The sequence below is a fragment of the Falsiroseomonas sp. HW251 genome (genome assembly GCF_050563545.1).
In the GTDB taxonomy this organism is placed as follows: domain Bacteria; phylum Pseudomonadota; class Alphaproteobacteria; order Acetobacterales; family Acetobacteraceae; genus Falsiroseomonas.
This window is the reverse complement of the sequence record NZ_JBNXUM010000014.1, coordinates 1-187310: the sequence shown is the minus strand read 5'-3', so window position 1 is coordinate 187310 and position 187310 is coordinate 1. Positions and strand designations below refer to the sequence as shown.

The window sequence follows — 187310 nt, the reverse complement described above, 5'->3', positions numbered from 1 at the left end:
CGAGACCCCCCAGCGGCCGGGCGTGGAGAAGGCGCGCAGGACTGCGGGGCGGAACAGGCGTCGGGCCAGCATCTCGCCGGAACGGCTACATCACCCGGCGGTTCTGACCGTTACCTCGGCCCTTTGGTGCTTCGCGGCCGGGCTGGCACGTCCGGCGCGCGGCTCAGCTTGGCCGCCTGACAGGCTTCCAGGTTGTCGGCCGACGCTTCCAAGGCGCGCGCCTGCTCCAGCAGCCGCTCGCGGTCCGGCCGAAAGCTGATACGCCTCGCAAGGTCGCGGCAGTCCTGCGCGAGGGCACGCAGGCGCGCCGGCTCGTCCTTCCCGAAAATGTCCCGTCCCCCCGGAGAAGACACCATCGTTGTTGCAGCAAGTTGGCATATCGCGGGGGAACCTGCAGCACAAGCAGCCGCGCGGGGCAAACCCACGTCGCTGCCGAGGGCCATCGACCTGTATCCACTTTCGGCGAGCACCTCGGGCGCGTCGTGGCCAATCGTGCGGATCGTTTGACCGCCCCGCCCCACACCGTCGAAACACGCGGGTGGGGAGTGCTGATAGAGCCTCGCGAGAGTTCATTCCGGGTTCTATCGAGGTCAAGCTCGTTGATTTGCTGGCCGTTCCGTAGTTGCGCCCGACTGGCTGGCCTTCTTCAATGGCATGCGTAGGTCGCAGATGAGGCCCGGCTCGACCCAGTAGTAGGTAAGATCCCCACCAAGCTGCCTGCGCACCGTCGTCTCCAACAGCCGCAGACCGAAACCGCGCCGCGGCGGCGGGCCTGCAACCGGTGGCCCTCCCCGCTCCTCCCAGCGGAGCTGCAGCACGCCGGCGCCCCCGTCCGCCTCCCAGGCGGTCCGCACTGCCCCGGCCGGAACCGAAAATGCTCCGTGCCGGACGGCGTTGGTGGCCAGCTCGTGCAGCACCAGGGCAAGAGGCTGCACAGCCTCGGGTGCGAGACGCACCGGAGGCCCTGAGGCTTCGGCCCGGCCCAGGGACGCATGGGGGGTGACCTCGGCCGCGACCAGGTCGCCGAGGTCGGCGCCGGTCCAGCCCTCGCGCGCGAGCAGCCCATGCGCTCGCGCCAGCGCCGCGATCCGCCCGTTCAAGGCAGAGACGAACTCCTGCGGCGCGTCGGCGCGGCTCAACGAGACGATGGACTGCACCACCGCGAGCGCGTTTTTTGCGCGGTGGTCCACCTCGCGCAGCAGCCGGTCGCGCTGCGCCAGGGCCCGCGCGAGTTCGGCCGTGCGGTCCGCGACGCGCTGCTCGAGTGTGTCCCGCGCTGCGGCAAGGAGGCGTGCGTGCCGGGCGGCCTCGGTCAGGAAGAAGAGGAAGAGGATCGAGGTCGATGCGATCCAGCTCAATCGCCCGGCCGACCAGCCCACGGAATAGCGCCCCCCACCCGCCTGGGAGAGCAGGTTGGCCGCGAGCAACGCCGTCAGTGCTGCCGCGAGCCAGAGGAAAAGGTCGTTCCGCCGCCCCGCCCGCGACAGCGCGAGTGCGATGCCTGCCCCGAGCATGGTGAAGGCGAGAAGGCCCATTGCCTTGTTCAGGACGGTCCACTCCCCTCCGCGCATCAGCGGCGGCATGGCGTCGGCGAGGCCGGTCGCCATCAGGGCGATCGCGAGCGACGCGGCCAAGGTGCCTGCGGCGGCGATCGAGGCAACGCGCCCCGCCCGGCCTGGGCCGATGCGCCCACCGGGGGCGAAGCACTCAACGGCGGTGGCGGCGAGGGTGAGGGCGGCGAAGCCGTTTATCCAGAGCAGGTAGCCCCAGGCAGCCGACTGGGGAGCGCCAAGGACCGCCCGGTCGGGCAGGACGGCGCCTGGGAAGGTAAGCGCGTGCAGCACCGCCATGGCGCCGCCGTAGAGATACGCGCAGCCGAGTGGCAAGGTGGACCACGCACCTGTCGCGCGGAACCTGGCGAACAGGAGGAAGCTCGTCGGCAGTTCCGTCGCCAGCGTGACGCCGACGAAGGCGGGGGTGATTGAGGGAAGTGCCGGACCCGGATCGGCGGCGAACGGCAGTAAGGCGGCAGTCACGGTAGCGTAACCGCAAAGAATGATCGTCACGCCGCGCCCACGCCGCCCGCCCCCGCCGCCCATCGTAACGCCCTTTGTGCCTGTCTGAGGTCGGGACATTTTCTCGTGGGCAGATTGGGTGGCGCACGATATTTGCACCAGCCCTCCCGGTCGATCCGCGTGCCCCTGTAGCGCAAGTCAAGTTCGCGTTCGGCGTGCCCACCGCATGACGCTGCAGCACCACCTCGTCGTCGGGAACGACCAGGTGCTCAGTTGTGGCGGCTGCGCCTGGCGCTCAGCACCGTCGCCTGTGCCGTCCGCGCGGCGCCCGTCATTCGGCCGCCCCAGTCCCTCATGGATCAGGACCGGCGCGCCGTCGCGGCCGACGCCATCCCGCACCACGGCGAGCTGGCCGAGATGCCTACCCGGCCTGCGGTGGGTCGGCGGTCGAGAGCCACCAGCCGTCGCCAGCGCACCAGCAGGATGCATCGGGATCGCCCACAAGGCGGAGCGAGCGGACGGCGTCCGCGTCCCCCCGCCCGAAGGCCGTCGCCAGCCGCTGGCCTTGGGCGGCGTCCTGCTGGGTGCCCTCGCATGGGATGAAGGCGGCGCGCGTGACGAAGCGCGCGGGCCAAGCCTCGCCGGTCATGGGTCGCTCCACCAACAACATGCCGCCGAAGCCACCGACGGGCTGCAGCGGGAAAAGCAACCGCCCAGTGCCAGGCTTCAGCGCGCGCAACCAAGCCCGGCTCGGCTGGGTGGTGCCGGCGTTGACGTAGACGCGGTTCGCGGCGGGCAGGTCATCGGCGATGCCGGACCGCGCGTGGACCGTCACCTGCGGCAGGCGCGCGAGGTTCCGGGCAGCGCGCGCCGCCAGCGCCGGGTCAATCTCGTAAGCGTGGACGCGGCCAGAGAGCCCGACGAGGTGGGCGAGCAGCGCCGTGTAGTAGCCAGCGCCGGCGCCGACATGCAGAACCACGTCGCCCTCGCGTGGCGCGAGTTGATCAAGGCAGCGGGCGTGCAGTCCAGGCTCGCCGATGTTGATGCCGCGCGCCGGGTCGAGGGCCACGAGGGTATCCTGGTAGAGGAAGGCGGGGTCATCATCCGGCGTGCGCACGTAGGCGTTGGCGGCCCCGGCCTCGGCGTCCAAGGCCCGACCACGAGGATGGACCAGGGCCCCGGTCCGGCGAATGGCTCACGCGGCACGGCGGCGAACGCCGCCTCGATCCTCGGATCGCGCGCCCCGCCCTTGGCAGCGACGTAGCGGGCGAAGAAGGCCCGCAGGTTGGCAATGCGGTCCGTCATGGTGCCGGGACCTCCTACCTGGGTGGCCTGACCTGGCCGAGGTGTGCGCCAGAGTGACAGGGCGGGCGAAGTAAGCTCAACGGCGACCGCAGGAGCAAGCCGACCCCACACGCTACAGGGGAAAGGGCGAATGAGCTTGGAGGTGAATGATGCGGTGCCCTCTTGGGCATCGCGCCGCACGCGACCACTCCATCGTCATGAACGGCGAGGTGTTCAGCTTCTGGCGGGCCGGGGCGCTGTAGATGGACCACCTCGCGCCAGCCTTGCAGGTTCGCGAAGCCTGACCCCGTCGAGAACCGCGCAGTTCGACGCCCCGACCCGGACGACGACGTCCTCGATCCGCAGCAGGCCGGCGTCGAACGGCGGGTGAAGATCGGCACGGAGGAGAATGCCGCGTTCTGGGTCTGCGCGCGCGGCGACCGCCGCGTGACGCCTCCCTGCATCAAAGAAGGCACGGTGAAGGGGCGGCCGCTATATAGGCCGCCCCAGTTTCTATGAGGGTCCCATTTGGATGACGGAAGCGCCCTACAAGCAGTAGCGCCGCCGCAGCCACCTCACGGCGGCGCTGTAGGTCCCGTTCCCCGTGAAACCGAGGCCGTCTAGGTCGGCGCGGAGGTCCCCCGGAAAATGACCGGTGCAGTTCCATACTCCCGCACCACTGCGCGCCAACAACGATCCCACCCGATGCCGTGCAGGAGTGCTGCAGCAGGGCGGGGCCGTCCCTTCGATATTTCGCAGAATGTGGTTGACTCCTCCGCAGCTTGCCTTACTTTCGACTTTCATCGAAGGGTTGGAGTGGCCGAATGGACGCCAGCCGCGCAATCACCGCTCTCGGTGCGCTCGCCCACGAGCATCGCCTTGCCGTCTATCGCCTCCTCGTGGAGCGCGGCCCTGATGGGTTGGCGGCCGGACTCATCGCAGAGCAGGTCGGCATCCCCGCCTCGTCACTGACCTTCCACCTCCAACACCTGCTGCGCGCCGGGCTCGCGACGCAGCGCCGTGTCGGGCGCCAGATCATCTACGCCGCCGACTTCACCGCCATGAACGACCTGGTCGGCTTCCTGACCGAGAACTGCTGCGGCCGCGGCGTCTCCGCCTGCGTGCCGAAGGCACCCGCCACCAGCACCGAGCCCCCGATCGCCACCCTGAAAAGGAAAGCCCGATGAACCGCGATCCCCTGCCTGTCGCCATCATCGGCGCCGGCCCCGTAGGTCTCGCCGCCGCAGCCCACCTGATCGAGCGGGGCCTCGATCCCCTGCTGCTGGACGCTGGCGCAACCCCCGCAGCCTCGGTGCGGGAATGGAGCCATGTGCGCATGTTCTCGCCCTGGCGGTTCAACACCGACGCGGCCGCGGTGCGGCTGCTCCGCCAGACCGGCTGGTCGGCGCCCGACCCGGACCAGCATCCCACCGGCGACGAACTCCTTCGCGACTACCTCGTGCCGCTGGCCGCGCATCCCGCCGTCGCCGCGCGGCTCCGCCTCGGCGCGCGGGTCATCGGGGTGTCGCGCCGCCACCACGACCTGCAGCGCAACGGCTCGCGCGAGGAGGCACCCTTCATTCTCCAGGTCGCGAAGGCTAACGGCGACGTTGAGGAGATCGAGGCGCGCGCCGTGATCGACTGCTCCGGCACCTGGGGCAGCCCCAATCCGGTCGGCGCGCATGGCCTTCCCGCGCCGGGCGAGCGCGGCCACGTCGCGCACGGAATCCCCGACGCGCTTGGCCGCGACCGAGCCACCTACGCCGGGCAGCGCATCCTCGTCGTCGGTGCCGGGCACTCCGCCATGAACCTTGTCGAGGCGCTGGCCGCGCTCGTGGAGGAGGTGCCGGGAACGACCATCACCTGGGCCTTCCGCCGCCCACTGTCGGCGGCGAACTTCGGCGGCGGACAGAATGACGGCCTCGCTGCACGCGCGGCGCTCGGTGCGCGGGCCCGCGCGCTCGTCGAGGAAGGCCGCGTCGCGGCGCTCGCGCCCTTCCTGGTTCATCGGATTGTGGATGTGCCCAGCGGCGCGATCCGCGTCGAGGGGCTGCTGGACGGCCGCCCGCATGTAGTCGAGGTGGACCGCGTCGTCGGCGCTACCGGCTTCCGCCCCGACCTGTCGCCACTCTCGGAACTGCGCCTCTCGCTCGATCCCGCCGTGCAGGCGACGCCGGCGCTGGCGCCGCTCATCGACCCGAACCTGCACTCTTGCGGCACCGTCCGCCCGCATGGCGAGGCCGAGTTGCGCCATCCCATGGAGCCCGGCTTCTACATCGCGGGCATGAAGGCGTATGGCCGTGCGCCCACCTTCCTGCTGGCGACCGGCCACGAGCAGGTCCGCAGCATCGCCGCCCACCTCGCAGGCGACGAGCAGGCCGCGCGCCGCGTCGAGCTGGTGCTGCCGGAAACGGGCGTCTGTGCCGGGCCGGCGAAGCCGCGCGTCTCGGTGAAGGCCGTCGCCGCGGGCGGCTGCTGTGGCGCGGAGGCGGCGCCGGTCGAAGCGGTCGAGATGGCCTCGGGCTGCTGCACGCCGGCCTCGGTCGCAACCGTCGCCGTGCCGGCGACAGCACAAGGCACGTGCTGCACGTCGAAGGCGGATGCACCCGCCGAGGCGTCCTGCTGCCCGTGACGGCCGCCTTCGACCTGCCCCGCCGCCTCGTCGCCGAGGCGCTTGGGACCGCGCTGCTGGTCGCGGCCGTCGTCGGCTCCGGCATCATGGCCGAGCGGCTGACGGCGGATGTCGGCTTGGCGCTGCTCGCCAACACGCTGGCGACCGGCGCCATGCTGGTCGTGTTGGTGACTGTCCTCGCCCCGGTTTCCGGCGCGCATCTCAACCCCGCCGTGACGCTGGTCGTCGCAGTGCGGGGCGAACTGCCGCGTCGTGACGCCGGCCTCTACGTCCTGGCGCAGCTCGCCGGCGCCGTCGCTGGCACCGCCGTCGCGCACCTCATGTTCGATCGCGCGCTAGCCGAGCTGTCCGGCAAGGTGCGCTGGGGGGCGGCGCAATGGTTCTCGGAAGGTGTCGCCACCTTCGGCCTGGTGCTGGTGATCCTCGCCGGCGTTCGCTTCGACCGGCGAGCCGTCCCGTGGCTGGTCGGCCTCTACATCACCAGCGCGTACTGGTTCACCGCTTCGACCTCCTTCGCCAATCCGGCGGTCGCGGTAGCGCGGTCTCTCACAAATAGCTTCTCGGGCATCCGGCCGGCCGACCTGCCGGGCTTCGTCGCCGCGCAGCTCGCGGGCGCCTTGATCGCCGCCGCGCTCGCCGGCTGGCTGCTGCGCGAGCCAGCTTCCCACCCCATCGCTCGGAAGGCGGAGGCCCGGCCGTGACAGTCACGATCTACCACAACCCGGCCTGCGGGACGTCGCGCAACACGCTGGCGATGATCCGCGCGACGGGCACGGAACCGGTGGTGATCGAGTATCTCAAGACGCCGCCCAGCCGGGAGGAGCTGTTGGATCTGGTGCACCGGATGGGCCTGACGCTGCGCGACGTCCTGCGCCGGAAGGGAACGCCCTACGATGCCCTCGGCCTCGATGATCCGGATCTAACGGACGATGCGCTGCTCGACGCCATCGAGGCGCATCCCATCCTCATCAACCGCCCGATCGTCGTGACGCCGAAGGGCGTTCGACTGTGCAGGCCGTCAGAAGTCGTGCTTGATCTGCTTGAGGCGCCGCTACCCCAGGACTTCGTAAAGGAGGATGGCGAGCGCGTGCCAGCGCAGCGGGCGTGAGCCCCGCGACGTCCTTACCGCCAATCCCGGCGTGAGCGCCCCGCGCGCCGTCCTGGCGGTGATCGCCGCGCAGGTGCTGGTGCAGATCGGCGCCTTCTTCCTGCCGGCCCTGCTGCCGGCCTTCATCGCGCGGTGGTCGCTCTCGGCCACCGAGGCAGGCTGGCTCGTCGGCGCCTTCTTCGCGGCCTACGTCCCGGCGGTCCCGATCCTCGTCGCGCTCACCGACCGCGTGCCCGCACGGCGGGTCTATCTCGTCGGCGCAGGGCTGACAGCGCTTTCGCATCTCGGCATGGCGGTCGCTGCCGACGGCTTCTGGAGCGCGCTACTGCTGCGCGCCGTCGCCGGAATTGGATGGGCGGGCTGCTACATGCCCGGCCTGAAGATGATCGCCGACCGCCTGGACGGCGCCGAGCAGTCGCGCGCGGTAGGCTGGCACGCCCTCGGCGTCGGCATCGCCGGCGCCGCTTCCTTCGCGGTAGCAGGGCTTCTGGACGCCGTCGTGGGCCCCACCGGGGTGTTCTTCTTCGGTGCCGCCACGGCCGCGGCGGCGGTCGGCATCGCCGCGATCCTCGCCACCCCCATGCCGGCGCGAAGCGGCCCTAAGGTGCCCGTCGCGGAGTTGCTCGATTTCCGCCCGGTGTTCCGGAACCGACCGGCCATGGCCTGGATCGCCGGCTACACCGTCCACACCTGGGAGATGGCTGCGCTACGGGCCTGGGGCGTGACCTTCCTCGCGCTCGTCATCGCGAACGACCATGCGCCGGACTGGATGCCTGGTCCCAATGCCCTGTTCACCGCCGCGGGCCTGATTGGCATCACGGTCTCTGTCACGGGCAACGAGATGGCGCAGCGCCTTGGGCGCAGCCGCATCGTGGCCCTTGCCATGCTTGCGGGCGCGGCATCGAGCGTCGCCACGGGCCTCTCATTCGGCCTCCGGGCGCCCCTCGCCGCCTTCTGCGTGCTGGCCTGGAACGCCGCGATTTACCTCGACAGCGCCGCGCTGACGGCGGGGACTGTGGCGGCCGCCGACAAGGCGCGGCGCGGGGCGACTATGGGGCTCCACAGCATGTGCGGCTACGCCGGCGGCTTCATCGGGCCCCTCGGTGTCGGGCTCGCACTCGACCTTGCCGGGCGTGACAGCGTCATGGGCTGGACGCTCGCTTTTGGGCATCTGGCGCCCGTAGTACTGATCGGCTTCGCGATCCTGCGCCGTCTGGCAGTCCGAGGCTGATCGCGGTCAGAACCACCCCGCGCGCCAACCTCGTCCGTCATACGGCCGCGCCAGCCATTCCTGGATCAGGACCACGGCGATATCGCGACCGGCGCCGTATCACTCCTTGCGTGGCTCGCCGCCCAGGACGTGGAGCATCCGGGGGCACCTTGTCGGATTAGACGATTAGGATGTCGGCCTCCGTCAGCGGGGCGGTGAAGCCGGCGAGCGTGATCGTGCCGAAAGTCCCGACGGTGATGACGGTATTAGTGGCGCCGACCGTGATGTCGACGTCATCGAGACCACCGACTCCCGGCAGCTGGAAGGCGAGGCGGTCCTCGCCCTGGTGGAAGTCGCCGATCGTATCCTGCCCGAAATCGCCGAGGAAGGCGAAGACGTCTGCGCCCCCGGTGACGGTCAGCGCAGAGGCGTCGCCGTAGAAAAGATCGCTCCCCGCGCCACCCTCGATCGTGTCGGCGCCGGAGATCAAGATGCTGTCCAGCAAGAACGAGTCGCCATAGAGCGTGTCGGCGCCGTCCCCCCCGGCCACCACATCGTTTCCGAGTGCGGTGGTGCGGAAGCTGTTGGACGCGGCCTGGAAGTCACCATAGACTAGGTCGTTGCCGGCGCCCCCGTCCAGGCTGTCGTCGGCGCCAGCCGCCGCGGCGAAGCCAGCCATCGACGCGTCGCCGACGAGAGTGTCGGCGCCGCTGCCCCCCTCGATCGTGTCGGCGCCACCTCGGCCCCCGAACGCGAAACTGAGTGCGTCGCCGTAAACGAGATCATCGCCGCTGCCGCCGTCTAGTGAGTCAGGGCTGCCCGTGCTGGGGCTGAACGAAATGCCGGTCTGGTCGCCGATCAGCGTGTCGCTGCCTGAGCCGCCGTGCAGCACATCAATGGCCGCGGACAGGCCGCCGTAGAGCAAGTCGTTACCGCTGCCGCCGTCTAACGTATCGGCATCCCTTGAGGTGACGCCGAAGCCGCCGCCGTCGCCGACCAGAGTGTCGTCGCCGGCGCCGCCGTAGAGCAGGTCGTTGCCGCCGCCCCCCAAAGCGCCGCTTCGGAACCTGTTGTCGCCATACAGGAGGTCGTTGCCGGCGCCACCGTTGAGGGTATCGTCACCGCCGGCCGCACCGTCGGTTCTCGAACTATTTCCGAAGTTGTCGGCGTCGCCGAGCAGCGTGTCGTTGCCGTCACCACCGTCGAGCAGGTCATTGCCGCCAACGGCAAAACGGATCATCTGGAGGGCATCACCGACGATCCAATCATCCCCCTCGCCGCCGCGCAGCACGTCATCGCCACCTAGGGCGCTACTCACCGGGGAAACGCCGGAAGCAAGCGACGCGTCACCGACGAGGGTGTCGGCACCGCGGCCGCCTTCGACGGTGTCGTTGCCTCCGAAGCCGAACAGGTCGCCCAGGTCGCCGGGCGCTGTAGGGTCGCCTGAATAGGGATCCCCAAAGACCAGGTCAGCGCCGGGCCTGCCAGGGATCTTATCGTTACCAGTCGTGCCCAGGATCTTCGCCATCCGTGTGGTCCCCCCTCGCTGTCGAGCCAGACGTGGGCGAAATCGGATGCGGTACGTTATGTCGCCGGAGCCGATCCGGTATCATGAATAATCCGGTCGAGGCGGGCTCTCGCAGTTATGTGAGGGATGGGCACTCCATGGCATGATTGACACCGTGGTGTCCCCAACCTTGAGAGACGCCGGCGCGGGCATCGACATCATGCTGCACGACCGGCTCATCGTCGGGAATGGCGAGGTGTTCAGCTTCCGCCGGGCAGGAACCTTGATGACGAGCGAACAGCTCGCGCGTCCCCTCCTGGCTCGCGAAGCCTGACCCCGTCGAAGCCCGCGTAGCTGCCCACCGCCACCCGAACCACGTTGTGCTCGATCCGCAGCAGGCCGGCGTCGAGCCCTGCAAGTGATGCTTTATCTCTCGCCGATTGCAACTGGCCGCGCGCCACCGTGGGAGCCAGCTTACGCAACGCGGATCCAGTCCCATCTCGCGATCTACTTCTGGCTCGTCGGAGGCGTGCCGCTGGTCCTGGCAGGTGTCACGCTGGCCTGCTGGCCGCTAGCAGCAGCGGAACTCCGGCGGTCGCACCACGCGCCGGTCTATGTTGTGCTCGGCATTGTGGTCGCTTTAATCGGGCTTTGCCTGGGGTGTTCGCGGCCAATGGGGGCGCCGACGGCATTTTGCGTCACCTGGCCGCCGACCTTTGCCGAGATCGTCGCCGACCACGAAGGCGCTGCAGGAATGATGTCTTCGTCCTTTTGCGAGCGCCGCACCGCGGACGTCATGCCGGAGGAGCCGCAGCTGCCGCAGCTGGTGATCGACGGAAGTGTGCTCGGCCCAAGCTGAACAGTGACAATAGATGGCGCATGGCAGCGCCCCTTGCCAGCGCAAACGGCGCAGTCGTGATGAAACGACAGAACCCCGGAGGGGACACGGCCGCCGAACGGTCCCGAAGTTGCCTCGCTGCTCCCGCGGTAGTCGAGCAAACCGCGACGCCGTGTCGCGTTGCAGCAGGACAGCCGGACGATAGCTCCCCTCCAAGCCCTCCGCCGGACTTCGCAAGGAGATATGCCAATGCATCTGTCCGGCAGCGCAGGCCGAGGAAGCAGCCTGCTCGCGAGGAGCCGCATCGTGACGCTCAAGCCGTCCGGCTTGGCGGAGCCGGACTGAGTTCGGAACCATGCATGTCGAAGAGCTCGCTGCGACACTGCTTCCTGTCGTGCTGATGGGCGTCGTTGAGGGGCTGACGGAGTTCCTTCCGATCTCATCCACGGGTCATCTGATCCTGCTCGGCGAGGTAATCGGATTTAAGGGACCACCGGGTAAGGTCTTCGAGATCTCGATCCAGCTCGGCGCCATCCTGGCGGTGGCTTGGCTGTCGCGCGATGTGCTGTGGCGCATCGCGACGCGCGGCTGGGTGCCGGGCACGCCGGCCAACCTCTACGCCAGAAACGTGCTGCTCGCCGTGCTGCCAGCGCTGGTTCTCGGAGCGACGCTGCACGAGCCGATCACGGTACGGCTCTTTAGTGCGCAGGTGGTCGCAGTGGCGCTGATTCTGGGCGGTGTCGTCATCATCGCGATCGAGCGCTCGCGTCCTGCACCCCGGATCACCTCCGTGCTGGAGATCGGAGCCTCGACGGCGCTGCTGATTGGCCTCGGGCAGGCGCTGGCTATGGTCCCTGGCACTTCGCGATCGGCAGCGACCATCATCGTGGCGCTGCTGGCCGGGGTGGATCGCCGCACGGCCGTGGAATTCAGCTTCATGCTCGCTATACCGACCATGCTGGCCGCCGCCGTCTACAGCGTATGGCATGGACGAGCATCGCTGGACGAAGCCGGGCTGGGCCAGCTCATGATCGGTTTTGGAGTATCCTTTGCGGTGTCATTGGCCGTAGTGCGGTGGATATTGGCGACAATCAGCCGGATCGGCTTTGCCCCGTTTGGCTGGTATCGGATCGCGCTGGGGCTGCTGATCCTGGTTTGGTCGACGCAGCGCTAGACCCGAGTAGCCGTGGCTGGAATCGGCTTGTGATTGGCGGCGGCGCGACGGGGTGTGATTCGTAGACGTCCAGCTTGGGCTGGAGGCGGCGATGGCGTGGCGTCGAGGGCAGGCCTACGGGCAGGATCTGCGGGACCGTGTGTTGGCGGCTGGTGGTGAGGCGGTCCGCGAGGTAGCGCAGCGGCTCTCGGTCAGCCCGTCCTGTGTCGTGAAGGTGCGGGCGCGGCTGCGCGAGATGGGCGAGCGCGAGGCCGGCCCCGTCGCGCCGCCCATGCTGGACGGCGCGATCAACGGCCGCGCCTTCCGCGCCTAGGTCGAGCAGATGCTCGCGCCCGGCGACATCGTCGTCATGGACAACCTCGGCAGCCACAAGGTCGAAGGCGTCCGCGGAGCCATCGACGCACGTGGCGCGCGGCTGCTCTATCTGCGCCCTACAGCCCCGACCTGAACCCGATCGAACTCGCTTCAGCAAGCTCAAGCGCCTGCTCCTCTCCGCCGCTGCCAGAACCGTCGGAGCCCTCTGGGACACTATCGGCAGCCTCCTCGACCCCAGCGACTGCACCGCCTACTTCCGCCACCGCGCCTATGCTTAATGAGAGCAATAGGGGTCTAGATCTGGTTGGCGACGGCCCCGCGTTGGCGGCGGACCGCGTCGCTGAACAGGATCTTGTCGGTCGCGACGGCCAGAAGCCGGGCGCCGCGTGCGATCCAGCGCGCCGATTGCCGCGCCGTCTCGTCGGCGTCCGGATCGAAGACGGGGGCGATCAGCGGCAGGGCCGCCGTGCGGGCCGCCCCGGCCATGCGCTCCATCGCCGCCTCGACCTGCGGATCGCGGTAGTCGCCGGCGAGCCCCATCGAGACGCTAAGGTCGAAGGGACCGACCAGCAGGCCGAGCAGCCCAGGCGTCGCGCAGATCGCCTCGATCTCCCGCAGCCCCGCGGCGGTCTCCACGAGCGCGATCACGCCCTTCGCCTGCTCGGCGGCGACATGGCCGCGCCAGTCGCGGATGAAATGGCCGCCCGCGCGGACGCAGGGGCAGGCGCCGCGCGATCCCTCGGGCGCGAAGCGCGTGGCGGCGACGGCCAGCGCGGCCTGCGCGGCGGAAGCGATGCCCGGCACGATCACGGCCTCGGCGCCCGAGTCCAACGCGCGGCCGATCCAGCCGGGGTCGAGGGCCGGCGCGCGCACCAGCGGCGAGAGGCCGGCGGCGTCGCAGGCACGGAACAGGTTCTCCGCCTGCGCCAGGCCGAACGCACCATGCTCGCAGTCCACGATGGTGAAGTCGAACCCGCCAGCGCCGATCATATCGATCAGCTCGGGCGCGGCGACCTGCGACCAGGTGCCGATCGCCGGGCGGCCGAGAAGCAGGAGGTCGGCGAAGGTCCGGCGGGGCATGGCTAGCGTCCCATGCTGCGGCGCGCCGCGGCCGCGATGTCGGCGGCGCCCGGGATCACCAGCCGCTCCAGCGTGTCGTTGTAGGGCATCGGGATATCGGCCATGCCGACGCGCTCGGGCGGCGCGTCGAGCCAGTCGAAGGCGGTCTCCACCACCGCGGCGACAACCTCGGCGCCGAAGCCGTGGCGCGTCCAGGCCTCATGCGCGACGACGAGGCGGTTGGTGCGCTTCACGCTCGCGACGATACTGTCGAGGTCGAGCGGCCGAAGCGTGCGGGGGTCGATCACCTCGGCCTCGATGCCCTCGCGCGCGAGATCGGCGGCGGCCTTCAGCGCCTGCGGGACCATTGCCATGGTCGCCAGGATCGTGACGTCGCGCCCCGGTCGCAGCGTGGCGGCGCGGCCGATGGGAATGGCGTAGTCCACCGCCGGCACCGGCCCGCGCGCCTGCACGTAGAGCAGCTTGTGCTCGAGGAAGACAACGGGGTTGTCGTCGCGGATCGCGCTCGCCAGCAGACCCTTCGCGTCATAGGGGCTGGAGGGCGCGATCACGACGAGGCCCGGGATATGGGCGAACCAGGCCTCCAGCGACTGCGAATGCTGCGCGCCGAGCCGGATGCCGCCGCCCTGCGGGCCGCGGAAGACGACGGGCACGCGGGGCCTGCCGCCGAGCATGAAGCGGAACTTAGCGGCCTGGTTGACGATCGCGTCCATCATCAGCGTGACGAAGTCGAAGATCTGGATCTCGACCACGGGCCGCAGCCCGGTGATGGCGGCGCCGACGGCCATGGTGGCGATCGCGTTCTCGCTGATCGGGGTGTCGCGCACGCGCTCGGCGCCGAAGCGGTCCATCAGGCCGCGCGTGCAGCCGAAGATGCCGCCGATGCGCCCGACATCCTCGCCGATGACGAAGACCGAGGCGTCGCGCGCCATCTCCTGCACCAGCGCCTCGTTGATCGCTTCGGTCATCGAGATCTCGCGCGCGGAGGCGTGGGCCGGGCCTGGCCCGGCGACGGTGGCGTGCGGCGCGATCACGGCGGGCGCCAGCACCTCGGCCGTCGGCTCCGGCGCGCGCTCGGCCTCGACGATCGCGGCCTCGACCTCGGCGGCGGCGTCGTGGTGCATTGCGTCGAGCCGATGGCCCGGCACCTGGCGGGAGCGCAGCGCCTCCGCCAGCCGCGCGACGGGATCACCCTGGCGCGCCTCCTGTTCCTCCGCCTCGGCGCGGTAGCGCGGCAGGTTGGCGCGCATGGAGTGGTCGCCCCAGCGATAGGTCAGCGCCTCGATCAGCGTGGGACCGTCGCCGGCGCGGGCCCGGGAAGCGGCACGCGCGACGGCCTCGTGCACGGCCTCCACATCGTTGCCGTCGATGGTCTCGCCGGGCATCGCGTAGGACGCGGCACGGTCGGCGATGCGCGGCACGGAGGTGGACAGCGCCATCGGCGTGGAGAGGCCGTAGCGGTTGTTCTCGCAGAGCAGGACCAGCGGCAGCTTCCAGAGCGCCGCTATGTTGCAGGCCTCGTGGAAGATGCCCTCGTTCGCCGCGCCATCGCCGAAGAAAGCCAGTGCGACCTGGCCCGACCGCCGGATCGCCGCCGACAGCGCCGCCCCGGCGCCGAGCCCGATGCCGGCGCCGACCACGCCATTCGCGCCGAGGATGCCGCGGTCGAGCGCCGCGATGTGCATGGAGCCGCCGAGCCCGCCGCAATAGCCGGTCGCACGGCCGAGCAGTTCCGCCATCATGCGCGGCATCTCGGCACCCTTGGCGATGCAATGGCCGTGGCCGCGATGGTGGGAGACGATCATGTCATCAGGCCGCAGCGCGGCGCAGGCGCCTACCGCGATCGCCTCCTGCCCGACGCAGCTATGCGCGGTGCCCTTCACGACGCCCTTGAGGAACAGCTCGATCACCCGCTCGTCGAAGCGACGGACGCGGCAGAGGTCGCGGTAGAAGCGCTCCAGCGTCGCGGTGTCGAGCGCGACGTTCATGACCGTACGGCCTTGACCTTCACCTCGCAGATGATGCCCGGCATGGAGAATGAGGCGACGCCGAAGCCCGTCCAGGTCGGATAGACCGGCCCCGTGATCCAGCGGTCCTTCACCTGCATGAAGAGCGCGAGGTCGGCGGGGAAGCGCAGGAACCAGGTCTCGAGCTCGACGACGTCGGCGAAGGAGAAGCCCGCGGCGTCCAGCACCTTCTTCACGTTGCGGAAGCACTGGTCGAACTGGGCTTCCTTGTCCTCGATGATCTGGAGCTTCTCGTCGCGGCCGACCTGGCCCGAGATATGCAGCGTGTCGCCGACCAGCACGCCGGGGGCGTACCGGAAGCGCTCGACGATGTTCTCCATCCCCGGCGGGATGATCATGCGACGTCCGGTCATGCCCTCACCCCAGGAATTTCGGCAGCCAGGTCGCGAGCGGCGGGACGGCGACGACAACAGCGAGTCCCACGACCTGCAATGCGATGAAGGGCCACATGGCGGAGAAGATCTCCTCCAACGTCATGTCGGCCGGTGCCACGCCCTTGAGGTAGAAGGCCGCCGGCGCGAAGGGCGGCGAGAGATAGGCGATCTGCATCGAGATGTTGAAGAGGATGCCGAACCACAGCGGGTCGAAGCCGAGCGCGGTGATGGTGGGCACGAAGATCGGCATGGTCAGCAGCATGATCCCGATCCAGTCCAGGAACATGCCGAGCAGGATCCACACCCCGATCATCACCATCACGACGCCGAGCGGCGGAAGCGGGATAGAGCGGAACAGCTCCGTCGCATAGGCGATGCCGCCGACCAGGTTGTAGACGCCGATCAGCGCATTGGTGCCGAGCACCAGCCACAGCACCACGCCGCAGGTGGACATGGTCTGCAGCGCGGCCTCGCGCAGCAGCCTGACCGAAAGCTCGCCGCGCAGCGCGCAGGCCAGCAGCGTGCCGGCGACACCCATCCCCGCGCTTTCCGTCACGCTGGCGATGCCGAGATAGATCGAGCCCATGACGCTGAAGGCGACAAAGACCGGCAGTGCGACGCCCTTCAGCATCGCAACCTTCTCGCGGAACGGAACGTCGGTGACCTCCGGCGGCGGCACGGGGCCGAGTGTGGGGTCCATGCCGCAGCGGATCAGGATGTAGGCGATGTAGATGGCGGCCAGCAGCAGCCCCGGCAGCAGCGTCGCGACGAACAGGTCCCCGATCGGCACATTCGCCGTCAGCCCGTAGAACACGAGGATGATGGAGGGCGGGATCATCGTCCCTAGCGATCCCGCGGAGCAGATCGTCCCGATCGCGAGCTTCCTCTGGTAGCCGAAGCGCAGGAGCTGCGGCAGCGCGACCAGGCCGAGCACCACGATCTCGCCGCCGATCACGCCGACCGTCGCGGCCATCACCACGCCGACCAGCGTCGTCATCGCCGCGATGCCGCCGCGCAGCCGCCCCGCCCAGACCGAGAAGGCGTTGTAGAGATCCCGCGCCAGCCCGCTGCGCTCCAGGATGGAGGCCATCAGCACGAAGAGCGGCACGCTGACCAGCACGTAGCTGTCGAGGAAGGAATAGGTGCGCGACGACAGCAGCATCAGCGCATCCGGGCCGAAGAACCACAGCGTCAGCCCGACCGCGATGGCGCCCGACGAGAAGGCGAGCGGCACGCCGAGCGCCACGCTCGCCAGGATGCCGAGCACGATGATCAGCGTGATCGTCTCGACCGGGAACATTCAGGCGCGGCCTCGCAGCATCGCGACGGTCCGCTGGACGACGCAGAGCAGGAACAGGACGGTCCCGGCCACCAGCACGCCGCGCACGATCGCCGGCAAGGGCCAGTTCGGCGGTCCCGGCGTCAGCTCCGGCGTCCAGCCCGTCGCGTCGAAGCGCCAGATGCTGTCCACCGCCTGGTTCCAGGCGGCGTAGCCGAGCCCGGCGAGATAGACGAGGCCGAGCAGGAGGCCGATCAGCTCCAGCGCGCGGCGCGGCCCCGGCGGCAGGCGATCCACCAGAGCGGTGATGCGGATATGCTCGTTGCGCGCGAAGGCATAGGCGCCGCCGAGCGCGAAGCCGACAGCGCAGAGCGTCGTCGTCGTCTCATGCGCCCAGTTCGTCGGCGCGCCGAACAGATAACGCGCCGTGACCTCGTAGACGGTCACGGCGACGGCGGCGACGAAGACCCAGGCGGCGACGCGCCCGAGCCCGAGCGCGAGACGGTCCAACGACTCTCAGCCGATGCGCGTCTGGAAAGCGCGCAGGCTGCCCAGGATCTGCCCGGCGAGCGGCGAGCGCGGCCCGTAGGTGTCCTGCACCTCCGCCGTGACACGGCCGAGCTTCTGCACCTCGGCGGGCTGCCACTCGATGATGGTGATGCCTTCCTCGCGCATCTTGGCCAGCGCCTCGGCATCCTCGCGCTCGATTGCGGCCTTGTGGGCGGCGGACATGCGCTTGACGGCGGCGGCGATGGCCTGGCGCGCCTCGGCCGGCAGCCCGTCCCAGCGGCGCTTGTTGAAGCTGACCTCGCAAGTCGGCATGGAGTGGTTCGCCGCGATCGAGAAGCGGGCGCTCCGGTAGAGGCCGACGGCGTAGTTCAGGCCCGGATTGGCCTGGTCGGCCGCGTCCACCACGCCGGATTGCAGCGCGTTGAAGAGCTCAGGGAGCGGGAGGTTGACGACGGAGGCGCCGGCGCGGCCGAACACCTCCGCGATCATGCCGGGCGGGCAGCGCACCTTGAGCCCACGCAAATCCTCCACCCCGTTCAGCGCGCGGCGCGAGGGGATGTGCTCGCCCGGCCAGTAGAACTGGTCCACGTAATACAGGCCGAAGCGGTCATAGAGCTGGCGGCCGAGATCGACGCCGTTGCCCTCGCTGAACCAGCGGTCGCGCGCATCCACGGACGGGAAGGTCGCGCCGGTGTCGCCGAGGATGACGAAGCCCGCGTCGCGCGCGGCGAACCACGAAGGTGCCGCGAACTGCCCGTCGAGCACGCCGTTGCGCACGGTCTCCAGCAGCTCGGTCGGCGCGACCACGGCGCCGCCGGGCAGCACGCTGATCGTCACGCGCCCGCCGGTCGCGTTCTTCACATCCTCGGCGAAGGCCATCGCGACGGTGTGCAGCGCGGCGTTGGTACCGAGGAAGTGCTGCATGCGGAGCGTCACGCCCTGCGCCAGCGCCGGCGGCGCGGCATAGGGCAGGGCGAGCGCGGCGGGGGCTGCCAGCAGCAGGCGGCGGCGGATCATCGGACGTGGTCTCCCTTGTGCATTGCCAGGCCGATTCACGCCTTTGCGCCTGTCGGCGCTCCGGCGACCGGACCGGGGTTCTTCATGCCGAGGATCGCCTTCGCTTCGTCGGGCGTCGCGACCTCGCGGCCGAGCTCGCGCGCGATCCCGGCGACGCGGCGGATGATCTCGGCATTCGTGGGCATCGCGCCGCCGCCGCCGAGCTCGTGATAGGTGTAGTCGCCGAGCCCGATCGAGATGTGCCCGCCCTGCGCGATGATGGGCGCGGCGAGGGAAAACAGGTTCCCGCCGAAATTCACGACGGTCCATTCGATCCGCCGGCCTTCCGGCAGGAAGTCGAGATGCGCCTGCAGCCCGCGCAGCGTACCGGGATGCCCGCCGAGGAAGGTGTTGTCGGTCAGGCAGAAGCAGAGATAGCCCGGCTCCTCGAGCAGACCCATGTCCATGAAGGCGCCGACGTAGCGCGTGAAACCGATCGTCCAGGACACGAGATAGGGCTTCAGGCCGGCACCGCGGATCGCGTCGGCGAAATGCATCAGCGTGCCTGTGGAGTTGCGGTAGACCAGCTCCTGCGTCTCGAACCGCCGCGCCTGCGCGTTGTAGCGGTCCACATTCACCGAACCCATGTCCATCGGCGCGAAATGCGGCGCGCGTTCGGGATGCTGCGCCATCTCCAGTATATGCGCGACGCGCGCCTCGGGCCCGGCATCGAGCGTGACGTAGCCGAGCGTCGGGTGCACCAGGATGTCGGAATGCTCGCGGATCAGCCGCACGGCTTCGGCGTAGCTTTCGGCGGCGTGGTCGGGCGATCCGTCGGGCCGGCGGGCGTGGAAATGAAGGATGGCGGCGCCGGCCTCGCGGCAGGCGACCGCGTCCCGCGCGATCTCTTCCGGCGTGTAGGGCACGTTCGGATTGCCCTGCTCGCGCATCATGTATTCGTTGACGCGCGCCTCGATGATGAGCTTGCGCACGGTCGGCCCTTGGTTCGTTTCCCAGGACCCACATACCAGCGGCATATGCCTTACGGTCAATAGGAATTGCTGGAATCACGCTGTTGCGCGTGGAATGCTTGATCCGGCTGCGGATTTCTATAACCTAAGCCATATGAGCCGCAGCGATCAGCGTCCTGATGGCGTGCCGCTGGCGCAGGGCCTGCTCGATCTGCTGCAGGGGCACTTTCCCGGCCACACCATGCAGCGCATGCGGCTGCCGGACGGGCGCTATCGCTACACCTATGTCAGCCCCGGCGTGCGCGAGACCTTCGGCCTGGACCCCGAAGCCCTGCTCGGCGCGACCAGCGTCGGCCATGAATGGCTTCCCGAGCCCGACCGCACGCGCTTCGTCGAGGCGCTGGAGCGCTCCGCCGCGACGCTGGAGACGCTCGACATGGAGGTCCGCGTACGCCGTCCCGACGGGACGCTTCGCTGGGTGCGGTCCATCGGTCATCCCCGGCGCCTGGCCGATGGAAGCGTGGTCTGGGACGGTGTCGCCCTCGACGTGACGGACCGGCACGAGGCGCGTGCCGCGCTCGATGCCGCCCTCGACGCCGCCCGACGGCGAGAGGCGTCGGGCAGCGGCCTCAGTGCGGTCGCGCTGCGCGACCTGGCCCGTCCGATGGCGCGGCTGCGGGAGGCGCTGAAGGCGCTGCCTCCGCGCTCATCCGGCGTTCCGCTCCAGAGGCTCGAGGAGCTCGAAGCCGCCCTGGCCAGTGCGGTGGCGCTCATGCAGGCTGCCGGCAGCTCGGCCGAGGCACCGCCCGCGCTTCCCGAGCAGCCCGCACCCGGCCTCGAGGCGACATCCGGCCTCACGCAGCGACAGCGGGAAATCCTCGGCCTGCTGAGACAGGGGCTTCCGAACCGCGAAATCGCGACGCAGCTTCGTATCGGGGAGGGGACGGTGAAGCTGCATGTCTCCGCGATCATGCGGCGTCTTGGCGCCAGGAACCGGACCGAGGCAGCCTTGCGACGCGACGCCGGGCCGCCGACGACGGGCTGGCGGTGATCGCGTCTCCAGGTCGCGCGGCACCATGACAAGCGACCTTCCGCGGGGCGAAGGCGATCGTCACCTCCGGTGATGCATTATCAGCGATGTTCTGGTATTGTTCGGGTGCATGGACCCGTCCTTCACCTACACCGTCGCCGATCTCGCGCCGGACCAGGCGTTGCGCCTGCCCTGCACCTGCGGCGTGCGGACCTTCCGGCGTGACCGGCTCGCCGCGCTGGTCGGGCGCGACGCGCGGCTGCACCTGATCGGGCTGCGCCGGGAGCTCTGGTGCCGGGATTGCGGGGAGCCGCCCCTGCAGGGGTGGGTGGTCAGCGAGGAAGCGCGGACGCCCTGACGGCGGCCGGCGCGTCATCCTTCGGCTCGCCGCCCGACCGCCGGATCGTCGCGGCCGGCACGGCCCAGCCGCCGGCCTGGCCGCGCACCGCCATGGACCCCACCCCGGCCACGATCCAGGACCCGTCGGGCTGCTTCAGCAGCAGCGGCCCGCCGGACGACCCGCCGGTCGCCGAGCAGGAATGGCGCAGCATCATCCGCCCGGCCAGGTCGCGCCCGTAGCCCAGCGTGGTGCAGGCGACGTCGGCCACCAGTGTCGTCGGTCGATCCGCCTGGTAGCCGCCCAACGCCACGGGCACGCCCGGCCGCACGAAGCCCGGCGCCAGCGGCAGCACCCGGTCGGCCGGCTGCGGCGGCGCCGAGGGGTCGAGCCGCAGCAGCGCCCAATCGGCATCCGGCGGCGCCGAAGGGTCCGGTACAGGCCCCGGCCGCGCCGCGAAGCCGGGGCCGAGCATGAAGCTGTCCACCCGCGCGCGCAGCCCCTCGTTTTCCGGCGACAGGCCGAGCACGAAGACGACGGCGCGGGGGTCCAGCGGCTCCGCCGTGCGGGGATCGAGCAGGCAATGCGCCGCGGTCAGCACGGTGCGCGGCCCGACCACCGCGCCGGTGCAGCGCCCGCCCACCGCGGTCGCCACCACGCCGACCGACCGCCAGGGCGGATCGTCCAGCGCGACCTGCTGGCGCACTTCCTGCGCGCCGAGGCCGGCCCGGTTGGCGCCCGCGAGGCCGGGATAGCTCGGTCCGATGGCGGTCCCGGTGCAGGCGCCGAGCAGGAGCAGGGCGGGAAGGGCCGCGGCCCGCATCGCTACGCCAGTGCAGCGGCCAGCGCGGCGGCCGGCTCGACGCGCCCGTCATACAGCGCACGGCCGAGGATCGCCCCCGCGATGCCCGCCCCCGTCGCCTTCAAGGCGACGATGTCGCCGACCGCCGCAAGCCCGCCCGAGGCGATCACCGGGATCGGCACGGCGCGCGCGAGATCGGCAGTCAGTTCGAGGTTCACGCCGGACAGCATGCCGTCGCGCGCGATGTCGGTGAAGACGATGGCGGCCGCGCCGGCATCCGCGAAGCGCAGCGCGAGGTCGCGCGCGGTGACATCGGAGGTCTCGGCCCAGCCCTCGGTCGCGACGAAGCCGTCGCGCGCGTCGAGGCCGAGCGCGACCCGGCCGGGGAACGCCTTGCAGGCGGCGCGGGCGAAGTCCGGGTCCTTCACCGCGGCCGAGCCCAGGATGATGCGGGCCACGCCGGCCTCGAGCCAGGCGCCCGCGGTCTTCATGTCGCGGATGCCGCCGCCGAGCTGGACGGGCAGGCCGGGCACGGCGCCGAGTATCGCCTTCACGGCGGCCGCATTGGCCGGCCTGCCCGCGAAGGCGCCGTCGAGGTCCACCACATGCACCCAGGCGAAGCCCGCGGCGGCGAAGGACGCGGCCTGCCCGGCGGGGTCATCCGCATAGACCGTCGCCTGGTCCATCTCGCCTCGCTTCAGGCGCACGACCTGGCCGCCCTTGAGGTCGATGGCGGGGTAGAGGGTGAAGGTCATGCCGCGGCTCCGGGCCGGGTCGTGCACGACACGATGGTGCCCGTCATGCCCCGCCGATCAGGCTCCCCGTGCTGCGGCCGCGGCCGGGCTCGAGCAGCTTGTAGTAGTGGTGGCCCGCCACCGTCCTTCCGTCCACGCGGGCATAGGCAGGGTGCGTGCCCCAGCGGGTGTATCCCGTGTTCTCGAACAGCGCGATCGCGCTTTCCTGCGTCTCCCGCACGTCGAGGTTCAGCACGCGGAAGCCGATGGCCGCGGCGTGCTCCTCGACGCGGTCCAGCAGGCGCCGCGCCAGCCCGAAGCCCCGGGCATAGGGCGCGATGTAGACCGCCGTCAGCTGCGCGGCGAAGGCCTGGGCCTCGTTGTTGCGGGACGGGCGCACGAGCTGGGCCGAGCCGACCGCCACGCTGTCGAGTCGCGCGATGAACAGGATGCGGTCCGGCACCAGCAGCACGCCGCGGAAGTGGCGCGCCAGCACGCCGCGATCCTGCTGCTGCACCCAGCCGAAGCCGCCGCCTTCGATGATGGCGGCGTTGGTGGCCTCGCAGAGGTCCTCGATGTCGTGCTCGGTCAGCGTCGTCGCGATCTCGACCGAGAGCTTGTGGCCGGCGGGCTTCGCCTGGCTCATGGCGTCCAGCCCATGAAGTTGGCCAGGATGCGCAGCCCGACCTGGCCCGACTTCTCCGCGTGGAACTGCGTCCCCGCGATGTTGTCGCGCCCGACCATGGCGACGACCGGCCCGCCATACTCGGCCGAGGCCAGCAGCTGTCGGTCGTCGCCGCCCTGCAGTGCGTAGGAATGCACGAAATAGGCGTGGCCGCCTTCCGCGACGCCGTCCAGCAGCGGATGCGGCGCGGCGCGGTGAAGGCCGTTCCAGCCCATCTGCGGCAGCGGCAGCGCCGCGTCGCCCTCGCGCGGGTCCATCGGCGCGATCTCGCCGGCGATCCAGCCGAGGCCGGGCGTCACGCCATGCTCCAGCCCGCGCTCGGCCATGAGCTGCATGCCGACGCAGATGCCGAGGAAGGGCTTCCCCTTGTCGATCACCTGCTCCTGGAGCTCGTCGGTCATGCCGGGCAGCGCGTCGAGCCCGCGCCGACATGACGCGAAGGCGCCCTGGCCCGGCAGGATGACGCGGTCGGCGTCGCGCAGGTCGTCGGCCCGCGTGGTGACGACGATGTCGGCCGCCACGCCTTCCTCCCGCGCCACGCGTTCCAGCGCGCGGCGGACGGAGGCGAGGTTCCCCGAGCCGGGGTCGATGACGGCGATCTTCATGGCATCGCCTTCACCAGGTCGGGCCGCTGCTGGCCGAGCCGGAACCACGCCAGATCCTGGTCGGGCGCGGCCACGACACCGAGCTCCGCCAATCCCTTGCGGGCGAGCTTCGCGCGCAGCCGGTCCCGCGCCTCCATCCCGGCGAGCAGGTGCAGCGCGAGGATGGCGACGCCCGAGACGGGGTCCGGCAGGAAGCCCGCGCCGATGGTGAGCGCCAGCAGCGCCAGCGCTTCCCACCACAGGCGGTTGAACAGGAACCAGAGGAAGCCGAAGACGAAGGCCCAGAACGAGAAGCCCTCCCTCACCAGGACCGGCGGGCGCGGCCTGGGTTCCGGCCATCCCTCGGGGCCGGAGGCCTCGCGGGGGGGCTCGCCATGGACGGTGTAGAGCTTCAACTACCCCTCCAGGCTGCCCTTGGTGGACGGGATCGCCCCGGCGGAGCGGGGGTCCTGCTCAGTCGCCATGCGCAGCGCGCGTGCGACGGCCTTGAAGCAGGCCTCCGCGACATGGTGCGCGTTGGTGCCGGCCTTCAAGGTCACATGCAGCGTCACGCCGGCGTTGAAGGCGAGCGCGCGGAAGAACTCCTCGACCAGCTCGGTGTCGAAGGTCCCGATCTTGGGCCGCTGGAAGGTCACGGACCACGCGAGGTAGGGCCGGCCGGAGATGTCCACCGCGGCCTCGGCCAGCGCCTCGTCCATCGGGACCAGCGCCTGGCCGAAGCGGCGGATGCCGTGCTTGGACCCCAGCGCGGCGCGGATCGCCTGGCCGATGACGATGCCGACATCCTCGGTCGTGTGGTGGTCGTCGATGTGCAGGTCGCCCTTCGCCGCGACCTTCAGGTCCATCATCCCGTGCCGGGCGAGCGCGGTGAGCATGTGGTCGAGGAAGCCGACGCCCGTCGCGATCTCGCCCTTGCCCGACCCGTCGAGATCGAGGGCGACGCGGATATCCGTCTCCGAGGTGGCGCGCGCGATTTCGGCGCGACGGGGGGTCATCTGCTCGCGTTCCGGTTGTAGAGACTGCCTCCGACCCCTTTACGCCCCGGGGCGCGGCTTGGCGAGGGGGCCGTTGTCCGCGCCGGGGCGGCGGGCCACATCATACCTCATGACGACCAATGACGACCTCGCCGGCTGGCACGGCACCACCATCCTCTGCGTCCGGAAGGACGGGCGCGTCGCCATGGCGGGCGACGGCCAGGTCTCGCTGGGCCAGACCGTGGTGAAGGCCAATGCGCGCAAGGTGCGCCGCATTGCCAACGGCCGCGTGCTGGCCGGCTTCGCCGGTGCCACCGCCGACGCCTTCACGCTGCTCGAGCGGCTTGAGGCGAAGCTGGAGCGCTTCCCCGACCAGCTCGAGCGCGCCTGCGTCGAGCTCGCCAAGGACTGGCGGACCGACCGCTACCTCCGCCGGCTGGAGGCGCTGCTGGCGGTGGCCGATTCCAAGCGCAGCCTGCTGCTGACCGGCCAGGGCGACGTGCTGGAGCCCGAGGATGCCGTGATCGGCATCGGGTCGGGCGGCAACTACGCGCTGGCCGCGGCACGCGCGCTGCTGCCGGTTGAGGGGCTGTCGTCCGAAGAGATATGCCGCCGCGCGATGAAGATCGCCGGCGACATCTGCGTCTACACCAACGGCAACATCGTTCTCGAAAGCCTGGAAGCGTGACCGAAGCTGTCAATCTGAGCCCGCGCGAGATCGTCAGCGAACTCGACCGGCACATCGTCGGCCAGGGCGAGGCCAAGCGCGCCGTCGCGATCGCGCTGCGCAACCGCTGGCGCCGCCAGCAGCTTCCGAGCGGCCTGCGCGAGGAAGTCGTGCCGAAGAACATCCTGATGATCGGGCCCACGGGCTGCGGCAAGACGGAGATCGCGCGGCGCCTGGCGAAGCTCGCCAACGCGCCCTTCCTAAAGGTCGAGGCGACGAAGTTCACCGAGGTGGGCTATGTCGGCCGCGACGTGGACAGCATCGTGCGCGACCTTGTCGAGGCGTCCATCAACCAGACCCGCGAGACCTCCCGCAAGGCGGTGCAGGCCAAGGCGGAGCTGGCGGCGGAGGAACGGCTGGTCTCCGCCCTCGTGGGCGAAGGCGCCTCCGGCGAGACCAAGATGAAATTCCGCCGCCTGCTGCGCGAAGGCCAGCTCGAGAGCCGGGAGGTGGAGGTGCAGCTCGCCGACACCGGAAGCTCGCCGATCGGCATGATCGACCTGCCGGGCGCGCAAGGCATCCAGATGCAGAACATGCAGGACATGCTCGGCAAGATGTTCGGCGGCCGCACCAAGCCGCGGAAGATGAGCGTGGCCGAGGCGCGCATCGCGCTCACGAAGGACGAGGCGGACAAGCTGCTCGACAGCGACCAGCTGACCCGCGATGCGGTCGCGAACGCCGAGAACAACGGCATCGTCTTCATCGACGAGATCGACAAGGTTTGCGCGCGCACCAGCGAAGGCGGCTTCCGCGGCGGCGACGTCTCCCGCGAAGGCGTGCAGCGCGACCTGCTGCCGCTGATCGAGGGCACGACGGTCACGACGAAGCACGGGCCGGTGAAGACGGACCACATCCTCTTCATCGCCTCCGGCGCCTTCCACATGGCCAAGCCCTCGGACCTGCTGCCGGAATTGCAGGGCCGCCTGCCGATCCGCGTGGAGCTCAAGGCGCTGACCCGCGAGGATTTCCGTCGCATCCTGACCGAGCCCGAGCATTCGCTGGTGCGGCAATACGTGGCGCTGCTGGGGACCGAGGGCGTGACGCTCGACGTGCAGGACAGCGCCGTGGATGCGCTGGCTGAGCTCGCGGCCGAGATCAATGCGACGGTCGAGAACATCGGCGCGCGGCGACTGGCAACGGTGATGGAGCGGCTGCTCGACGAGATCTCCTTCACCGCGTCCGACCGCAACGGGGAGACGGTCACAGTGGACGGCGAGCTGGTCCGCGGCCGCGTGGCGCCGCTCGCAGCCAGCGCGGATCTCAGCCGGTTCATCCTGTAGGCCCACGTATCCACGGATGTAGACACGTGTTGGCGGGGCTGTTATAACCTCCGTGAACACGGAGGTCCCGTCATGGCCACGCTCAAGCTGCGCGCCGTCGGCAATTCGGTGGGGGTCGTGCTGCCGAAGGAACTGCTGGCCAAGCTGAACCTCGCGGAGGGCGACACGGTGCAGGTAGTGGAGACGCCGGACGGCTTCCTCCTCACGCCCGTGGCCACCGATGTCGAGGAGCAGCTCCGTCTCGGCCGCGAGATGATGAAGAAGTACCGCGAGACCTTCGCGGCGCTCGCGAAGTAGCGCCATGCGCGAGCCGCTCTGGCTCGCGAAGGACGCGTTGCTGCTGCTCCATCGCGAAAGCCTCGGCCTCTTCGGTGGTGCCGACGGCGTGCGCGACGAGGGCTTGCTGGACAGCGCCCTCGCGCGCCCGCTGAACCGCTATGCCTACGAGCAGGAGCAGGACCTCTGCTGCCTGGCGGCGGCCTATGCCAAGGGCATCGCGCAGAACCACCCCTTCGTGGACGGCAACAAGCGCGCGGCCTTCGCGGCGGCCGGTGTCTTCCTCATGCTGAACGGACTGGATCTGACGGCGCCGCCGGCCATGGCGACCGTGGCGATGCTCGACCTCGCCGCCGGCGAGATGGCGGAGGAGGAGTTCGCGACCTGGCTTCGCGACCACACCGCACCGCGGTGATGCGACCACACCGCGCCGCGCTGAATTGCGCGGCGCGCCTCCCCATATCTTTCGCCGCATGTCCGTCACATCAGCCGAACCCCTCACCGACCTCCCCGCCGCCGCCCGGGGCGAGCTTGCGCGCGCCGTCGACCGGCTGGAGCACGCCTCTCTCGCCGCGCAGCTCGCCTCGCTCGCGGGACAGCCGGTCGAGGTGCTGAAGGCGCGCCTCCCCACCGCGTTCCAGGCCGCGCTCGACACCGCCGTGCGGCGCGCGCTGTCGGCAGCGATGGAAGCCGCGCTGAAGACCGATCCCGCGCGCACGCCGATCCCCGTCGCTTCCAACTGGTTCCATCGCGGCATGGCGGCGGCCTCCGGCGCGGCGGGCGGCGCCTTCGGCCTGCCGGGGACGCTGGTGGAGCTGCCGGTCTCCACCGCGCTTCTGCTGCGCCAGGTCGCCGCCGTCGCGGCGGAGAACGGCGAGGACCTGTCGAAACCCGAAGCCGCCGCGGAATGCCTGAAGGTGTTCGCTCTCGGCGGCCGCGACGCGCGGGACGACGCGGCGGAAACCGGCTACTTCGCCGTCCGCATCGCGCTGGCCGAGGCGCTGAAGGGCGCGACCACGCGTGGCCTGGTCGGCGTCGCGCTGCCGGGCTTCCTTGGCGCCATCGCAGCACGCTTCGGCGGGCCCGTCGCGCTGAAGCTCTCGGCGCAGGCGGTGCCGCTGATCGGCGCGGCCGCCGGTGCCGCGGTGAACCTCGCCTTCCTCGAGCATTTCCGCGGCGTGGCGGAGGCGCATTTCACCGTCCGCCGGCTGGAGCGCACGCACGGCGCCGCGCTGGTGAAGCGCGCCTATGAGCAGCTCGCCGAAACCCGCGACGCCCGGTTCAACGCCTGACCGGAAGGTGACGGGCTTCTCACGTGCCGTGGTTCCGACCGCAGTCTAGAGTTGCGAACGGTTCTTAATCGCAGGCCTTCGCATGTCCCTTGCCCTCGACGCCGCCCTGATCCTGCTCCGCGAGGGGCTGGAGGCGGTCCTGGTCCTCGCGGCCCTCGCCGCGCTTCTCATCCGCGTCGCGCCGGATCGCGCCGGTGCGCTCTACTGGGGTGCCGGTGCCGGCATCCTGGCGAGCCTGGTCGCGGCGGCGCTCTACGCCGCCTTCCTCGGCGGCGCGCATGACGACCGCGTCGAGGCCATCACCTGCTTCCTCGCGGCGGGGCTGATGCTCTGGACCGGCGGCTGGCTTGCCCGCAGCGCCGATCCCCGCGCCTGGAGCCGCGCGCTGCAGGCCAAGGCCGACAAGGCGCTCGCCGGGCGCAACGTCGCGCTCGCGGTCGGCGCGATCGGCTTCCTCGCGGTGTTCCGCGAAGGGGCGGAGACCGTGCTGTTCCTCGCCGCGCTGGGCGGCGGGGGGCAGCCGCTGATGCTTGCGCTCGGCATCGGCGTCGCGGCGGTGCTGCTGGTCGTGCTGTGGATGGTGATCTCGCGCGGGGCGGTCCGGCTGCCGCTGCGGCCGATGTTCCTCGTGACGTCCGTCTTCCTGCTGGTCATGGCCGCGCGCTTCGCTGCCGCCGGCGTGCAGGAGCTGCAGGAGCAGACCATCCTGCCCTTCACGCCGATCGACGCGGACTGGCTCGAGGATGTCGGCCTGCCCGCGACCTGGGAGGCGCTGGGCACCTTCATCGCCGTGCTGCTGGTCGCGATCCCCGCCTTCCGGCCGCGGCCGGCCTCGCATGGATCGCCCAGGGCCGCGGCGGCGGAGTGACGGGCCAGGCTTGCCGAAGCGCAATCCAGGTGACACTGGTGTGAACCGCCAACGGCATACAATCGGCGGATAGTCGGCGCCTAACCTGTCGTGCCCGGTCGGGCCAGCACTCGGCGGGGCAGGGGAGGCGCTTCGCATGGACTTAGGGGCACACCCGCCTCCGTCCGGGCAGTTCGAGGACGGGCCCGAATCCCTGCTCGATCAGGCCTTGGCTGGCCTGTCGCCGGACTGGCATCGGCTGGGCCCCTGCCTGCTGCCGCCCCCCGTTGGCGGCTCGGACTGGGTCCGCGTGCCCTACGTCCTGCTGCACTCCGAGCTCGGCATCGTGCTGGTGGAGATCGAGCCCGCCGTCACGCCGGATGCGGTGCAGCGGCTGCGGCTGTGCCTCGCGGCCGAGCTGGACTCCGCGCACCGCAAGGCCGTGCCAGTGCTGCATCTCGGCATCGCGCCGTCGCGCACGGAGCGGCTGGGCCGGGCGCTCGAACACGCCCTGGCCCAGAGGCTCGCGGCGGGCGGCGGCGCGGATGATTCCTGGGTGGGCCCGGCGATCGCCGCGCTGCGCGGGCCGGATGCCCGACGCGACGAGCGGGCGCTGACCGGGCCACGCCTGGCGGTGCTGGGTGCTGCCGTCGCGGCTCTCGCAGGGTTCGGCCTGGTCGCGGTCCAGCTTCACCGGACGCCAGCCATCGAAGCAGCGGGCGGGCCGGGGCCCGCCGATCCGCTGGTGCTCACGGAGGATGCGCCGGCGAGCCCCGTGATAAGCACCTCGGCGGCGGTGCTGGTGGAGCCCGAGCCGATCGCAGCCGCGGATGCGGCCGGGACGCCGCCTGGCCCGCCGCTCCCGCCGCCGCCGGATCCGCCCCGTATCGCGAACCCCTTCCCCCCTGGCGCGATGGCCGGCGCCGCCATGCCGCCGGATCCGCCGGCCCGGTTGTCCGACCTGCCCCGCGCCTTCGCCTTCCTGCCGGGCCTGCCCTCGTTGCCGACGCTGCGGCCGTTGTCTCCCCCGTCGCCGAATCTCCTGCCCGACGCGCCGCCCGCGGCGATCCTGATCGCTGCGCTGCCCGACCTGCCGCCGCCGGCTCCACCCCCGCCGCCCTCGGCGCCTCGATCCGCCGGCCTGGAAGCGGCGCAGGCCGATCCGCCGCCTTCGGCCGCCGAGGCGGCCGAGCCTCCATCGCCCCCCGGCGCGAAGACCGGGTTCGACGCCGTCGCCGACCCCGCCCCTGCGCCGGTCGAGCCGGCCGCCCTCCCGGCGCCGGGGGAAGCGGCACCGCCCACCGATGCCGATCCCCGCGCCGGGCCGCAGTCGGCCGCGGCGCCCGCCCCGGCTCAGCCGCCGGCGGTGCAGGCGGAGCCCGTCCCGCAGCCCGCCGCGCCGGCCGAAGCGCGGCCGCGGATGGCCCCCGCCGCCGTCGAGGCGCTGCTCCGGCGCGGCGACCGGATGCTGGCGCTCGGAGACGTCTCCGCGGCGCGTCTCCTGTATGCGCGGGCCGCCGCTGAGGGCAGCGGCGCGGCGGCACTCGCCCTCGGGCGCACCCACGACCCGGCCGAGCTCGCCAGGCTCGGGGTGCGCGGCCTGCGGCCGGATCCCGAGGAAGCGGCGCGCTGGTACCGCCAGGCCGCGGAACTCGGCGAGCCCGCGGCGGCGCCCCTGCTGCGGGGCGTCGGCCGCTGATGGGGAGGACGGACATGGGACAGGCATCGCGGCGCGCATTGCTGCTGGGCGGGGCATCCGCCCTGGCGGCGGGGCTTGCGCCGGCGCGGGCGCAGCAGCCCTCGCCGCAGGTGCTCTCGGCCGCGGCGCAGCGCGCCAATGCCGGGACGGTCGGGGTCGTCTCCGGCGGGGTGGACGGCACCTATGTCCGCATCGCGGCCGACCTCGCCGCCGTGCTCGACAACGGCGACGAGCTGCGGGTGCTGCCGATCATCGGGCGCGGCTCGCTGCAGAACATCGCCGACATCATGTTCCTGCGCGGCGTGGACGTCGGCATCGTGCAGTCCGACGTGCTGGCCTATGCGCAGCGCGAGCGCCTGTTCCCGGGCGTCACGCAGCTCGTCCACTACATCGCCAAGCTCTACGACGAGGAGTTCCACCTGCTGGCGGGCCCGCGCGTCGCGCGCGTCGAGGATCTCGCGGGGCAGCGGGTGAATGTGGACCTTCGCCCGAGCGGCACGGCGATGACGGCGTCCCTGGTGTTCGAAAGGCTGGGCGTCGCCGCCACGCTGACGCACGATCCGCAGGACGTCGCGCTCGAGAAGCTGCGGCGCGGCGAGATCGCGGCGATGGCCTTCGTCGCCGGCCAGCCGGCGCGGCTCTTCTCCGCCATTCCCGCGGGGTCCGGCCTGCGCTTCCTGCCGGTGCAGGCGACGCCGGCGCTGATGGAGACCTACCTGCCCTCCCGGCTCGAGGCGGCGCGCTACCCCAACCTGATCCCGGCCGGGCAGACGGTGGACACGATCGCGGTCGGCGCGGTCATGGCCGTCTATGCCTGGCCGTCCGGCAGCGACCGCCATCGCAAGGTCGCGCGCTTCGTGGACGCCTTCTTCACGCGCTTCGAGGAGTTCCAACGCCCGCCGCGCCACGCCAAGTGGCTCGAGGTGAACCTGACGGCGCAGGTGCCGGGCTGGACGCGCTTCGGCGTCGCGCAGGACGTCATGGCGCGGCTCGGCGGCGTGGCCGCGCGCTGATCCTTCAGGCCGGCACGGTACCGCGCACGGCGGTGGCAAGCGCGTCGTAGGCGACCGAACCGTCGGGCTGCGTCAGCCGCGCCGCAAGCCTCTCGCGCAGCGCGGCGAGTTCCGCGGGCGGCAGCGTCGCGACCAGCCTGGCGAGTGTCGCGGTGCCGACGATGCTGTCCCAGAAGGCATCGAAGCCGGGATAATGGCGGCGCACCGTGATGTCGCGCAGCTCGACGTCGCGCAGCCCCGTCCAGCGCCACAGCGCGGCGAGCGGATCGCGCGCGGCGACGGCCCAGTGCGGCGGGCGCGGCGGCGGGTGGCCCATGGCGCGCAGCTCGGCATGCGCGACCTCGAAGGGGAAGCCGCCGCGGCTGAAATCCCAGGCATAGGCCGCGACGACGCCGCCAGGCCGCACCACGCGCATCATCTCGGCGACGGCCTTGGCGGGGTCGGGGACGAAGAAGACGACGAGGGCCATGGCGGCGACGTCGAAGCGCCGGTCCTCGAAGGGCAGCGACAGCGCATCGCCCTGCCGGAAGCTGGCGGCCCGCGCGCCGGGCCGGCCGCGGGCGAAGGCGAGCTGCCCTTCGGAGGGATCGAGCGCCTGCACCTCGGCCGGCGCGGAGCGCCGCAGGATCTGCTCGGTGAAGGCACCGTTGCCACAGCCCACGTCGAGCCATCGCCCGCCGGGCGCCGGGGCGAGCCAGTCCAGGAAGACCTCTCCGGCCAGGCTGCTCCAGACACCCATCGAGCGCTCATAGGCCGCGCCGTCCTCGAAGCGGATCTCGCTCATGCGCCGGGCCCTCCGGCGCCAGCATCGCGCAGGCGCGCCGCGCCGGGAAGCGCGCCGCGCGCGGCGTTCAGGATTCGGGGCGGATGTTCCGCTTGCGGATGAGCTCGCCCCACTTCGTGCTCTCGGCCTGCATGTAGGGGCCGAAGGCCTCCGCCGTGCCACCGACGGGATCGATCGCGAGCGGTTCGAGCCGGCTCTTCGTCGCCGCCGAGCCCATGACCTGACGCATTGCCTCGCTGAGACGGGTGACGATCGGTGCCGGCGTGCCGGCCGGGGCGAAGAGGCCGAAATCGGTCGAGGCGCGATAGCCGGGGAAGCCGAGCTCGGCGACCGTCGGCACATCGGGCGCCTGCGGGCTGCGCGTGTCGCCCGTGTAGGCCAGCGCGCGCAGCGTGCGGTCGCGCAGGAAGGGGATCGCGGTGACGCTGTCCACGAAGGAGATCTGCACCTGCTTCGCGATCACGTCCTGCAGCGCCGCCGCGCCGGACCGGTACGGCACGTGCAGCCACTGGATGTTCGCCATGTCGGCCAGCAGCTCGGGCCCGAGGTGGTTGGCCACCCCCGCGCCGGCGCTGCCGAAGGAGATCCGGCCGGGCGCGGCACGTGACGCCTCGATCAGCTGGCCGAGATTCTGCCAGGGCGCGTCGGGCGCGACGCAGATGAACATCGCGTTCGTCGCGATCAGCCCGATCGGCGTGAAGGCCGTGGCGTTGTCGTAGCTCAGCGGGAAGAGCGACGGCGCCATGGCGAAGGTGCCGTTCGGCATCACCGCCAGCGTGTAGCCATCCGGCCGCGCACGGGCCAGTGCGCCGGCGGCCACGGTCCCGGACGCGCCGGGACGGTTGTCCACCACGAATTGCTGCCCGAAGATCGTCGAGAATTCCTGCGCGATCAGCCGCGCCACGAAGTCGGTCGAGCCGCCCGGCGCGAAGGGCACCAGCACGCTCACCGGGCGCGACGGCCAGGCCGGCTGCGCCTGCGCGAAGGCCTCGCGCCCGGCGACAAGGGCGCCGGCGGAGGCCAGCAGGGCGCGGCGATGGAAGCTCATGCGATCCTCCCGAGGAACGGCCCTTCGGCCGGGTTGCTTCGATCGGTCGCTCTAATGTACCGCTTGGTTCAAAGCAAGCGAGGAAGCGTGCCATGGCGATCATGCTCCGTGCCGCCGGCGCCTGGACCGGGGAGGGCGTCGTCGCGCCGGCCGAGATCCACGTGGACGGGGCTCGCATCGCCTGGATCGGCCGGCAAGGGGAGCGGCCCGTGCCAGACGGCGCGACCGTGATCGAGCTCGGCGCGCATTGGCTGCTGCCGGGCCTGGTAGACGCGCATCTGCATCTCTGGGGTCTCGACCTGTCGGAGCCCTCGGCGCTCTGGAGCTGGACGCCGGCCTACCGGGCGGCGCGCGCCGTCTCCGACCTCGGCGCGCTGCTCGACGCCGGGATCACCGCGGTGCGCTGCTGCGGCGGGCCGCTCGGCCCCTCGCTCGCACGCGCGGTGCGGGAGGGCGTGGTGCCGGGGCCGCACATCGTGGCGGCGGGTGAATTCGTCTGTTCCCGCGCCGGCACCTGGGACCCCGCGGCGTGGCCACTGGAATGGGCGGAGCGGACGGGCATGTTCGCCGACGGCCCGGACGAGATCCGCCGCCGCGTGCGCGAACGCCTGCGGCAGGGCGCCGATTTCATCAAGATCGGCGGCTCCGTCGGCGAGCACACGGACGTCCTGCGCCCCTGGGGCAACGATCCCGCGCGGCTGCGCCTGTCCTATGGCGACGACGAGGTCGCCGCCGCCGTTGCCGAAGCGCACCGCAACGGCCTGCGCGTCGCCACCCACGCGATCGGGGACGCCGCCGTGCGCCAGGCCCTTGAAGCCGGCGTGGACACGATCGAGCACGGCCATGGCGTGACGGAGGACACGGCGAAGCGCCTGGCCGATTCCGGCGCCTGGCTGGTGCCGACGCTCTCGCTGCCCGCGCTGCGCATCGAGCGCGCGCCGCCCGCCATCGCCGAAGGCTGGAAGCGGCACCGGGAGGTGCAGCGTCGCTCGCTGCAGATCGCGCTGCGGCAGGGCGTCCGCATCGCCGCGGGCACGGATTTCGTCGGCCCGCCCTTCACCCCGTTGGGCCCCAGCGCGATGGAACTCGAGCTGCTGGTGGAGGCCGGGATGACGCCGGAGCAGGCGCTGCACGCCGGCACCATCGGCGGCGCGGCGGCGATGGGGATGGCGGACCGCATCGGCCGGCTCGCGCCTGGCCTGGAGGCCGACGTGATCGCCGTTCCCGGCGACCCCGCGCGCGACATCGCGCTGGTCCGCCGGGTCGGCTTCGTCATGCGCGGCGGCGCGGTGTGGAAGCCGCTGGCTTGAGCCGCGGCCGCGCGAGGTCTAACACCCCGCCGCCATGACCGACCTTCCCGACCGCCTCTCCGTCGATCCCCGCAGCCCGCATCACGATGCGGCGCTGCTCCAGCGCGGCATCGGCATCCGCTTCAACGGGGCGGAGAAGACCAATGTCGAGGAATACTGCGTCAGCGAGGGCTGGATCCGCGTCGCCGTCGGCAAGACGCTGGACCGCAAGGGCAACCCGCTCACGATCAAGCTGCAGGGCAAGGTCGAGCCCTATCTGAAGGAACCGCCGGCGGCCGCGGAAGGCTGAGCGCGGCAGGATCCCGACGGATATCTGCCGCGCTTCTGCTCCGTGCTGCCTCACGCCCGCGTGACGGAAGCCCGAACCGCCGCGCCCCGAGCCACACCGCACGCTAGGCTCCCCGCGGCAGGAACGGGAGACGCCGACCATGATGCGCATCGTCCACAAGCTCGCCGGCGCCGCGGCGCTGATCTGCGGCCTCGCGGGACAGGCGACGGCGCAGCAGGCAGGGGATCCCGATCTCCTCGCGCGCGGGCGCTATCTCGGCGAGGTCGTGGCCTTCTGCGGCGCCTGCCACAACAGCTTCGGGCCCAGCATGCAGCCCATCCCTGGCATGACGCTCGCCGGCGGCCGCGTCTTCGAGGAGCGCGGCATGCGCGCCGTGGCGCCGAACATCACCCAGGACCGCGAGACCGGCATCGGCAACTGGACCGACGCTGAGATCGCGGCGGCGATCCGCAGCGGGCATCGGCCCGACGGCTCGCTGATCGGACCGCCGATGCCAGTCGAATCCTATCGCGGCATCTCGGATCGCGACCTCGCGGCACTCGTCGCCTGGCTGCGCACCGTCCCGCCGGTGCGCCACGTCGTCGAGGAGAAGTCGCGCTATCCCTTCGCGCTGACGCCGCATGGGCCGGACGTTGCATCCGTCGCCGACCCGCCCGCCGGAGATCCCGTCGCGCGCGGCCGCTACATCGCGGTCAACCTGGCGCATTGCATGGACTGCCATTCCGCCCAGCTCAGCGAAGGCCGCGCCGACCCGAACGGCCGCGGTGCGCGCGGCGTGGTCCTGGAAGGACCCTGGGGCGCGGTGCAGGCACGCAACATCAGCAGCCACCCGACCGAGGGCATCGGCCGCTGGACCGACGATCAGATCCTCGGCGCGATCACGCGCGGCGTCTCGGCCGACGGCCGCCGCCTTGCGCCGCCGATGGGAGGGCGATCCCCGGTATGGGCGCGCATGGAGCCCGAGGACCTTCGCGCGGTGGTCGCGTATCTCCGCTCCTTGCCGCCGCAGGACCACTGAAGCGCGTACCCGGGCTCCACGCCGCGGCGCAAAGCTGCCACTCTCCGGCTACGGGCCCCGGGCGGGGCAAGGGGGAGGTCCAAGGGTGAAGCGTCGCACGATTCTCGTCACATCAGCGGCTCTTGCGCTGCCGTCGGTGGCGCGCGCGCAAGGCGCCTGGCCCACGCGCCCGGTGACGCTGGTCGTGCCCTTCGCGCCGGGCAGTTCATCCGACATCGTCGGCCGCGCCATGGCGCAGCAGATGCAGGTGGCTCTCGGCCGGCCCTTCGCGGTGGAGAACCGCCCCGGCGCGACCGGCGAGATCGGCGCGCGCCAGGTGATCCGCTCCGCCCCCGACGGCACGACGCTGATGCACGCGCCGATCAGCACCTGGGCGATCAACGTCGCGCTGCGGCCGAACCTGGCCTACGACCCCGTGCGGGAGCTGACGCGCATCACGCAGACCGTGCGCACGCCGAATGTGCTGGTGGTGAACCCGCGCACGGTGCAGGCGACGACGCTGCCGGAGCTCGTGGACTGGATGAAGCGCAATGCGGGGCGGGTTTCCTACCCGTCCTCCGGCGTCGGCTCCTCCGACCACCTGACGGGCGAGATGTTCAAGCTCGCGACGCAGACCGACATGGCGCATGTGCCCTACTCCGGCGGCGGGCCGGCGATGACGAGCATCGTCGCCGGCGACACGCAGGTGTCGTTCCAGAACCTCGGCGCGGTGATCCCGCTGATCCAGGACGGGCGGCTGCGTCCCATCCTGATCACGTCGGAGCAGCGCAGCCCCGTGCTGCCGAACGTGCCGACCGCCGGCGAGGCGGGGCTGCGCGACTTCGTCGTCTATTCCTGGCAGGGCTTCGGCGGCCCGCCGAACATGGCTGCACTGCTGGTGCAGCAGGTCTGGGAGGCAGCAACGGCGGCGCTGAAGAGCCAGGCCGTCGCGCCGCGCCTCACCGAGCTCGGCTTCGACGTCGTCGCCAACACGCCCGCGGAATTCGCGGCCTTCCAGGAAGCCGAGATCGCGCGCTGGCGGCGCGTGGTGCAGGCCGGCGACATCAAGGCGGAGTAGGGAAGGAAGAGCGGCCTCCTCCCTATCCCTCCCCCCACAACAGCGGGGGAGGGGGAAGCCGACCTCAAGCTACGCATCTCCCTCCTCCCCCGCGGTTGCGGGGGAGGCCGGGAGGGGGCCTTTCTCGCCCTCAGCCCTTCCCGAACAGCCTGCGCAGCTTCGCCCAGAGCCCCTCGCCGCGTCCGGCGATCTTCTGATGACTCACATGCGGGCGCCGTGACGGCGGGGGCAGCGCGGTCGCGACGGTGTGCCTGCCGGCATCACCGGCCTCGATCAGCCGCTGCTCCAGGTCGATGACCTGCGCCACCGCTTCCGGCGGGCGGGTGTCGGCCAGGATGCGGGCGGTCGCGGCGGCGTCGTTCCAGGACTCCGATCGGCGCAGCGCATCCACCACGCGCACGGTCTGCTCGGCATCGAGCGGCGGGCCGTTGCGCCAAAGCGCCACCGCCTCCTGCCGCCAGACCCGCGCGAGGTCCAGGCGATCGAGATCGTCCGCCACCCAGGCTGCCTGCAGCGTGGCCTCGGCCGCGGCGTGCAGCGCGCCGGTCTCCTCCAGCACCAGCGCCCAGGCCAGGAAGCGCCGCGCCAGCGGCGGGACGGAGCCGTCGGCCAGCAGCGCGCGGAACGGCGCAGCCCGCACGGCTTCCGCGGCCGCCGGATGCGCGCGGCTGATGTCGGGCGCGCAATAGCCGCAGGCCGGGCACTGCTGCAGCCAGCGCGCCATGGTGGAGCGAACGGGCTCGCCCGGCCGCAGGTCGAGATCCGGCGGCTGCTCGGGCGGGGTGGGCTTGAAGGGAGGCTGCCGGCTCTCGGTCCCGCAGACGCCGCAGCGCATCGCGCCGGCGGCCGCGGACCGCGACCCGGGAGAGGGGATCTCGGCCATCGCCCCAACCTAGGCAGGATCGGCGCAATGTCGAAGGGGGAAGTGATGGGAAAGACGTCGTGCGCAGGTGGAACGACGCCCGACCGTTGCCCTCGGCCCTCGGGCCTCGCTAAACGTCGGGCATGCCGCGCGGCGACCTCTTTCCCGACATCGCGCCCTTTGAGACGGGGCTGCTGCCCCTTTCGGGTGGCCATGTCATGTACTGGGAGCAGGTCGGCAACCCGCGCGGCCAGCCCGTCCTGTTCCTGCATGGCGGGCCCGGCGCCGGCGCCGGGGCGATCCATCGCCGCTTCTTCGACCCCGGCCATTGGCGGGTCGTGATCTTCGACCAGCGCGGCGCCGGCCGGTCCCGACCGCTGGGTGAGCTGCGCGACAACACCACGCCGCACCTCGTCTCCGACATCGAGGTGCTGCGCCGCTTCCTCGGCGTCGAGCGCTGGCTGCTGTTCGGCGGGTCCTGGGGCTCCACGCTCGCGCTGGCCTATGCCCAGGCGCATCCCGACCGGGTCGCGGGCTGCGTGCTGCGCGGCGTCTTCCTCGGCCGCCGGACCGAGGTGGAGTGGTTCCTCTACGGCCTGCGCCGCGTCTTCCCCGATGCCTGGGGCGCCTTCGCCGAGCACATCCCGGAAGCCGAGCGCGACGACCTGCTGACCGCCTATCTAAAGCGCCTGTGCGACCCCGACCCGCTGGTGCACGGCCCCGCCGCCCGGGCCTGGAGCCTGTACGAGGGCTCCTGCTCCACCTTGCTGCCGAGCCCGGATACGGTCGCCAGCTTCGCGCAGGACCGCAGCGCGCTCGGGCTCGCCCGGATCGAGGCGCACTACTTCGCGCACGACCTGTTCCTGCCGCCGAAGGGGCTGCTGGGCCACATGGACCGCATCGCCCACATCCCGGCCGAGATCGTGCAGGGCCGCTACGACATGGTCTGCCCGCCCGACACCGCCTTCGACCTGGCCGCGGCTTGGCCGCGCGCGCGGCTGACGGTGGTGCCCGATGCCGGCCATTCCGCGCTGGAGCCCGGCGTCAGGACCGCGCTGGTGGCGGCGGTGGAGAGGTTCAGGCGGCGGGGGTGACGGGCGGTCGCTACGCAATCGCCTGGTAGCGAACTGTCACCTCGTCCTTCTCCGCCGCCGGCGCCGGAACGGAGCAGTATGCGGTTCGGTAAGGCGCCGGCCGGCGGTCGAACATACGGATCACCCGCCGCGAGCCCAGGTCGCGCACGCGCCCGGCCAGCAGCTCCGGCCTTCCGAACCGCCGCTCCCTCGCCCAGCATTCGGTCAAGGTGATCGCGCCGAAGTCGGGCACCGGGTAGAGCAGGTTCCGTGGCGGGACGAGGGGCGCTACGGCCTGCGGTGCCGTCTCGCGGTGCACGGCCGGGCGCTCCACGACAAAGCAGGCGGCGGAGCCGTCCGCCGGCGCCTTCACCCGGTCCACGCGAACCGACATGCCTTGCAGGTCCTCGGGCCGGTTCGTCCACAGCTTCTGCCAGAAAGCGCCGGTGCTGTCGTTCACGACACGGAAGAAAGCTTCATGCGGCGTCGGCATGGTCAGCCAGCAAGTCACCGTCTCGCCGGGTGCGACCACGAAGCCGGGCACCGGCACTTCGATATAGCCGGGCTGCGAGTCCTTGCCCTTCACCCACCACTGCGTCCACGCATAGGTTTCGACAACGAAGGACGTGCCGGGCAGGCAGTTGGGATCGCCCGGCCTGAAGTCGAGCACGATCGTCGTCCCGACCTGCGGCAGCGACGCGGAGCTGCTGCGATGCCCGTCGAGCCCGATCCATGTCGATACCTTGTAGGAGTTGATGCCGGCGGCAGGCGGCGAATTCGGATTGCCGCCCGGCGGCAGCCGGATCTCCTGCCGCGCCGGCAGCCGCCAGCGCGCGGACACCGTGGAGAACTGCCCACCGCCCGGCGCTGCGATCAGGACACCCGACCAGTTCAGGCTGCTGCCCCACCGCGTTCCACCCCAGGCATCCGCACCCGTGTTGCTCGCCCCGGAAACGTCGGAACGCTGCCGATGCTCCACCGCCGGAATGTATTGCAACGCAACATCGGGGACCTGCGCGCCGACATTGGCGAAGAGCGCGTTCCAGCGTGCGACCACGGCCGCGTCCTGCGCCGCGTCGCCAAGCAATGCGACGGGGTCGTTGCCCAGCACGGAACGGATGCGGTTGACCCGGACGAGATCGTCGAGCCGTGCCACCACCGCTTTTGCGGCTGCGTCGTCGAGGAGCATGGACTCAGTTCCATTCGTCCTTGGCAGCCTGCACGGTGTCTTCGAAGCTCTTGCAGGCGCCGGCCCGCGTCAGCACCGCGAAGAGCCGCCCGGCCAGATCCTCGCCAGCGGCACTGTCGGAGGGATAGTGCACGCCGGCGATCTCGCGGTTGCGGGCGATCCGCTTCGCGACGACCAGCGCCGCTGTCGCGACCGAGTTGCGGCCCGCGGGCACCACATGCCCCACGATCCGCGCGACGAGGTGCGCCTGCGTCGCATGGCCGCTCGGGTAGGCGCTGTGCCCGGGCAGCGCGACCACGGGACGGAGCGCGGGCACCATCTGCGAAGGGCGCACGCGATCGAAGATCCGCTTGAGGCGCATCGCCGCCAGCGTCGCGACGAGATTGCCGATTTCCATCAGTCGCACGGTCTTGGGGTGGGTGTTAGGGGAGGCCGACATCACGCCGAGGATGTCGGGGAAGAAGTTCGCCGCCTGCGCCAGGATCTCCCCGGTCGCGTCAGCGCGCTCGTCCTCGGCATAGCGCACCAGCAGGTCAAGCTCCTCGTTCACCGCGTCGGCGACGACGATGTTCTTGCCCGGGTTGGCCGCCTGCAGCGCCTGGACGCGCGGATGCAGCCTCTGCTCCCAGGAGTCGATGAGCAGCGGCCCGGCCGGCTGCGTCGCCACGAGCTGCTGCCATTCGGGCGTCGCCGTGAACTCGGCCAATGCGCCCCAGGCCCACCACATGCTGTCCCAGTGGCGCGCGAAGGAGCGGGGCGCGCCGTTGCGGATCGCGGCGAGCGGGCCTTGCCCGTCGGGCGTCAACTCCGTGACGAAGGGGAGGTCTATGCGATCAACGAAGAAACCCGCGCCGCCGCCGAGGTTGCCGGTGTTTCCGGTATTTCCGGTGTTGCCCGTATTGCCGGTGTTCCCGGTGTTGCCCGTGTTCCCCGTGTTTCCGGTCATCGTCCCCCCCTCTCGTCAGCTCGTCAGGTCGCTAATCCGGCAGGCCCGCCATGACGAGCCGCGCCGCAAACGTGTCACGGTCGCGACCGCGCAGCGGCGTCCTCTTGCGAAAGGCCGAGACGCGGAAGCCGGGATCGATCAGAAGCAACTCGGCCGCCCTGGCCTGGGCCTCCGGCAGCCGGTCCAGCGCGACCAGGCAGCAGATCACGGTCCGGTAGGCCGGCGGGTGGTGCCGGGTGATGGCCAGCGCCCGCTCTCCCCAGGACAACGCCTCCTCGAACTCGCCGGTCGTATAGAGCGCCTGCGAAAGGATATGCTCGTAGAAAAAGCGGAACGGGTCCAGCGGCGTAAGCCGGACCGCCTGCCGGGCGTAGGTGACCGCTTCCTGCGCACGGCCGGTCCAGCAGCGCAGGGCGGCCGCGTAGGCCAGGGCGAGCGCGCAGTTCGGCGACGCCACCAGGGCCTGTTCGAGCAGTCGCTCTGCCTCCGCAAACTCATGGTAGACATAGGCGATCACCGAGGCCCTGAGCGTCAGGGCGACAGCATCCCGACCGTCCAGCGCGATCGCCTCATCGGCCAGCCGCAGCGCCTCCCGCGCATCCGCCAGCGGGTCGGCCGAGGCGCCGTGCGAAAGCTGGATGCAGTGCCAGAAGGCCGCGTAGGACCGGGGCAGCGCGTCGTTGGAATCGGCCTCGATGGCCAGTGCCAGCAGACGCCGCGCCTCGTTGAAGTTGCCGGGGTCGAGGCGGTGCATCCTGTCCAGCGCCTGGAGTACCAGGTCGTAGGAGGTCAGGTTGGCTGGCGCGGTCCGCAGCGCCCGCGCCAATTCGCGCTCTCGCACCTGCGGTGCGATGGTTGCGACGACCTGCTCGGCGATGCGGTCCTGCAACGCGAAGATGTCGGACACGTCGCCGTCGTAGCGGTCGGAGCGGATGATGGCACCCGTCTCCGTCTCGCTCAGTTCCGTCGTGATGCGCAGCCGGTCGCCCGCGCGTCGCACGCCGCCGTAGAGCGCATATCGCACGCCGAGCCTCTTGCCGACCTCCTTCGGATCCACCGTGCTTTCCGCCAGCGCCAGCGCCGAGCTGCGGCTGACGACCGTGATGCGCTCGAGCCCCGAGAGCACATGCACGATCCCCTCGATGATGCCGTCGGCGAAGTAGCCCTCTTGCATATCGCCCGCGTCCTTGCGAAACGGCAGCACGGCGATGGAGGGGCGGTCGGACGGCATCGCGGTGCCGTTGATGCGCGGCAGGTTGGCGTTCGCGGCCTCAATCTCGATCTCGGCCTGCATGAGGTAACCGCGGCGCGGCACGGTCTTCAGCAGGTCCGTCCCGGCGCCGCCGATCGCCTTGCGGATCTCCACCACGCATTGCGTGATGCTGTCGTCGGTGACGAAGAGATTGGGCCAGACGGCGTCCAGGATCTCCTGCCGCGCCACCACTCGGCCGGGGTTGCGCAGGAGCAGGCGCAACAGGTCGAGCGTCTTCGGCCGCAGCACCGTCTCGGTGCCGTCGGGGGCCTTGAGCGTGCCGCGGCCGTCATCCAGCACGCAGCAGCCGAACCGGACCTTCCCCATGAATGGGCTGGTTCCCTGCATGTCTCCCTGTGGTGTCGACTGCCCATGTAACAATGCCACGTTGCCGCGCCGCAGCAAAGGCAGTCGGGAACCGCAGCGGTCACGCGGCTGTGCGCGCCAACCCTGGCGGGGAACCTCGTGCTCGATGCGGATAGCAGCGGTTGCGGACATTCTCCGGGGCGGCCTCCTGCCACGCGACAAGGATACCCAGGCGCGCGGGCCACGGTGGCGAAAGAGTTCCGAAATGGTCCGAGACGGTCAGTCCCCGGCCAGCTGCACCAGATCCATCTTCAGCAGCCAGGCCAGCGCCCGCTGGGCGCGCCAGGCGCGGGGGCCAGGCATCTCCGCCGTGAGCTGCGCGACCGTGGCGGGGCCGTCCTGCAGCCTCTCCAGCGTCTCCTGCAGGGCGTCGCCGCCGGGCAGCAGGTCGCGCCGCGGCACCGTGCCGGTCAGGCCGGCCAGATGCTGCATTCGCCGCATCGCCGCCGCGGCGTCCTCGCCTTGGACGAGTCGGAGCCGCGTCTCGGGCGAGAGCCGTCGCGTCGGGTAGTCCGCGAAAAGCACCGAGGGATCGGGCCGGTGCGGCAGCCTTTCCTGCCCGCGGAGCGGCTGCGCGCGTTCCGCCCGCGCGGCGGCGCGGATGGTCGCGAGTTCCTCCACCAGCCCGATCCAGCGCGGGATCACCGCGGCCCAGTCGAAACGGGACGCCGCATCGCGCCGCGCCGCCTGTCCCATCCGCGCGCGCAGCCCGGCATCGGCGAAGAGCGCGGCGAAGGCCTGCTCCGCCGCCGGGACGTCCACTGCCGTGAACTGCGCGATCCCCGCGATGAACTGGTCGTAGGTGTCGAGGCCCGTGTCGTGCCGGTCCGCGAGATCCGTCATCGGCCCGGCCATGGTCACCGGCACGCGGAAGCCGGTCTCGCCATGCTTCACCGTGTCCTTGAGCCCGTCCCAGTCGGTGCCGACCACCGGCAGGCCGGCCGCCAGCGCCTCGACCGGCGCCAGGCCGAAGCTCTCCTGCACGTTGTCGGACAGCAGGGTGAAGAGGTCGGCGACGTTGCGGATCGTGGTGTCGGCCGGCGGGCGCTCCACCAGCCGGATCGCGAGGTCCGGCGCGACGGCGGCGGCCTGCTGCTCGAAGGCGCGGCGCTGGACGTCGTCGGCGTACCAGCCCGACAGCACCAGCACGACCTTCGACCCCGCCGGCGCGCGCGACGCGGCCCGCCCGATCGCGGCGAACATGGCCAGCGGATGGCCCTTAGCATGGAAGGAGAGCCGGCCGTGATGCAGCACGACGATGTCGCGATCGCCGATGGCGAGCCTCTCGCGCCATTCGGCGCGGGCGCGCGGATCCGGCGCCAGCGCCGCGGCATCCACGCCGAGCGGGATCACGGGCAGCTGCGGCCCCTCGATCCGCGTCGCGCCGAGGCGCTGCTGGAGGTAGCGCGCCTGCCCTTCCAGCAGCCGCCGCACCGCCTTCTGCACGGCGGTCGAGGTGCAGACGATCGCGTCCCATTCCTGCACCGGCGCCACCAGGCTCTCGACGATCGAATCCATCGCGCCGGCCGAGGCGATGGTGTGCGTGATGCCGACCAGCGAGAAGGCGGCGGCCTCTCCCACCCGCCGGCGCCGCCAGGCGAAGTCGCCGAGACCCGGCCCCGGCAGGAAGAAGCAGCCGATCTCGCGGAGCCTGGCGTAGTCGCTGTCCGGGATGGCCTCCGTCGGCAGGGTGACGCCCTGCGCGGCGGCGAGCCGCGCGACATGCTGGCGGAAGGCGTCCGCGTCGCGCTGGCTGCGGGTCAGCGCGACCAGGCGGTCGAAGCCGGAATGGCGCACCAGGCCGGCCAGGAAGCCCTCGCCGGCGGCATGCCGCCCCATCAGCCGGGGCCGCGACGTGTCGTAGCCGTCGGGGGCGTAGAGGATGGCGGCGCCGTGGGGCGCCCGGTTCGCGGGCATGGCGGGGCAGGCTGCGTGCGCCTCAACCCCCGGTCAAGAAGTTGCCCCCCGCCGCGCCCGGGAGTATCCGCCAAACATGGATCTTCCGGTCTCCGCGACGGTCCCAAATGAAGGCCCGCTGCCAGCGTACCGACATCTTACCGACCGGGGCTTGCTCCAGGCCGATCCCGCGCAGCTGCGCGCGGCGGAGGTGCTGCAGGATCTCTGGCGCCGCACCCGCGGCTATGATCCGCAGCCCGAGGATCCCGAGCCCGGCGGGTTCTTCGCCCGCTTCATGCGCCGCAAGCCGGTCGCGCCGGAGGAATCGCCGGCGGGCACGCCGATGGGCCTCTACCTCGTCGGCGAGGTCGGGCGCGGCAAGTCCATGCTGATGGACCTGTTCTTCGCCTGCGCCGAGGTCGCGCGGAAGCAGCGCATCCACTTCCACGAATTCATGCAGCACCACGTGCATGCGCGCATCCACGCCTGGAAGCGGAAGCATGGCGACACCGCGGACCCGATCCCGCCGCTGGCGGACAGCATCGCCGCCGAGGCCGCGCTGCTCTGCTTCGACGAGTTCCAGGTGCACGACATCGCGGATGCGATGATCCTGGGCCGGCTGTTCCAGGCGCTCTTCGCGCGCGGGACGGTCGTGGTGGCGACGTCGAACACCGTCCCCGACGACCTCTTCAAGGGCAAGCCCGGCCGCGACGCCTTCCTGCCCTTCATCGCGCTGATCAAGCGCCGGCTCGAGGTACTGGTGCTGGATGGCGGGCGCGACTACCGCCGCCAGCGCGTGATCGAGATGCCGAGCTGGCACATGCCGGCCGATGGCCGCGCCGAGGCCGCGCTGGACGCCGCCTTCCGCGAGCTGACGGGACAGGACCACGGCTCGCCGATGCGCCTCGCGCTGCTCGGCCGTGCGATCGAGGTGCCGCAGGCCGCGGAGGGCGTCGCGCGCTTCGACTTCGACACGCTCTGCGGCAAGCCGCTGGGACCGGCGGATTACCTGCTGGTGGCGACGCATTTCCACACGCTGGTGCTGGACGGCGTCCCGCGCCTCGGCGCCGAGAATTTCGACAAGGCACGGCGCTTCATCACGCTGGTGGACGCGCTCTACGAGCACCGCGTGAAGCTGATCGCCAGCGCCGCCGCGGCGCCGGACAAGCTGTATGAGCGGGGCGAGAACGCCGCCATGTTCGAGCGCACGGCGAGCCGCCTTCACGAGATGCAGAGCCGCGACTGGCGGGCGCAACCGCATCTTCCGTGAAACATCCGGAAATACGGCGTTGACAGGCCACGACAGGCTGTGGCCTCTGGCGGGCAGTGTTGTGCTTCGGGTCCGGGGGGACCTGCCTGCGGCCGGGGGGCGGCGGGGCGGCACGAAGACAGGGGGAATGACCTGCATGCGTGGATTCCTGCTCGCCCTTGCGGCGATCGCGACGACGATTCCCGCGGCCGAGGCCGCCCAGCGCGACACGCAGAGGACGCAGGCGAGCAGACAGGCCAAGCCGGCAACGCAGGTCCAGGCGACGTCGCGGCAGGCGCCGTCCCGTCACGTCGTGCATGCCCGGTCGTCGTCCTCGCGGGTGGCGGTGCGGCCGGGCGATGTGCGCACGACCTCGAGCAGCATGGTGGTTCGCGGCGCCTCGGCGGCGACGGTGTCGCGCGATGCGATGACGCGGCAGGACCGCGGCGCGCGGGGCTGGCAGTCCGGGCTGATGCCGACCAGCCACGCCCAGACCCAATGCCCCGAGGGCACGTTCGCGACGCTCGCCAGCGGCCACGCCAACGTCGTGCGCTGCATGCCGTTCTGATCCGCGGACCGAACGCGGAGGTCGAAGGGGCGCCGCAAGGCGCCCTTTTTCGTTGCGGGTTGCCGGCGCCGCGGCCGGGCCACACACTCCGCCAACCCCGCGGAGGAAGCCCATGCGACGACGCACCTGGCTGGCCGCCCTGCCCGGCCTCTCCCTGGCCGGTCTCGCCCGCGCCCAGGCGCCCTGGCCCACCCGCCCGATCCGCCTGATCATCCCCTACCCGCCGGGCGGCGGCACCGACACGCTGGCGCGACCCTGGGCGGAGCGCATGCGCGCGAGGCTCGGCCAGCCCGTGGTGATCGAGAACCGCGGCGGCGCGGCCACCAACATCGGCATGGAGGCCGCGGCACGTGCCGCACCCGACGGCTACACCATCGTGATCAACGCCGACAACATCGCCTACTTCGCGATGCTCTACCGGCGCATGCCCTACGACCTGTTCCGCGACCTCACGCCCATCGGCTACATGGCGGAGACGCCGCTCGTCGTGGGCATCAACCCGGCCATCCCCGCCCGAACGCTGCGGGAGTTCGTCGCGCTGGCGAAGGCCGATCCGCGGAAATTCAGCTTCGCCAATCCGTCCGTGGGATCGCCGCATCACCTGGGCTACGAGCTGCTGGCGAAGGAAGCGGGGCTCGACCTGGTGCAGGCGGAATACCGCGGCGGCGGGCCCGCGATGAACGACGTGCTGGCGGGCCATGTCAGCCTCGGCGTGTTCTCCTTGGGCTCCGTCACGCAGCACTTCGCCGCGGGCACGCTGCGGCCGCTCGCGCTGCTGTCGCCGCGGCGGGCCTCGGCCGCGCCGGACATCCCGACGACGGCGGAGGAAGGCTTCCCGCGCGCGGTGAACGCGCTGCGCTTCCTGCTGTTCGCGCCTGCCGGCACGCCGGCGCCGATCGTCGCGACGCTGCACGAGGCGATGGTCGCGACGCTGGAGGAACCCGCGCTGCGCGAGCAGCTGACCCGTGCGGGCTTCGAGATCACGCCGTCCACGCCCGAGCAGGCGCTGGCGATGCTGCGCGCGGAGCGTGACCGCTGGGCAGAGATCCTGCCGGCGCTGAACCTTCAACTCGATGCGGGGTGACGACCATGGCCGTTCTCGACATGCCGGGCGATGCGGCGCGCGTCATCCAGGCGGTGCGCGCCGGCGGTGTCGCGATCATCCCGATGGATGTCGGCTATGCCGGCATCGGCGGCTGCCAGGACGCGCTGATGCGCTTCTTCCGCGCCAAGGGCCGCGGCGCGCACAAGCGCAACGCCATGCTCGGCAACCTCGACCTGCATGACGAGCTGCATCGGCTGGACGCGCGCGGGCGCCAGATGGTGCGCTGCCTGGTCGAGGATTACGACCTGCCCGTCGCCGTCGTCGCGGGCTTCCAGCAGGACCATCCCTTGCTGAAGGCGCTGGGCGAGGAGGCGCTTGCCGCGAGCACCGATGGCGGCACGCTGGCCATGCTGCTGAATGCCGGCGGCTTCCTTCTGGAGCTGACGCGCCAGGCGACCGCGGCCGGGCAGCCGCTCTTCGGCAGTTCCGCCAACCTGACAGGCACCGGCACGCGCTTCCGCGCCGCCGACATCCAGCCCGAGATCCGCGCCATAGCCGACATCGTCGTGGACTATGGCCTCGTGAAGTTCCACCGCTATCGCCGGAGCTCCACGATGATCGACTTCCGCACCATGGAGGTCGTGCGGATCGGGTCCTGCTACGAGGTCATCGCCGACGTGCTGAAGCGCCACTTCGACGTGGACCTCCCGCCCGATCCGGGGCTGGACGCGCTGCCGTCCGGGCACCTGCGCGAGGCGCAGCGGAACTACGCGTGACCTCCACTCTCGAAACTCCCCGCCTCATCCTGCGCGCTCCGACCCTCGCCGACCTCGACGGCTGGTCGCTGCTGATGTCGGACCCCGAGGCCGCACGCTTCATCGGCGGCGTGCAGCCGCGCTCGATGTGCTGGCGCGCCGTAATGATGATGGCGGGGTCCTGGACGCTGAACGGCTTCGGCTTCTTCTCCGTCATCGAGAAGGCCACGGGCCGCTGGATCGGCCGCGTCGGCCCCTGGTACCCCGAGGGCTGGCCGGGCCCGGAGGTCGGCTGGGGCATCCTGCGCGACGCCTGGGGCAAGGGCTATGCGCTGGAGGCCTCGGCGGCGGCGATGGACTGGACCTTCGGCGCGCTGGGCTGGGCGGATGCCGTGCACGTCATCCACCCCGACAACGCGCGGTCCCGCGCGCTGGCGGAGCGCCTGGGATCAGTGAAGCGCGGCGCCTGCCGCCTGCCCCCACCCTGGGACGCCGAGGAGCTCGAGCTCTGGGGCCAGGACGCGGCGTCCTGGCAGGAGAAGGCCCTCTCCACCCGCAGGGGGGAGAGGGATGGGTGAGGGGGGCGTGCCCGATCGCGCTGTCGCCAGGAAGCTGCGCGTCCCTCTCACGCTACCCTAGCCTGCGGCAGTGTTCGGCTTACGCCTCCCTGCCTCCGGCGTCGCGGCAGTGCCGCGACCCCCCATAAGCGGGGGAGAGGCCTCGTCGGCGCCTAGCGCGGCAGCGGCGTCACCAGGCGGAAGCGCTGCGCCCGCTTGCCCGTGTCCACCTCGGTGGTGAAGACGTTGCCGCGGCTGTCCACGGCCATGTTGTGCACCCAGTGGAAGTCGCCGGCGTTCCGCCCATTGCGGCCGAAGCGGCCGATGATCTCGCCGGCCTCGCGCGCCAGCAGCCACACCGTGTTGTTCTCGCCATCCGCGGTCAGCAGCAAGGATTGCGCGGGGTCGGGCAGGAAGTCGATGTCCCACACGGACCCGTTCCCCAAGGTGTTCGCCGCCACGAAGATCTCCCGCACGAAGGTGCCGTCGCGGCGGAAGACCTGGATGCGGTCGTTCTGCCGGTCGCAGACATAGACCAGCCCGTCGCGCGCGAGGCGCACGCAATGCACGGGGTTGCCGAAGCTCGGTGACGGCGGCTGGCCCGCGACATAGGCGGGGATCGGGTCGTCCGGCGGCGGCTGCCTGCCATAGGCGCCCCAATGCCGGAGATAGGCGCCGGTCGTCGCGTTGAACACGATCACGCGCCGGTTGCCGTAGCCGTCGGCGACGAAGGCCTCGTTGGTCGCGGTATCCACCTCGACGTCCGCGGGCCGGCCGAGGCGCCGGGTGTCGTTGCTGCCGCCGGTCTCGCGATGCACCCCGATCTGCAGCAGGAAGCGGCCGTCGCGAGTGAATTTCAGCAGGACGTGGTGATTGTTGCCGTTGCCGCCGATCCAGACATTGTCCTCGGCGTCCACATAGATGCCATGCTCGTTCTCTGGCCAGGCGGGGTGATGGCCTGGTCCGCCCCAGGCCTGGACGACGTTGCCGTCGGGGTCGAACTCGATGACGGAGGGCGCGGGGATGCAGCAGTCCGACCGCGGCGGAGTCAGGGCGGCGCCGCGCTCGTCCGGCGTCATGCTCCGCGGGCGGTGGATGACCCAGACATGGTCGCGGCGGTCCACCGCGACGCCGGCGGCCTGGCCGATGCCCCAGCGGTTGGGCAGCGGCTTAGGCCAGAAGGGGTCCACCTGGTAGACCGGCGCCGCCGGCCGGTCCTGCGCCTGCACTACCCCTGCCAGCGCCGCTGTCGCAGCCAGCGCCAGGATCAGCCGTTTCAGCATGGCGGTTCCTCCCCGCCGTAAGCCTCGGACCCCGACGGCGGCCCGGTCAAGCGCCCCCGTGATAACCTTCAGGGGGCGAACCTGGAGGGAAGGTCGAGGTCGAGGCCCCTGCCCGGCGCCCGCCTTGCCCATGCTGCGCTGCGGGAGTAATCACCGCCGGGGCGTTGCACGCCCTTGAAAAACGACGCGCCCGGCACGCCCCGCACCGCGGCCCGGGCCAGGTTGAGGACAGCGCATGGCCCGCAAGAAGATCGCCCTCGTCGGCGCCGGCAACATCGGCGGCACGCTCGCCCACCTGATCGGCCTGAAGGAGCTCGGCGACGTCGTGCTCTTTGACGTCTTCCCAGGCGTGGCCGCGGGCAAGGCGCTCGACATCATGCAGTCCGGCCCGGTGGATGGCTTCGACAGCAACATGGTCGGCGCCGGCGACTACGCCGCGATCGAGGGCGCGGACGTCGTCATCGTCACCGCCGGCTTCCCCCGCATGCCCGGCATGACCCGCGACGACCTACTGACCAAGAATGCCGGCGTCATCACCCAGGTCGCCGAGGGCATCAAGAAGTACGCGCCGAACGCCTTCGTCATCTGCATCACCAACCCGCTCGACGTCATGGTGTGGGTGCTGCAGCAGAAGTCGGGCCTGCCCGCGAACAAGGTCGTCGGCATGGCCGGCGTGCTGGACAGCGCGCGCTTCCGCCTCTTCCTCGCCCACGAATTCGGCGTCTCGGTCGAGGACGTGACGGCCTTCGTGCTCGGCGGCCATGGCGACACGATGGTGCCGCTGACCCGCTACTCCACCGTCGCCGGCGTGCCGGTCCCGGACCTCATCAAGATGGGCTGGACCACGCAGGAGAAGATCGACGCGATCGTCACCCGCACGGCGAATGGCGGCGGCGAGATCGTGAAGCTGCTGGAGAAGGGCAGCGCCTTCTATGCGCCGGCAGCATCCGCGATCGCGATGGCGGAGAGCTACCTCCTGGACAAGAAGCGCGTGCTGCCCTGCGCGGTGCTGCTGAACGGCGAATACGGCCAGAAGGACTTCTATGTCGGCGTGCCCGTCGTGATCGGCGCGGGCGGCGCGGAGCGCGTGCTGGAGGTTCAGTTCACGCCGGAGGAGAAGGCCGCCTTCGACAAGTCCTGCGACGCCGTGAAGAAGCTCATCGAGGACTTCAAGAAGCTCGGCGTCTGATCCCTCCGGTCGGGGGAGCGGTCCCCCGGCCGCCCCCACCTGACCGGAGATCCGGATGAACATCCACGAGTACCAGGGCAAGGAACTGCTGCGCCGCTACGGCGTGGCCGTCCTCGACGGGCATGTCGCCTGGACGGCGGAAGAGGCGGTAGAAGCCGCGAAGAAGCTGCCAGGCCCCGTCTACGTCGTGAAGTCGCAGATCCATGCCGGCGGCCGCGGCGCGGGCCGCTTCAAGGAAGACCCGAACGGCAAGGGCGGCGTGCGCGTCGTCAAGTCGATCGAGGACGTCAGGGCCGCGGCCGAGGCGATGATCGGCAAGACGCTGGTCACCAAGCAGACCGGCCCCGCCGGCAAGATCGTCTCCCGCGTCTATGTCGAGGACGGCTGCGACATCAGGCGCGAGCTCTATCTCGGCCTGCTGGTGGACCGCGACACCTCCCGCGTCGTGATCATGGCCTCCACCGAAGGCGGGATGGAGATCGAGGAGGTGGCGGCCAACCACCCCGAGAAGATCCTGAAGGTCCATGTGGACCCGGCGTCCGGAATTTCCGGCTTCCATGCGCGTAAGCTCGCCTTCGGCCTCGGCCTCGAGGGCAAGCAGGTCTCCGCCTTCACGAAGTTCGTCACGGCGCTGTATGGCGCGTATCTCGAGCTCGACTGCGCGATCGTCGAGATCAACCCGCTGGTCGTCACCGGCAAGGGCGACATCGTCGCGCTGGATGCCAAGGTGTCCTTCGACGACAACGCGCTGTTCCGCCACAAGGACCTCGAGGCGCTGCGCGACGACAGCGAGATGGATCCGAAGGAACTCGACGCCGCCAACAACGACCTGAACTACGTGGCACTCGATGGCGAGATCGGCTGCATGGTGAACGGCGCGGGGCTCGCGATGGCCACGATGGACATCATCAAGCTGTACGGCTCCTCGCCCGCGAACTTCCTCGACGTCGGCGGCACGGCGAACGCCGCGCGCGTGACGGAGGCATTCCGGATCATTACCTCCGACGCCAACGTCAAGGCGATCCTGGTCAACATCTTCGGCGGCATCGCGAAGTGCGACATGATCGCGACCGGCATCGTCGAGGCGTCGAAGAACCTGTCGTTGTCGGTGCCGCTGGTCGTGCGGCTCGAAGGGACGAATGTCGAGCTCGGCAAGAAGATCCTCGCCGAGAGCGGGCTGGCCATCATCTCGGCCGACAACCTCGCGGACGCGGCCCAGAAGGTCGTGGCCGCCGTGAAGAAGGCCGCCTGACCGATGGCGATCCTGGTCGACAAGAACACCCGCGTCATGACCCAGGGCTTCACCGGGGCCCAGGGCACCTTCCACGCGCAGCAGGGCATCGCCTACGGGTCCAACTATGTCGGCGGCACGACGCCTGGCAAGGGCGGCACGATGCACCCCGAGCTCAACCTGCCGGTCTTCAACACGGTCGCCGACTGCGTCGCCGCGACAAAGGCGAACGCGTCGGTGATCTATGTCCCCGCGGCCTTCGCCGCCGATGCGATCCTGGAAGCGATCGACGCCGAGGTCCCGCTGATCATCTGCATCACCGAGGGCATCCCGGTGCTCGACATGGTGAAGGTGAAGCGCGCGCTGTCCGGCTCGAAGTCGCTGCTGGTCGGGCCGAACTGCCCGGGCGTCATCACCCCCGACGCCTGCAAGATCGGCATCATGCCCGGCCACATCCACCGCCGCGGATCGGTCGGCATCGTGTCACGCTCCGGCACGCTGACCTATGAGGCGGTGGCCCAGACCACCGCGGCTGGCCTCGGCCAGTCCACCTGCGTCGGCATCGGCGGCGACCCCGTGAAGGGGCTCGACTTCATCGACGTGCTCGAGATGTTCCTTCGGGACGACGAGACGCGGTCCATCATCATGATCGGCGAGATCGGCGGCGAGGCCGAGGTCGTCGGCGCGGAATACCTGCGGCGCGAGAATTTCGGGCCTGGCAAGCCGAACAAGCCCGTGGTCGGCTTCATCGCCGGCGCCACGGCGCCGCCTGGACGTCGTATGGGCCATGCCGGCGCGGTGATCTCGGGCGGCAAGGACACGGCGGCGGCGAAGATGGAGGCGATGGCCTCGGCGGGGATAAAGGTGGCGGACAGCCCGTCTTCCCTTGGATCGACCATGGTCAGGGCGCTGGCGCGGTAAGGGCGGCCGAAAGCCCTCTCCCCCGCTTATGGGGGTCGCGGCACTGCCGCGACGCCGGAGGCAGGCAGGCGTAAGCCGAACACTGCCGCAGGCTAGGGTTGGGTTAGGGGGGACGTGCCGGATGGGAGAAGCGCTCGCCATCTCGACGCCCCCCTCACCCTTCCCTCTCCTCCCTGTGGGTGGAGAGGGTATCGTCGGCGCCCGTTGAGCCGGCGGAAGGGCGCAGGCCCGACCCTCCGCCCACGCGGGGGTCAGGACTGCCATGATCCCGCCCTCCGCCTTATCTATGTGACGGCTGCGCGCCCCGCCGGGGCGCGCTCGCGTATCCGGGGACGGACCCGGAACGAAGGTTGAGGAAAACCGGCGGCCGCCAGGCCGGCGCCGCCGAGGAGGACAGAATGGCCGGTGTGGACGTTCTTGCCAGCGTGATGTCGGGGGCCAATGCGGCCTTCCTCGCCGATCTCTATGCCCGCTGGGCGGAGAATCCCGGCAGCGTCGATCCCTCCTTCGCAGAGCTCTTCGCCGCGCTGAACGACGAGGCGCGCGCCGTGCTGGAAGACGCGACCGGCGCATCCTGGGCGCCGCGCTCCCGCGGCAGGTTCGGCCCGGACCCGGAGCCGCCGCCGGCGCCGAAGAAAGACGCGAAAGCAGCCGCCGCGCCGGCTCCGGCCGTCGATAAGGCCGCCGCGCAGCGCGCGGTGCTCGATTCCATCCGCGCGCTGATGCTGATCCGCAGCTACCGTGTGCGCGGGCATCTCGAAGCGCAGCTCGACCCGCTCGGCCTGCAGAAGCCGGCGCCGCATGCGGAGCTGACGCCGGCGACCTACGGCTTCACCGACGCCGACATGGACCGGCCGATCTTCCTCGATTTCGTGCTCGGCAAGGAATACGCGACGCTCCGCGAGATCCTGAAGATCTGCCGCGCGTCCTATTGCGGCTCGATCGGCGTGGAGTTCATGCACATCCAGGATCCCGGCCAGAAGGCCTGGATCCAGCGCCGGATCGAAGGGGCGCCCTGGAACGGGGCATTCGACAAGGCCGCGAAGAGGAAGATCCTGCAGGAGCTGACCGAGGCCGAGGGCTTCGAGGCCTTCTGCGCCAAGAAATACGCCACCACCAAGCGCTTCGGCCTGGAAGGCGGCGAGAGCACCATCCCCGCGATCGAGACGGTGATCGAGGTCGCGGCCGGCCTCGGCGTGAACGAGATCGCGATCGGCATGGCGCATCGCGGGCGCCTCAACGTGCTCGTCAACGTCGTGAAGAAGCCCTTCTCCGCCGTGTTCAGCGAGTTCAAGGGCGGCACCTCCGCGCCGGAGGACGTGCAGGGCTCGGGCGACGTGAAGTACCACCTCGGCACCTCGGCCGACATCGAGATCGCCGGGCGCATGGTGCACCTGTCGCTGCAGCCGAACCCGTCGCATCTGGAAGCCGTCGACCCCGTGGTGATCGGCAAGGTGCGCGCGCGCCAGGACATGGCGGGCGACACCAAGACGCGGCGCAGCGTCATGGGCATCACGCTGCATGGCGACGCCGCCTTCGCCGGCCAGGGCGTGGTGTACGAGACGCTGGCGATGAGCCAGCTCATCGGCTACCGCACCGGCGGCACGATCCACATTGTGACCAACAACCAGATCGGCTTCACCACCGTCCCGCTGCACGCCTATTCCGGCCTGTACTGCACGGACGTCGCGAAGAGCATCCAGGTGCCGATCCTGCACGTCAACGGCGACGACCCCGAGGCCGTGGTGTTCTGCGCCAGGATGTGCGCGGAGTTCCGGATGGAGTTCGGCGCAGACATCGTGCTCGACATCGTGTGCTACCGCCGCCATGGCCACAACGAGACCGACGAACCCGCTTTCACCCAGCCCATCATGTATGGCCGCATCAAGGAGATGCGGACGACCCGCGCCAAATACGCGGAGAAGCTGGCCGCCGAGGGCAGTCTGACGGCCGAGGAATCGAAGGCGATGTACGACGCCTTCAACGCGACGCTGGAGGATGCCTTCCAGGCCGCGTCGTCGTTCAAGCCGAACAAGGCGGACTGGCTGGAAGGCCACTGGTCCGGCCTGAAGGCGGTTGCCGTCGGCGAGGAGGTGGAGAAGCTGCACGAGACCGCCGTCGGCCTCGACACGCTGCGCGAGGTCGGCGCGGCGCTGGCGCGCGTGCCGTCGGACTTCGCGGTGAACCCCAAGATCGCCCGCCAGCTGGAAGCGAAGAAACAGGCGATCGAGACCGGCGAGGGCATCGACTGGGCGACCGGCGAGGCACTGGCCTTCGGCACGCTGCTGCTGGAAGGCCATCGCGTGCGGCTGTCCGGCGAGGACGTGCAGCGCGGCACCTTCAGCCACCGCCACGCCTACCTCGTGGACCAGAACACCCAGGCGGAATACGTGCCGCTCAACAACATCCGCGCGGGCCAGCCTCGCTTCGAGGCCTTCAACAGCCTGCTCAGCGAATTCGGCGTGCTCGGCTTCGAATACGGCTACACCCTGGCCGATCCCCGCACGCTGGTGCTGTGGGAAGCGCAGTTCGGCGACTTCGCCAACGGCGCGCAGGTCATCATCGACCAGTTCATCGCCAGCGCCGAGACGAAGTGGCTCCGCATGTCGGGCCTGGTGATGCTGCTGCCGCATGGCTATGAAGGCCAGGGGCCGGAGCATTCCTCGGCGCGGCTGGAACGCTACCTCCAGCTCTGCGCGGAGCGGAACATGCGCGTCGGCAACCTGACCACGCCGGCGAACTACTTCCACGCGCTGCGCCGCCAGCTGAAGGCGAACTACCGCAAGCCGCTGGTGCTGATGACGCCGAAATCGCTGCTGCGCCACAAGCTCGCGGTCTCCTCGCTGGCTGATTTCGGCCCGGGCAGCGGCTTCCAGTACGTCATCCCCGAAGTCGACGCGATCGCGCCGGACGACCAGATCGCGCGCGTGGTGCTGTGCACGGGCAAGGTCTATTACGACCTGCTGCAGGAACGGCGCGACAAGGGCGTGAAGGACGTCGCCATCGTGCGGCTGGAGCAGATCTATCCCTTCCCGGCGATGAGCCTGGGCAAGGCGCTGGCGCCCTATGTCAACGCCGAGGTCGTATGGTGCCAGGAGGAGCCCGAGAACATGGGCGCCTGGACCTTTGTGGACCGCCGCATCGAGAAGGTGCTGGGCGGGCTGGAGCACAAGGTAAGGCGGCCGCGCTATGTCGGCCGCGAGGAAGCGGCGAGCCCGGCCACCGGCCTCGCGCGCGTCCACCAGCAGCAGCAAGAGACACTGGTGCGCCAGGCCCTGAGGCTGGCCTGACCACGCAAGAGGCAGAACGACGATGACGGAGATCCTGGTTCCCCCACTCGGGGAGAGCGTATCGAGCGCCACGGTGGCGCGCTGGCTGAAGAAGGCCGGCGAGGCGGTGGCAGCGGACGAGCCGCTGGTGGAGCTCGAGACGGACAAGGTCACCGTCGAGGTGAATGCGCCATCGGCCGGCGTGATCGACGCGATCAGCGCCAACGAGGGCGCCGAGGTCGGCCCTGGCGCGGTGCTCGGCACGATCAGCGCCAACGGCGCCGCCAATGGTGGCGCGCCTGCCGGCGCGACCAATGTTGGTGCGCCTGCCGGCGCGACCAATGTTGGCGCGCCTGCCGGCGCGACGCCCCGCCCGGCCTCCGCCGGCACGCCGGCCGCCGCGGCGCCCGTCACCGCAGCGCCGGCCGTCCCGCAGGTCGAGGCGCCGCGCCCGCCGGCCGGCCCCGTCCCGCAGCCCGGCGCCGCCCTGCCGAACGGCCCTGCCGCGACCAAGGCGATGGCGGAGGCCGGTGTGACCGCCGGCCAGGTCGGGCCCGGCACCGGCAAGGACGGCCGCGTCACCAAGGGCGACGTGCTGGCCTTCCTGAGCAAGCCCGCGCCGGCCGGCGCGCCGTCCACGCCCGCCGCCAAGGCGCCCGCCCGCGCGCTGGAGACCGGCGAGGAGCGCGTGAAGATGACGCGCCTGCGCCAGACCATCGCGCGGCGCCTGAAGGAAGCGCAGAACACCGCGGCGATGCTCACCACCTTCAACGAGGTGGACATGGGCGCCGTGATGGCGCTCAGGAACGAATACAAGGACGTTTTCGAGAAGCGGCACGGCGTGAAGCTCGGCTTCATGAGCTTCTTCGTGAAGGCCTGCGTCGCCGCGCTGAAGGAATACCCCGCGGTGAACGCGGAGATCGACGGCGACGAGATCATCTACAAGCACTTCGTGCACATGGGCATCGCGGTCGGCGGCCCGTCCGGCCTGGTCGTCCCGGTGCTGCGGAACGCGGACCAGCTGGGTTTCGCGCAGATCGAGAAGTCGATCGGCGATTTCGGCAAGCGCGCGCGCGACGGCGCCCTGAAGCTGGAGGAGCTGTCCGGCGGCAGCTTCACCATCACCAATGGCGGCATCTATGGGAGCCTGATGTCCACGCCGATCCTGAACCCGCCGCAGTCCGGCATCCTCGGCATGCACAAGATCCAGGAGCGTCCGATGGTGGTGGGCGGCAAGATCGAAGCGCGCCCGATGATGTACATCGCGTTGAGCTACGACCACCGCATCGTGGACGGCAAGGAAGCCGTGAGCTTCCTCGTCCGCGTGAAGGAAGCCATCGAGGACCCGCGCCGGCTCATGCTGGACGTCTGACCCGCTGCCCTCTCCCGCAAGCGAAGGGGCGGGTCAGGGTGGGGGTGCTTCGCAAGAGACCCCTTCAGGAAGGGCGGGCGCACGTCCCGCCCTTTCTTCTTGCGCTTCTCTCGTCCTACGCTTGGCGCATCGCCGCCATTAGCGACGTCCCCGGCATCCTCGTCGGCCACTGGACCGACACGCGCCGCCCCACCGGCTGCACAGCGATCGTCACGTCGGAAGGCGCGCTCGCCGCCGTCGATATCCGCGGCGCCGCGCCTGGCACGCGGGAGACCGACCGATCCCGCGAACCTCGTGGATCGCGTGCACGCTGTGATGTCGTCCGGCGGCAGCGCCTTCAGCCTCGCCGCCGCGCATGACGCGATGCGATGGCTGGAGGAGAACGGCCATGGGTTTCCGGCGGCAGGGCTGGCCGTACCGCTAGTGCCCTCGGCGGTGCTGTTCGATCTGCAGGTCGGCGATGCGCGATTCCGCCCCGACGAGGCCGCTGGCCACGCCGCCTGCGCGGCCGCGACGAACGCGCCGCCTGCCGGCGCCGGAGCCGGCGCCACCGTCGGCAAGCTCTTCGGCATCAGCGTACCGCCGCTGCCGACCGCGTCGGAGCTGGACTGACGCGCCCTCAATCCAGCGGGAGCAGGGCGCGACGCGCGGTCAGCATGACGGTTGCTTCCCTGTCGCGAGGCGCTTCAGCGGCGCCCCATCTCACGCACCATGACTCCGTCGCGGTGGCGGTCCAAAACATTTCACTCGCAAGCCCGCACTTTCCCCTTGCTACGGCCCGCGCGCTTCGCGTAAACGCCGCGCCCTCGCCGGAAATCGTTCCGGCGAGATGATCGTGTGTCCCATGCTGCCGAACGCGCTCCGCGCTGTCGTCGCCTGCGGGCCGGCCGGGTTGAATCCCGGACGGAACGCGGGCGCGCGACCTGGCAGCATGCTTGGCAAAGCCAGGCGACAAGCAGCCTTCCGCTGACACACCGCGGCGCCGTAGCGCCGCCTTTCCACGACTGCCGAAAACCAGGAGTACATCCGATGCGTCCCTCCGACCCGCTGGAGGCGCGTGCGCGCGAACTGGCCGTCACGGCCGGCGTCGATCCCGATACGCGCATCCCGAACCCCGCCAAGCCCGGCAAGACCATGCCGGCCTGGACCGGCTTCCGCGACGCCGCGCGCGCCGAGAAGCAGGTCGCCGACGCCGCGCGCGCCGGCGCTGTCCTCGCCGAGCAGGCCGAGGGCTATCGCGACGCGCCGCTGACGATCTTCGGCTCGCATGAGCCCGGGACCATCGCGCAGATGAAGAACTGCATGAAGGTCGGCGCGGTGGTCGGCGCGACGCTCTGCGCGGACGGGCATCTCGGCTACGCGCAGCCCGTCGGCGGCGTGATCGCGTATGAGGGCCAGATCAGTGTCAGCGGCGTCGGCTTCGACATCGGCTGCGGCAACATGGCCGTGCGCCTCGACACGCAGTACGCCGATGTGGCGCCGCGCACGAACGAGATCCTCGGCGACATTCGCCGCGCGGTCTCCTTCGGCGTCGGCCGCGTGAACGAGGAACGCGCCGAGCATGCGCTGTTCGACGACGCGGAAGCCTGGGCGGCGTCCGGCATGGAGGACTACCGGAAGAAGGCGGCCGCGCAGCTCGGGACCGTCGGCTCCGGCAACCACTATGTCGACCTGTTCGAGGACGAGGCCGGCTTCGTCTGGATCGGCGTGCATTTCGGATCGCGCGGCCTGGGCCACACCAGCGCCACGCGATACCTGAAGCATGCCGGCGGCAAGGACGGGATGCATGTCCCGCCCGCCGTGCTGGACGAGGTGTCGGAGCTCGGGCAGCGCTATCTCGCGGCAATGGCGCTCGCGGGCCGCTACGCCTATGCCGGGCGCGAATGGGTGGTGGAGCGCGTGCGCGCGATCATCGGTGGCGCGATCACCGATGCCGTGCACAACCACCACAACTACGCCTGGAAGGAGCGTCACGGCGACCGCGATCTCTGGGTCGTGCGGAAGGGCGCGACGCCGGCCTTCCCCGGCCAGCGCGGCTTCGTCGGCGGCTCCATGGGCGACCACGCCGTCATCCTGGAGGGGGTGGAGAACGAGGCGTCGCGCGCGTCGCTCTACTCCACCGTCCACGGCGCCGGCCGCGTCACCAGCCGCAAGGAAGCGCATCGCCGCTTCTCGCGCGAGCAGATGGAGACCTGGCTGCGCGAGCACGGCGTGACGCTGTCGGGCGGCGATCTCGACGAGAGCCCGATGGCCTATCGTCGTCTGCCCGACGTGCTGACGGCGCATGACGGCACGATCCGCGTGCTGCATCGCCTCCGCCCCTTCGCGGTGGCGATGGCGGGACCGGGCGAGTTCGATCCCTTCAAGGATTGAATGACGGCGGGGGAGGGCGGAACTGGCCCTCCCCCGCATCCTTCCGCTATCCTGCGCCGAAACGAGGATTGGAGGACACGTCCATGCGCCTGCTGCGCCGCGCAGCCCTGCTGTTGCCGCTCCTGATCGCCGCCGCGGCGAACGCCCAGACCAACTGGCCCGCTCCGCGCGAAGGCAGCTGGACCGCCACGGGCTTCCGCTTCCACACCGGCGAGGTCATGGATGTTCGCCAGGGCTATGTCACGCTCGGCGATCCCGCGAACCCCGCGGTGCTGATCCTGCACGGCACCTACGGCAACGCCCGCGGCATGCTGACGCCGATCTTCGCCGGCGAGCTCTTCGGGCCGGGCCAGCCGCTCGACGCGACGCGCTTCTTCATCGTCATCCCCGATGCGCTCGGCACCGGCAATTCGTCGAAGCCGTCGGACGGAATGCGCGCGTCCTTCCCGCGCTACAACTACGACGACATGGTCGCCGCCCAGCAGAGGCTGGTGACGGAGGGTCTCGGAATCCGCAGGCTGCGGCTGATCGTCGGCAACTCCATGGGCGGGATGATGGCCTGGACCTGGGCCACCAACTTCCCCGACATGATGGACGCGATCGTGCCAATGGCGTCCCAGCCCACCGCGATGTCGGCGCGCAACTGGATGCTGCGCCGGCTGATGATCGAAACGGTGCGCAACGACCCCGCCTATAGCGGCGGCAACTACACGGCCCAGCCACCGAACCTGCGGCTCGCCAACGTCTTCTACGGCACGGCGACGAATGGCGGCACGCTCAATATCAGCACCGGCGCGCAGACCCGCGCGGCCGCGGACCGCATCGTGGACCAGCGGCTCGCCGCCGCGCCGCCCGGCGATGCCAACGACTTCATCTGGCAATGGGATGCCAGCCGCGACTACGACCCCGAGCCGAAGCTGGACCGCATCCGCGCGCGCGTGCTGGCGATCAACTCGGCCGACGACGAGCGCAACCCGCCCGAGACAGGCCTGACGGAGCGCGCCATGGCGCGCATCCCGAACGCGCGCCTGGTGGTGATCCCGGCGAGCGCCGAGACGCTCGGCCACGGCACCACCGGCAGCGCACGCTTCTGGCGTGACGAGCTGACCGCCTTCCTCAGGACGCTGCCGCAGTAGGGCTTACAGGCTCCGTCCGTAGAGCGCGCCGACGAGGTCGCTGTCGGGCGCGCCCGGCTTGCGCGTCTTCACGCGCACCGGGCAGGACGGCGCCAGGCCGGCCGGCGCCGTCCGCACCGCGCTCGGCGGCACGCCGAAGGCGCGGCGGAAGGCGCGGGCGAAGACCGACGGGTCGGGAAAGCCGTGCACGACCGCGATCTCCGACACGCCGCGATCGGCCTGGCGGGGGTCGCGCAGCGCAGCATGGGCGAAGGACAACCGCACATCCTGGATGTGCCGCGCCACGCCACCCTCGGCGTCGAACAGGCGGTACAGCGTGGACCGCGACAGGCCGGTCAGCGCCGACAGCCGCGCCGGCGACAGCCGCGCCGAGGCCAGGTTCTGGCGGATCGCCTGGCGCACCCGTTCCTTCCGCAGATCCTCTGCTTCCGCGGCACCGCGCGGCAGGCCGGTCAGCAGGCAGGCCGCGACCATGGCGCGCGCCGCCTCGGCCAGCGTTGGCAGGTCGGCCTCGCTCGCGCGGTCGAGTTCCGCCGGCAGCGAGAGCAGCATCTGCGCCAGCAGCCCCGCGCCCGGGCCGCGCAGCGGCCCCCGCGGCAGGGCCGAGAGCCCCGCGGAAAGCTGCGGGTTGTGGTCGCGCGGGATGGTCAGCGACACCCACTCCGCCCCCTCCCAGTCCGTCGTCCAGGTCTCGTGCATCGAGAACAGGATCGGCTCGCAGGGGCCGACCACGGCGGAGAAGCTGGGATGCCGGACATGGCTGCGGCCCTGGCGCAGAACGCGGATGGCCCAGTGGTCCAGCCCGTCCCGCCGCGCCTGGGCGCCCTCCCGCTCGAAGCGGGAATCCGGCACGCGGTTGGCGCTCAACGTCATGCCTTCCAGCCGCCAGTGGCGGCCAAGCACCAGCACCGGATCCTCGGCGGGCCGGGCGAGGCGCAGAGTGTTCAGCGCCCCGAAGGCCGCGAGCCAGGCATCCATCCGCTGCTTCTGGGGCAGCGGAGCGGTGTCGAAGGTGACGGGGACGACGGGTCGCGTGGGATCTGCGTTGCCCATGCGTTGTCTCCTCTTGCGCGGCGTCCGGCACGCCGCGATCCCCGGCGGGATAGCCAGGGATCCGTGCGACACCAAACCGAACCGGCCGCAAGGCCCGGTATTCCTGGTTTTCGGAGTTTTTTTGTCGCGGTGCCCACCATGCCGTTCCGGCCGCGCGGAAAGCAAGGACGGCGTATGCCTCGCGTTTTCGTGAAGAGGTGGGCGGGGCGAGAGGTATGCCCGGCGTGGCGGCGGGCTTCAGTTCAGCCGGTGCCGCAGTTCCTCCAGCAGCCCGCGCACGCGGCCGGCCTGCGGACCATCCGGCGACAGCTGCAGGAAGCGCTCCAGGCTGAGGATCGCCGCGGTCACATGGCCCAGGCGCTGATGCATCAGCCCGGCTTCGCGCCACAGCGGCGCGGCATCGGGCGCGAGCCGCAGCATGTCCTCGGTGCAGGCGACGGCGCCCGTCAGGTCGCCTTCGCGAAGCCGCCGCACCTTGATGTTGTTCTGCAGGCGCAGCAGGACCGCGCGCTTGCCCATCGGCGCCAGCGTGTCGCGGCCGAGCTCCGCGCTCTCGCCGGCGAAGGTCTTGAGCAGGCGGCGCAGGTCCTTCGCCTCCAGCGCGCGGCCTTCGCCGAAGACATCCACCACGACCTGGCCGCGGCCGGACAGCGCCACCAGGAAATGGCCGGGAAAGTCCACGCCATGCGCTTCCCAACCCGCGGCCTCGGCAGCGTGCAGCCAGAGGATGCCGAGCGCGACGGGCAGGCCGCGCCGGCGTTCGATCACCTTCAGCAGGTTTGCATTCGACGGATCGTCGTAGCTCTCGGTGTCGCCGGCATAGCCGAACTCGCCATGCAGCAGCTCGGCCAGTGTGGCGCGGCGGCGCGCGAGGTCGCCGGCATCGGCCTGCGCGTCGGCGCTGGCGAGTTCGACCGCGGCGCGCGCGAGGTCCGAGAGGTGCTGCTGCGCGGCCTGCCAGTCCGCCACGGGCTGGTCCACGCGCGCGAACTGCAGCGCGACGGCGGCGATGTCGAGCTCCGCGTCGGGCAGCCGCCCGGCGGCTTCCAGCGCGGCGCGGGCTTCCTGCTGCGGCGTCGTCATCGCGGCTGGGTCGCGCGGATGCGGGGCGCGGTCAAGCGCGGCGGCGCTTCAACCCTCGGCGCGCGGCACCATTCGCCCGATGCGGCGCCCGCCGAAGATGTGGACGTGGAAATGCGGCACCTCCTGCCCGCCATCCTCGCCCATGTTGGAGAGGATGCGGTAGCCGCCTGACTCGAGCCCGAGGTCGCGCGCCACCTTGCCGACCGCGCGCCAGAAGCCCGCGATCTCGGCATCGCTGGCCTTGGCGCTGAAATCGGCGTGGGAGACGTAGGCGCCCTTCGGGATCACCAGGACATGCACCGGGGCCTGCGGATTGATGTCGTGGAAGGCCACGGCGAAGGCGTCGTCATGGATCCGCTTCGACGGGATCTCGCCCCGCAGGATCTTCGCGAAGACATTGGTGGGATCGTAGGGCGGCAGGCCGGTGATGCGCATGGCGGCGCTCCTTCTACGGCAGCTTGGTCGTCTGCGCGGCGCGGATGATGCCCTTCGGCCGCGCGGCCTTCTCCGCGATGCCGGAGATGCCCTGCCGGCGCGCGAGCTCGGACCAGACCTCCTCCGGCCTGATCCCCGCATCCACCCAGACGACGACCAGGTGATAGAGCAGGTCGGCGCTTTCCAGCATCGTGGCGGTGCGGTTGCCCAGCGTCGCCTCGATCACGCATTCCACGGCCTCCTCGCCGAGCTTCTGCGCGACCTTGGGCGTGCCGCGTGCGAGCAGGCGCGCGGAGTGCGAATGCTCGACATCGCCGGAGTGGCGGCGCGCCTCCACTGTGCGCCACAGCGCATCGAGGATGGATGCGTCGGCGGCCGGCGCGGCGAAGGGCGTCAGCGCGGTGGCCGCGGGATCGACGCGCGGCCGTACCGGCACCGCGGGCAGGACAGGCGGGATCGGCAGCGCGACCGCCATCTTGCGCGCCTTCTTCTTCGCCTTCTTCGGCGCTGCCTTCCGGGCCTTCGCCTTGCTCCTGGCCGTCGGCTCCGCCGAGGGGATCTTCTTCGGCTTCGCCTTGGGCTTCTTCACGGGCTTGGCCATCTAGGGGGCCTCCGACACCGGGCGGACCGGCAGTCCCGCCTGTTCCAGCGCCGCCTTGGCCTCGGCGATCCGCATCTCGCCGTAGTGGAACACGCTGGCGGCCAGCAGGCCGGTCGCACCGGCCCTGGCACCATCCACGAAATGCGCGGCGTTGCCGACGCCACCCGAGGCGACGATCGGCAGCCGCACCGCGGCACGCACCGCGCGCAGCAGATCGAGGTCGAAGCCCTGCTTCGTGCCGTCGCGGTCCATCGAGGTCAGCAGGATCTCGCCGGCGCCGCGCCGCTCGGCCTGCCTGGCCCATTCCACGGCGTCGATGCCGGTGCCCCGGCGGCCGCCATGGGTGAAGACCTCCCAGTGGTCGCCGCTGCGGCGCGCGTCGATCGCGACCACGATGGCCTGGCTGCCGAAGGCCTCGGCGCCGCAGGTGACCAGCGCGGGGTCGGCGACGGCGGCGGAGTTGACGGAGACCTTGTCGGCGCCGGCCAGCAGCAGGTTCCGCATGTCCTCCACGCTGCGCACGCCGCCGCCGACGGTCAGCGGAATGAACACTTCGGCGGCCGTGCGCGAGACCACGTCGAGCATGGTGTCGCGGCCTTCGTGGGACGCCGTGATGTCGAGGAAGGTCACCTCGTCCGCGCCTTCCCGGTCATAGGCGCGCGCCTGCTCCACCGGGTCGCCGGCGTCGCGCAGCGAGACGAAATTGACCCCCTTCACGACCCGGCCGTCCTTGACGTCCAGGCAGGGGATGACGCGCAGGGCCAGCACCGGCGTGCTCCGGGGCGGAGGGTCCGTCGTGGACCTACATCCGGGTTGCGGGAATACCCGCCCTTTGCGCCGGGCCTGCGCGCCGGTCAAGCGGTTCCGGCGCGCGCGGGCGCCGGTCCTTCATCCCAGGAAGGGGGCGGCCGGAACGGGGCCGCCCCGGGGCAGCGGTCAGCCCGGCGCCTGCAGCGCGCGCGCCATGGCGAGGTGCCGGCTGATCTCCGGCGCGTATTTCTGCGCGAAGGCCTGCAGCGAGGGCACGCCGCCGCTGCGGGCATAGGTTTCGTAGAGTTCCACCGCCTCCTCATGCGCCTGGACCTGCATCTGGACATAGAGCCGGTTCAGCCGGTCCACATCCTCGGCGCGGCGCAGCGCCTCCAGCATGTCGCCATGCCGCTCGTCGAGCGCGGTGGACAGCCGCGTCACCGCCTCCGGGATGGCCTTGAGCTCGGATGATGACTGGGTGTGCGCCTGCACCATGTGCTCGGCGAAGGCGCGGATCTGCGGGTGCTGGCTGCGCGCCAGCAACAGGTTCGACGAGGTGATCTCGAAATTGTCGGAGATGGTGGCCATTTCGACGAAGGTGCCGGCGCCGACGGTGCCGGTCAGCCGCTCCAGCAGGGTCTGCGCGAGGGCGGGCGTGGCGAGGCTGGTGCCGAGAGCGGCAAGGACGGCGCGACGGCGCATGGCGTGTCTCCGGCGTTTGGGGGTCGCCGTGGAACGGGGCTCGGCGCCGCGGGTTGCCTTCAGCCCCGGCGGAACCAGCCGCGGACGTGTTCCATGCCGGCGCGGAAGCGGGCGAGCAGGCGCGCTTCCATCCCCTCCACCTTCGCGACGGCGCCGGGCCAGCGGCCCTCGATCCAGCCCATGCCTCGATGCGCCCAGACGTACTGGTGGCGCAGGATGAAGACGCCGAGTGCCAGGAACAGGAATCCCTGCAGGAAGGGCAGCACCAGGCCGAGGACGCCGAGGCCCAGCATGCCGATACCGGCCGCCTTGCGCGGCGCCGAAGGTCGGAACTCCATCATGGCGCGCGAGATGGTCCGCGCGCTGGCGCGCTTCAACCGTCGTTGCGATACCAATCGTTGCGCGTCGGCGGCAGGCCGGACGGGCCGCGCGCGCGCTTCGTCGCGAGCGTCTGGAAGATGCCGACGGTGCCGCGCTCGAAGGCAAGCGCGCAGCCCGCGAGATAGAGCAGCCAGATCTCCGTCTTCGCCAGGCCCACTTCCTTCACCGCTTCCTCGCGTCGCGCGAACAACCGGTCCGTCCAGGCGCGGCAGGTGCGGCCGTAATGCTCGCGCAGCCCCTCGCAGTCGTGGATCTCGAAGCCGTTGCGCTCCATCGCGTCATGCGTGCCGCCGATGTGGTCGAGCTCCCCGCCGGGGAAGATGTATTTCACCAGCGCATCGAACTCCGGCCGCTTCCTGCGGAACTCCTTCTCGTTCTTCTTCATCGGCCGCGCGATGGCGTGGTGGAGATAGGCGCCGCGCGGCCGCAGGCGGTCCTTGATGCCCCTGAAGTAGCCCTCGCGGTTGTCGAGTCCGACCGCCTCGTACATGCCGATCGAGCTCACCTTGTCGAAGGGCGGGACGTCGAGGTCCCGAAAGTCCTTCAGCAGGATCGTCACGCGGTCCTCGAGGCCGAGGCGCTTCACCTTCTCGACGGCGTAGGCGTACTGCTCCTCGGCCAGCGTCACGCCGGTGGCGTGCACGCCGTAGTGGGTCGCGGCGTGGATCACCATGCCGCCCCAGCCGCAGCCGATGTCGAGAAGTCGCTCGCCCTGCTGCAGCCGCAGCTTGCGGCAGACGAGGTCGAGCTTGGCGATCTGGGCCTGCTCCAGCGTCGTCTCGGCGGTCGGCCAGTAGGCGCAGGTGTAGACCATCTCGGGGTCGAGGAAGAGCGCGTAGAAGGCGTTCGACAGATCGTAGTGGAAATGCATCAGCGCCTTGTCGTCGCGCCCCTTGCCGTACGCCGCGGCGTCCCCGGGGCCGGTCCAGGCATGGTTGGTCTTCGCCGAGCCCTGGCCGAAGAGGAAGGGCAGCAGCGCGCGCGCCGCCAGCGCCTTGTCCACCTTCTTGATGAGTCCGCGCCGGCCGCCTTCCGCCCGCGCCGCGAGGTCGAGCAGCGTCCCGCCCTCGATCGCGAGATCGCCGGTGGCGAAGCCTTCCGCGATCGTGTCGATCCTCGGCTTCCACACCAGGCGCGTCAGCATCGCAGGGGAGCGGATGGCGAAAGCCAGGTCATTGCGCGCTTCCGGGCCCATCGGCACCTCGGAGCCGTCCCAGAGCCGGAGCACGAAATCGGCCTTCACGAGCGCCGCGACATGCTCGGCGAGGCGGCGGATGGCGGCGGTGCGCTTGTCGGTCATGCTTCCTCGGTTGCTCGCGCAGCCGGCGCGGAAGCCGGCAGCTTGGCATGCCGGGCGATACAGGGCCCCGGGCGGCAAGCCAAGGCCATGGCGACCCCCCGCGCTGGCGAACGGAAATTGCTTCCATCGTCGCGCGGCGCGGTGGAACATGCCGCACGGCTGCCTGAAGGGAAGCGCCGTGGCGCAAGCGAACGCCGTCCAGCCCGAGCGGAGCGTGCCGGCGGAGGCAGGCGCGACGCCATCCGGCTTGACGAGCGAGCGCGCGATGGCGCGCCTGCAGTTCGCCCGGCAGGTGCTGGTGAGCGCCTTCTTCCTCCTGCTGACTCTCTCGATCGGCGTCGCGCTCTGGCGCGAGGTGCGCAACGAAGCCATCGAGATCGTGCGCGTGGACGTTCCGGCGCGCCTGGTCGATGACGGACACGCCCCGGCGGTGGTGGCGCGCCGGCTCGTGGACCACATGCAGCACGCCGCCGCGCCGGCCGAGCGCCAGCGCATGTTGCGGCGGTCGACGGAGCTCGCCGGCGAGCAGCCGGACCTCGCGGTGCCGATCGCGGGCCTGTCGCTGAAGGCGCTCGCCTCGCTGCTGCGCGAGGCCCTCGACGTCCGGCGCACACAGGTGAGCGGGGAGATCGTCGTCGCTGGCGACCGTCTTGCGATCAGGCTGCGCGTCAGCGGTCATGGCGAGGTCGCGAACATCGGCGGCTTCGGCGCGGGCGACGTCGACGGGCTGCTCGCCGCCGCGGCGCCCGAGGTTTGGCGCGCGCTGCAGCCCCAGGTCTATGCCTGGCACGTCGCCACGACACTGCGAGATCAGGAAGCGGTGCGCCGGCAGCTCGGCGCTCTGCGCAACCGGAGGGACCTCGACCAGGCGACGCTCGACACGGTCGAGTACCTGATCGGCCAGTCGCTGCTCGGCGACAACGACGTGGACGGCGCGATGGCGATCTTCGGGCGGCTGACGCAGGAGCGGCCGCGCTTCGCATCGGGCTGGTACGGGCTGGCGGCAGCGCTCGAGCAGACCGGGCGCGACTTCGACGCGCTCGCGCCGCTCCGGCGCGCCGCCTCGCTCGACCCGGATTCCGCGTTCAGCCGGGGCACGCTCGGGCGCGTGCTGTTCAACCTCGGCCGGTCCGAGGAGGCGCTGGCGGAGCTGCGTGCCGCGCTGCGCCTCGACCCGACCTACGCGCTGGCGCGCAACTTCGAGGTCCTGAGCCTCGTCGCGCTCAACCGCGGCACGGAGGCGCTGGAGGTCGCGACGCGCTATCGGCTGGAGCGGCCGGACCTGGCGGATACGCATGTCTGGTACGGTCACGGACTGCGTGCCGTAAACCGCACGGAAGACGCGCTGGCGGCCTACCGTCGCGCCGCCGAGATTCCCAATCGCGACTACACGGAGCCGCCCCTTCCGCTCATGTGGACCGGGCGCACCCTGCTCATCGGCGGGCGCCCGGAGGAGGCGCTCGAGACCGTCGATCGGGCGCTGCTGCTCGATTCGTCGCCCTATATCCGAGGCGTCGTGCTGGGCTCGCGCGCCCTGATCCTCGTCGCGCTGGGTCGTGGCGACGATGCGCTGGCCACGATGGACGAGGCGCTGCGCATGCGGCCGTATGGCGCACAGAACTGGAACTTCCGCGCGATGGTCCTGCAGAGGCTCGGGCGGGTCGAGGAAGCGGAGATCGCCCGGCGTCGGGCGGCGGAATACTCGCCTTCCCGGCCGGATGTCGTCTCCAGCAGCGGGGCGCCTGGGCGGAACTGAGGGTGCTCGGTCGCCGGCCCGGCCGCCGGCGCCTGAGGGTCAGATATGAATCGGCCGGCCGTCCACGGCCAGCGCGGCTTCCTTCACCGCCTCGTTCAGCGAGGGATGCGCGTGGCACGTCCGCGCAACGTCCTCGGCGCTCGCGCCGAATTCCATCGCGATGGCGATTTCCGCGATCAGCGTGCCGGCGTCCGGGCCCAGGATATGCGCGCCCAGCACGCGGTCGGTCTGCCTGTCCGCCAGGATCTTCACGAAGCCGTCCATGTCGCCCATCGCGCGCGCGCGCCCGTTCGCGGTGAAGGGAAACTTGCCGACCTTGTAGGCGACGCCGGCGGCCTTCAGCTCCTCCTCGGTCTTGCCGATGCTCGCGACCTCGGGCCAGGTGTAGACCACGCCCGGGATCGCATCGTAGTTGATGTGCGGCTTCTGGCCCGCGAGGTGCTCGGCCAACGCGACGCCTTCCTCCTCCGCCTTGTGGGCCAGCATCGCGCCCGCGATGACATCGCCGATCGCCCAGATGCCGGGGACATTGGTCGCGAAGTGCTCGTCGGTCTTCACACGGCCCCGCTCGTCCAGGGCGACGCCAACCTCCTTCAGGCCGAGCTTGTCGGTGTAGGCGCGCCGCCCGATTGCGAGCAGGACGACATCGGCCTTGATCTCCTCCGCCGCGCCGCCTCCGACGGGCTCGACCGACAGGGTGATGCCGGACGCGTCCTTCTTGGCGCCCGTCACCTTGCTCTTGAGCCGGAACTTAATGCCCTGCTTGCCGAGGATGCGCTCGAACTGCTTGCCGATCTCCGCGTCCATGCCGGGCAACAGACGGTCGAGGAACTCCACCACCGTCACCTCGGCGCCGAGGCGGCGCCACACCGACCCCAGCTCCAGCCCGATCACGCCGCCGCCGATGACGACCAGGTGGCCCGGGACCTTGTCGAGCTCCAGCGCGCCGGTGGAGGTGACGATCTGCTTCTCATCGACCTCGACGCCGGGCAGCGGCGTGGATTCCGAGCCCGTGGCGATGACGATGTGCTTCGTGTCGTAGGTGGTGCCGGCGACCTCAACCTTGCCGGGTGAATCTTGTCCTGCGCCGCCGGGGGCGGCGACGACGCGGCCTTCGCCCTTGAGCCAGGTCACCTTGTTCTTCTTGAACAGGAACTCGATGCCCTTGACGTTGGCCGACACGACCTCGCCCTTGCGGGCCTGCATGCGGGCGAGATCCAGCGACACGCTGCCGACCTTCACCCCGTGGTCGGCGAGCTTGTGCATCGCCTCCTCGAAGTGCTCCGACGAATGCAGCAGGGCCTTGGACGGGATGCAGCCGATGTTCAGGCAGGTGCCGCCCAGCGTCGCGCGCTTCTCGACGCAGGCGACCTTGAGGCCAAGCTGCGCGGCGCGGATCGCGCAGACATAGCCGCCGGGACCGGCGCCGATCACGATGACGTCGAAGCTGTTGGCCATGGTATGGCTGCCTTCCGGGTTTCTTTTCGCGGGCCGGACCATACGCAGGGACGGCCCGGGTTCAAGCCATGTCGGGGGCTGCGGGGCCGGATTGACCGCCCGCTCCCTCATGGCTGGCATGCGGAACGACGCGGGAGGGGCGATGGACGCGGTCTCGATCCAGGACGAACCGGCGCTGCGCCTTGCGGCGATGGCCCACCAGGGCCCCTACACCGGCATCGGCGCCGTGTTCGAGCACCTGATGGCGTGGGGCGTCGGCCGCGGCCTGGTCGGGCCGGAAACGCGCTTCATCGGCCTGTTCCTGGACGACCCGGCAAACGTGCCGGCGGAGCGCCTGCGCTCCAACGCCTGCATGACGGTGCCGGAGGGCGTTGCCACGCGCGGTGAGGGCGTGCGGGTGATCTTCCCGCGGGCGCAGCGCTTGGCGGTGACGCTGTTCCGGGGCCCCTATGCCGAGCTGCCCGCGGCCTATGACCGCATCCGGACCTGGATGGCGGCGCAGGGCCTGGAGGCGGACCGCTTCGAGCCCTGCCGCGAGGAATACCTGAACGATTGCCGCGCCCTGCCGCCGGCGGAATGGCTCACGCGGGTGATGGTGCCGCTGAAGGGCTGACCCCGACTTCCGCAAGCACGAGCTACGAAGCTCGACTGCTGGGATAGGCGGTCGCGGATCCTGCGCCACCGCTCCCTCTCCCGCGAAGCGGGGGAGGGTCGGGGTGGGGGGAAGCCGCCTCCCGCCGCTACTGGATCCGGATGTTCCGCGCCCTAATGAGCTCGCCCCAGCGCGCGACCTCGAAGCGAAGGTATTCCGGCCACTCCGCGCGCGGGCGGATATTCGGCTCGACGCCGAGCGCGGCCAGGCGCTCCTTCAGCTCCGGCGCCTCGCTCGCGGTGGCGACGGCGCGGTTCAGCTTTTCCAGGATGGCGTCCGGCGTGCCGGCCGGCGCCAGCAGCGCCAGGTCCTCGCGCACCAGCACGCCGGGGAAGCCGGCCTCGACGAAGGTCTGCGCGTTCGGCAGCAGCGACGCGCGCTGCTGCGAGCAGACGCCGAGCGCCCGCAGCTCGCCCGAGGCGACGAAGCCCATGATCGCGGAGGAGGGCACGAAGAGCATCCCGGCCTCGCCGGCGATCACCGCCTGGATCGCGGCGGGCGTGCCGCGATAGGCGACGTCGTTCACCTCGATCCGCGCTTCCTGGAAGAAGAGCTCGGCGGCGAGATGGCCGGACGAGCCGGTGCCGGGATTGCCGAAGATCTCGCGGCCCGGGTTGCGTCGCGCGAGCTCGACATACTCCTGGATGGTCCGCGCGGGGTGGTTGCGGCCGACCAGCATCACCATCGGCATGGACGCGACCATGCCGGCGGAGGCGAAGGCGCGTTCGTTGTCGTAGGGCACCTGCATCAGGTTCGGCGCCATGGCGTAGGAGCTGATCGTCGTCAGCAGCAGCGTGTAGCCGTCCGGCCGCGACCGCGCGACCGATGCCGCGCCGATCGTGCCGGAGGCGCCGAAGCGGTTGTCCACCGCGAAGGACCGGCCGAGATCCTGGCCGATGCGCTGCATCACCAGCCGCGTATAGGCGTCGGTCGAGCCGCCCGCGCCGAAGGGCACGACGACGGTGACGGGGCGCGAGGGATAGTCGTCCTGCGCGCGGGCGGGGTTGGCGGCGATGGCCGCGCCGGCGCCAAGCGCGCCGAGCATGGTGCGACGGTTGATCATGGTCTTCCTGGGCTCCCTCCGGTTGGCCTTGGTGAGTTTGGTCATGGGTGCAGCAGCCGGTCGGCGGCTTCGCCCACGCGCAGCGCCACGGCCTCGGCGCCGAGAGCGCGGGCCATCGCCTCCATCGGCACCTCGAGCGCGATGGGGATGCCTGGCGGCAGGGCGTCCAGCACACCCTTGATCTCGATGCCGCCCTCGCCGGGCGGCAGGCGCTCGGCGCGGGCGTGGTGGAGCAGGCCCTCGGTCGTGGCCGGGCGTTCGGCCGGCGCGTCGCAGACATGCGCCATGGGGAAGCGCGCGGGATCGATCGCGGCGATCTGCGCGGGCGTACCGAGCGAGCGGTCGAAATGCAGCGTGTCCACCAGGATGCCGCCATTGCCGCGGCCCGCTTCCTCCACGATCGCGGCCGCGCCGGGGAGGTCGCGCACGGCGGCATAGGGGAAGAACTCCAGCAGCGCGGCCATGCCGTAGCGGGCGGCAAGATCGCAGAGTGCGCCGAAGCCGTCGGCGAGCCTTGCCCGGTCGGGATCGTAGGGCGCGGCGATGACGAAGCGCGCGCCGAGCGCCGCACCCGTGGCCACGAAGGAGTCGAGCGCCGCGACGTCGAGATCGGGGGTGATGCGCACGAACTCGATGTCGAGGACCGAGAGCCCGGTTTCGGCCAGGGCGCGCCTGGTCTCGCGCAGCGCCGCGGGATCGTCCTGCAGGGGGTGGCCCGGGCTGTCCGGCGTGACGCGCAGCAACCGCAGCCCGACCGAGCGATAGCCCGTGCGCGCCGCGACGCGGACCAGCTCGGGCGGCGGCAGCGACAGTGCCGTCAGGTGTGCGAGCGAGAAGCCGGTCATGCCGCGGGCGCCTGCGCGGAGAGCGCGTCCACATAGACCACGCGGGTGCGGTCGATGTGGCCGGACAGGATCGCCAGCATCGCCTCGATCCGGCCGCCGGCGAAGCACGCCACCATTTCGCGGTGTTCCGCGAAGGATTGCGCGCGGCGTTCCACGACATGCGCAGTCAGGTGGATGCGCAGCGCCGCGACCTTCGCGCCGGCGAGCTGGTAGGCCTGCTGCAGATACGCATTGCCGCAATGGTCGAGGAAGCTGCGGTGGAAGCGCGTATCGGCGCGGCCATAGGCCACCGCATCGCCTTTCAGCACCGCCTTCATCGCGGCCAGGCTTTCCTCCATCGCCGCCAGCGCCGCGTCGCGCGCGCGGGCATGCGAAAGGCGGATGCCCTCGGCTTCCAGCAGGAAGCGGTATTCGCAGAGCGCCGCCGCGTCCTGCGCGGTCGGGCGGAAGACGTAGCTGCCCTTCTTGCTGACCACGCTGACCAGGCCGCTCGCCTGCAGGATCGCCAGCGCGTCGCGCACCGGCGTGCGGCTGACGCCGATCGCGCGGGCCAGCGTCTCCTCCGGGATCGCCTCGCCCAGGCCGAACTCGCCGTCCACGATCGCCTGCTCCAGGCGCTCGATCACCATCTCGGTCAGCGACCGCGGCGCGGCGATGCGGAGATCCGGCATCAGTCCGGCAGCACCTTGCCGGGATTGAGGATGCCGAGCGGATCGAGCGCCGCCTTGATTGCGCGCATCGGCGCCAGCGCCGCGCCGTGTTCCTTGACCAGGAACTTGCGCTTGCCCGTGCCGACCCCGTGCTCCCCGGTGCAGGTGCCTTCCAGGGCGATGGCACGTTCCACCAGGCGCTCGTTGAAGGCCTCGGCGACGCCGAGCTCCGCGGGATCGTCGGGATGGATCAGCAGCCCCATGTGGAAATTGCCGTCGCCGACATGCCCGACCATCGACGTCATCACCGGCAGATCGGCGCGTTCGCGGTCCGCCCAGCGCACGAGCTCCGTCAGCTGCGACAGCGGCACGCAGACATCCGTGCTCCAGAGCTTGCGGCCGGGGCTGAGGCCGAGCACGGCGTAGTGCACGTTGTGCCGGGCATGCCAGAGGCGGTTCAGCGCCTCATGCCCGGTCGCGCGCTCGAAGCCGGTGCCGCCATGGCCGTCGGCGATCTCCTGTGCCAGCGCGGCCTGCTCCTCCACGCCGGCGGCGGAGCCGTGGAACTCCAGGAACAGCGTCGGCGCCTCCGCCATCGCGGTCTTCGAGTATCGGTTGATCGCGCGCATCGTCATGTCGTCCAGCATCTCCGCCCGCGCCACGGGGTTGCCGGCCTGCACGATGTCGGTGACGGTCGCGACCGCCGACGCCACGTCCGGGAAGTGGCAGATCGCGGCGGATACCGCCTCCGGCACGCCGTAGAGGCGCAGAGTCACTTCGGTGATGATGCCGAGCGTGCCCTCCGACCCCACCAGCAGCCGCGTCAGGTCATACCCCGCGGACGACTTGCGCGCCCGGCTGCCCGTGCGGATCACGCTGCCATCCGCCATCACGGCAGTCAGCGCGATCACGTTCTCCCGCATCGTGCCGTAGCGCACGGCATTGGTGCCCGACGCCCGCGTCGCCGCCATGCCGCCCAGCGTGCACTCCGCGCCGGGATCGACGGGGAAGAACAGCCCCTGGTCTCGCAGCCAGGCGTTCAGCTGCTGGCGCGTCACGCCGGCCTCGACCGTCGCATCGAGGTCGCCCGGCCGCACCGCGACGATGCGGTTCATGCCGGAGAGGTCGAGCGAGATGCCGCCCGCGACAGCGAGCACATGGCCTTCCAGCGAGGTGCCGGCGCCGAAGGGGATCACCGGCACGCGATGCGCCGCGCAGAGCGTCACGATGCGTGCGACCTCCTCCGTCGCCGTGGCGCGGCAGACAGCCTGGGGCGGGCAGGTCGGGTGGTATGATTCGCCGCGGCCATGCTGCTCGAGATCGGCGGATCGGCGGGAGAAGCGCTCGCCGAGCAGCGCGGATAGCGCGGCGACCAGCGCCGCCGGCAGGTCCGCGGGCGGGCGCGAGATGGCGTTCATGGCGGGCCTGGCTCTTCCTCTGTCGAGGGCCAGGGAAGCGCGGACGGGTCAGAGGGTCAAGGCCTTGCATGTAAGGTGCAAGAGGCTGACCTCTTCCAGGCGGTGCCGCCTGTGATCGCGCGCGGACGCGGCCGCGTCACGTCGCGGCGGCGGCCTCCTCGCACTCGATCCGCGCGATCAGGGCCGCGACCGCGTTCTCCGCCGGCGCCGGCTCCGGCGGCGCGACGGGCGCGGCCGGCGCGGGCGTGCCCTCGCAGGCGCCGATGAAGGCGCCCATCACGGCGTCGATCGCCTGGCGGCTGACCTCGCGCCGGTCGGGCCCGAAGAAATCGGCCGGTGCCTGGGGAGCCGTCACGATCTCATAGGCCGGGAAGTAGCGCGCCCAGGGCAGGGCGAGCGTCACCTCCTCCGCCACCACGCGCAGCGCGGACTTGCTGTAGATCGTCGCCGCCAGCACGTGGCTGTCCGTCGCCGTCGCGACCAGCGGGACCGGGGACACCGTCAGGATGAAGCGGATGTCGGGGTTGATCCCGCGGATCAGCGCCAGCGCCGCCGTCAGGTCGGCCCTTGTCTCGGCGACCGTGAAGTTGCGGAAGACGTGGCGCGCGGGGTCGTACTCGCCCGCGATGGTGCCCGGGCAGGCCGGGAAGACCGCGCCGTCCAGCGCCGAGACCCAGGCCTCCGTCAGCCCGAGGGTGAAGACGAAGACATCGGCCTGGCGGAAGGCCTCGATCGTGCGGTCGAGGTGCTGCGCCGTGAGCAGGTCGAATTCGCGGTCCGACGAGGCCGGGAAGGCGAGCCCCGGGCGGAAGGCGTCCACCACCGCATCCCTGGCGTACCAGCGGTCCTCCTGCGGGCGGAAGTGGCCGAGCGCGCGCTGGACCAGTTGCAGCAGGTGTCGCGGCGTGTAGACGTTGCCGTAGGCCGCGGAGAATTTGTGGTAGCTCAGCGCCTCGACATGGGTCGCCGCCAGCGCGGGATGCGGCTGTTCCGTCCGCACATAGGCGATGCCCGCGGCTTCCAGATACGGGACGATGTTCGCGGCGAAGCAGCTGCCGGCGGAAGCCACGCGCTCGCCGCCGCGGATCATCGGCGGGCCGGAGGGCACCACGGCGCCGGGCGAGAAGTCACGCGCCACGGCGCGTTCCCAGAAGGCGCGGTCGGGTGCGGCGCGGTAGGGATGACGCATCTCAGCTCTCCGCCTGCACGGCACGTTCGATGCATCGCCGCATGGCGTCGCCCCAGCGCGCATTCGCATGCGTCGCATCCTGCGCCCAGCAGTCGCGAACCAGCGTGCCGTCGGGCTCCAGCGTCTCGGCGGGGCAGGGAATGAACAGCGCGCCGGCCTGTTCCGCGGCGGTGGCCATCTCCTGCTGCAGCACGGTCCAGAGCTTCTGCCGGACCGCCGGCGGCGTCAGCCGCATGGAGGCGGGGTCCAGGCCGGCGTCGCGCGCGCGCTGGACGAAGAAATCGGAACGCCGGACCTGCGCCAGCACGAAATCGTCGTCACGCTTCGGCGCCGGCGTGCCCAGCACCAGCACGCGCTGGGCCTTTGTGGCCAGGGCGGCGACCTTGTGCAGCCCGGTAAGCGACGGCCGGAAGAAGGCGCGGATCACGGACAGCGGCACCAGTTCGGCGTTCGGGTCGATCGTCTCCGTCCCGGCGCCCGGGCAGACGAAGTCGAAGGGCCGGCCGCGCGCGATCAGGAAGCCCGCCTGGTGCTGGTTGCCGTTCCAGCCGATCGCGAGGAAGCGGCCCTCGACCTGCGCCGCGACAGCCTGCCAGTAGCCCCAGCCGCGCGAGCCGCGCCAGGGATCGGCCGGCGAGACGAAGCGGACAGCGCCCTCGGTGACGGTCAGCAGGGTGGCGGGATCCTCCGCGCAGGCGTTCGGCACGCCCAGGCTGAACATATGCGAGTCCCCGGCGAGGATGACCTCCGGGATCGGCGGGGCGGCGGCGGGGCGGTCGGCCGCCGCCAAGTCTTGGCTGAGCGACATGGCTTCTTATCGCGCCGTCGCGCTGGCGGGTGCAACCACTGGTTGTAAGGAAGCACAAATATCCTCTTCACGGCCCAGGCCTGCCTTCACCCTCGGTTCACGCAGCGCGGCGGCGGAAGGCGTCGAGCGGGCCGGAGCGGAGCAGCTCGCTCGGCAGCCGACGGCCGATGATCTCCTCCGCGAGGTGGCCGGCTTCCATCAGCGCGTCGAGATCGACGCCGGTCGCGATGCCCATCTCCTCGCAGAGCAGGACGAGCTCTTCCGTGCAGATGTTGCCGGGCGCGCCGGGCTGGCCGGCGAAGGGACAGCCGCCGAGGCCGCCGACCGTGGTGTCGAAACGCGCGACGCCGAGGCGCAGCCCCGCCATCGCATTGGCGATGCCGAGGCCCCGCGTGTCGTGCAGGTGCAGCGCGAGCGTCGCGTCCGGCCAGCGCTCCCGCACCGCGGCGATGCCGCGCTCGATCCGGATCGGCGTCGCCCAGCCCATGGTGTCGGCCAGCGTGACCTCGGTGATGGTCGCGCCGCATTCCTCCGCGATCGCCATGGCGTCGCCAACGGCCTGGACGATCTGCGCCGGCGCCACGTCGCCGGAGTAGTTGCAGCCGAAGGCGGCCTGGATGCCGATGCGGGTGACGGGGATGCCGGCCTCGAGATGCGTGCGGGTCAGGGCGCGCTGCGCCTCGATCTGGCCGGCGCGGTCGCGGTTGAGGTTCTTCTTCTGGAAGGCTTCCGACGCCGCGAAGGCGATGGAGCCGTAGAGCTTCAGCCGGTCCCTGAATGCCAGCGCGCGGTTCATCCCCGCGGCGTTGAACCAGAGCGCGGTGAAGGCGACGCCCGCCGGCGGCGCGATCTTCGCGACGACCTGCTCCGCATCGGCCCACCCGGGAACGAGCTTCGGCGAGACGAAGGAGCAGACCTGGATCTGCCGAAGGCCCGTGGCGGCAAGGGCTTCGATCAGCGCGACCTTGCGGTCGGTGGGGATGGGGCCCGGCTCGATCTGGAAGCCCTCGCGCGGGCCTTCCTCGCGGATCTCGACGGAACGGGGGAGGTCGGACATGCGGGCGGTCTCCTCGGCGGCGGAGAATGCGCCGGGCAACGGCGCTGGTCGAGGCCGGGACGCGACAGGCGCCGTGCTTGCCGTCCTATACCACGAGCCCCTGCGCCTTCCGCAGATCCTCGACGAAGGTTGCGTATTCCCGCTGCTGCGCCGCCTGGTCGGGCAGGCGCAGCAGGTAGGAGGGGTGGACGGTCGCGAAAACGGGCAGCCCCTCCGGCCCGTCCACCGTCGTGCCGCGCGTCTTCATCACCGGCAGCGACTTGCCGGTCAGCGCGCGCAACGCGGTCGCGCCGAGCGCCACCAGCAGGCGCGGGGCGACCAGGCCAATCTCCCGCAGCAGGAAGGGCCGATAATACGCGATGTCCCCGGCGTCGGGCGATTGGTGCAGGCGGCGCTTGCCCGTCGGGGTGAACTTGAAGTGCTTGACCGCATTGGTGACATAGGCCTCGTCGCGCGGCACCTCGGCATCGCCCATCGCCCGGTCGAACAGCCGGCCGGCCGGGCCGACGAAGGGGCGGCCCTTCAGGTCCTCCTCGTCGCCGGGCTGCTCGCCGACGAAGAACAACGGCGCGCCGATCGGGCCCTCGCCGAACACCATCTGTGTCGCGCGTCGCGCGAAATCCGGCAGGTCGTTGCCGCCCGCCAGCTCTCGCTTCAGCGCCTTCAGCGCTGCCTTGGGGTCACGTCCGGCATCGAGCAGGTCCATCCCATCGCCTCCCTGGTCGTGGAGATAGACGCCTCGCTGCGGCCTCGGGTTCGGCGGGGTGGCGCCGCGGGCGATCATCTCCGCCGCGCGGCGCGGGGCTTCGCGCATCAAGCGCGGGATCTCCGCGGTTTCCGGCATGTTCCGCCAGTATTTCCGCGGCATCTCCGACAGCATCGCGCCGGGCTTCATCCGTGCGGGGTTGAAGACCGCGGCGTAGTAGGCGCGCCAGAGGGGCTCCGTTGCGTCGTCGCGCGGCACGTCGAACCGGTTCCCGCCCGGGCCGAAGGCAATCCGGTCGCCGTTCCAGTGGACGGTGCATCGCGGCGTCACGATGGTCCAGAGCAGCCCCGCGAAGCGGCGGACGAAGAAGCCGGCCTCGGCGCGTTCGATGTGGTGCTCCGGCTCGAACCAGGCGATGTGGCGCAGCCCCGCCTCGGTCTCGACGTGCCGGAAGCGCAGGAAGGCGTGCATCTTGTGCGCGTCGCGCCGCACCGCCTTGGCCATGGCCTGCAGCCGCGCGATGTCGGGATCGGTGGCGACCGTCAGCAATTCATGCTCGCCATGGGTGACGCGCCACAGCGTGCGGTACAGCAGCATGAAGCGCTCGGGGTCGCGGTGGCGGATGGCGAATTCGGCGAGCTCCAGGAAGCCCTTTGGCACGCGGTGCCGCGGCGGGCCCGAGGCGGGCGGGGCGGCGGTCGCGAAGAGGCCCGGCGTGTCGCCGGCGACGTGCCATTCCGTGTCCTCCGGCCGGATCTCCGCCGCGAGCAGCCCGCGCGCGATGTCGCGCCAGGCATCGAAGGCGGCGGGCCCGGGGAGGATGACGGCGGTGGTCATCAGAACAGGCTGAGCTGCCGAGGCTTCGCGGCGTTCGCGAAGGCCGTCGCCGGGACCAGCCGGTCGCGCAGCGCCGCATCGTCGAGCCCGCGCGGGCGGTGATCGGCGGTGACGACGAAGGGCAGCACCCTGGCGAGGCTCACGCGCAGCCGTGCGAGGTCCTCCGCGCGCAGGCGCGTGTGGCGGCGGGCGGCGACCAGCTTCTCCACGGTCTTCGCACCGAGACCGGGGACGCGCAGCAGGCGCTCCTTCGGCGCGCTGTTGACGTCCACGGGGAAGTCGGCGCGGTGCTTCAGCGCCCAGGCGGTCTTGGGATCGAGCGCCAGGTCCAGCATGCCGGCCTCGCCGCCTGCCATGATCTCCTCTCGCGTGAAGCCGTAGAAGCGCAGCAGCCAATCCGCCTGATACAGCCGATGCTCGCGCACCAGCGGCGGGGCGATCGGCGGCAGGACGCGCGACGCGTCGGGGATCGGAGAATAGGCGGAGTAGTAGACGCGCTTCAGCCGATAGCCGGCATAGAGGTCCGTCGCGGTGCCGAGGATCGTCGCATCGTCCGAGGCATCGGCGCCGACGATCATCTGCGTGCTCTGCCCCGCCGGCGCGAAGCGCGGCGCGGCGGCGCGGCGGGCACTGCGCGCGGCGTCCTTCGCGTCCTCGATGCGGACGCGCAGGCCGCCCATGGCGCGGCGAATCTCCCGAAGGTCCTTCTCGGGCGCGAGGGCCTTGAGGCTGTCGCCCTGCGGCAGCTCGATGTTGATGGAGAGCCGGTCGGCATAGCGGCCGGCCTGCTCCACCAGCTCCGGCGCCGCGTCGGGGATGGTCTTGAGGTGGATGTAGCCGTGGAATCCGTGATCCTCGCGGAGCGACCGCGCGACGCGGACGAGCTGCTCCATCGTCCAGTCCGGCGAGCGGATGATGCCCGACGACAGGAACAGTCCCTCGATCGCATTGCGGCGGTAGAAGGCGAGGGTCAGGTCCACGACCTCCTGCACCGTGAAGCGGGCGCGGCGGACGTTCGACGACGCCCGGTTGATGCAATAGGCGCAGTCGAAGACGCAGGCGTTGGTCAGCAGGATCTTGAGCAGGGATATGCAGCGCCCGTCCGGCGCATAGGCGTGGCAGATGCCCATGCCTTCCGTGCTGCCGATCCCGCCGCGCATCGAGTCGCGCTTCACCGTGCCCGAGGAGGCGCAGGAGGCGTCGTATTTCGCGGCGTCGGCGAGGATGGAGAGCTTCTGGATCAGGTCCATGGCGAGCGGCATGAGGTCAGCATGTTCATGATATGTTCTGATTGTGCCGGCGCAAGGGCCTTGTGGAACGAGGGTCGGTCGTTGCGGTACCATCGCGCCATGGCATGGCTCGCACGTTTCGCCATCGGGTTCCTCGCACTGGCGGCACCCGTCGCTGGAGCGGCAAAGGAAGCGCTGCTCTCCAGCCTGGCGGACAAGGTCGCCGAAGCCGAGGTGCCGAGTTCGGAATCATGCGTGGTGCCGACATTCCTGCCGGGAACGGCGGAGCAGGTGAACGTGCTGGTCGTCCAGGCCACGCCGCGGCCACCGGGCGCGGCGGGCCGCATCTGCCGTGACGACTCCACAGCCTGCGTGTTGGTCGCGCGGGGCGAACTGCCGCGCTTCGTGGCATGGGACAAGCCGCCACCGGATCCGCCGCTCGTTGTTCAGCGGCCGCCGGCTACCGTCGGACCCATGACTGGCATTCCCACTCCGATGACGCAGGAACAACTCGTGGCACGCGGCCTCATACCGCCTCCATCCTCCCCGCCATTCGATCCGAGAACCTTCGGCAGGGCGATCTACGCGCCGTTCCGCACCGGCGGCATCGTCCTGTCCATGGATCGTGCCTGCTGAGCTGCCGGCACCGAAGCCGGCCGTTTCCGATCCGTCTGGCCTGCACGCTTGACCATCCTGTCGGCCCCTGACAGGAAAGCCTCCGAGGGGATTTCCGCGATCGCCCCGTGAGGCTTCGGCCCGAGAATCGCGTCCAGGCTCCGGCACCCCGCGCCGGATCGGAGGGCGCCCATGCAGCCGTTCCAGGCAATCGACGACTCCGCCAGGCGTGACCCCGTCGGACGCATCCTGCTCGCCCGGGGCTTTCGCGACTTCGGGGACGGGCTGGTCGCGGTGCTGCTGCCGGCCTGGCTGCTCGCCCTGGGCTTCGGCGGCGCCGAGGTCGGGCTGGTCGCCACCCTCGCCCTGCTGGGCTCGGCGGCGATGACGCTGGGCATCGGCGCGCTCGGTGCGCGGGTGGATCCCCGCGCACTGCTGCTGGCGGCCTCCGCGCTGATGGCCGCCACGGGCCTTGGACTGGCGCTCGCCTCGGGGCTGGTGGTGATCGCGGCGGTGGCGCTGGTCGGCACCGCGAACCCATCCGCCGGCAGCGTCAGCGTTTTCGCCCCGCTCGAGCAGGCGCTGCTGTCGCATGCGGTGGCGGATACCCGCCGCACCGCGGCCTTCGCGCGCTACAGCCTGGTGGGCTCGCTGGCCGCCGCCGCCGGGGCGCTGGCAGCCGCCGGGCCGCAGGCCCTGACGGCGGCAGGCGTGACGGAACTCGGCGCCTTGCGGGCGGCCTTTCTGGTCTATGCCGCGCTCGGGCTGGCGTGCCTGCTGGCGTACCGCGCCCTGCCCGCAATGCCGCCCGCGGAACGACGCGCGCGCCATGCGCCGCTCGGCCCCTCGCGCGGGATCGTGCTGAAGCTCGCGGCGCTGTTCTGCGTGGACAGCTTCGCGGGCGGGCTCGCGGTCCAGTCGCTGCTCGCGCTCTGGCTATTCGAGCGCTTCGACCTCTCGCTCGCCGAGGCCGGCCTGTTCTTCTTCTGGTCGGGCGTGCTGGCCGCCTTCTCCTTCCCCGTTGCGGCCTGGCTGGCGACGAGGATCGGCCTGGTGAACACGATGGTGTTCACGCACATCCCGTCCAGCCTCGCGCTGATCGCCGCGGTGCTGTCGCCGAGCGTGGAGGTCGCGCTCGGCCTGCTGCTGCTGCGCGCGGCGCTGTCGCAGATGGACGTGCCGACGCGGAGTTCCTACGTCATGGCCGTCGTCACGCCGGCCGAGCGCACCGCGGCCGCGAGCGTCACCGCCGTGCCGCGCAGCCTGGCCGCGGCGGCAAGCCCGGCAATCGCGGGCGCGCTCTACGCCGCGGGATACGCGGCGCTGCCCTTCATCCTGTGCGCGGTGCTGAAGATCCTCTACGACCTCGCTCTGCTCTGGGCCTTCCGGCATCTCCGGCCGCCGGAGGAGCGATGAGGCGCCTGCGTCCTCACCGCGCTCCGCCCGGCGTCATGCCGAAGGCCGCCCGGAAGGCCGCGCCGAAGGCCGGCGCGCTGGCATAGCCCACCGCCGCGGCCGCCCTCGCCGGCGTCTCGCCGCGCGCGAGGCGGGCGGCGGCCTCGGACAGGCGGAGGCGCTGGCGCCAGCGCGCGAAGCCCATGCCGGTCTCCGCCACGAAGAGCCGCTCCAGCGTCCGCGGGCTGGCGCCGGCCTCCGCCGCCCAGGCTTCGAGCGTCAGCGGGCTGGCGGGATCGGCGCGCAGCCCGGCGGCGACCCGTCGCAGCCGGGCATCGCGCGGTTCCGGCACGCCGAAGGGCAGGCCAGGAGCGCGTGCGATCTCGTCCAGGATCAGCACGGCGAGGTGACCGCCGCGGCCCGCCTCGTCCCATTCCAGCGGCTCCGCGCAGGCCGCCAGGATCAGCTCGCGCAGCAGGGAGGAGACGGCGAGCACCGTCGTCGCGCGCGGGCCCGCCGCGGCGGCGTCGGCGCGCAGGAACAGGGCGCGCATCGCCACCGCCCCCTCGATCGCGACCCGGTGCGGCTCGGCCGCCGGCATCCACAGGGCATGGCCCGGCGGCAGCACGAAGGCCGTGGCATCGGTGGCCACCCGCATCACACCGCGTGTGGCGTAGAGTAGCTGTGCGCGGTCGTGCTGGTGGCGCGGCACCGTCTCGCCGTCCGCATAATCCCGCGCGAAGGCGGCCAGCGGGCGATCCACCCGGTCCTGCGGCAGGTCACGACGCAGTGCCTGACGGTTCGGCGACAGGGATCGGCGGGACGTCTTCACCTCGCCAGGGTAGTCTGAACGCAGGAACCGACTCCAGGATTGCGCATGGACGCCGCGAAACGCCAGATCGCCTTCGTCAACATCGCCCATGTCTTCACCCACTACGGTCTGCTGATCCTGGCGACCGCGGTGCTTGCGATGGTGCTGCAGGACGAGCCGACCTTCGGCGCGGCCTATGGCCCGATCCTCGCCCTTGGCACCGGCATGTTCGTGATCTACGGCCTGGGCTCGCTGCCCATGGGCTGGATCGCGGAACGCACGGGGAGGCCGGTGCTGCTGCTGCTGTTCTTCCTGGGTACCGGAGCGGGGATGGTGCTGGCCGGGCTCGCGACCGGGCCGTGGACGCTGGCCGGCGCGCTCTTCGTCGCGGGCGCCTTCAGCGCGATCTACCACCCCATCGGGACCGCGATGCTGGTGGACGCCGCGGGCGATCACGTCGGCGCCTCCGTCGGCGTGAACGGCGTCTTCGGCAATTTCGGCGTGGCGCTGGCGCCCGTCGTCACCGGCCTCGTCGCGGCGGGGCTGGGCTGGCGATACGCCTTCCTGATCCCGGGCCTGCTCTGCATCGCGGCCGGCCTCGCCTATTGGGCGAACGGGCTGACCGACGTCGCGCGTGGCAAGGCGGCGTCGAAGCCGTTCCCGGCCATCCCGCCCGCGGTGGTGCGGCGGGCGGTCACCGTGCTGCTGCTGATCGCCACCGCCAGCGGCTTCGTCTTCAACGGCTTCACCCTGCTCATCCCGAAGCTGATGCAGGAACGCCTGGCGGGCTCGCCCGAGCTGCTGCCGATGATCGGGGCGCTCGCCTTCCTGGTGACGCTCTGCGGCGCCGCGACGCAGTTCACGGTCGGGCGGCTGATTGACCGGCACACGCTGAAGCGCGTCTTCATGCCGATGGCGCTGGTGCAGATGCCCGCGCTGCTGGTGCTGACGCAGTTGCAGGGCTGGCCGGTGCTGGTGGTCTCGGGGCTGATCTGCGCCTCCGTCTTCGGCCAGGTCACGGTGAACGAGACGATGACGGCGCGCTATGTCGCCCCGGCGCTGCGCGCGAAGCTCTATTCCATCCGCTTCTCCGTCGGCTTCCTTGGCGCGGCGAGCGCCGCGCCGCTGGTGGGCTGGCTGCACGACAACGCGGGCGGCACGACAGCGGTGCTGGTGGTGCTCGGCGTCTTCGCGACGGTGACGCTGTGCTGCGCGATCTTCTTCCCGAACCGCGAAGAGGAGCTGAAGCCCGAGCTCTGGTCGCGCGAAGCGGTGCCCGCGGAATGAGGCGCGCCTTCCTCGCCGCCCTGCTGCTGCCCGTCGCCGCGCTGGCACAGCCCGCCCCGGTCGAGATCCGCTTTCCGCCTGGCACCAGCGGCACCGTCGTCGCGAGCGCCGTCGCCCGTGGGGAGGTCGCGCGCTATTCGCTCGGCGCCCGCGCCGGCCAGCGCATGGCGCTACGCATCGAGTCAGCCGAGGACAACGCCGTCTTCCAGGTCGTCGCGCCCGGCGGCAAGACGCTGCCAGGCGCTGGCGAGGGCGACGACGCCCGCGGCTGGACCGGCGACCTGCCGGTCAGCGGTCCGTATGTCATCGTCGTCGGCGCCACGCGCGGCGGCGCCGAGTTCCGGCTGTCGGTGACGATCAGGTAGACTTCAGCAACGCCGCCCAGGCGACGAGGCCGGCGACGACCTTCGCGACCGCGGCGCGCGACGCCTCGTCCGCCAGCTCGCCGTTCTCGAACTTCGCCTTGGCCGTGCCGACATAGCATTCCGGGGTCGGCATCAGCCGGACATTGGTGGCCAGCAGCGACGCGCGCAGCTGCGTCTGCGACCGCGCGGTGCCGAGCGTTCCGGGCGTCGCGCCCATCGTCGCCACCGGCGTGTCCTGCAGCGGCGTCTTGCGCGCCTCGCCGTCGGGCGCGCTGCGGTTCGCGCCCTCGAAGCGGGACGCCCAGTCCACCGCGTTCTTCAGCACGCCGGGCATGCCGGCATTGTATTCCGGCGTGACGAAGAGGATCGCGTCGGCCCCCCACAGCGCGCGGCGGAACGCCATGACGGGCTCGGGCCAGGACGGCTTCTCGAGGTCCTCGTTGAAGAGCGGCAGGTCGCCGATCTCCACCACTTGGATGGACGCGCCGTCCGGCACCGACGCCGCCGCGACCCGCAGCAGCCCGCGGTTGTAGGAGGCGGCGCGCAGGCTGCCGCAGATGCCGGCGATCTTGACCATGGGAGCTACTCCGCGATGACGAGGCCGCGTCGCACGAGCCGCTTGCAGAAGTCCAGCGCGCCCTCGCCGAGTTCCGCCGGCGTCGCGCCCTCCGCCAGCCGCGCGAACCACTCGGCCTGCGCCGCGTCCAGCGCCAGCGGCGCGCCGTGCCAGCGCAGGCTGGCGCCGCCCGCTTCCTCCGGCACCAGCGCATGCAGCGCGCCGGGCGCGAGGACCAGGCGCGTGCCGGCCTCCGGCAGCGCGACGAACAGCCCGCGCCCGAGCAGCGCCGGCCGGTCCTCCGCCAGGCGGTCGAGCAGCGTCAGCGCCGCGCGCTCCAGCGCCGCGGGCTCGGCCAGCTTCGCCGCCAGCGGCCGCGCCATCTCCGCCAGCCGCCCCGGGCCGTCGGCCAGGCGCCAGGTCGGGAAGGCCTCGCGCAGCGCGGGCTCGGTCTCCTCCAGGAGGTCCACGGCGAGGCGCATCACTGTCGCGAAGGATGGTTCGAGAAGCCCGACCGTGATGTGCAGCGACAGCCCGTCCTGCGCCGCGGCATCGTGCATCACGCCGCGCGGGACATAGAGCGTGTCGCCCGGCCTCAGCGTGACGACGGTGGGCTCGCCCTCGGGCTCGATGTTGCCGGGCCACGGCGTGCGCCGCGTCGGGCGCGGCACGGGCTGGCCGGGGAAGATGCGCCAGCGCTTCTCGCCCTCGACCTGCAGGACAAGGACATCGTGCGTGTCGTAATGCACACGAAAACCCTGCGCGCCGGGCGGGGTGAGGTAGATGTTCGACTGCACGCCGTGCAGGAAGACCTGCTCCAGGCCCCGGCAGAAGCGCATCAGGGCGTGGTGCATCTCGTGGAACTGGGACACGACCAGCGTCGCGCCCTGGTCGAAGGCGTGGAACAGGCTGGGCAGGTCCACGCGCCCGTCATCGCGCAGGTATTCCTGCGCGGGGACGGCCGCGCTGCCCTCGCGCCGGCTTTCCGCCATGGACACGCGCGGGGACCGCGCGGCGTCGGTGCGCAGGAAGGCGTCGAGGTCGGCGACCGACAGCAGCGCCCTGTGATGGTCCGGCGCGGGCGCGGAGATATGCTTCCAGTCCGCGCCTTCGCGCAGGCGCAGTCCTTCCTCGACCGGCAGGTCGCCGAAGGCCTGCGCCCAGGCCGTTTCCGCCAGCGTGCGATCGTCGCTCATGCGGGGCAGGCTAGCCCCGCAACGGAGACCTCACCAGCCGCGCCGTCCGAATCCCGGACCGTCGGAGGGATCGCTGTCAGAAACGCCAGTCCGCGTCCGCACCACGCGCCCGCGGCCGTAGCCCGCGCCGTCGGACGGATCATTGTCGCTCACGCCGGTATAGACCCGGTTCGAGGACCGCACGCCGCGCCGGCCATAGCCCGGGCCGTCCGAGGGATCGGCGTCGCTCACGCCGGTATAGACCCGGTTGGAGGTTCGCACGCCGCCACGGCCGGCGCCTGGCGCATCCGACGGATCGGCGTCGCTGATGCCGGTGCGGCGCACGCCGCCGCGGCCCGCGCCGGGCGCATCCGACGGGTCGGCGTCGCTGAAGCCGCTGACCCTCTGGCCGCCGCGGCCATTGCCCGGCGCGTCGGAAGGGTCGGCATCGCTGATGCCGGTGCCGCGGACCTTGCCGCCGCTGACCGGCGCCACCGGGACATAGGTCACCGGCCCCTGCTGCGGCACGCAGGCCGCGGTGGCGCTTGCCGCGCCGCCCAGCGCGGCGAGCTTGAGGACGAACAGCCGGCGCTTCAGCGGCCTGGCTTCTTCCTTCGCGTCCTCGGCAGGTCCCGTCGTATCCGTCATGCGTCCCTTCCTCGATCGCCGGCGCGATCGCGGCGATGTTGGCATGGACGGAGAATGACGCACAGGTGGAAAACGGAGGTGAAGGGGGCGTCGTCGGCACGGCGCCCCTGCGACAGGCCTCAACCCTTCGCGGGCACCAGCCCGTGCCGCCGCATGATGCCGAGCAGCACGTCCATGTCCGGCGGGCCGGGATTGCGCAGCGCCGCAGCCATCTCCTCGAAATAGGCCCGGCCGATCGAGCCCGGCGTCAGGACGATCAGCACCTTCGCCGTCTCGGCATGCAGGTTGGCGTGGTGATGCACGGCGCCGCGCGGGATATGGACGACGTCGCCGGCGCGGACCTCGTGCCGGGTGCCGTCGACGGTTGTCGTCATCGTGCCGGACAGGCCGTAGACCGCCTCGTCCACGCTCTCGTGGTAGTGCGGCGCGGGCACCTTCGCGTCGGCCGGGACGACGAAGTCGAACATGACGAGTTCCGGCGTCTCCACCCGGAAGCGCAGTTCCATCGAGCCGATCCTGACGGTGGCGTCCGTCGTCCTTTCCATCACTGCCGCGTCCATCATGCCTCTCCTTCCCTGCGATGGCCCCTGTCCTGGCAGGCCTTTGCTGCGAGACCTCCATGGCGTAAAGTCTCTTTACGCAAACACAGACGTAAAGAGGCTTTACGTTGGAGTCAAGCGAGGAATCACGGGCGGAGAAGCCGCCCTATGTCGGCGCGCTGCTGCGCCTCTGCTCCGAGCGCGCGCGGGAGAGGGTGCACCAGGCGATCCGCGAGGCCGGCTGCGACGATCTGCACGAGACGCATCTGCGGCTCTTCACCTATCCCGTGCCGGACGGCGTGCGGCCGTCGGAGATCGCGCGGCGACTGGGGATGACCCGCCAGGCGACGAACCACGTCATCACGCAGATGGAGGCGCTGGGCTACCTCGAGCGGCGGGACGGGCCGGACGGGCGGCGGCTGGTGTATCTCACCGCGCGCACCTGGACCGTCGCCGAGGCGATCTGGAAGGCAATGCGCGACCTTCAGTCGGAATGGCGGGCCGAGATCGGCGAGCGCGACTTCGAGACCTTCATCGCCGTGCTTCGTCGCCTGGCCGCGGCGGCGGCGCCGGCACCGGCTGCGGCGGCTCCGGCGGCATCACCACGATCGTGACGGCGCGCGCACCGGGCTCGGCCCCTCGGCCGGAGTAGGCGCCGACCCGGGCCTCGGCGCGGATGCGATCGCGCTCGATGCCCTGCTGCGACAGCGACGTGGAGACCGCCCGCGCGCGTCGCGCCGCGAGCTCGATCGATGTCTGCGCCCCCTGCCCGCGATCGGCGTGCCCGAGCACGCACACGTTTCGGTCCGGCTGGTCCTTGATCAGGGCGCTGGCCGCCTCGATCGCCGCGCGGCCAGCCTCCGTCAGCCGGTCGGCGCCGCGCGCGAAGGGCACTGCCCAGACGTCGTCCTCCAGCTGCTCGGCGCCGATGCAGTTGAAGGGCCTGGGCTGGGCGACGGCGGGGCCCGGCAGCAGCAGCAGGCCGAACAGCAGGGCCCTCACGCCGCCGGCGCCAGCAGACCGGCGCCGCTCAGCTTGCCGAGCAGGACCTCCGCTTCCACCCCGGGATGCGCGCGCGCCAGTTCCGGCGCCGTCACGTCGGGCCGTGCCAGCAGCCAGGACGCCGCCTCGGCCTCGGCCGGGGTCAGAGCCAGCGCGCCGGACACGGTCTTCACCACCCACTCCGCGCCGCGACGCACCGGCTTCGCGCCATTCGCCACCACGCGGAACGCCGCCGCGCCGTCCGGGGCGGCATCGGCCGAGGATCCGATCCCGCGGGCCGCCAGCAGGTCGTAGCCGCCGCGGTGATAGCGGTAGCCCGCGACGAACTGCGCGAGCAGCTCCATCGCCTTCGGCTCCTTCGCGAACTCCGCTAGCCGCTGGCCAAGCATCCCCGCCCGCTGGGTCAGCGCAAACTTCGCCGGCGCCGACCCGTCCTGCCGTGGCAGCGGCTTGCGGAACTCGGGGTCGTGCAGCGCGCGCTCCATCAGCAGGTTCAGCAGGTCCATCCCGAGCGGCGCATGCACGCCATAGGCGACATGCACGGACGCCGCCGCATTGGCGAGCGCGTCGTGGTACCAGCCGCGCGGGAGGTACAGCAGGTCGCCCGGCTTCAGCGTCACGACCTCCCTCAGCTTGCCCCGGGCCTGGTCGTGATGCGCCTGGGGCTGGCCCTTGAAGGCGGGATGCGGGATCGGCCACTCCGCCCGGCCTTCCCAGATGTTCCAGTCCTTCTCGCCCTCGACCTGCACGGCCCAGACGTCGTGGGTGTCGTAATGCGTGCGGAAGGCCTTGTGCGCCTGCCAGGAGATGTAGACGTTCGCCTGCGTCTTCCCGAGCCCCGCATCCTCGAGCGCGGCGGAGACGGAAGCGAGCCCAGGCGTCAGGCTGTCCACGTCGTTCATCACGACCGAGGCGCCCTTGGCGATCCATTGCTGCACCAACCGCGCATCGGGCTGCATGACCTGCGCCTGGTCGCGACCGAGCGTGCGGGTGCAGAAGCGGTCGGGCGGGATGGTCTCGCTGTCAATCACCAGCTTGAGCGAGGCGGCGGACCAGATGTGGGTCATGTCCAGCAGCCGGTTGATCTGGCGCCAGGACAGCACCTGCGCGAATTTCCCCGGCGTGCCGCGGACATGCAGCGGCTTGCGGTCGTGGTATTCCGCAAAGAACTGCTCGGGCGTGACGGGCGCGAGAAGGGCGGCGAGGTCGGCGATCATGCAACGCAGGATAGCACTGCGTTGAACCCTGCGACACGCCGTCGTCCTGGACGAAGCGCCATCCCGGGAGGCAGGCTGGCGCCCGAGGGCGCCGCCCCGAGGGAAACGCCGATGACCGACGCACCAGCCCCCGACGGGGTCCGCCCGGGCGTGCTCGCCGCCGCCGAGGCCGCCCTGGCCCGCGCCGCCCCTGCCCTGCCCGATGCCGCGCGCGACCTGCTGCGCCGCCTCTTCGCCGCCGTGCCGACCGAGGAGCTGGCGGCCACCCCGCCCGAGAGCCTCGCCGAGGCCGCCGCCAGCCTCTTCGCCTTCGCCGCCACCCGCCGCCCGCGCGAGACGAAGCTGCGCGTCCTGCCCCCCGGCCCCGGGCGCGGCGCCGCTCCGGTGGTGGAGCTCGTCACCGACGACATGCCCTTCCTGGTGGACAGCGCGCTGGCTGCGCTCGCCCGGCGTGGGCGGACGGTGCGCCAGCTCCTCCATCCCGTCATGCCGGTCACGCGCGACGGCGAGGGCAGGCTCGCGACGCTCGGCGAGGGCCCGCGGGAGAGCATGATGCGCATCGCGCTGGCCCCTGGCGCCGTCATGGCGCTCGGCGCCGGCGGCCCGGCGCCGGAGCCCGACGACCTGGTGGCGCTGGAGGCCGCGCTGGGCCAGGCGATGCGCGACGTGCGCCTTGCCGTCGGCGACTTCCCCGCCATGGTCGCGCGGTTGAAGCAGGCCGAGGAGGAGGTCGGCGGCGGCGAGCCCGCCGAATTCCTGCGCTGGATGGCCGGCGACAACTTCGTCCTGCTAGGCCATCGCCGCCTTCGGCTCGACGCCGAGGGCTACGCGCATGTCGAGGAGGAGGAGAACCTCGGCGTGCTGCGCGACGCCGCGCTGCCGGTTTTCGACGCCCTCCGCGGGCTTCCCGCCCTGCCGCCCGCGGTGCGCGCGACGCTGACCCGGCTCGAGCCCGTGAACGTCGCCAAGGCGAACATGCGATCCAACGTTCACCGGCCGCAGCACGCCGATGTCGTGATCACGCGCATCACGGATGGCGCAGGGCGCGTCGCCGGCGGGCGGCTGTTCCTCGGCCTCTTCGCCGCCGGTGCCTACAACCGCAATCCCCGCTCCATCCCGCTGCTGCGGGAGAAGGTGCTGCGCATCCTGACGCGGGCGGGGATGGACCCCGAAAGCCATGACGGCCGCGCACTGCGCAACATCCTCGACACCTGGCCGCGCGACGAGCTGTTCCAGGCGCCGGAGGAGGAGGTGCTGAGGGGCTGCCGCGTCGCGCTCGATCTCTCCATCCGCCCGCGCGCCGCGCTGGTGCTGCGCCGCGATCCCTTCGAGCGCTTCGTCTCCGCCATCGCCTGGCTGCCGCGCGACGCCTTCGACACCGCGATGCGGGAACGCATCGGCGGCCTGATCGCGCAGGCCTTCGGCGGGCGGCTGTCGGCCTTCTACACCGTGCTCGGCGATGCGCCGCTGGCGCGCGTGCACTACGTCATCGGCACCACGCCAGGCGCGGTGCCCGCGGTGGAGGACGCCGCGCTGGAGGCCGCCATCGCCCAGGCCGCACGCAGCTTCCGCGAGCGGCTGGAGGAGGCGCTGACGGCGGAGATGGGCGAGGTGGGCGCCGCGCCGATCCTCGCGACCTGGCGCGAAGCCTTTCCCCCTGCCTATCGCGAGAGCGAGACGGCCGCGCAGGGCGTCGCCGACCTGCTGCTCGCGCGCCGCGCGGCGGAAGGCGGGCGTCCCGCTGCCGCGCTGTCGCGCCCGCCCGGCGCCGATGCCCGCACGCTGATGCTGCGCCTGGCCAATCCCGGTGGCCCGCTGCCGCTGGCCGATGCACTGCCGCTTTTCGGCAGCCTCGATCTGCGCGCGATCGAGGAGGTGCCGCATCGCCTGGCGCCCGCCGGCCTGCCGCCCGTGGTGCTGCATGTCTTCACGCTGCGGGCCGCGGCCGATTGCCCGGAAGCGCGCTTCGCGCCGCTGCTGGACGCGCTGTCAGCGCTGCAGGACGGCCGCGCCGAGGCCGACGGCTTCAACCGCCTGGTGCTGCGCGCCGGGCTCGACTGGCGCGAGGCCTGGCTGCTGCGTGCGATGTTCCGCTGGCTGAAGCAGGTCGGCTTCGCCTTCGCGCAGGAAAGCGTGGAGGCCGCGCTGGCGTCGCACCCTGAGGCCGCGCGCATCCTGGTGGACCTCTTCCTCGCGCGTTTCGATCCCGTCGCGCCGTCGCGGGACGAGACGACGCTCGATGCGGCCTGGCGCAGGCTGCTCGACGGCGTCGCCAATCCCGACGAGGACCGCATCCTGTCGCGGCTGCGGACGCTGCTGGATGCGATGCTCCGCACCAACTACTTCCGCCACCGCGATTTCCTGTCCCTGAAGATCGACAGCGCGCTCGCCGGCGACATGCCGGCGCCGCGGCCCTGGCGCGAGATCTTCGTGCATTCCCCGCGAATGGAAGGCGTGCATCTCCGCGCCGGGCCGGTCGCTCGCGGCGGGATCCGCTGGTCGGACCGGCGCGAGGATTTCCGAACCGAGATCCTGGGCCTGATGAAGGCGCAGCGGCTGAAGAACGTCGTCATCGTGCCGACCGGCGCGAAGGGCGGCTTCATCCTCAAGCATCCGCCGCCGGCCTCCGACCGGGAGGCCTTCATGGCCGAGGGCATCGCCTGCTACCGCACGCTGATCCGCGGCATGCTCGACGTCACGGACAACATCACCGCCGACGGCATCGCGCGGCCGCCGTCGGTGGTGCCGCGCGACGGCGACGATCCCTACATCGTCGCGGCGGCCGACAAGGGCACCGCGACATTCTCCGACATCGCGAATGCGCTGTCGGAGGAATACGGCTTCTGGCTCGGCGATGCCTTCGCCAGCGGTGGATCGGCCGGCTACGACCACAAGGCCATGGGCATCACCGCGCGCGGCGCCTGGGTGATGGTGGACCGGCATTTCCAGGAGATGCGCGGCGCCGGCGTGCAGGACGCGCCATTCCGCTGCGCGGGCGTCGGCGACATGTCGGGCGACGTCTTCGGGAACGGGCTGCTGATCAGCCGGCAGACGCGGCTCGTCGCCGCCTTCGACCACCGCCACATCTTCCTCGACCCCGATCCCGACCCGGATGCGTCATTCGCCGAACGCGAGCGGCTGTTCCGGCTGCCGCGCTCGTCCTGGGCGGACTACGACGTCAGGCTGCTCTCGCCGGGCGGCGCGGTGCTGCCGCGCAACGCGAAGTCGCTGCCGCTGAGCGAGCAGGCCCGCGCGCTGCTCGGCATCGAAAGCGACCGCGCCGAGCCCGCCGAGATCATGCGCGCGATCCTGAAGCTGCCGGTGGACCTGCTCTATTTCGGCGGCATCGGCACCTATGTGAAATCCAGCGAGGAGACGCAGGCCCAGGCCGGCGACCGCGCCAACGACGCGATCCGCGTGGACGGGCGGGAGATCCGCGCGAAGGTGATCGGCGAGGGCGCGAATCTCGCGATCACCCAGCGCGGCCGGATAGAGGCGTCGCGCGGCGGCGTGCGGCTGAACACCGACGCGCTCGACAACAGCGCGGGCGTCAGCACCTCCGATCACGAGGTCAACATCAAGATCCTGCTGACCGGCGCCGAGCGCGAGGGATCGCTGACGCGCCGCCAGCGCGACACGCTGCTGGCGGAGATGACCGACGAGGTCGGGCATCTCGTCCTGACCGACAACACCGCGCAATCGCTCGCCGTCAGCCTCGAGATGCTGCGCGCGCCGGAGGAACTGGCCGCGCATGCCGCGCTGATGACGCGGCTCGAAGCCGCGGGCTTCCTCGACCGCGCGGTCGCCGACCTGCCCGACGAGGCCGCGATCCGCGCCCGCGCCGCGGCAGGCGAAGGCCTGACGCGGCCCGAGGTCGCGGCCCTGCTGCCCTTCGCGAAGCTCTGGCTGACGGAGGCGATCGAGGACAGCGCACTGCCCGACGATCCCGCGCTGCTGCCGAGCCTGGTTTCGTATTTCCCGACGCCGCTGCGCGAGCGCTTCGGGGCGCTGATCGCGACGCACCGGCTGCGGCGGGAGCTGGTGTCCATGATCCTGGCCAATGCCGTGGCGAACCGGCTGGGCTGCGCGGCGCTGGCGCGGCTCGGCGCCGACGGCGCGGCGACGGCGCGCGCGGCCTGGCTAGCCGATGCGCTGTTCGGCCTGGGGGAGGCGGCGCAGCAGGCCGACGCCTCTTCGGCGCCGGCCGGCGTGCGGCTTTCGGCGCTGCTAGGCCTGCGGCGATTGCAGGAAGGCGCGGCGCGGGAGTTGCTGGGCGGAACGGGCGAACTGGCGGAGGCGCGCGACGCGCTCGCGCCCGGAATCGCCGCGCAGCTCGCCGGGATCGTGCCGTCGGGCGAGGCCGCGGCGCTGGCGGAAGCCGGCATTCCGGTGCATGTCGCGGCGCTCTGCGTCCCCGGCCTGGCCGCGGCGCCGGCGATCGTGCGGCTCGCGCAGCAGGCCGGCGTCGGCGCGCGCGAGGCGGAGCGCGCCTGGAGCGAGGTAGGCGAGGAATTCGCGTTGGACGCGCTGCGCCAGGCTGCCGATCGCGCGCGGGCCTCCGGCGCCTTCGCCGCGCGCGCCAAGGCCGAGGCGCTGGCCGATCTCGGCGCGCTGCAGGCGCGGCTGGCCACCGCACGCCTGGCAGGCGGCGCGGCACCCGACGCCGCGGCGGCCAGGTTGGCGCGGGAAGCGGCCGCGGCTGGCGATCTCGTCGCCGTCGGGGTCGCGGCGCGGGCGCTGGGCAGGCTAGGCTAGCGCGAACCCCCACCCCGACCCTCTCCCGCAAGCGGGAGAGGGAGCGGTTGCGCTGGTCTCCCCTCTCCCGCTTGCGGGGGAGGGAGGGGCCCGCGCGAAGCGCGGGAGGGTGAGGGTCCGAGACACCGCGCCGGATACCGCATGACCCGCAAAGCATGGGCCTGGGCCTTCTACGACTGGGCCAACAGCGCCTTCCCGACCGTCGTCTCGACCTTCGTCATCGCCGCCTATTTCACGCAAGGCATCGCCCCCGACGCCGCGACGGGACAGTCGCAATGGGGCTGGATGCAGGCGGTCGCGGCCCTGGTCATCGCGGTCGCCTCGCCGATCCTGGGCGCTGTGGCCGATGCCGGCGGCCGGCGGCGCGCGATGCTCGCGACCTTCACCGGCATCACCGCCGCCTTCACCGCGCTGATCTGGTTCGCGAAGCCCGATCCGTCCTACGCCCTGTATGCGCTGTCCTGCGTCGGCATCGCGACGATCGGCTTCGAGCTCGGCACCGTCTTCTACAATTCCATGCTGCCCGAGGTCGCGCCGGCCGAGCGCATCGGCAAGGTCTCGGGGCTCGCCTGGGGGCTGGGCTATGCCGGCGGGCTGGCCTGCCTCGGCGTCGCGCTTGTGGCGCTGGTGCAGCCCAACCCCTCTCCCTTCGGGCTGGACCGATCCGAGGCGGAACATGTCCGCGCCACGGCGCCGCTGGTGGCGGTCTGGCTGCTGCTGTTCGCCTGGCCCGTACTGGTCGCGCTGCCCGATCCGCCGGGCCGCAAGCCGCCATGGGGCGAGGCCGCGGCGCGCGGCGTGGCCGACATCCGCGACCTCGTGCGATCGCTGCCGCGGCGGCCGACGCTGCTGCGTTTCATGATCGCGCGGGTCTTCTACACCGACGGGCTGAACACGCTCTTCGCCTTCGGCGCGATCTACGCCGCCGGCGTCTTCGGCATGGGGTTCGAGCAGATCCTCCTCTTCGGGATCGCGATGAACGTCGCGGCCGGCCTCGGCGCCGCCGGCTTTGCGATGGTGGAGGACCGCGTGGGATCGCGCCGGATGGTGCTGATCGCGCTATGCTGCATGGTGGTGCTGGGCGCGCCGCTGGTGACGACGGACAGCGAGAGCGCCTTCTGGGCGCTCGCGCTGGCGCTCGGCCTGTTCTTCGGACCCGCACAGGCCGCGAGCCGCGCCTTCATGGCGCGCCTGGCGCCGCCGGAGGAGGTTTCGGCCTGGTTCGGCCTGTTCGCGCTATCGGGCCGCGTGACGGGCTTCGTCGGGCCCGCGGTGCTGGCGACCGTGACCGCGGTCACCGACAGCCAGCGCCTGGGCATGGCGACGGTGGTGGTGTTCCTCGCCCTCGGCGCGGCCGTCCTGGCGACCGTCAAGGAAGGATAGGAACCGTCCCTGCCGGGCGCCGTTGGCGGCGCATGGATCGTCAGGAACAGGCCCTCGCCATCGCGCTGGGCTCCGCCGCTTTGCTCGGTGGTCTCGCGCTGCAGGCGAACGCCGATGCGCGGCGCGTCGAGCGTGAGAACCCGCCGCGCGGCCGCTTCGTGCGGGGTGCCGGCGCGCGGCTACATGTGCTCGACCGCGGCTTCGGCGACGCGACGCCCGTCGTGCTGCTGCACGGCAACGCCGTCCGGGCCGAGGACTGGATTGCGTCCCGCGTGCTGCCGCAGCTCGCGCCGACGCGCCGCGTGCTGGCCTTCGACCGGCCGGGCTTCGGCTTCAGCGATCGTCCGCGCGACCGCATCTGGGGCGCGGTGGAACAGGCGGACGCGATCGCCGAGGCGCTGCATCGCCTCGACGTGCCGGAGGCGGTGATCGTCACGCATTCCTGGGGTTCGCTCGCCGGCATCGCGCTGGCGCTGCGCCATCCGCAGGCGGTGGCGGGCCTGGTGCTGATCGCAGGGTATCACTATCCGACCGCGCGCGCGGACGTCGCGATCTTCTCGCCGCCCGCGGTGCCGGTGATCGGTGACGTGCTGCGCTACACCGCGGCGCCGCTTATCGGACGGGCGATCGCGCCGGGGATGGTGAAGGCGATGTTCTCGCCCCTGCCGGTGCCCGCGCGCTTCGAGGCCGCGATCCCCCGGGCAATGATGCTGCGTCCCGGCCAGATCCGCGCGAGCGCGGAGGACGCCGCGACGATGGTCGCGCGCGCCCGCGTCGCAAAGCGCCGCTACGGTGATCTCGCCGCGCGGAAGGTCGCGATCCTCGCGGGCACCGACGACAGGATCGTGGATCCGGGCCGCCATTCCGTCCGCCTGCACCACGACATCCCCGGCAGCACGCTGCGACTGTTGCCGGGCATCGGCCACATGCTGCACTGGGCCGCACCCGAGCTGGTGGTGGAAGCCGTCAACGAGGTCAGCGGCACGCCAACGGCGCCGCTCATCGGTGCCCCGGCGGGGCTCGAAACCGATCAGGGCCGTGAAGCGGCCCCGCCCGGCTCGGAGCAGCCGTCGCCGGCGCAGCGCGTCTGAGGCGCGGAAGCCAGGCGCGCGGAGCGCGTATCTTTCCCCGGCGTCAGGCGGAAGCGAAAAGATAGGCCGGCATGGGTTGCGTGTCGTCCCGCACGCCCTTCACGCCGGGCACGTTCTCCGCCAGCACGCGAAGTCCGCGCTGCACGGCCGCGCTGCGGCTGAAGCCGTGGAACTCCACGATGCCGTCCTTCACGTCCACCAGCGTGTAGAAGGTGTCGGCCCAGGGCTCCCGCTTCATGGCGGCCATCACGGCGCGGCGGAGACGGTCGTCCGACAACTCGCCCTGCTCGGGCGGCGGCGCGACGAGGGCGCGCAGCAGGTCGGCACGGGACACGATCCCCTTCAGCCGGCCATCCTGCGTGACCAGCACGCGGCGGATGCCCTTGTCCTCCATGAGGTGCGCGACCTTGGACGCCAGCATGTCAGGGTCCACCGTCACCAGCCCGGTGGTCATGATCTCGCTGGCGACCACGCCGTGGGTGCGGGCGTAGCGCTCGGCGTCGCGCTGCTGGTTGCCGAAGAGGCTCGCGAACCAGCCGGGCCGCGCGTCGTCCTCGCCCGCCAGGCGTCGGATCAGGTCGGCCTCGGTCACGATGCCGACGGCCTTGCCCTCGGCGTTCACCACTGGCACGGCTGAGATGCCGCGATCCGCGAGCAGCCGCGCGATCGCGAGCACCGGCGTCTCGGGCGGGACGGTGACCACGTCGGGGGTCATCAGGTCCCGCGCTCTCAGGCTGGTCATGGTGTGCTCCCTCCTCGAAGCGTTCGATGAAGGGCAGCCTAGACCTTCCGGCATGGTGCGACCTTGATGCAGGTCAAGCGGGCGGCGGCGAAGATTCCGCTTGTGCCGCCCTCAATTTTGGCGTTACCTGCCGTTATTTGAATAACCGAGCGTCACGCGAATGTCCTCGACCGCCACCCGCCCCTACCGCCAGGTCGCCCGCGCTGCCGCGACCGAGGAGACGCGCCGCCGCATCGCCGCCGCCTTCGCCGGCGCGCTCGAGACCGGCTGGATCGAGGACATCACGCTCGACGATGTCGCCGCGGCGGCCGGCACCACGCGCCAGACCGTCATCCGCCTCTTCGGCGGCAAGGAAGGGCTCCTGAGCGACTGGGCCGAGCGTATGAACGAGGAGGTGATGACGCGCCGCGCCCTGCGCCCCGGGGACGGGCCGCGCGCGGCCGTCCACGCGGTGTTGCAGGACTACGAGGCCATCGGCGACATGATCCTGCGCCTGCTCGCGCAGGAAGGCCGCTACGCTCCCCTGTCGACGATGCTCGATAGGGGTCGCGGCTGGCACCGCGACTGGGTTGCGAAGGCCTTTGCCACGGAACTCGCCGCCCGCCCGCCCAGGGCGCGAGAGGCGCTGCTCGACCAGCTCGTGGTCGCCACCGACGTCTTCACCTGGAAGCTGCTGCGCCGTGACCGGGGCCGCAGCCGGGCAGAGACGGAGGCACGGATGGCCGGACTGATTGCCGGAGTACTCCAGGAAGGAGACGATCGCGATGGGTGAGTTCCTTTTTGCCGTCTGGGAAGGCGGCGGCAACGTCGCGCCGACGCTCGGCGCGGTTAGGCGGCTGGTCGCGCGCGGCCATCGCGTCCGCGTCCTCGCGGACGACACGGCCCGCACGGAGGTCGAGGCGGCAGGCGCCCTGTTCCGCCCCTGGCGCAGCGCGCCGAACCGGCCCGACCGCCGGCCCGAGACCTGCTACTTGCAGGACTGGACGGCGAAGGACCCCGGCGGCGAGCTGCTGGCGCTGCTCGACCGCGTCACCATCGGCCCCGCCGCCGCGCATGCCGCCGATACCCTGGCGGAGCTGCGCCGCGCGCCGGCTGACGCGGTGGTGTCGAGCGATCTTCTCTTCGGCCCGCTGATCGCCGCCGAGGCCGCCTCCGTCCCGGCCGCGGTGCTTGCGGTGAACGTCAGCGTCATGGCGCCCATCCCCGGCATGCCCCCGGTCGGTCCCGGCATGGCGCCGCCGCGCACGCCGGCGGAGCATGCGATGGCGGCGGAGGCCGCCGCCTGGTTCGCCGCGCGCCTGAACGAGCGCCTGCCGGTGCTGAACGCCGCGCGCGCCGGCTTCGGCCTGGCGCCGCTGGCCGATGCGTTCGACCAGCCGCGCCGGGCCGCGATGACGCTGCTCGCGACCAGCCGCGCCTTCGACTTCGACGTGCCTGCCCTGCCGGACGGCATGCGCTATGTCGGGCCGCTGCTCGACGAGCCGGACTGGGCGCGCGGTTGGACCGCGCCCTGGCGCGATGCGCGGCCTCTGGTGCTGGTGGCGATGAGCACGACCTTCCAGGACCAGGTGGGCGTGATCCAGCGGCTGCTTGACGCGGCGGCGACGTTGCCGGTGCGCGTGGTCGCGACGCTGGGTCCGGCGCTGGAGGGCACGGCGCTCCGCGTGCCCTGCAACGCCGCGGTGATCGCCCGCGGCTCGCACGACGCGCTGATGGCCGAGGCCGCGCTGGTCGTGACGCATGGCGGGCATGGCACGGTGATGCGCGCGCTGTCCCATGGCCGCCCGCTGCTCTGCATCCCGATGGGGCGCGACCAGAACGACAACGCGGCACGCGTCGTCACGCGCGGCGCGGGGCTGCGACTGGACCGCGATGCGCCGGAGGAGGCGCTGCGCGCGGCCATCGCCACGCTGCTGGACGACCCGCGCCATGCCGCTGCGGCCGCGGCGCTGGGCGAGGCGATCGCCGCGACGGACCCGAAGGACGCGCTGGTCGAGGCGCTGGAGGAGCTCGCCGCCCGCGAGCCCTGCCGCTGCGCGGCGTAGCGCTCTTCCCTCCGCCGCTCCTGCTTCCCCCTCCCCCGCTGTTGCGGGGGAGGGATGGGGTGGGGGCCATCCGGCAGGCTACTGCCAGCCCACCCCCGCCGCCTTCATCCGCCGCACGACGTAGGCCAGCCACGCCAGCTGCACCGCCACGGCGGGAATCACCACGAACTGCTTCGTCCCCACCGGCAACGCGAGGAAGGCGGCGACCAGCCCCGCGTTGAACAGCGCGAAGCCCCAATGCACCGCGGCCACCACCCGCACCGGCACGCCGCTGCGCTGCGCGAGCTGGTAAAGGTGCGTCCGGTGCGCCGCCATCACGCGCTCACGCATCAGCCCGCGGCGGACCAGCGTGAACCCGGCGTCGAAGAGCAACCCGAACATCAGCAGCGGCACGATCAGGAAGGAGAGCTGCTGCCCGTCGAAGCGCGACGCCGCGACGGCCAGCACCGCGATGACGAAGCCGGCGAACTGGCTTCCGACATCGCCCATGAAGATGCGTGCGGGATGCAGGTTGAAGGGCAGGAAGCCCGCGAACCCCGCCGCGAGGAAAAGCGCCGCGGCATAGACGAACCAGCCCTGCTGGTCCGCCGCGATGGCGCAGAGCGCCGCCGACGCAATCAGCAGCGTGCCGCCGACCAGCCCGTCCAGCCCATCCATGAAGTTGACGGCGTTGGTGCAGCCGACGATCCAGACCAGCGTCAGCAGCGGGCCCGCCAGGCCGAGGTCGAGGACGCCGACATAGGGCACGGACAGCCGCGTCACGACCAGCCCGCTGGCCACGGCCACCAGCGCCGCGCCGCATTGCGCGGCCAGCCGCAGCTTCGCCGAGAGGTCGCGCATGTCGTCCCACAGCGCGACCGCGGCGATCGCGACCGCGGCGAGGATCACGCCCACGAACTGCCGGTCCGCGATGCGCGCGAATTGCGCGACCTGGTAGAGCACCAGCATGCCGGTGACGAAGGCCAGCACAACGCCGACGCCGCCGCCGCGCGGGGTCGGGCGGACATGCGCGCTGCGCGCGTTCGGATGGTCCAGGATCGGGAAGGCGATCATCAGCCGCACCGCGATCGCGGAGATCGCCGCCAGCGCGCCGGCGAAGCCGAGATGCTCGAGGAGCGCGTACCACCTCATGGCGCCACGCGCGCGGGATCGAGGCTGGCATAGACGTCGCCGGAATTGGCGTCGTGCGGCAGGGCGGCGATCCAGTCGGCCATCGCCTGCGCGCCGAGCGGCCGGACATGCGCGAATGCCATGCCCTCGCCGAGGCAGGCGTTGAAGGCGCGGTACCCCAGCGCGTCGAGCCGCGTCACGCAATCGAAGGCGACGTCGCGCTGGATCGTCGTGAACTCGAAAGACATGCTGCGCGGCGCGCGCGTGAGGCCCGACAGCGCGACGGCCTCGTAGCCCTCGACGTCGATCTTCACGAAGTCGGGCATGCCGTGCTGCGCCGCCAGCGTGTCGAGCGTGGTCACGGGCAGCGCGATCTCGGCGTCCCAGACCTGGCCTTCCCAGCCGGCGGCGCCGTCCGCCGCGGCGACGAAGGCGTCCGATGCGGTCGCCACCGTCGGGTTCGCGGTGTTGAGCCGCAGCACCGCCTGGCCGGGCTCCGCGCCGACCAGCGCGGCGACGCGGATCACGCCGGGATCCCTGTGGAACAGCAGCCGCAGCAGGCGGGCGAGCCGCGGCTGCGGCTCCACCGCCACGGCACGCGCGCCGAGGCGCCGGAAGCTGGCCGTGCGGTCGCCGACATGCGCACCGACATCCATGCCGAGATCGCCGGGGCCGAGGAAGCGCGCGTGGAACGCATCGAGCGCGGCGGCGCGGCCTGGCGCGTAATAGGTGCGGAGCGACTTCGCGATCGCGGCGGTGGTGGTCATGCGAAGACGACGGCGCAGCCGCCGGCGTGCTCCGGCGGCACCATGATCCCGTCGGGCAAGTCGCGGAGCGGCAGGTCCTTCAGCAGCGCGCGCGCCGTCGCGGCGTTGTCGGTGGTGCGGATGACGCAGCCCGCGATGAAGGGCAGGGACGGCGCGGCCACGCCCGGCAGCGCGCGCGGCAGCGCCTCGGGCGGGATGATGCGGATGCGCGTCTCCATCTTCGGGCTTTCCGGTCCCGCGGCGCGCGCGGCGCCGGGCAGGCGCAGGCGAAAGCCCGCCAGGCTGTCGGGCTCGGCCGGCAGGCCGGCGAGCCTTGCAAGGCGCGCCGTCGTCTCGGCGGGGTTGGCGCTGACGACGACGGTGGATTCCAGGGCGTCCGCGCCGTTGCGGTGGCCCATCCAGCGCGCATCCCAGACGAGCTCCGGTGTCAGGTGCTGGACCAGCTGCACGCGGCCTTCCGGCGCGTCGGGGAAGGGCAGGCGGGCGAAGCGGGCGATCGGGCCGCCGGGTTCGACCGGCCGCTGCAGCCAGGCGACGCCGGGGATCGGCACGCCGCCGCGGCGCAGCCGCGCCAGGTTCCCCTCGGCGTCGTCCATCGCCAGCGCCAGGATATGCGTGCCCTCGTAGCGCTCGACGAAGCCGTCCACGCCGTTGGCGAAGAGCGTGGGGTCGGCGATGCCGAGCAGCTCGACATAGCCGTGGCGGAGGAAGGCGCAGCGGTTGACGCTGCCGAAGGGCTCGACCGGCCCGTCCGGCGTGCGGCGCCCGGACTGCTGCGCGCGCGGCGACAGGGCGAAGCCAAGGCGTTCCCAGGCCGCCCAGAGCGGCGCGGGGTCTCGGGCGCAGAGGCCGATATGGTCGAGGGCGAGGGCGGTGGTCACGGCGTGCCGGCGGTGGGCCCGATCACCCCGGATTCTCGTACTTCTCCAGCAGCCACGCCGCCGGCTCCTTCGCCGCCTCGTCGTACCACTGCGCCACCAGCGGATGCGCGCGCACGGCCTCGCAATAGGTCCTTGTCGTCGCGGTCAGATCCGGCTGCCAGGTCAGGAAGCGCGTCACCACCGGCGCGTACATCGCATCCGCCAGGCCGAAGTCGCGGCCGAACAGGAACGGGCCGCCGGACGCCTTGAGCGCCTCGGCCCAGATCGCCTCCACCCGGGCGATGTCGGCCAGCGCGTCGGGCGTGCGGCCCCGCCCCGGGAAGGTCCGGCCGAGGTTCATCGGCATCGCCATCCGCAGGCCCCGGAAGCCCGCATGCATCTCCGACGCGATCGACCGCGCATGCGCCCGCGCCGCACGGTCGGCCGGCCAGAGGCCCGGCGCGAACTCCGCGCAGTATTCGGCGATGGCGAGGCTCTCCCACATCCGGGCGCCGCGGTGTTCGAGATAGGGGACCATCCCGTTCGGCGAGATCGCCCTGATCGCCTCCGTCCCGCCGCCGCCGGCGAGCGGCACGACGACCTCCTCCACCTCCAGCTTCGCCAGCTTCACCATCAGCCAGCCGCGCAGGCTCCAGGAGGAGTAGCGCTTCGTTCCGATCACGAGGCGGCCTTCGGCCATGACAACCCCCAGGGACAAGGGCGGCGCTTATGGCATGGCGCCGCCCTTCCGGCCACGCCCCTACAGGGCTATGCACCCCCGCGATGGCTGCGACCGCCCGAGACCGGATCCTGACCAACCTGGGGCTCGACGCGGCGGTGGCGGCGATGGCCGTGCCCGCCAGCGTCTGGCTGGCCGCGCCCGGTGCCTGGCCGCCGGCTTCGTGGTGGCTGCTCGGCCTGCCGGGCGGGGCGCTGGCCCTGGTGGCGGCGGGCTGGCCGCTCAAGCTGCCGCGGCAGTACTGGCGCTTCGCCTCCATGCCGGAACTGCTGGCCTGCGCCGGGGCGGCGGCGGGCGCCGCCGTGCTGTTCTGGCTGCTGCTGCTGGTCACCGGGGCCTGGCGGTCGCCCAACCTGGCCTTCCCGGCCATCCATGCGCTGACCCTCGCCGCGCTGCTCGCCGCCCCGCGGATCGCCGCGCGGCTGCGCCATGTCGGGCGGATCGGGCCGCTCTCGGACGCGCCGGCGCAATCCGTTCTAGTCATCGGCGCGAATGACGGCGCCGACCTCTTCCTCCGCGCGCTCGGCCAGGAACGCGGCGTCGCCTATCGCGTGATGGGCATCCTGAGCCTGCGCGAACGCCAGATGGGCCGCCGCATCCACGGCGTCGCCGTCCTCGGCGTGATCGAGGACGCTGCCGCCGTACTGGACGCGCTGCGCGACGAGGGCCGCCTGCCCGCGCTGGCCGTCCTGGCGACCCCCCTGCAAGGCCCGCCGCTGGAACGGCTGCTCGATGCATGCGACCGCCACGGCGTCCCGGTGAAGCGCCTGCCTAGCCTGACCGCGCTGCGCCCGGCCAGCCGCCGCCCCGGCGAGCGCGAGCAGGAACCGCGCCTGACGCTGCGCCCCATCGAGATCGAGGAGCTGCTGGACCGCCCGCAGGTCCCGCTCGACCGCGAGGGCATGGCCCGCCTGGTGCAGGGCCGCCGCGTGCTGGTGACCGGTGCCGGCGGGACCATCGGCGGCGAGCTCGCCCGCCAGGTCGCGGCGCTGGGCCCGACCAGCCTGACGCTGCTCGATCACGGGGAATACGTGCTCTACGAGATCGACCTCGAGCTGCGGGAGCGTCACCCCGGCGTGCCGCGCCGCGCGGTGCTCGCCGATGTCCGCGACGAGGAGCGCATCCGCCGACTCTGCGCCGAGATCCGGCCCGAGCTCGTCTTCCACGCCGCCGCGCTGAAGCACGTCCCGATGGTGGAGAACGATCCGCTCGAGGGGCTGCTCACCAACGCGCTCGGCACGCGCGTGGTGGCGGATGCCGCGCGCGATGCCGGCTGTTCGCTGATGGTCTTCATCTCGACCGACAAGGCGGTGAACCCGACCAGCGTGATGGGCGCGTCGAAGCGCCTGGCGGAGATGTACTGCCAGGCCCGCGATCGCGAAGCGCGCGCATCCGGCGGCATGCGCCTCGTCACCGTGCGCTTCGGCAACGTGCTGGGCAGCACGGGATCGGTGGTGCCCCTCTTCCGTCGCCAGCTCGAGCGCGGCGGCCCGCTGACGGTCACCCATCCCGACATGCGCCGATACTTCATGACGGTGCGGGAGGCCGTGGGCCTCGTGCTGCAGGCCGCCGTCGTCGGCGCGACCGATCGCGCCGACGCGCCGAAGGAACTGCGCGACGGCGGGATCTTCGTCCTCGACATGGGCGAGCCCGTGAAGATCGTGGACCTCGCCCGCCGCATGATCCGCCTCGCCGGCCTGCGTCCGGAGGAGGACGTCGAGATCCGCTTCACCGGCCTTCGCCCCGGCGAGAAGCTCTACGAGGAGCTCTTCCACGGCCAGGAACCGCCGCACCCCACCGCCTTCCAGGGGCTGCTGGTCGCGGTGCCGCGGACCACCGACGCCGCCGAGATGGCGGCCGCGATCGACCGCGTCGCAGGGATGGCGAGCGCAGGCGACCGGGACGGCGCGCTGGCCGAGCTCGGCCGGCTGGTGCCGGAGTTCGCTTCGCCCGACGCGGCATGACACGCGGCCTTGCCGCGGCGCCGCGGCACGCCACATTACGCAGGTGTCACACATCACCCGCCGCGCCGTCGCGGCCGCGCCGCTGCTGCTCGCTGCCTGCGCCGACGGACCCGTCCGGGGCGCGGCAATGAGCGCGCATTTCGACGGTAGCCGCTTCCGCAACCCCGATGGCGAGGCGCCGCGCAGCCTGCTGCGCGTGCTGCAATGGCAGCTGACTGAAAGCGCCGAGTCCTGGCCGGATGTCGTGCCGAGCCCCTTCCCGAACGACCGCCCGCCGCGCCGCGTGGACGGCGACCGGCTGCGCATCTCCTTCGTCGGCCATGCCAGCTTCCTGTTGCAGGCGCGCGGACTGAACGTGCTGACCGACCCCGTCTGGTCCGACCGCGCCAGCCCCTTCGGCTTCACCGGCCCGAAGCGCCGCAACCCGCCCGGCATCGCCTTCGACGACCTGCCGCCGATCGACGCCGTCCTGCTGTCCCACGGGCATTACGACCATCTCGATCTCGCCACCATCGCCCGGCTCTGGGACCGCGACCGGCCGCGCATCGTCGCCCCGCTCGGCCACGACGCGACGATCCAGGCGCACCGCGCGGACATCGCGGTGACGACGGCCGACTGGCACGCCGTGGTGCCGCTGGCCGACGGCGTCGTCGCCTCGCTCGAGCCCGTGCACCACTGGACCGCGCGCGGCGTCTTCGACCGCAACCGCGCGCTCTGGTGCGGCTTCGTCGTGAAGGGGATGGGGCCGGGCTTCCTCTTCGCCGGCGACACCGGCTTCGACGAGGGCCGCCCCTTCCGCGCCATCGCCCGCAAGCACGGCGCGCTCGATCTCGCGCTGCTGCCGATCGGCGCCTATGAGCCGCGCTGGTTCATGGCGGCGCAGCACATGAACCCCGACGACGCCGTGCAGGGGCTGGAGCTGCTCGGCGCGCGACGGGCGCTCGGCTACCACTGGGGCACCTTCCAGCTGACCAACGAAGGCGCGGAGCAGCCCGCGATCGACCTCGCCACCGCGCTGGCCGCACGCGGCGTCGCGCCGGCGCGCTTCCTCGCGCTCCGCCCTGGCCAGGTCTGGACCCCCGAAGCCGCGGCGAGAGCCTGATTTCGCCCCGTCTTCGCCGCGCGCTCGGGATTCCGGGCGCACGGCGCGCGCATCCTCCTGCCGCCGGACAGGAGAGCCGCCATGACCAAGCCTCGTTTCCCGCAGGACCCCGTCGCCTGGCGCGCCGCCGCCGAGGCCGAGCTCGCCGACCTCAGGGAGGTCGGAGGCCCCTGGGCCACCGCCGCCGTCACCGCCTTCCTCGTCGCGATGCTCGGCCTCGCCATCTGGTCGGGCGGAAGTGCGCCGCGCGCCGAGGTTGAGGCCGATACCCCCGTCCTTCACGCGAGGCTGGCAGTGGGCGAGTGAGCCCTGTCATGATCGGCACGGCCGCGGCCGGCGACAGGGGGACCGGGATGGGACGTGCACCTGGGCGTGCATCGGGGCGCGCGCCCTCGGCGGCGCCGAAGCGGATCAAGAACCTCGTGCCCTCGAAGGACACGACGAAGGACTGGTCCATCACCGTCGCGCTGAACTCGGGCGCGCTGCGCGCGGCGCGGCCGCCGAAGGAAGTGGACCTCCGCGCACCCTGGTGGCCGCCTGGCCACCAGGGCGACACCGGCTCCTGCGTGGGCTGGGCAACGGCCGATGGCGTGATGCGCCACCTGCTGGTCTCGGCAGGCAAGATCCGCAAGGACCAGCGCCTGTCGGTGCGCCACGTTTGGATGGCGTCGAAGGAGACCGACGAGTTCCGCTCCCGCCCCGAGACCTTCATCGAGGAATCCGGCACGAGCCTCAAGGCGGCCGCCGACATCGTCCGCAAGCACGGCATAGCGCTCGACAGCGAGCTGCCCTTCGTGGTGCGCCAGACGATGTTCCTTGGCTCGATCGAGGAGTTCTACGCGGCCTGCGCGACCCGCAAGATCGCGAGCTACTTCAACGCGCGGAAGAACCTCGATGAATGGCGCAAGGCGCTGGCCGCCGGCACGCCGATCCTGACGGGGCTGACGACTGACGGCAGCTTCGACGACGGCGGGCGGCGGGGCGTGCTCGACCGCGTGCGCCCGACGAAGGACGATGGCGGCCATGCCATCTGCGTCGTCGGCTACCGCGGCGACGGCAGCTTCATTATCCGCAACAGCTGGGGCGAGGGGTGGGGCGATGGCGGCTTCGCCTACGCCACTCCCCGCTACATCCAGGCGCGCTTCTTCGACGAGAGCTTCGTGCTGACGCTGTGAGGGGGAGCTGCCTCCCCCTCGGCGCGACCTTGCGTCACGACGGCGGCTGCGGCGGACGGCCCGAACGCGCGGCGTTGTAGCCCGCCTGGTATTCCTGCTTCTGCTGCTCGAGGTGGTGGTTGTAGAGCGCGCCCGCCGCCACGCCGACGCCGGCGCCGATCAGCGCGCCGACGCCCGCCTGCGCGGTGAGCGAGCCGATGGCAAGGCCACCCAGCGCGCCGGCTGCGGTGCCGATGGCCAGCCGCTCCTCGTTCGGAGTGATCGTCAGGGGCTGCAGGTTGCCGCCGCTGCAGGCGCCGAGGCCGAGCAGCCCGGCGAGTGGAAGAATCGTCGCGAGACGCCGCATGGTCCGTCTCCTCCTCAGCGGGTGGTGCGGGCGCGCGCGGGCTGCGCGGGCGGGCAGGGATAGGTGGTGGAGACGAAGCGGGCGAGACCGTCCACCGCGCGCTCGGAGCCGAATTGCGGGTTCGCCCGCGCCCAGGCCGCGAAGGCGGTCTGGAACTCCGCCTGGCTCGGCCCCGGCGTCGGCAGGCAGAAGAGCGGGCGCTGGTTCGGCCGCACCGAGGCGTGGTGATACTGCCCGGCTCCCACGATGAAGCCGCGGCAGAAGGCGGTGGCCGGTGCCTCGGAGGTCTGCGGTGCGGCCCCGCAGAGTTCGGCCAGCGTGGCGGTGGTCAGCATGGAGGTGGCGGGCGCCGGCTGGGCCTGCGCCGCGCCGGCGGCCAGCACCAGGGCGGCGGCAGCCAGCCCGATGGTTCGCTTCATGTCGTGCGTCCTTCCCCCGTCGCCCGGACAACCTCGCCCGGAACGGTGAGCAAGGCTAGGCGGGTCGCCCGCGCCGCGCCAAGCCTCGGCTGGGCCGAAAGCGTATCCGGTTCAGGCTACCCTGGACGCCTCCGCCGGCTCCGGCGCGCCGCCGGACGGTTCGGCCTCGGGCGGGATGCGCAGCACCACCGCGGTGCCCTGGCCCGGCGCGGTGCGCGTCGCCAGCTCCGCGCCGATGCGCTGCGCGAGCGAGCGCACGAGCTCCCGCCCCAGGCTGCCCTTGGCGCCCGCGGCTTCCTCCATGCCGACCCCGTGATCGCGCACTTCCACCTCCAGCCACCCATCGGCCGCGCGGACGACGCGCACCCGCACCGTCCCGCCCTGCCCGGCGGGATAGGCGTGCCGCACCGCATTGGTCAGCAGCTCCGTCACCACCAGGCCGAGCGGAATGGCGCGCGCCACGTCCAGGAAGGTGTCGCCCTCCCGCTCGCAGACCACCGGGATCGCGGGATCCAGCCGCCCGACGAAGCCGCAGAGCTCCGCGATCATCCGGCCCATGTCCGCCGCGCCGAGGTCGGGGCTGCGCTGCAGGGCGGCATGCGCCTGCGCCACCGCGGTGATGCGCGCCATCGCTTCCTCCAGCAGCGCGGCCGCGGTCTCGTCCTTCACCCGGCCGCGCTGCACGCGCAGGATGGAGGCGACGAGCTGCAGCGAGTTCTTGATGCGGTGGTCGGCCTCGCGCTGGAGCAGTTCCATCTGCGCGACGGCGTCGCGCAGCGCGGCCTCGGTGCGCTTCTGCGCGGTGATGTCGAGGCTGGCGGAAACGGCGGCGACGACGCGCCCGGACGCGTCGCGGATCGGGCTCGAGTTCGACAGCATGGTGATCGTGCTGCCGTCGGCGAAGACCGCCTCGTATTCCTCGTTGCGGTGCTCCTCGCCGCGCAGCCCGCTCTGCAGCGGCATGCGTTCCGCCGGCACCCGCGCGCCGTCCTGGTAGAGCGTGACATGCCCGAGCGTGACCAGGCCCGGTGAGGAGCCCGCGAGCGGCGCGGTGGAATCGCGCGCCACGCGCAGCATCTCCGCGGCGTGGCGGTTGCGCGTGATCTCCCGCACCTCCGGCCCGCGGGCGAACCAGATGCCGACGGGGGCGAGGTCCATCAGCGCCTCGAGCTCGCCGACCTTGGCCTGCAGCGCGGCCTCGGCCCTCGCGGCGCGCGCGATCGCGGCGCGCAGGATGGCGGCGAGCGCGACGAAGATCGCCTGCGTCACGACGAACAGCACGAGGTTCGCGAGCACGGCCCCGTGCAGCTCGAACGTGCCCACCGGCTCCATGAAGAAGTACCAGGCGATCACCGTGGCGACGGCGCCGGCAAGCGCCCCTGCCCAGGCCCCGCCGAACAGCGCCGCCAGCATGGTCGAGACGTAGAAGGTCGCGAAGGGCACGACGGCGCCGAGCGGGCTGAGCACGGCCCGCAGCAGGGCGGCCGCCGCGGTCAGCAGCAACGCGACCACGGGCGCCTGCCAGGCCGGCGAGGAGCCCGCCGCGGTCAGCCGGGCCAGTCTCGCGATATACACAGTTCTCCCCCGCGCATAAGGGCCATGATGGGCCAGCACCCTTCGCCTTGCGGCATCACCTTGAGGGGAGGCTTTCCACCCCCTCGCGCAACCCGCTGAAACGCCGGGTGATTTGGACGGCACGGGCGGCAGGGTCTATGCAGCGCGCCAGACAGGCCACCGACGGACCATCATGACCACGCGTCCCATCGCGCTCTTCGACATGAAGGCGCAGCAGTCCCTGATCCGCGCCGAGCTCGACCGCCGCATCGCCGCCGTGCTGGATTCCGGCGCCTTCATCAACGGGCCGGAAGTGCGCGAGCTCGAGCAGAAGCTCGCGGCCTTCGCGGGCTGCGCGCATGCCGTCGGCGTCTCCTCCGGCACGGACGCGCTGCAGATCGCAATGATGGCCGAAGGCATCGGCCGCGGCGACGCGGTCTTCCTGCCGGCCTTCACCTACACCGCGACGGCCGAGGTGCCGCTCGTGCTCGGCGCGACGCCGGTCTTCGTGGACGTCGATCCCGTCACCTTCAACATCGACCTCGCGGATCTCGAGAAGCGCATCGCGCTGGTGAGGAGGGACGGCAGGCTGAAGCCGCGCGCCGTGATCGGCGTGGACCTGTTCGGCCTGCCCGCCGACTGGCCGGCGATCGAGGCGGTCTGCGCGCGGGAAGGCATGTTCGCCCTCGACGACGCCGCGCAGGCCTTCGGCGCCGCGCTGGGGGGCAAGCGGCTCGGGCGCTGGGGCCATGCGACGGCGCTCAGCTTCTATCCCACGAAGACGCTGGGCTGCTACGGCGACGGCGGCGCGCTGCTGACCGACGACGCCGAGCGCGCGGAGCTCTATCGCCAGCTGCGCACGCATGGCGAGGGCAAGTCCCGCTACGAGGTGCTGCGCACCGGCATGAATGGCCGGCTCGACACCATCCAGGCCGCGATCCTGCTGGCCAAGCTCGGCCTGCTCGAGGATGAGCTGGTCGCCCGCGCGCGCATCGCGGAGGGCTACGGCAAGGGCCTGTCGGGCCTGGTGCAGGCGCCGACATCCGTGCCCGGCGCCGTGCATGCCTGGGGCCTCTATTCCGTGCTGCTGCCCGACGGCGCGGACCGCGCTTCCGTGCAGGAGACGCTGAAGGCGGCCGGCGTGCCGAGCGGGATCTACTACCCGAAGCCGTTGCACCATCAGCCCGCCTATGCCGGCGCGCATCGAGCGAGCGTCGCCGGCGGCCCGCCGCCGCTGCCCGTCAGCGAGATGCTCTGCACGCGCATCCTGTCGCTGCCGATGCATCCCTACCTCACGCAGGACGAGGTGTCCCGCGTGGTCGCGGCGCTGCGCGCGGCGGTCTAGAAGCGCTTAGCCGGCAGCGCAAAGCCGCTGCATCAGTGGTGCTTCCAGACCACCGTCTCCAGCGCGGGCCCGGTCGGGTCGCAATCCAGCCACTCGCCGTTGCCGATGCTGCGTCCCGTCATGGACAGGATGAAGCCCCAGTGGCTGACCACGACGGTGTGCTGCCAGTCCTCCAGCACCGCCATCTCGCCGCGGAAGCGCGCGGCGCGGGCCAGGACCTGCTCGGCCGGCTCCTCCTGAGCGGGCCACCACACCTCGTCCAGGTGATCGAGCGCGACATGCGGAAACGCCGCGCGCAGCGCCGTCGCCGGGCTGCCGACGTCGCAGGTGAAGGCGTAGCGCTCCCGCACGATCGGGTTGACCAGCACGGGCAGGCCCAGGCGCCGGGCGAGCGGGGCCGCGGTCTGCAGGGCTCGGCTGTAGGGCGAGGCGATGATGCGCCGGACCTCCCGCGTGCCGGCGATCGCCTCGGCGGCGGCCTCGGCCTGGCTGTGGCCGAGCGGGGTCAGGCGGGGATCCTCGATGCCGGGATCCCGCCGCGTGGCCGAGAAATGCAGGTTGAACTCGCTCTGGCCGTGGCGCAGCAGGATCATCGAGGCCGTCTCTCCGGGATAGGGGCGCGATTACAGGGGGCGAATTGCGCCGTCCATTGTGCCGCAACCCCTGCCGGCGCAGGCTATTCGCATCGTGCCGTTGCGGCGGGGGCCTGCGGCCCCTAAGTGATGCGGCAGATGAGGAGTTGTCCATGTCCGGTGGCTTCCCGGTCGACCTGATCCTGTTCGGGATGGTCGCGGCCTTCCTGGTGCTCCGCCTGCGCAGCGTGCTCGGCCGGCGCACCGGCTTCGAGCGCCCGCGCCGCGAGGGGCCCGGCGCCTACGACCCTGCCGCGGCGCAGCGCCCGGCGGAGATCGCGCCCGACCTGCCGGCCGCGGCGATGCCCGCCGGCGGCACGCGCCGGACGGTGCCCGATCCCGGCAGCCCCGTGGGGCAAGCGCTGATGCGGATCCGCGGCGTGGACCCGTCCTTCGACCCCAACGGCTTCCTCGACGGCGCCGAGGGCGCCTTCCGGATGATCGTGGACGCCTTCGCCCGCGGCGACCGCAACATGCTGCGCATGCTGCTGGACGACGACACCTATGCCGGTTTCGCCGGCGTGATCGACGGCCGCGAGCGGGCCGGCGAGACCCAGCGCAGCGAGGTCCGGGCGATGCAGGAGATGGCGATCGAGGCCGCCGACCTGCGCGGCACCACGGCCGATGTGACGGTGCGTTTCGTCTCCGACCAGGTCAACGTGACTTCGTCCAAGGACGGGAGCATCGTTGCGGGCGCCGATGCGGTGACCGAGCTTGCCGATATCTGGACCTTCCGCCGCGACCTCCGCAGCCAGGACCCCACCTGGAAGCTGGTGGCCACCCGTTCGGCCTGACCGGTCGCCAGCCCCTCTCCACCCGCAGGGGGGAGAGGGTTGGGTGAGGGGGGCGCGTGTCGCGCTCCTCGCCCTTGCCCTGTTTGCCACCCCCGCCGTCGCCCAGCAGCGCCCCGCGGCCATCCCGCCGCCGCCCCCGCCACCGCCCGCGCCGACGATCCCCCTCACCGACCTCCCCGGCTGGTCCGAGGACCGCCAGGCCGAGGCCATCCCCGCGCTGCTCACGGCCTGCCGCGTCATCGCGCCCATGGCGCCTGGCGCGCCGCTCGGCGGCACCGGGCCCACCCAGCGCACCGCCGGCCAGCTCGCCCCGCTCTGCGAGGAAGCCGCGGCGGTCCCGGCCGGCGACGACGATGCCGCGCGCGCCTTCCTGCTCCGCCGCTTCCGCGCCCTGCCGATGGGGCAGGATACGCTGACCGGCTATTACGAGCCCGAGCTCCGCGGCAGCCTGACCCGCAACGCCCGCTTCAACACGCCGCTGCACGCCCGCCCGCCCGAGCTCGTCGAGATCGAGCTCGGCAACTTCGCCCCCGACCTGCGGGGACGGCGGATCGTGGGAGAGCTTCGCGACGGCCGCCTGCAGCCCCTGCCGGACCGCAGCGGCATCCTCGCCGGCGCGCTCGCCGGGCGGAACCTCGAGATCGCCTGGGTGGACGACCCGGTGGATGCCTTCTTCCTGCAGATCCAGGGCTCCGGCCGCGTGATCCTGCCCGACGGCAGGCTGGTCCGGGTCGGCTATGCCGGCTGGAACGGCCACCCCTATTTCGCCATCGGCCGCGGCCTGGTGGAGCGCGGGGTCATGCCGCGCGAGAGCGTGACGATGCAGTCGATCCGCGCCTGGCTGGCGACCGCGGGTGCGGCGGAAGCGACCGCGCTGATGGCCCGCAACCCCAGCTACGTCTTCTTCCGGCGGGTGGAGCTGAAGCCCGAGGAAGGGCCGGTCGGCGCGCTCGGGGCGCCGCTGGTGCCGATGCGCGCTGTCGCCGTGGACCGCGCGCATGTGCCGCTCGGCCTGCCGGTCTGGGTCGCCGGGCGGGACCCCGTGGCCGATGCGCCGCTGCGCCGGCTGACCATTGCCAAGGATACCGGCGGCGCCATCCGCGGCCCCGCGCGGGCCGACCTCTTCACGGGCTGGGGCCGGGAGGCCGCGGAGCGCGCGGGGCTGATGCGCGATGCCGCCAGCCTCTGGGTGCTGGTTCCGCAGTAGCGCTGCGCGCGGTCAGAAGAACAGGTTCCGCACCACGACGAGCAGCAGGATCGCCACGCCGAGCGCGACCATCACGGCATCGAAGAACGTCGCGTTCCAGGACGGTGTCGGCACGTAGCGCGGCGCATAGGCGTATTCCGGGTTCTCCGCCTTGTGGCGGTTCACGCCCTCCCGGAAGCGGCTGTTCTCGAGCCGGCTGCGCGCATCGGCCAGCTCGTCCCTCTCCTCCGCCATGACGGACCTCCGCGACGGCAGAGGGAGGATAGCATGGGCGCCCGGCGGTGCGCCTCTTCCTGAGAAAGGAGCGTGCGGCAATCGGCGCCTGGCAAGCCCGCGCGGGTGTAGGCCGGCGCCGCTGCGCCCAGGCGAGGTCCATGCGGCCACGCATGCAACGATAGAAGCTTGACAACTTGTGTATTTCAACCTGTAGTAGCAGTATCACGCCTGCTCCGGGGGGATCCAGGTGCGTATCATCTGCGCGTTCGCGGCCAGCCTCGTTGTGGGCTGGGCGATGGGACAGTTGATGGCGGACGTCCCCAGGGCCTGGCCGCTCGTCGCGGCCATGGTCCTGGGGGGTCTGGCCCTGCCTTTCGCCTCCCGCCTCGGCGGGACGATGGCGAAGCCGACCATGCCCGCCGGTCAGGTCCAGCGACAGCGTGATGGCGGTCAGCCAGGATCCCGGTAGGGGATCTCCTCCTCCACCATCTTCCAGATCTGTCGTGCCGTCGGGCTGCGCTGCTCCTCCGCGATATGCGCGGCCAGCCCCGCCGAGCGCGACACCACGCTGACGCCGCGCATGATCGCCAGCGGCATCCCGATCTCGAGCAGCAGCGCCGCCAGCGCGCCCGTCGCGTTGATCGTGAGGTGCCGGCCATAGCCCGCGTCCACCGCGCGGCCGAGGCGCTGCAGCAACGCGACGTAATCGCCCTTTACCCCGGCCTCGGCGGCCACCTTGAACAGCCGCGGCGGCCGCGGGTCGTCGGGCTTGTGGAAGGGGTGGCCGAAGCCCGGCATCGGCTTCTTCAGCGTGCGGTGCGCCTGCACGACGTCGCGGCACCAGGCGTCCTGGTCGGCCTGCCCGATGCCCTCGGCCAGCAGCTTCGCACAGCCATCCATGGTGCCGGCGAAAACGTCGCCGACCGCGAGCAGCCCGGCCGAGATGCCGATCTGCACCTGGCTCGGCGCGCTGTCATAGGCCAGCCGCGCGATCAGTGAGGTCGGCGTCCAGCCATGGTCCATCAGCGTGACGAGGCAGGCGTCCAACACGCGCGTTTCCGTCGCGTTCGGCAGGCGGCCGCAGGTCAGCAGGAAGAAGACCTCGGTGAAGCTGTGCTTGCCGATGAGCTCCTCCACGAGGTCGTGGCCCTGGAAGCGGATCGAGCTCGCGTCGGATCCCGCGATGTTGGTGTGCATGGCCGTTCCCTGCAGCGCTTGTGGAAACAATGAAACACCTGCGGCCGACACCGGCGGCCGAGGCCTTGAATAGAGCTCGCGGCTTGTGCCACGAAGCCGAGCGCCGGAGGTGCGCTGGCGTCTGAAGGCCGAAATGCGCCAGCATTTCGGCGCACCGGTCTAGGTGGCGTCGCCGAAATCCAGCAGCTTCGTCTTGTACTCGCTGCGCCCGATGCTGCCGAAGGGGACCAGCGTGACCTTCACCGTGGCGACGAGCGCCGCGCGAACCGCGCGCTCGATCGCCTCCGCCAACCCGTCCTTCGCGGCGTCGCCCGCACCCAGTTCCACCTGCACCGGCAAGGGCGGTTCCTGCCGCACGCCGCGCGCGGTCGGCCTGATCAGGATCGCGCCGCTGACATGCGGCACGAAGCCCGCGACCACCGCGCGCACGGCGGAGGGGAACACGTTCACCCCGCGCACGATCACCAGATCGTCCGTCCGCCCGATGCAGCGCACGCGCGGCGTGGTCCGCCCGCAGTCGCAGCGCGAGTTCCACCACTGCACGTGGTCGCGCGATCGGAAGCGCAGCAGCGGCACGGCCTCGCGCGTCAGCGCGGTATAGACGAGCTCCCCGGTCGCGCCGTCCTTCTTCTCGACGGGTTCGCCGGTGGCGGGGTCCACCAGCTCGACGATCACGTGGTCGCCGCCGCAGAAATGCATGCCGGCCCTCGCCTCGCATTCGCCCCAGAGCGAGATCGAGACGTCGCCGATTCCCATGGCCTCGCAGACCTTCGCGCCGAAGGCCGCCTCCAGCCTGCCGCGGATCTCCGGCTCGCCGCCGCCGGGCTCGCCGGCGACGCAGATGTGCTTCACGCCGAGCGACGCTGCCTCGATCCCGCGCTCGGCCAGCAGTTCCGACAGATGCACGGCGTAGGACGGCGTGCAGAGCAGCGCCTCCGGCGTCAGCAGCTGCATCGCGCGGATCAGCCGCGCGGTCTGCCCGGTGCCGACGGGGATGTGGCAGACGCCGAGCGAGGCGATGGTGTCGAGCGCCGCGCCGGCGACGAAGGGCCCGGCGTTGTAGGAGCTGACCGCGCGCATGCCCTTGCGCAAGCCGGTCGCGGTGTAGGATCGCGACGACATCTCGATCCAGCCCGCCAGGTCTTTGGCCGTGACCGGCATGTAGCAGGGATCGCCCGTCGTGCCGCTGGTCGAGTAGATCCGCACGATCGTGCGGGGATCGGCGGCGAGGTGATCGCCGAAGGGCGGCGACGCGGCCTGGCTCGCGCGGATCTCGTCCTTCTCGGTGAAGGGCAGGCGGGGCAGGCCCTCGAGCCCGCCGCAGGCCGCGACGTCGTGGAAGCCCGCCGCGCGCAGCTTGCGCGCGTAGAAGGGCGAGCGGTCGAAGAGGTAGGCGAGCTGCCAGCGCAGCGCGATGTCGTCACGCTTGCGCTGCTGCGCGGGATCACGTGTCTCGACCTCGGGCTGGAACATCAGCGCCGGCTCCATTCGCGCAGAACCTCCTCCGTATGCTGGCCGAGGCCGGGCGGCGGGCGCGGCGGGCCGTCCTTCGCGACCGGCGCCCAGGGCATGCCGGCGGTCGCGATGCGGCGGCCGGAGCCCGGGGGATACTCCACCTCCGGCAGCATGCCACGCTGCGCGAGCTGATCCAGCGCCATGACCTCGGGCAGGGTGTTGATGGGCTCGGCGGGTATGCCGGCCTCGTCGAAGATGGCGAGCCAGACGGCAACGGGCCTGGTCGCCAGGATCGCCTCGATCGCGGGCAGCAGCGCCGCGCGGTTGGTGTTGCGGCCCGGCGGGTCGGCATAGCGGGGATCGGCGCCGAGCGCGGCGAAGTCGGGCAGCGCGACGAAGGCGGCCCAGGTCTTCTCGTTGGTGACCGCGATGACGATCTCGCGGTCGGCGCAGCGCACGGATTCATACGGCGCCATCAGCGGATGCGCGTTGCCCCAGCGCGCCGGCGCCTGGCCCGACATGCCCCAGGCCGCGACTGACTGGCCCATCAGCGCGACGACACCGTCGAGCATCGAGATGTCGAGATGGCGGCCTGCGCCCGTGCGGCCTCGTTCCATCAGCGCGCCCAGCACCGCGATCGTGGCGGACAGCCCGCCCATGGTGTCGGCAACGGGCGCGGCGGCCTTCACCGGCCGTCCGTCGCGCTCCCCGGTCTGCGCCATCAGCCCGCCCACGGCCTGCACCATGAGGTCGACCGCGGGGCGCTTCGCCATCGGGCCGCTCTGGCCGTAGCCGCTGATGGAGCAGTAGATCACGTCGGGCCGCACCCCACGCACCGCGTCGTAGTCGATGCCGAAGCGCTTCACGGTGCCGGGGCGGAAATTCTCCACGAAGACGTCGCAATGCGCGGCGAGCGCCAGGCACGCATCGCGTCCCTCGGGCTTGCGCAGGTCGAGCGCGACGGAGCGCTTGTTGCGGTTGTAGCCGATCAGCGTCGGACCGGCGTCACCGGCGAAGGGCGGGCCCCAGAAGCGCGTCTCGTCGCCGCGGCCGGGCTCCTCGATCTTGACGACGTCGGCGCCGAGGTCGCCGAGCACCATGGTGCAGAGCGGGCCGGCGAGCGCGCGCGTCGTGTCCAGCACGCGGATGCCGGCCAGCGGTCCCCCACTCACGCCTTCACCGTGAAGACCGGCATGAGGTTGCCGAGTTCCAGCACCCTGAACCCGACCTCGGCCTTCGCCCCGATCGCGACGGGCCCGCCTTGCAGCCGCGAGAACAGGAACACGCCTTCCTCCAGCTTCACGATCCCCACGGTGTAGGGCACCGAGCCCGCGAAGGCCGGGCTCGGCGCGCGATGCACCTCGGAGAACGAGTACACCTCGCCCCGCCCGCTCGCACGCTTCCACGCCAGCGCATCCGATCCGCAGTCGGTGCAGACGATGCGCTTGGGATGCAACGCGCGATCGCAGGCCGCACAGTGCTTGAGGCGCAGCTCATGCGCCTTCACGCCGTCCCAGTAGCCCACCGTCTCCGGCGAGGGCTGGTAGAGCCCAAGGAACCACTCGCCGGCCTTCAGTTCCAGCCCGCGCGACCAATCCGTGACGCGTTCCTCCATCACAGCGCGTCCTTCGTCAGGATCACGACGGAATGGCAGGCCAGCGGCCCGCCATGCATGTGCACGATCCCGGCCTTCGCGCCGGCAACCGCGCGCCCCTCCGGCCTGCCCTGCAGCTGGTCCACCACTTCCTTCAGGTTGTAGAGGCCCTGCGCGACCTGGCCGAAGCTGAGGTAGCCGCCGATCGTGTTGAAGGGCAGGCCACCCTCGAACGCGATGCCGCCGGATTGCACGAAGCGCCCGCCTTCGCCGCGCGGGCAGAAGCCCATCTCCTCCAGCATCATCAGGCAGGCATAGCTGAAGGGTGCGGAGGTCTCTGCCAGGTCCATGTCTGACGGCGTCAGCCCCGCCATCGCATAGGCCTGCTTCGCCGCGACGCCGGCGCCGGTCGCGACCAGGTCCGGCCCGTCCTCGAAGGGCGCGTAGCCCCAGCCGTTGAGGCGCTCGCCGACCCATTCATGCGTGTTGCACTGGCCAAATCCCGCAAGCCAGGTGCGTTCCTCGTGCCGTGCCTTCGCGATGTCGCCGCGGGTCAGCACGATCGCCGTCGCGATGCCGCCGGGATACCAGACCGCGCAGTCCAGCATGCGCAGCGGCGTCGCGATCATGCGGGAGTTCAGCACGTCCGCGATGGTGATCTCGCCCTTGTGGCGCATCGCGGCATGGGGGTGGTGCAGCGCCCATTTCCGGTTCTCGACCGCGACAACAGCGGCCTGCTCGGCCGTCACGCCGTAGTCGTGCATGTACCGGCAGAAGGTCTGCGCGTAGATCGAGGGCGTCGAGGGACCGTACGGGGCCTCGAACTGCAGGTCGCCTTCCCAGGCGGCGTTGGAGCCGACCTGGTCCATCCAGATCCCGCTCGCCTCGTTCGTCACGCAGAGCGCGCAGTCGATCACGCCGGACTGCAGCGCGGTCGCGGCGAGCTGCAGCGCGCCGAGCGAGCCGCCGCCATGCGACGACACCTCGCTGCTGAACATGGGCCCGATCTTGAGCTCGTTCAGCAGTGACTGGTTGTACTGCAGCACCATGTAGGATTGCGGCGTGCGCCCGGTGAACAGCGCGCCGACCTGGTGACGCCCGATCCCGGCCTTCGCCATCGCTTCCCGTGCCGCGACGGCAGCGAGCTGCAGCGGCGTCTTCGGCTCGGGGTCCGTCTTCCAGGCCATGGCGCGGCCGAGGCCCACGATCGCCGTCGCGCAGCGCATCCGATGAACCACGGCGCTACTCCACGCGCGCGCCGCTGTCGGCGACCACCTTGCGGTAGCGCTCGATCTCGGCGGCGATGAAGGGCATGAACGCCGCCGGCGCGGCGAAGAAGGGATCGGTGCCGGCCGCGGCGAAGCCCGCGATGATCTCGGGGCTCTCCAGCGACCGCCGCACGGCATCGGCGAAAACGTCCACGCGATCGGCGGGCATGCCCGCCGGCCCGAAGATGCCGAACCAGGACGTCATGACGAAGTCAGGAAATCCCTGCTCCTGCATCGTCGGCACGTCCGGCAGCCAGGCTGGGCGCGACGGCCCCGCCGTGGCCAGCACGCGCAACCGCCCGCCGTCGACATGCGGCTTCAGCGGCTGCCAGGGGTAGAACATCATCGAGGTCTGCCCGGCCAGCAGCTCCGCGAACAACTGCCCGCCGCTGCTGTAGGGCACATGGGTGATGTCGATGCCGGCCTGCTTCGACAGCGCCGAGCCCGACAGATGCGCCGTCGTGCCGATGCCCGAGGATGCGTAGTTGAGCTGCCCCGGCCGCGCCCGCGCGAGCGCCACGAGCTCCCCCACGCTGCGCGCCGGCAGGCTGGCTGGCACCACCAGCACCATCGGCTGGCTGGCCAGCCGCGCCACCGGCGTGAAGTCGGCGACGGGGTCGTAAGGCAGCGTGCGATAGAGGCTGACGTTGATCGCATGCGTCTGGCTGCCCGCGAAGAGCAGCGTGTAGCCGTCGGGCGCACTGCGCGCGACGGCCTCGGCGCCGACGATGCCGCCGGCCCCGCCGCGGTTCTCGACCACCGGTCGGTGGCCCAGCACGTCCCCAAGCGCGCCGGCCAGCTGCCGCGCCGCCAGGTCCGTGGCCGTGCCCGCGGCATAGGGCACCACGAGTTTCACGGGCCTGTCGGGATAGCGCCCCTGGGCCAGCGCGCCTGGCACGCGGGACGCCGCGCCGGCCAGCATGCCGAGACAGGCGAGACCGACGGGGCGACGCCGCAGCATGACCTTCCTCCTGGGACCTCTCGGCCCTGGACTTCCGCATTGCGGAAGTCTATCCGTTATGCGGAAGGACGCTGAACCTCTTCTCATGCCCCTGTCAACGAAGCTGCCCTGGCCGCAGCCGCTGTCGCGCCACGCCGACCTCCCGCGCGAGGAGTTGCGCACCCTCGCCAAGGGCCTTGCCGCCATCGAGGCCTTCGACGAGGCCCATCCCGCCATGACGCTGAGCGAGGTCGCGCGCCGCACCGGCATCAGCCCGGGCGCCGCGCAGCGCATCCTGCGCACGCTGACGAGCCTCGGCTATGTCGGCAGCGACGGCACGCGCTTCTCGCTGCGGCCGCGCGCGCTGCAGTTGGGCTATGCCTATCTCGCCTCGCTGCCGCTGGCGGCGATCGCGCAGCCGCTGCTGGGCGCGCTGTCGGCGCAGACCGGCGGGTCATCCTCGCTGGCGGTGCTGGACGAGGTCGCGGTGGTCTATGTCGCGCGCTCCTCGGCCCAGGCGCTCGCGCGGGACTACATGGCAGTCGGCACGCGGCTGCCGGCCCAGGCGACCTCGGTGGGGAAGGTGCTGCTGGCCGCGCTCCCCGCGGCCGAACGCGAAGCGCGCGTCGCCCGCATCGCGCCGGACCGCCTGACGCCGCACACCCTGGCGGACCCCGACGCGATCGGCGCCGCGCTCGATCGCGTGGCAGCGGAAGGCTTCGCGCTGAACGACCAGGAGACCGCGCTCGGCATGAGGTCCATCGCCGTGCCGGTGATGGCCGCTGGCCGCACCGTCGCCGCGCTCGGCATGAGTTCCGAGGTCGTGCGGACGACGCTCGCCACCATGAAGGAGGCCTGGCTGCCGGCCATGCGCGCCACCGCCGCGTCCATCGGCGCCGCGCTGGCGGGGCGGTAGGCGCAGCGCTGGAGGATGGCCGGCTAAAGGGCCGCGGCGAGCTGCGCCGGGCGCAGCGGCTTGTGCAGCACGCCGTCCATGCCGGCCTCGCGGCAGGCAGCGTCCGTCGCCTCGGACCGCTCCGCCGTCAGGCCGAGGATGCGCACATGCCCCCGTGCGCCCGCGAGCGCGCGGATGCGCCGCGTGGCGTCCATGCCGCCGAGCCGCGGCATCTCGAGATCCATCAGCACGAGGTCGAAGCCGCCCCCCGCCGCCGCGGCCACCGCCTCCTCGCCATCCGCGGCGAGCTCGACCTCATGCCCCATCCCGCGCAGCGCATGCATCGTGACCATGCGCACCACCGGCGTGTCCTCCGCCAGCAGGATGCGCAGCCCCGTGGCGACCGCGGGCGGCGGCGCCGCAGGGCTGGCGTTCGCCGCCGGCGCGGCGACGTCGAAGCGGAACTCGGTGCCGGTGCCGGGCTCGCTCTCGACCTCGATCCGCCCGTCCATCAGCGCGACCAGGCGGCGGCAGATCACCAGGCCCAGCCCGGACCCGCCGAAGCGGCGCGCCGTGGAGGCATCGGCCTGCCCGAAGCGCTCGAACAGCCGGGCCATCTGCGCCGGCGTCATGCCGATGCCGCTGTCGCGCACCGAGAACAGCAGCCGCCCCGGCGCAGCGCGCAGCACGACGGAGACCGCTGCCCCCGGCGAGAACTTGATCGCGTTGCCCACGAGGTTCAGCAGCACCTGGCGCAGCCGCCCGGCATCGCCCGTAACCTCCACCGGCACCTCCGGCCCGACCGAGGCGGAGAGCGCGACGAGCTTCGCCTCGGCCTGCGGGCGCAGCAGCGCCAGCACCGCGTCGAGCTCCGCCGCCGGCGAATAGGGCGCGTTCTCCAGTGTCACCGCCCCGGCCTCGAGCCGGGCATATTCCAGGCTGTCATTGACCAGCCGCGTCAGCTGGCCCGCGGCCTCGTCCATCATGCGCAGCCGCGTCGTGACCTTCGGCGGCAGGCCCGGCGTCGCGGCCAGCACGCCCGCCATGCCGACGATGCCCTGCAGCGTGTTGCGCAGCTCGTGGCTCATCATCGAGACCGCCTCGCTGCGCGCGCGGCTGCGCAGCAACGCCGTCGCCGCGGCCGCGACCTGGCGGAGCTGCGCCAGCTGTTCCGCCGTCGGCTCGTGCGGCTCGGTGTGAAGCAGGCAGAGCGTGCCGACCGGCAGCCCCGCGCTCGGCGCGAGCGGCATGCCGCAATAGGCACGGATGAAGGGCGGCCCGGTCACCAGCGGGTTGGCGGCGAAGCGCGGATCCGCCGACAGGTCGGGGATCACCAGCGGCTCCTCGCCCAGGATCGTCCAGGCGCAGAAGGCCAGGCCGCGAGGTGTCTCGGTCGCGCAGAACGGCCCGTCGCACGCCTTGAACCACTGCCGGTCGTCGTCCACGAGGCCGATCAGCGCGATCTCGTAGCCCGCGATGCCGCGGGCAAGCGCCGTCAGCGCCTGGAAGCCGGGCTCGCGAGCCGTGTCCAGCACGAGGAGCGCGTGCAGTTCGGCCAGGCGCTCGGCCTCCCGCGGATGGGAGGTGGCGGAGATCATGCGCCTATCTGCCGGGAGCGGCCGCTCACGGCAAGTTGTTGAGACATTATCGGACGCGCGTTTCCCCGAAATTCCGCAACCGCGACGCGAGACGAGGCGTCCCGGCCGGCGGCCGCCAGCCCAACAGCCGCAGCGCGTTCAGCGTGACCAGCACGGTCGCGCCGGTATCGGCCAGGATCGCCGGCCACAGTCCCGTCACCCCCGCGACCGTCGTCGCCAGGAACACCGCCTTCAGCCCGATCGCGATCGCCACGTTCTGGCGGATGTTCGCCAGCGTCGCGCGCGACAGCGCGACGAGATCGGCGATCCCGCCCAGGCGCCCGCCGAGCAGCGCGGCATCCGCGGTCTCCAGCGCGACATCGGTGCCGCCGCCCATCGCGACGCCGACATCGGCCGCCGCGAGAGCCGGCGCATCGTTGATGCCGTCGCCCACCATCGCGACGGGGCCGCGTGCCTTCAGCGCCGCGATCGCCGCGAGCTTGCCGTCAGGCAGCAGCCCTGCGCGCGGCTCGATGCCGAGCACGGCGCCGATCGCCGCCGCGGTGCGCGGGTTGTCACCGGTGAGCATCACCGTCGCGATGCCCATCCCCCGCAGCCGCGCCAGCGCCGCGGCCGCGTCGCGGCGGGGTTCGTCGCGGATCGCGACCAGGCCGATCGCGGCGCGGTCCGCCGTGACCACCGCCAGGGAGTGGCCCTCCTGCTCCAGCCTCTCGCGCTGGGCCTCCAGCGCGGGCGGCAGTGCGACGCCGCCTTCCGCCGCCCAGGCCGGGCTGCCGACGCCGATGCGCCGTCCTTCGACCGTCGCGGCGACGGCCTTGCCGGGGATCGCGGCGGCGGCACGCGCGGCGGGAAAGCCGATGCCGCGGCGCCGCGCTTCCTCGCGCAGCGCGCGGGCGAGCGGGTGGGAGGAGCCGGATTCCACCGCGGCGGCGAGGCGCAGCAGCTCGTCCTCCTCCACGCCGCCGGCCGTCGCGATCGCGACGATGCGCGGGCGGCCTTCCGTCAGCGTGCCGGTCTTGTCGAAGGCGATGGTCCGCGCGCCGCCCAGCGCCTCCAGCGCCGCGCCGCCCTTGACCAGCAGCCCGCGCCGCGCGCCGGCGCTCAGGCCCGACGCCATCGCCGCCGGCACCGAGATGACCAGCGCGCAAGGACAGGCCACCAACAGCACCGCCAGGCCGCGATAGACCCAGGTCAGCCATTCCCCGTCCACGAGCGGCGGCACGACCATGACCAGCGCCGCAACCCCCATCGCGCCTGGCGTCCACCAGGCCGCGAAGCGCTCGATGAAGCGCTGGGTGCGGCCGCGCGTCGCGGTCGCCTGCTCCACCAGGCTCGCGATGCGCGCGAGCGTGCTGCCCTCGCCAGCGGCGGTCACGCGCATAACCAGCGCGGCCTCGCCGTTCACGCTGCCGGCGACGAGGCGATCCCCGACCCCGCGCGCGACCGGCATGCTCTCGCCGGTCACCGCGCTCTCATCCAGCGCCGAGGCGCCTTCTGTCACCACGCCGTCGGCGGGCACGCGGTCGCCCGGCCGCACCAGCACGAGGTCGCCGATCGCGAGCCTCTCGGCCGGCACTTCCTCCGTCGTGCCGTCCGGCTTGCGCCGCAGCGCGGTGCGCGGCACCAGCGCGACCAGCGCCTTGATGCCCGCCCGCGCGCGGCCCGCCGCGACGCCTTCCAGCATCTCGCCCACCGCGAAGAGCAGCACGACGAAGGCCGCCTCCTCCGCCGCGCCGATCACGGTGGCGCCGAGGGCGGCCACGACCATCAGCGTCTCGATGGAGAAGGGGCTGCCCGCGCGGGCCAGCGCGACGGCGCGGCGGCCGAATGGGAACAGCGCGGCGAGCGTCGTACCGAGGTAGAGCGCATGGGACGCGGACGGCACGAGATGCGCCGCGATCCAGGCCGCAGCCACCAGCGCGCCGAGCATCCAGACCAGCCGCGCCCTGGCGGTGTTCCACCAGGGCGCGCCGTCCTCGTCATCGTCGTGATGGTGGTGATGGTCGCCCGCCGGCGGCTCGGTCGCCACGCCATAGCCCAGCGCGCGGACCTGCCGCGCCACGGCTTCGGGCTCGGTCTGGCCCGGGGCCAGGTCGAAGGCGAGGCTCCTGCCGAACAGGCTGACCGTGACACCCGAGACGCCGGGCAGGCGCTCCACCGCATGCGTCACCTTCGCGACGCAGGCCGCGCAATCCATGCCCTCGAGCCGCCAGTTCAGCCGCGTGGTGCTGTCCATGCGGCCCTTATGGGACTTCCAGCGACTGGAGGTTCAAGCCCGGAATCGCCATATAACCCGGCGATGACGAAAGCGCTCTCCATCGGCGACCTCGCCCGCGCCACCGGCGTGAAGGCGACCACCATCCGCTTCTACGAAGCCGAGGGCCTGCTGCCCGCGCCGCTGCGCACCGAGGGCGGCCACCGGCTCTATGCCCGGAAGCATCTCGACCGACTCGGCTTCATCCGCCACGCGCGGGAGCTCGGCTTTGGCATGGACGACATCAGGGAGTTGCTGCGCCTGGCCGACGCCGCGCCGGATGCGCCCTGCGAGGGCGCGGACGCCATCGCACGCCGCCATCTGGCCGCGGTGCGGGAGAGGCTGGCAAAGCTGCGGTCCCTGGAGGCCGAGCTCGAGCGGATGACGGCGCACCAACACGGCAGCGTCGCGACCTGCCGGGTGATCGAGGTGCTGGCCGATGCAGCGCATGGCCATTGCGCCGATCCCGCGCATGGCGGGGCAGGCGGCGCGGCGCCGTCTACCGCACGCGCAGCCCCGCGGCGTCGATGACGCGGGTCCATTTCGCGTCCTCGGCGCGGACGTAATCCGCGAAGGCGCCGGGCGCGAGGAAGAAGGCGCGGCAGCCCTGCGCGCCGAGCGCGTCCTGCACCGCCGGCTGCGCCAGCGCGCGCTCCAGCGCCGCGGAAAGCCGCGCCACCGCGGCCTCAGGCATGCCGGACGGGCCGACCAGCCCCCACCACGGCGCGATGGAAAAGCCGGGCAGCCCGGCCTCGATCAGCGTCGGCACGTCCGGCACCTGCGGCGCGCGCACCGGCGTCGTCACGCCCAGCAGCCCGATCCGTCCCGCCCGTGCATTCTCGAGCACGGTCGAGAAGGCGTCGAAGTAGTAGTCCACGCGCCCGCCGACGAGATCCGCCATCGCCGGTGCCGCGCCGCGATAGGGCACATGCGTCGCGGTGATCCCGGCGGCCGTGTTGAAGGCCTCGCCCGCCAGGTGGCTGGTCGAGCCCTGGCCGGAGGAGGCCATGTTGAAGCTGCCCGGCCGGGCGCGGGCCGCGGCGATGAAGCCGGGGAGCGTGTCGGGCAGGCCGTTGCGCACCACCAGCGCGAAGGGGCCGTCGCCGACCGGGCCGACGAAGCCGAAGTCGCGAGCGGGATCGAAGGGCACGTCGCGCTCGATGGCGGGGCGGTAGAAGGTGCCCGCGCCGGCGATCAGGATCGAATAGCCATCGGCCGGCGACTTCGCGACGTTCTCCGACCCGATCGCGCCGCCCGCTCCGGCGCGATGATCCAGCACCACGGATTGGCCGAGGTGCGGCGCCATCGCGTCGCCCACGATGCGCGCGATGTTCGACGTCGCGCCGCCCGGTGCCCAGGGCACGACAAGGCGGACCGGCCGCGCCGGGAAGCTCTGCCCGAGGGCCGGCAGCGGCAGCAGCGCCCCGGCAGCGAGAAGGCCGCGTCGTCGCATGGTCACGCCCTCCGCGGCCCGCGGCCCGGCGGATAGGGCCAGCGCGGGTCATTGAACTCCTGCATCTCCAGCCAGTAGCCCTCGGGGTCCCGGAAGAAGCAGGAATAGACGGTGCGCCCGCCCAGCATGTCGGGCGGCCCGTCGAAGGCGACGCCGCGCGCCTTGTAGTAGCGGTAGGCCGCCTCGACGTCCTCGACGAGGAAGGTGAACATCATGCCCTTCGTGCCGCGCGGACGCCCCGCCTTGTTGCAGACGCCGAGGAAGCCCGTCGGGCTGACCTGGAAGACGCGGCAGACGCCCTGGTCCAGCACCTGCGGCAGCTCCAGCACGTCGCGATAGAAGGCGGCGTGACGCTCGAGGTCGTCGGTGTAGAGCCAGACGACGTTCTGCTCGATGAAGGGCGGCTTCGCCATCGGTTCAGCCGCCGCTCCGCACCAGCCGCACGAGCTGCGCGACATGCTCGGGCGGCGTCTCCTTCTCGATCCCGTGGCCGAGGTTGAAGACGAAGGGACGCCCCCGCATCGCCGCCAGGATCTGCCGCGCCTCGGTCTCCAGGGCGATCCCACCAGCGACCAGCGACAGCGGATCGAGGTTGCCCTGCAGCCCCACATTCGCCGGCACGAGGGATGCCGCGAGGCGCGGATCCATCGCCGTGTCCATCGCGACGGTGTTGACCCCCGTGCGCTGCGCGTATTCGCCGATCAGCGGGCCGGCCAGGCGCGGGAAGCCGATCACCGGGATCGAGGGATGCACCCGCTTCACGTTCCGCACGATGGCCGCCGAGGGCTCGATCACCCAGCGCCGGAACTGACCTGGCGGCAGCATGCCGGCCCAGCTGTCGAACAGCATCACCGCCTCGGCGCCGGCCTCGATCTGCGCCAGCAGGTAGTCGGTGGTGGCGTCCACCAGCGTGCGGATCAGCCGGCCGAACAGCGTGGGGTCGGCATAGGCCATGCCGCGCGCGGTCCGGAAGTCCTTCGAGCCATGCCCCTCCACCATGTAGGCGGCGACGGTCCAGGGGCTGCCGGCGAAGCCGATCAGCGCGACCTTCGGCGCATGCGCCGCCAGCGCCGCGCGGGTCAGCCGCACCGTCTCGAAGATGGGCGCGGCGCGCTCGCGGACCTTGTCGAGCTCCAGCGAGGCGACCGCCGTCGCGTCGCGCAGCGGGTCCAGCACCGGCCCCTCGCCCTCGGCGAAGCGCAGCCCCTGGCCGAGCGCCCAGGGCACCATCAGGATGTCGGAGAACAGGATCGCCCCATCCATGCCGTAGCGGCGGATCGGCTGGATCGTGACCTCGGCCGCGAGGTCGGGCGTGGTGCAGAGCGCGATGAAGTCGCCGGCCTGCTTCCTGACCTCGCGGTACTCCGGGAGGTATCGCCCGGCCTGGCGCATCAGCCACATCGGCGGGGGCCACACGGCCTCCCCCGACAGCGCCCTGAGCAGCGGCTTGCGCGCCTCGCCCGTCGTACCGGCATCCATTGCGGGCGCCTCTGCCTCTGCCGCCAACCGAACCTCCAAGAGCCTCATTCCGTTCTGCGCATCGGAGTCACGTCTCCGGGCGATGCCCTTCGACGATCCGATGCGGGCCGGTTCCAGGCGCCGGCCCGGCCATCATCCCTAAAGACTTTGAATCCTTGAAGGGGGTGGAGTGCTATTGGGCCTGTGGGCATCGGGGATTGGCCCTCGCGCGTGCTTCATCCACAGGGTCTTCCACGCGAGATTCGAATGCCAAGCTGCTGACTCCGCCCGTGATTCCGGCCCCGTCCCGATCCCCCGGGCGATCCACCGGAATCTTCTCCCGCGTTCGGCCGGACGCGGCGTTTCCCCCGGCTTTCGCCCCCCCGGCCTTGACCGGGCCGGGTTTTCCCCATCATCCCCGTTTCCCGATAGGGAACGCCCATGGCCCAGACCCGCACGGTCAACCTCCATCTCGTCAGCGACAGCACCGGCGAGACCCTGAACTCCATCGCCCGCGCCACCCTCGCGCGCTTCGACGACCCGCATGTCGTGCATCACCGCTGGTCGCTGATCCGCTCCCGCCTGCAGCTCGACCGCGTGCTGGACGGGATCGAGGCCGAGCCCGGCCTGGTGCTCTTCACCGTCGCCGACCGCAGCCTGCGCCACGCGCTGGAGGAGCATTGCAACCGCCTCGGCGTCTCCTTCCACTCCGTGCTCGACCCCGTCATGGACCTCCTCCAGGCCGAGCTCGGCGAGCGCGCGCGGGAGAAGCGGGCCGCCCAGCACGTCATGGACGCCGACTACTTCCGCCGGATCGACGCCATGCACTACGTGCTCGCGCATGACGACGGCCAGGGCGCCGCCGGCATCGCCGAGGCCGATGTCTGCCTGGTCGGCGTGTCCCGCAGCAGCAAGACGCCGACCTGCTTCTACCTCGCCAACCGCGGCATCAAGGCGGCCAACGTCCCGATCGTCCCGGGCGCCGTTCTGCCCGACGAGCTCAACGACGCGCCCTGCCCGGTGGTCGGGCTGCATATCGAGGCCGGCGCGCTGATCGAGATCCGCCGCCACCGCCTGCGCCTGATCGGCGCGCATGGCGTGCGCCAGGACACCACGGACTATGTGGACCACGACGCCGTGAAGGCCGAGATCCAGAACGCGCGCCGGCTCTGCACCCAGCGCGGCTGGCCGGTCATCGACGTCACCCGCCGCTCGATCGAGGAGACCGCGGCGACCGTCCTGCAGCTCATGGAGGCCTGGCACGCGCGCCGGCGCCAGCCGACCCAGCCCCATGTCCCGGAGGACCCGGCGGCCGGCGTGCTCGGCGGCAACGCCCCGTGACGATCCAGGCCGAGGAGCCCGTCCTCGTCCTGGCGTCGCAATCTGCGGCGCGGCGCATGCTGATGGACCGCGCCGGGCTGCGCTTCGAGGCGCTGCCCGCCGCGGTGGACGAAAGCGCGATCAAGGAGGCCGCCCAGGCCGAGGGCATTCCGCCCGAGGACGCCGCCGTCATGCTCGCCGAGGCCAAGGCCGAGCGGATCGCCCGCCGCGTGCCCGACGCGCTGGTGATCGGCTGCGACCAGCTGCTGGTCTGCGACCACAGCTGGTTCGACAAGCCGCCCGACATGGCGGCCGCGCGCGCGCAGCTTCTGGCGCTGCGCGGCCGGACGCACCGCCTGGTCACCGCGACCGTCGCCTGGCGCGGCGGGGCGCGGATCTGGCAGGACGTGACCACCCCGCGCCTGACCATGCGCGACTTCTCCGACGCCTTCCTCGACGCCTATCTCGCCGCGGAGGGCGAGGCGATCCTGGGCTCGGTCGGCGCCTACCGGCTGGAGGCGATGGGCGTGCACCTCTTCAGCCGGATCGAGGGCGAGCACAGCGCGATCCTCGGCCTGCCCATGCCGAAGCTGCTGGGCTTCCTGCGGCAGCACGGGGTCTTGCGGGGGTAGCCTTACAATCCGGAATACTGCCCCGCGGCTCGATCATGCCATCATCGCAGCGTGCGGGCCTGGAACGCCGGCCGGCGCGCGGACTTTCCTTCGCTCCACCCAGCCCCGGAGCCCCCATGCGACCCCCGATCCGACACGCCATGCAGCCCTGGGTCCTGCTGCTTCTCCTTGTGACCCTGTCGGCCTGCGCGCCCGGTGCGATCACGCCCGGCAACGAGGGCTACTGCCCGCCGCCCTTCATGATCGACGCCGGCGGCTACTGCACCGCGGACCCGCCGCAGAACGACTGAGGTTGGCCCGGTCGGTCCGGCCGAGATCGTCCTGATCGCCTGGCGCGGCCCAGGCCGGGCGCGTGGCGGCGCGTCAGCCTCGCGCCCGCTCGTGGTGGTGCCAGAGTTGCCCGCCCCAGGTCAGCAGGATCAGCAGCGTCGCCGCGATGCCGGCGACGCCGTACAGCGCCGTGGTCGCGGGAAAGCCGATCCGCTCGATCAGCGGCCCCGCGATCATCAGCCCGATCGGCAGCCCGTAGACCGCCAGCGTGCGCATCCCCATGATCCGCCCGCGCAGCGCCGGCGCCATGCCCTGGAGCAGCAGCACCGAGATCGGCAGCACGCAAAACATCTGGATCGCCCCGATCACCAGCAGCAACGGCAGGCCCCAGGCGATGCTGCCGACCTGGCCGAAGATGATCAGCAGCGCGTGCCAGGCGATGCTGAAGACCAGCATCATCCGCGCCGGCTTCACCGCCGCCCCCATGCGGCTGAGCAGCAACGACGCGGCGATCCCCCCCGCCGCCACCGCCGCGGCCAGGCTGCCGAGCCCGGCCTGCGTCGTGCCGTAGACCTCCCGCGCGACATAGGGCAGCAGCCCCAGTGTGAAGGGGTAGCCCGTCAGGTTGACCAGGAAGGCGACGAGCATCGCGGCGAGTTGGACCGGTGCCTCCCACACGGCCTTTGCGGCCTGCCACAGGCCGCCCAGCGGCGATCCCGCCGCGCGCGGCGCGCGCTCCGCCGGACGCACGCCGAGAAGCAGCAGGATTCCCAGGAGGTAGAACGCCACGACCACGGGGTAGGCACCCGCCATCCCGAGCACGGCGACCATCCCGGCGCCCGCCAGCGCGCCGCCGATGCGCGCGGAATCCGTGGTGATGCGCGACAGGCTGATCGCGCTCATCAGCCGGTCGTTCTGCACGATCTCGCCGATCAGCACGGTGCGGAGCCCGGTGTCGGATGGCCGGATCATCCCCGCCACGGCCGCCACCGCCAGTACCAGCACCGGCGACAGCAGGCCGCCCAGCGCCAGCGCCATCAGCAGCGTTGCGAACAGTGCGAAGGAAGCGCGCATCAGCATCAGCACGCGCCGATGCCCCATCGCATCGCCGGCCAGGCCGAACAGTGGCGCCACCAGCGTGCCGAGGAACTGCAGCGCACCGAACAGCGTGACCAGCACGACGGATTGCGTCTCGACCGCGATGTACCAGCCGAGGATCACGGTCTCCATCTCGAAGGCCCATGACGTCGCGAGGTCGGCCAACCACTGGTAGCGGTAGCTACGGACCCGGAAGGGCGACGTCGCCCCGATCCAGCGCGACGGCGTCATGCCGCCGCGTCCCGGTCATCCCTGGGGATGGCGTTCCTCCTCGCGCCGGCGTGGCGTGATGCACGCGAGCTTCGCGCAGCCGCCCTCACGCGTCGAGGGTGGCGGGCGTTACACGCGCGTCGCGCCGGGATCGCCGCCGGGCGCGGCCACGGACGCCTGCGCGGCCTGGCTGCGCGCGCAATTCGCCTGACCGGCGACGCGACCGGCGCGGCATGGCAACATGCCGCCGATGGGCATCACCTGCATGCTGCGCCGCGTGACGGAGCGGGATCTCGACCGCCTTCTCGCCGGCGAGCTCGACCTCGGCGCGATGCTGTCCGGCCCCGCCCCGCCGCCCCAGCCCGGCGGGCTGCGCGGCTTCGTCTCCTGGCTCTGGAAGGCGTCCGCCGAGCCCGGGCCCGCGATCGCGCCACCCCCGCCGGAGCCGGAGCGTGAGGACGAGCTCGATCTCGACAAGGCCTGGCACGGCCTGCACTTCCTCTTCACCGGTCTTGCGGAGGGCGGGGCGGCGCCGGGCTGCTTCCTGCTCGAGGGCGGGGAGGAGATCGAGGAGGCCGGGGATGACGGGCCGGAGCTCGACAGCCCCGCGCGCGCCTTCCGCCCGGCGGAGGTTCGCGCGATCGCGGACTTCCTCGATCGCCTGCCGCCGGCGGAGCTCGCGCGGCGCTACGATCCCGCGGCGATGACGCGGCTGCGGCTCTATCCCGACGTGATCTGGACACGCCCGCCACGGCCGGGCGAGGAGCTCTCGCCGCTGGAATACCTGCTCGATTACGCCGCGCGGCTGCGCGGCTTCGTCAGCCAGGCCGCCGCGCGCGGCGACGGGCTGCTGGTCTGGCAGGGCTGAGGGTCAGAACAGCCACCACCCCAGCGCCAGCGCCGCGACCGGCACCGCGACGGGCCAGACGATCCCCGCCATGCCGCCGACGAGGATGCCGGGCAGCCAGCCCAGCAGGATGCCGGGCCAGCCGAAGGCCCAGCCGAGCCAGCCCCAGGTCCCGACGAAGAAGGCCAGCGTCGTATAGGCCGAGCCGTCGGCATAGAGCCGGCCGCGCCTGTCCTCCGGCGCCTCGGTGAAGGTGGCGCTGCGCAGGATGTCGTGCAGCAGCGGGGCGGCGAGATCCTCCGGCGCACTGTCCAGCAGCGCCGCGCGGCGCCGCCCGGACTCGTGCGTGACCGTCAGCACGCCGTCGGCCAGCGCCCATTCCCCGCGTTGCGGCCTGCCCTGGAACTCGATGGCCACGCTGCCCTGCGACACGCCGTCAGTTCCCCCGCCTATGGACCCTTCGCCGGGCAGGCTACCCGCTGTGGGTCCTGTTCACGCAATGCGATTCCGCGCCGCGCGGCTTGCGGCGGGCGGGCAAAGGCGGTGATGTGCGCCTGCCCGTCAGGATATGCAGCGATGAACGAGATCCGGCCCTCACGCCCGAACAACCTCGACGCCTTCTGGATGCCCTTCTCCGACAACAAGTACTTCAAGGGCCAGACCTCGCGCCTGCTCGCCCGCGCCGAGGGCATGTCCTATTTCACGCCGGAGGGGAAGGAGATCCTGGACGGCACGGCGGGCCTGTGGTGCTGCAACGCCGGCCACGGCCGCAAGGAGATCACCGAGGCGATCCAGCGCCAGGCCGCGGTGATGGATTTCGCGCCGACCTTCCAGCTCGGCCACCCCATCGCCTTCGAGGCCGCGGCGCGCGTCGCCGAGATCACGCCGGAGGGCATGGACCGCGTCTTCTTCGTGAACTCGGGGTCGGAGGCCGCGGACACCGCGCTGAAGATCGCGCTCGCCTATCACCGCGCGCGCGGTGACGCGCAGCGTGTGCGGCTGGTGGGGCGGGAGCGCGGCTACCACGGCGTCGGCTTCGGCGGCATGTCGGTCGGCGGCATCGGCCCCAATCGCCAGCAATTCGGCGCGCAGCTCCCTTATGTGGACCACCTCCCGCACACGCACCTGCCTGCGAAGAACGCCTTCAGCAAGGGCGAGCCGCCGCATGGCGCGGAGCTCGCGGACGTGCTGGAGAACCTGGTCGCGCTGCACGGTAACACCATCGCCGCCGTGATGGTCGAGCCGGTGGCAGGCTCCACCGGCGTGCTGGTGCCGCCCGTCGGCTACCTGCAGCGCCTGCGGGAGATCTGCACGAAGCACGGCATCCTGCTGATCTTCGACGAGGTCATCACGGGCTTCGGCCGGCTTGGCACCAATTTCGGCGCGGAGCGGCTGGGCGTCACGCCGGACATCATGACCATGGCCAAAGGCATCACGAATGCCGCGGTGCCGATGGGCGCGGTGGCGACGTCGAACGCGATCTACGATGCGATCGTCAACGGCGTGCCCGCGGGGATCGAGCTCTTCCACGGCTACACCTATTCCGGCCATCCGCTGGCGAGCGCCGCGGCGATCGCGACGCTGGAACTCCACCGCGCCGAGGACCTGCCCGGCCGCGCCAAGGCGATCGAGCCCTATTGGCAGAAGACGGCACACGAGATGCGGTCCGAGCCCGGCGTCATCGATGTCCGCGACATCGGCCTGATCGCCGGCATCGAATTGGCACCCCGCGCCGGCAAGCCGGGCGCCCGCGCGACCGAGATCTTCCGCCGCTGCTTCGACGAAGGCGTGCTGGTCCGCGTCACCGGCGACATTGTCGCGCTGTCCCCGCCGCTGATCATCGAGAACGGGCACGTCGACCGCATCTTCGGGACGCTGTCGGAGGCGATCCGGGCGGTGCCGGCTTAGGTCGCGGCGGCGCGCCATGGGCCCGGGAGGCGCTGCGCGGCGGCGACGCGCCGCAGCGCGCCGCGGAGACGGAGGCCGGCTGCGGGGCGTCAGCGCTGCACGGCTGGTGGGAGAATGACGACCACGCCCCCAATAGGCTTGGCGCTCCCCCTCCCGGCTCGCGTGCATGCGGGCGATAACGAGGACCGCGCCGCGGTGGAAACCCGTCGGCCCCTCGCCTTTCGACGCCGCGATCGAGGAAGCCGAGGCCGATTTCCGAGCCGGGCGCTACACGACAATCCGCAGCGACGCGGATCTCGACACCTTCATGAAGTCGCTCGACACCCCGGAGTGACGGACTGGACGGTCGATATCGCGATTGCCGCACGGCACGACATCCGCGACGTCCTGCGCTGGACGACGTCGAACCTCGGGAACTCCCAGGCGGCGCTCCATCGCGAACGGATCAGGGCCGCCGTTCGCGACCTGCGTGACGGCCCGGATCGCATCCGCACCCTTCCCGTCGCCGGCCACCCTTCGATCCGCCGCCTCCCCCTTCGGCGCCCTTCCTGCCACGCCCGGTTCTACCGCGCCGAGCCCGGCCGCATCCTGGTCCTGCGCCTCCTGTACGAGGCGATGGACCCCACCCGCCACCTGCCCGAGGACTGAGCGCGCGATGCGCATCCTCGCCCTGGACGGCTCGCTCGCCCGTGCCTCCGTCGCCCTCTGGGCGGACGGGGTCGTGGTGGCGCATCGCGCCCAGGCCGGCGAGCGGATCCAGCCCACCGCGCTGCCGCCCATGGCGGCCGCGGTGCTGGAAGCCGGAACCCCCGACGCGGTGGCCGTCGTCGTCGGCCCTGGCGGCTTCACCGGGCTGCGCGCCGCCATTGCGCTGGCCGAGGGTATCGCGCTCGGCCTGAACCTTCCGCTGGTCGGCGTCACCACTGGCGAAGCCTTGGCCGCCGCCCTGCCGGAGGCGCTGCGCGCGGGCGAAGTCTGGTCGGCCGTGGACACCAAGCGCGGCCGCGTCGCGCTGGAGCGCGTCTCGGGCCTGGTCGCTGCGCTGCCCGTCGTGCTGGCGGAGCATGACCTGCCGCAGCCGGCAGGGGCCGTCGCGGTGGTGGGCGACGCCGCGCCCGTCGTCGCGGCGCGGCTGCTCGCGCGCGATGCCGACGCCGTGCTGACCGACAGCCGCCTGCCCGATGCCGGCGCCGTCGCGCGCGTCGCCGCGCTGCGCCTGGCCGGGGCCATCCCGCCGCGCGACGCCGCGCCGCTCTACGCGGAGCCGCCGGCGGTCCGGATGCCGTGAGGCCGGCAGCGCCCGAGGACGCGCCGGCGCTGGCCGCGCTCCATGCCAAGGCCTTCCCGCCAACCGGGCGCTGGGGTGCCGACGCGATCCGGCTGATGCTGGAAATGCCGGGCGCCTTCGGCCTCCATGCCAAAGGCGGCTTCGTGCTGGCCCGCGTCGCGGCGGATGAGGCGGAGATCCTGACGCTCGCCGTCGCGCCAGGCCATCGCCGTCGCGGCCTCGGCGGCGCGCTGCTGGCCGGCGCCATGGCGCAGGCTGTCCTGCGCGGCGCCGCTGCAATGTTCCTCGAGGTGTCGGAAGCCAATGCCGCCGCCCGCGCGCTCTATGCCGCCGCCGGCTTCGCCGAGGCGGGGCGACGCCGACGCTACTATCCCGACGGCGCCGACGCGCTGGTTCTGCGGCGGGACCTCAGCCCTTCCTGATCCGGACCAGGAGCGTGCCGTCCGGCTGCTCCTCCTGCGCCTCGACCGCATGCCCCTGCTCTGCCGCGGTGCGGGGGACGTTGCGGCGGGGCTCCTCGCCTTTCAGGCGAACGCGCAGCACCTGCCCCGTCGGCATGCGGTCGAGCGCCAGACGAACGCGAACGAAGGTCATGGGGCAAGTCTCGGCGGTGATATCGAGCGAGGTATCGTCGTCCATTTCTTTGGTATACCCGCGGAAGTTGCCATCATCAAAAGGGTGTACGCCGTAACCGTTATTGCATCCTACCCATTCCTGGCACTATATCGGCGCTGCGAATCGGCGCGGTGCCTGTCCCGAGCCACTCGCGACGCCGTTCGCGTCAATATACCGGCATATTGACGACGACGGTTCTGGGCGAGGACAGGGAAGGAAGAGCCATGGCCGACACTTCGGCGAACCAGGACCTGCTCGGGCTGACGGCGGAAATCGTATCGGCCCATGTCTCGAACAACCCGGTCTCGATCACCGACCTGCCGAACGTAATCCAGGAGGTCTACCGCACGCTGCAGACGCTCGGGCAACCCGCGGCGCCGCCAGCGGAAAAGCCGCAGCCCGCGGTGCCGATCAAGAAGTCGATCACGCCAGAGTATCTGATCTGCCTCGAGGACGGCAAGAAGCTGAAGATGCTGAAGCGCCACCTCAAGACCGCGTTCAACCTGACGCCCGACCAGTACCGCGAGAAATGGGGCCTGAGCGCGGACTACCCGATGGTCGCGCCGAACTACACCAAGCATCGCTCGACGCTCGCCAAGAAGATCGGCCTCGGCACCAAGCCGCGGAAGGCCCCGCCGCCGCCGCCGACGCGCGGCCGCGGCCGCGCCGCCGCCTCGGAGGGCTGACCCGGCCCGGCCGTCCGCCCTTCCCCGACGGGGTTGGTCGGGCGGCCCGCCGAGGTCTATGGAGGGCGCCAGCCGGCCTGATGCCGGCGGGAGGCCGCCGTCCCGCGCATGGATCGCGACACCGATCATCCCCCGGGCCATGGCGGCGCCGCGCGCCAGCCAGGCCCGCGTCCCGATCCCTCCCGGATCGAGCGGCTCTGCGTCGAGCGCGGCCTGAAGATGACGGGCCAGCGCCGGCTCATCGCCCGCGTGCTGTCCGAGGCCGAGGACCACCCGGACGTCGAGGAACTCTATCGCCGCGCCAGCGCGCTCGACGCCCGGATCAGCGTCGCCACGGTCTACCGGACCGTGCGCCTGCTGGAGGAGAAGGGCATCGTCGAGCGCCGCGACTTCGGCGGCGGCCGCGCCCGCTTCGACCCCACCGACCGCGGCCATCACCACCATCTGATCGACGTGGACACCGGCAAGGTCATCGAGTTCGAGGACGCCGAGTTCGAGCGCCTCGCCCGCGCCATCGCCGAGCGTCTCGGCTTCGGCCTGATCGGCCAGCGGCTGGAACTGTACGGCCGCCGGGACGAGGGCCCGGCCAGGACGGGCCGCAAGAAGTGAGCGCGCCGAGGAAGCAGGGCGTGCCGTCCCCGGAACGCGCGGCGCAGGCGGCATGAGCGTCGACGGCCCGCTGCCGGTGGACCCGGCGCCGCTGCGCGAGCCGCCGCCGGCGATCCCCGCCTTCGGCGAGCTGCGCGCCGGCAATCTGGGCCTGCGCCTCGCGGAATCCGGGGCCGAGATCGACGCCGCCCAGGCGCTGCGCTTCCAGGTCTTCTACGAGGAGATGGGTGCGAAGGCGGACGCGGCGACCGCCGCGGCACATCGCGACAGCGACGAGTTCGACGCCGTCGCCGACCACCTGCTCGTCCTCGACCACGACATCGGCAACGGGCCGGAGGCCGTGGTCGGCACCTATCGCCTGATCCGCCGCCCCGGCGCGCGCAGGCTCGGCCGGTTCTATTCCGAAAGCGAGTACGACGTGTCCATGCTGGCGGGCTTCCCGGGCGAGGTGATGGAGCTCGGCCGGTCCTGCGTCGCGGCACCCTATCGCACGCGCGGCACGCTGCAACTGCTCTGGCGCGGCATCGCGGCCTTCGTCTTCCGCCACCGGATCGAGCTGATGTTCGGCTGCGCGTCGCTGCCGGGGACCGACCTCGATGCGCTGGCGCCGCAGCTCTCCTACCTCCATGCGAACCACCTGGCTCCGCCGGCGCTGCGCGCGCGCGCGCTGCCCGCGCGCTACGTGTCGATGGACCGCATGCCGATCGAGCGCATCGACATGAAGGCCGCGCTGGTCGCGCTACCGCCGCTGGTGAAGGGCTATCTGCGATTGGGCGGCTTCGTCGGCGACGGCGCGGTGATCGACGAGCAGTTCAACACCACCGATGTCTGCGTCGTGGTGAAGACCGACCTGGTGACGGAGAAGTACTACCGCCACTACGAGCGCACCGCGGGCGGCGCAAAGGAGGAGTAGCGGGCTCACCCGCGAAGCAATTGAAACGCGCGGCGAAGCGGTTGTTACGCCCGCGGCTCGCCGCACCATCCCCGTGAAACAAGGCCCGGGCATCCTCTCCCCAGGCGCCAGAGGCGGCGCGCGGCAAACGGGAGACGGACCATGGCCCTCATCATCAAGACGCTCACCAGCGGCGACGATTTCCAGGATCTCGGCGCTTCCACGGACACCTTCGTGATCAACGCCGCCGCGGGCAACGACTACGTCCGGGCCGGCAGCGGCAACGACTTCCTCAAGGGCGGCACCGGCAACGACTACCTCCGCGGCGAGGACGGCCAGAACACCCTGTACGGCGAGGATGGCAACGACACCCTGACGGGCGGCGGCCTTGAGGACAGCATCGACGGCGGCGCCGGCGCGGACGAGATCTACGACTGGGACGGGGCGGACACCGTGCGGGGCGGCGGCGGCGCCGACGTCTTCCACGTCGGCGGCGGCAACGATCTCATCTTCGGTGGGGACGGCAACGACAACTTCTACGGCGCTCCCTACACCAGCGACTTCGGCGCGGACACGCTGTATGGCCAGGGCGGCGACGACACCATGACCGGCGAGGTCGGCTGGCTGCTCGCCGGCGGCATCGGCAACGACACCTACCGCGTCCAGAAGCTCGGCGCGACGATCGTCGAGAACGCCGGCGAAGGCATCGATACGGTCATCGTCAATCCCTACACGGTGAACAGCTACGTGCTCGGCGCCAATCTCGAGAAGCTCTACTTCGTCGTGGACCTGACCCAGGCGGCGCCGGCCGGCGTGACGGGCTGGGGCAATTCGCTCAACAACACCATCGGCGGCTCCGCCGGTTCGGATGTGCTGCTCGGCCTGGCCGGCAATGACAGCATGAACACGAACGGTGGCAGCGACACGCTGGACGGAGGCGCCGGGAACGACGTCTTCACCACGACGCGCACGACCTACATCAACAACCAGCTCGGCACCGCGGCGGCCGAGGGCAACGACAGCATCAACGGCGGTGCCGGTGCCGATACCGCTTCAGCCGGCCTCGGGAACGACACGATCCGCGGCGACGGTGCCGTGCCGGATGGCGGCAACGACAACCTCGATGGCGGCGCCGGGAACGACCTGATCGACGGCGACATGGGCGCCGATACGCTCTTCGGCCAGGACGGGGCGGACACGCTGCGGGGCGGGACGGGCGATGACGAGGCGTATGGCGGCGGCGGCAACGATCTCATTCGCGGCGGCGACGGCAACGACAAGATCCAGGGCCACGCCGGCGCGGACACGATCTACGGCGACCAGGCCGACAGCATCGTCTCGGGCGGCGCGGACAGCATCGATGGCGGCTCCGAGAACGACTACATCCAGGGCAATGCCGGCAACGACAACCTGACGGGCAACTCCGGCAACGACACCGTCCTGGGCGGCACCGGCGACGATATGGCCAGCGGCGGCACCGGCAACGACTTCGTCCGCGGCGGCGCCGGCAACGACATGGCCTATGGCGATGCCGGCTTCGACACCGTGCATGGTGACGCCGGCAACGACATGGTGTTCGGCGGCGCCTCGGCCGACTTCCTCTATGGCGAGGACGGCAACGACACCATCTCGGGCGACGGCGGCGCGGATGCGCTGTTCGGTGGCGCCGGCGCGGACCAGTTCCGCTACTACCTGGCGGCCGAGAGCACGGCTTCGGTGCGCGACACGATCTACGGCTTCGAGAAGGGCGTGGACAAGGTGGACCTGCTCTTCACGGACGCGAACTCGCAGCTCGCGGACCACCAGCTCTTCACGCTGTTCGACAGCAAGCCCGTCGCACCCACCGCCGGCGCGCTCTGGCAGGACAGCAGCGCGGCGGGCCTGCTGATCCGCGGCGACGTGAACGGCGACGGCGTCGCCGACCTCGAGATCCTGCTCTCGGGCATCACGACGCCGCTCTCGGCCAGCGACATCATCCTCTGAACCGGACGGGAGGGCGCGCCGCGCCCTCCCTCACCACCCCCGATACGCTGCCAGCGCCCGCCAGGCGCTGACGATGTCCGCCACGCGATAGTCGTGCCCGCCATCGTGCAGGCACAGCTCCAGCACCTGGCCCGGCCCATTGCCACGAATTTCGCAGTCCTGGCCGTCCACCACGGCCTGGCGCGGCGGGCCGAAGCCGCCGGCGCTGGCGAGCATCGCCATCGCCTCGTGGACATTGCCCTGCCGCGCGCCACCGCGCCCTGTCCGCCCGGCCAGCGGCACCGTCTGGTCCTGCCGGCCGTGGATGTGGCGCATCCAGGACGGTGGCGCGCCGCAATCCGTCGGCATCATGGTCCAGAAGGTGCCGGCGATGGGCGCGAAGCCGGCATAGGCGTCGCGCCGGTAGCACGCGACATACCAGGTCAGCATCCCGCCCGCCGACATGCCACTCATCATCACGCGGCTGCGATCGATCGGGAAACGCGACGCCGCATCCGCCATCATGCGGTCGAGATACTCTATCTCGATCATCGTCTCGCCCGGCGGCTGCGCCTCCGTCCGGCGCATGCGCCAGCTGCGCCCCGGCGCGGCCTGCGGCGCGATCAGCGCGAGGCCGAGGCCCGACACCGCCTGGGCGAGCTCCTCGTCCTCCATGATGTCGGACGCCTTCCCGCCCGCGCCATGCGCGAAGACGATGGCGCCGACCGGGCCCGTCGCGTGGTCCGGCATGCGGATCCGGTAGGTGCGCTCGCCGAGCACGCAATCCGTGTCGGGGCCGCAGGCCAGGGCCGGCACGGCGAACAGCATCAGCAAGACGGCCAGCCGGAGGCGGCGCGGGGCGTGCTCCATGCCGCGATGCTGGCATGGCGCGTCCCCGGCGGGAAGCGTTCCGTTTCGCGGCCGCGACACGCGCGACACGTCACGAAACGCGTCGAAGTCGGAACGAAACATGGTTGCGCGAGAAGGTCGTTACGGCGGGCGACGGTGCCCCCCGACGACAACCGGAGAACACCCCATGATCCGCATCGCGACCGGCCTCCTCGCAATCGGCCTGCTGGCCAATCCGGCGCTCGCCGGCGGCGGCAACAACGGCGTCAGCCTGAACGGCGCCAGCCTGAACGGCATCAACCTGAACGGCGCCAGCCTGAACGGCATCAACCTGAACGGTATCAGCCGAAACGGCATCAACCTGAACGGCATCAACCTGAACGGCGGCGGCCTGAACGGCATCCAGCACAATGGCCTCATCGACAACGCGCTGACGTCGAACGGCTTCGTCGACAACGGAGTCTCGCTGAACGGCGGCGGTCCGAACGGCGTCAATTTCAACGGCACTGCCACCGGCGCCCCGATCGCCATGCCGGCGCCGCGCGGCCTCACCCTGCCCGAAGGCCGTCTCACGGCTGAATGAAACGGAACGAAACCCGCGAAACCGGCGCGACATCGCCGGTATGCGCCGGGCTGGCAGCATTCGGACAGCCCGCCGATCCCCACCTGTCCGGCGGCGCCAACTGAGGGCCGGCCCATTCTTCCGCTTCGGGCCGGCCCTCACCCTTCGCCCATCCCTGAGCCGAGGCGGGCAGCGCGCTCCGCACGGAACAGCGGCGGAAAGCGGTTGAAGCCAAGGATTATTTTCCTGTAGCCTTGCCGGTCCAACGGCCCGGAGGGCTCCATGCCCACCTCCCTCGTCCTCACCCCCCGCCGCTTCGCGCGCCACGACTGGGCGCCGATGACGGATGCGGAATGGGCGGGACTCGCCACGCTGGTCGCCCCGGCCCAAGGGGCGGCGGGGCGCCGTCCCGTCGATCCGCGCCGGCTCTGGGACGCCATCTTCTGGGTGGCCTGTTCCTCCGGCCCCTGGCGCGAGATGCCGGAGGCGCTGGGCAAGCCCGGCACGGTGCACCGTGCGCTCTGCCGCCATGCCCGAGCGGGGCTGCTGGACCGGCTGCTGGTCGGGCTCTCCTCCCCGGCGCTGGCGACGAGGCTGGGCAGCCTGGCCTGGCGGATCGCGCGGGCCTGGCGGCGGGTGGCGCGGCTGATGCGGCTGGGGCAGCTGCTGATGGCCAAGCGGCTCGGCCTGCTCTCCGCCCTGCCCTGCGCGCCCGATTTCCTGCCGCGGCCCGATTTGTCGGAAAGGGCGATGCTGTATGGCCGGATCCTGTTCCGCGGGCCGTGGAACCGCCCGCTGCACCGCTATCTGCGGCTGCTGTTGCGGATGATGGCGGGGGACAGGCGGCAGTGGCGGCTGACGGATTGAGACGGGCAGGGTGGAAAGGGCCTCCGGCTCCCATATAACCCGGCCAACGGACCCCCTCAGCACCCCGGAAGGCGCCACCCATGTCCCAGAGCCAGGACAGCCAGATCCCCGTCACCGTTCTCACCGGCTATCTCGGCGCCGGCAAGACCACGCTGCTCAACCGCATCCTGTCGGAAAACCACGGCCGCAAGTTCGCCGTGGTGATCAACGAGTTCGGCGAGCTCGGCGTGGACAACGACCTCGTCGTGGATGCCGACGAGGAAGTCTTCGAGATGAACAACGGCTGCATCTGCTGCACCGTGCGCGGCGACCTCATCCGCATCATCGGCGGGCTGATGAAGCGCAAGGGCCGCTTCGACGGCATCATCGTGGAGACCACGGGCCTCGCCGATCCCGCCCCCGTCGCGCAGACCTTCTTCGTGGACGAGGACGTGAAGCGCGCCACGAAGCTCGATGCGATCGTCACCGTGGTGGACGCCAAGCACCTGCCGGCGCGGCTGAAGGACAGCAGCGAGGCGCAGGAGCAGATCGCCTTCGCCGACATCATCGTGCTGAACAAGATGGACCTGGTGAGCCCGGCCGAGGCCGACGAGGTCGAGACGCTGATCAAGCAGATCAATCCCTATGCCGAGATCAGGCGCAGCACCAAGTCGGACGTGCCGCTGGAGAGCGTCATCGGCCGCGACGCCTTCAACCTCGCCCGCATCCTGGAGAAGGAGCCGGACTTCCTGTCCGGTGACGACCACCACGAGCATGACAGCGAGGTGAACAGCGTCAGCTTCGAGGTCTCGAAGCCGATCGACGCCGAGAAGTTCAATGCCTGGATCAGCCAGCTCCTGCAGACCAAGGGCCAGGACCTGCTGCGGACCAAGGGCATCCTCTACTACGCCGGCGACAACCGCCGCTTCGCCTTCCAGGCCGTGCACATGATCGCCGACGGCGACTACATCGGCGAGGTGAGGGAGGGCGATCCCCGCAGGTCCAAGATCGTCTTCATCGGGAGGGACCTGAACCGGCCGCAGCTGCGGCGGGGGTTCGAGAGCTGCCAGGTGGAGGGGTGATGCGGTTCTCAGGCGCGATTCTCGTCCGCACAAGAACCTTCATGGGGTCGCGTTGCGGTCGTCCAGCGCGCTCTTCTCCTCGCGCGCCCACGCTAACCCTCCCCCGCTCGCGGGGGAGGGAAACCAGCGGCGGGGAAGGGCGGGCCTACCATGGCTGAAGTCGCCGAAGCCGATTTCCTCCTGACGTCCCGCGGTCGCACGGAAGACCTGGGCGCCTGGGTCATCGGCGCGCCCTTCGACGCCTCCGGCCGCCTCGCCTTCGCACTTGCCGACGGCACGATCCATCTCGCCGCGACTTCGGGCGACTGGACGGCCGTCACCGCGCACGATGCCGGCATCCTTTCGGCCTGCGCCGACATCAAGGAAGGCTGGCTCACCGGCGGCGACGACGGGCTGCTCGTCCGCACCGCGCCCGACGGCACGACCACCACGATCGCGGACTACAAGGGCAAGTGGGTGGACCACGTCGCGTCGCACGACTCCGGCCTGCGCGCCGCGGCCGTCGGCAAGACACTGCACATCCTCGGCACCGGCGGGCCGCTGAAGTCGCTGGCGCATCCCTCCTCGGTCGGCGGCATCGCCTTCGACGCCAAGGGCAAGCGCATCGCGGCCAGCCACTACAACGGCGCGAGCCTCTGGTTCGTCGGCGCGAAGGAGGACAAGCCGCGCCTGCTGGAATGGAAGGGCAGCCACCACGCCATCCGCTTCTCGCCGGATGGCACGCACGTCGTCACCGCGATGCAGGAACCCTCGCTGCATGGCTGGCGCCTGGCGGACGGGCAGCACATGCGGATGTCGGGCTATCCCGGGAAGACGCGGAGCCTCGACTTCTCCTCCCGCGGGCGCTGGCTCGCGACCTCGGGGGCGGAATCCGTCGTGCTCTGGCCCTTCTTCGGCGGCGGGCCGATGGGCAAGGCGCCGACCGAGCTCGCCGGCGGCGACCAGGTCTTCTGCACCGCCGTCGCCTGCCATCCCCTGCACGAGGTCGTCGCCGCCGGCTTCGGCGACGGCCTGGTGCTGATCGCGGAGATCGCCTCGGGCAAGGTTGTGCCGGTCGCGCCGCCCGCGGGCAGTCCGGTCTGCGCGCTGAGCTGGAGCCCGAACGGCGCGCTGCTCGCCTTCGGGACGGAAGCCGGCCGCGCCGGCCTGGTGGATCTCGGAAGGCGCGACTTATGACCGACATGCCCATCCTGACCGCGCCCTTCATGGCGATGCCGCGCATCGGCCTCGGCACCTGGCCGATGAAGGGCAGGGAATGCCGGGCGGCGGTGGAATCCGCGCTGTCGCTGGGATACCGGCACATCGACACCGCCGAGATGTACGGCAACGAGGACGCGGTCGGCGCGGGGATCCGGGCGTCCGGCCTGCCGCGTGAGCAGGTCTTCGTCACGACGAAGATCTGGAACGACAAGACCAACGGTGCGGCGATCCGGCGCGCCTTCGACGACTGCCTCGAGCGGCTGGCGATGCCCCATGTGGACCTGCTGCTGATCCACTGGCCGAGCCCGCAGCTGCAGCTCGAGGATGCGCTGAAGGGCCTTGCCGCGATCCGCGCGGAAGGCCGCGCCAGGGCGATCGGCGTGTCGAACTTCCCGCCGAGGCTGCTGCAGCGCGCCATCGACGCCGGCGTGCAGCTGTCCTGTCTGCAGGTGGAGAACCACCTCTTCCTCGACCAGTCGGCGCTGCGGCGCATCTGCCGGGCCAACGACATGGTCGTGACGTCCTATTCGCCGCTGGCCAAGGGCGCGAGCCTCGATGCATCGGCGATCGGCCGCGTCGCGGCGAAGCATGGTGCGACCAAGGCCCAGGTCGCTCTGGCCTGGCTGCTCGCGCAGGATGGCGTCGCGATGGTGCCGAAGGCGGCGTCCCCGGCCCGGCAGAGGGAGAATCTCGGCGCGCTGGACGTGACCCTGGACGCCGAGGACCTGGCGGCGCTGGCCGCTCTGCCCAAGGATCGCCGCTTCGTGAATCCCGGCATGGCGCCGGACTGGGTGAATGGGTGACGCGGATGTTTGCGCCGACGGTGGAACCGCGCCGCGCGATCCGCTCTGATCCCGCGACCGCCGCAAGGGGGATGCATGGCTGACGACGACGACGACGTGGATCTCGGCATCAGTCTCGAGGCGGTGGCCGCGATCGTGGACCACGCCCGCGCGCTGCAGGGCACCGAGGAAACCGGCACCGACCCGACCGGCGAGGATGAGAACAGCGAGGCCGCGCTGCTCGAGGAGGATCCGGACGACCTGACGGAGGAGAGCCTGCGCGCCTTCATCGCCGAGCTGAACGAGGACGAGCAGGCCTCGCTGATCGCGCTCGCCTGGATCGGCCGCGGCGACTACGGGACGGAGGAATGGGACGAGGCCCGCGCGCTGGCGGCCGAGCGCAACGAAGGCCGCGACACCGCGGAATACCTGCTGCAGATCGACAATCTCGGCGACCTGCTGGCCGAGGGCGTCGCGGCCTTCGGCTTCAGCATCGAGGACGTGGAGCGCTGAGCCTCCCTCCCCCGCGGTTGCGGGGGAGGGGAGGGGGATGCGGGGGGAGCGAAGCGTGGCAGCGCGGGCGCCAGCGCCCCTTACGTGTACTCCGCCACTGCCCCGCCGATCCCCGCGATCTCCCTGATCAGCTTCCGCCGCACGGCATTTCCGAAGGCGTCGAAATCCTCCGCCGCGATCATGAAGGCGCCGGCGCCGCCGATCACGCTCTCCCGGTAGTACTGGTCGAGCGGGATCGGCGGCGGGCGGCCGAAGGTCGGGCGGTCGTTCAGGATGGGCAGGCCGTTGATGGTGATGCCCTCGCCCACCGCGCGGTCACGCGCCTGCTCGGCCGGGGGCCCGCTGTTGTTCACGCCGTCGCCCGACACATCGATGACCTTGCGCGTCGCCTCATGCGGGCATTCCGCGAGCGCGCGGCGCGATGCCTCGATGGCGCCGGAGATGGAAGTCCAGGACAGCGACGTCCGCGGCGCGTTGGCCAGCGTCTCGGCCCAGGTGTCGGCGTCGCGCTGGCTGCCGACGCGGGTCCAGGGGATCACCACGCGCTGGTACTCGATCCCCGCCCATTCGATGTAGCAGAGCGCGACGGCGCCGATCATGCCGCCGCGCACGGCCTCGACCACGCGCGGATCGGAGACGGCGGTGCGGTAGCCCTCGCGCTGCAGCCTGGCCTCGTCCTCGTCGATGGAGCGGCTGACATCCACCGCCATCACGAGCGCGACATCCACCGGCTCGTCCGCGCGGGCAGGGCGAGCGAGGGCCGCGGTCCCGGCCGCGGCGAGCAGGGTCCTGCGGCGCATCGCACCTCTCCCATCCCGTAGGGATGACATGGAACCGCAACGCGGGGGCCGGGGGCAAGCATTGCCTGCGCTGGCCGCGCCGGGATGGCCGTGCTAGCCCGGCGGCCTCACGCCAGCCAGCGGATCAGTCATGTCGGACGCCCCTTCCTCCCCCATTCCCCCCAACGGGCCGTCCAACGGCCAGCAGCAGGCGATGCCGCTGCAGCTCAACATCCAGTACACCAAGGATCTGTCCTTCGAGGTGCCGGGCGCGCCGGAGATCTTCGTCAACCTGCGGGAGCAGCCGCGGGTGGACCTGACGCTCGACGTTCAGGCCCGCCCGGTCGAGGGGCAGCAGAACGTGTACGAGGTCAGCCTGCAGATCCGCGCCGACGCCAAGGTGCAGGAGACCAGCTGCTTCATCGCGGAGCTCGTCTATTGCGGCGTCTTCACCGTCAACATCCCGCAGGAGCACCTGGAGCCCGTGCTGCTGGTGGAGTGCCCGCGCCTGCTCTTCCCCTTCGCCCGCAACATCCTGGCCGACGTGACGCGTGACGGCGGCTTCCCGCCGGTGCTGCTGGCGCCGATCGACTTCGTCGCGCTGTGGCAGAGCCGGAGGGGCGGGCAGCAGGTGGGGACCGCCTGAGCACGGCGATGCTCCGCCGCGCCAGGTCCGTCCCCTGGCGCGAGAGGCTGACCCGGCACCTCGCGGGGCGCGGCTTCGCCCGGGCGCTTGGGCTGGCCTGGGCGCTCGGCGCCGTCTCCGCGCTGGCGATGCCGCCCGTCCATCTCATCCCGATCCTGCTGGTCGGCCTGCCCGCTCTCTACGTCATGGCGGGCGAAGCGCCGACGCGGCTGCGCGCAGCGCTGGTCGGGCTGTTCTGGGGCTGGGGCTTCCACGTCGCCGGCCTGCACTGGCTGACCAACGCCATCCTGACCGACGTCGAGCGGTACTGGTGGCTGGTGCCGCTCGCGGTGCCGGCGCTCGCCCTGCCGCTAGGCGCATTCTCGATCATCCCCGCTTTGGTGCTGCGCCTGGTCGGGCCGGGCTGGCCGCGCGTGCTGGCCTTCGCCGGCGCCTGGGTCGCCGCCGAACTGCTCCGCGGCGTGCTCTTCACGGGCTTCCCCTGGAACCTGCTCGGCACCGTCTGGGCCTTCGACGCGCTGCCCCTGCAGGCCGCGGCCTGGATCGGGGTGCATGGGCTGAGCCTCCTCACCGCGATCATGGTCCTCGCCCCGCTGGCACGCCGGGGCTGGTGGGTGACGGCGGCCGGGATCGTCGGGCTGGCCGCGATCGGCCTGGTCCGCCTCTGGCCGGAGGAGCCGGCGCCGGAGCCCGTCGCCCTCGTCCTCGTGCAGGGCAACGTCCCGCAGGAGACCAAGTGGCGGGAAGACACGCGCTGGCCGATCTTCCGCCGCTACACCGAGCTCACCGCCGATGGCGTGCGCATCGCGGGGGAGGAAGCCCCCGACAGCCGCGTCCTCGTGGTCTGGCCCGAGACCGCCAGCCCCTTCCTGCTGGCCAACGACGCCGAGGCCGCGCGGATCGCCGCGCAGAACCTGCCCCCGGGCGGGCTGCTGCTGGCCGGCGCCGTGCGCGCGCGGTTCGAGGACGGGCGCGCGACGCAGGTCTGGAACAGCATGGTCGCGCTCGATCCCGCGGGAGGCGTGCTCGACGTCGTGGACAAGGCGCATCTCGTGCCGTTCGGCGAATACATGCCGCTGCGCGGGCTGATCCCGGTGCGGCTGACCATGAGCAACCTCGACTTCTCAGCAGCCCCCGGGCTGCGCACGGTGTCGCTGCCCGGCATCCCGGCCTTCACCGGGCTGATCTGCTACGAGGTGATCTTCCCCGGCGCCGTGGTCGGGCCGGAGCGGCCGGGCTTCCTCGTCAACATCACCAACGACGCCTGGTTCGGCATCTCGGCCGGCCCCTACCAGCACCTGGCGGCGGCGCGGCTGCGGGCGGTCGAGGAAGGGCTGCCGCTGGTGCGCGCGGCGCAGACCGGCATCTCCGCGGTGTTCGATGCTCGCGGGCGGGTTGTGGCGAGCATGGGGCTCGGCCGGATGGGGGTGGTGGTGGCGCCGCTGCCGGAGGCGGCGCCCCCGACCCCGTTCGCTCGCCTGGGACTGGCAATCCCCATCCTGCTGATCGCGCTGACGTGGATTTTGGCTGGTCTTGGCAACCGATCTTCACGAAGCGGCACAAGTGCATGAAGAGTCTAGGAAGAGTTCGCAGCGCCGCGTGCGCGTACCGGTTGCGGATAAAATTTGAGATTAATCAAAAGAGTTGACAAACTCTCATCCCTGCGTGTAACCCGTGCGGCACGGACGGCGTTCTCCCTGCGCCGTTGCCTGTGGTCCCCGGTCTTCCCGCGATGGCCTGTCCGGGCGGAACCGTAGCGTGCGACGGAGTGCGGAGACGTGACGATGGCGACTGACGACGTCCTGGAGCGCGGCGCGGAGCGCGAGCACCGGCCGAGCCCCATCGACGTGCATGTGGGCAGCCGCGTGCGCCTGCGCCGCACGCTTCTCGGCATGAGCCAGGAGAAGCTGGGCGAGGCCCTCGGCCTGACATTCCAGCAGGTCCAGAAGTATGAGCGTGGGGTGAACCGCATCGGCGCGAGCCGCCTTTTCGACCTCTCGCGCGTGCTGGACGTGCCGATCGGCTTCTTCTTCGACGACATGCCGCCCGAGATGGGCGGCGAGAAGCATCGCCGCTTCGGTGGCTTCCAGGAAACCCAGGACGGCTTCGAGGACGACACGCTCCACCGGCGCGAGACGCTGGAGCTGGTGCGCGCCTACTACCGCATCACCGACGCTTCGGTTCGCAAGCGCGTCTTCGACCTCATCAAGAGTCTGGCGCCGGTCGAGTAGCCTCGGCGGTTACGACCGCAACTGTGGGTTGTCGAAACTCGGGCTGCGGTAGTACCGGAGCGCGGCGTCCAGCGCCTCAGCCAGGGACAGCTTTTCCTCAGCCGAGAGAAACCGGCCCAGCTCGACGCTGTCGCCGCGCGCCACCGCGCGCAACACCGGGACCGCGCCGGGCCGTTCCTCGATCTCCAGCCGCGACCAATAGGCATCGAGCTCCACGGCTTCCTGCCCGCCGCGCCCGTCGCGCCGCCGGACCTGCAGCCTGCCGCCGGCGATGCGGACCGTCTCCTCGGCCGACCGGCTCCAGCTCCGGTGCAGGGCCACCAGGAACAGGACCAGCCCGACCTCCGCGCCAAGGAAGCCCAGCACCGGCCAGGCGCCGAGCAGGGTGAAGAGCACCGCGGGGATCGCCGCGGCGCCCAGCGCCAGGCCGGCGAGCCAGCGCATGCCCCGTGCGGTGAGGCCGGCCGGCGGGTGGCTCACCGCCTCGAACAGGATGGTCTCGGCACCCCCTGACATCGGGTCGGAGTATGGGCTACCCAGCGCGAAAGACCATGCCCCGCGCCATGCCCCGTTCCCCTGGCAAGCCCAACCACGGCACCGCCGAGAAACCCCGCCGTGCGCGGGCGATGAACGCGACGCAGGCCGAGGCCTTCCTGCGATCCCTCGCCGCCGCGAACCCCGAGCCCGAGACCGAGCTTCTCTACACCGATCCCTTCACCCTGCTGGTCGCGGTCGCGCTGTCGGCGCAGACCACCGACGCCGCGGTGAACAGATGCACGCCCGCGCTCTTCGCGGCCGCGCCGACGCCCGCCGCCATGGCCGCGCTGGGCGAGGAGGGCATCGGCCCCCACATCCGCCGCATCGGCCTCTGGCAGGGCAAGGCGCGCAACGTCGCGGCAATGTCGCGGATGCTGGTGGAGAGGCATGGCGGCGTGGTCCCGAACGACCGCGCCGCGCTCGAGGCGCTGCCCGGCGTCGGACGCAAGACGGCCAATGTCGTGCTCAACGTCGCCTTCGGCGAGGCCGCGATGGCGGTGGACACGCACATCTTCCGGCTCGGCAACCGGACGGGCCTCGCGCCCGGCAAGACCCCGCGCGAGGTCGAAGACGGGCTGGTCCGGAAATGCCCGCCCGACCTGCTGCGCGATGCGCATCACTGGCTGATCCTGCACGGGCGCTACGTGTGCAAGGCAAGGATGCCGGAATGCTGGCGCTGCCCCGCGATCGCGCATTGCAACTACCGGGACAAGGTGCTGGTGGCGCCGGCGAAGTGACCGACCCTGAACAGCGCCGCGGTGCCCGTGTCGGTCAGCTTCTCCAGCCCCTCTGGTAGCCCCGGCAGGCCCGGGGCGGCGTCGGGCAACAGGACCAGCAGGTAGTCGAACTCGTCCGGCCAGGACGCGAGGTAGGGCGCCTCCTCCAGCTCCGCCGCGGTCCGGTCCCGTCGGCCGAGCAGGCGGTAGTCCACCGCGATGCCGCGCGGGAAGGACAGGTGCCGCCACTCGTCCCGCACCGCCAGCGGCTGCTGCCCCCGGATGGTGAAGAGCAGCGGGATGAAGGCGCGGCGCTCCAGCACGACGAGCGCGCCGAAATGCCCCTCCATCGTGCCGAGCCTGGCCAGTGCGCGGCTGCGCGGGCCGCTCCGCCAATACGCGGTATCCGCGAGGTCGCGCGCCGTCGCCACCAGCACACGGCTCCCGGGCTCGATCGGCGCGATCGCTTGGCGGATCGCGACAAGGTCGGCGCGGTGCGCGGCCCAAGCCTCCGCCGCCACGCCGCTCCGCAGCACGAGCAGCGCGCCGAGCAGCGCCGCCGCGATCCGCCCCGCGCGAGGCGGCAGGCGCGGATCGAAGCCGGCGAAGACCATCAGCCCCAGCATCACGGGAAAGCGCGCATCCACGAAAGCCGCGCCATGCACCGCGAAGGGCGTCGCGGCGAAGAACGCCAGGAAGATGCAGCAGGCCAGAAGCGACGGCGCATGCACGCCGCGCCGCCTGAGCCCGAAGGCCAGCACGCCGAGGATCGCGACGCCGGTCGCGGCATCCAGCGCTCCGCGATAGCCCGCCACCGGCAGCAGCAGTTCCAGCGCCTTGCGGTCCCAAGGATACCAGTTGGTCTTCCCGCTGGCCTCCGCGAGGGGCGAGGCCCCGTAGAGCAGCACGGCCGGCGCGACCACCACCGCCACCGCCGCGGCACGCCCCAGCGCCTCCCTCGCCCAGCGCCCGCCGCCCCGCTGGGCCGCGATCACCGCGAGCACCTCCTGCGATCCGATCAGCACCGCGGCGAAGAGCACGTCGATGACGTGGCAGAAGAACACCGCGGCGACGCCGAGCGTCGCGCCGGCGATCGCCAGCGCCGGCCGCCGCTCGCGCTCGGCGATCCAGAGAGCGCCGACGAGCAGCGCGATCGCCAGTCCCAGCGTGAAGTTCAGGAAGCCCAGCAGGAAGAGTCCGTTGCAGACCACGAGCGCGCCGGCCACCGACCACCAGCCCGCGCGTCCGAAGGCCGCGCGGTGATGCAGCAGGATCGCGGCGTAGAGCAGCAGAAGGATCCCGCCCAGCACCAGGCGCCCCGCCAGGGTCAGCGGCATGACGCGCGCAAGCGGCGGGATGATCAGGTCCGTCGCGATGTTGGGCAGGATGTCCCAGGCCGGCTGCCAGTAGCGCGCCAGCGCGGGATCGCGGCCTCCCTCCGCGAGGATCAGCATCCGCGCGAGGTGGTTCGGGTAGTCCAGCAACGGCGGCAGATCCACCACCGCGAGCGGCAGCACCAGGAGCATGGCCGCGCCGCAGGCGGCGACGCCGCGCGATGCAAGGGAAGGCGCCGCTTCGCGCCACGCGCGAAGATGGGCAGGCGCTGCAATGTCGGCCACGCGTCCTCGGGGCTGAAATCACCGCTGTAGCGATCCGGCGCGGCAGGCGTGCCCGGCGCTCGCGCCTTTGTTCCCGCCCCGCCATCGCACCGGCTGGCGGTCGGAACGTTTCGAACCGACGCGCAGGCCGGCGCCGCCGTCCGGAACCCCCGGGCACGACGCGGCGTTTCGATGTGTGCATCCAGGACGTCCAGGCGTTCCAGGGCAGCGGCACATGCTCGCCGCCGGCGGTCTTCGTCGTGCCCAGGGTCTGGCTCCACCAAAGGAGAGAGTACGCATGACCGGGGCTCCGCCTTGTCATCAGCGCGGCCGTGACGACAGGCCCGTGCTGCTTGTCCTGTCCCATCTGCGCTGGGACTTCGTCTTCCAACGGCCGCAGCACCTGATGACGCGCGCGGTAGCTGCCTACGAGGTCCTGTTCTGGGAGGAGCCCGAGGAGGAGGACGGCGCCGCGCCGCGGCTCGACGTGCTGGCGCGCGATGGCGTGACGGTGCTGCGCCCGGTCCTGCCGCGCGGCCTGTCGGCCGAGGTCGCGCTCGCAGCCCAGCGCGCGCTGCTCGAGACCGTGCTGGCGCCGCGCGAGGGCCGGACGCTGGTCGCCTGGTTCTACTCCCCGATGTTCATGGCGCTCGCCGGGCAGGTGCCGGCCGACATCGTGGTCTATGATTGCATGGACGAGCTCTCGGCCTTCCGCGGTGCTCCGCCGCAGATGCTCGAGATGGAGCGCCGACTGCTGGCGCGCGCCGACCTCGTCTTCACCGGCGGTCGCAGCCTCTATGAGGCGAAGCGCGGCAAGCACCCCTCGGTGCATTGCTTTCCCTCTTCGATCGACGCGGCGCATTTCGGGCAGGCGCGAGGCGAGTTGCCGGAGCCCGGGGAGCTGCGCGCGATCCCGCGGCCGCGGCTTGGCTTCTTCGGCGTGGTGGACGAGCGCATGGACCTCGAGCTCGTCGCGGAGCTCGCGGCGCTGCGGCCGGACTGGTCGCTATGCATGATCGGGCCAATCGCGAAGATCGACCCCGGCAGCCTGCCGCAGGCGCCGAACCTGCATTGGCTCGGTGGCCGCAGCTACCGTGACCTGCCGCGGCATCTCGCGCATTGGGATGTCGGCATCATGCCCTTCGCCATCAACGAGAGCACGCGCTTCATCAGCCCGACCAAGACGCCGGAATTCCTGGCCGCCGGGCTGCCGGTGGTTTCGACCGCGGTCACGGACGTGGTGCGCGACTACGGCGATGCGGGCCTGGTCTCCATCGCGCAGGACGCGAAGGGGATGGCGCTGGCGGCCGAGGCGCTGCTGAAGCGCCCGCGCGAGGCGTGGCTTGCGAGAGTCGACGCGCGGCTCGCGACGGACAGCTGGGACCGTACCTGGTCGCGGATGTCGGCCTTGATCGAGGCCGTCCCGCGAACGCGGCGCAGCGGCGCCGGGCTGCCCGTCTCGGTCCTTGCCGCGCGCGCGGCGGGAGCGGCGCATGACTGAGGTGACCCGTCTCGACACCAACAATCCCCTGGGCAATCCCCTGGGTCACGCCGAGCGTGGCGCCTATGACTGGCTTGTCGTCGGCGCGGGCTTCGCGGGCTCTGTGCTGGCGGAACGCCTGGCGTCGCAGCGCAACGAGCGCGTGCTGGTCATCGACCGGCGCGACCACGTCGCGGGCAACGCCTACGACCACCTCGACGAGGCCGGCGTGCTCATCCATCGCTATGGCCCGCACATCTTCCACACCAACAGCGAGGCCGTCTTCGCGCATCTCTCGCGCTTCACGGCATGGCGCCCCTACGAGCATCGCGTGCTCGGCCAAGTGCGCAGCCCCGCCACCGGCAAGGATCTGCTGGTGCCGATCCCGATCAACCTCGACACCATCAACAGGCTCTACGGCCTGGACCTGACGGAAGACCAAGTCGAGGGCTGGCTCGCCTCGCGCGCCGAGACGGTGGAGACCGTCCGCACCAGCGAGGACGTGGTCGTCGGCAAGGTCGGGCGCGAGCTGTATGAGCTGTTCTTCCGCGGCTACACGCGCAAGCAGTGGGCGCTGGATCCGAGCGAGCTCGACAAGTCGGTGACCGCGCGCGTGCCGACGCGCACCAACCGCGACGACCGCTACTTCACCGACCGGTTCCAGGCGATGCCGCGCGACGGTTACACCGCGATGTTCCGGCGCATGCTGGACCATCCGAACATCACCGTCCGCACGGGGATGGACTTCCGCGAGGCGCGGCGCCGCTTCTCCTTCCGGCACCTGGTCTGGACGGGGCCGGTAGACGAGTATTTCGGCTTCCGCTTCGGCAAGCTTCCCTACCGCTCGCTGCGCTTCAAGCACGAAACGCTCGATCGGGAATGGGCGCTGCCGACCGGCACGGTGAACCATCCCGCGGAAGCCACGCCCTTCACGCGCGTGTCGGAATACAAGTGGATGACGGGGCAGCAGCACCCCCGCACCAGCATCACCTACGAGTTCCCGTCCGCGGAAGGCGATCCCTACTACCCGATCCCCCGCCCGGAGAACGCCGCGCTCTACAAGCGCTACGAGGCGCTGGCGGACGCCGAGGCCGACACTTGGTTCGTCGGGCGGCTGGCCACCTACCGGTACTACAACATGGACCAGGTGGTGGGTCAGGCGCTGGCGACCTTCGAGCGCATCCAGAAGTCGGTGCCGCGCACCGCGGCGAACGACGACCGCCGCCGCCTGCAGGCCAGCGCAGGCGACTGACGCGCCGGCCGCTTCCGCCCGACGGAAGTAGGCTGGGCTGGCGGGCCGGTCTATGCTGCGAGCATGGACCGGCCGATGACCCCCTTCGCGAGCCGTACGGTTGCGCAGCACCTGCTGCGCGGCGCGGTCGGCGCGACTTGCCCCCGTCGCTGGCGCCGCCGTGCGTCGGGCCGCTCCCATTGCGAGCGCTGCCGGCCCCGGTGATCCGTCTCGCCCGCCGGGCGCTCTGCCTCTCGCTGGCCGCGCCGACGCTGGCGAGAGCGCAGGTCTGGACGCCCTCCCGCCCCGTCGTGATCGTCGTTCCCTACGCCGCGGGCGGCTCGGCCGATGCCCTGGCGCGTCCGCTGGCCGACCGCATGGCGGCGCGGTTCGGCTCCCCCGTCGTGATCGAGAACCGGCCCGGCGCGGCCGGCGCGATCGGGGCGGAGAACGTGGCGCGCGCAACCCCCGACGGGCAGCGGCTGTATTTCTCCTCCGGCGGAACGATGACCGTCGGCCCGCTCACCACGCGCAACCTACCGTACCGGGCGGAGGATTTCGCCCCCGTCGCGCTGCTCGGCACGCTGCCCTACGCGGTCGCCGCGCGCCAGGGGATGCCGGAGACGATCCAGGACCTGGTCGCGCTGGTCCGCGCCAGGCCGGGGCGGATCTCGATGGGGGGATCGGGCGGCGCGTCGATCGAGCTTGTCGTCGCGATGCTGGCCGCGCGGCTCGATCTCGACTGGATCGCGGTGAGCTACCGCGGGGATTCCGCGGCGGTGTCGGACCTGCTCTCCGGCGCGCTGGACGCCGCGGTGCTGGGCGGACCGCCGGCGCTGGCGGCGCATCGCAGCGGGCGCGCGCGGCTGCTGGCCTGGACGGGCGCGGCGCGCGTGCCGGGCCTGCCGGACCAGCCCGTCCTGACCGAGACCTGGCCGGGCCTGGTGGCGGAGGGCTGGTTCGGCCTGCACGCCCCTGCCCGCACGCCACCCGAGGCGGTCGCCCGCCTGAACGCGGCCGCCACCGGCGCGCTGCGCGAGGACCCCGGCCTTGTCGAGCGCCTGGCCGGCGAGGGCCTGGTGATCGCCCGGCCCCTCTCGCCCGAGGCCTTCGGGCGCTTCGTCGCGGAGGACGCGCAGCGGCTGGCCGCCATCCTGGCGCGGCTCGGCCGGCTCGCCGATAAATAGTCTGGCCTAGGCCCGCATCAGCCTGACCCGCGTCCCCCAGGGGTCGCTCGCCTCCACTCCGCCCTCGATCGGCGTCGCCGCGTCGCCCAGCCGAGCGAGCTGCGCGTCGAACAGCGTGGGGTCCCGCACCGCCAGGGAGAACCAGTCGAGCCCCGTCGTCCCGGTATCGCGCGTCCCCGCGCCGGCGCTGTTCCAGCTGTTGATCGCGACGTGATGGTGATAGCCGCCCGAGGCCAGGAAGGCCGCGTGCAGGTCGCGCCCCGTGGTCGCGCGCAGCCCCAGCGCTTCGTCGTAGAATGTCCGCCCGACCGGCACCTGGCCCACGCGCAGGTGCATGTGGCCGATCCGCAGCCCTGCCGGCGCGCCCGTCCAGCCCGACGTACCCGGCGGCATCGCCGCCAGGATCGCCCGAACATCCAGGCCCAGCGTGCCCATGGCCACCTTGCCGTCCTGCCAGTCCCAGCCGGATTCCGGGCGGTCGCTGTAGACCTCGATCCCGTTGCCCTCGGGATCCTCGAGGTAGATGGCCTCGCTCACGATGTGGTCGGCGGCGCCGCCGACAGGGATCCGCGTCTCCGCGGCATGCAGGATCCAGCGCGCGAGGTCGAGCCGCGTCGGCATCAGGAAGGCGATGTGGAACAGGCCCGCCTCGGTCGGCGCCTCGAGCCGCGCGCCCGGGCGGTCCAGCAGGTGCAGGATCGGCGTGCCGCGGACGCCCAGCACCACGCCGCCGGCGTCGCGGGCGACGACCTCGAGCCCCAGCGCCTCGCGGTAGAAGCGTTCCATGGCGGGCAGGTCGCGGACGCGCAGCGCCGCCTCGGCGACGGAGATCGGGGTCCGCAGCGCGAAGGGCAGGGGCGCGTCCATGCGGGAAGGCTGCGCGGAAACGCCCTCCGCCGCAACGCCGGGTGCGAAATGCGCCACGCCGCCCTTGACCCAGGCCACCGGCATGTCATGTCCCGCCCCGTCATGGATCAGGCCGAGACGGCGACCGCCCTGGCCACGCCCGCGCGCCCGCGCCTGGCGGTGGTGCTGTTCAACCTCGGCGGTCCCGACGCGCCGGAGAGCGTGCGCCCGTTCCTGGTCAACCTCTTCACCGATCCCGCCATCCTGCGCGTGCCGGGCTGGGTCAGGCCCTGGCTCGGCCGGATCATCGCCTGGCGGCGCACCAGGCCGGCCAGCGAGAACTACGCCATCCTCGGCGGCCGCTCGCCGCTGCTGGAACTGACGGAGGAACAGGCGCGCGCGCTGGAAGCGGCGCTGAATGCGACAGGCGAGGTCGAGGCCAAGTCCTTCATCGCCATGCGCTACTGGCATCCGATGTCCGACGCCTGCGCCGCGGCCGTGAAGGCCTGGGCCCCGGACGAGATCCTGCTCCTGCCGCTCTATCCCCAGTATTCCACCACCACCACGGGCAGCTCCGTCGCGGCGTGGGACAAGGCGGCCGCGCGCATTGGGCTGCAGGCGCCGACCACGGCGCTCTGCTGCTTCCACAGCGACGCGGGCTTCGTCGAGGCGACCGCCGCGATCGTGCGCCAGGCCTGGGACCGGGCGCGGGCGGAGCTCGACCCCGCGATCCCGCTGCGCGTCCTGTTCAGCGCGCATGGCCTGCCCGAGAGCATCGTCGCCGCCGGCGATCCCTATCAGTGGCAGGTCGAGCAATCCGTCGCCGCGGTCGCGGAGCGCCTCGGCATCGAGGCGCTGGACCATGTCGTCTGCTACCAGTCCCGCGTCACGCCGCAGAAATGGATCGGTCCCTCCACCGAGGCCGAGCTGGAGCGCGCCGGCCACGACAAGGTCGCGGTGCTTGTCGTGCCGATCGCCTTCACCTCCGAGCATTCCGAGACGCTGGTCGAGCTCGACGTCGAATACGCCGAGGAGGCGCACAAGCTCGGCGTGCCCGCCTATTTCCGCGCTCCGGCGCAGAACGCCGATCCTGGCTTCGTCGCGGCGCTGGCCTCGCTGGCCGCGCGGGCGCGGCATTCCGGGCGCGGCCTCTGCTCCTTCGCTGGCGCGCGGCAATGCCCGAAGGAGCATGGCGACTGCCCGCATGCGAAGGCCCGCGCGGAGACGCGCGCGAAGGTCGCGGCCTAGGTGGACCGGCCGCGCCCGCAAGCCGTCCTCTTCGACTGCGACGGCGTGCTCGCCGACACCGAGGCGCTGCACGACCGCATCATGGCCGACGAGATCTCCGCGCTGGGTTGGGAAATGACGGCGGAGGAAGGCGCGAGGCGCTTCCGGGGCCTCGCCTGGGAAGCGATCGGCCCGCAGGTGGAGCAGCGGCTCGGGCCGGGCTCGGTGCCCGCGGAGTTCCTGCCGAACCTGATCCGCCGCGTCGTCCGCGCGCTGGAGCACGAGGCGGTGCCGATCCCGGGCGCGGTGGAGGCCATCGGCGCCATCGTCGCGGCCGGCATCCCCGTCGCGGTCGCCAGCAACTCCTCCCGCGCGGAGCTCGCGACGAAGCTGCGGCGGCTCGGCCTGGCGGAGATCTTCCGTGGCCGCGCCTTCAGCGTGAACGACGTGGAGCGCCCCAAGCCCGCGCCCGACATGTACCGCGCCGCCGCCCAGGCCTGCGGCGCCGACCCGCATCGCTGCGTCGTGGTGGAGGACAGCGTTGCCGGCGCGCGCGCGGGCATCGCGGCGGGCTGCCGCGTGCTGGGCTTCACCTCCTCGACCTCGGCCGAGGCGCTGCGCGCGGCCGGCGCCGAGCCCTTCGATGCCATGCGCGACCTGCCGGGGCTGCTCGGGCTGGGCGCCGCGGAGTAGGGTCGTCGGAATTGACCAGGGGAATGACAATGCGCCGGATGCTGCCCGCCCTTGCGTTGCTCGCCTTCGCCACGCCCGCCTTCGCGCAGCGCCCGCCGGCGCCGCCCGAGGCGCAGACGCTGGGCCCCGGCCGCAGCGAGGGCTTCGTCGTGGATGCCGAGAAGGGCTGCTGGCTCTGGATGAGCGGCTTCGGCGCCGATGTCTCGGAACTGGCGGTGCGCTGGAGCGGGACCTGCCCGAACGGCCCCGCCGAAGGCCAGGGGCGCAGCGTGCTGACCTGGCGGGAGCGCGGCGAGCCCCGCGAGATGGTGTTCGACGGCATGCTGCGCGGCGGCAAGGCGCAGGGCCGCGGGCGGCTTGCGAATTTCCGCGACGGCGAGCCGATCGCGCTCGAGGAAGGCGAGTATGTCGACGACTACCTCGTGCAGGGCCGCATCGAGCTTCCGGGGGCGGGCCTGGTCTATGAGGGCAGCGTCCAGCGCGGCCGGCCGAACGGGAAGGGACGGCTGACGCTGCGCGGGCAGACGATCGAGGGCGAGTGGGTGCAGGGCTGCCTGCAGCTCCGCGGCGGCGCCTGGTTGGCCTTCGGCCGCTCGGCCGAGAGCTGCCAGCAGACGGAAAGCTGATGACGCTCGACTTCCTGGCGCCCGCCTATCCCTGGATCAAGTCGCTGCACGTGATCTCGGTCTTCGCCTGGATGGCGGGGCTGTTCTACCTGCCTCGGCTTTACGTTTATCACTCGCAGGTGCCGCCCGGGGACGTCCGCTCCGAGACCTTCAAGGTGATGGAGCGGCGGCTGCTGCGGGCGATCATGAACCCCGCCATGATCGCGGCCTATGTCTTCGGCATCCTTGTCGTGCTGACGCCGGGGATCATCGACTGGAAGGCCGGCTGGTGGCACCTGAAGCTGCTGGGCGTCGTCGCGGTGACCTGGGTGCACCATGACCTGTCCAGGGCGCGGAAGGCCTTCGAGCGCGACGAGCGGCCGCGGTCGGAGCGGGCCTGGCGGATCATCAACGAGGTCCCGACGCTGGCGCTGGTCCTGATCGTCACGATGGTGATCGCGAAGCCGTTCTGACATCGACGGCGGTATGCACGGACGACAGGTGGTGCCAGGGCGGACAAGCTCGCCTGAAGGATGGCTGAAATGTGGCAGGGTTGCCGCACTCCCGCCTTGTTCCGCTGTGCGGTGGAAGCTCACGATTGCGTGTAGTTTGTAGGTTGTATACCGATTGAGGCTTCTCCACCCATGCGGGGCCTCATGCCGGATCAAGACAGCTTCGAGAGACGCCCCGGCCCGATCCGCGACGCATGGCGCTTGGCCAGGGGCTGGGCGAAGGCGGAGCCCTGGATCGCCGGCAGCCTCGCCGCGGCCGCGCTTGCGTTCATCGGCGTGCAGCTCGCGATCGATTGGGGCTTGGCGCTCTGGCAGCGCGGCAGCTTCGACGCCCTGGAGGTGCGCGACGGCGAGGCCTTCGCGACGCAATTGCTGGTCTTCTTCGGGCTGATCCTGGCCTTGATGGCGACCTCGGTCGGGCGGCTCTGGACGCGGCAGGAGATCGCGCTGCGCTGGCGGCGCTGGCTGGTGCTCAGGCTGCAGGCCGCGATGCTGGTGGAAGGCCGCGCCCCCGGCCCGGCGGACGCCGCCGGCGCCGACAACCCGGACCAGCGCATCGGCGAGAACACGCGCTGGGCCACCGCCATCGCCGTGGACCTCGTGCTGGGGCTGATCTACGCGGTCGTGCTGCTGGTCTCCTTCGCGGGGATGCTCTGGGCGCTGTCGGCCCATGTCGCGCTGCCCACGCCCTGGGGCGCCATGCACCTTCCCGGCGGGATGCTCTGGGCGGCGCTGCTCTATGCCGCGGCCTGCGCCGGCGTGACGATGCTGGTTGGCCGGCGCCTTCCCGGGATCAACATGGCGCGCAACGCCGCCGAGGGCGACCACCGCTACGCCCTGGTGCGCGTCGGCGAGAACGCCGAGGCGATCGCGATGCTCGGTGGCGAGAAGGACGAGCGGCGCGGCCTGGCCGACTGCTATGGCCGCCTGGAGCACGCGATGCGCCGGATGTTCCGCGCCGAACGCGACCTGATGTGGCTGGGCTGTTGCTACATGCCCGTCGCCGGCGTCGTGCCGCTGCTGCTCGGCGCGCCGCAGTACTTCGCGGGCGCGGTGACGCTGGGGATGCTGATGCAGACCGCGCAGGCCTTCCACGAGGTCACGCGCGCGCTGTGCTGGCTGACGGAGAACTGGCCACGGCTCGCGGATTGGCGCTGCCATGTCGCGCGCGTGGTCGAGCTGGAGCGCGCGCTGGAAGCGCCGAGCGCGCCGGGAGCGCTGCAGCGCGAGGAGCGGGCCGAGGTGCTGGAACTCCGCGGCGTCGCGCTGGCGACGCCCTGCGGGCGCACCCTGCTGCATGCATCGTCGGTCACGGTGGAGGCCGGCGAGCGCGTGCTGATCCGCGGCGGCAGCGGCACCGGCAAGTCGTCGCTGTTCCGCGCCATCGCGGGGCTCTGGAGCTGGGGCGAGGGCGAGATCCGCGTCCCCTGCCGCCAGGCCAGCCTGTTCATGCCGCAGCGCCCCTACCTGCCGCTTGGCACGCTGGCCTCCGCGCTGTGCTACCCCGCCCCGCCCGACGCCTTCCCGCGGGAGTCGCTGGAGGGGGCGCTGCGGCGCTGCCGGCTGCCGCACCTCGTCGCGCGGCTCGGCGAGGCCGCGCGCTGGGACCGCGTGCTCTCGCTCGGTGAGCAGCAGCGCGTCGCCTTCGCGCGGCTGCTGCTGCACCGGCCGCGCTGGGTCTTCATGGACGAAGCGACCTCGGCGCTGGACGAGGCGAACCAGGCCGCGATGTTCGCGCTGCTGGCGGAGGAACTGCCGGGTGCGGCGGTGCTGTCGATCGGCCACCGGCCGGGTCTCGACCGTCATCACGACCGTGAACTGGTGGTCCAGGCCGGGCCGGGCGGCGCGCGGCTGGTGCCGCACCGCGACGTGCCGCGGGCGCTGCCGCGGCGGGAGCCCGCGATGCACGCGGCCGCGCGCGCCTGGCGCGCGGGGCAGGACATGCCAGCGGCGGCGCGCGGCCAGCCCTCGCTGCGCTGAGAGACCGTTTGAGAACACCGGACGGGTCGGCTCGGCGCGCCTTTTCCGCCCCTGCGTCGTTACCGGGCTTGCCGATGCAATCAGCATCGGCGGCACCCGGCGCCTAGCAGGGACGAAAAGCGCCCTGCGGATCCTCAGCCGCCGGCATTCTCAAGCGGTCTCTGAGACCGGGCGTCAGCCGCGCGGGGGAATCTCGTACCAGTCGCCTTTCGACTGCGCCCAGACGTCACGGATCACCGTCATGCCCGTCGGCGGGTCCACCGTGCCAGCGGAGACCAGCATCCGCCCGCCCTCCTTCAGGCGCTTGAACAGCCGCCCGCCGCAGCGCGAGCAGAAGCCGCGCTCGGCCGCGGGGCTCGAGGCGTACCACACCAGCGTGGCGTCGCTGTCGAGCGTGACCGCCTCGGCCGCCGCGGCGAGCATCGCGTTTGCGTTGCCGTGCATCTGCTGGCAGTCGCGGCAATGGCAGACGATCACGCCGACGGCTTCCGCGACACGGTAGCGCACGCCGCCGCAATGGCACCGTCCCGTGAACGGCATCGGCTTCATCCCCCCCAGCGCCCCGATCACGGCGCGCGCCGTCTCGGCACCGGAGAAGTTCTGCTGGCCGGTGACGAGGTTGCCGTCGCGCACGGCGAAGCCGCGCCAGAGCCCGACCTGGATGTAGTTGGCGCCGAGCGCCTTCAGCGCATCCTCGATCCGCCACGGCATGACGTGCCTGTCGCGCGGCAGCGCGCCCATGGACCAGACCGCGCTGTCCGCGAAGTCCTCCTCGACATTCGCGAAGCCCGTCACGGTGCGGCCCTTGGCGACGTACTCGCCGTTCGACAGCTTCGCGTAGCGCAGGATCGCCGTGCCGTGGCAGAGCGCGGCGGCGACCTTGCCGGTCTCGAGGAAGGCGGCGAATCTCGCATGCAGGGCGGTTGCGCCCTCGAAGGTGAACATCGGCGCCTGGCCGCCGGCCACGACGATCGCGTCGAAGGCGTCGAGGCTGATCGCCTCGACGGGCTTCGTCGCCTCGACCAGCGCGGCAAGGCGCGGCGTCGCGATGAAGCCCATGGTGACGATGTCGTCGGACGAATAGCCCGAGGGATCGCGCGGATCGCTCATCGCATCGGCTTCGCAACGTCCGCCGCCGGGGCTGAACAGCTCGACCTCGTAGCCGCGCTCGTGGAAGGCCAGCCAGGGATGCGTGAGCTCGCTCCACCAGAAGCCGACCGGCCAGCCCGTGGTGGAGGAGACCGCGGGATTGGCGAGGACGAGAGCGATGCGCTTCGGCTTCGCCCGGTCCACCGGGTTCGGGTCCTTGAGGCTCATGCGGTCCTGCCGGCGGTCAGGCGCGCAGCAGCGCGAAGGCGATGTCGCGGCCGAGGCCGCGCTTCGCCGCGAGCTCGATCCAGAGCATCGCATGCGCCTCCAGCAGCCGGGCGGCGCGCAGCGGGCCGGCATCCACGGGGTCGAAGCCGATGTCGGCCGCGAGCCTCAGCGCGAGGGCGCGCGCCTCGTCGTCCTCGGACGCGGCGAACATCACGGGCTTCGGCGCGAAGCGGCCGGCCTCGGCCAGCACGCCGAAGCCGGCGGTGTTGAAGCACTTGACCAGGCGAAGGCCTGGCAGCGCGCGGGCGATCTCCTCGGCGGCCGAGGTCGAATGGCCGATCGAAAGCCCGAGCCCGTCCGCGCCCATCTCCAGCGGGTTGGTGGCGTCGATGACCGGCACCGCGCCGGGCCGGACCGCCGACAGCGCGCCCACGGCCGCGGCATAGGGCGTGGCGAGGACGTAGGCCTCGGCCCCGTCCAGCGGAGCGAGCGGCGCCGAGGGGGTGGCGCCCGGCGCGGCGCCGGGGGCCGCGGGATCGCGGCGCAACAGCACCGGCGCATGCCCCGCGCGGGCGAAGGCCCCGGCGAGCGCCGTTCCGACATTCCCGCCGCCGATGATACCGATGCGCATTTTCACCTCGCTTGATGGTCTGGCGAAAAGGTAGAGGAGGAACGGCTTCCACCAACTGAAACTTATGCATGTCGACATGAGCGAGATGAAACTCCGCCGGCTCGACCTGACGCTGCTGCTGGTGCTCGACGGGGCGCTGCGGCACCGGAAGCTCAGCGTGGTCGCCGGCGAGCTCGGACTGAGCCAGCCCGCGGTGAGCCACGCGTTGGCGCGCCTGCGGCAGATCTTCGACGACCCGCTCTTCCTGCGACGCCCCGGCGGCGTCGAGCCGACGGCCCGGGCGCTGGACCTGGCGCCGCGCATCGCTTCGGTGCTGGCGCTGGCCCGCGCCGCGGTGGCGCCGCCGGCGGCTTTCGACCCCGCGCGCAGCGAGCGTGTCTTCCGCCTGGCGGGGCTGGACTACGAGGCCGCGCGCTTCGGCCCGCCCCTCCTCTCTCGCTTCGTCGCGGCCGGGCCGGGGTTGCGGCTGTCCTTCCGCCCGCAGGCACGCGACGCCGCGCTGCGCGCGCTGGCGGACGACGAGGTGGACCTCGCGATCGGCCTGTTCCCGCGCCGACCGCCCGAGATCCTCACCCTGCCGCTGTACGAGGAGAGCTACCTGGTCGCCGCCGCGGCATCGCATCCCGCGCTGGCAGGCCGGGAGACGCTCGAGCTCGATGCCTATTGCGCGATGGATCATGTGCTGGTGTCGCTCGATGGCGGGCTCGAGGGGACGGTGGACGCGGCGCTGGCGAGGCTCGGGCGGCGGCGCCGGGTGGTCGCAGCGATGCCGGGGTTCCTGCCGGCGCTGGCCGCCGCGGGGGAGGGCGGGTTCCTGGCGACCATGCCCCGCCGGGTGGTGGAGCGGCACGCCGGGCGCTTCGGCCTGCGCGCCTTCGCGCCGCCGCTGGCAATCCGCCCCTTCACGCTGAGCGTGGCCTGGCATCGACGGCACGAGGGCGAGCCCGGCCTGCGCTGGCTGCTGGGCGCGCTGGAGGCAATCGTGCGGGAGGACGCGCGCGAGGGCGTGAGCATAGGCCCTTGAAAACCCGGTGCCGCGTGCCACGTTGCGGTTGACGGCGGGCATTGCGGCCCCTAGGGTCCGATCGCCTTCTGGCAACGGCTGCACGCCGAATCGCCGCCACGGGCGCTCCGCAAAACGGACGTTTCGAGGCACGGCGGGTGCGGCCGGTCCCTCCCTCACCATCCCTGGCGCCGCGTTTTGAGCCCGAGAACCGGGACGCGCGGCACGGAACAGGGCCCTCACGGGTCCGCCGCTGCCGGGGTTCCCTCCCCTTCGACTATCGCGCGCCGTGCACGGTGCGCAGCACGGACGCAACGGCCCATGCACCTATCCGAACTCAAGGCCAAGTCACCGGCCGACCTGCTCGCCTTCGCCGAGGAGGTCGGCGTCGAGAACGCGTCCTCGCTTCGCAAGCAGGACATCATGTTCGCCATCCTCAAGACGTTGGCGGACAACGAGCAGGCGATCTACGGCGACGGCACGCTCGAGATCCTCTCCGACGGCTTCGGCTTCCTGCGCAGCCCGCAGGCCAACTACCTCCCTGGCCCCGACGACATCTACGTCTCCCCCGCCCAGGTGCGCCGCTTCGGCCTGCGCACCGGCGACACGGTGGAAGGCCAGATCCGCGCGCCGAAGGACGGCGAGCGCTACTTCGCGCTGCTCAAGGTGGACAACGTCAACTTCCAGCCGCCCGAGGCGCTGCGCCACCGCATCAACTTCGACAACCTCACCGCGCTCTATCCGACGCGGCGGCTCAAGATGGAGAACCCCGAGGTCGAATCCGTCGCCAAGGGGCCGACCAAGGACAACACGCATCGCGTCATCGACCTGATCTCGCCGATCGGCATGGGGCAGCGCGCACTGATCGTCGCCCCGCCGCGCACCGGCAAGACCGTGATGATGCAGAACATCGCGAAGTCCATCAGCGCGAACCACCCCGAGGTCTTCCTCATCGTGCTGCTGATCGACGAGCGGCCGGAGGAAGTCACCGACATGGCGCGCACCGTGCGCGGCGAGGTCGTGGCGTCCACCTTCGACGAGCCGGCGACGCGCCACGTGCAGGTCACCGAGATGGTGCTGGAGAAGGCGAAGCGCCTGGTCGAGCACAAGCGCGACGTGGTCATCCTGCTGGATTCCATCACGCGGCTGGGTCGCGCCTACAACTCCGTCGTGCCGTCGTCGGGCAAGGTGCTGACGGGCGGCGTGGACGCGAACGCGCTGCAGCGCCCGAAGCGCTTCTTCGGCGCGGCGCGCAACATCGAGGAAGGCGGGTCGCTGACCATCATCGCGACGGCCCTGATCGACACCGGCAGCCGCATGGACGAGGTGATTTTCGAAGAGTTCAAGGGCACCGGCAACTCCGAGATCATCCTGGACCGGAAGCTCTCGGACAAGCGCGTCTTCCCCGCCATCGACATCACCAAGTCCGGCACCCGCAAGGAGGAACTGCTGGTGGATCGCGGTTCGCTGTCCAAGATGTGGGTGCTGCGCCGCATCCTGAACCCGATGGGCACGCAGGACGCGATGGAGTTCCTGCTGGAGAAGCTGAAGTACAGCAAGACCAACCAGGACTTCTTCGATGCGATGAACACCTGAGGGTGTTCGCCGCGTGACGCCAACCGCGTTTCGCGAATCGCTGGCCGGCGCGGCGCCGCCCGAGGGGTTGGCGCCAGCGCTGGTGGCGCTCTGGCACGCCGCGCGCGACGAGTGGGATTGCGCGCATGCGGCGGTGCAGGGCCACGAGGGCGAGGCGGATTGCGACTGGGTGCACGCGCATCTGCACCGGATCGAGGGCGACGCCGCGAATGCAGGATATTGGTATCGGCGGGCGCGCAAGCCGGTGGCGTCGGGCGCGCTGGATGAAGAGCGCGAGGCAATTGTCGCGGCGTTGCTGACGAGGTAGTGCAACCCCCACTCCGACCAGAGGGAGAGCTCGGCGCTTTCGATCCCTCTCCCGCTTGCGAGGGAGGGGTGGGACCCGCGCGAAGCGCGGGAGGGTTGCGGTTCGCGCTGCCCTTCTACTGCTGCCCAAGCCGGGCCAGCGGGATCAGCCCGCGCTTAGCCTTCGCATCGGCCGCCAGCGCAGCACCGCTGCGAAGCCCGCGGTGCGCAGCGTGTCCGAGATGCGGGGATCCCGGATTGCGACAGCGCATTTGCTTTCCAGCCGCCGCACGACCTCGTCGGGCAGGCCGGCCGGCGCGATAAGCCCGCCGAATTGCTGCTCCACCACGGGCCAGCCAAGCCCGGTGGCGGTCGGCACGTCCGGCAGTTCCGGCAGCCGCTCCGGCGTGAAGGCCATCAGCGCGGGCACGCGGCTCCCCAGCCCCTGGACGCCTAGTGGCACCGCGCCACCAAGCAGCGCGGTCACGATGAGCGGGTCGCCGCGGAACGGCACGGAATTGAACTCCACGCCCGCGGCGCGCTGCAAGGCCAGCATCGCCCAGTGCGGCTAGGTGCCCGTGCCGCCGAAGGCAAAGGCGAGCCGGCCCCCACCAGGACCAACCGACGTCCGTCAGCGCGACGTCGTCATCGCGCCGTAGCGTTGCGCGATCCGCTGCGCCGTCGCGGGATCGGCACGCCTTGCAGCGGCCCAATCCGCATTTGCTCCCGTTACATCGCCCTGCCGCTGCCGTAGCACCGCGCGTAACGAGAGCCCGAGTGGCAGGCTAGGCTGGCGCCGCAGCGCTTCGAAGATGTCGGCCGCGGCTGATGCCACGTCCCCGCGCTGCAGTGCGACATCGGCACGGGCGGCGAACGGCGAGCCATAGCCGGGCGCTGCAAAGGCGATAGCCGCGGTTAAGTCGGCATTCGCCCCGGCCTCGTCACGCATGGCTCGTCGCAACTGGGATCGATTCGCGAGCGCTTGCGCGTTACGGGGGTCCAATCTGATCGCGTTGTCGTAGTCCGAAAGCGCGCCTGCCACATCGCCCTGTCCCTGGCGGATGATAGCGCGGTTCACGAGCGGCGGGACGTAGGCCCCGTCCAGACGGATCGCCGCGTTGTAGTCGGACAATGCTCCGTTCGCATCGCCCATGGCCTGCCGGAGCGCCCCGCGGTTGAAGAGGAAGGTCGGTTGACCCGGACCGAGGCGGACCGCCTCGTTGTGGTCACCCACTGCACCCGCAACGTCCCCGGTCTGCTGGCGCACGCTGCCGCGGGCCGAATACGCGATGGCGGCGTCGGGTTCGGCCTGGATCGCCAGGGAATAGTCGATGATGGCGCCGGCGAGGTCGCCCATGTCCGCCGAAGCTTCGCGCGGTTGAAGAAGGCAGTGCCATAGCCGGGATTAAGGCGAACCGCCTCGCTGAAGTCGCCAAGGGCGCCGTAATCATCGCCAATGGCGTGACGTGCGACCCCCCGGTTATTGTAGGCGAGGGCGAAACGCGGATCGAGCTGACTGGCTTGGCTGAAATTCTCGATGGCGCCTTCGGGATCTCCGGCCTCGAGCCTGTCCAGGCCGCGGTTGTTCAGCGACACGAGCTGCTGATCCCGTGTCGAGCGGTCATCCCGCAGCAAAAGGCGACAGCCGCTGACCGCAGCCTGGTTGGCGGCTGCCATGCTGTTGAGCCGGCAGAGGCGAGATGCACCACCTGCCTCCATTGGCTGCGCTGCAGCAATGGCCGGCACCATGAAGGCGAGGGGGATCAACACCGATCGCATGCGGCCATCCCGGACGTTGCAACATCAGGTTGAACGACCGATACCGGACCGGCAAGACGTCGCTAAGCCGTGGCTGAGCGCGGTGGTGCTATCGCTGGGCGGACCTGTCGGCAATCGGCGCGCCGCGGCCACGCGCCTCCGGCTCGGTGCAGCGCGCGGCGCCTGCCACACGGCCCAGCGCCGCATAGCGTGCGGTCAGGTCGCCGAGGGTCGCCACCGGACCCGAGGCCGCTTCGAAGCGCGGCCGGTGCTGGGCAGCGGCGGCCGGTCGGCGGCAGAATGACGGAAGCGGAGAACGACGCACGGATGTCCTCACCCACACAGGAAGCCAGGGTCCTGCGCGCCGCGGTCTTCGCGGCGCGCGTGCATGCCACGCACAAGCGCAAGGGCGCCGCGGCCGAGCCCTATGTGAACCATGTACTGGAGGTCGCGCAGATCCTGGCCGAGCACGGTGCCCCGGAGGAGGCGATCCTCGCGGGGCTGCTGCACGACACCGTCGAGGACAGCGACCAGGACCCCGATCCCATCACGCATGAGCGCCTCGTCGCCGAGTTCGGCGCGGCGGTCGCGGCGATCGTGGCCGAGGCGACGGACGACAAGTCGTTGCCCAAGGAGACGCGCAAGGCGCTGCAGGTGCGGAACGCGCCGAAGAAGTCGGATGCGGCGAAGATGCTGAAGCTCGCGGACAAGATCTCGAACCTGCGCGCGATCACGGCAGCGCCGCCGGCGAACTGGGAGCATGCGCGCCGTGTCGAGTATGTCGGCTGGGCCGGGCGCGTCGCCGTCGGGCTGAAGGGGGTGAACCCCGCGCTCGACGCGCTGTTCGAGGCAACCTATCGCGGCGCCATGGCGAAGCTGGCGGAAGAGGCGTGATGGGGCTGCCGACCATCCTGGACATCGAGCGGGCGACGCTGAGCGCCGTGCCCTCGCCGCGGGTCGCCTTCGACGGAGGCTTTGTGGTGCGGAGCTTTGCGGGCGGGACGGGTCGGGCGAACGCGGCCTGCCCGCTGGATCCTTCGCCGGATCCCGACCTCGCGGAGCGGATCGGGCGGATCGAGGCGTTCTACCGGCGGGCGGGGTTGACGCCGCGGTTCCGCTCGACGCCGCTCGACCCGCCGGGGTTGGCGCCGGCGCTGGAGGCCCGCGGCTACCGCGCCCATGACGAGAGCCAGGTCATCTTCGGCGAACTCGGGGAGCGGTTCCGGGAGGATCCGGACTGCGAGGTGCTGTCGGGCCCGGCGCCTGACTGGACCGCCGTGATGGCAGCCGGCGAGCACCAAGTGCCCGCGCGGCAGGCCGAGAAGGCGCGGATGCCGGAGCTGCTCGGGGTGCCGGCAGGCTGGGTGCTGCTGCGGGTGCAGGGCGAGCCGGCGGCCTGCGCCTTCGCGACCGCGGATGGCGTGCTGGCGGGGCTGTTCGACCTGGCGGTGCGGCAGGAATTCCGCCGGCGGGGACTCGGCAGCCGGGTGATGTCGGCGGCTGGCGCCTGGGCGCGGTCGCAGGGGGCGCGCTGGGCCTATGCTCAGGTCGCCTGCAGGAACGTGGCGTCGCTGACGCTGAACTCGGGGCTCGGGCTGACCGAGCGGTATCGGTACCGGTACTTCGTGCCGGGGTGATGGGTGCAGCGTCGACGTGGTCGGCCCAACGTCGATCAGGGCTGCCATTCACGTGGGCGGGCCCCCCTCGCCCAGTCTCTCCCCCTGAGGGGGAGAGGGGAAGGAAAGTCAGGGCAGCAGGATGGTGCTGCCGGTGGTCTTGCGGGCCTCGAGGGCGCGGTGGGCCTCGGCGGCGTCCTTCAGGGCGAAGCGCTGGTTGACGTTGATCTTCACCTTGCCACTGGCGACCACGTCAAAGAGCGCGTTGGCGCAGGACTCCAGGTCCTCGCGCTTGGCGGTGTAGGTCGCAAGCGTCGGGCGGGTCAGGTAGAGCGAGCCCTTGGCGGCCAGGATGCCGATGTCAGGCACCGAAACCGGGCCCGAAGCATTGCCATAGGACACCATCGTCCCGAAGGGCGCGAGGCAATCCAGCGAGGTCATGAAGGTGTCGCGCCCGACGCTGTCGAAGACGACGGGCAGCATGGCGCCGCCGGTGATCTCCTTCACGCGGGCGGGCAGGGTCTCGGTGCCGATCACGACGTGATCCGCGCCGTGCGCCTTGACCAGGTCGGCCTTGGCCTCGCTGCCGACGCTGCCGATCACGGTGGCGCCGAGCGCCTTGGCCCATTGCACCATGATCAGCCCGACGCCGCCGGCCGCCGCATGGACCAGGATCGTCTGGCCGGGCTGCACCTTGAAGGTGCGGGTCAGCAGGAAGCAGGCGGTCATGCCCTGCAGCATCATCGCCGCGGCCTGCTCGTCCGAGATGCCGGCCGGGATCTTCACCAGGCGATCGGCCTTGATCGTCCGGGCCTCGGCATAGGCGCCGATCGGGGGGGTGGCGTAGGCCACGCGGTCGCCGACTGCGACCTCGGTCACTCCCTCGCCGACCGCCTCGACCACGCCTGCACCCTCCATCCCGATGGTGGCGGGCAGGGCCGGCGCCTTGTAGAGACCGGTGCGGAAGTAGACGTCGATGTAGTTGAGGCCGACGGCCTTGTGGCGGACCAGCGCCTCGCCTGGCTTGGGCGCGGGCAGGGGCACTTCCTCCCACACCAGGGCCTCCGGGCCACCGTATTCATGGACGCGGATCGCGTGGTTCATGGGGTCGTGGTTCCTGGATGGCCGGCGCGTGCCGGACTGAGCGGAAGCTCGGATTGCGCCGGACCGCTGCCGGCGGCTGTCATGGCACGCTCGTGCTGCAGCAGCCATAGCTTGGTCGGCGGGCCGTCGCCCCCGGAGTAGCCGCCGAGCGCGCCACGGGCGGCGAGGACGCGGTGGCAGGGGATCAGGATCGGGATCGGGTTGGCGCCGTTGGCCTGGCCGATGGCCCGGGCGGCGCTGTTCAGCGCCTTGGCGAGATCACCATAGCTGCGGGTTTCGCCGACGGGGATGGCACGCAGCGCGTCCCAGACGCGGCGCTGGAAGTCGGTGCCGTGCGGGGAGAGCGGCAGGTCGAAGGCCGCCCGCTTGCCGTCGAAGTAGTCCTGGAGCTGTGCGATGGCGCGATCGAGCAGTCGGGTGCGGTCCTGGTCGCGGCCGCGGCCCCAGTCCAGGGCGACGATGGCGCCGTCCTCTTCGGAGATGGTCACCTCGCCGAGCGGGGTGAGGCAGGAGTGTTGCGGCATGTGGCGGTCCAGGGCGCGCCATGCGCCACAACAAGCGGGCTGGCGTCAAGTCGGAGGTGCGGCAGCGCGCACAAATATGCCCGGGCCCGCAGCTGCCCTGGCGGCGTCCGGGGGGCGTCGCTAGATGAACGCGACAGCCTTGCCCGGAGTCTTAGCGTGACCGATGCCCCTCTGCCCTCGACCGAGACGGCCGATCCGCCTCCCTGTTTCCAGGCGCATGTCTTTGTCTGCTGCAACCGGCGGCCAGACGGGCACCGCCGTGGCTCCTGCGCGGCCAAGGGGAGCGAGGAGCTGCGGGACTACATGAAGGCGCGGGCAAAGGAGCTCGGTCTCGTCGGCGTGCGGATCAACTCGGCGGGGTGTCTGGACCGCTGCGAGTTCGGGCCGACGATGGTGATCTACCCCGAAGGCGTCTGGTACAGCCCCAAGAGCCGGGCAGATGTGGACCGGATCCTGCAAGCGCATCTGGTGGAGGGTGGGCGCGCGAGGGAGTTGATGCTGAGTGAGCGGGACGTGCTGCCGCCCAAGGTCTGACGGTGGGCTCGTTTCACGTGAAACACCGCCCTGTCCTGTTTGCATGAGCGGTACGCACGACACCATCTTTGCCAAGGCTTCGGGTGCTGGCCAGGCCGCGATCGCCGTGCTGCGGGTGTCGGGGCCGGGGACGCGGGCCATGCTCGAAGCGCTGGTGGGACGCGTCCCGGCGCCGCGGGTCGCCAGCCTTCGCAGGCTGCGGGCAGCGGACGGCGAAGTTCTGGACGAGGCGCTGGTCCTCTGGTTCCCCGGGCCGGGCAGTTTCACCGGCGAGGACGCAGCGGAACTGCACATCCATGGTGGCAGCGCGGTGCTGGCCGGCGTGGCGGAGGAACTGGCCGATCTGGGCTGCCGGCCTGCCGAACCCGGCGAGTTCACGCGCCGCGCCTTCCTGCACGGCCGGCTCGATCTCACCCAGGCCGAGGCAATCGCCGACCTTATTGCGGCGGAGACGCCGGCGCAGCGCCGCCAGGCCTTGAGGCAGACGGATGGTGCGCTGGCCCGGCTCTACCAGGGCTGGACGGAGCGGGCGACGCGCTTGCTGGCGCATCAGGAAGCGGCGATCGAATTCGATTTGGACGACCTGCCGAGCGACCTGGCGGAGCGGGCGCGGGTCGCGGCGGCCGGCTTGGCGGCGGAGATCGGCAAGCACCTCGACGATGGCGGGCGCGGGGAAAGGCTGCGCGAAGGCCTGTCAATTGCCATCCTCGGCGCGCCGAATGCCGGCAAGTCCACCCTGCTGAACGCGCTGATCGGGCGGGAGGCCGCGATCGTCTCCGCGATCCCCGGCACGACACGGGACGTGGTGGAGGTTAGGCTCGATCTCGGCGGCGTGCCCGCGGTGCTGGCGGATACGGCGGGGCTGCGGGCCTCTGGAGACGAGATCGAGCGCGAGGGGATCCGGCGGGCGCGGGCGCGGGGCAACCAGGCCGACCTGGTGCTGGCCGTCTTCCCCGCCGACGCGCCGCCGGATGCCGAGACCCTGTCCCTGGCGGAAGCGCGCCCGGACGCGGTGCTGATCGCCACCAAGTCGGACCTAGCACCACCGCCGGCGACGCTGCTCGGCCGGCCCGTGCTAGCGACGGCGGCGCCGACCGGGGTAGGACTCGACGCGCTGAAGGCGGCCCTGGTCGGGCTCGCTGCCAGCCGGGCGGGGCTGACCGACGCCCCTGCCCTCACCCGCGCCCGTCATCGTGCGGCCTTGACCGAGGCCGTTTCGTGGCTCGTCGAGGCCGGCCAGGCCGCCCTGCCCGAACTCGCCGCAGAGGCATATCGCAGCGCAGTCTCGGCGCTCGGCCGCCTGACCGGGCGTGTCGGCGTCGAGGATATTCTGGACGTCGTCTTTCGCGACTTCTGCATCGGCAAGTAGCGGGCCTATATGCCCGCGCGATGAACGCGATGGCGACGTATGACGTGGTGGTGGTGGGCGGTGGGCATGCCGGCTGCGAGGCAGCCGCGGCCGCTGCGCGCTGCGGCGCGCGCACCCTGCTGCTGACCCATCGCGTAGAGACCATCGGCGAGATGTCCTGCAACCCCGCCATCGGCGGCATCGGCAAAGGCCATCTGGTGCGGGAGATCGACGCGCTGGACGGGCTGATGGCCCGTGCCGCCGATGCCGCGGCCATCCACGTCAAGCAGCTCAATCGCTCCAAGGGGCCGGCCGTCCGCGGCCCCCGGGCCCAGGCCGACCGGAAGCTCTATCGCGCCGCGATGCAGCGCCTGGTGGCGGAGCAGGTCGGGCTCGACATCCTGGCCGACACGGCGGAGGAGCTGGAGCTCGACACAGGCGGCGCTGTCGCGGCGGTGATCACGGCGACCGGAAGGCGCATCCCCTGCGGCGCGCTGGTCATCACCACCGGCACCTTCCTGCGTGGCGAGATCCATCTGGGCGAAGAACGCACCCCTGCCGGCCGGCGCGGCGAGGCCCCCTCCGTCGGCTTGGCGCTCGCGTTGGAGCGGCTCGACCTGCCGCTGGCGCGCCTGAAGACCGGCACCCCGCCACGGCTGGACGGCCGGACCATCGACTGGGACGCTCTGGAACCCCAGCCCGGCGACGACCAGCCGGAGCCGATGTCCTGGCTGACCGAACGCATCACCAACCCTCAGGTCGAGTGCCGGATCACCTGGACCACCCCGGCCACCCACGCCCTGATCCGGGCGAACCTGCACCGCACCGCTGTCTATGGCGGCCGGATCCAGGGTGTCGGCCCGCGCTACTGCCCCTCGATCGAGGACAAGGTCGTGCGCTTCGCCGACCGGGAACGCCACCAGGTCTTCCTGGAGCCCGAGGGGCTGGACGACGCCACAGTCTATCCCAACGGCATCTCGACCAGCCTGCCGGCAGACATCCAGGCGGCGCTGATAGCCTCCATCCCCGGACTAGAGCGTGCCCGTATCATCCGGCCGGGCTACGCCATCGAGTACGATCACGTGGACCCGCGCGCCCTGACCCCGGCGCTGGAAGTCAGGACGGTGAAGCGCCTGTTCCTGGCCGGCCAGGTCAACGGCACGACGGGCTACGAGGAAGCCGCCGCGCAAGGGATCATGGCCGGGATCAATGCCGCCGCCCGCGCCGCCGGTGCCGCGCCCGACCGGGTGCTCGGACGGGCGGAGGCCTATATCGGCGTGCTAGTGGACGACCTGGTCCTGCACGGCGTCTCCGAGCCCTACCGCATGTTGACTGCGCGCGCCGAGCACCGGTTGAGCCTTCGCGCCGACAATGCCGGGCTACGCCTGACCGATCGCGGTATCGCCTGGGGCGTCGTCGGGGCGGAGCGCGGCCGGCGCCACCGCGCCTTCGCCGAATCCGTCGCCGTTGTCCTGTCCCGCGCCGCCCAGGAGACGGCCAGTCCCAGCCGCATTGCCGCCGCTGGGATCCCCATCCGCCAGGACGGCCGCCACCGCAGCGTGCTGGAGGTGCTCGCCCTGCCCGAGGCTACCATCGCCGCTGCTGCTGCCCTCTTCCCCTGGCTCGCCGACCTGCCGCCCGACGTCGCGGTCCAGCTGGAAGCCGAGGCCCTCTACGCCCCCTATCTCCGCCGCCAGGAGGCCGAACGCCGCATGATCGAGCGGGAGGAGCGCCTGGCCATCCCCGACGGGATCGACTTTTCGGCAATCCCCGGCCTGTCGCGGGAGATGCAGCATCGCCTGTCGAAGACGCGCCCCGCCACCCTCGGCAGCGCCGGCCGCATTCCGGGCATCACGCCCGCGGCGATCGCGGCCCTCGCCGTGCATCTGCGCCGCGACAATGCCGCGGGTTGAGTGTTTCACGTGAAACGAGACGGGGACGCTGCGCGACAGCCCCTACCCCCTCCGCCCGACCTCACACCCGACAAGGCGGCTCGGCTCGACACCTTCCTCGACCTGCTGCTGCGCTGGAACGCCCGGATCAACCTCGTCGCCGAGCGCGACGCAGAGGCAATCCGCATCCGCCACATCGCTGATTCGCTGCAACTCGCTCCGCTGATCCCACGGGGTACCGGCCCAATTGCCGATCTCGGCTCCGGCGCCGGCTTCCCCGGCCTGGTGCTGGCCATCGCGACGGGCCGCGAGACCCACCTGATCGAATCCGACCGCCGAAAGGCCGCCTTCCTGACCGAGGCCGCCGCGCGACTCGGGTTGAGCCACGTCCGCGTCCACCCCACCCGCATCGAGAACGCGGCGCTTCCCCCTCTCGCCGCCATCACCGCCCGCGCCTTGGCCCCGCTGATCGTCCTCCTCCCCCATGCCGCGAAATTCCTCGCCCCCGGCGGAGTCGCGATCTTCCCGAAGGGTCGCACCGCCGAGGCCGAGTTGACCGATGCCCTTCCCCACTGGCATCTGCAGGTCGAGCGGTTCGCCAGTCGGACCGACCCTTCCTCCACCATCTTCCGCCTGAGCGAGCTCCGTGGCCCCGACGCCTGACCGCGACACGCGGATCCTGGCCTTCGCCAACCAGAAGGGCGGCGTCGGCAAGACGACGACCGCCATCAACCTCGCGACTGCCCTCGCGGCGGATTACCGAGTCCTGCTCATCGACCTCGATCCCCAGGGCAATGCCTCCACCGGCCTCGGGATCGCGCGGCAGGACCGCGCCGCCGGCAGCTACGCCCTGCTGGTCGAGGACGGAAAGCTCGCCGACCTCGTCCGCCCGACCGCCATCCCGAACCTCTCCATCCTGCCCGCCGACCCCGACCTCGCTGGCGCCGAGGTTGAGCTCGTCGGCCTCGAGGACCGCGAGCGCCGGCTGGCCGCCGGCCTGAAGGCCGGCGCCGAGGTGCTGTCAGGCTTCGACTTCGTTTTCCTGGACTGCCCGCCCTCGCTCGGCCTGATTACGCTGAACGCGCTCGTCGCCGCCCAGGGCGTCATCGTCCCGCTCCAGACCGAGTTCTTCGCGCTGGAAGGGATCAGCCAGATCACCCGCACCATCGACCGCGTCCGGCGCGCCCTGAACCCGCGGCTCGCGCTCGACGGCATCGTGCTGACCATGGTGGACCGGCGGAACAACCTGTCGGAACTCGTCGCCAACGACGTCCGAGGATTCTTCAAGGACAAGGTCTATGAGACCGTGATCCCCCGCAACGTCCGGGTCAGCGAGGCTCCCTCGCATGGCCTGCCCGTCCTTCTCTACGATTTCCGTTCGCCAGGCGCGCAGGCCCACATCAAGCTCGCGGCTGAATTCCTGAAGAGGGAGCGCGCCCGCGTCCCCGCCCGATGAGCAGCACGAAGAAAGCGCCGCCTCGGCTTGGCCGCGGCCTCTCCGCCCTGATCCCCGACGCGCCGGCGGCGCCCGAGGAGTCGGCGCTTCGCACCTTGCCGATCGAGCAGCTCGAGCCCGGCCCCTTCCAGCCCCGCGGCGCCATGGACAAGGCGAGCCTCGAGGAACTCGCCGTCTCGATCCGCGAGAACGGCATCCTCCAGCCCATTCTCGCCCGCCCTAAGCCAGGTGCGACGGAAACCTACGAGATCATTGGCGGCGAGCGCCGCTGGCGCGCCGCGCAGGTCGCGCAGCTCCACCAAGTCCCGGTCATCGTCCGCGACTTCGGCGACCGGGAGGCCATGGCCGCCGGCCTGGTCGAGAACCTGCAGCGCCAGGACCTCAATGCCATGGAGGAGGCCGAGGGATATCGCCGCCTCCTCGACGAATTCGGCCTCACCCAGGAAGCCCTGGGCCAGGCCGTTGGCAAGAGCCGCAGCCACGTCGCCAACACGCTCCGCCTGCTCGGCCTGCCGCCGGAGATCCGCGACCTCGTCCGCAACGGTGCGCTGACCGCCGGCCACGCCCGCACCCTGGTCGGCGCCAAAGATCCCGGCCGCCTCGCCGCGCAGATCGTCGCCCGCAGCCTGAACGTCCGCCAGGCGGAGGCGCTGGCCGCCGCGCAATCCCATCCCCGCCAGGGCAAGGCTGAGCGCGCCGGCCGCGACCCCGACATCGCCGCGCTGGAACGGCAATTGATCGAGCGGCTGGGCCTGAAGGTCGCGGTCAAGACGCAGGGTAAGGGCGGCGAGGTCGTCATCCATTACCGCGACCTCGACCAGCTCGACGGCGTGATCCGGCTGCTGCTCGGCACGGGCTGATGGTCGGAACGATTCCGAGATTATGGAATGGTGTTGTCGGATTATCCGAAAGAAGACACCTATACCAGGAAAAATTCCTGTCTTTGGCTTTCATCGCCAGATGCTGAAATCACTGGTCTACCGCTGCGTCAGCGCCGCCGCCTGACGCGCGATTGCGGCGAGCGCGGCCCGTGCGATCGTCACGTCTGACTCCCTGTACGCCGTCGTCTTGGTCCGCTTCTCCGCTTCCAGCAGGGCATTTCCCACGGCCTCTAGCGCGCCCGGCGACCACAGGCGCAGCGCTCGGTCGAAGGCCGGCTTGTGGCGGAAGAAGACCGGCGGCCGCAACACGCCGGCATCGCCGCCCGCCACCGCGGCCTCGTGCAGCCGCTGCAGGTGCCGCAGCGCGGAGCGGATGACCTGCACGGGGTTAGCACCCTCCGAGAAGGCCGCCACGAGTGCGCGGTCGGCCGCAGCCGGATCGCCCGCCGTCGCCGCCATCAACGCCTCGTCCAGGTCGCCCAGCGCCCCTTCCGGCGCGCAGGCCAGCGCGGCGTCCTCGTCCACCTTGCCGCCGGCGCCGACATAGAGCGCGATCTTTTCGACCTCGCGCCTGGTCTGCATGCGGTCCTCGCCGAGCCTGGCCGCCAGCCAGGACAGCGCGGCCGGGTCGGCCTGCACGCCTTCCTCGCGGAACATCGCGCCGAGCGTCCGGGCCAGCTCCTCGCCCCGCTCGCGGTAGCAGGCGATCACCGCGACGTCCGACGCGGCCTCGGCCAGCACCCGCAGCTTGGATCGCGCCGTGAGCTCCCCGCCTTCCAGCACCATCAGCGCCTCGCCGGGCGTCGCCAGCGCGTCCTTCAGCGCGGTCGCGTGGGCATCGGTCGCCTCGCGCAGCCGCACCACGCGGCGCCCGCCGGTCATCGCCAGCGCCGAGGCCTCGCCCGCCAGCACGCCGGGCTTCGCCGCTTCCTCGCGCGTCAGCTCGGCCATGCGGAAGGGGTCGTCCGTCTTCCCGCCCATCACGGCGCGGACGAGGGACTCGGCGCGTTCCCGCACCAGGCCGGCATCGTCGCCATGCAGCAGCACCGCGCGGAAGGGGCCGGGATCGGCCAGAACCCCGGCGACGCGGCGTGCGTCCAGCTTGGCCATGCGTCAGGCGGGCAGGCGAGTGTCGGGGGCTGTTGCGCACACCTCCACTCGCCCACGCTCCGCGTGGGCTCCTCCCCCCGCCGCAAGCAGGAGAGGGAAGATGGCGCAGCCGCTCCCTCTCCCGCTTGCGGGGGAGGGTCGGGGTGGGGGTTGGCGCAACCCCGCCACCCTCACCGCAGCGGGCTCATCACGCCGGCGGGGGCGCCGATGCCGCCCTGAAGCCCGCCGCCGCCGGCGCCCTCGACGCCGGCGCCCGGGGTCGGCGTCATCGGACGCGGCGACATCACGGGATCGGGCATGGCGGGCGGCGGCTCGACCGGCGCGATCAGCGTCGGCGGCGCGTCGTCGCGGCGGGTGCGGAAGCGCATCGCCAGCCGCTCCACGATCTCGCCCGCGAGCTGTTGCGACAGCCGGCGCTGCGTCGCGTCGTTCGCCATGTCCGAGGCGAAGAACTGGTTGGGCTGCACGTTGAAGGCGTCGATCGTGCGCTCGAAGCCGTTGGCCACGGCCTCGCGAGGGTTGGCGCGGACCAGCGTCCAGTTGGCGGTGGCGATGTAGCGCACGCGCGTGACCTGGCCGTCGCGCTGGATGCCCTGGCTCTCCACCGCGAAGCTCGGCGCGACCAGCAGCTCCCATTTCGCGCCGGCGACGCCGCCTGGCGTGCCGAGCTTCGACTGAAGGTCGCGCCGCAGCAGCTGGCCGAAGCGTTCCGGCACGAGCTGCACGCTGACCTGGCGCAGCTCCGCCCGGACATTCGCGTCCTCGGGCGTCGCCTCGCTGCCGCCCTGCATGTAGATCGGCCGAAAGCCGCAACCCGTGGCCGGCAGCGCGAGCGCCGCCGCCAGCAGACTGCGCCGTGCCAGCTTCTCAGACAACGAGGTTGACCACACGACCCGGGACATGGATGCGCTTCTTCACGGGCTTGCCGCCGATCGCACGCTGCACGTTCTCATCGGCTTCCGCCAGGGCGAAGATCCGCTCCTCGCTCTCGCCGACCGCGACCTCGATGGTGGCGCGCAGCTTGCCCAGGACCTGCACCGCCAGCGTCACCGTCTCCGCCTTCAGCAACGCGGGATCGGCCTCGGGCCAGGGCATCTCGGCGACCAGGCCGGCGCCGGGGCGGAGCGTGGAGAACACCTCCTCCGCGAGGTGCGGCATCATCGGGGCGGAAAGGCGCGCCAGCGTCTCCAGCGCCTCGCGCCGCGCCGCGCCTATGCCCTCGGCACCGGCATTCGCCTCTGCCTCTCCGATCGCATTGGCGAACTCATGGATGCGCGCGACGGCGACGTTGAAGGCGAAGCTCTCCAGCGCCTCGGTCACGGCGGCGATGGTGCGGTGCGTCGCCTGGCGCAGCTTGCGCGCGGGGCCGCCATCGGCCTGCGGCGCATCGGGCGGCGGCAGCGCAGCCGCGGCGGCATTGGCCAGTCGCCAGAGGCGCTGGGTGAAGCGGAAGGCGCCGGCCACGCCGGCCTCGGTCCACTCCATGTCACGCTCCGGCGGGTTGTCCGACAGGATGAACCAGCGCGCGGTGTCGGCGCCGTATTTGCCGATGATGGCGCCGGGATCGACGGTGTTGCGCTTGGACTTCGACATCGCCTCGACGCGGCCGATGACCGCCGGCTCGTTCGTGCCCTTCACCACCGCCATGCGCGTCCCGTCCGCGGCCTGCGTGATCTCGACTTCCTCGGGGTAGAGCCAGCGCCCGTCCGAGCCCTTGTAGCTCTCGTGTTGCACCATCCCCTGGGTGAAGAGGCCGGCGAAGGGCTCCTCGCAATCCAGGTGGCCGGAGGCCTTCATCGCGCGGGTGAAGAAGCGGCTGTAGAGCAGGTGCAGGATCGCGTGCTCGATGCCGCCGATATACTGGTCCACCGGCAGCCAGGCATCCACGGCCGCCCGCGTCACCGGCTCCTCCGCGCGCGGTGAGCAGAAGCGCGCGAAGTACCAGGACGAATCGACGAAGGTGTCGCAGGTGTCGGTCTCGCGCCGCGCGGGCTTGCCGCAGGACGGGCAGTTCACGTGCTTCCACGTGGGGTGGTGATCCAGCGGGTTGCCCGGGCGCGAGAAATCCACGTCCTGCGGCAGTTCCACCGGCAGGTTCTTCTCCGGCACGGGCACCGCACCGCAGGCCTCGCAATGGATCACGGGGATCGGGCAGCCCCAGTAGCGCTGGCGGCTGATCCCCCAGTCCCGCAGGCGCCAGTTCACCACGCCGGTGCCCTGGCCGGTCTTCTCCAGCTCCTCGATCACGCGCCGCTTGGCCGCTGCGACGTCGAGGCCGTTCAGGAAGGCCGAGTTGAAGATCGTCCCGTCGCCGACATAGGCCTCGCCATCCAGCACGAAGCTGTCGGGATCGGCGCCGGGCGGCAGCACGACGGGCAGGATCGGCAGGCCGTACTTCGTCGCGAACTCGAAGTCGCGCTCGTCATGGGCGGGGCAGCCGAAGATCGCGCCGGTGCCGTATTCCATCAGCACGAAGTTCGCGATCCAGACGGGGAAGCTCTCGCCCGGCAGGAAGGGATGCGCGACGCGGAAGCCGGTGTCGTAGCCGCGCTTCTCCGCCTGCTCGATCGCGGCCTCGCTCGTGCCCATGCGGCGGCATTCGGCGACGAAATCGGCCGCCTTGGGATCGCGCGCCGCCGCCGCCGCGGCCAGCGGATGCTCCGCGGCGACGGCCAGGAAGGACATGCCGAACAGCGTATCCGGCCGCGTGGTGAACACCTCGACTTCGTCCACGCCGGCAGCCGCGGCGTCGGTCAGACGGAAACGGACCCGCGCTCCCTCGCTGCGGCCGATCCAGTTGGACTGCATCAGCTTCACGCGCTCGGGCCAGCGGTCGAGCGTGCCCAGCGCCTCCAGCAGCTCCGGCGCATACTTCGTGATGCTGAGGAACCACTGGCTGAGCTTCTTCTTCTCGACAAGCGCGCCGGACCGCCAGCCGCGGCCGTCGATCACCTGCTCGTTCGCCAGCACCGTGCCGTCCACGGGGTCCCAGTTGACCCAGCTTTCCTTGCGCTCGACCAGGCCGGCCTTCCAGAAATCCAGGAACAGCTTCTGCTGCTTGCCGTAGTAGCCGACGTCGCAGGTCGCGAATTCCCGCGCCCATTCCAGCGAAAGGCCCATGCGCTGCAGCTCGGACCGCATGTTGGCGATGTTGTCGTAGGTCCACTTCCCGGGATGCACGCCGCGCTCCCGCGCCGCGTTCTCCGCGGGCAGGCCGAAGGCGTCCCAGCCCATGGGGTGCATCACGAGATGCCCGCGCGCCCGCTTGTAGCGCGCGACGACGTCGCCGAGCGTGTAGTTGCGGACGTGCCCCATATGGATCTTGCCCGAAGGGTAGGGGAACATCTCGAGCACGTAGTATTTGCGCGCGCCGGGCGGCGGTACGTCGGGCACGGCGAAGCAGGCGCGGCGATCCCATTCCGCCTGCCAGCGCGGCTCGGCTGTCGCAAAATCATAGCGCGCGGGGGCCGCGCGGTCGGGCTGGTCGTTCATGTCGCTACGATGCAAGGCCTTGAAGGCCTAGCCATAGACCGGATCGGCGCTCGGCGAAATCGCCGCAGGGCCCAGCCGCCGCGGCCGGACCCGCGTTGCAGGACCGGGACTGCCTCTACGACCGCGCCGCCGCGGTGGATTGGGACCTCAGCTCCCGCGCGCGGGCCAGGACCTGGTCTTCCAGCTCTCCGGCCGTGCCGGCGGAGACCGGGCTGTCCACCCAGTTGCCGTTGCGCTGCTGTTCCTGGCGGAAGATCACCACCCGCACCCCGTCGGAGCGGAGCTGGCGCCCCATGATGTAGGCGGTCGCGCGGAAGCGCTCCCCGGTCACGCCGGGCGGCGTGTACCAGTCCGTGATCACGACGCCGCCGAAGGGATCGGCGGAGGACAGCGGCATGAAGGACAGCGTGTCCAGCGTCGCGCGCCAGAGGAAGGCGTTCACCCCGATCCCGCCGCCGCCGGCATCCGCGGCCGCGGTGGTGCGGGACGCGCGGTCGGTGCCGAACAGCAACAGGCCATCGGTGCCGCCGAGCCGGCCGCGCACGCGGTCGCGCCCGGCGCCGGAATTGTACTCGTCCTGTCCGGGCACGCGGAAATTGGCGTTGTCCTGGGTCGCGCTGCTGCATCCCGCGAGCACGACGATGGTAAGGCTGCCGATCAGAAGGCCCCGGGCCAGGGGCGCCCAAGCACGAGCGATCATTCTCTGCCAGTCCTGCCGTCGGGCTCGCCGGGTCGGCGCCCATCCGGGTGAGGGTCTTTACCCTTACCCGCGCCCGGCCGGAAGAGGCGCCGGCGTACCCCCGGCACGTCCGCGCAATGGGGCCCTGGAAAAGAGAAAGGGCGGCGGGTTGCCCCGCCGCCCCAATGAGCCCCAGGCTCGTCTGTCGGATCAGAACGACAGGCGGGTGCCGAGGAACAGGCCCTGGTAGTTGCGGCTCTGGACCGTGTTGGCGGCCGAGCCGGGCGCGTTGGACACCTGGCCGGCAGTCGTCACCGTGGCGAGCGGCTGCAGGTAGACGTTCTTGTCGTTCACGACGTTGTAGTTCGCGAACAGCTCCAGGCCCGGCGCCAGGGTGTAGGCCACGCCGAAGCCCCAGGCGGACTGCTTGCGGTCTTCCGGGTTCAGCAGGGTGGCGGCAACGCCGTTGGTGGTCACGCTGATGGAGTTGCCGTTGTCCTGCGTGCCCTGGCCCCAGTAGGTGCCGAAGGCCCAGGGGCCGGTCACGTAGGTCAGGCCCAGGATGTAGTGGCTGGAAGCGTCGCGCTTGTCGCCGTTCGGGCTGTTCTGCAGCGGCGCGCGGCCGACGGAGACGCCGGAGTAGTTGCCCCAGGTGTACTCGCCGCCGAAGGTGAAGCCGTAGGCCGACAGGTTCAGGCCGAACGAGTAGGCCGTCACATCGGGCGGACGCTGCCCGCCGCTCAGGTTCGGGCCCGCCGTGACCGAAACCACACCGGCCGCCGTCTGGTTGGACAGGGTGGAGCGGGCGGCGTCGGCGCGCATGGCGACGAAGGACGCGGCAACGCCGACGTTCTGGAAGGAGCCGCGATAGCGCAGCGCCGCCGAGAACTCGTTGTTGATCTGCGTCGTGCTCTGGTTGCGGTCGCGCTGCGTGGCCGACGGCACGATCACCGCACCGGCCGCGCCGATGAAGTCAACCGCGCGGCCCTGGAAGGGACGGTCGCCTTCGCCGTTGTTGGCGGCGTAGGAGAAGCCGACGTCGAAGCCGTAGAACTGCGGCGAGAGGTAGATGACCTTCGTCGCGTCGTTGCCGTCGTTGATGCCCGTCAGCAGCGACGGGTTACCGGCGGTCTGCGTCTGGGAGCCGAGGATGCCCACGTCCCAGTTGCCGTCCGGGCCGAACTGCACGATGGACGGCGCACGGACCTGCATGAGGGCCGCGGCGCTGTCTTCCTCACCGAAGCGGATCGTGCCGAGCGTCGGGGACGAGACGAACATGTAGGCTTCGTCGAGGTCGAGCGCAGAGCCCGAGCCGCCGCCTACGTTGTCGTTCTGGATCTCGACCACCGCGCCGTAGGACAGGCCGTTCGCCGCCTTGCCCGACACGTTGAGGTGGATCTCGACCTCGTTGCGGAAGTCGTTGTGCGAGCGGGACTGGTTGCCCACGCCGTTCACGCCGGTCGGGTTGCCGCGGGCGCGATCCAGGCTGTCATAGGCCCAGATGAACGAGGTGTTCATGTAGCCGCCGAGGCGGATCTGCAGGCCGGTGCCCAGCGGACCCGGCGAACCCGTCACGCCCGGCCCGAGCGACAGCGTCGCGCGCGGCAGAACGGGCAGGTCGCTGGCCGCAGGGGCCTGGGCGGCGACGGGCAGCGCAATCAGCGCAGCGCCGACGACAGCCGTCGTCCCCAACAAAAGGTTGCGCATTCTGTAACCTCCTCCTGTACCGGGTGGCCCCCGGCATGCTCTGGCCCGCCTGCCCCCCTCGACAGGTGCTGCGACAGGGGAAAACCCCAGCCGCAGTCAGGCCCACGCTCACTATTGGCTGTGGGATGACGCGGCGTCCATCGCCCGAAACACGGGTCCGCGACTTAGGTGAGACAGTGTGGCGGGGTTGCCACAGGGTGATGCGGCGGCCTCAGGCCCGCCCTTCAACCAGCCCACCGAGGGCGGCCAGGCCCGCGGCCGCGCCCCGCCCCGCCCGCGGCAGGCGCCCGGCGCTGGCCGGAACGACCCCGCCCAGCGCCACGGCCGGCCGACCAAGC

General features: G+C 71.6%; 190 protein-coding genes and 2 pseudogenes. 102 read left to right on the top strand and 90 right to left on the bottom strand.

The window, feature by feature from the left end; translation table 11 throughout:
* Positions 1 to 590: 590 nt before the first annotated feature.
* Positions 591 to 2066 (bottom strand): HWE histidine kinase domain-containing protein, encoded by a 1476-nt coding sequence (locus ACLF3M_RS18435; RefSeq protein ID WP_430658430.1) that lies wholly within the window; start codon positions 2064 to 2066, stop codon positions 591 to 593.
* 370 nt (positions 2067 to 2436) lie between these two features.
* Positions 2437 to 3165 (bottom strand): protein-L-isoaspartate O-methyltransferase family protein, encoded by a 729-nt coding sequence (locus ACLF3M_RS18430; RefSeq protein ID WP_430658429.1) that lies wholly within the window; start codon positions 3163 to 3165, stop codon positions 2437 to 2439.
* Positions 3166 to 4123: 958 nt separating this feature from the next.
* Between ACLF3M_RS18430 and ACLF3M_RS18425 the strand changes: the two genes are divergently transcribed.
* Genes ACLF3M_RS18425 through ACLF3M_RS18405 form a run of 5 tightly spaced genes read left to right on the top strand, consistent with a single transcriptional unit; the run spans position 4124 to position 8270 of the window.
* The gene (locus ACLF3M_RS18425) at positions 4124 to 4486 is read left to right on the top strand and encodes an ArsR/SmtB family transcription factor (protein WP_430658428.1); all 363 of its coding nucleotides are present in this window, start codon (positions 4124 to 4126) and stop codon (positions 4484 to 4486) included.
* On the top strand, positions 4483 to 5931 hold the full coding sequence (locus tag ACLF3M_RS18420) for an FAD-dependent oxidoreductase (RefSeq protein ID WP_430658427.1): 1449 nt from the start codon (positions 4483 to 4485) through the stop codon (positions 5929 to 5931). The genes ACLF3M_RS18425 and ACLF3M_RS18420 overlap by 4 nt, the downstream gene beginning before the upstream one ends.
* Positions 5928 to 6632 carry an aquaporin gene (locus tag ACLF3M_RS18415; protein WP_430658426.1) on the top strand — a complete coding sequence of 235 codons (705 nt, stop codon included), beginning with the start codon at positions 5928 to 5930 and terminating at the stop codon, positions 6630 to 6632. The genes ACLF3M_RS18420 and ACLF3M_RS18415 overlap by 4 nt, the downstream gene beginning before the upstream one ends.
* Positions 6629 to 7039, top strand: a complete 411-nt coding sequence (arsC, locus tag ACLF3M_RS18410) for an arsenate reductase (glutaredoxin) (protein ID WP_430658425.1) — start codon at positions 6629 to 6631, stop codon at positions 7037 to 7039. The genes ACLF3M_RS18415 and arsC overlap by 4 nt, the downstream gene beginning before the upstream one ends.
* 31 nt (positions 7040 to 7070) lie before the next feature.
* Positions 7071 to 8270 carry an MFS transporter gene (locus ACLF3M_RS18405; RefSeq protein WP_430658424.1) on the top strand — a complete coding sequence of 400 codons (1200 nt, stop codon included), beginning with the start codon at positions 7071 to 7073 and terminating at the stop codon, positions 8268 to 8270.
* Between the two features lie 157 nt (positions 8271 to 8427).
* Here ACLF3M_RS18405 and ACLF3M_RS18400 read toward each other — a convergent pair whose 3' ends face one another.
* On the bottom strand, positions 8428 to 9777 hold the full coding sequence (locus tag ACLF3M_RS18400; protein WP_430658423.1) for a calcium-binding protein: 1350 nt from the start codon (positions 9775 to 9777) through the stop codon (positions 8428 to 8430).
* 142 nt (positions 9778 to 9919) lie between these two features.
* Between ACLF3M_RS18400 and ACLF3M_RS18395 the strand changes: the two genes are divergently transcribed.
* The 4 genes and pseudogenes from ACLF3M_RS18395 to ACLF3M_RS18380 all read left to right on the top strand — a co-directional run.
* Entirely contained in the window at positions 9920 to 10090 is a 171-nt protein-coding gene (locus tag ACLF3M_RS18395) for a JAB domain-containing protein (RefSeq protein ID WP_430658422.1), read from the top strand.
* A gap of 87 nt (positions 10091 to 10177) precedes the next feature.
* Positions 10178 to 10615: a hypothetical protein gene (locus ACLF3M_RS18390; RefSeq protein ID WP_430658421.1), complete on the top strand. Its 438-nt coding sequence runs from the start codon at positions 10178 to 10180 to the stop codon at positions 10613 to 10615.
* A 334-nt stretch (positions 10616 to 10949) separates the two neighbouring features.
* Positions 10950 to 11768: an undecaprenyl-diphosphate phosphatase gene (locus ACLF3M_RS18385; RefSeq protein WP_430658420.1), complete on the top strand. Its 819-nt coding sequence runs from the start codon at positions 10950 to 10952 to the stop codon at positions 11766 to 11768.
* A gap of 238 nt (positions 11769 to 12006) precedes the next feature.
* Positions 12007 to 12361 (top strand): annotated as a pseudogene (locus tag ACLF3M_RS18380) (transposase); the annotation flags it as partial.
* A gap of 16 nt (positions 12362 to 12377) precedes the next feature.
* On the opposite strand, the gene ACLF3M_RS18375 reads toward ACLF3M_RS18380, so the two are convergent.
* From ACLF3M_RS18375 to ACLF3M_RS18345, 7 genes are read right to left on the bottom strand one after another with little or no spacing between them, the layout of a single operon-like run.
* Complete coding sequence (locus ACLF3M_RS18375; protein ID WP_430658419.1) at positions 12378 to 13163, bottom strand: HpcH/HpaI aldolase family protein; 786 nt, start codon at positions 13161 to 13163, stop codon at positions 12378 to 12380.
* A gap of 2 nt (positions 13164 to 13165) precedes the next feature.
* Positions 13166 to 15151, bottom strand: a complete 1986-nt coding sequence (locus ACLF3M_RS18370; RefSeq protein WP_430658418.1) for an alpha-ketoacid dehydrogenase subunit alpha/beta — start codon at positions 15149 to 15151, stop codon at positions 13166 to 13168.
* A complete protein-coding gene (locus ACLF3M_RS18365) occupies positions 15148 to 15543 on the bottom strand; it encodes a RidA family protein (RefSeq protein WP_430658417.1) in 396 nt (131 codons plus the stop codon). Before ACLF3M_RS18365 ends, ACLF3M_RS18370 begins: the two co-directional genes overlap by 4 nt.
* Positions 15544 to 15547: 4 nt before the next feature.
* Positions 15548 to 16864, bottom strand: a complete 1317-nt coding sequence (locus ACLF3M_RS18360; RefSeq protein ID WP_430658416.1) for a TRAP transporter large permease — start codon at positions 16862 to 16864, stop codon at positions 15548 to 15550.
* On the bottom strand, positions 16865 to 17353 hold the full coding sequence (locus ACLF3M_RS18355) for a TRAP transporter small permease subunit (RefSeq protein ID WP_430658415.1): 489 nt from the start codon (positions 17351 to 17353) through the stop codon (positions 16865 to 16867).
* A gap of 6 nt (positions 17354 to 17359) precedes the next feature.
* Entirely contained in the window at positions 17360 to 18370 is a 1011-nt protein-coding gene (dctP, locus tag ACLF3M_RS18350; RefSeq protein WP_430658414.1) for a TRAP transporter substrate-binding protein DctP, read from the bottom strand.
* Positions 18371 to 18405: 35 nt separating this feature from the next.
* Positions 18406 to 19341, bottom strand: coding sequence for a 3-keto-5-aminohexanoate cleavage protein (locus ACLF3M_RS18345; protein WP_430658413.1), 936 nt, complete (start codon positions 19339 to 19341; stop codon positions 18406 to 18408).
* Between the two features lie 133 nt (positions 19342 to 19474).
* Here ACLF3M_RS18345 and ACLF3M_RS18340 point away from each other — a divergent pair, with 133 nt between their 5' ends.
* Together ACLF3M_RS18340 and ACLF3M_RS18335 are read left to right on the top strand one after the other, a co-directional pair.
* Complete coding sequence (locus ACLF3M_RS18340; RefSeq protein ID WP_430658412.1) at positions 19475 to 20371, top strand: LuxR C-terminal-related transcriptional regulator; 897 nt, start codon at positions 19475 to 19477, stop codon at positions 20369 to 20371.
* A gap of 109 nt (positions 20372 to 20480) precedes the next feature.
* A complete protein-coding gene (locus ACLF3M_RS18335; RefSeq protein WP_430658411.1) occupies positions 20481 to 20708 on the top strand; it encodes a hypothetical protein in 228 nt (75 codons plus the stop codon).
* On the opposite strand, the gene ACLF3M_RS18330 is transcribed toward ACLF3M_RS18335, so the two are convergent.
* Genes ACLF3M_RS18330 through hisB form a run of 6 tightly spaced genes read right to left on the bottom strand, consistent with a single transcriptional unit; the run spans position 20683 to position 24508 of the window.
* Positions 20683 to 21510: a trypsin-like serine peptidase gene (locus ACLF3M_RS18330; protein ID WP_430658410.1), complete on the bottom strand. Its 828-nt coding sequence runs from the start codon at positions 21508 to 21510 to the stop codon at positions 20683 to 20685. The genes ACLF3M_RS18335 and ACLF3M_RS18330 overlap by 26 nt on opposite strands.
* 2 nt (positions 21511 to 21512) lie before the next feature.
* Entirely contained in the window at positions 21513 to 22244 is a 732-nt protein-coding gene (gene hisA, locus ACLF3M_RS18325) for a 1-(5-phosphoribosyl)-5-[(5-phosphoribosylamino)methylideneamino]imidazole-4-carboxamide isomerase (RefSeq protein WP_430658409.1), read from the bottom strand.
* Positions 22245 to 22287: 43 nt separating this feature from the next.
* Entirely contained in the window at positions 22288 to 22869 is a 582-nt protein-coding gene (locus tag ACLF3M_RS18320) for an N-acetyltransferase family protein (protein ID WP_430658408.1), read from the bottom strand.
* Positions 22866 to 23513, bottom strand: coding sequence for an imidazole glycerol phosphate synthase subunit HisH (gene hisH, locus ACLF3M_RS18315; RefSeq protein WP_430658407.1), 648 nt, complete (start codon positions 23511 to 23513; stop codon positions 22866 to 22868). The genes ACLF3M_RS18320 and hisH overlap by 4 nt, the downstream gene beginning before the upstream one ends.
* Positions 23510 to 23908 (bottom strand): DUF2628 domain-containing protein, encoded by a 399-nt coding sequence (locus tag ACLF3M_RS18310; RefSeq protein ID WP_430658406.1) that lies wholly within the window; start codon positions 23906 to 23908, stop codon positions 23510 to 23512. Before ACLF3M_RS18310 ends, hisH begins: the two co-directional genes overlap by 4 nt.
* Entirely contained in the window at positions 23909 to 24508 is a 600-nt protein-coding gene (gene hisB, locus ACLF3M_RS18305; RefSeq protein ID WP_430658405.1) for an imidazoleglycerol-phosphate dehydratase HisB, read from the bottom strand.
* A gap of 109 nt (positions 24509 to 24617) precedes the next feature.
* On the opposite strand from hisB, the gene hslV reads away from it, so the two are divergent.
* From hslV to ACLF3M_RS18265, 8 genes are all read left to right on the top strand, one after another.
* A complete protein-coding gene (hslV, locus tag ACLF3M_RS18300) occupies positions 24618 to 25175 on the top strand; it encodes an ATP-dependent protease subunit HslV (protein ID WP_430658404.1) in 558 nt (185 codons plus the stop codon).
* On the top strand, positions 25172 to 26494 hold the full coding sequence (gene hslU, locus ACLF3M_RS18295; protein ID WP_430658403.1) for an ATP-dependent protease ATPase subunit HslU: 1323 nt from the start codon (positions 25172 to 25174) through the stop codon (positions 26492 to 26494). Before hslV ends, hslU begins: the two co-directional genes overlap by 4 nt.
* Positions 26495 to 26566: 72 nt before the next feature.
* Complete coding sequence (locus tag ACLF3M_RS18290) at positions 26567 to 26791, top strand: AbrB/MazE/SpoVT family DNA-binding domain-containing protein (protein WP_430658402.1); 225 nt, start codon at positions 26567 to 26569, stop codon at positions 26789 to 26791.
* A 4-nt stretch (positions 26792 to 26795) separates the two neighbouring features.
* Positions 26796 to 27185 (top strand): type II toxin-antitoxin system death-on-curing family toxin, encoded by a 390-nt coding sequence (locus tag ACLF3M_RS18285; protein ID WP_430658401.1) that lies wholly within the window; start codon positions 26796 to 26798, stop codon positions 27183 to 27185.
* A 58-nt stretch (positions 27186 to 27243) separates the two neighbouring features.
* Complete coding sequence (locus tag ACLF3M_RS18280; RefSeq protein WP_430658400.1) at positions 27244 to 28062, top strand: EcsC family protein; 819 nt, start codon at positions 27244 to 27246, stop codon at positions 28060 to 28062.
* 82 nt (positions 28063 to 28144) lie between these two features.
* A complete protein-coding gene (locus tag ACLF3M_RS18275) occupies positions 28145 to 28930 on the top strand; it encodes an FTR1 family iron permease (RefSeq protein ID WP_430658399.1) in 786 nt (261 codons plus the stop codon).
* A gap of 136 nt (positions 28931 to 29066) precedes the next feature.
* Positions 29067 to 30608, top strand: a complete 1542-nt coding sequence (locus ACLF3M_RS18270) for a hypothetical protein (RefSeq protein ID WP_430658398.1) — start codon at positions 29067 to 29069, stop codon at positions 30606 to 30608.
* A gap of 14 nt (positions 30609 to 30622) precedes the next feature.
* On the top strand, positions 30623 to 31621 hold the full coding sequence (locus ACLF3M_RS18265; RefSeq protein ID WP_430658397.1) for a TAXI family TRAP transporter solute-binding subunit: 999 nt from the start codon (positions 30623 to 30625) through the stop codon (positions 31619 to 31621).
* A gap of 4 nt (positions 31622 to 31625) precedes the next feature.
* Here the strand turns inward: ACLF3M_RS18265 and ACLF3M_RS18260 are convergent, their stop codons facing one another.
* Positions 31626 to 32405, bottom strand: a complete 780-nt coding sequence (locus ACLF3M_RS18260; protein WP_430658396.1) for a class I SAM-dependent methyltransferase — start codon at positions 32403 to 32405, stop codon at positions 31626 to 31628.
* 67 nt (positions 32406 to 32472) lie between these two features.
* The gene (locus ACLF3M_RS18255) at positions 32473 to 33453 is read right to left on the bottom strand and encodes a Bug family tripartite tricarboxylate transporter substrate binding protein (protein WP_430658395.1); all 981 of its coding nucleotides are present in this window, start codon (positions 33451 to 33453) and stop codon (positions 32473 to 32475) included.
* Positions 33454 to 33545: 92 nt separating this feature from the next.
* Here ACLF3M_RS18255 and ACLF3M_RS18250 point away from each other — a divergent pair, with 92 nt between their 5' ends.
* The 4 genes from ACLF3M_RS18250 to ACLF3M_RS18235 all read left to right on the top strand — a co-directional run bounded on the left by ACLF3M_RS18250 (position 33546) and on the right by ACLF3M_RS18235 (position 37127).
* Complete coding sequence (locus tag ACLF3M_RS18250) at positions 33546 to 34763, top strand: amidohydrolase family protein (RefSeq protein ID WP_430658394.1); 1218 nt, start codon at positions 33546 to 33548, stop codon at positions 34761 to 34763.
* Between the two features lie 34 nt (positions 34764 to 34797).
* Positions 34798 to 35052, top strand: coding sequence for a DUF3297 family protein (locus ACLF3M_RS18245; protein ID WP_430658393.1), 255 nt, complete (start codon positions 34798 to 34800; stop codon positions 35050 to 35052).
* Positions 35053 to 35191: 139 nt separating this feature from the next.
* Complete coding sequence (locus ACLF3M_RS18240) at positions 35192 to 36070, top strand: c-type cytochrome (RefSeq protein ID WP_430658392.1); 879 nt, start codon at positions 35192 to 35194, stop codon at positions 36068 to 36070.
* A gap of 85 nt (positions 36071 to 36155) precedes the next feature.
* Positions 36156 to 37127, top strand: a complete 972-nt coding sequence (locus tag ACLF3M_RS18235) for a Bug family tripartite tricarboxylate transporter substrate binding protein (protein WP_430658391.1) — start codon at positions 36156 to 36158, stop codon at positions 37125 to 37127.
* A 130-nt stretch (positions 37128 to 37257) separates the two neighbouring features.
* Here ACLF3M_RS18235 and ACLF3M_RS18230 read toward each other — a convergent pair whose 3' ends face one another.
* On the bottom strand, positions 37258 to 38010 hold the full coding sequence (locus ACLF3M_RS18230; RefSeq protein ID WP_430658390.1) for a hypothetical protein: 753 nt from the start codon (positions 38008 to 38010) through the stop codon (positions 37258 to 37260).
* A gap of 122 nt (positions 38011 to 38132) precedes the next feature.
* Here ACLF3M_RS18230 and pip point away from each other — a divergent pair, with 122 nt between their 5' ends.
* Positions 38133 to 39083, top strand: coding sequence for a prolyl aminopeptidase (gene pip, locus ACLF3M_RS18225; protein WP_430658389.1), 951 nt, complete (start codon positions 38133 to 38135; stop codon positions 39081 to 39083).
* 10 nt (positions 39084 to 39093) lie between these two features.
* Here the strand turns inward: pip and ACLF3M_RS18220 are convergent, their stop codons facing one another.
* From ACLF3M_RS18220 to ACLF3M_RS18205, 4 genes are all read right to left on the bottom strand, one after another.
* On the bottom strand, positions 39094 to 40251 hold the full coding sequence (locus ACLF3M_RS18220) for a G1 family glutamic endopeptidase (RefSeq protein ID WP_430658388.1): 1158 nt from the start codon (positions 40249 to 40251) through the stop codon (positions 39094 to 39096).
* Between the two features lie 4 nt (positions 40252 to 40255).
* Positions 40256 to 41197: a phosphatase PAP2 family protein gene (locus tag ACLF3M_RS18215; RefSeq protein ID WP_430658387.1), complete on the bottom strand. Its 942-nt coding sequence runs from the start codon at positions 41195 to 41197 to the stop codon at positions 40256 to 40258.
* Positions 41198 to 41228: 31 nt separating this feature from the next.
* Entirely contained in the window at positions 41229 to 42947 is a 1719-nt protein-coding gene (locus ACLF3M_RS18210) for a winged helix-turn-helix domain-containing protein (protein WP_430658386.1), read from the bottom strand.
* A gap of 87 nt (positions 42948 to 43034) precedes the next feature.
* Positions 43035 to 44732 carry a glycosyltransferase family 4 protein gene (locus ACLF3M_RS18205; RefSeq protein ID WP_430658385.1) on the bottom strand — a complete coding sequence of 566 codons (1698 nt, stop codon included), beginning with the start codon at positions 44730 to 44732 and terminating at the stop codon, positions 43035 to 43037.
* A 76-nt stretch (positions 44733 to 44808) separates the two neighbouring features.
* On the opposite strand from ACLF3M_RS18205, the gene zapE reads away from it, so the two are divergent.
* The 5 genes from zapE (at position 44809) to ACLF3M_RS18180 (ending at position 48906) form a co-directional block, all read left to right on the top strand.
* A complete protein-coding gene (gene zapE, locus ACLF3M_RS18200) occupies positions 44809 to 45981 on the top strand; it encodes a cell division protein ZapE (RefSeq protein ID WP_430658384.1) in 1173 nt (390 codons plus the stop codon).
* Positions 45982 to 46117: 136 nt separating this feature from the next.
* Positions 46118 to 46528, top strand: coding sequence for a hypothetical protein (locus ACLF3M_RS18195; RefSeq protein ID WP_430658383.1), 411 nt, complete (start codon positions 46118 to 46120; stop codon positions 46526 to 46528).
* A 112-nt stretch (positions 46529 to 46640) separates the two neighbouring features.
* Positions 46641 to 47612, top strand: coding sequence for a Bug family tripartite tricarboxylate transporter substrate binding protein (locus ACLF3M_RS18190; RefSeq protein ID WP_430658382.1), 972 nt, complete (start codon positions 46641 to 46643; stop codon positions 47610 to 47612).
* 5 nt (positions 47613 to 47617) lie between these two features.
* Positions 47618 to 48349: a Sua5/YciO/YrdC/YwlC family protein gene (locus ACLF3M_RS18185; protein WP_430658381.1), complete on the top strand. Its 732-nt coding sequence runs from the start codon at positions 47618 to 47620 to the stop codon at positions 48347 to 48349.
* A complete protein-coding gene (locus ACLF3M_RS18180) occupies positions 48346 to 48906 on the top strand; it encodes a GNAT family N-acetyltransferase (RefSeq protein WP_430658380.1) in 561 nt (186 codons plus the stop codon). The genes ACLF3M_RS18185 and ACLF3M_RS18180 overlap by 4 nt, the downstream gene beginning before the upstream one ends.
* A gap of 152 nt (positions 48907 to 49058) precedes the next feature.
* Here the strand turns inward: ACLF3M_RS18180 and ACLF3M_RS18175 are convergent, their stop codons facing one another.
* Entirely contained in the window at positions 49059 to 50168 is a 1110-nt protein-coding gene (locus ACLF3M_RS18175) for a hypothetical protein (RefSeq protein ID WP_430658379.1), read from the bottom strand.
* Between the two features lie 235 nt (positions 50169 to 50403).
* Between ACLF3M_RS18175 and mdh the strand changes: the two genes are divergently transcribed.
* The 9 genes from mdh (at position 50404) to ACLF3M_RS18130 (ending at position 61659) form a co-directional block, all read left to right on the top strand.
* Positions 50404 to 51357, top strand: a complete 954-nt coding sequence (gene mdh / locus ACLF3M_RS18170) for a malate dehydrogenase (protein ID WP_430658378.1) — start codon at positions 50404 to 50406, stop codon at positions 51355 to 51357.
* A gap of 55 nt (positions 51358 to 51412) precedes the next feature.
* Positions 51413 to 52609, top strand: coding sequence for an ADP-forming succinate--CoA ligase subunit beta (sucC, locus tag ACLF3M_RS18165; RefSeq protein ID WP_430658377.1), 1197 nt, complete (start codon positions 51413 to 51415; stop codon positions 52607 to 52609).
* Positions 52610 to 52612: 3 nt separating this feature from the next.
* On the top strand, positions 52613 to 53509 hold the full coding sequence (gene sucD / locus ACLF3M_RS18160; protein ID WP_430658376.1) for a succinate--CoA ligase subunit alpha: 897 nt from the start codon (positions 52613 to 52615) through the stop codon (positions 53507 to 53509).
* A 398-nt stretch (positions 53510 to 53907) separates the two neighbouring features.
* Complete coding sequence (locus tag ACLF3M_RS18155) at positions 53908 to 56799, top strand: 2-oxoglutarate dehydrogenase E1 component (RefSeq protein WP_430658375.1); 2892 nt, start codon at positions 53908 to 53910, stop codon at positions 56797 to 56799.
* 22 nt (positions 56800 to 56821) lie between these two features.
* Positions 56822 to 58150, top strand: coding sequence for a 2-oxoglutarate dehydrogenase complex dihydrolipoyllysine-residue succinyltransferase (odhB, locus tag ACLF3M_RS18150; protein ID WP_430658374.1), 1329 nt, complete (start codon positions 56822 to 56824; stop codon positions 58148 to 58150).
* A gap of 38 nt (positions 58151 to 58188) precedes the next feature.
* Positions 58189 to 58509, top strand: coding sequence for a P1 family peptidase (locus tag ACLF3M_RS18145; RefSeq protein WP_430658373.1), 321 nt, complete (start codon positions 58189 to 58191; stop codon positions 58507 to 58509).
* On the top strand, positions 58445 to 58762 hold the full coding sequence (locus ACLF3M_RS18140; protein ID WP_430658433.1) for a hypothetical protein: 318 nt from the start codon (positions 58445 to 58447) through the stop codon (positions 58760 to 58762). Before ACLF3M_RS18145 ends, ACLF3M_RS18140 begins: the two co-directional genes overlap by 65 nt.
* A 417-nt stretch (positions 58763 to 59179) precedes the next feature.
* Positions 59180 to 60523 carry an RtcB family protein gene (locus ACLF3M_RS18135; RefSeq protein WP_430658372.1) on the top strand — a complete coding sequence of 448 codons (1344 nt, stop codon included), beginning with the start codon at positions 59180 to 59182 and terminating at the stop codon, positions 60521 to 60523.
* An 83-nt stretch (positions 60524 to 60606) separates the two neighbouring features.
* Positions 60607 to 61659 carry an alpha/beta fold hydrolase gene (locus ACLF3M_RS18130; RefSeq protein ID WP_430658371.1) on the top strand — a complete coding sequence of 351 codons (1053 nt, stop codon included), beginning with the start codon at positions 60607 to 60609 and terminating at the stop codon, positions 61657 to 61659.
* A gap of 3 nt (positions 61660 to 61662) precedes the next feature.
* Here the strand turns inward: ACLF3M_RS18130 and ACLF3M_RS18125 are convergent, their stop codons facing one another.
* The 8 genes from ACLF3M_RS18125 to ACLF3M_RS18090 all read right to left on the bottom strand — a co-directional run bounded on the left by ACLF3M_RS18125 (position 61663) and on the right by ACLF3M_RS18090 (position 67964).
* The gene (locus ACLF3M_RS18125; protein WP_430658370.1) at positions 61663 to 62712 is read right to left on the bottom strand and encodes a helix-turn-helix transcriptional regulator; all 1050 of its coding nucleotides are present in this window, start codon (positions 62710 to 62712) and stop codon (positions 61663 to 61665) included.
* Positions 62713 to 62949: 237 nt separating this feature from the next.
* Positions 62950 to 63795: a SirB1 family protein gene (locus tag ACLF3M_RS18120; protein WP_430658369.1), complete on the bottom strand. Its 846-nt coding sequence runs from the start codon at positions 63793 to 63795 to the stop codon at positions 62950 to 62952.
* 48 nt (positions 63796 to 63843) lie between these two features.
* Positions 63844 to 64230 (bottom strand): histidine triad nucleotide-binding protein, encoded by a 387-nt coding sequence (locus tag ACLF3M_RS18115; RefSeq protein ID WP_430658368.1) that lies wholly within the window; start codon positions 64228 to 64230, stop codon positions 63844 to 63846.
* Positions 64231 to 64243: 13 nt separating this feature from the next.
* Positions 64244 to 64831, bottom strand: coding sequence for a phosphoribosyl-ATP diphosphatase (locus ACLF3M_RS18110; protein WP_430658367.1), 588 nt, complete (start codon positions 64829 to 64831; stop codon positions 64244 to 64246).
* Positions 64832 to 65599 carry an imidazole glycerol phosphate synthase subunit HisF gene (gene hisF, locus ACLF3M_RS18105; protein WP_430658366.1) on the bottom strand — a complete coding sequence of 256 codons (768 nt, stop codon included), beginning with the start codon at positions 65597 to 65599 and terminating at the stop codon, positions 64832 to 64834.
* Positions 65600 to 65767: 168 nt separating this feature from the next.
* Complete coding sequence (locus ACLF3M_RS18100) at positions 65768 to 66283, bottom strand: DUF4142 domain-containing protein (RefSeq protein ID WP_430658365.1); 516 nt, start codon at positions 66281 to 66283, stop codon at positions 65768 to 65770.
* Positions 66284 to 66342: 59 nt separating this feature from the next.
* Positions 66343 to 66624: a hypothetical protein gene (locus tag ACLF3M_RS18095; protein WP_430658364.1), complete on the bottom strand. Its 282-nt coding sequence runs from the start codon at positions 66622 to 66624 to the stop codon at positions 66343 to 66345.
* A gap of 32 nt (positions 66625 to 66656) precedes the next feature.
* Positions 66657 to 67964: a class I SAM-dependent methyltransferase gene (locus tag ACLF3M_RS18090; protein ID WP_430658363.1), complete on the bottom strand. Its 1308-nt coding sequence runs from the start codon at positions 67962 to 67964 to the stop codon at positions 66657 to 66659.
* A gap of 10 nt (positions 67965 to 67974) precedes the next feature.
* Between ACLF3M_RS18090 and ACLF3M_RS18085 the strand changes: the two genes are divergently transcribed.
* Positions 67975 to 69720 carry a tetratricopeptide repeat protein gene (locus ACLF3M_RS18085; RefSeq protein ID WP_430658362.1) on the top strand — a complete coding sequence of 582 codons (1746 nt, stop codon included), beginning with the start codon at positions 67975 to 67977 and terminating at the stop codon, positions 69718 to 69720.
* A 39-nt stretch (positions 69721 to 69759) separates the two neighbouring features.
* On the opposite strand, the gene lpdA is transcribed toward ACLF3M_RS18085, so the two are convergent.
* A complete protein-coding gene (gene lpdA / locus ACLF3M_RS18080; protein ID WP_430658361.1) occupies positions 69760 to 71178 on the bottom strand; it encodes a dihydrolipoyl dehydrogenase in 1419 nt (472 codons plus the stop codon).
* 118 nt (positions 71179 to 71296) lie between these two features.
* Here lpdA and ACLF3M_RS18075 point away from each other — a divergent pair, with 118 nt between their 5' ends.
* Positions 71297 to 71791, top strand: coding sequence for an AraC family transcriptional regulator (locus ACLF3M_RS18075; RefSeq protein WP_430658360.1), 495 nt, complete (start codon positions 71297 to 71299; stop codon positions 71789 to 71791).
* Positions 71792 to 71918: 127 nt separating this feature from the next.
* On the opposite strand, the gene ACLF3M_RS18070 is transcribed toward ACLF3M_RS18075, so the two are convergent.
* The 9 genes from ACLF3M_RS18070 to ACLF3M_RS18030 all read right to left on the bottom strand — a co-directional run bounded on the left by ACLF3M_RS18070 (position 71919) and on the right by ACLF3M_RS18030 (position 81665).
* The gene (locus tag ACLF3M_RS18070) at positions 71919 to 72893 is read right to left on the bottom strand and encodes a Bug family tripartite tricarboxylate transporter substrate binding protein (protein WP_430658359.1); all 975 of its coding nucleotides are present in this window, start codon (positions 72891 to 72893) and stop codon (positions 71919 to 71921) included.
* 41 nt (positions 72894 to 72934) lie between these two features.
* On the bottom strand, positions 72935 to 73738 hold the full coding sequence (locus ACLF3M_RS18065) for a sugar phosphate isomerase/epimerase family protein (RefSeq protein WP_430658358.1): 804 nt from the start codon (positions 73736 to 73738) through the stop codon (positions 72935 to 72937).
* On the bottom strand, positions 73735 to 74409 hold the full coding sequence (locus ACLF3M_RS18060; protein ID WP_430658357.1) for a GntR family transcriptional regulator: 675 nt from the start codon (positions 74407 to 74409) through the stop codon (positions 73735 to 73737). Before ACLF3M_RS18060 ends, ACLF3M_RS18065 begins: the two co-directional genes overlap by 4 nt.
* On the bottom strand, positions 74409 to 75806 hold the full coding sequence (locus tag ACLF3M_RS18055) for an FAD-binding oxidoreductase (RefSeq protein ID WP_430658356.1): 1398 nt from the start codon (positions 75804 to 75806) through the stop codon (positions 74409 to 74411). The genes ACLF3M_RS18060 and ACLF3M_RS18055 overlap by 1 nt, the downstream gene beginning before the upstream one ends.
* A gap of 136 nt (positions 75807 to 75942) precedes the next feature.
* Positions 75943 to 76995, bottom strand: a complete 1053-nt coding sequence (locus tag ACLF3M_RS18050; RefSeq protein ID WP_430658355.1) for a GSCFA domain-containing protein — start codon at positions 76993 to 76995, stop codon at positions 75943 to 75945.
* 1 nt (position 76996) lies between these two features.
* Entirely contained in the window at positions 76997 to 77803 is an 807-nt protein-coding gene (locus ACLF3M_RS18045; RefSeq protein ID WP_430658354.1) for a hypothetical protein, read from the bottom strand.
* A 97-nt stretch (positions 77804 to 77900) separates the two neighbouring features.
* Positions 77901 to 78860, bottom strand: coding sequence for a hydroxymethylglutaryl-CoA lyase (locus ACLF3M_RS18040; protein ID WP_430658353.1), 960 nt, complete (start codon positions 78858 to 78860; stop codon positions 77901 to 77903).
* An 85-nt stretch (positions 78861 to 78945) separates the two neighbouring features.
* The gene (locus tag ACLF3M_RS18035; RefSeq protein WP_430658352.1) at positions 78946 to 80403 is read right to left on the bottom strand and encodes a UdgX family uracil-DNA binding protein; all 1458 of its coding nucleotides are present in this window, start codon (positions 80401 to 80403) and stop codon (positions 78946 to 78948) included.
* Positions 80403 to 81665, bottom strand: coding sequence for a putative DNA modification/repair radical SAM protein (locus ACLF3M_RS18030; protein WP_430658351.1), 1263 nt, complete (start codon positions 81663 to 81665; stop codon positions 80403 to 80405). The genes ACLF3M_RS18035 and ACLF3M_RS18030 overlap by 1 nt, the downstream gene beginning before the upstream one ends.
* Before the next feature lie 87 nt (positions 81666 to 81752).
* On the opposite strand from ACLF3M_RS18030, the gene ACLF3M_RS18025 reads away from it, so the two are divergent.
* Together ACLF3M_RS18025 and ACLF3M_RS18020 are read left to right on the top strand one after the other, a co-directional pair.
* Entirely contained in the window at positions 81753 to 82268 is a 516-nt protein-coding gene (locus ACLF3M_RS18025; protein ID WP_430658350.1) for a hypothetical protein, read from the top strand.
* Positions 82269 to 82439: 171 nt separating this feature from the next.
* Positions 82440 to 83663, top strand: a complete 1224-nt coding sequence (locus ACLF3M_RS18020) for an MFS transporter (RefSeq protein WP_430658349.1) — start codon at positions 82440 to 82442, stop codon at positions 83661 to 83663.
* A gap of 13 nt (positions 83664 to 83676) precedes the next feature.
* On the opposite strand, the gene ACLF3M_RS18015 is transcribed toward ACLF3M_RS18020, so the two are convergent.
* On the bottom strand, positions 83677 to 84474 hold the full coding sequence (locus ACLF3M_RS18015) for a helix-turn-helix domain-containing protein (protein WP_430658348.1): 798 nt from the start codon (positions 84472 to 84474) through the stop codon (positions 83677 to 83679).
* Between the two features lie 45 nt (positions 84475 to 84519).
* Here ACLF3M_RS18015 and ACLF3M_RS18010 point away from each other — a divergent pair, with 45 nt between their 5' ends.
* Positions 84520 to 85740: an MFS transporter gene (locus tag ACLF3M_RS18010; RefSeq protein ID WP_430658347.1), complete on the top strand. Its 1221-nt coding sequence runs from the start codon at positions 84520 to 84522 to the stop codon at positions 85738 to 85740.
* The gene (locus ACLF3M_RS18005) at positions 85737 to 86105 is read left to right on the top strand and encodes a hypothetical protein (RefSeq protein WP_430658346.1); all 369 of its coding nucleotides are present in this window, start codon (positions 85737 to 85739) and stop codon (positions 86103 to 86105) included. The genes ACLF3M_RS18010 and ACLF3M_RS18005 overlap by 4 nt, the downstream gene beginning before the upstream one ends.
* Here the strand turns inward: ACLF3M_RS18005 and ACLF3M_RS18000 are convergent.
* The 4 genes from ACLF3M_RS18000 to ACLF3M_RS17985 all read right to left on the bottom strand — a co-directional run bounded on the left by ACLF3M_RS18000 (position 86098) and on the right by ACLF3M_RS17985 (position 89047).
* Complete coding sequence (locus tag ACLF3M_RS18000; RefSeq protein WP_430658345.1) at positions 86098 to 86682, bottom strand: NADPH-dependent FMN reductase; 585 nt, start codon at positions 86680 to 86682, stop codon at positions 86098 to 86100. The two genes, ACLF3M_RS18005 and ACLF3M_RS18000, sit on opposite strands and share 8 nt — an antisense overlap.
* A 5-nt stretch (positions 86683 to 86687) precedes the next feature.
* Positions 86688 to 87857, bottom strand: coding sequence for a cupin domain-containing protein (locus tag ACLF3M_RS17995; RefSeq protein WP_430658344.1), 1170 nt, complete (start codon positions 87855 to 87857; stop codon positions 86688 to 86690).
* 30 nt (positions 87858 to 87887) lie between these two features.
* A complete protein-coding gene (locus tag ACLF3M_RS17990) occupies positions 87888 to 88484 on the bottom strand; it encodes a hypothetical protein (protein WP_430658343.1) in 597 nt (198 codons plus the stop codon).
* Positions 88485 to 88603: 119 nt separating this feature from the next.
* Positions 88604 to 89047 carry a cupin domain-containing protein gene (locus tag ACLF3M_RS17985; RefSeq protein WP_430658342.1) on the bottom strand — a complete coding sequence of 148 codons (444 nt, stop codon included), beginning with the start codon at positions 89045 to 89047 and terminating at the stop codon, positions 88604 to 88606.
* Between the two features lie 104 nt (positions 89048 to 89151).
* Here ACLF3M_RS17985 and ACLF3M_RS17980 point away from each other — a divergent pair, with 104 nt between their 5' ends.
* Positions 89152 to 89637, top strand: a complete 486-nt coding sequence (locus tag ACLF3M_RS17980) for a MarR family winged helix-turn-helix transcriptional regulator (protein ID WP_430658341.1) — start codon at positions 89152 to 89154, stop codon at positions 89635 to 89637.
* Here the strand turns inward: ACLF3M_RS17980 and ACLF3M_RS17975 are convergent.
* Together ACLF3M_RS17975 and ACLF3M_RS17970 are read right to left on the bottom strand one after the other, a co-directional pair.
* Positions 89555 to 90025, bottom strand: a complete 471-nt coding sequence (locus tag ACLF3M_RS17975; RefSeq protein ID WP_430658340.1) for an OmpA family protein — start codon at positions 90023 to 90025, stop codon at positions 89555 to 89557. The genes ACLF3M_RS17980 and ACLF3M_RS17975 overlap by 83 nt on opposite strands.
* Positions 90022 to 91242, bottom strand: a complete 1221-nt coding sequence (locus ACLF3M_RS17970; RefSeq protein WP_430658339.1) for a cupin domain-containing protein — start codon at positions 91240 to 91242, stop codon at positions 90022 to 90024. The genes ACLF3M_RS17975 and ACLF3M_RS17970 overlap by 4 nt, the downstream gene beginning before the upstream one ends.
* A 111-nt stretch (positions 91243 to 91353) precedes the next feature.
* Here ACLF3M_RS17970 and ACLF3M_RS17965 point away from each other — a divergent pair, with 111 nt between their 5' ends.
* The 3 genes from ACLF3M_RS17965 (at position 91354) to ACLF3M_RS17955 (ending at position 98471) form a co-directional block, all read left to right on the top strand.
* The gene (locus tag ACLF3M_RS17965) at positions 91354 to 95997 is read left to right on the top strand and encodes an NAD-glutamate dehydrogenase (RefSeq protein ID WP_430658338.1); all 4644 of its coding nucleotides are present in this window, start codon (positions 91354 to 91356) and stop codon (positions 95995 to 95997) included.
* A 141-nt stretch (positions 95998 to 96138) separates the two neighbouring features.
* Positions 96139 to 97380: an MFS transporter gene (locus tag ACLF3M_RS17960; protein ID WP_430658337.1), complete on the top strand. Its 1242-nt coding sequence runs from the start codon at positions 96139 to 96141 to the stop codon at positions 97378 to 97380.
* A gap of 32 nt (positions 97381 to 97412) precedes the next feature.
* Positions 97413 to 98471 (top strand): alpha/beta fold hydrolase, encoded by a 1059-nt coding sequence (locus ACLF3M_RS17955; RefSeq protein ID WP_430658336.1) that lies wholly within the window; start codon positions 97413 to 97415, stop codon positions 98469 to 98471.
* A gap of 43 nt (positions 98472 to 98514) precedes the next feature.
* On the opposite strand, the gene ACLF3M_RS17950 is transcribed toward ACLF3M_RS17955, so the two are convergent.
* A complete protein-coding gene (locus ACLF3M_RS17950; RefSeq protein WP_430658335.1) occupies positions 98515 to 99213 on the bottom strand; it encodes a CBS domain-containing protein in 699 nt (232 codons plus the stop codon).
* Positions 99214 to 99373: 160 nt separating this feature from the next.
* Here ACLF3M_RS17950 and ACLF3M_RS17945 point away from each other — a divergent pair, with 160 nt between their 5' ends.
* Together ACLF3M_RS17945 and ACLF3M_RS17940 are read left to right on the top strand one after the other, a co-directional pair.
* The gene (locus ACLF3M_RS17945; RefSeq protein ID WP_430658334.1) at positions 99374 to 99985 is read left to right on the top strand and encodes a TetR/AcrR family transcriptional regulator; all 612 of its coding nucleotides are present in this window, start codon (positions 99374 to 99376) and stop codon (positions 99983 to 99985) included.
* The gene (locus tag ACLF3M_RS17940; RefSeq protein WP_430658333.1) at positions 99978 to 101258 is read left to right on the top strand and encodes a nucleotide disphospho-sugar-binding domain-containing protein; all 1281 of its coding nucleotides are present in this window, start codon (positions 99978 to 99980) and stop codon (positions 101256 to 101258) included. Before ACLF3M_RS17945 ends, ACLF3M_RS17940 begins: the two co-directional genes overlap by 8 nt.
* Before the next feature lie 78 nt (positions 101259 to 101336).
* Here the strand turns inward: ACLF3M_RS17940 and ACLF3M_RS17935 are convergent, their stop codons facing one another.
* From ACLF3M_RS17935 to ACLF3M_RS17920, 4 genes are read right to left on the bottom strand one after another with little or no spacing between them, the layout of a single operon-like run.
* The gene (locus ACLF3M_RS17935; protein WP_430658332.1) at positions 101337 to 102389 is read right to left on the bottom strand and encodes a glycosyltransferase family 4 protein; all 1053 of its coding nucleotides are present in this window, start codon (positions 102387 to 102389) and stop codon (positions 101337 to 101339) included.
* Positions 102386 to 103135, bottom strand: a complete 750-nt coding sequence (locus ACLF3M_RS17930) for an FkbM family methyltransferase (RefSeq protein ID WP_430658331.1) — start codon at positions 103133 to 103135, stop codon at positions 102386 to 102388. Before ACLF3M_RS17930 ends, ACLF3M_RS17935 begins: the two co-directional genes overlap by 4 nt.
* Positions 103132 to 104016, bottom strand: a complete 885-nt coding sequence (locus tag ACLF3M_RS17925; RefSeq protein ID WP_430658330.1) for a VOC family protein — start codon at positions 104014 to 104016, stop codon at positions 103132 to 103134. Before ACLF3M_RS17925 ends, ACLF3M_RS17930 begins: the two co-directional genes overlap by 4 nt.
* 22 nt (positions 104017 to 104038) lie before the next feature.
* Positions 104039 to 104695, bottom strand: coding sequence for a glutathione S-transferase family protein (locus tag ACLF3M_RS17920; protein WP_430658329.1), 657 nt, complete (start codon positions 104693 to 104695; stop codon positions 104039 to 104041).
* Positions 104696 to 104778: 83 nt separating this feature from the next.
* Here ACLF3M_RS17920 and ACLF3M_RS17915 point away from each other — a divergent pair, with 83 nt between their 5' ends.
* The 4 genes from ACLF3M_RS17915 (at position 104779) to ACLF3M_RS17900 (ending at position 108975) form a co-directional block, all read left to right on the top strand.
* Positions 104779 to 106698 (top strand): polysaccharide biosynthesis protein, encoded by a 1920-nt coding sequence (locus ACLF3M_RS17915; protein ID WP_430658328.1) that lies wholly within the window; start codon positions 104779 to 104781, stop codon positions 106696 to 106698.
* A gap of 43 nt (positions 106699 to 106741) precedes the next feature.
* Positions 106742 to 107800 carry an MBL fold metallo-hydrolase gene (locus tag ACLF3M_RS17910; RefSeq protein ID WP_430658327.1) on the top strand — a complete coding sequence of 353 codons (1059 nt, stop codon included), beginning with the start codon at positions 106742 to 106744 and terminating at the stop codon, positions 107798 to 107800.
* An 81-nt stretch (positions 107801 to 107881) separates the two neighbouring features.
* Complete coding sequence (locus ACLF3M_RS17905) at positions 107882 to 108106, top strand: hypothetical protein (protein ID WP_430658326.1); 225 nt, start codon at positions 107882 to 107884, stop codon at positions 108104 to 108106.
* An 8-nt stretch (positions 108107 to 108114) separates the two neighbouring features.
* Positions 108115 to 108975, top strand: coding sequence for a C1 family peptidase (locus ACLF3M_RS17900; protein WP_430658325.1), 861 nt, complete (start codon positions 108115 to 108117; stop codon positions 108973 to 108975).
* Positions 108976 to 109009: 34 nt separating this feature from the next.
* On the opposite strand, the gene ACLF3M_RS17895 is transcribed toward ACLF3M_RS17900, so the two are convergent.
* The 3 genes from ACLF3M_RS17895 to ACLF3M_RS17885 all read right to left on the bottom strand — a co-directional run bounded on the left by ACLF3M_RS17895 (position 109010) and on the right by ACLF3M_RS17885 (position 111315).
* The gene (locus ACLF3M_RS17895) at positions 109010 to 109321 is read right to left on the bottom strand and encodes a glycine zipper domain-containing protein (protein ID WP_430658324.1); all 312 of its coding nucleotides are present in this window, start codon (positions 109319 to 109321) and stop codon (positions 109010 to 109012) included.
* Between the two features lie 14 nt (positions 109322 to 109335).
* Positions 109336 to 109740, bottom strand: coding sequence for a Rap1a/Tai family immunity protein (locus tag ACLF3M_RS17890; RefSeq protein ID WP_430658323.1), 405 nt, complete (start codon positions 109738 to 109740; stop codon positions 109336 to 109338).
* A gap of 111 nt (positions 109741 to 109851) precedes the next feature.
* Positions 109852 to 111315, bottom strand: coding sequence for a sensor histidine kinase (locus tag ACLF3M_RS17885; RefSeq protein WP_430658322.1), 1464 nt, complete (start codon positions 111313 to 111315; stop codon positions 109852 to 109854).
* A 172-nt stretch (positions 111316 to 111487) separates the two neighbouring features.
* On the opposite strand from ACLF3M_RS17885, the gene ACLF3M_RS17880 reads away from it, so the two are divergent.
* Entirely contained in the window at positions 111488 to 112639 is a 1152-nt protein-coding gene (locus ACLF3M_RS17880; protein ID WP_430658321.1) for a DegT/DnrJ/EryC1/StrS family aminotransferase, read from the top strand.
* A 32-nt stretch (positions 112640 to 112671) separates the two neighbouring features.
* Here ACLF3M_RS17880 and ACLF3M_RS17875 read toward each other — a convergent pair whose 3' ends face one another.
* On the bottom strand, positions 112672 to 113232 hold the full coding sequence (locus ACLF3M_RS17875; RefSeq protein WP_430658320.1) for a histidine phosphatase family protein: 561 nt from the start codon (positions 113230 to 113232) through the stop codon (positions 112672 to 112674).
* Positions 113233 to 113384: 152 nt separating this feature from the next.
* Here ACLF3M_RS17875 and ACLF3M_RS17870 point away from each other — a divergent pair, with 152 nt between their 5' ends.
* Positions 113385 to 114065 (top strand): Tim44/TimA family putative adaptor protein, encoded by a 681-nt coding sequence (locus tag ACLF3M_RS17870; RefSeq protein WP_430658319.1) that lies wholly within the window; start codon positions 113385 to 113387, stop codon positions 114063 to 114065.
* 43 nt (positions 114066 to 114108) lie between these two features.
* Positions 114109 to 115272 (top strand): murein transglycosylase A, encoded by a 1164-nt coding sequence (mltA, locus tag ACLF3M_RS17865; RefSeq protein WP_430658318.1) that lies wholly within the window; start codon positions 114109 to 114111, stop codon positions 115270 to 115272.
* Positions 115273 to 115284: 12 nt separating this feature from the next.
* Here the strand turns inward: mltA and ACLF3M_RS17860 are convergent, their stop codons facing one another.
* The 7 genes from ACLF3M_RS17860 to ACLF3M_RS17830 all read right to left on the bottom strand — a co-directional run bounded on the left by ACLF3M_RS17860 (position 115285) and on the right by ACLF3M_RS17830 (position 121963).
* Positions 115285 to 115506: a hypothetical protein gene (locus ACLF3M_RS17860; protein WP_430658317.1), complete on the bottom strand. Its 222-nt coding sequence runs from the start codon at positions 115504 to 115506 to the stop codon at positions 115285 to 115287.
* Between the two features lie 432 nt (positions 115507 to 115938).
* Positions 115939 to 116685 carry a citryl-CoA lyase gene (locus ACLF3M_RS17855; RefSeq protein ID WP_430658316.1) on the bottom strand — a complete coding sequence of 249 codons (747 nt, stop codon included), beginning with the start codon at positions 116683 to 116685 and terminating at the stop codon, positions 115939 to 115941.
* A 159-nt stretch (positions 116686 to 116844) separates the two neighbouring features.
* A complete protein-coding gene (locus ACLF3M_RS17850; RefSeq protein WP_430658315.1) occupies positions 116845 to 118173 on the bottom strand; it encodes a phenylacetate--CoA ligase family protein in 1329 nt (442 codons plus the stop codon).
* Positions 118158 to 119312 carry a CaiB/BaiF CoA transferase family protein gene (locus tag ACLF3M_RS17845; RefSeq protein WP_430658314.1) on the bottom strand — a complete coding sequence of 385 codons (1155 nt, stop codon included), beginning with the start codon at positions 119310 to 119312 and terminating at the stop codon, positions 118158 to 118160. Before ACLF3M_RS17845 ends, ACLF3M_RS17850 begins: the two co-directional genes overlap by 16 nt.
* Complete coding sequence (locus ACLF3M_RS17840; protein WP_430658313.1) at positions 119309 to 119755, bottom strand: Zn-ribbon domain-containing OB-fold protein; 447 nt, start codon at positions 119753 to 119755, stop codon at positions 119309 to 119311. The genes ACLF3M_RS17845 and ACLF3M_RS17840 overlap by 4 nt, the downstream gene beginning before the upstream one ends.
* Positions 119755 to 120972, bottom strand: coding sequence for a thiolase family protein (locus tag ACLF3M_RS17835; protein ID WP_430658312.1), 1218 nt, complete (start codon positions 120970 to 120972; stop codon positions 119755 to 119757). Before ACLF3M_RS17835 ends, ACLF3M_RS17840 begins: the two co-directional genes overlap by 1 nt.
* Before the next feature lie 4 nt (positions 120973 to 120976).
* Positions 120977 to 121963, bottom strand: coding sequence for a Bug family tripartite tricarboxylate transporter substrate binding protein (locus tag ACLF3M_RS17830; protein WP_430658311.1), 987 nt, complete (start codon positions 121961 to 121963; stop codon positions 120977 to 120979).
* An 85-nt stretch (positions 121964 to 122048) separates the two neighbouring features.
* Between ACLF3M_RS17830 and ACLF3M_RS17825 the strand changes: the two genes are divergently transcribed.
* Positions 122049 to 122858 carry an IclR family transcriptional regulator domain-containing protein gene (locus ACLF3M_RS17825; protein ID WP_430658310.1) on the top strand — a complete coding sequence of 270 codons (810 nt, stop codon included), beginning with the start codon at positions 122049 to 122051 and terminating at the stop codon, positions 122856 to 122858.
* Between the two features lie 23 nt (positions 122859 to 122881).
* Here ACLF3M_RS17825 and ACLF3M_RS17820 read toward each other — a convergent pair whose 3' ends face one another.
* Together ACLF3M_RS17820 and ACLF3M_RS17815 are read right to left on the bottom strand one after the other, a co-directional pair.
* Positions 122882 to 124435, bottom strand: coding sequence for an ATP-binding protein (locus tag ACLF3M_RS17820; RefSeq protein ID WP_430658309.1), 1554 nt, complete (start codon positions 124433 to 124435; stop codon positions 122882 to 122884).
* Between the two features lie 46 nt (positions 124436 to 124481).
* On the bottom strand, positions 124482 to 126671 hold the full coding sequence (locus tag ACLF3M_RS17815; RefSeq protein WP_430658308.1) for a heavy metal translocating P-type ATPase: 2190 nt from the start codon (positions 126669 to 126671) through the stop codon (positions 124482 to 124484).
* 63 nt (positions 126672 to 126734) lie between these two features.
* Here ACLF3M_RS17815 and ACLF3M_RS17810 point away from each other — a divergent pair, with 63 nt between their 5' ends.
* The gene (locus ACLF3M_RS17810) at positions 126735 to 127220 is read left to right on the top strand and encodes a MerR family transcriptional regulator (RefSeq protein ID WP_430658307.1); all 486 of its coding nucleotides are present in this window, start codon (positions 126735 to 126737) and stop codon (positions 127218 to 127220) included.
* Here the strand turns inward: ACLF3M_RS17810 and ACLF3M_RS17805 are convergent.
* Genes ACLF3M_RS17805 through hemE form a run of 3 tightly spaced genes read right to left on the bottom strand, consistent with a single transcriptional unit; the run spans position 127189 to position 129621 of the window.
* Positions 127189 to 128142, bottom strand: a complete 954-nt coding sequence (locus ACLF3M_RS17805; protein ID WP_430658306.1) for a Bug family tripartite tricarboxylate transporter substrate binding protein — start codon at positions 128140 to 128142, stop codon at positions 127189 to 127191. The genes ACLF3M_RS17810 and ACLF3M_RS17805 overlap by 32 nt on opposite strands.
* 2 nt (positions 128143 to 128144) lie before the next feature.
* Entirely contained in the window at positions 128145 to 128555 is a 411-nt protein-coding gene (locus ACLF3M_RS17800; protein WP_430658305.1) for a VOC family protein, read from the bottom strand.
* Between the two features lie 4 nt (positions 128556 to 128559).
* Positions 128560 to 129621, bottom strand: a complete 1062-nt coding sequence (gene hemE / locus ACLF3M_RS17795; RefSeq protein ID WP_430658304.1) for a uroporphyrinogen decarboxylase — start codon at positions 129619 to 129621, stop codon at positions 128560 to 128562.
* A 420-nt stretch (positions 129622 to 130041) separates the two neighbouring features.
* Here hemE and ACLF3M_RS17790 point away from each other — a divergent pair, with 420 nt between their 5' ends.
* From ACLF3M_RS17790 to ACLF3M_RS17780, 3 genes are all read left to right on the top strand, one after another.
* Complete coding sequence (locus ACLF3M_RS17790) at positions 130042 to 130941, top strand: pyruvate, water dikinase regulatory protein (RefSeq protein ID WP_430658303.1); 900 nt, start codon at positions 130042 to 130044, stop codon at positions 130939 to 130941.
* A complete protein-coding gene (locus ACLF3M_RS17785; RefSeq protein ID WP_430658302.1) occupies positions 130938 to 131552 on the top strand; it encodes a Maf family protein in 615 nt (204 codons plus the stop codon). The genes ACLF3M_RS17790 and ACLF3M_RS17785 overlap by 4 nt, the downstream gene beginning before the upstream one ends.
* Positions 131553 to 131668: 116 nt before the next feature.
* Positions 131669 to 131842: a hypothetical protein gene (locus tag ACLF3M_RS17780; RefSeq protein ID WP_430658301.1), complete on the top strand. Its 174-nt coding sequence runs from the start codon at positions 131669 to 131671 to the stop codon at positions 131840 to 131842.
* Between the two features lie 73 nt (positions 131843 to 131915).
* Here the strand turns inward: ACLF3M_RS17780 and ACLF3M_RS17775 are convergent, their stop codons facing one another.
* Positions 131916 to 133151 (bottom strand): MFS transporter, encoded by a 1236-nt coding sequence (locus ACLF3M_RS17775; protein WP_430658300.1) that lies wholly within the window; start codon positions 133149 to 133151, stop codon positions 131916 to 131918.
* Here ACLF3M_RS17775 and ACLF3M_RS17770 point away from each other — a divergent pair.
* Positions 133150 to 133341 (top strand): hypothetical protein, encoded by a 192-nt coding sequence (locus ACLF3M_RS17770; protein ID WP_430658299.1) that lies wholly within the window; start codon positions 133150 to 133152, stop codon positions 133339 to 133341. The two genes, ACLF3M_RS17775 and ACLF3M_RS17770, sit on opposite strands and share 2 nt — an antisense overlap.
* A 39-nt stretch (positions 133342 to 133380) precedes the next feature.
* Complete coding sequence (locus ACLF3M_RS17765) at positions 133381 to 133998, top strand: YfbM family protein (protein ID WP_430658298.1); 618 nt, start codon at positions 133381 to 133383, stop codon at positions 133996 to 133998.
* A 3-nt stretch (positions 133999 to 134001) separates the two neighbouring features.
* Here ACLF3M_RS17765 and ACLF3M_RS17760 read toward each other — a convergent pair whose 3' ends face one another.
* The gene (locus ACLF3M_RS17760; protein ID WP_430658297.1) at positions 134002 to 134409 is read right to left on the bottom strand and encodes a hypothetical protein; all 408 of its coding nucleotides are present in this window, start codon (positions 134407 to 134409) and stop codon (positions 134002 to 134004) included.
* Positions 134410 to 134553: 144 nt separating this feature from the next.
* Here ACLF3M_RS17760 and ACLF3M_RS17755 point away from each other — a divergent pair, with 144 nt between their 5' ends.
* The 5 genes from ACLF3M_RS17755 to ACLF3M_RS17735 all read left to right on the top strand — a co-directional run bounded on the left by ACLF3M_RS17755 (position 134554) and on the right by ACLF3M_RS17735 (position 137595).
* Positions 134554 to 135885 (top strand): aspartate aminotransferase family protein, encoded by a 1332-nt coding sequence (locus ACLF3M_RS17755; RefSeq protein WP_430658296.1) that lies wholly within the window; start codon positions 134554 to 134556, stop codon positions 135883 to 135885.
* Between the two features lie 166 nt (positions 135886 to 136051).
* Positions 136052 to 136219 carry a hypothetical protein gene (locus ACLF3M_RS17750; protein ID WP_430658295.1) on the top strand — a complete coding sequence of 56 codons (168 nt, stop codon included), beginning with the start codon at positions 136052 to 136054 and terminating at the stop codon, positions 136217 to 136219.
* The gene (locus ACLF3M_RS17745; protein WP_430658294.1) at positions 136216 to 136533 is read left to right on the top strand and encodes a type II toxin-antitoxin system RelE/ParE family toxin; all 318 of its coding nucleotides are present in this window, start codon (positions 136216 to 136218) and stop codon (positions 136531 to 136533) included. The genes ACLF3M_RS17750 and ACLF3M_RS17745 overlap by 4 nt, the downstream gene beginning before the upstream one ends.
* A gap of 7 nt (positions 136534 to 136540) precedes the next feature.
* Positions 136541 to 137173, top strand: a complete 633-nt coding sequence (tsaB, locus tag ACLF3M_RS17740; RefSeq protein WP_430658293.1) for a tRNA (adenosine(37)-N6)-threonylcarbamoyltransferase complex dimerization subunit type 1 TsaB — start codon at positions 136541 to 136543, stop codon at positions 137171 to 137173.
* Entirely contained in the window at positions 137170 to 137595 is a 426-nt protein-coding gene (locus tag ACLF3M_RS17735; RefSeq protein WP_430658292.1) for a GNAT family N-acetyltransferase, read from the top strand. Before tsaB ends, ACLF3M_RS17735 begins: the two co-directional genes overlap by 4 nt.
* Here ACLF3M_RS17735 and ACLF3M_RS17730 read toward each other — a convergent pair.
* Entirely contained in the window at positions 137582 to 137812 is a 231-nt protein-coding gene (locus tag ACLF3M_RS17730; protein WP_430658291.1) for a sulfurtransferase TusA family protein, read from the bottom strand. The genes ACLF3M_RS17735 and ACLF3M_RS17730 overlap by 14 nt on opposite strands.
* Positions 137813 to 138012: 200 nt before the next feature.
* On the opposite strand from ACLF3M_RS17730, the gene ACLF3M_RS17725 reads away from it, so the two are divergent.
* From ACLF3M_RS17725 to ACLF3M_RS17710, 4 genes are all read left to right on the top strand, one after another.
* Positions 138013 to 138474 carry a MucR family transcriptional regulator gene (locus tag ACLF3M_RS17725; protein WP_430658290.1) on the top strand — a complete coding sequence of 154 codons (462 nt, stop codon included), beginning with the start codon at positions 138013 to 138015 and terminating at the stop codon, positions 138472 to 138474.
* Between the two features lie 108 nt (positions 138475 to 138582).
* Entirely contained in the window at positions 138583 to 139083 is a 501-nt protein-coding gene (locus ACLF3M_RS17720) for a Fur family transcriptional regulator (RefSeq protein ID WP_430658289.1), read from the top strand.
* A gap of 52 nt (positions 139084 to 139135) precedes the next feature.
* On the top strand, positions 139136 to 139996 hold the full coding sequence (locus ACLF3M_RS17715; RefSeq protein ID WP_430658288.1) for a GNAT family N-acetyltransferase: 861 nt from the start codon (positions 139136 to 139138) through the stop codon (positions 139994 to 139996).
* A gap of 141 nt (positions 139997 to 140137) precedes the next feature.
* Positions 140138 to 141958, top strand: a complete 1821-nt coding sequence (locus ACLF3M_RS17710; protein ID WP_430658287.1) for a calcium-binding protein — start codon at positions 140138 to 140140, stop codon at positions 141956 to 141958.
* A gap of 30 nt (positions 141959 to 141988) precedes the next feature.
* Here the strand turns inward: ACLF3M_RS17710 and ACLF3M_RS17705 are convergent, their stop codons facing one another.
* Positions 141989 to 142807, bottom strand: coding sequence for an alpha/beta hydrolase family esterase (locus tag ACLF3M_RS17705; protein ID WP_430658286.1), 819 nt, complete (start codon positions 142805 to 142807; stop codon positions 141989 to 141991).
* Between the two features lie 166 nt (positions 142808 to 142973).
* On the opposite strand from ACLF3M_RS17705, the gene ACLF3M_RS17700 reads away from it, so the two are divergent.
* The 6 genes from ACLF3M_RS17700 to ACLF3M_RS17675 all read left to right on the top strand — a co-directional run bounded on the left by ACLF3M_RS17700 (position 142974) and on the right by ACLF3M_RS17675 (position 147771).
* A complete protein-coding gene (locus tag ACLF3M_RS17700) occupies positions 142974 to 143369 on the top strand; it encodes a hypothetical protein (protein WP_430658285.1) in 396 nt (131 codons plus the stop codon).
* Positions 143370 to 143630: 261 nt separating this feature from the next.
* The gene (locus tag ACLF3M_RS17695) at positions 143631 to 144215 is read left to right on the top strand and encodes a transposase (RefSeq protein ID WP_430658284.1); all 585 of its coding nucleotides are present in this window, start codon (positions 143631 to 143633) and stop codon (positions 144213 to 144215) included.
* Positions 144216 to 144295: 80 nt separating this feature from the next.
* Positions 144296 to 145276, top strand: coding sequence for a CobW family GTP-binding protein (locus tag ACLF3M_RS17690; protein WP_430658283.1), 981 nt, complete (start codon positions 144296 to 144298; stop codon positions 145274 to 145276).
* A 150-nt stretch (positions 145277 to 145426) separates the two neighbouring features.
* The gene (locus ACLF3M_RS17685; RefSeq protein ID WP_430658282.1) at positions 145427 to 146452 is read left to right on the top strand and encodes a WD40 repeat domain-containing protein; all 1026 of its coding nucleotides are present in this window, start codon (positions 145427 to 145429) and stop codon (positions 146450 to 146452) included.
* On the top strand, positions 146449 to 147279 hold the full coding sequence (locus tag ACLF3M_RS17680; protein WP_430658281.1) for an aldo/keto reductase: 831 nt from the start codon (positions 146449 to 146451) through the stop codon (positions 147277 to 147279). Before ACLF3M_RS17685 ends, ACLF3M_RS17680 begins: the two co-directional genes overlap by 4 nt.
* Before the next feature lie 75 nt (positions 147280 to 147354).
* Positions 147355 to 147771 carry a DUF3775 domain-containing protein gene (locus ACLF3M_RS17675; RefSeq protein WP_430658280.1) on the top strand — a complete coding sequence of 139 codons (417 nt, stop codon included), beginning with the start codon at positions 147355 to 147357 and terminating at the stop codon, positions 147769 to 147771.
* Between the two features lie 80 nt (positions 147772 to 147851).
* Here the strand turns inward: ACLF3M_RS17675 and ACLF3M_RS17670 are convergent, their stop codons facing one another.
* Positions 147852 to 148571 (bottom strand): DUF1194 domain-containing protein, encoded by a 720-nt coding sequence (locus tag ACLF3M_RS17670; RefSeq protein ID WP_430658279.1) that lies wholly within the window; start codon positions 148569 to 148571, stop codon positions 147852 to 147854.
* Between the two features lie 130 nt (positions 148572 to 148701).
* Here ACLF3M_RS17670 and secB point away from each other — a divergent pair, with 130 nt between their 5' ends.
* The 3 genes from secB (at position 148702) to ACLF3M_RS17655 (ending at position 151427) form a co-directional block, all read left to right on the top strand.
* Positions 148702 to 149196 (top strand): protein-export chaperone SecB, encoded by a 495-nt coding sequence (secB, locus tag ACLF3M_RS17665; RefSeq protein ID WP_430658278.1) that lies wholly within the window; start codon positions 148702 to 148704, stop codon positions 149194 to 149196.
* A gap of 8 nt (positions 149197 to 149204) precedes the next feature.
* Positions 149205 to 150767, top strand: a complete 1563-nt coding sequence (gene lnt / locus ACLF3M_RS17660; RefSeq protein ID WP_430658277.1) for an apolipoprotein N-acyltransferase — start codon at positions 149205 to 149207, stop codon at positions 150765 to 150767.
* 213 nt (positions 150768 to 150980) lie between these two features.
* On the top strand, positions 150981 to 151427 hold the full coding sequence (locus ACLF3M_RS17655) for a helix-turn-helix domain-containing protein (RefSeq protein WP_430658276.1): 447 nt from the start codon (positions 150981 to 150983) through the stop codon (positions 151425 to 151427).
* A 9-nt stretch (positions 151428 to 151436) separates the two neighbouring features.
* Here ACLF3M_RS17655 and ACLF3M_RS17650 read toward each other — a convergent pair whose 3' ends face one another.
* Positions 151437 to 151943, bottom strand: a complete 507-nt coding sequence (locus tag ACLF3M_RS17650) for a DUF2244 domain-containing protein (protein ID WP_430658275.1) — start codon at positions 151941 to 151943, stop codon at positions 151437 to 151439.
* A gap of 47 nt (positions 151944 to 151990) precedes the next feature.
* Here ACLF3M_RS17650 and nth point away from each other — a divergent pair, with 47 nt between their 5' ends.
* Positions 151991 to 152701, top strand: coding sequence for an endonuclease III (gene nth, locus ACLF3M_RS17645; RefSeq protein WP_430658274.1), 711 nt, complete (start codon positions 151991 to 151993; stop codon positions 152699 to 152701).
* Here the strand turns inward: nth and ACLF3M_RS17640 are convergent.
* Positions 152665 to 154206, bottom strand: coding sequence for a hypothetical protein (locus ACLF3M_RS17640; RefSeq protein ID WP_430658273.1), 1542 nt, complete (start codon positions 154204 to 154206; stop codon positions 152665 to 152667). The two genes, nth and ACLF3M_RS17640, sit on opposite strands and share 37 nt — an antisense overlap.
* Before the next feature lie 418 nt (positions 154207 to 154624).
* On the opposite strand from ACLF3M_RS17640, the gene ACLF3M_RS17635 reads away from it, so the two are divergent.
* The 3 genes from ACLF3M_RS17635 to ACLF3M_RS17625 all read left to right on the top strand — a co-directional run bounded on the left by ACLF3M_RS17635 (position 154625) and on the right by ACLF3M_RS17625 (position 158176).
* Positions 154625 to 155779 (top strand): glycosyltransferase family 1 protein, encoded by a 1155-nt coding sequence (locus ACLF3M_RS17635; protein ID WP_430658272.1) that lies wholly within the window; start codon positions 154625 to 154627, stop codon positions 155777 to 155779.
* Positions 155772 to 157010 carry a UDP-galactopyranose mutase gene (glf, locus tag ACLF3M_RS17630; RefSeq protein ID WP_430658271.1) on the top strand — a complete coding sequence of 413 codons (1239 nt, stop codon included), beginning with the start codon at positions 155772 to 155774 and terminating at the stop codon, positions 157008 to 157010. The genes ACLF3M_RS17635 and glf overlap by 8 nt, the downstream gene beginning before the upstream one ends.
* A gap of 200 nt (positions 157011 to 157210) precedes the next feature.
* A complete protein-coding gene (locus ACLF3M_RS17625; RefSeq protein ID WP_430658270.1) occupies positions 157211 to 158176 on the top strand; it encodes a Bug family tripartite tricarboxylate transporter substrate binding protein in 966 nt (321 codons plus the stop codon).
* Between the two features lie 6 nt (positions 158177 to 158182).
* On the opposite strand, the gene ACLF3M_RS17620 is transcribed toward ACLF3M_RS17625, so the two are convergent.
* Positions 158183 to 159121 (bottom strand): VOC family protein, encoded by a 939-nt coding sequence (locus tag ACLF3M_RS17620; RefSeq protein WP_430658269.1) that lies wholly within the window; start codon positions 159119 to 159121, stop codon positions 158183 to 158185.
* Between the two features lie 9 nt (positions 159122 to 159130).
* On the opposite strand from ACLF3M_RS17620, the gene hemH reads away from it, so the two are divergent.
* The 5 genes from hemH to ACLF3M_RS17595 all read left to right on the top strand — a co-directional run bounded on the left by hemH (position 159131) and on the right by ACLF3M_RS17595 (position 164039).
* On the top strand, positions 159131 to 160270 hold the full coding sequence (gene hemH / locus ACLF3M_RS17615) for a ferrochelatase (protein WP_430658268.1): 1140 nt from the start codon (positions 159131 to 159133) through the stop codon (positions 160268 to 160270).
* Complete coding sequence (locus tag ACLF3M_RS17610) at positions 160271 to 160942, top strand: HAD family hydrolase (protein ID WP_430658267.1); 672 nt, start codon at positions 160271 to 160273, stop codon at positions 160940 to 160942.
* A gap of 38 nt (positions 160943 to 160980) precedes the next feature.
* Positions 160981 to 161568 carry a hypothetical protein gene (locus ACLF3M_RS17605; RefSeq protein WP_430658266.1) on the top strand — a complete coding sequence of 196 codons (588 nt, stop codon included), beginning with the start codon at positions 160981 to 160983 and terminating at the stop codon, positions 161566 to 161568.
* Entirely contained in the window at positions 161568 to 162020 is a 453-nt protein-coding gene (hemJ, locus tag ACLF3M_RS17600; protein WP_430658265.1) for a protoporphyrinogen oxidase HemJ, read from the top strand. The genes ACLF3M_RS17605 and hemJ overlap by 1 nt, the downstream gene beginning before the upstream one ends.
* A gap of 183 nt (positions 162021 to 162203) precedes the next feature.
* Entirely contained in the window at positions 162204 to 164039 is a 1836-nt protein-coding gene (locus ACLF3M_RS17595; protein ID WP_430658264.1) for an ABC transporter ATP-binding protein/permease, read from the top strand.
* Between the two features lie 174 nt (positions 164040 to 164213).
* Here the strand turns inward: ACLF3M_RS17595 and ACLF3M_RS17590 are convergent, their stop codons facing one another.
* Both ACLF3M_RS17590 and ACLF3M_RS17585 read right to left on the bottom strand, forming a co-directional pair.
* Positions 164214 to 165356 carry a DJ-1/PfpI family protein gene (locus ACLF3M_RS17590; RefSeq protein ID WP_430658263.1) on the bottom strand — a complete coding sequence of 381 codons (1143 nt, stop codon included), beginning with the start codon at positions 165354 to 165356 and terminating at the stop codon, positions 164214 to 164216.
* Positions 165357 to 165372: 16 nt separating this feature from the next.
* Complete coding sequence (locus tag ACLF3M_RS17585) at positions 165373 to 165987, bottom strand: NADPH-dependent F420 reductase (protein WP_430658262.1); 615 nt, start codon at positions 165985 to 165987, stop codon at positions 165373 to 165375.
* 76 nt (positions 165988 to 166063) lie between these two features.
* Between ACLF3M_RS17585 and ACLF3M_RS17580 the strand changes: the two genes are divergently transcribed.
* The 3 genes from ACLF3M_RS17580 to ACLF3M_RS17570 all read left to right on the top strand — a co-directional run bounded on the left by ACLF3M_RS17580 (position 166064) and on the right by ACLF3M_RS17570 (position 168893).
* Entirely contained in the window at positions 166064 to 167011 is a 948-nt protein-coding gene (locus tag ACLF3M_RS17580; protein ID WP_430658261.1) for a LysR substrate-binding domain-containing protein, read from the top strand.
* A gap of 300 nt (positions 167012 to 167311) precedes the next feature.
* Complete coding sequence (gene rho / locus ACLF3M_RS17575; RefSeq protein ID WP_430658260.1) at positions 167312 to 168586, top strand: transcription termination factor Rho; 1275 nt, start codon at positions 167312 to 167314, stop codon at positions 168584 to 168586.
* A 13-nt stretch (positions 168587 to 168599) separates the two neighbouring features.
* Positions 168600 to 168893 carry a hypothetical protein gene (locus ACLF3M_RS17570; protein ID WP_430658259.1) on the top strand — a complete coding sequence of 98 codons (294 nt, stop codon included), beginning with the start codon at positions 168600 to 168602 and terminating at the stop codon, positions 168891 to 168893.
* Positions 168894 to 169037: 144 nt separating this feature from the next.
* Here the strand turns inward: ACLF3M_RS17570 and ACLF3M_RS17565 are convergent, their stop codons facing one another.
* The 3 genes and pseudogenes from ACLF3M_RS17565 to ACLF3M_RS17555 all read right to left on the bottom strand — a co-directional run.
* Entirely contained in the window at positions 169038 to 169427 is a 390-nt protein-coding gene (locus ACLF3M_RS17565) for a tripartite tricarboxylate transporter substrate-binding protein (protein ID WP_430658258.1), read from the bottom strand.
* Between the two features lie 75 nt (positions 169428 to 169502).
* Positions 169503 to 170228: a tetratricopeptide repeat protein gene (locus ACLF3M_RS17560; protein WP_430658432.1), complete on the bottom strand. Its 726-nt coding sequence runs from the start codon at positions 170226 to 170228 to the stop codon at positions 169503 to 169505.
* A 107-nt stretch (positions 170229 to 170335) separates the two neighbouring features.
* A pseudogene (locus tag ACLF3M_RS17555) lies at positions 170336 to 170548 on the bottom strand (tetratricopeptide repeat protein); the annotation flags it as partial.
* 408 nt (positions 170549 to 170956) lie between these two features.
* On the opposite strand from ACLF3M_RS17555, the gene ACLF3M_RS17550 reads away from it, so the two are divergent.
* Together ACLF3M_RS17550 and ACLF3M_RS17545 are read left to right on the top strand one after the other, a co-directional pair.
* Entirely contained in the window at positions 170957 to 171523 is a 567-nt protein-coding gene (locus tag ACLF3M_RS17550; protein WP_430658257.1) for an HD domain-containing protein, read from the top strand.
* The gene (locus tag ACLF3M_RS17545) at positions 171523 to 172266 is read left to right on the top strand and encodes an N-acetyltransferase family protein (protein ID WP_430658256.1); all 744 of its coding nucleotides are present in this window, start codon (positions 171523 to 171525) and stop codon (positions 172264 to 172266) included. The genes ACLF3M_RS17550 and ACLF3M_RS17545 overlap by 1 nt, the downstream gene beginning before the upstream one ends.
* 108 nt (positions 172267 to 172374) lie before the next feature.
* Here the strand turns inward: ACLF3M_RS17545 and ACLF3M_RS17540 are convergent, their stop codons facing one another.
* Both ACLF3M_RS17540 and ACLF3M_RS17535 read right to left on the bottom strand, forming a co-directional pair.
* Entirely contained in the window at positions 172375 to 173349 is a 975-nt protein-coding gene (locus ACLF3M_RS17540; protein WP_430658255.1) for a quinone oxidoreductase family protein, read from the bottom strand.
* Positions 173346 to 173873, bottom strand: coding sequence for a methylated-DNA--[protein]-cysteine S-methyltransferase (locus tag ACLF3M_RS17535; RefSeq protein WP_430658254.1), 528 nt, complete (start codon positions 173871 to 173873; stop codon positions 173346 to 173348). The genes ACLF3M_RS17540 and ACLF3M_RS17535 overlap by 4 nt, the downstream gene beginning before the upstream one ends.
* A 156-nt stretch (positions 173874 to 174029) precedes the next feature.
* Here ACLF3M_RS17535 and ACLF3M_RS17530 point away from each other — a divergent pair, with 156 nt between their 5' ends.
* The 6 genes from ACLF3M_RS17530 to ACLF3M_RS17505 are packed head-to-tail and all read left to right on the top strand — an operon-like array spanning position 174030 to position 179963.
* Positions 174030 to 174407: a (2Fe-2S) ferredoxin domain-containing protein gene (locus ACLF3M_RS17530; RefSeq protein WP_430658253.1), complete on the top strand. Its 378-nt coding sequence runs from the start codon at positions 174030 to 174032 to the stop codon at positions 174405 to 174407.
* Between the two features lie 43 nt (positions 174408 to 174450).
* Positions 174451 to 175776 (top strand): tRNA uridine-5-carboxymethylaminomethyl(34) synthesis GTPase MnmE, encoded by a 1326-nt coding sequence (mnmE, locus tag ACLF3M_RS17525; RefSeq protein WP_430658252.1) that lies wholly within the window; start codon positions 174451 to 174453, stop codon positions 175774 to 175776.
* 29 nt (positions 175777 to 175805) lie between these two features.
* Positions 175806 to 177668: a tRNA uridine-5-carboxymethylaminomethyl(34) synthesis enzyme MnmG gene (mnmG, locus tag ACLF3M_RS17520; RefSeq protein ID WP_430658431.1), complete on the top strand. Its 1863-nt coding sequence runs from the start codon at positions 175806 to 175808 to the stop codon at positions 177666 to 177668.
* The gene (gene rsmG / locus ACLF3M_RS17515; protein ID WP_430658251.1) at positions 177669 to 178310 is read left to right on the top strand and encodes a 16S rRNA (guanine(527)-N(7))-methyltransferase RsmG; all 642 of its coding nucleotides are present in this window, start codon (positions 177669 to 177671) and stop codon (positions 178308 to 178310) included.
* Complete coding sequence (locus ACLF3M_RS17510) at positions 178294 to 179103, top strand: ParA family protein (protein WP_430658250.1); 810 nt, start codon at positions 178294 to 178296, stop codon at positions 179101 to 179103. The genes rsmG and ACLF3M_RS17510 overlap by 17 nt, the downstream gene beginning before the upstream one ends.
* On the top strand, positions 179100 to 179963 hold the full coding sequence (locus tag ACLF3M_RS17505) for a ParB/RepB/Spo0J family partition protein (protein ID WP_430658249.1): 864 nt from the start codon (positions 179100 to 179102) through the stop codon (positions 179961 to 179963). Before ACLF3M_RS17510 ends, ACLF3M_RS17505 begins: the two co-directional genes overlap by 4 nt.
* 117 nt (positions 179964 to 180080) lie before the next feature.
* Here the strand turns inward: ACLF3M_RS17505 and holA are convergent, their stop codons facing one another.
* The 5 genes from holA to ACLF3M_RS17480 all read right to left on the bottom strand — a co-directional run bounded on the left by holA (position 180081) and on the right by ACLF3M_RS17480 (position 186972).
* Positions 180081 to 181094 carry a DNA polymerase III subunit delta gene (gene holA / locus ACLF3M_RS17500; protein ID WP_430658248.1) on the bottom strand — a complete coding sequence of 338 codons (1014 nt, stop codon included), beginning with the start codon at positions 181092 to 181094 and terminating at the stop codon, positions 180081 to 180083.
* A gap of 170 nt (positions 181095 to 181264) precedes the next feature.
* A complete protein-coding gene (gene lptE, locus ACLF3M_RS17495) occupies positions 181265 to 181969 on the bottom strand; it encodes an LPS assembly lipoprotein LptE (protein ID WP_430658247.1) in 705 nt (234 codons plus the stop codon).
* A complete protein-coding gene (leuS, locus tag ACLF3M_RS17490; RefSeq protein ID WP_430658246.1) occupies positions 181962 to 184586 on the bottom strand; it encodes a leucine--tRNA ligase in 2625 nt (874 codons plus the stop codon). Before leuS ends, lptE begins: the two co-directional genes overlap by 8 nt.
* Positions 184587 to 184701: 115 nt before the next feature.
* Entirely contained in the window at positions 184702 to 185286 is a 585-nt protein-coding gene (locus ACLF3M_RS17485) for a DUF3576 domain-containing protein (protein ID WP_430658245.1), read from the bottom strand.
* Positions 185287 to 185475: 189 nt separating this feature from the next.
* Positions 185476 to 186972, bottom strand: a complete 1497-nt coding sequence (locus tag ACLF3M_RS17480) for a porin (RefSeq protein WP_430658244.1) — start codon at positions 186970 to 186972, stop codon at positions 185476 to 185478.
* Positions 186973 to 187310 lie beyond the last annotated feature (338 nt).

Bases quoted from the DNA above. Each gene is read 5' to 3' on its own strand.
- hemJ (WP_430658265.1), top strand. From the start codon at position 161,568: ATGACGCTCGACTTCCTGGCGCCCGCCTATCCCTGGATCAAGTCGCTG.
- ACLF3M_RS17755 (WP_430658296.1), top strand. From the start codon at position 134,554: ATGAACGAGATCCGGCCCTCACGCCCGAACAACCTCGACGCCTTCTGG.
- ACLF3M_RS17650 (WP_430658275.1), bottom strand. From the start codon at position 151,943: ATGTCAGGGGGTGCCGAGACCATCCTGTTCGAGGCGGTGAGCCACCCG.
- ACLF3M_RS18045 (WP_430658354.1), bottom strand. From the start codon at position 77,803: ATGTCGCTCAGCCAAGACTTGGCGGCGGCCGACCGCCCCGCCGCCGCC.
- ACLF3M_RS18025 (WP_430658350.1), top strand. From the start codon at position 81,753: ATGGCATGGCTCGCACGTTTCGCCATCGGGTTCCTCGCACTGGCGGCA.
- ACLF3M_RS17880 (WP_430658321.1), top strand. From the start codon at position 111,488: ATGACCACGCGTCCCATCGCGCTCTTCGACATGAAGGCGCAGCAGTCC.
- ACLF3M_RS17900 (WP_430658325.1), top strand. From the start codon at position 108,115: ATGATCGGCACGGCCGCGGCCGGCGACAGGGGGACCGGGATGGGACGT.
- ACLF3M_RS17690 (WP_430658283.1), top strand. From the start codon at position 144,296: ATGTCCCAGAGCCAGGACAGCCAGATCCCCGTCACCGTTCTCACCGGC.
- ACLF3M_RS18365 (WP_430658417.1), bottom strand. From the start codon at position 15,543: ATGACCGGACGTCGCATGATCATCCCGCCGGGGATGGAGAACATCGTC.
- hemH (WP_430658268.1), top strand. From the start codon at position 159,131: ATGTCCCGCCCCGTCATGGATCAGGCCGAGACGGCGACCGCCCTGGCC.
- ACLF3M_RS18330 (WP_430658410.1), bottom strand. From the start codon at position 21,510: ATGCGGGCCGCGGCCCTTCCCGCCCTGCTCCTGCTCGGCGCCTGCACC.
- ACLF3M_RS17955 (WP_430658336.1), top strand. From the start codon at position 97,413: ATGGATCGTCAGGAACAGGCCCTCGCCATCGCGCTGGGCTCCGCCGCT.
- ACLF3M_RS17855 (WP_430658316.1), bottom strand. From the start codon at position 116,685: ATGCACACCAACATCGCGGGATCCGACGCGAGCTCGATCCGCTTCCAG.
- ACLF3M_RS18285 (WP_430658401.1), top strand. From the start codon at position 26,796: ATGCGCGAGCCGCTCTGGCTCGCGAAGGACGCGTTGCTGCTGCTCCAT.
- ACLF3M_RS18245 (WP_430658393.1), top strand. From the start codon at position 34,798: ATGACCGACCTTCCCGACCGCCTCTCCGTCGATCCCCGCAGCCCGCAT.
- ACLF3M_RS17805 (WP_430658306.1), bottom strand. From the start codon at position 128,142: ATGCGACGACGCGGCCTTCTCGCTGCCGGGGCGCTGCTGCCGCTGCCG.
- ACLF3M_RS17590 (WP_430658263.1), bottom strand. From the start codon at position 165,356: ATGAGCCTCAAGGACCCGAACCCGGTGGACCGGGCGAAGCCGAAGCGC.
- ACLF3M_RS17655 (WP_430658276.1), top strand. From the start codon at position 150,981: ATGGCGACTGACGACGTCCTGGAGCGCGGCGCGGAGCGCGAGCACCGG.
- ACLF3M_RS18050 (WP_430658355.1), bottom strand. From the start codon at position 76,995: ATGCGTCATCCCTACCGCGCCGCACCCGACCGCGCCTTCTGGGAACGC.
- nth (WP_430658274.1), top strand. From the start codon at position 151,991: ATGCCCCGTTCCCCTGGCAAGCCCAACCACGGCACCGCCGAGAAACCC.
- ACLF3M_RS18020 (WP_430658349.1), top strand. From the start codon at position 82,440: ATGCAGCCGTTCCAGGCAATCGACGACTCCGCCAGGCGTGACCCCGTC.
- ACLF3M_RS17945 (WP_430658334.1), top strand. From the start codon at position 99,374: ATGTCCTCGACCGCCACCCGCCCCTACCGCCAGGTCGCCCGCGCTGCC.
- ACLF3M_RS18115 (WP_430658368.1), bottom strand. From the start codon at position 64,230: ATGCGCATCACCGGCCTGCCGCCCTACGATCCCACCAATGTCTTCGCG.
- ACLF3M_RS17905 (WP_430658326.1), top strand. From the start codon at position 107,882: ATGACCAAGCCTCGTTTCCCGCAGGACCCCGTCGCCTGGCGCGCCGCC.
- ACLF3M_RS18135 (WP_430658372.1), top strand. From the start codon at position 59,180: ATGCGTCCCTCCGACCCGCTGGAGGCGCGTGCGCGCGAACTGGCCGTC.
- ACLF3M_RS18155 (WP_430658375.1), top strand. From the start codon at position 53,908: ATGGCCGGTGTGGACGTTCTTGCCAGCGTGATGTCGGGGGCCAATGCG.
- ACLF3M_RS18275 (WP_430658399.1), top strand. From the start codon at position 28,145: ATGTCCCTTGCCCTCGACGCCGCCCTGATCCTGCTCCGCGAGGGGCTG.
- ACLF3M_RS17895 (WP_430658324.1), bottom strand. From the start codon at position 109,321: ATGCGGCGTCTCGCGACGATTCTTCCACTCGCCGGGCTGCTCGGCCTC.
- ACLF3M_RS18205 (WP_430658385.1), bottom strand. From the start codon at position 44,732: ATGCCCGCGAACCGGGCGCCCCACGGCGCCGCCATCCTCTACGCCCCC.
- ACLF3M_RS17825 (WP_430658310.1), top strand. From the start codon at position 122,049: ATGCCCCTGTCAACGAAGCTGCCCTGGCCGCAGCCGCTGTCGCGCCAC.
- mnmE (WP_430658252.1), top strand. From the start codon at position 174,451: ATGAGCGGTACGCACGACACCATCTTTGCCAAGGCTTCGGGTGCTGGC.
- ACLF3M_RS18400 (WP_430658423.1), bottom strand. From the start codon at position 9,777: ATGGCGAAGATCCTGGGCACGACTGGTAACGATAAGATCCCTGGCAGG.
- tsaB (WP_430658293.1), top strand. From the start codon at position 136,541: ATGCGCATCCTCGCCCTGGACGGCTCGCTCGCCCGTGCCTCCGTCGCC.
- ACLF3M_RS17685 (WP_430658282.1), top strand. From the start codon at position 145,427: ATGGCTGAAGTCGCCGAAGCCGATTTCCTCCTGACGTCCCGCGGTCGC.
- ACLF3M_RS17915 (WP_430658328.1), top strand. From the start codon at position 104,779: ATGGCTGCGACCGCCCGAGACCGGATCCTGACCAACCTGGGGCTCGAC.
- ACLF3M_RS18210 (WP_430658386.1), bottom strand. From the start codon at position 42,947: ATGTCCGCAACCGCTGCTATCCGCATCGAGCACGAGGTTCCCCGCCAG.
- ACLF3M_RS18035 (WP_430658352.1), bottom strand. From the start codon at position 80,403: ATGACCACCGCCGTCATCCTCCCCGGGCCCGCCGCCTTCGATGCCTGG.
- ACLF3M_RS18385 (WP_430658420.1), top strand. From the start codon at position 10,950: ATGCATGTCGAAGAGCTCGCTGCGACACTGCTTCCTGTCGTGCTGATG.
- ACLF3M_RS18110 (WP_430658367.1), bottom strand. From the start codon at position 64,831: ATGGCCAAGCCCGTGAAGAAGCCCAAGGCGAAGCCGAAGAAGATCCCC.
- ACLF3M_RS17695 (WP_430658284.1), top strand. From the start codon at position 143,631: ATGCCCACCTCCCTCGTCCTCACCCCCCGCCGCTTCGCGCGCCACGAC.
- ACLF3M_RS17580 (WP_430658261.1), top strand. From the start codon at position 166,064: ATGAGCGAGATGAAACTCCGCCGGCTCGACCTGACGCTGCTGCTGGTG.
- ACLF3M_RS17720 (WP_430658289.1), top strand. From the start codon at position 138,583: ATGGATCGCGACACCGATCATCCCCCGGGCCATGGCGGCGCCGCGCGC.
- ACLF3M_RS18055 (WP_430658356.1), bottom strand. From the start codon at position 75,806: ATGAACGCCATCTCGCGCCCGCCCGCGGACCTGCCGGCGGCGCTGGTC.
- ACLF3M_RS17480 (WP_430658244.1), bottom strand. From the start codon at position 186,972: ATGCGCAACCTTTTGTTGGGGACGACGGCTGTCGTCGGCGCTGCGCTG.
- ACLF3M_RS17800 (WP_430658305.1), bottom strand. From the start codon at position 128,555: ATGGCGAAGCCGCCCTTCATCGAGCAGAACGTCGTCTGGCTCTACACC.
- leuS (WP_430658246.1), bottom strand. From the start codon at position 184,586: ATGAACGACCAGCCCGACCGCGCGGCCCCCGCGCGCTATGATTTTGCG.
- ACLF3M_RS18130 (WP_430658371.1), top strand. From the start codon at position 60,607: ATGCGCCTGCTGCGCCGCGCAGCCCTGCTGTTGCCGCTCCTGATCGCC.
- ACLF3M_RS17790 (WP_430658303.1), top strand. From the start codon at position 130,042: ATGGCCCAGACCCGCACGGTCAACCTCCATCTCGTCAGCGACAGCACC.
- ACLF3M_RS17730 (WP_430658291.1), bottom strand. From the start codon at position 137,812: ATGGACGACGATACCTCGCTCGATATCACCGCCGAGACTTGCCCCATG.
- ACLF3M_RS17990 (WP_430658343.1), bottom strand. From the start codon at position 88,484: ATGACGGATACGACGGGACCTGCCGAGGACGCGAAGGAAGAAGCCAGG.
- ACLF3M_RS17870 (WP_430658319.1), top strand. From the start codon at position 113,385: ATGTCCGGTGGCTTCCCGGTCGACCTGATCCTGTTCGGGATGGTCGCG.
- ACLF3M_RS18280 (WP_430658400.1), top strand. From the start codon at position 27,244: ATGTCCGTCACATCAGCCGAACCCCTCACCGACCTCCCCGCCGCCGCC.
- mnmG (WP_430658431.1), top strand. From the start codon at position 175,806: ATGGCGACGTATGACGTGGTGGTGGTGGGCGGTGGGCATGCCGGCTGC.
- ACLF3M_RS17890 (WP_430658323.1), bottom strand. From the start codon at position 109,740: ATGAAGCGAACCATCGGGCTGGCTGCCGCCGCCCTGGTGCTGGCCGCC.
- ACLF3M_RS18185 (WP_430658381.1), top strand. From the start codon at position 47,618: ATGGCCGTTCTCGACATGCCGGGCGATGCGGCGCGCGTCATCCAGGCG.
- ACLF3M_RS18290 (WP_430658402.1), top strand. From the start codon at position 26,567: ATGGCCACGCTCAAGCTGCGCGCCGTCGGCAATTCGGTGGGGGTCGTG.
- ACLF3M_RS17640 (WP_430658273.1), bottom strand. From the start codon at position 154,206: ATGCTCCTGGTGCTGCCGCTCGCGGTGGTGGATCTGCCGCCGTTGCTG.
- ACLF3M_RS18340 (WP_430658412.1), top strand. From the start codon at position 19,475: ATGAGCCGCAGCGATCAGCGTCCTGATGGCGTGCCGCTGGCGCAGGGC.
- rho (WP_430658260.1), top strand. From the start codon at position 167,312: ATGCACCTATCCGAACTCAAGGCCAAGTCACCGGCCGACCTGCTCGCC.
- ACLF3M_RS17815 (WP_430658308.1), bottom strand. From the start codon at position 126,671: ATGGACAGCACCACGCGGCTGAACTGGCGGCTCGAGGGCATGGATTGC.
- ACLF3M_RS17985 (WP_430658342.1), bottom strand. From the start codon at position 89,047: ATGATGGACGCGGCAGTGATGGAAAGGACGACGGACGCCACCGTCAGG.
- ACLF3M_RS18065 (WP_430658358.1), bottom strand. From the start codon at position 73,738: ATGACCGGCTTCTCGCTCGCACACCTGACGGCACTGTCGCTGCCGCCG.
- ACLF3M_RS18040 (WP_430658353.1), bottom strand. From the start codon at position 78,860: ATGTCCGACCTCCCCCGTTCCGTCGAGATCCGCGAGGAAGGCCCGCGC.
- lnt (WP_430658277.1), top strand. From the start codon at position 149,205: ATGCTCCGCCGCGCCAGGTCCGTCCCCTGGCGCGAGAGGCTGACCCGG.
- ACLF3M_RS17875 (WP_430658320.1), bottom strand. From the start codon at position 113,232: ATGATCCTGCTGCGCCACGGCCAGAGCGAGTTCAACCTGCATTTCTCG.
- ACLF3M_RS17935 (WP_430658332.1), bottom strand. From the start codon at position 102,389: ATGAGGTGGTACGCGCTCCTCGAGCATCTCGGCTTCGCCGGCGCGCTG.
- ACLF3M_RS17485 (WP_430658245.1), bottom strand. From the start codon at position 185,286: ATGATCGCTCGTGCTTGGGCGCCCCTGGCCCGGGGCCTTCTGATCGGC.
- ACLF3M_RS17565 (WP_430658258.1), bottom strand. From the start codon at position 169,427: ATGCTGGCCTTGCAGCGCGCCGCGGGCGTGGAGTTCAATTCCGTGCCG.
- ACLF3M_RS17765 (WP_430658298.1), top strand. From the start codon at position 133,381: ATGGGCATCACCTGCATGCTGCGCCGCGTGACGGAGCGGGATCTCGAC.
- ACLF3M_RS18370 (WP_430658418.1), bottom strand. From the start codon at position 15,151: ATGAACGTCGCGCTCGACACCGCGACGCTGGAGCGCTTCTACCGCGAC.
- ACLF3M_RS18095 (WP_430658364.1), bottom strand. From the start codon at position 66,624: ATGATGGAGTTCCGACCTTCGGCGCCGCGCAAGGCGGCCGGTATCGGC.
- ACLF3M_RS18010 (WP_430658347.1), top strand. From the start codon at position 84,520: ATGGACGCCGCGAAACGCCAGATCGCCTTCGTCAACATCGCCCATGTC.
- ACLF3M_RS18030 (WP_430658351.1), bottom strand. From the start codon at position 81,665: ATGCCGCTCGCCATGGACCTGATCCAGAAGCTCTCCATCCTCGCCGAC.
- ACLF3M_RS18215 (WP_430658387.1), bottom strand. From the start codon at position 41,197: ATGACCGGAAACACGGGGAACACGGGCAACACCGGGAACACCGGCAAT.
- ACLF3M_RS18125 (WP_430658370.1), bottom strand. From the start codon at position 62,712: ATGGGCAACGCAGATCCCACGCGACCCGTCGTCCCCGTCACCTTCGAC.
- ACLF3M_RS18255 (WP_430658395.1), bottom strand. From the start codon at position 33,453: ATGAGCTTCCATCGCCGCGCCCTGCTGGCCTCCGCCGGCGCCCTTGTC.
- ACLF3M_RS18060 (WP_430658357.1), bottom strand. From the start codon at position 74,409: ATGCCGGATCTCCGCATCGCCGCGCCGCGGTCGCTGACCGAGATGGTG.
- ACLF3M_RS18195 (WP_430658383.1), top strand. From the start codon at position 46,118: ATGCGTGGATTCCTGCTCGCCCTTGCGGCGATCGCGACGACGATTCCC.
- ACLF3M_RS18250 (WP_430658394.1), top strand. From the start codon at position 33,546: ATGGCGATCATGCTCCGTGCCGCCGGCGCCTGGACCGGGGAGGGCGTC.
- hisB (WP_430658405.1), bottom strand. From the start codon at position 24,508: ATGACCCCCCGTCGCGCCGAAATCGCGCGCGCCACCTCGGAGACGGAT.
- hisA (WP_430658409.1), bottom strand. From the start codon at position 22,244: ATGACCTTCACCCTCTACCCCGCCATCGACCTCAAGGGCGGCCAGGTC.
- ACLF3M_RS18090 (WP_430658363.1), bottom strand. From the start codon at position 67,964: ATGACCGACAAGCGCACCGCCGCCATCCGCCGCCTCGCCGAGCATGTC.
- hemE (WP_430658304.1), bottom strand. From the start codon at position 129,621: ATGGATGCCGGTACGACGGGCGAGGCGCGCAAGCCGCTGCTCAGGGCG.
- ACLF3M_RS17605 (WP_430658266.1), top strand. From the start codon at position 160,981: ATGCTGCCCGCCCTTGCGTTGCTCGCCTTCGCCACGCCCGCCTTCGCG.
- dctP (WP_430658414.1), bottom strand. From the start codon at position 18,370: ATGATCCGCCGCCGCCTGCTGCTGGCAGCCCCCGCCGCGCTCGCCCTG.
- hisH (WP_430658407.1), bottom strand. From the start codon at position 23,513: ATGAAGATCGCCGTCATCGACCCCGGCTCGGGGAACCTCGCCTCCGTC.
- ACLF3M_RS17770 (WP_430658299.1), top strand. From the start codon at position 133,150: ATGCCGCCGCGTCCCGGTCATCCCTGGGGATGGCGTTCCTCCTCGCGC.
- ACLF3M_RS17940 (WP_430658333.1), top strand. From the start codon at position 99,978: ATGGGTGAGTTCCTTTTTGCCGTCTGGGAAGGCGGCGGCAACGTCGCG.
- ACLF3M_RS18270 (WP_430658398.1), top strand. From the start codon at position 29,067: ATGGACTTAGGGGCACACCCGCCTCCGTCCGGGCAGTTCGAGGACGGG.
- ACLF3M_RS17850 (WP_430658315.1), bottom strand. From the start codon at position 118,173: ATGGAGCCGGCGCTGATGTTCCAGCCCGAGGTCGAGACACGTGATCCC.
- ACLF3M_RS17545 (WP_430658256.1), top strand. From the start codon at position 171,523: ATGGGGCTGCCGACCATCCTGGACATCGAGCGGGCGACGCTGAGCGCC.
- zapE (WP_430658384.1), top strand. From the start codon at position 44,809: ATGGATCTTCCGGTCTCCGCGACGGTCCCAAATGAAGGCCCGCTGCCA.
- ACLF3M_RS18240 (WP_430658392.1), top strand. From the start codon at position 35,192: ATGATGCGCATCGTCCACAAGCTCGCCGGCGCCGCGGCGCTGATCTGC.
- ACLF3M_RS17675 (WP_430658280.1), top strand. From the start codon at position 147,355: ATGGCTGACGACGACGACGACGTGGATCTCGGCATCAGTCTCGAGGCG.
- ACLF3M_RS17670 (WP_430658279.1), bottom strand. From the start codon at position 148,571: ATGCGCCGCAGGACCCTGCTCGCCGCGGCCGGGACCGCGGCCCTCGCT.
- hslV (WP_430658404.1), top strand. From the start codon at position 24,618: ATGACGACCAATGACGACCTCGCCGGCTGGCACGGCACCACCATCCTC.
- ACLF3M_RS17705 (WP_430658286.1), bottom strand. From the start codon at position 142,807: ATGGAGCACGCCCCGCGCCGCCTCCGGCTGGCCGTCTTGCTGATGCTG.
- ACLF3M_RS18265 (WP_430658397.1), top strand. From the start codon at position 30,623: ATGGGACAGGCATCGCGGCGCGCATTGCTGCTGGGCGGGGCATCCGCC.
- ACLF3M_RS18375 (WP_430658419.1), bottom strand. From the start codon at position 13,163: ATGCCCCGCCGGACCTTCGCCGACCTCCTGCTTCTCGGCCGCCCGGCG.
- ACLF3M_RS18395 (WP_430658422.1), top strand. From the start codon at position 9,920: ATGATTGACACCGTGGTGTCCCCAACCTTGAGAGACGCCGGCGCGGGC.
- ACLF3M_RS17965 (WP_430658338.1), top strand. From the start codon at position 91,354: ATGACCGACGCACCAGCCCCCGACGGGGTCCGCCCGGGCGTGCTCGCC.
- ACLF3M_RS17930 (WP_430658331.1), bottom strand. From the start codon at position 103,135: ATGACCACCACCGCCGCGATCGCGAAGTCGCTCCGCACCTATTACGCG.
- ACLF3M_RS17505 (WP_430658249.1), top strand. From the start codon at position 179,100: ATGAGCAGCACGAAGAAAGCGCCGCCTCGGCTTGGCCGCGGCCTCTCC.
- ACLF3M_RS17775 (WP_430658300.1), bottom strand. From the start codon at position 133,151: ATGACGCCGTCGCGCTGGATCGGGGCGACGTCGCCCTTCCGGGTCCGT.
- ACLF3M_RS17780 (WP_430658301.1), top strand. From the start codon at position 131,669: ATGCGACCCCCGATCCGACACGCCATGCAGCCCTGGGTCCTGCTGCTT.
- ACLF3M_RS18220 (WP_430658388.1), bottom strand. From the start codon at position 40,251: ATGCTCCTCGACGACGCAGCCGCAAAAGCGGTGGTGGCACGGCTCGAC.
- ACLF3M_RS17810 (WP_430658307.1), top strand. From the start codon at position 126,735: ATGACGAAAGCGCTCTCCATCGGCGACCTCGCCCGCGCCACCGGCGTG.
- ACLF3M_RS17840 (WP_430658313.1), bottom strand. From the start codon at position 119,755: ATGGAGGAACGCGTCACGGATTGGTCGCGCGGGCTGGAACTGAAGGCC.
- ACLF3M_RS18360 (WP_430658416.1), bottom strand. From the start codon at position 16,864: ATGTTCCCGGTCGAGACGATCACGCTGATCATCGTGCTCGGCATCCTG.
- ACLF3M_RS18230 (WP_430658390.1), bottom strand. From the start codon at position 38,010: ATGGCCGAGATCCCCTCTCCCGGGTCGCGGTCCGCGGCCGCCGGCGCG.
- ACLF3M_RS17830 (WP_430658311.1), bottom strand. From the start codon at position 121,963: ATGCTGCGGCGTCGCCCCGTCGGTCTCGCCTGTCTCGGCATGCTGGCC.
- ACLF3M_RS18425 (WP_430658428.1), top strand. From the start codon at position 4,124: ATGGACGCCAGCCGCGCAATCACCGCTCTCGGTGCGCTCGCCCACGAG.
- ACLF3M_RS17970 (WP_430658339.1), bottom strand. From the start codon at position 91,242: ATGATCGCCGACCTCGCCGCCCTTCTCGCGCCCGTCACGCCCGAGCAG.
- ACLF3M_RS17920 (WP_430658329.1), bottom strand. From the start codon at position 104,695: ATGGCCGAAGGCCGCCTCGTGATCGGAACGAAGCGCTACTCCTCCTGG.
- ACLF3M_RS18100 (WP_430658365.1), bottom strand. From the start codon at position 66,283: ATGCGCCGTCGCGCCGTCCTTGCCGCTCTCGGCACCAGCCTCGCCACG.
- ACLF3M_RS17960 (WP_430658337.1), top strand. From the start codon at position 96,139: ATGACCCGCAAAGCATGGGCCTGGGCCTTCTACGACTGGGCCAACAGC.
- ACLF3M_RS18320 (WP_430658408.1), bottom strand. From the start codon at position 22,869: ATGAGCCAGGCGAAGCCCGCCGGCCACAAGCTCTCGGTCGAGATCGCG.
- ACLF3M_RS17995 (WP_430658344.1), bottom strand. From the start codon at position 87,857: ATGAGCGACGATCGCACGCTGGCGGAAACGGCCTGGGCGCAGGCCTTC.
- ACLF3M_RS17585 (WP_430658262.1), bottom strand. From the start codon at position 165,987: ATGCGCATCGGTATCATCGGCGGCGGGAATGTCGGAACGGCGCTCGCC.
- ACLF3M_RS18005 (WP_430658346.1), top strand. From the start codon at position 85,737: ATGAGGCGCGCCTTCCTCGCCGCCCTGCTGCTGCCCGTCGCCGCGCTG.
- ACLF3M_RS17860 (WP_430658317.1), bottom strand. From the start codon at position 115,506: ATGGCGGAGGAGAGGGACGAGCTGGCCGATGCGCGCAGCCGGCTCGAG.
- ACLF3M_RS17725 (WP_430658290.1), top strand. From the start codon at position 138,013: ATGGCCGACACTTCGGCGAACCAGGACCTGCTCGGGCTGACGGCGGAA.
- ACLF3M_RS18000 (WP_430658345.1), bottom strand. From the start codon at position 86,682: ATGGTCAAGATCGCCGGCATCTGCGGCAGCCTGCGCGCCGCCTCCTAC.
- ACLF3M_RS17595 (WP_430658264.1), top strand. From the start codon at position 162,204: ATGCCGGATCAAGACAGCTTCGAGAGACGCCCCGGCCCGATCCGCGAC.
- ACLF3M_RS17535 (WP_430658254.1), bottom strand. From the start codon at position 173,873: ATGCCGCAACACTCCTGCCTCACCCCGCTCGGCGAGGTGACCATCTCC.
- odhB (WP_430658374.1), top strand. From the start codon at position 56,822: ATGACGGAGATCCTGGTTCCCCCACTCGGGGAGAGCGTATCGAGCGCC.
- secB (WP_430658278.1), top strand. From the start codon at position 148,702: ATGTCGGACGCCCCTTCCTCCCCCATTCCCCCCAACGGGCCGTCCAAC.
- ACLF3M_RS18190 (WP_430658382.1), top strand. From the start codon at position 46,641: ATGCGACGACGCACCTGGCTGGCCGCCCTGCCCGGCCTCTCCCTGGCC.
- ACLF3M_RS17540 (WP_430658255.1), bottom strand. From the start codon at position 173,349: ATGAACCACGCGATCCGCGTCCATGAATACGGTGGCCCGGAGGCCCTG.
- lpdA (WP_430658361.1), bottom strand. From the start codon at position 71,178: ATGGCCAACAGCTTCGACGTCATCGTGATCGGCGCCGGTCCCGGCGGC.
- ACLF3M_RS18120 (WP_430658369.1), bottom strand. From the start codon at position 63,795: ATGACGACGCCGCAGCAGGAAGCCCGCGCCGCGCTGGAAGCCGCCGGG.
- ACLF3M_RS17715 (WP_430658288.1), top strand. From the start codon at position 139,136: ATGAGCGTCGACGGCCCGCTGCCGGTGGACCCGGCGCCGCTGCGCGAG.
- ACLF3M_RS17750 (WP_430658295.1), top strand. From the start codon at position 136,052: ATGCGGGCGATAACGAGGACCGCGCCGCGGTGGAAACCCGTCGGCCCC.
- ACLF3M_RS17550 (WP_430658257.1), top strand. From the start codon at position 170,957: ATGTCCTCACCCACACAGGAAGCCAGGGTCCTGCGCGCCGCGGTCTTC.
- ACLF3M_RS17680 (WP_430658281.1), top strand. From the start codon at position 146,449: ATGACCGACATGCCCATCCTGACCGCGCCCTTCATGGCGATGCCGCGC.
- pip (WP_430658389.1), top strand. From the start codon at position 38,133: ATGCCGCGCGGCGACCTCTTTCCCGACATCGCGCCCTTTGAGACGGGG.
- ACLF3M_RS17710 (WP_430658287.1), top strand. From the start codon at position 140,138: ATGGCCCTCATCATCAAGACGCTCACCAGCGGCGACGATTTCCAGGAT.
- ACLF3M_RS17950 (WP_430658335.1), bottom strand. From the start codon at position 99,213: ATGACCAGCCTGAGAGCGCGGGACCTGATGACCCCCGACGTGGTCACC.
- ACLF3M_RS17700 (WP_430658285.1), top strand. From the start codon at position 142,974: ATGATCCGCATCGCGACCGGCCTCCTCGCAATCGGCCTGCTGGCCAAT.
- ACLF3M_RS18390 (WP_430658421.1), top strand. From the start codon at position 10,178: ATGCTTTATCTCTCGCCGATTGCAACTGGCCGCGCGCCACCGTGGGAG.
- glf (WP_430658271.1), top strand. From the start codon at position 155,772: ATGACTGAGGTGACCCGTCTCGACACCAACAATCCCCTGGGCAATCCC.
- ACLF3M_RS18175 (WP_430658379.1), bottom strand. From the start codon at position 50,168: ATGCTGAAACGGCTGATCCTGGCGCTGGCTGCGACAGCGGCGCTGGCA.
- ACLF3M_RS18335 (WP_430658411.1), top strand. From the start codon at position 20,481: ATGGACCCGTCCTTCACCTACACCGTCGCCGATCTCGCGCCGGACCAG.
- sucC (WP_430658377.1), top strand. From the start codon at position 51,413: ATGAACATCCACGAGTACCAGGGCAAGGAACTGCTGCGCCGCTACGGC.
- ACLF3M_RS18070 (WP_430658359.1), bottom strand. From the start codon at position 72,893: ATGATCAACCGTCGCACCATGCTCGGCGCGCTTGGCGCCGGCGCGGCC.
- ACLF3M_RS18420 (WP_430658427.1), top strand. From the start codon at position 4,483: ATGAACCGCGATCCCCTGCCTGTCGCCATCATCGGCGCCGGCCCCGTA.
- ACLF3M_RS18260 (WP_430658396.1), bottom strand. From the start codon at position 32,405: ATGAGCGAGATCCGCTTCGAGGACGGCGCGGCCTATGAGCGCTCGATG.
- ACLF3M_RS18075 (WP_430658360.1), top strand. From the start codon at position 71,297: ATGCGGAACGACGCGGGAGGGGCGATGGACGCGGTCTCGATCCAGGAC.
- ACLF3M_RS17560 (WP_430658432.1), bottom strand. From the start codon at position 170,228: ATGGGCGACCTCGCCGGCGCCATCATCGACTATTCCCTGGCGATCCAG.
- ACLF3M_RS17820 (WP_430658309.1), bottom strand. From the start codon at position 124,435: ATGATCTCCGCCACCTCCCATCCGCGGGAGGCCGAGCGCCTGGCCGAA.
- sucD (WP_430658376.1), top strand. From the start codon at position 52,613: ATGGCGATCCTGGTCGACAAGAACACCCGCGTCATGACCCAGGGCTTC.
- holA (WP_430658248.1), bottom strand. From the start codon at position 181,094: ATGGCCAAGCTGGACGCACGCCGCGTCGCCGGGGTTCTGGCCGATCCC.
- mdh (WP_430658378.1), top strand. From the start codon at position 50,404: ATGGCCCGCAAGAAGATCGCCCTCGTCGGCGCCGGCAACATCGGCGGC.